Below are 230,686 nucleotides of genomic sequence, written 5' to 3' on the forward strand. Positions count from 1 at the left end.
CGACATGCCGGTTGCCCAAGTGATAGGCGGCGCGGGTCAGTTCAAAGGCATTGCGACAGGTCACATGCAGCACCTGCTCCGCACGGGCACTGACCCGCACGACACGGCCATCCTCGGCCTGTAGAAAATCGCCGTCGTGCAGCGGCGGCTGGCCGCGTTCGAGGAACAAGCCGACATCTTCGCCATCGGCACTGAAACAGCGCAGACGGCTTTTGCTGCGGGCTTCGTAATTGAGGTGGAGTTCGGCTGCCCAGGCCGTTTGGGCAGCAATTGCGCGATGGATCACCAGCATGGGAGGGATTCCAGCCAAGAACGATGCACAGTACAGAGCAAGGGGCTTGCCAATTGCGCTCCGGGGCGCCGTATCGCGAAGGCCTGCCTGAAAATGAAACGTAGCGCCTGGCTGGCGCGTTTCAAGATGGTGCACAAGGCCCGACTGCGAGCCTTTGTGGTGCGCCGGGGTTACTCGGTGCTGCCCAATCCCTGCCAATGCTTGAGGCCGATAAAGATAAACCGCAGTTGCTGGGTGATCTTGGCCTGGGGCGAGAGGTGTTCGGGGAGCGTTTCGACAGCGGGGTCGATGATCTCCGGCAGCGTCGCGAATACGCTTTTGACCACCAGATCGGCCATCACGGTCAGGCTGTCATGGCTCAGGTGCTGGAGCTTGGGCATCAGCGTCAGGTCAGCCGCCAGGTCCGAACTGATGCCATCGCGCAAGGCCGCGATCGCCTGGCGCACCGGCTGGGAGCCGCCGTATTGCTCACGGGCGAGAAACAGAAATTGCGAGCGATTGGCTGACACCACGTCGAGGAAAATCCGGACCGAGGCATCGATAATGCCGCCCATTACAAATTCGTTATGGCGTACCAGGCGAATGGTCTCGCGAAAGGTCTGCCCGACTTCGCTGACCAGGGCCAGGCCAAGCTGGTCCATGTCATTGAAGTGGCGGTAGAAACCGGTCGGCACGATGCCCGCGGTCTTGGCTACTTCGCGCAGGCTCAGGCTACCAAAGCCACGGCCGCACTCCATCAGGTGCCGGGCGGCATCCATCAGGGCATGGCGGGTCTGTTGCTTTTGTTCGGCGCGGGGCAGCATCGGCGGGCGGGTTCTGGCAGTGGTACAGCGGGGCACTCTAGCAAATCAGCTTTGTCGACGTCGAACCCCAGGCGCCAGGGCCCTGAAATAGAGAGGCCCGGTACGATGACCGGGCCTGGCTCCAAGGACCGCACACGATCAACTGATCTGTTGACGTTGTTCGATCAGACGATCGCTGCCGTTTTCGGCAAAGCTCGCACTTTTGACACGGCTGGAACCGTCTTCGGCGAAGGTGGCCGACTTGGTGCGGTCGGAACCATCTTCGGCAAAGGTCGCCGACTTGGTACGGTCGGCACCATCTTCGGCAAAAGTCGCCGACTTGGTACGGTCGGCACCGTCTTCGGCAAAGGTCGCCGATTGGGTGCGGTCAGAGCCGTCTTCCGCCAGGGTTTTAATAGGCTGGCTGATGGTCGCCGCATCGGACTTGATTTGCGGGGCCGTCTGCTCGGAGGCGGGCAAGGCAAAGGCATTGGCCGCCAAAAGCGAGAGGGTCAAGCTGAGGAGTAATGGACGTTTCATGATTTGGCGCTCCTTGGGAGGGCAATTAAGTGGATACGGAGCCAATGCTACGCTTGCCAAATCGATATAAAAGTTCATATAGGCAATGGTAATAATCAACAGAATTGATGGTTCGCCGCCAGAGCCTCTGGAATGGGCGCTGCGGCCGGTACTCCTGCCCCGTTCAAGGGATTGTCGAAGGGCCTGTGCGCCGTCCAGGTGCAGGCTCCCGCCCAAAAAACCGTCGGATCGGTCAGGAAAAATCCATTTATTTGCCGCACCAGCGCCATTGTTATTAAACCTTGGCGAGGGTTCACCGGTCGTAATGGCATGTCTTGTCCCACACCAGCGGACGCCCAGTCGCAACGAAGGAGCCGTGCAATGACGCGCACTCGCAGAATATTCGCCTGGACCGGCCTCAGCCTGGTCCTTCTCCTGGCCCTGTTTGTCCTGATTATTGCGACCTTTGACTGGAATCGACTCAAGCCCACCCTGAATGAAAAAGTCTCCGCCGAGCTGCATCGTCCGTTTGCGGTCAATGGCAACCTGGCCGTGCTGTGGCGCCGCGAGCCCGACGAAGGCGGTTGGCGCGCCTGGGTGCCCTGGCCTCATCTGGTGGCCGAGGACCTGACGCTGGGCAATCCTGACTGGTCGAAACAACCGCAGATGGTCAGCCTCAAGCGCGTCGAGTTGCGCCTGGCCCCGCTGCCGCTGCTGGCGCAACGGGTGGTGATCCCGCGCATCGATCTGACGGGGCCCAAGGCCGTGCTTGAACGCCTGGCCGATGGCCGGGCGAACTGGACGTTCCAGTTCGATCCCAAGGACCCCAATGCCGAGCCGTCGAACTGGACGGTGGATATCGGTGCCATCGGCGTCGACAAGGGCCAGGTCACGCTCGACGACCAAAGCCTGAAAACCCGCCTGGAGCTGTTGATCGACCCGCTGGGCAAGCCGATCCCCTTTAGCGATATCGTGCCTGAAAGCCAGAAGAACCCCGCCCGCACGTCCACGACCAAGCCCCAGGACTATGCCTTTGCCTTCAAGGTCAAGGGCCAGTACCACGGCCAGCCGCTCTCCGGCACGGGCAAGATCGGTGGCCTACTGGCCTTGCAGGATGCGACCCAGCCCTTCCCCTTGCAAGCCGACGTCAAGATCGCCGCCAGCCGGATTGCCCTCGCGGGCACCCTGACCGACCCACGCAACCTGGGCGCGCTGGATCTGCGCCTGTCGCTTTCCGGTGCCAGTCTGGCTCATCTGTACCCGCTGACCGGGGTTACCCTGCCCGACTCACCGCCCTATGCCACCGACGGCCATTTGATTGCCAAGCTGCACGAGCCGGGCGGCGCGGTCTTCCGCTATGAAGGGTTCAACGGCAAGATCGGCAACAGCGATATCCATGGCGACCTGGCCTACGTTGCCAGCCAGCCACGGCCCAAACTGAGCGGTGCGCTGCTCTCCAATCAATTGCTGATGGTCGACCTGGCGCCGCTGATCGGTGCCGACTCCACGACCCAGCAAAAGGCCCGGGGCGCGGCCAGCCAACAGCCGGCAACCAAGGTGCTGCCGGTCGAAGAGTTCCGCACCGAGCGCTGGCGCGAGATGGACGCCGATGTCGAGTTCACCGGCAAACGCATCGTCCACAGCGCCGAGCTGCCCTTTACCGACCTCTACACTCACCTGCGGCTCAACGATGGCGAACTGAGCCTGGAGCCGCTGCGCTTTGGCGTGGCCGGCGGCAAGCTCGACATGCAGGTTCGCCTCAATGGCCGGGTCACGCCGATGCAGGGCCGCGCCCGCCTGAGTGCGCGCAACTTCAAGCTCAAGCAACTGTTCCCGACCTTCGAGCCGATGAAAACCAGCTTTGGCGAGCTCAACGGCGACGCGGATATCAACGGCACCGGCAACTCGGTCGCCGCGTTGCTGGGCAAGGCCAATGGCGATCTGAAGATGCTGGTCAATGACGGTGCGATCAGCCGCGGCCTGATGGAAATCGCCGGGCTCAACGTGGGCAACTACGTGGTCGGCAAGCTGTTTGGCGACAAGGAAGTGAAGATCAATTGCGCGGCGGCTGACTTTGGCATCAAGAACGGCCTGGCCACCTCGCGCCTGTTTGTCTTCGATACCGAGAACGCGATTATCTATGTCGATGGCACCGCCGACTTTGCCAGCGAGCAACTGGACCTGACCATCAATCCGGAATCCAAGGGGCTGCGACTGTTTTCCCTGCGCTCGCCGCTCTATGTCCGCGGGCCGTTTATCAAGCCCGACGCCGGGGTCAAGGCCGTGCCGCTGATCCTGCGGGGCGCGGGGATGGTAGCGCTGGGGGTGATTGCCGGGCCGGCTGCCGGGTTACTGGCCCTGGTAGCACCGGGAGGGGATGTGCCTAACCAGTGCGCGCCGTTGCTGGAGCAGATGAAGGCGGGCAAGGCGCCGAAGACGGTGAAGGGATAAGCCCGAACCCGCCCCTGCAGGCTCAGCGTGAACCTGCAGGGGCGCGCGGGTTCGCGAGGGGGATTACAGGCCCTGTAACAGGTCCGCCATATCGTCGGCGTGCTCTTCTTCCTGGGCGAGAATGTCCTCGAAGATCCGCCGCGTCGTCGGATCCTGCTCGCCGATGTACTGAATGATCTCGCGGTAGCTGTCGATGGCAATGCGCTCGGCAACCAGATCCTCGGTGACCATCTCTTTCAGGGTCTTGCCGGCGATGTACTGGGCATGGGAGTTCTTTGACAGCAAGTCGGGATTGAACTCCGGCTCACCGCCCAGTTGGACGATCCGCTCGGCCAGTTTGTCGGCGTGGGCCAGTTCCTGATTGGCATGTTCCAGAAACTCCTCGGCCGCGACATTGGCCTTGATACCGCTGGCCATGTAGTAATGGCGCTTGTAGCGCAGGGTGCAGACCAGCTCGGTGGCCAGCGACTCATTGAGCAGGCGCAGCACCTGCTCGCGATCAGCGCTGTAGCCTGCGGTCACGGCGCCACTTTCGACATTCTTGCGGGCACGTTCACGCAGGGTTTTCACATCGGATAACGGTTTGTCGCTCATTTCAATCTCCTGGCTCATCAGGTTTTCCTCCTCGCTCTGTCGACGAGATAGGCCCGTAAGCTGTGAGTGATCGAAACGCCGGAAAGTTTTATCGGATGTGCCAATCAATCGATGGCGACGCTGTGCGAACCCCGCGCTGTCATCCGCGCCAGGCAGACTGGCGCCCTGATCGAGGTCGAAATCTTTCCTGTACAAAGGGGTGCATATGTCCGAGGAACTCGCTACGCGTTACCCCCTGGTCCTGGTACCGGGGATGCTCGGTTTTGTCCGCTTGCTGGTCTATCCGTACTGGTACGGGATCATCCCGGCCCTGCGCCAGGGCGGCGCCCGGGTGTTTGCGGTACAGGTATCACCGCTCCATTCCAGCGAAGTGCGCGGCGAACAACTGCTGGCACGCATCGCACAAATCCGCCGCGAGACCGGCGCCGACAAGATCAATCTGCTCGGCCACAGCCAGGGTGCGCTGACCGCGCGCTACGCGGCCGCCAAGCGACCAGACTGGGTCGCCTCGGTGACCTCGGTGGCCGGTCCCAACCATGGCTCGGAGCTGGCCGACTACCTGGAGCGCCAATACCCGGCACACAGCCTGCGCGGGCGCTTGCTGCACCGGATGCTGTGTGCGATCGCACGGCTGATGGGCTGGCTGGAAACCGGCGATCGGGTCCGCGGCTTGCCCATGGACCTGCACGCCTCGCACCAGTCGCTGACCTGCGCCGGTGTCGCACAGTTCAATCGCCAGTACCCCCAGGGCCTGCCATCGACCTGGGGCGGGCAGGGTCCGGAGGAAGTCGCCGGGGTGCGCTATTACTCCTGGTCCGGCACCCTCCAGCCCGGGCGAACCGGCCAGGGCCGCAACCTGCTGGACGGGACCCACCGCAGTTGCCGGCTATTTGCCCGGACCTTCGTGCGCGAAGCCGGCCAGTGCGACGGGATGGTCGGACGCTACAGCTCGCACCTGGGCACCGTGATTGGCGATGACTACCCGCTTGACCACTTAAATATCGTCAACCAATCCATCGGCCTGGTCGGCAAGGGCGCCGAACCCATCCGCCTGTTTACCGAACACGCCGCGCGGCTCAAGGCCGCCGGCCTCTAGGCACCTGGACCGCTAGCGGGCGCGACCCAACGGGGTGGTCCAGCGCTCCGACAGAATCACCCCGGCCAGGGTCAACCCGCCGCCGACCAGGTGGTACAGCGCCAGTTGCTCACCCAGTACCAGGGCCGCGATCAGCGCCGTCAGCAACGGCAGCAGATTGAAGAACTGCGTGGTACGGCTCGGCCCCAACCTCGTCACGGCCTGCATCCAGGCCAGGGGCGCAATCATCGAGGCCAGCAGGCACGCATACAGCACCAATGGAATGTTCTGCAGGTTCGGCCCCGCCTTGGGCGACAGGACAAACAGCGGCAACAGCACCACCACTGCCACCAGCACCTGTAGATAGAGCAATTGCAGCGGCGGCAGGCGTAGCTGCCATTTTTTCAGCAGGGTGCTGTACAGCGCGTAGGCCAGGGTCGCGAACAGCATCATGCCATCGCCCAGATTGACCCCATGTTCCAGCAGCGTGCCCGGCTTGCCCGCGGACACCACCAGCGCCACCCCGGCAAACGACAGCAGCGCGCCGCCCAGGGCGCCGGCCGTCAGGCGCTGGCCCAGGCTGACAATCGCCATGGCCAGGGCCATCAGAGGCATCAGGCAAAGGATGATGCCCATGTTGGTCGCGGTGGTCATGGCCGCCGCGTAGTAGGCCAGGCTCTGATAGACCGCCATGCCGAGCACGCCGAGGATAACGATCTTCCCCAGATTCGGGCGGATCAGCGCCCAATTGCCGAGTACCGGCTTGAGCATGAAGGGGGTAAACAGCAACCCGGCCAGCAACCAGCGATAGAAACCGATTTCCGCCGGGAAGATCACCCCATCCGCCGCCTTGCTGACCACGGTGTTGCCAGCCCAGATCAAAATGGCCAGCAGGGGATAAGCGTATTGCATAAGTCACAACCAGAACTTGAATGAGGGGCGATTATCCGCCTGTCTGTCCTAATGCCTATACTTGTATCCGGTCAAACTGCCGCAGAATCCAGACAGCATGCACAAGACACTGATTCCCCTGCCCGAATTCACCGGCCTGCCCACGCCGGTGTATTTTCGCCATGCCGAATTCGTCCCCGACAGCCATACGGTGGCGCACCAGCACCCCTGGGGATCGTTCGACTATGTGGCCAGCGGTGTGATGCGCTATCAGATCGGCGTCCAGCGCTTTATGTCACCACCGCAATACGCCGTGTGGATTCCCCCGAACACTGAACACAGTTCCTACAACGCCCAGGCCATCGTCTATCGCTCGGTGTACCTGGCGCCGGAACACTGCCGTGGCCTGCCCGAGCAAGCGAGCACCCTGGCGATCAGCGCCATCCTCAAGGCAATCCTCGGGGACTTCGCCCAGCGCGCGGTGAACATGCCCGAAACCGCCGAGGACCAGCGCCTGGCCCAAGTGTTTATCGACCAGTTGCACCTGGCGCCAAAGCAGCGCAGCTACCTGCCCTATGCCAGCCATCCCGGGCTGGTCGGCGTGCTGGAAGCCATGCAGGCCGACCCTGGCGACAACCGCCCGCTGGCGGCCTGGGCAGACCGGGTGCATGTCAGCGAGCGGACCCTGGCCCGCCTGTTTGTCCGCGAGCTGGGCATGAGCTTTGGCGAGTGGCGCCAGCGCCTGCGTTTCCTGGCCTCCATCGAAGCGCTGGAAGCGCGGCGCAGCGTCCAGGACATCGCCTATGACCTGGGCTACAGCAGCTCTTCGGCGTTTATCGCGATGTTCCAGCGCCAGGCCGGCTGCACCCCGGAGCACTACCGCCGCCAGGCACGACCTGCGGCCTGAGCACACAGGAGGAAGCTGTAACAGGGCTTGTCTACACTCCAGCGCAGGTCGTGCCCCCCTGGTACGCCAACAAGGAGAAAACTCCATGAAGATGCTGCGTATTGCGCTGTTGATGACAGGTTTGTTGATCACTTCCCAGGGCTTTGCTGCCACAGCCCAGCAGGAAAAAATGAAGACCTGCAATGCCGACGCCACCACCCAAGCGCTCAAGGGCGATGAACGCAAAGCCTTTATGAGCAACTGCCTGAAAGCCAAGCCGGCGACCCAGCAGGACAAGATGAAAACCTGCAACGCCGCCGCCACCACCAAAACGCTCAAGGGCGATGAGCGCAAAGCCTTCATGAGCGACTGCCTGAAGAAAAAATGATCGATGCGCCAGGGCGCTGCCAAGGCGCGCGCCCTCTTGCACCCCCCAGGCGCCTGGGATAGCGCGCCTGCCATGACCTGAGCCCTAGTGCTGCCTCTACAAGGCTGGCAGACTGCTCGTCCTTTACGCCGTTCGTTTTGAGGCTGTATGCCAACGTTTTCTCAACGTCACGTCTTGCTGGTGGCCAGCTGGGTCATCATTTTTGGTGGGTTGCTACTGGTCCTGCCCTTGCGCCTGTTGCCGAGCCTGCTTGCCGGTTTGCTGGTGTTCGAACTGGTCAATATGCTCACCCCGCAGTTGCAGCGCCTGATCGAAGGGCGGCGCGCGCGCTGGCTGGCGGTGGCCCTGCTCGGCACGCTGGTGGTGACGGTACTGAGCCTGATCTTCGCCGGCGCCATCAGTTTCCTGCTGCACGAAGCCGAAAACCCCGGGGCTAGCCTCGATAAGTTCATGGGCGTGGTGGACAAGGCGCGCGGGCAACTGCCGCCGTTTATCGATGCCTACCTGCCCGCCAGCGCGGCCGAATTTCGCGTGGCCATCGGCGACTGGCTCAGCAAGCACCTGAGCGACCTGCAACTGGTCGGCAAGGATGCGGCGCATATGTTTGTCACGCTGCTGATCGGCATGGTGCTCGGGGCGATCATCGCCCTGCAACGGATCCCCGACCTGACCCAGCGCAAGCCCCTGGCCGCGGCCCTGTTCGACCGCCTGCACCTGCTGGTCCAGGCGTTTCGCAATATCGTGTTCGCCCAGATCAAGATTTCCCTGCTCAACACCTTCTTCACCGGGATCTTCCTGGCCGTGGTGTTGCCGATGTTCGGGGTCAAGCTCCCGCTGACCAAGACGCTGATCGTGCTGACCTTCCTGCTCGGCCTGTTGCCCGTGATCGGCAATCTGATCTCCAACACCCTGATCACCATTGTCGGCCTGTCATTGTCGATCTGGGTGGCCGTGGCGGCCCTGGGCTACCTGATCGTTATCCACAAGCTGGAATACTTCCTCAACGCGCGCATTGTCGGTGGGCAGATCAGTGCCAAGTCCTGGGAGTTGCTGCTGGCGATGCTGGTGTTCGAGGCCGCGTTCGGCCTGCCGGGGGTGGTGGCAGGACCGATCTACTACGCGTATCTCAAGAGCGAGTTGAAGCAGGCGGGGATGGTCTAGGACGCCAAACGGCGACTCGCGCACGGGCGTCTTGCGAGCCTGGCGCGGGTGCCATTCCATCCGGACCTGGGTCAGGACTTGGCGTGACGCTCGATGGCGAAACCGCTCCAGGTCTGGCTGACCGGCATCAGTTCCAGGCGATTGATATTGATATGCGCCGGGGCATTGAGCACCCAGAAAATGGTCTCGGCGATATCCTGCGGCTGGATCGGCTCGGCACCGGCATAGGTCGCGTCATAGCGCTCCTGATCACCGGCAAAGCGCACCAGCGAGAACTCGCTTTCACACAGCCCCGGCTCCAGGTTGGTTACCCGCACTCCCGTGCCCTGCAGGTCACAGCGCAGATTCAACGAGAACTGTTTGACGAACGCTTTGCTGGCGCCATAGACGTGGCTGCCCGGGTACGGATAGCTGCCGGCGATGGAACCGACGTTGACGATCCCCGCACCGCGCCCGTGGGCGATCAGCCGTGGCAGCAGCAAGCGAGTGCTGTACATCAAGCCCTTGATATTGGTGTCGACCATGGTGTCCCAGTCATCCAGGTCGCACTTGGGCGCTGGGTCCACACCCAGGGCGAGCCCGGCGTTGTTGATGAGGCCACGCAGTTGGGCAAACGCCGGGGGCAGAGTGGCGATGGCAGCTTCCATGGCCTTGCGATCCCGCACATCGAGTACCAGGCCGTGCACTTCCGTCTGCTGGGAGAGCTCGGCGCACAGCGCGTTCAAGCGCTCCTCACGGCGACCGGTCAAGACCAGCGACCAGCCAGCCTGTGCGAAACGGCGGGCGCAGGCCTCGCCAAAACCGGAAGTCGCGCCCGTGATAAACAGCGTGGAAGTCATGGTGTTCTCCTTGCGGGGCTGCGCAAACAGCCTGAGTCAGATAAGTCGCCGAGCAGCATGCCCGGCCTGAAATAAGCCAGCAACCGCCACCGTCGAATCCCATCGCAGCGCACGAACCTGTACAAAAAACAATCAAACCTCGCCAGGCCACGTATAACGTGGCCTGTAGCCAGCTATACGCACCTTATCCACAGCCAGGCCCACAGTCTCTGGGGGCAAGTGGAAAACCCTCCAGGCCTTTACCCACAAGGCTTTGCGCGCCGTTCATAAAGTTTTTTGCTTGACCTCAAGCGTCCGGCATGTAGAGGCACCAAAACGGTGCAACCGGGTAGCACCGCGGCGGATCCCGGCAAGCCAGTAACCACGCTGGCTGGGGCGGTCTTTCCAGAGTTTAGTCACAGACTTATCCACAGGCTTGTCCACGCCTTTTCCGCAGCCTGCCTGCGACAATAAAAGGGTTGACAAAGCCCCCTGAAATTCTGCCTAAAGTCATTGCTCAAAAACTGACCACATCGCTACAGACCTTGTAAATCAAGGCCTGTAGCCAGTTGCTCCCACGTTACCCACAGCCCGCTCCACAGCAAACGGGGACAACTCAAAAGCCTGTTAAAACAACTGTTTGCAGCGTCTTTATGCGGCGTTTTCAGAGCTGTGGAATTTTGTTGTCCACAATTCCCCTCAAGCCTTGTGGAGATAAAAAAGGGCCCATAAAAAACGCCCTGGCGCGCTAGCCGCCAGGGCGTTTTCGGTGGGTGGGTCAGGCATCAGGCTTCTGGCATCAATGCCCGCCCAGATAAGCGTTGCGCACCTCCTCGTTGACCAGCAGTTCCTTGCCGGTACCACTGAGGCGGATCTCCCCGTTGACCATTACATAGGCACGGTCGGACAGCCTGAGCGCATGGTTGGCATTCTGCTCGACCAGGAAGATAGTCATCCCCGAAGCCGCCAGTTCGCGCAGGGTGGCGAAGATCTGTTTGACCACGATAGGCGCCAACCCCAGGCTCGGCTCGTCGAGCAGCAGCAACTTGGGTCGACTCATCAGCGCCCGGGCAATGGCCAGCATCTGCTGCTCGCCGCCGGACATGGTCATCGCCCGCTGATTGCGCCGCTCCTTGAGCCGCGGGAACAGCTCGAACATGCGCTGCATGTCTTCGTCGACCCACTTGTCACCAATGGGGATGGTGCCCATTTGCAGGTTTTCCTCGACGGTCATGTCGGGGAATACCCGCCGCCCTTCCGGCGACTGGGCAATGCCATTGGACGCGATGTAGTGCGATGACTTGTGGGTAATGTCCACGCCCCGGTAGAGAATCTGCCCGGACTCGGCCCGAGGCTGGCCAAAGATCGACATCAGCAGCGTCGACTTGCCGGCACCGTTGGAGCCGATCAGGCTGACCGTCTCGCCTTCGTCGATGTGCAGCGAGACCTTCTTGAGTGCCTGGATCGGCCCGTAGTACACGTCCAGGTCCTTGAGTTCGAGGATCGGTGTGTTCATACCAGCTCCTCTTCGTCGGCGCCCAGGTAGGCGGCAATCACTTTCGGATCATTACGGATCTCCTGGGGCCCGCCCTCGGCAATCACGTTGCCGTGGTCAAGCACCACGATATGGTCGGAAATACTCATCACCATGCCCATGTCATGTTCGATCAGCACCACCGTCAGGTCATGCTCGTCGCGCAGCAGCCGGATCATTGCGCTCAGCGCTTCGGTTTCCTGGGGATTAAGGCCGGCCGCCGGTTCGTCGAGGCAGATAATCTGCGGCCGGGTGCACATGGCCCGGGCGATTTCCAGGCGCCGCTGCTGGCCGTAGGACAACTCCCCGGCCAGGCGGTTGGCACAGTCCACCAGATCGACCACCTCCAGCCAGTAGAAGGCGGTGTCCAGCGCCGCACTCTCGGCCTTGCGGTAGCCCTTGGTGTTGAGGATACCGGCGAGCATATTGCGGTTGACCCACATGTGTTGAGCCACCAGCAGGTTCTCCAGCACCGACATTTCCTTGAACAGCCGAATGTTCTGGAAGGTCCGTGCCAGCCCGGCCCGATTGACCAGGTGGGTACCGCCGAACATCTTGTAGTAGAGCCGGCTGGCGAAGGTTTTCGGCGAAACAAAATCACTCGCCCGAAACGGTTCGCCCAGCAGCTTGATCACATCGGTCCGCTGCCCGCGGGCATTGAGTTCGATCTTGCCGCCGGTGGCTTTGTAGAAACCGGTCAGGCAGTTGAAGACCGTGGTCTTGCCGGCGCCATTGGGACCGATCAGGGCGAAGATCGAGTTGCGTTTGACTTGCAGGCTGACGTCACTGAGGGCCTTGATCCCGCCGAAGTGCATCATCAGTTTTTCCACCGAGAGAACAATTTCATCGCTCATGGCGCTTTCCTCTCATAGGCCAGTGCGCCCTTGCGCGGCGTCACGCCCACGCGACTAATGCGGATCAGCCCGCGCGGTCGCCAGATCATCATCAGCACCATCAGCACGCCAAACAGCAGCACCCGGTACTCGGAGAAACTGCGCAGCAACTCCGGCGCCACGGTGAGTACAAAGGCCGCGATCACCACGCCCACCGTCGAGCCCATGCCACCGAGCACGACGATGGCGAGAATCAACGCCGACTCGAAAAAGGTGAACGAGGAGGGATTGACGAAGCCCTGGTAGCTGGCGAAAAACACCCCCGCCAGACCGGCGGTGGAAGCGCCCAGGGTAAAGGCCGAAAGCTTGACCAGCACATGGTTCAGGCCCATCGCACGGCAGGCGATCTCGTCCTCGCGCAGGGCTTCCCAGGCACGCCCGACCGGCATCCGGGTCAGTCGGTGCTTGATGTACAGCACCAATAGCACCACTAGGAACAGCACGATATAGATAAACAGGAACTTGATATTGGCGTTGTACTCCAGGCCGAAGAACTCATGGAACGGCACTCCGCCGTCCTTGGCCCGCCGGCCGAACTCCAGACCGAAGAAGGTGGGCGACGGCACCGGCATGCCGTTCGGGCCGCCGGTAAAGGACAGCCAGTTATTGAGCACCAGCCGAATAATCTCGCCGAAGCCCAGGGTCACGATGGCCAGGTAGTCCCCATGCATACGCAGCACCGGAAAGCCCAATATGCAGCCGGCCAGCGCCGCCGCAATAGCCGCCAGCGGCAGCACCGTCCAAAAGCCGAGCCCCAGGTATTGATAGCCCAACGCCAGGCCATAGGCACCGATGGCATAGAACGCCACGTACCCCAGGTCCAGCAAGCCGGCCAGGCCCACCACGATATTGAGCCCCAGGCCCAACAGCACATAAATCAGCCCGAGGATGACCACGGTCAGCAGGTACTTGTTGGCAAAGAACGGAAAGACAATGGCGATCACGATCAGCACAGGAATGATCCAGCGCAGCCGCGATTTGTAGTCCGGGGCCAGCACATGCACGCCGGAGCTGGTGCTCTCGAAGCCCTGGAGAATCTTCAGGCCCTTGGGGGTTTGCAGGAACAGGCTCAGGCAGAACCGCCCCAGCATGACAATCGCCACCAGCCAGCCGACACGGGCCGGTTGCAGGTTGAAGCTGTAGCCATCGAGGACCACGCCGACGATGGGCCCGAACACGATCAGCGAAATCAGCCCGGCCAGGATCGCGTCGACAGCACTTTTCTTGATATCCAGCGGTTTATTGGCAGCAGACATACTTATACCTTCGCCACGTGTGGGCGACCCAGCAGGCCTTGGGGACGGAAAATCAGAATCAGCACCAGCAGCGAGAAACTGAACACGTCTTTGTAGTCGGAGTTGACCAACCCGGAGAACAGCGACTCGGAGATCCCGAGAATGATCCCGCCCAGCATCGCGCCCGGCAGCGACCCGATGCCGCCCAGCACGGCCGCGGTAAAGGCCTTGATACCGATGATAAAGCCGGCATAGAAGTCAAACGTGCCGTAGTTCATGGTGATCAGCACGCCGGCCAGGGCCGCCATGACCGCACCAATGATGAATACGTAGGAAATCACCCGGTCGGTATTGATCCCCAGGATCGACGCCATCTTGCGATCCTGCTGGGTGGCGCGGCACATGCGGCCCAACTTGGTGTACTTGATGATGTAGGTCAGCAGCCCCATGCCGACGAACGCGGCGAGCAGGATAAACAGCTTGGTGTAAGTGATCTGCACGAAGCCGGTACCGATATCGAACTTCATTGCCCCTTCGAGCAGCGTGGGCACACCTTGCTGGCGAGCGCCCTGGCTGATCTGGACGTAGTTCTGCAGGATCAGCGAGATCCCGATGGCACTGATCAGCGGTGCCAGGCGTGTGGAGTTGCGCAAGGGCTTGTAGGCCACGCGCTCGATCACCCAGCCGTACACACCCGTCACGAAGACCGTGAAGAGCAGCGTGCCGAGGATCAACAACGGGAAGGATTCGATACCGAAATAGGCCAGCAGGGCCAGACTGATTGCCGCGAGGTAAGCGGAAATCATGTAAACCTCGCCGTGGGCGAAGTTAATCATGCCGATGATGCCATAGACCATTGTGTAGCCGATGGCGATCAGGCCATAGACCGACCCGAGAGTCAGGCCATTGACCAGTTGCTGCAGGAAAATACCATCCATAACGCGATCTCACGCAGTTGAGAGACAACACCGGCCCCGCTGACGGCGGATCACGCCACAGCACGGGGTTGTGCGGCTCTACGGAAAAAGACGGGTACTGCACCTAAGCCAGCCCCGCCTGCGAACAGGCGGGGCTGAAGCTCACATCACTTCTGTTTTTCCAACTGGTGATACTTGCCGTCTTTGTCCCACTGGTAGACCACGTAGTCGGAGACTTTCAGGTCGCCCTTCTTGTCCCACTCTTTCTTGCCCATCACGGTCTGTACCGGATTGGCCTTGAGCCACGCCGCGGCATCGGCGCCCTTGTTCGATTTGGCGCCGGTAAAGGCTGCCGCCAGGGCCTGGATCGATGCGTAGGAGTACAGCGTGTAACCCTCGGGCTCCGTGCCCTTGGCGCGGAAAGCGTCTACCACGGCCTTGCTGTCCGGCAACATGCGCGGGTCGGCACCAAAGGTCATCAGCACGCCGTCGACATACTTGGCGCCGCCGGCCGTGGTCACCAGTTCATCGGTGACAATACCGTCATCGGACATGAACTTGACGTCGGTCAGGCCCTGCTCGCGCAGTTGGCGCACCAGCGGACCGGCTTCCGGATGCAGGCCGCCGAAATACACGACGTCGGCACCGACCGAGCGGATCTTGGTGACCACGGCGCTGAAGTCCTTCTCGCCACGGGTCAGCCCCTCATAGAGCACTGGCGCCACGCCACGCTTGGTCAACTGCGCCTTGGTCGCATCCGCCAGGCCCTGGCCGTAGGTGTCCTTGTCGTGCAACACCGCGACTTTCTTGCCCTTGAGCACATCGACGATGTAATCGCCGGCGACGATCCCTTGCTGGTCGTCACGTCCGCACATCCGGAACATGGCACTCAGGCCGCGCTCGGTGACTTGCGGGTTGGTCGAGCCGGGGGTGATCGCAATGATCCCCGCTTCGTCGTACACCTCGGAGGCCGGGATGGTCGACGAGGAGCAGAAATGCCCGACCACCGCCGCTACCTTGTCCTGGTCAGCCAGGCGGTTGGCCACGGCCACGGCCTGTTTCGGCTCGCAGGCGTCATCCCCGGCGACCAGCACGATCTTCTCGCCATTGACGCCACCCTTGGCATTGATCTCATCGGCCGCCGCCTGGGCACCTTTCATGTACTGCTCGCCAAATGCCGCGTTGGCACCGGTCATCGGGCCCGCCACACCGATCTTGAGGTCCGCTTGAACAAACGAAGAAGCGCCCAGCGCAGTAGCCACTGCGAGAGCCAGAAAACCTTTCCTGTAAAACGTCTGCGACATGAGGTGGTGCTCCTGAGGTTTCTTGGGTTGGCACTGCTACTTCACTGATTGCTCTGAGCAAGCGCCGTGCCATCGGTTTTTTGTTCTGAAAAAAGTCGTGGTCTTATTGTTATTCGACTGTTTCTGGCCCTTTTTTCACTGGGCGTGCAACCGTCAAAACCTTCGAAGGTGAAACCCATCTTTTTTTTGGGGCGCAACCAGCGAATGCCATCATTGCAACCACGACGCTTTGAGCCGTGCAACCCGCCTGTAACAGCGTGCGTCACCGAAGTGCACACCGGCGGTGCGTCACTGCTACAACACGCACCACTACAGGCTAGTCGCTGTAGGCAAAAGCGCCGCTTGCGTTAGGTTTTTTCCGAAATCAGATAACAATCCGCAGGCATTGCCCTGCGTGGTAAAGCGAGAATCCGGCCTCGTAAAAACAGCTGCGCAGGCCAGGAGCGACCAGCGGCTGCATGGGGCTGAAGGGAATCGGCAAGGCCTGGGCATTACCGTGGCACAGATAATCGGCGAAAGCCTTGCCGACCACACTGCCAGTCGTGACGCCGCGTCCGTTGTAGCCGGTCACTGCCACCAGACCGGGCGCCGGCTCGAACAGACGCATCAGGTGGTCGGGGGTAAAAGCAATAATGCCGGTCCAGGTACACTCCCACTCGACCTCTTTGAGGTAGGGGAAATAGTGCTGTTGCACCCGGTCGGCCCAGGCCTTGAGGAACCAGGCCGGTTTCTGATTGCCATTGCCCAGGCTCCCCAGCAGCAGACGCCCCTGGGCATCGCGGCGGATACTGCTCAACACCTGACGGGTATCCCAGGAGCCCTGCCCACCCGGCAGGATACGTTGCGCCGCCTCTGTGCCCAGCGGCACGGAAGCGACCTGATAGTAATAACCGGGGAAGAAATTGCGCCGCAGCTCGGTCCATTCGCCTTCGGTATAGGCATTGGAAGCGATCACCACCTGTTCGGCGCTGACCGCGCCCTGCGCCGTCTGCACCGACCAGCGCACGCCCTGGCGTTCCAGCCGGGTGACGGGCGAGCCATCGAAAATCTGCCCGCCCAGCCCGATCACCGCCCTGGCCAGCCCGCTGGTGTAGGCCATCGGGTTCAAGGTGCCAGCACGCCGATCGAGCAATGCCGCTGCGATGCGCGAAGTGCCAGTCGCCGCCTCGCACGCCTTGCCGGTCAACAGTTCGACCGGCGCTCCACGGCGCTTCCACTGGGCCTCGCGACTGCGCAGATCGGCTTCGCCACGGGCGTTGTGGGCCATATGCAACGTGCCTTCGCGACGCAGTTGGCAATCGATGCCGTACTTGTCCACCAGGCTGAAGACCAGGGCCGGCGCAGCGCCGAGCATCCGATTGAGCTGGCTGCCGACCGCCTCGCCGAAGCCGGCCTCGATATCGTCGGGTGCGATCCACATCCCGGCATTGACCAATCCGACATTGCGCCCCGAACCGCCATGGCCAGTGCGATGGGCCTCCAGCACGCAGACCCGCTTGCCTTGTTCAAGCAGATGAATGGCTGCCGACAAACCGGTAATCCCGGCACCGATCACACAGACATCGACCCTGACCTCGCCCTTGAGCCCCGGATGTTCGGGCCGTTGTGGCGTTAGGTTTTCCCACAGGCATTCTTCGCGTAACGGCATTTGAGACGTCCTTTGGAAGCGGCGAACGGCCTGCATCAGCTACTCAAAGCTAATGCCCTGGGCCAGGGGCAGTTCAAGGGAGTAGTTGACGGTATTGGTCTGGCGCCGCATATAGGCGCGCCAGGCATCGGAGCCCGATTCACGGCCACCGCCCGTCTCCTTCTCACCGCCAAAGGCTCCGCCGATCTCCGCCCCGCTCGGACCGATATTGACGTTGGCAATGCCACAGTCACTGCCGACAGCCGACATGAATTGCTCGGCCTCGCGGACATCGGTGGTGAAGATGCACGACGACAAGCCCTGGGGCACCGCGTTGTTCAGGCGCAAGGCGTCGGCAAAATCGCGGTAGCCCACCACATAGAGGATCGGCGCAAAGGTTTCGCTGCACACCACATCGCTCTGCTCGGGCATTTCGACAATGGCCGGTGACACGTAGTAGGCATTGGGAAACTGCTCCTGCAACTGGCGCTTGCCGCCAAAGACCCGGCCGCCCTCGCTAAGCGCCTGCTCCAGGGCATCTTGCATATTCTCAAAACCCTGCCGGTCGATCAGCGGACCGATCAGGTTGCCTTCCAGCGGATGGCCGATCCGGACTTTCGAGTAGGCCGCCTTGAGGCGCGTGACGATCTCGTCCTTGACCGACTCATGGGCGATCAGCCGGCGCAATGTGGTGCAGCGCTGGCCTGCCGTACCCACGGCGCTGAACAGAATCGCGCGCACGGCCATATCCAGGTCGGCACTCGGGCCGAGAATCATCGCGTTATTGCCACCCAGTTCAAGGATGCTGCGGGTAAAGCGTGCCGCAACCACGGGGGCCACTTCACGGCCCATGCGGGTACTGCCGGTTGCGCTGATCAGCGCCACGCGCGGGTCTTCGACCAGCGCTGCACCGGCTTCGCGGCCGCCAATCACCACCTGGCTAAGGTACGGCGGGGCATCGCTGAAGTTTTTCAGTACGCGCTCGAACAGGGCCTGGCAGGCCAGGGCGGTCAGCGGGGTCTTTTCCGAGGGTTTCCAGATCACCGGGTTGCCGCAGACCAGCGCCAGCGCGGTGTTCCAGGACCAGACCGCGACAGGGAAGTTAAAGGCACTGATCACGCCCACCACGCCCAGCGGGTGCCACGTCTCACGCATATGGTGCCCCGGGCGTTCGGAGGCGATGGTCAAACCGTACAACTGGCGCGACAGGCCCACGGCAAAGTCGCAGATATCGATCATTTCCTGCACTTCACCCAGGCCTTCCTGAGTGATCTTGCCGGCTTCCCAGGACACCAGCTCGCCGAGATCGGCCTTGTATTCGCGCAGAATATCGCCCAGTTGGCGCACCAGCTCACCGCGCCGGGGCGCCGGCACCTTGCGCCACAGTTCAAAGGCATGTTCAGCGCGAGTGACCTGCTGCTCGACCTCGGCACGGCCGGCCCAGGTGACCGAGGCGATCCGGCTGCCATCGATGGGCGAATGCACCGCCTGCTGGCCTTGTTGATACAGCGTCGGGGCGACCCCGAGACGCTCGAGCAATGCAGCAACCATGGACCACTCCTTCAAACACCTGGACAAGGATTTTCCAGCCCCGGCAAGGGGCTGCTCAGGAGCTTAGTTTTAGCTCGCCAAACGCAGGTCAACAAACGACCTTTAAGCGAGATATCATTCCTTTAATTCATGCTAGAAAACCGCAACGCCAGCACCACAACAAAAGGGCTAACCCATGCTGAGCAAACGCCATCTTCCCTCGATCACCGCCCTGCAGTGCTTTGAAGCCGTCACTCGGCACCTGAGTTTCACCCGTGCGGCAGAAGAGCTGAACCTGACGCAAAGCGCCGTGAGCAAGCAGGTTGCCCAGCTGGAAGAGCTGCTCCAGCACCTGTTGTTTCGCCGGGTACGCCGGCGCCTGCAACTGACGCCCGCAGGCGATCTGTACCTGGTGGAAGTCCGAAAAATCCTGACCCAGATGGAGATGTCGACCCATTACCTGCGCTCCTACGGAGGCGAAACCGAAGTGCTGCGGGTTTCCACGCCCCCGACCTTCGGCGCCCGCTGGCTGGTGCCGCGGCTCAAGGGCTGGCGCCTGCGCCATCCGCAGATTCATCTGGACCTGTGCAGCGAACAGGAGCCCGATGACCTGCTGCAAGGGCGCAGCGACCTGGCGTTCTACTTTGGCCAGGGCTCGCGACCGGGCACCGAGAGCCTCAAGCTGTTTGGCGAGGAACTGGTGCCGGTCTGCGCCCCCGGCAATCTGCCCGCCCAGCCGTTCAGCGACCCGACCCAACTGAGCGAACTGGTCCTGCTACAGAACGCCTCGCGGCCCCAGGCCTGGCACGACTGGTTCGAGGACCAGGGCTATCACACCGAGCACAGCTACCATGGCCCGCGCTTCGAAACCTTCTATATGTGCATCCGCGCGGCCCAGGTCGGCTGCGGCGTGGCACTGTTGCCCAGGTTTCTGGTGGCGGAGGAACTGGCCGACGGCAAGCTGGTGATTCCCTGGGACCATCCCATGCCCAGTCAAGACGCCTACTACCTGGCCTACCCGGAGCATTCGGCAGAAGTGCCGAAAGTCCGCGACTTTGTGCGCTGGATGCTCGAACAACTGGAAGGTCCGGTGCTGCAGAATCGCTGACCCCCGTCATCCATCTGCCGCGCAGGAAAAAACGCTGGCGCTGGACCGCGTGGATATGCGCCACTAGCGTCATTGACTAGAAAACCGCTGAAACGGCGCAGCCACGCGCCGCGAGCGGTCTGGAGAACCCCGTTATGGGCGAGAGCGTATTCGGCGATCGCATCGTGCAAAACCTGCTCGACACCGACTTCTACAAGCTGACCATGATGCAGGCGGTGCTGCACAACTACCCCAACGTCGAAGTCGAGTGGGAGTTCCGCTGCCGCAACAGCGAAGACCTGCGCCCCTACCTCGCCGAGATCCGCTACCAGATCGAACGCCTGGCCGAGCTGGACCTGAGTGCCGACCAGTTGGGGTTTCTGGAACGCATCAGCTTTCTCAAGCCGGATTTCCTACGGTTTCTCGGCTTGTTCCGTTTCAACCTGCGCTATGTGCACACGGGCATCGAGAACGGCGAGCTGTTTATCCGCCTACGCGGGCCCTGGCTGCATGTGATCCTGTTCGAAGTACCGTTGCTGTCGATTGTCAGCGAGGTCCGCAACCGTTATCGCTACCGCGAAGTGCGCCTGGAACAGGCCCGCGAGCAGCTGTATCGCAAGTTCGACTGGCTAACGGCCAATGCCGATGCTGAAGAGCTGTCGCAGTTGCAGGTCGCAGACTTCGGCACCCGCCGACGCTTTTCCTATGGCGTACAGCAAGAGGTGGTCAATGTACTCAAGCATGACTTCCCCGGACGCTTTGTCGGCACCAGCAATGTGCACCTGTCCCGCGAACTGCAGATGAAGCCCCTGGGCACCATGGCCCACGAATGGATCATGGCCCACCAGCAACTCGGCCCGCGCCTGATCGACAGCCAGATTGCCGCGCTCGATTGCTGGGTCCGCGAATACCGTGGGCTACTGGGGATCGCCTTGACGGACTGCATCACCACCGATGCCTTCCTCAAGGATTTCGACCTGTACTTCGCCAAGCTCTTCGATGGCCTGCGCCACGACTCCGGGGACCCGGTGCTCTGGGCCGAAAAGGCGATCGTGCGCTACCACGAACTGGGCATCGACCCCATGAGCAAGACCCTGGTGTTTTCCGACAGCCTCAACCTGCCCAGGGCGCTGGAGATCTTCCGCGCGCTGCGGGGACGGATCAATGTCAGCTTCGGCATCGGTACCAACCTGACCTGCGACATTCCAGGTGTGGAACCGATGAGCATCGTGCTTAAAATGACGGCCTGCAACGGCCAGCCCGTGGCGAAGATTTCCGATGAACCGGGTAAGGCCCAGTGCAAGGACCCAAACTTTGTCGCCTACCTGCGCCATGTTTTCCAAGTTCCCGAACCATCCAGCAAGGAGTGAATCATGCTAGCCGTCCAGCGTCAGATTGCCGAACAGCTCAAGGTCCAGCCGCCTTTCGCCGACCAGGCCGCGCTCGAGGCTGAGATCGCCCGACGCATCGCCTTTATCCAGCAGTGCCTGCGCAATTCCGGGCTCAAGACCCTGGTGCTGGGCATCAGCGGCGGCGTCGACTCGCTGACCGCCGGCTTGCTGGCCCAGCGCGCCGTCGAACAACTGCGCAGCGAAACCGGTGATCCACAGTACTGCTTCATTGCCGTGCGCCTGCCCTACCAGACCCAGTACGACGAACATGAGGCCCAGGCCGCCGTGGACTTTATCGCCCCCGACGAGCGCCATACGGTGAACATCGGTCCGGCCGTCCAGGCCCTGGCCGCTCAGGTGGCGGCCTTTGAAGGCCAGCACGCGGTTTCGGTGGATTTCGTGCTGGGCAATACCAAGGCACGCATGCGCATGGTCGCCCAGTACACCATTGCCGGCGCGCGCCAGGGCCTGGTGATCGGTACCGACCACGCGGCGGAAGCGGTGATGGGCTTTTTCACCAAGTTCGGCGACGGCGCCTGCGACCTGGCCCCCCTGAGCGGCCTGGTGAAGAACCAGGTGCGCAGTATCGCCCGGTATTTCGGGGCACCGGAATCACTGGTGGAAAAAGTTCCGACGGCCGACCTTGAGGACCTCTCGCCCGGCAAGCCGGACGAAGCCTCCCATGGCGTGACCTATGCCGAGATCGATGCCTTCCTGCACGGCGAGCCGGTGCGTGAAGAGGCCTTCGAGATCATCTGCAAGACCTTCGAGAAGACCCAGCACAAGCGCGAAATGCCCTTCGCGCCTTAACACGCGCTGCACACAGGCTACGCGCCGCGCGTAGCCAATGCCGCCTGCATTCGGGCACAAAGCGGCCCTGAACAGGCATGCAGCGCGGGTTCAGAACGTTCGAAGGAACAGGGATGGCCAATACTGCGCACTCAAGCGCTACCTGACGGCAACCGCGACAGGGCATGAGGGCAATCGGCAAGGGGTAAAACAGATCCGGCGCCGCAAGGGCGCCGGAGCAAAGGCCGCGTTACTTGAGAACGACAGCGCCTTTCATCATCGAGCTGTGGCCCGGGAACGAGCAGAAGAACTGGTAGCTTTCGCCAGCGGTCAGTTTCGACACGTCGAAAGTCACCGAATCTTTCTCGCCAGCACCGATGATCTTGGTGTGGGCGATGATGCGGGTGTCGCCATCCTTCAGGTAGTTCTTGTCGATGCCGGCAGCCATACCGTCGGTGGTGATACCCACCATGTCAGCGGCCTTGCTCAGCACCCAGTTGTGGCCCATCACGTTCTTCGGCAGGTTGCCCGAGTGAGTCAGGTTGACGGTGAAGGTCTTGCAGCTCTTGTCGATGGTGATTTCCTTCGTGTTGAAGGACATCTGGTCGGTGGAATCAACATCGACCTTGCATTCGGCAGCCAGCAATTGACCGCTGGCCAGGGTCAACAGGGATACCGCTACGACTTTCGCAAACATGGTGGATCTCCAAGGCAGGGTAGAAAATAAGGGCAGTCTGGAGGAGAGACTGCCTGAATTGAGAATGAGTTCCTATGACCTCAATCAACGAACTGTATACAACTTTCGGCCTATTGGCCCGATGGATTTTGTTAAACAGTCAGACGAATCCCCATGCCCTAACATTACTCTGCCATCCACTTTGGGAGACCTGTCATGCACCTCAATAGCCTGTTTCGCAGCCTGCTCGCGGCCTACGCCTGTGGCGCCACTGGTTCGTACGAAAACCCCACGCAGGAAGATTGATCCTTGGAGGTGCCGTTTTGAGCCTTTACTCTGTGTTCCCTGTCGATCACGGAGTTGCCCATGTCTTTAGTATCAATTTGTGTATTCTGCGGCTCGAGCACCGGTGAACATCCAGCCTATCGTGATGCGGCCACGGCCTTGGGTCGTCATCTGGCCGAACGCAAGATACGCCTGGTGTATGGCGGCGGCGCCGTGGGACTGATGGGCATCGTTGCCGATGCGGCCCTGGCGGCGGGCGGGGAAGTGATCGGGATCATCCCCGAAAGCCTGAAAAACGCCGAAGTCGGCCACAGCGGCCTGACCCGCCTGGAAGTGGTCGACGGCATGCATGCACGCAAGGCGCGCATGGCCGAACTCAGCGATGCCTTTATTGCCCTGCCCGGGGGCCTGGGCACGTTGGAAGAGCTGTTCGAAGTCTGGACCTGGGGCCAGCTTGGCTACCACGGCAAGCCACTGGGGCTGCTGGAAGTGAACGGTTTCTACAACAAGCTCGGCGGCTTTCTCGACCATATCGTCGGCGAAGGGTTTGTCCGCAAGGAACACCGTGCCATGCTGCAAATCCACGAATCGCCGCGCGATCTGGTGGATGCGCTGGACGCCTGGCAGCCCCTGGCCCCGCCAAAATGGGCCGAGGAAAAACCGCGCTAACCGCTGCGCCTCGATAACAGGCAGAATACGCGCCGCTCAACCTCCCCTTCGACCCCAGAGGATCGCCCATGGCCAAACCCAATTACTCCTTCGCCAAACGTCAACGCGACCTGGCCAAGGAACAGAAGAAAGAGGAAAAGCTGCAACGCAAGAAGGCTGCAGCCGAGACCGAAGGCGAACACGCCGAGCCAGACACCGAATCGACCGACAACACCGCTGACGACACCCAAGCCCCCGAGGCATGAGTCGACAGACCGTTGCAGACGCGCGCCCGGCTTGTCCGCCGCGCGCCTACAGCTCCGGTCCCACCGGCAGGACCGTCACGCGGACTTCCGGATCATGATGACCACCGCCGAGAATCACCCCACGCAGCGGTGAAACATCGGAAAAATCCCGCCCCCAGGCCAATGTGATGTGCTCCAGCGCCGGCTGCACATTATTGGTCGGATCAAAATCCACCCAGCCCAGTACCGGGCAATACACCGCCACCCAGGCATGGGACGCATCGGCGCCGATCAGCCGTGGCTGGCCGGGCGGTGGCCGGGTCAATAAGTAGCCGCTGACGTAGCGCGCCGCAAGGCCACGCGAGCGCAGGCAGGCGAGCATCAGATGGGCAAAGTCCTGGCACACCCCGCGCCGGCGCTCCAGCACCTCGACCAGTGGCGTGGCGACCTGGGTCGCTTCGGCATCGAAGGTAAACTCGCCGAAGATCTTCTCCATCAGGGCCTGGGCCCCCAGCAACAGCGGACGACCGGCCGGGAAACAGCTTTCGGAGAACGCCACAAAGCATGTTTTCAAATGCACATAGGGCGACTCGAAACGGTAGCGGCAAGCATCCAGTGTATCGCTGGCAATGGGCTGGCTGTTGTAGATCAGGGCATCGCGCGTCCGTTCCCAGGCCTGGGACAGGCCAAAATCCAGGCATGGCCGCGCCAGCACCTGCACCGCCAACCGCGCATAGACCAACAACGCGTCGTGGGGTCGCTCGAAGGCCAGGCGCGTCAGCGGATTGCCAAAGACATCCTGTTCGTCGCGCCGGCAGGTCGGCTCCGGGCTGATCTGCAGCGACTGCTCACTGCACACCTGCCAGGCACACGGACGCGGCCACAGGTGTGCCAACTGCTGGGCCAGGGAGACCGGGCTGTCGTAGTGATAGTGGGTCTCGTGAAGAATCTGGTAACGAACACTCATCAGACGGACACCGTTTGCTGGCTGACATCATCGACATGGGCAAAATGGCGCAGGGCCAGGCGATCGGAAGCCTGGGCGCCGGCCTCGGCAATGTCTGCGAGCAGCTCGGCCAGGCCATCGAGCGCCGCATAAATGCTGGCCTCACCGAACAACGGGTTTTCCAGGCAGCCCAGGTCGAAGCGCGCCAGGCGCTCGATCAGCAGGCCCAGGGCCTGCTCGTGCGGGCCGCCGAAATCATCGTTCAGGCGACGCAGGGTCCGCGCCACCAGCTTGAGCTGGAACAGCACGGCATGGGGGTTCTGCTCGTCGAGCAAGAGCAGATCGAGCACCGGGATCAACTGAGGCACCGCCAGATAGCGCGAGCGGTAGGTGATGCTGCTGTTCCCCAGCTCCAGCAGCCAGGCCAGGCCCGCCTGGTCAAACACTGCGGCACCGCGCAGAAACGCCGCCAGGCTGCTGCTCAGAAATTGCAGGCGTTCCAGACGCCGGCCGATCATCAGAAAGCGCCAGCCTTCGTCGCGGGTCATATCGTCGAGGGCAAAACCCGACAACGCGGCCAACGAGGTCACCAGGCGGTTGAGAAAATCCAGCAACTCGCCGAAATCCGCATCAGCGCTATCCAGGCCCTGGGCCTCGCGCTGCAGCTCGACCAGTGCTTGCCAGTTCTCCCGCGAAAGCTTGCCGCGCACCTGCGATGCCGCTCCTTGCAGGCGCTGCAGATTGGCGCGCAAGCTGTAGGACCAATCCTCGCCCAGCAGCGCTTCCAGCAGGCGCTCCGGCAACGTGCCTTCTTCGGGCAGTAACATCAGGCTTTCGGCCAGTTCAACAGCCGCCTGCAAGGCCAGCGGATCGTCCCCATCGATATAGCGCGCCAGCACAATGCGCAGCAGCCGCGCGCTGTCATCGCAGCGTTCGCAATAGCGCCCGAACCAGAACAGGTTCTCCACCACCCGCGAGGGCAGGTAGGGATCGCGTCGGATCAGGTCATGCACCCCCAGCGTGCGCTGGGCGCGCCACTGCTCGCCACTGGGTGCGTGGTCGCCCAGCACCCAGGTGTCCTTGCTGGCCCCCCCGCGCTGCATCGACACCACCTCGGCATCCGCCTCGGCGGCCACCCGGGTCAACCCGCCGGGCAGGACCCGATAACCGTCGGCACTGGCCACCGCATACACCCGCATGCCAATGGCCCGGGGCTGCAACTGCGCCTCTTCGGCCTGCCAGACCGGCGCCTGGGACAACTGCGCCAACTCCTGGGCCACATAGGCGTAAGGCCTCGCCTGCATGCGTTCGGCCAGCGCCAGGCGTTGGGCCGCGTTCAAGTCGCGACCCAGCACCGGGGCAAAGCTCTGGGAGGGAAATGCCGGCTTGATCACCAGTTGCGGCAGTTTTTCCAGGGCCTGGGCCATCACCGGCGCTTCGCCGCACCACCAGGTGGCAATCGACGGCAGGATCAGTTCCTCACCAAACAGGAATTGATTGATCTTCGGCAGAAACCCCAACAGCCCAGGCGACTCCAGCACCCCGCTGCCCAGGGCATTGGCTACCAGCACACGCCCCTGGCGCACCGCATCGAGCAGCCCGGGCACGCCCAGGGCCGAATCGGTACGCAGCTCCAGCGGGTCACAGAAATCATCGTCGAGCCGACGCATGATCGCGTGGACCCGACGCAAGCCACTCAGGGTTTTCAGATAGACCGTGCCATCACGCACCGTCAGATCCCCGCCCTCGACCAGTGGATAGCCCAGTTGGCGCGCCAGGTACAGGTGCTCGAAATAGCTTTCGTTGAAGCGGCCCGGCGTCAGCAGCACCACCAGCGGCGCTTCGTCGCCGCCTGGCGCCTGGCGGGCCAGGGTTTCCTGCAGGGTGCGGAAGAACCCGGCCAGATGCTGGACCTGCAAGTCGCGGTACAGCTCAGGAAAGGCCCGCGAGACGATGGTACGGTTCTCCAGCGCGTAACCGGCGCCCGAGGGCGCCTGCGTACGATCAGCGGTAACCCACCAACGACCATCGGCCGTGCGCGCCAGGTCCACGGCGAACAGGTGCAGGAAGGTGTCCTCCGGAGGGCGAATACCCTGGCACGGCCACAGGAAGTTGTTGTGGCCGTACACCAGTTCGGCAGGGAGCAAGCCTTCACGAATCAGCGTCTGGGGCCCGTAAAGGTCGGCGAGCAGGGCATTGAGCAGCCGTGCACGCTGGGCAATCCCAGCGGCCAGGTGCTGCCACTCGTGCGCGGCGATCACATGGGGCAACAGGTCCAGCTCCCAGGGCCGGTCCGCCCCCTTGGGATCGGCGTAGACGTTGTAGGTCACGCCGTTTTCCTGGATCTGGCGGGTCAACAGCGCCTGGCGCTGGGCCAATTGAGCCGGGGTGCTGCGCTGCAAATGGTCGAACAGCCGCTGCCAATGCGCGCGGACCGCACCGCTGTCGTCCAGCAGTTCGTGATAAGTGCCCGCGCTCAGCGGGTAGTGGTCAAGCAGGTCGGGCATGGAAAGCTCGGCAGACAGCGTGGTCATTCAGATTAGCGCAGCACCATGACACCCGGATATCACCATCAATCCGGGCGCCGGGCTGCGCTAGTGGAGCCTCAGGTCCAGGGTCAATGGCAACTCGTCATTGCGCTCCAACGTCGGCACGATCAACGGCCCCGGGCTGTGCCCCAGGCGGAAGAAACGCGCCATGCGCCGGCTTTCAGCCTCGTTGGCGTTGACCGGCAGGCTGTCGTAATTGCGTCCACCCGGATGCGCGACATGGTACTGACAGCCCCCGAGCGAGCGTTGACCCCAGGTATCCACCAGGTCGAATACCAAGGGCGCATGCACGCCGATGGTCGGCTGCAGGCAACTGGCCGGCTGCCAGGCGCGATAACGCACGCCGGCGACAAATTCGCCCACCCGCCCGGTCGGTTGCAGCGGCACCGCCACGCCATTGCAGGTCAGCACATAGCGCTGCGGCGCCATGCCACTGACGCGCACCTGCAAACGTTCCAGGGAAGAGTCGACATAGCGTACCGCCGCACCGCCGCCGCCCTCCTCGCCGAGTACATGCCAGGGCTCCAGCGCCTGGCGCAGCTCCAGCTCGATACCGGCCACCGCATAGTCACCGACCTTGGGGAACCGGAACTCCAGGTGCGCGGCAAACCACTCGGCCCGCAGCGCATAACCCGCTGCATTGAGTTCGACGATGACGTCGGCGAAATCCTGCTCGATAAAGTGCGCCAGCATAAAGCGGTCATGCAGTTCCGTCCCCCAGCGCACCAGGCGGGTCGGCGTATACGGCTCGCGCCAGAAACGCGCCACCAGCGCGCGCAGCAGCAACTGCTGGGCCAGGCTCATGCGCGCATGGGGCGGCATTTCAAAGGCCCGCAGCTCCAGCAGGCCCAGGCGCCCGGTGGCACCGTCCGGCGAATAGAGCTTATCGATGCAGAACTCGGCGCGATGGGTATTGCCCGTCACATCGATCAACAGGTTGCGCAGCAACCGGTCGACCAGCCACGGCGGGCAGGCTTCACCCGCTTCCGGCATCTGGGCAAAGGCAATCTCCAGCTCATAGAGCGAGTCGTTGCGCGCTTCGTCGACACGAGGGGCCTGGGAGGTCGGGCCGATAAACAGACCGGAGAACAGGTAGGACAACGACGGATGGTTATGCCAGTAGCTGATCAGGCTGCGCAGCAGATCAGGCCGGCGCAGAAACGGCGAATCCGCTGGCGTCGCGCCACCCAAGACAAAATGGTTGCCGCCGCCGGTGCCGGTATGGCGCCCGTCGATCATGAACTTTTCGCTGGTCAGGCGCGTCAGCCGAGCCTGCTCGTACAGAAACTCGGTGCGCTCGACCAGTTCGTCCCAACTGGCCGATGGCTGCACATTGACCTCGATCACGCCCGGGTCCGGGGTCACCCGAAAATTGCTCAGGCGGGGGTCTGCCGGCGGCTCGTAGCCTTCGAGCAACACCGGGCAGTGCAGCGCCTCGGCGGTGGCCTCAATGGCGCTGACCAGTTCCAGATAGTCCTCGACCCGCTCCAGCGGCGGCATAAACAGATAGAGCCGGCCCTCCCGCGCCTCGGCACAAAAGGCTGTGCGCGTCAGCCAGTCGGCCGACTCATCGAGCCTGGGCTCGCGCTCATCCTCAACGGCCGCCTGGTGTTCGGCCAGTTGTTCGGGCGAAGGCAGCGGCCCCATGTCCTGGTTGGGATCAGTGGGGTGGATAAACGGATACTCCGCCGCCTTGACCCAGGGTTGCGAGGCCAGAGGCAGCCGATAGCCCAGCGGCGAATCCCCCGGCACCAGGCGACAAACCTGCTCGCGCAGATACCAGCGCCCGCTTTGCCAGCGATCACCGGCAGCGGTGCGAGCCAGGGGCAACACCTGGCCAATCACCTGGCCCAGCCCCTGGGCGAAAACCTTGCGCAGGCGCGCGCGTTCCAACTCATCGTCCAGCCGCGAATCCTGCGCCGTGACATTGCTCGCCAGAGCGCCTTCGCGCCAGAGGTAATAGAGACTGTCTTCATAGGCCGGGAAGACAAAACGCGCCGGCACCTGCAAACGCTCGGCAACGCCAGCCAAAAACCGCCCGGCCAGCTCGGCGTCGGCGCCATAGTCTTGCTGTTCGTCGGCAATCAACGCCGGGTTGTGCCACAACGGCAAGCCATCGCACCGCCAGTAAGCGTTCAGCGACCAGCGCGGCAGCTGCTCGCCGGGGTACCACTTGCCCTGGCCGAAATGCACCAGGCCCTTGGGCGCATAGCGCTTGCGCAGGCGCTGGTACAGCTCGGCAGCAAGCCGACGCTTGGTCGGCCCCAGGGCGGCCGTGTTCCATTCGGCCGCGTCAGGTTCGTCAATAGCGATAAAGGTCGGCTCGCCGCCCATGGTCAGGCGCACATCGCCTTCGAGCAGTTCGGCATCAATCTGCCGCCCCAGGGCCTGGATCGCCGTCCATTGCTCGTCGCTATAGGGCCGGGTAACCCGCGGCGCCTCCCAGATGCGCTCCACCGACATTTCATGGCTGAACACCGCATCGCAGGGCTCGACCAGGCCGCTGATGGGTGCCGCAGAGGACGGATCAGGACTACAGGCCAACGGGATATGGCCTTCACCAGCAAACAGCCCGGAGGTGGCGTCCAGGCCGATCCAGCCGGCCCCCGGCAGGTAGACCTCACACCAGGCATGCAGATCGGTGAAATCGACCTCGGTACCGCTGGGACCATCCAGCGCCTTGATATCGGCACTCAACTGGATCAGATAGCCAGACACAAAGCGCGCGGCCAGGCCCAGGTTGCGCAGCAGTTGTACCAGCAGCCAGGCCGAATCGCGGCAGGAGCCGGAGGCATTACCCAAGGTCTGTTCGGGCGTCTGCACACCCGGCTCCATGCGGATCAGGTAAGCGATGTCTTCGCTCAAACGCTGGTTGAGCGCCACCAGGAAATCGACGCTGGGCAGCGGCGTGCGATCGATGCCCTCCAGATAAGCCTGGAGCCTGGGCGTCAGCGGCAGCGTTTCCAGATAGGGCGCCAGCTCACGCTGCTCATCGGCGGCATAGGCGAAAGGGATGTGTTCAGCGTAAGGCTCCAGGAAGAAGTCGAACGGATTGAACACCGCCATCTCGGCCACAAGGTCGACTTCAATACGCAACTCGTCGGTCTTCTGCGCAAAAACCAGCCGGGCCAGATAGTTGCCCTGGGGATCCTGCTGCCAATTGATAAAGTGCTGCTCGGGCAGCACCTTCAAGGCATAGGAAAGAATCCGCGTGCGGCTATGGGGCGCCGGGCGCAAACGCACAATCTGCGGACCCAGTTCGACCGCACGGTCGTAGCGGTAATGCGTGACATGGTGCAACGCGACATGGATCGACACGGCGTGCCTCCTGCGAGCCTGGAGAGTGATGGACGCGCGCAAGACTTATGCCATCCGGGCAAGCCAGGCGCCTGCGGCGTTGATGCAGTCCGCTCAGCTAAGCACAGCACCATAATCGCGCCACCCTCACGCCGCTGTGCAGCGCTGCGCACAAAAACGGCGCACACCTGTCGCCTGCGCCAAACCCCAGAATGCACAACGCCAGCACGAGGCTGGCGTTGTGTTCTAGCAAGGCGCGCTTAGCGCGGTACTACAGGCTTGCGCGTCGGCTTCGGGCCTTTGCCCTTCGCCGCGTCCTGACGGTCTTTGGCCGCCTGCTTGTTGCGGGCGAAGGCCGCCGCCTTGGCCTGCTCGCGCTTGTCCCACGGGTTGCCACCATCACTGGCGCGCGGTGGCAGGCCGGTGTGCTGGGTCAGGATCTTGGTTTCCTTGGCGACTTTGTGGCTGCCGGCCGGCGTCGAGTTTTTGCGACGCGCACTCTGGTAGCTGTCGGTCGCCGGCTGGTGCAGCGGGATCAGCTGGTTCTTGCCCGGCCCGATCAGATCGCCACGGCCCATGCGCAGCAAGGCTTCACGCAGCATCGGCCAACCCTTGGGGTCGTGATAGCGCAGGAACGCCTTGTGCAGTCGGCGCTGCTCGTCGCTCTTGACGATAGTCACCGCATCACTCTTGTAGGTGACTTTGCGCAGCGGGTTCTTGCCCGAGTGGTACATCGCCGTGGCGGTGGCCATGGGCGACGGGTAGAACGCCTGCACCTGATCGGCACGGAAGCCGTTGCCCTTGAGCCACAACGCGAGGTTCATCATGTCCTCGTCGGTGGTGCCAGGGTGGGCCGCGATAAAGTACGGAATCAGGTACTGCTCTTTGCCGGCTTCCTTGGAGTACTTCTCGAACATCCGCTTGAACTTGTCATAGCTACCGATGCCCGGCTTCATCATCTGGTTGAGCGGACCTTCCTCGGTGTGCTCCGGGGCGATCTTCAGGTAGCCGCCCACGTGGTGAGTCACCAGTTCCTTGACGTATTCCGGCGACTCGACCGCGAGGTCATAGCGCAGGCCGGAAGCGATCAGGATTTTCTTCACACCCGGCAAGGCGCGAGCGCTGCGATAGAGCTGGATCAGCGACGAGTGGTCGGTATTGAGGTTCGGGCAAATACCGGGGAACACGCACGAAGGCTTGCGGCACGCGGATTCGATTTCCGGGCTCTTGCAGGCAATGCGGTACATGTTCGCGGTCGGCCCGCCGAGGTCGGAAATCACCCCGGTAAAGCCCGGCACCTTGTCGCGGATTTCTTCGATCTCGCGAATGATCGAATCATGGGAGCGGTTCTGGATGATCCGGCCTTCGTGCTCGGTAATCGAACAGAAGGTGCAGCCACCGAAGCAGCCACGCATGATGTTGACCGAGAAACGGATCATGTCGTAGGCCGGGATCTTCTCCTTGCCATACGCCGGGTGCGGAATGCGCGCATAGGGCATGCCGAACACGTAGTCCATTTCTTCGGTAGTCATTGGAATGGGCGGCGGGTTGAACCAGACATCGACCTCGCCATGCTTTTGCACCAGCGCACGGGCGTTGCCCGGGTTGGTTTCCAGGTGCAGTACGCGGTTGGCGTGGGCATAGAGCACGGCGTCACCGCGCACTTTTTCCATCGACGGCAGGCGGATAACCGTCTTGTCGCGGGTCATACGCGGGCTGGCCAGGATCTGGACGACCTTGGCTTCCTGGGGATCGTCGACCGGGCCCTTGTCCTGCTCGATGGCGCAGGCCTCGGTGTCCTGGGTATTGACGTAAGGGTTGATGATCTTGTCGATCTTGCCCGGACGATCGATACGCGTGGAGTCGACTTCGTACCAGTCCTTGGGGGTATCACGGCGGATAAACGCGGTACCGCGCACATCGGTGATGTCTTCGACCTTGTGCCCGAACGACAGGCGCTGGGCCACTTCGACAATGGCCCGCTCGGCGTTGCCGTACAGCAGGATATCGGCGCAGGCGTCGATCAGGATCGAGTTGCGTACGCGGTCCTGCCAGTAGTCGTAGTGGGCGATCCGGCGCAGCGACGCCTCGATGCCACCCAGGACAATCGGCACATTTTTGTAGGCTTCCTTGCAGCGCTGGCTGTAGACCAGGCTGGCGCGGTCCGGACGCTTTCCGGCCAGGCCGCCCGGCGTGTAGGCGTCATCGGAGCGGACTTTCTTGTCGGCGGTGTAGCGGTTGATCATCGAGTCCATATTGCCGGCCGCGACGCCGAAGAACAGGTTGGGCTCGCCCAGCTTCATGAAATCGTCTTTGGACTGCCAGTTCGGCTGGGCAATGATCCCGACGCGAAAGCCCTGGGACTCCAGCAGCCGGCCAATGATCGCCATACCAAATGACGGGTGGTCGACGTAGGCATCGCCGGTGACGATGATCACGTCGCATGAATCCCAGCCGAGCTGATCCATCTCCTCCCTGCTCATGGGCAGGAATGGCGCTGGCCCGAAACATTCGGCCCAGTACTTGGGATAGTCAAATAACGGCTTGGCTGCTTGCATGTCGATGACCGGTGTTAGGTGTGCAGGAAAATCGCGGGCGCGGAATATAGCACAAAATTTGACCAATTCCGACGGCTACAGTCGGAAATGGCTGGGAGGCGTGATCCAGGGCCTGGGCGCGGAACGACTCGCGCCTGCCGACTTACTCGTCGTCGAAGTTGTAGCTGCCCGGCGCCAGGTTTTCGAAACGGGTGTATTTACCGATAAACGCCAGGCGCGCGGTGCCGATCGGGCCGTTCCGCTGCTTGCCGATGATGATTTCGGCGATCCCCTTGTGCTCGGTTTCCGGGTGATAGACCTCATCCCGGTAAACGAACATGATCACGTCGGCATCCTGCTCGATCGCTCCGGATTCGCGCAGGTCGGAGTTGATCGGGCGCTTGTTCGGCCGCTGCTCCAGGGAGCGGTTGAGCTGCGACAGCGCCACCACCGGGCAGTTGAACTCTTTGGCCAGGGCCTTCAGGGACCGGGAGATCTCGGAAATCTCGTTGGTCCGGTTGTCGCCCCCCGAACCCGGGATCTGCATCAATTGCAGGTAGTCGATCATGATCAGACCGACATCGCCGTGCTCACGCACCAGGCGCCGGGTGCGCGCACGCATTTCCGACGGGCTGATACCCGCGGTGTCGTCGATAAACAGCTTGCGATCATTGAGCAGGTTGACCGCCGAGGTCAGGCGCGGCCAATCGTCGTCTTCCAGGCGACCGGCACGGACCTTGGTCTGATCGATACGGCCCAGGGACGAGAGCATCCGCATGATCAGCGATTCACCTGGCATCTCGAGGGAGTACACCAGCACCGCCTTGTCGCTGCGCAGTACCGCGTTCTCCACCAAGTTCATGGCGAAGGTGGTCTTACCCATGGACGGACGGCCAGCGACAATGATCAGGTCGGCCGGCTGCAGGCCGCTGGTCATGCCGTCGAGGTCGGTGTAGCCGGTGGACAGGCCGGTGATGGCGTTGTCGGTGTTGAACAGCGTATCGATACGGTCGATGGCCTTGGTCAACAGGTCGTTGACGTTGACCGGGCCACCGGTTTTCGGCCGGGCCTCGGCGATCTGGAAGATCTGCCGTTCGGCTTCATCGAGGATCTCTTCGGCGGTGCGCCCTTCAGGGTTGAAGGCGCTGTCAGCGATCTCGGTGGCAATGCCGATCAGTTGGCGCAGGGTAGCCCGCGCACGCACGATCTGCGCATAAGCCTTGATGTTGGCCACCGACGGCGTGTTTTTCGCCAACTCACCCAGGTAGCCGAGCCCCCCCACTTGCGAGGTCTGGCCTTCCTTGTCCAGTTGCTCGGACAGGGTGACCACGTCGATGGGCATGTTCTGATCGGCCAGCTTGGCGATCGCCCGGAAGATCAGGCGGTGGTCATGCCGATAGAAGTCGCCGTCCGAAACCTGGTCGAGCACGCGTTCCCAGGCGTTGTTGTCCAGCATCAGACCACCGAGCACGGCCTGTTCGGCCTCGATGGAATGGGGCGGCACCTTCAGGGCAGCGGTTTGCAGGTCGTATTGCTCTGGAGCGGAGATATCGTTCATGGCCACACGGAATTAGGGGGTTGCACAAAGACAAAGGGCACGACCTGAATGAACAGAGTCGTGCCCGATGTTAACCGGCCGACACGCAAGGTGCCAGCCGATTGGGTACTGCTTAAGCAGCCACCACAACAACGCGAACGGTTGCTTCAACTTCGGCGTGCAGGTGCACGGCCACGTCGAATTCACCCACGTTGCGGATGGTGCCGTTCGGCAGACGAACTTCGCTTTTTGCCACTTCAACGCCGGAGGCGGTCAGTGCATCAGCGATGTCGTGGGTGCCGATCGAACCGAACAGCTTGCCTTCGTCACCGGCGGTGGCAGTGATAGTCACTTCCAGCTCAGCCAGTTGGGCGGCGCGCGATTCAGCCGAAGCTTTCTTGTCAGCTGCCGCTTTTTCCAGCTCAGCACGACGCTCTTCGAACGCAGCCACGTTGGCAGCGGTCGCAGCGGTAGCTTTGCCGAAAGGCAGCAGGTAGTTACGGCCGTAACCAGCCTTAACGTTTACCTTATCGCCCAGGTTGCCCAGGTTGGCGATTTTTTCCAGAAGGATCAGTTGCATGTGGAAATCCTCTTAACTTTTAACCTTCACCGTTCGCAGGGCCGTTATCGGCGTCTTTCGGCGCCAGGCGTCCGCGAAAATCAATCAGGCTGTCGACAATGGCCAACACCACGAGTAACGGATAGATCAGCTGCATGGACAGCAACAGCATTACGTACAACCCCACCAGCCAGAACTTGGCCAGTCGCCCTTGCGCCACCAGCCCGTGAATCAGGGCCAGCCCGGCGAAGATCAGCGGTACGCTGCACAACGGCGTCAACATCGCCATCTGCGGACCGAGGTTCGGTCCCAGAAGCATGCACGCCAGCAGCAACATCGCTGGCCCCAGCGGGATTCTGATCCCGCGAAACTCGCGGGCAAAACCACCGGGGTTGTACAACAACGCCTGCCAGTACCGCCCGATAATCAGGCTCAGCAAGCTGACGATTTGCAACAATGCCGCAATCAAACCGGTCAGGACCGGAGCAACCAATGACTCCAGACGCACTCGCTCTTCTACCGACAATTGCTGGTAGAGATCACCCAGAGCCTGCGGCAGGTATTTAACCAACGCCTGCGCCAGCATCTCGATGTGAGGGCGGAAAACCGCATCCAGAACCACTGCATACACCAACCCCAGGGCGATGCTGACCAGCAGCACACGACTCCAGGACTCGCTTGCGCGCAAAACCAACGCAAGGCTCGCAGACCCCAGCAGCACCATGAGTGCGCGTGGATCATCGGAGTACAGCCACCAGACCAACGCCGGTAGCAGCCCCAGAGCGAGAACGCCAACGGCGTCCTTCAGCCCGCGCCGCAGCAGCACAAAGCAACCTGCGGCGGCACCCAACCAGTACAAGAACGGCAATGCCGCACATCCGGCCACTATCAAAGAGGCCTGCATCCGGCCGCGCATGATGAACTCAGCTAAGGCACGCATGCATTCAATCCCTTACTACTTGTCGACTACCCGGTCTCAGCGGCCGTGGCTGTCGGTGTAGGCCAGCAGGGCCAGGAAGCGGGCGCGCTTGATAGCGGTGGCCAGCTGACGCTGATAACGAGCTTTGGTACCGGTGATACGGCTTGGAACGATTTTGCCGGTTTCGGATACGTAGGCTTTCAGAGTGTTGAGATCTTTGTAATCGATCTCTTTCACGTCTTCAGCGGTGAAGCGGCAGAATTTACGACGACGGAAGAAACGTGCCATGTAATTGGCTCCTTAAAAGGTCCGTGGATTACTCGTCAGCGTTGTCGCTGGCGTCGCTGTTATCGCTGTCATCGCCATCGGCGCTGTCAGAATGCTCAGGACGGTCACGACGCTCACGGCGCTCACTGCGGTTTTCTTCAGCCTTGAGCATCTCGGATTGGCCGGTAACGGCTTCTTCGCGACGGATGACCAGGTTACGGATCACTGCATCGTTGTAACGGAAGTTGTCTTCCAGCTCGGCCAGGGCCTTGCCAGTGCACTCAACGTTCAGCATCACGTAGTGAGCCTTGTGAACATTGTTGATTGCGTAGGCCAGTTGACGACGGCCCCAATCTTCCAGACGGTGGATTTTGCCGCCGTCTTCTTCGATCAGCTTGGTGTAACGCTCAACCATGCCGCCGACTTGCTCGCTTTGATCCGGGTGGACCAAAAAGATAATTTCGTAATGACGCATGAATGCTCCTTACGGGTTGTAGCCTGCCGCTCAAAAGTGGTCAGACAAGGAGTGAATGAAACGGGTATGTCTTGCTAGCGATAGGCGCATAGACGCCTGCCGTCACGACAAGGGGCGCAAGTGTAGGGAAGGTGGGGATAAGCTGCAAGCTGCAAGTGACAAGCTGCAAGATTCACAGCCCGTCACTCCCCCGCCTTTAGCGGGCAACCAACGCCTACTTGCGTGCAGCGCTCGCCTTGACACTGCGCTGGCGCATGGCTTCGAACAGGCAAACGCCCGTCGCAACCGAAACGTTGAGACTGCTGACGCTACCGGCCATCGGCAAGCGCACCAGATAGTCGCAGTGCTCACGGGTCAGGCGACGCATGCCCTTGCCTTCGGCGCCCATGATCAGGATGGTCGGCCCGGTCAGGTCCTGCTGGTACAGCTCCTGCTCGGCCTCGCCAGCCGTGCCGACGACCCAGAGCCCACGCTGCTGGAGCTTTTCCAGGGTCCGCGCCAGGTTGGTCACGGCCACCAATGGAATCACCTCCGCGGCGCCGCAAGCGACTTTACGCACGGTAGGTGTCAACGTAGCCGACTTGTCCTTGGGCACCAGGACCGCCAGCGCACCCGCCGCATCGGCTGTACGCAGGCAGGCGCCGAGGTTGTGTGGGTCAGTTACCCCGTCCAGCACCAGGATCAGCGGCGCACCTTCGGTACGATCGAGCAACTCGTCGAGCATCGCCTCGCCCCAGACCTGGCTCGGGCTGACGTCAGCCACTACGCCCTGGTGCACGCCTTCAACCCAGGCATCCATCTCGCGGCGCTCGGCCTGGCCGACCGACACACGATTCTGGTTTGCCAGCTCAACCAGGACCTGGACCCGAGGATCGTTACGCCCTTCGGCCAGCCAGATCTGCTTGACGCGTTTTGGGTGATGGCGCAAAAGCGCTTCCACGGCATGCACGCCGTAGATTTTTTCCAGCTGACTCATGACTTGGCCTTAGGTTTACGTGCTGCACCGCCCGCCTTGGGCGGCCCTTTACGATGCTTGCTCGGCTTCTCGGCCTTGGCCGGCGCGGCTTTGCCGGAGCGACCATCCGCCTTCGGCTTGCCACCGGCTTTCGCCTCGGCCAGCAGCGCCTGCTTCATTTCGCGGCTTTTGCGCACTTCAGCATTTTTCGCCGCGGCATCGCTTGGGCGATAGGCATCGTTGCTGGATTTCTTTTCAACGGCAGGACGACGCCCAGCCTTCGCCGGCTCGGCGGCCTTTTCCGTCGCAGCAGGTGCATCGGCACCACGCTTCTTGCGACCGATCGGCGCGCTGATGGTCTTCTCCGACATTTCGAAGTCGATCTTGCGCTCATCGAGATCCACGCGCATGACCCGCACCTCCACCGTGTCGCCCAGGCGGAAACTGCGCCCGGTACGCTCACCCGCCAGGCGGTGATGCACAGGATCGAAGTGGTAGTAGTCACCCGGCAGGGCCGTCACATGGACCAGGCCCTCAACATAGATATCGGTCAGCTCGACGAACAGGCCAAAACCCGTCACCGCGGTGATCACACCCGGGAACGACTCACCCACGCGATCCTTCATGTATTCGCACTTGAGCCAGTTCACCACGTCGCGCGTGGCTTCGTCGGCACGGCGCTCACTCAGGGAGCACTGCTCGCCCAATTGCTCGAGCGTCGCCTCGTCGTACGGATAAATCCGCGCCTTGGGAATGCTCATCGCACCCGCGCGCTTGACGTGCGGGGTGTTCTGCTTGGAATGGATAACGCTGCGAATCGCGCGATGCGTCAACAGGTCCGGGTAGCGGCGAATCGGCGAGGTGAAGTGCGTGTACGCTTCATAGTTCAGGCCGAAGTGCCCCTGGTTATCCGCGCTGTACACCGCCTGGCTCAGGGAACGCAGCATAACGGTCTGGATCAGATGGAAATCCGGACGATCCTTGATGCTTGCCAGCAGAGCCTGGTAGTCCTTCGGCGACGGGCCGTCCTTGCCTTTGTGCAAGGACAGACCGAGCTCACCGAGGAAGGCGCGCAGCTTCTCCAGGCGCTCCGGCGGCGGGCCATCGTGAACCCGGTACAGTGCCGGAATCTCGTGCTTTTGCAGGAACTCGGCAGTCGCCACGTTGGCGGCCAGCATGCATTCCTCGATCATTTTGTGCGCATCGTTGCGGGTCGTTGGGCGAATCTCCGCAATCTTGCGCCCGGAACCGAAGATAATCCGCGTTTCCTGGGTTTCGAAGTCAATGGCCCCCCGAGTGTGCCGCGCGCCCAGCAGGACCTTGTACAGCGAGTACAACTGCTTGAGGTGCGGAACGACGTCGGCGTATTCGCCACGCAACTGCTTGGCTTCGCTGGTCTTCGGGTGCTCCAGCATGGTGCTGACCTTGTTGTAGGTCAGGCGCGCCTTGGAGTGGATGACCGCTTCGTAGAACTGATAGTCGGTCATCTCGCCAGTCTTGGAGATGGTCATCTCGCACACCATGGCCAGACGATCGACTTTCGGGTTCAGCGAGCACAGGCCGTTGGACAGTTGCTCGGGCAGCATCGGGATCACGCGCTCGGGGAAATACACCGAGTTGCCACGGACCTGGGACTCAGCATCGAGCGCCGAACCGATCTTCACATAGCTGGAAACGTCGGCGATGGCCACGTACAACTTCCAGCCACCGGAGAACAGGCGCAGTTTGCCGGGCTTGGCTTCGCAATAGACCGCATCGTCGAAGTCACGGGCATCTTCGCCGTCGATTGTGACGAAAGGCAGGTCACGCAGGTCGATGCGCTTCTCTTTGTCCTTCTCTTCCACTTCCGGCTTGAGCTTGGCGGCTTCCTTGAGCACGGCTTCGGGCCAGACATGGGGAATGTCGTAGGTACGCAGCGCGACATCGATTTCCATGCCTGGCGCCATGTAGTTGCCGACCACTTCAATCACATCGCCTTGCGGCTGGAAGCGCGGCGTTGGCCAGTGGGTAATCTTCACTTCGACGAACTGGCCGACCTTCGCATTGGCGTTACGCCCGGGCGTGACCAGCACTTCCTGCTGGATCTTCGGATTGTCGGCAACCACAAAGCCGATACCGCCTTCTTCGAAGTAGCGGCCAACAATGGTTTCGTGCGCACGGGAAACGACTTCGACGATCACGCCTTCACGACGCCCGCGACGGTCCAGACCGGAAACCCGGGCCAGCGCACGGTCGCCATCGAAGACCAGGCGCATTTGCGCCGGGCTCATAAACAGATCGTCACTGCCGTCATCGGGGATCAGAAACCCGAAGCCGTCGCGATGTCCGCTGATACGACCGAGGATCAGGTCCAACTTGTCCACCGGCGCATAAGTGCCACGGCGGGTGTAAATCAGTTGAGCATCGCGCTCCATGGCGCGAAGGCGGCGGCGCAGGGCCTCCAGTTGGTCTTCCGTAGTCAGACCGAACTCTTCCACCAGCTGCTCGCGACTCGCCGGCGAACCACGATCGGACAGATGCGCCAGGATCAGCTCGCGGCTAGGAATGGGGTTTTCGTATTTTTCCGCTTCACGAGCGGCCTCGGGATCGAGGGATTGCCAATCGGCCATTAGAGAGTTTTCACCTTGTCTATATGCGGGTTAGTTTGGCATACGCGTATTGAAACGGGAAATTTCGGGGTGATTGGGCCCCTCAAACCCCTTCCAGCCTGCACAAAAAACCACCGCGCCAACCATTGGAAAGATTTTCCGGATATTTTCGACAACTGGGCTTTACAGGTCAAAAGGTCATCCGTATAGTGCGCGCCATCGACGACGTAGCCGTTATCGATGCTGCCCAGATGGTGAAATTGGTAGACACGCCAGCTTCAGGTGCTGGTGACCGCAAGGTCGTGGAAGTTCGAGTCTTCTTCTGGGCACCAATTTCGAGCAAGGATGATACAAGGTCCAGGCTCAACAAGAACCCGCGAAAGCGGGTTTTTGCATTCTAAGTATTTGATTTATTAAAACCAAAACAGGGGTTTACAGATCAAATCGCGCTCCGTATAGTGCGCTCCATCGACAGCGTAGCCGCTTTCGAGATGCCCAGATGGTGAAATTGGTAGACACGCCAGCTTCAGGTGCTGGTGACCGCAAGGTCGTGGAAGTTCGAGTCTTCTTCTGGGCACCAATTCAAAGTTTCAAGGTTATGTTTCAGACACAACCTTGAAACCTCACAGAAACCCGCGAAAGCGGGTTTTTGCGTTTCCGGGCATTGAAAAAACCGGAGCCCTCTCCTCCCAAGCCAGCACTTGCCAGCTATCAACAATTCCTTCCATGTGCAAGACCCACATGCGAAAGCATATCGTTTATAATTGTTACAAGTTTTGTTGCCGCTACGTGAGGAACCCTGCGAATGATGCTCCGCGATACCCGTCTCAAGACATCCCTTCTGCACGCCCTGTCCTTCACTCTGCTCGGCTTGACCTTCATCCCACTCGCTCAGGCCGAGGATCGCGTAGCGCTGACCCTCTACAACGGCCAGCACAAGGAGGTAGGCGATGCCATCGCCAAGGCGTTCGAAGCCAAGACCGGCATCCACGTCAATGTTCGCAAGGGCAGCAGCAATCAGTTGGCCAGCCAGGTCATCGAGGAAGGCGACCGCTCGCCTGCCGACGTGATCTACACCGAGGAGTCACCGCCCCTGAACAACCTTGGCGAGCTGGGTCTGCTGGCCAAGACCGACGCTGCGATCCTGCAAGTGCTGCCCAAGGATTACGTCGCCAGCAATGAAACCTGGATCGGCATCACGGCGCGCGTTCGGGTGGTGGCCTTCAATCCAAAGCTGATCGACGAAAAAGACCTGCCCCAATCGGTGCTCGAATTCGCCGAACCGCAATGGCAAGGCAAGGTCGGTTTTGTTCCGACCAGCGGTGCATTCCAGGAACAAGCCGTAGCCATCATCAAGGTTCACGGCCGCGAGGCCGCTGAAGAATGGCTGACCGGCCTGCGCGCCTTCGGCAAAACCTACAGCAACAATATGGTCGCCCTGAAAGCCGTGGAAAACGGCGAGATTGCCACCGTCCTAGTCAACAACTACTACTGGTTCGCCCTGCAACGGGAAAAAGGCCAGCTCGACTCCAAGCTGCACTACTTCACCGGGGGCGATGTCGGCGGGCTGATCACCGTCTCCAGCGCCGCCGTGCTCAAGTCCAGCAAGCACCCCAAGGAAGCCCAACAGTTGCTCGCCTACATGGTCAGCGAAGAAGGCCAGCGGGTCATTACCCAGACCACCGCCGAGTACCCCCTGCGCAAGGGCCTGGAATCGGACCGCGGCCTCAAGCCCTTTAGCGAACTGCAAGCACCGAAAGTAACGCCTGCCGACCTCGGCAATGCCGAAGAAGCCCTGGAGCTGGAACGTGAAGTTGGCCTGAACTGATGAGTGCCGTGCGTCTGCAGCACGCCGGCTTCTCGCCTCGTCGCAAGCGACCGTCGGCCTGGCTCCTGCTGCCGGTCCTGCTGCTGGTCGCGCTCAGCCTGCTGCCCCTGCTGTATGTCGGCCTGAAAGCCTGGCAGGCCGGCTGGGCAGAGGCCGTCCACCTGCTGTGGCGCCCGTATGTGTTCGGCCTATTGCGTAACACTCTGCTGCTGATGGTGGGTGTGACCCTCGCTTGCATGCTGATCGGCCTGTCCCTGGCCTGGCTGCTGGAGCGCAGCGACCTGCCGGGACGCCGCCTGTGGGGCGTCGTGCTGTGCCTGCCCTTTGCAGTGCCGGCGTTTGTCAGCAGCTTTACCTGGGTCTCCCTGAGCGCCAGCTTCGAAGGATTGGGCGGGGCGATCCTGGTCATGACGCTGTCCAAGTACCCACTGATTTTCCTGCCCGTGGCCGCCACCCTGCGCAACCTCGATCCGGCCCTGGAAGAGTCGGCCCGCACCCTGGGCGAAACACGCCTGGGGGTGTTCTTCAAAATCACCCTGCCACTGCTCTGGCCCTCGCTGCTGGGCGGCGCACTGCTGATTGCCCTGCATATGCTGGTGGAGTTTGGCGCGCTGTCGATTATCGGCCTGCAGACCTTCACCACCGCGATCTACCAGCAATTCGAGCTGGAGTTCAGCAATGCCAATGCCGCCATGCTTTCCGCCGTGCTGCTGGCCCTGTGCCTGATACTGCTGACCCTGGAGTTGCGCGTGCGCGGCAAGGCGCGGCATATCCGCATTGGCCAGGGTGCAGCCAGGCACGCCGAACAGGTCCACCTGGGCAAGCTCGCCCCTCTCGGGCAGCTGTATTGCCTGAGCCTGGCCATTGTCGGCAGCGGCATTCCGCTAGGCATGCTGGCCTATTGGCTAATGGTCGGTTCATCCGCCGCCTTCCCGATCGCGGCCATTAGTGAAGCGCTGCTTTCCTCCCTCGCCCTGTCCCTGGGTGGCGCCGCGCTCTGCCTGCTGCTGGCGATACCGGTCGGTTTGCTGGTGGTGCGCTACAAAGGGCATCTGGCAATCTGGGCGGAGCGTCTGCCCTATCTACTGCACGCCCTGCCCGGGCTGGTGATTGCACTGACGCTGGTGTATTTCGCCCTGCATTACGTGCCCGTGCTGTATCAGACCAGCGCCTTGCTGCTACTGGCCTATGCGCTGCTGTTCCTGCCTCTGGCCCAGGCCCCGATCCGCACCGCACTGAACAAGGCCGCACCGCAACTCGAAGAGGCCGCGCGCACCCTGGGCGCCTCGTCATTCAGCGCATTCTGCCGGGTGACCCTGCCGATTATCTTCCCCGCACTGGGCGCGGCCTTTGCCCTGGTCTTTCTCGATGCGATGAAGGAGCTGACAGCGACACTGCTGCTGAGCCCGACCGGGCTCAACACCCTGGCAACCGAAGTCTGGGCCCACACAGCCAATGTGGAGTTCGCCGCAGCAGCGCCCTATGCGGCGCTGCTGATCCTGGTGTCCGGCCTGCCGGTGTACCTGCTGACCACGCGGATGTACCTAAGCCGCTGATCAACCGCCCCGGGATACTCACAGAGCATCCCGGGAGCACCTGCGCTAGGCCCGGAACTGCCCCAGACTGGCCTTGAGCTGCGCCGCCAGACTGTCGAGCACCTTGCCACTCGCCGTGGTTTCAACCACGGCCTGAGCCGCACGCTCGGCCTGGGCATGAATGATCTCGACCCGCCCGCGCACCGCGTCCGCCCCTTCGGCTTGATGGGCGGCCGCCTGGGTCGCCAGGCCAATCGCCGCATGCACCTGCTCCACCGAGGCCTGCACCGTCTGCTGCAAACGCACGCTACCGCGCAGTACCGACAAACCTTCGCAGGCCTGACGCCCTGCCAGTCCGATCGCGGCAACCGCCTCCCGCGCGCCCTGCTGCAACGCGCCGATATGCGCCTGGATATCCCCGGTCGAGCTCTGGGTCTTGCTCGCCAACGCCCGCACCTCATCGGCAACCACGGCGAAGCCACGCCCCATTTCACCTGCCCGGGCCGCTTCGATTGCGGCGTTCAACGCCAACAGGTTGGTCTGCTCGGCAATGCCATGGATCACCTCCAGCACCACCTCGATCTGCTCGCTCTGCTGCGCCAGCCGCTCGATGACCTGCGCGCCCGTCTCGACCTGCCCGGCCAGCGCTTCGATCAAGCTGCCAACCTGAGCGGAGGTGCGGGTGTTTTCTTCGGTTGCCTGGCGAATGTCCACTACCTGACGCAGGGCATCCTGCATGGCCTGGCTTTCCGACTGCGCGGCATCGGCCATTTGCGACAACGCCTGCAGGCTTTGCGCAACTTCGTCACGCTGGGATTGCGCGGCCGCATCCGCACCAGCGTTGCGCAAGCTCATCGCACCGATCTCGAGCCCGGTACGCTGGGCGACATCACCGGCCTCACGCACGATCGGCTGAAGCTTGTCGACAAATCGGTTGACCGCCGCCGCCATATCACCGATCTCATCGCGGCTGGTGAGCTGCACGCGCTTGGTCAGGTCACCATCGCCCGCTGCCAGGTCGTTCAGCGCCGCGATCAGCAGATGCAGCTTGCTGACGACACGCCGCCCCAGCACCACCGCCAGCAGGAGCAGAACCCCAAAACCGACCACCGCCAAGCCGACCCCAATCCGCCAGCGCAGGGTCGCAGCAGCATCTTGAACCGTGCTCGCGGTATTGGCCTTCATTTCCCCGGCAGTCGTCTGTGCCGACTGCAGGCGCGTGCGCATGGCGGTCGAACTATCGGCCGCAGCGCCTTTCAGGCTGTCACCCACCAACTGGTCGCTGCTGTCGATCAGCGCGGAGAAACGCTGGTCCAGCGCCTTCAGGTCGGCGTCGACCGAAGCCGTGGAGACCCCCATCAACACCTTGCCGATTTCCACGCCATTGGGATTGATGGACGCCTCCAGATAGTAAACCGAGGGATCGTCCTTCGCGGCGCTCAATACTTTATCCAGCGCTCGCTCGCCCTGCCCCTTTTCCAAGAGCGCACGGTTGATCGGATTGTCGCGATTGAGATAGCGGGTCAGGTGCTGCCCCGTGGCATCGTCGTACACCACAAAGAGCACGTTCGGATTACGCTGGGCACGTCGGGCAAATTCCGACAGCGTGGGCACATCCCCATCCCACATGGCACGGGGCGCCACCGAGGCAAGCAATTGCGCCATATCGTTGGCCGAGTCCTTGAGGTTCTTCTCCAGCGCCACCCGCAGTTGCGCCTGCTCCTCTTCCAGGCGGGACGATAAGCCGGCTGTCAAACGCTGACGGGTGCTGGCGGAAAGGCTGTCGAGACTCGATGTCACCTCCTGCGCCGCCCGCTCCAGCTCTGCGGACAGCTTCTGGCTATCGACTCCCATGCGCTCGCCCAAATCTGTCTCCAGGGCGGTCACCGTGCTCCGCGTCAGGGCAACCGCCACCAACACTTGCACCAAAAGAGCGATACCCAGGGTAACGAACACCGGGCGCAATAGACGACTTTGTAACAGTGAGAGAACGGCCGACACAGAAAATCCCTCTACTTTGACGCCATTAAATTGATGGCACTCCAGAAGGGATAATCACAGCAAGGGCCGTGCCGTACAACCGGCAGAAACGACAAAGGGCCTCGAATGAGGCCCTTTATCAGTTACATCAACCGCTTATCAGGCGAACGGATGGCGCAGCACGATGGTTTCGTTGCGGTCCGGACCGGTCGAGATGATATCGATCGGCGCACCGACCAACTCCTCGACACGCTTGATGTACGCGCGAGCAGCCGCTGGCAGCTCTTCCAGGGTCTTGGCGCCCAGGGTCGATTCGCTCCAGCCCGGCATTTGCTCGTACACCGGCTCCAGGCCGATGTAGCTGTCGGCGTCGGTCGGCGCGTCGATCACAGCACCGTCCTGATTCTTGTAGCCCACGCAGATATTGATGGTCTCAAGGCCATCCAGCACGTCCAGCTTGGTCAGGCAAAGGCCCGAGATGCTGTTGACGTCGATAGCACGACGCAGGATGACGGCATCGAACCAGCCGCAACGACGGGCACGGCCAGTGGTGGCACCGAACTCGTGGCCGCGCTTGGCCAAGAAAGCACCCACATCATCGAACAGCTCGGTAGGGAATGGACCCGAACCGACGCGAGTGGTGTAGGCCTTGGTGATACCAAGGATGTAGTCCAGGTACATCGGACCGAAGCCCGAACCCGTGGCAATACCGCCAGCAGTGGTGTTGGAGCTGGTGACGAACGGATAGGTACCGTGGTCGATATCCAGCAGCGAACCCTGGGCACCTTCGAACATGATGTCCTTGTCGGCGCGGCGCAGCGCGTGCAGCTCAGCGGTGACGTCGAGCATCATCGGACGCAGCAGCTCGGCGTATTCCATGCACTCGTCGAGTGTTTTCTGGAAGTCGATGGCCGGTTCTTTGTAGTAATTGACCAGGACAAAGTTGTGGTAGTCCAACAGCTCACCCAGCTTCGCGGCAAAACGCTCGCGGTGGAACAGGTCGCCGATACGCAGGCCACGACGGGCTACCTTGTCTTCGTAAGCCGGGCCAATGCCACGACCGGTAGTACCGATCTTCTGCTCGCCACGGGCTTTTTCGCGCGCCTGGTCCAGGGCAACGTGATAGGACAGGATCAGCGGGCAGGATGGGCTGATACGCAGGCGCTCGCGCACCGGTACGCCTTTCTCTTCCAGCTTGATGATCTCGCGCAGCAGGGCGTCAGGCGCCACGACCACACCGTTGCCGATCAGGCACTGCACGCCTTCGCGCAGTACGCCCGAAGGGATCAGGTGCAAGACGGTTTTCTCGCCATCGATCACCAGCGTGTGGCCAGCATTGTGGCCACCTTGGTAGCGCACTACGGCGGCAGCATGTTCGGTCAGCAGATCAACGATCTTGCCTTTGCCCTCATCACCCCATTGGGTGCCCAGGACTACGACATTCTTACCCATAACACTTGTCCTCATTCGCGCAAACTTGGTGCCGGCAGCCGCCGGCAGGAAAACTCAAGAAGCCAGCGGCAACACTTGCCACAGCCCGTTCTGCTGAATCAATTGCCGGTCGCAGTCCGCTTCACGGGCGGCGGCCAAAGGTTGTCCGGGCAAGGCCTGGACGACACGCTGACCCTCACTGCGCAACTGGCAGACCTGCTGCCAGAGAGCCGCGTCAGTGCTGTCAGGCATCCAGATACCGCCAGACGGTAGCTCGACTTCAGCACGCCCCAGGGTCACCAGGGTTTTCAAATCGGTGGAAAAACCGGTCGCCGGCCGGGCACGACCAAAATCGGCGCCAATGTCGTCATAACGACCACCCTGGGCAATGGACTGCCCTACGCCCGGGACAAACACGGCGAACACGACACCCGTGTGGTAGTGGTAACCGCGCAACTCGCCCAGATCGAAATACAACGGCAAATCCGGGAACCGCACCGACAGCCGCTCGGCAATGGCCAGCAAGTCGTCCAGTGCCGCCAGTACCGGTGCCGGAGCACCCGCCAGGCGATCACGCGCCGCTGCCAGCACTTCCCGACCGCCACACAGGTCGACCAGTGCACGCAACATGGCCGCCAGATTGGCCGGCAGACCTTCGGTCAAGGCAATCACTTCATCGATGGCCTTGCGCTGCAGCGCGTCGAACAGCTGCTGCTCGACCTCGCCGGACAAGCCGGCAGCACGGGCCAGGCCCCGATAAATGCCGACATGCCCAAGGTCCATGTGCACATCCGGCACATCGGCCAGTTGCAGCATGGCCAGCATCAGACTGATGACTTCGACATCGCTGCTCGGGCTGGCATCGCCATACAACTCGGCGCCCAACTGGATCGGGCTGCGCGAGGACGACAAGGCACGCGGCTGGGCATGCAGCACACTGCCGGCGTAGCACAGACGGCTAGGGCCTTCGCGACGCAGGGTGTGCGCATCGATACGCGCCACCTGCGGCGTGATATCGGCACGAAAGCCCATTTGCCGACCCGACTGCGGGTCGATCACCTTGAAGGTACGCAGATCGAGATCCTGACCGGCACCGGTCAGCAGCGATTCCAGGTACTCGATATGCGGGGTGACGACAAACTCATAGCCCCAGCTCTGGAACAGATCCAACACCTGACGACGCGCCACTTCAATACGCGCCGCTTCCGGTGGCAGTACTTCTTCGATGCCATCTGGCAAGAGCCAGCGGTCTACCGTTGCCATTACGCCATTCCCCTATGATCCGGGCGGCCAGCCCACAGGCGAGCCTTGAGTGAAGCAGAAAATGGTTACATCACGCGCAAGAGCGACGTGGCGAACAGCCTGAAGGCTTCGCCAACCACTTTCCTCGAGAAACCTGTCGAGTCAATCAACTCGACGTCATGCAATCAAACATGCAGACGCAAAAAAGCCGGGAATTTCCCGGCTGCCGCATCATACACCCGTTTTCTTAAAGGATCACCCCGCCAGGCATTTTAGCTGCCCGACGGAGTGCTGCCTTCAATGCGCAATCAAGGCTTGGACTTTTCCAGGTAACGGAAGAAGTCACTGCTTGGGTCCAGCACCAGTACGTCGCTCTTGTTCGCGAAACTCTCGCGATAAGCCCGCAGACTACGGTAGAACCCGTAAAACTCCTGGTCCTGGCCATAAGCCTTGGAGTAGATCGCGGCGGCTTGGGCATCACCGTCACCACGCGCTTCCTCGGACTGGCGATAAGCCTCGGCCAGTAGAACGCGGCGCTGACGATCGGCGTCGGCACGAATGCCTTCCGCCAGTTCGTTACCCTTGGCGCGGTGCTCGCGAGCCTCACGCTCACGCTCGGTGCTCATCCGCTCGAAGACGCTGCGGTTCACTTCCTTCGGCAGGTCGATAGCCTTGACCCGAACATCGACGACTTCGATGCCCAGCTCTTTTTCGGCCATGCGATTCAACGAAGCAGTGATATCAGCCATCAAGGCATCACGCTCACCGGAAACCACTTCGTGCAGGGTGCGCTTACCGAACTGGTCACGCAGACCCGACTCCAGACGACGGGACAGACGCTCATCAGCAATCTGCTTCAGACCCGAAGTCGCCGTGTAGAAGCGCTCCGCATCCTTGACCCGCCACTTGGCGTAGGCATCGACCATTACGGCTTTCTTTTCCAGCGTCAGGAACCGCTGTGTCGGTGCATCCAGCGTCATCAGGCGCGCGTCGAACTTACGCACCTGGTTAACGTAGGGCACTTTCACATGCAGGCCTGGCTGGACATCAGCCTGGACCACACGACCAAACTGCAGCAATACCGCGCGTTCGGTCTGGGAAACGATGTAGAAGCAGTTCCACGCAGCCACGGCCACGACAACGGCAACAATAAGGGCGATCAGCGATTTATTGCTCATCAGCGAGTCTCCCTAGTGCGCGTTGGCTGGATATCCGGGGCGACACGCGAGCTGACATCATTGTTGTTACCAGCAGCTGCCGCACCAGTCACCGGAGCACTGCTGCCGGAGCTGTTCTGGATCATTTTATCCAACGGCAGGTAGAGCAGATTGCTCTGGCCGTTTTTGTTACCAGTCACCAGGACCTTACTGGTGTTGCTGAACACTTCCTGCATCGTGTCCAGGTACAGACGCTGACGAGTCACCTCGGGGGCCTTGCGATACTCGGCCACCAGCTTGCTGAAGCGGTCTGCTTCACCCTTGGCACGGGAAACCACTTCATCGCGATAGCCATTGGCATCCTCGATGATCCGCTGGGCCTGACCACGGGCTTCAGGAATAACGCCATTGGCGTAGCTTTCTGCCTGGTTGCGGGCACGCTGCTCGTCTTCACGGGCACGAATCACGTCATCGAACGCTTCCTGGACTTCACGCGGCGCCGCGGCGCTCTGCACGTTGACCTGGGTAACGGTGATACCGGTGCGGTAAGTGTCGAGGAAACGCTGCAGGCGCTCCTTGATCTCGCTGGCCATCAGCTCACGCCCTTCGGTCAGCACCTGATCCATGGCGGTGGAGCCCACCACATGGCGCAAGGCACTGTCGGTTGCGTGTTGCAGACTGATTTCCGGCTGGTCGACGTTGAGCACGAAGTCCTGCAGGTTGGAGATCTTGTACTGCACGGTCAGTGGCACTTCGACGATATTCTCGTCTTCGGTCAGCATCTGGCCCTGCTTGGTATAGGCACGCTCACGCGTGACATTTTCCTGGTACTTGCGATCGATTGGCGGGAAATAGATATTCAGGCCCGGCCCTACCGTTTCGTAGTACTTGCCGAAGCGCAGCACGACGGCCTGCTCCTGCTCGTCCACCACGTAGACCGCGCTGTACAGCCAGACAGCCGCCAGCACGACGAGAGCAATGCCGAGCAGGCCAAAAGCACCGCCCTTGCCTGTCCCACCGCCATCGTCATTTCGTTTTTTCCCACCACCGAACAACCCATTCAGGCTTTCCTGTAGCTTACGGAAGGCCTCGTCGATATCCGGCGGCCCCTTGCGGTCGCCATTGTTTCGGCGCTTACCACCCCAAGGATCCTGATTATTCGAGTTGCCACCCGGCTCATTCCAAGCCATAGCGCTCTCCATCTGATAAAGCAAAGACGCACCCCACGGCGCGCCGACCAATGCTACAGAATGCCTGCCACAGCGGCACAACCGCTTTCTCAGGCCTTTATTGCAAAATGTGTTGTTCGATAAATTCCGTCGGCTGCATCCCTTCGCGGGTGACCAGGCGATTCAGCTCGGCCCTGGGCAAGCGAACAGCCAGCAGGCTGAGCCCTTCATCGTCATGCTCTTCTTTCTGTACTGCGCCCAACTCGAAGAACTGAGCACGCAGTCGAGCAAAACGCTGGGGCAAGCGCAAGGTGCCGACGAACAAATCATTACCAAGCAATTCAGCAATCGCTTGCTTCAACAACTCCAGGCCTTGCCCATCTCGCGCCGAAAGCCAGACCCGCTGCGGCTTGCCATCGGCATCGCGCTGGATCTGCGGCTCGACCCCTTCGAGCAAATCGAGTTTGTTATAGACCTCGAGTATCGGCAAGTCCTGTGCACCAATCTCGCCCAGCACCACCATGACCTGTTCGATCTGGGCCATGCGCTCCGGCTCGTGGGCATCGATCACATGCAGCAGCAGGTCGGAATTGCTCGATTCTTCGAGCGTAGCCCGAAAAGCCTCAACCAGCTTGTGCGGCAAATGCCGAATAAACCCTACGGTATCGGCCAGGACTATCGGCCCCAGGTCGTCCAGATCAAGTCGGCGCAAGGTCGGGTCGAGCGTGGCGAACAACTGGTCGGCCGCGTAGACATCGGACTCGGTCACCGCATTGAACAGCGTCGACTTGCCGGCGTTGGTATAACCCACCAACGAAACCGTCGGGATATCGGCCCGCTTGCGCCCCCGCCGTGACTGCTCGCGCTGGCTACGCACTTTCTCCAGGCGCGCCTTGATCTGCCGCAGGCGAACCCGAAGCAGGCGACGGTCGGTTTCCAGTTGGGTTTCACCCGGACCACGCAAGCCAATCCCGCCCTTCTGCCGCTCAAGGTGGGTCCAGCCGCGTACCAAGCGGGTACTCATGTGCTCAAGCTGGGCCAGTTCGACCTGGAGCTTGCCCTCATGGGTACGCGCGCGTTGCGCGAAGATATCGAGAATCAGCCCGGTACGGTCCAGCACGCGACACTCGAAAACACGTTCGAGGTTACGTTCCTGACTGGGCGTGAGGATGTGATTGAAGATAACGATGTCGACCTGTTCGGCCTTGACCAGGTCGCGTAGCTCTTCGACCTTGCCAGTGCCAATCAGATACTTGGCGGTTGGCCGATGACGCGGCACGTTAAAAAACGCAGCGGTCTCGGCGCCAGCCGATACTGCCAATTCCTGAAACTCCTGCGGATCTTCGCGCGCCTCAGGGTCCTGACCATCCAAGTGAACGAGGATAGCCCGCTCACCACCACCGTGGCGCTCAAAGAACAAAGCAGACTCCTATCAGGCGTTACCTGGCTCAGCGTCGCCCTGTTCGGACTCGGTTGCGCTAGGCAGGCGAATTGGACGAACCGGTACCACGGTAGAGATAGCGTGCTTGTAAACCATCTGGCTTACGGTGTTTTTCAGGAGAATAACGAACTGGTCGAAAGACTCGATAGTACCTTGCAGCTTGATCCCATTGACCAAGTAGATGGAAACCCCGACCTTCTCTTTACGCAATGTATTCAAGTAAGGGTCTTGTAGCGAATGCCCTTTTGACATGTGCCGCACTCCTTTAAGGATCAATATTAAAAAATTAGAAAACAAATGGCTTTTGCCGTCACACCCCCAAGGATAGACGGCAATTGCAAAGACTCAGCTCAATATGGAGACCGCACCCAAGTATTTCAAGGCGCGTGGCAGATTGTCGCAATCAAGGCTGTCCAACCAGTGCAGGTCGGCCCAACTGCGCAACCAGGTGAACTGGCGTTTCGCCAATTGGCGCGTGGCAATAATGCCCCGCTCCTGCATCTCGGCTGACGTCAGCTTGCCATCCAGGTGATCCCAGACTTGTCGATAACCCACAGCACGTATAGACGGCAACCCGGCATGCAGGTCACTTCTAGAGCGCAATGCTACGACCTCGTCAACGAATCCCTGTTCCAACATTTGCGTAAATCTTTGCGCAATACGGTCGTGCAGTACCTGACGGTTCGCCGGAGCGATGGCCAAGTTTGCGACAGTATAGGGCAATTGCGCGCGTCCAGAAGCGGCTGCGTCAGTACTTTGCGCAGATTGTCGCTCGCGGTGGGCCGTCATGCTCAGGCCGCTGACGCGGTAGACCTCCAGCGCCCGTATCAGCCGCTGGGGATCGTTGGGATGAATACGCGCCGCCGACTCCGGATCGACCGCCGCCAGTTGCTCATGCAAGGCCGGCCAGCCAAGGCGCTGCGCCTCTTCTTCAAGGGCCTGGCGCACCTCTGGATCCGCGGCCGGCATCTCTGCCAGCCCCTCCTGCAGGGCCTTGTAGTACAGCATCGTGCCGCCCACCAGCAGAGGGATATTGCCCCGCGCGGTAATCTCGGCCATGGCCGCCAAGGCGTCGGTGCGAAACTGCGCGGCCGAATAGCTTTCTGCCGGGTCGATAATATCGATCAGTCGATGCGGGAACTCGGCCAACACCTGTTTCGACGGCTTGGCAGTACCGATATCCATGCCGCGATAGACCAGCGCCGAGTCGACACTGATCAACTCGCAGGGCAGCACCTTGGTCAGTTCGATGGCAAGGTCGGTCTTGCCGGCGGCAGTCGGCCCCATCAGGAAGATCGCCGGAGGTAAGGCTACAGGGTTCGACATCAGCGACCGCGCAAGAATAGTTTGTCCAGATCGTCCAGGCCCAGTTGGGTCCAGGTCGGTCGGCCATGGTTACATTGGCCGCTGCGCTCGGTGTTTTCCATATCGCGCAACAGGCCGTTCATTTCCGGCAAGGCCAGGCGCCGGTTGGCGCGGATCGCGCCGTGGCAGGCCATGGTCCCCAGGAGCTCATTGAGATGGGCCTGGATCCGGTCACTGGTGCCGTACTCCATCAAGTCCGCCAGCACATCCTGGACCAACCGGTTGGCCTCCGCCTGCTTGAGCAAGGCCGGAATCTGCCGGATCGCCAGGGTCTCCGGACCCAGGCGCTGCAACTCGAACCCCAGCCGCTGAAACCAGCCCACGTGCTCTTCGGCACAATCGGCCTCGCGCTGACTGACCGCCAACGACTCCGGCACCAGCAGCGGCTGGCCGCTCAAGCCTTCGCTGGCCATGGCGATCTTGAGCCGCTCGTACATGATCCGTTCATGGGCGGCATGCATATCCACCAGCACCAGCCCCTGGGCGTTTTCGGCGAGGATATAGATGCCCTTGAGCTGCGCCAGCGCGTAGCCCAGGGGCGGAATATCGCCCTGGCTGTCCGGCAGGCCAGGCGCATCCGCCTGCGGCAAGGGTGCAAAAAATTCGCTGTAGGCACTGCGCGCTTCTGCCGCCGGTAACACCTGGCTCGGCTGGGGGCGATATTGATACTGAAAGCCCGCCCCGCCCCCCGAACCCGCAGCCGTCAGGTCCGGCTGGGCCTGCGGCTGTTCGAGCAACTGTGCGGCCAGGCGCATTTCGCCCTGGGGACCGAACTCTCCCGCCTCCAGCCCGGTCGGCCGAACCATGCCGGCGACCGCCGCCGGCGCAGCCAGTTGGTCCTCCGGACGCACATCCCCCAGCGCCCGATGCAGGGTGCCGTACAGGAAGTCATGGACCATGCGCCCATCACGGAAACGCACTTCGTGCTTGGTCGGGTGAACGTTGACGTCGACCACCGCAGGGTCGACCTCGAAAAACAGCACGAAGGTCGGGTGTCGACCATTGAACAGCACGTCACGGTAGGCCTGGCGCACGGCGTGAGCCACTAGCTTGTCGCGCACAGCGCGGCCGTTGACGTAGAAATACTGCAAGTCCGCCTGGCTGCGCGAGAACGTCGGCAACCCGACCCAACCCCATAGATGCAAGCCATTGCGCTCGACCTCAATCGGCAGCGCCTGCTCCAAAAAGCCCGCCCCGCAGACCGCCGCGACCCGTCGCGCACGCGCCGTGTCGTCGTGGGCCTCATGCAGGTTGAGGATGCTCTTGCCGTTATGGCGCAGATGGAACGCCACATCAAAGCGCGCCAAGGCAAGGCGCTTGATGACTTCCTGCAGGTGATCGAATTCGGTCTTCTCGGCCTTGAGGAACTTGCGCCGTGCCGGGGTATTGAAGAACAGGTCCCGCACTTCCACCGAGGTGCCTACCGGATGGGCCGCTGGCTGGACCCGCGGGGCCATGTCCCGGCCTTCGGTCTCGACCTGCCAGGCCTGTTCGGCACCGCGGGTGCGCGACGTCAGGGTCAGGCGCGCGACGGAGCTGATCGACGCCAGGGCCTCGCCACGAAACCCCAGGCTCATCACCCGTTCGAGGTCTTCCAGGTCGCGAATCTTGCTCGTCGCATGGCGAGCCAGCGCCAACGGCAGATCATCGGCGGAGATCCCGCTGCCATCGTCGCGCACCCGCAGCAGCTTGATCCCGGCCTGTTCGACATCGACATCGATACGCCGGGCGCCAGAGTCCAGGCTGTTTTCCAGCAGCTCCTTGATGACCGAAGCCGGCCGCTCGACCACTTCACCGGCGGCGATCTGGTTCGCCAGCCGCGGGCTGAGCAGCTCGATACGCGCGGCGCTGTTCAACGCTTCAGTCATTGCTGGGCCGCCAGTTCGGTGGCCGGGATATTCAGGGTCTGGCCGATCTTCAGTTCATCCGTCTTCAGCTTGTTGGCACTGCGCAGGGCGCCCGCCGACACTTGATAACGCACGGCAAGCATCGCCAGTGTTTCGCCCGGACGCACAGTATGGTCACGGGCCCCCTGGGCAATCTTGCCCGAATCACGTAGCCAGGCGATGTAGGTGCCCGGCGGCGGATTCTGCTGGAAGAACTGGTGTACACCGCTGCTGATCGAACGGGCCAACGCCTGCTGATGGCTGGTCGAGGCGAGCTTGGACGCTTCGTTGGCATTGGAGATAAACCCGGTTTCCACCAGGATCGACGGAATATCCGGCGACTTCAGCACCATAAATCCGGCCTGCTCGACGCGCTGCTTGTGCAGCGGGGTCACTCGGCCAATGTTGGTCAGGACCTTTTGCCCGACATTCAGGCTGGAAGTCAGCGATGCGGTCATCGACAGGTCCAGCAGCACGCCGGCCAGCATCCGGTCCTTGTCGTCGAGGCTGACATTACCCGCACCGCCGATCAGGTCGGAACGGTTTTCACTGTCTGCCAGCCAGCGCGCGGTCTCGGAAGTCGCGCCCCGGTCGGAGAGGGCGAATACCGAGGCACCGAAGGCAGCTTTCGAAGGGGCGGCATCGGCGTGGATCGAGACAAAGAGATCGGCGCCCTTCTTGCGGGCAATCTCGGTGCGGCCACGCAACGGGATAAAGTAGTCGCCGGTGCGCGTCAGTTCGGCCCGGAACCCTTTGGTCCCATTGAGTTGACGCTGCAGCTCCTTGGCAATCGCCAGCACCACGTCTTTTTCGTGCTGCCCTCGGGAACCCGAGGCTCCCGGGTCTTCCCCGCCGTGACCGGCATCGATGACCACGATGATATTGCGCTTGCCCGCAGGGGCCGGCGGCAACTTGATTGCCGGCTCGGTCGGCGTGACCGGCACCGCAGGTGTCGTCGCGACGGTCGCCGGGGCAGGCGCCGGCGCCGCATCCGCCGGGTTGTCGAACAGGTCGACGACGAGCCGGTTGCCGTACTGCGCATTGGGCGCCAGGGTAAAGCTTTTCGGCGTAACGGCTTTCTTCAGGTCGATGACCACCCGCAGGTCGGTCGGCGTGCGCTGGGCAGCACGTACGGCGGTGATCGGCGTGTTGGCGGTCGGCACATTGAGCGGGGCGGCCAGTGTGGCGCCAGTGATATCGATCACTAGCCGGTCCGGGGCCGTGAGGGTAAAGACACTGTGCTGCACGGTGCCCGAGAGGTCGAAGACCAGTCGCGTGTTATCCGGCGCCCGCCAGAGGCGGACACTGCGAACCTGCGTAGCGGCAATCGCGTCGACGGCCAATGCCGCAAGCAACAACCCGACGACGGCAACCCACGCGCGCATGCGCATAACCCCTATCATTTATTTGAATTCCAAAGCCAGTGCGCTACACCAGGATTCGCCACGCGGGCCCTGAGGCAACAGGTTCAGCGAACGTCCGCCGTTATGCGGACTAATGGTAATGGTCAGGTCGGGCTTTGGCAAAAAGCCTGCACCACGCTGGGGCCACTCGATCAGGCACAGCGCATCGCCTTCGAAGTAGTCGCGAATGCCCAGGTACTCCAACTCCTCCGGATCGACCAGTCGATACAGGTCGAAATGGAAGGCGCGGATATCAGCGATCTCGTACGGTTCAACCAGGGTGAACGTCGGGCTCTTGACAGCACCGACATGCCCGAGGCCACGAATAATGCCGCGTGACAGGGTCGTTTTGCCCGCGCCCAGGTCACCCTCGAGGAAAATAACCCCTTTACCCTGGGTAATCTCGGCAATACGCGCACCTACCACCAACATCCCGGCTTCGTCAGCCACTTGCAGCGTTACTTCTGACACGGTGAATGCTCCTCCAATAACTGACGAATGGTGGCGATCAGGTCGCTGGCCGCCAGGCCCCGCCCCTTCTCGCCCTGACGCTCTCCGGCACGGGCATGCAACCAGACCGCCAGACAAGCCGCCTCGTAGGCGGGCAGTCCCTGGGCACGCAACGCGCCGACCAGGCCGGCCAGCACATCGCCCAGCCCGGCAGTGGCCATGGCCGGATGCCCATGATTACAAATCGCCAACTGGCCATCCTGCCCCGCAATCAGACTGCCTGCGCCCTTCAGAACACAAACCGTTGCATATTTTTCAGCCAGCCTGCGCGCAGCGGCCGGGCGATCCGCCTGGACCGCCGTCGTGGAAATACCCAGTAACCGGGCGGCTTCGCCCGGGTGCGGCGTCATTACGCTGTCAGCCGGCAGTGAGACACGCCCTGCCGCCAACAGGTTGAGCGCATCGGCATCCCAGACCTGCGGCCGTGGCGCGTTGGCCGCCGCACTCAACAGGCTTCGACCCCAGGCGCCCTGGCCAATTCCGGGACCGACCACCAGCACGGACGCCTGTTCCAGCAGGGTCATCAACTGATTGGCGGAATCGAGCCCCACCGTCATGACTTCCGGCAACCGCGCCAGCGCGGGCGGCACGTGAGCGACGCGAGTCGCCAAAGACACCAGGCCACTGCCCGCGCGCAAGGCGCTCTCGGCACAGAGCAGCGCCGCACCGCCGAAGCCGTGCTCACCGCCGATCACTAATACATGCCCGAACAGCCCTTTGTGCGCACTCGGTTGGCGCACCGCGAGACGCGGCACAGTGGCCGACGTTAGCGGCAAAATCTCGGGAATGGGGCGTTTGGTCTGCGGCATGCGTCTTTAGGCTCCGATGTCTGGCAGAATTATACGCATCTCAGCCCCGGTTTCTCTCGCCTCATGCCCGCCATTACAAACGACCTCCCCGCCCTGGCCCAATCCATCAAGGATTGGGGCCGCGAGCTGGGCTTCCAGCAAGTAGGCATCGCCGGCCTCGACCTCGCCGAACATGAGCAACATCTGCAGCGCTGGCTTGATGCGGGCTACCACGGCGAGATGGATTACATGGGCGCCCATGGCAGCAAACGCTCCCACCCGGAAGAGTTGGTGCCCGGTACGCTACGCGTGGTGTCGCTGCGCATGGACTACCTGCCCGGCGATACGCAAATGGCCCAACTGCTTGGCCAACCCGAAAAAGCCTATGTCTCGCGCTACGCCCTGGGCCGCGACTACCACAAGCTTATCCGCAAACGCGTGCAGCAACTGGCCGAGCGCATCCAGCAAGTCATCGGCCCGTTCGGCTTTCGCGCCTTTGTCGACAGTGCCCCGGTGCTGGAGAAGGCCATTGCCGAGAAGGCCGGCCTGGGCTGGATCGGCAAAAACACGCTGATACTCAATCGCAAGGCCGGCAGCTATTTCTTCCTCGCCGAACTGTTCGTCGACCTGCCGCTGCCCGAAGACCCGCCCCACGCCAGCGAGCACTGCGGGCGCTGCAGTGCCTGCCTGGATATCTGCCCGACCGCCGCCTTCGTCGGCCCCTATGTGCTTGACGCGCGGCGCTGTATTTCCTACCTGACCATCGAACTCAAGGGCCCGATCCCCGAAGACCTGCGCCCCCTGATCGGCAATCGGGTCTTTGGCTGCGATGACTGCCAGATCGTCTGCCCGTGGAATCGTTTTGCCCGCGCCTCGGCGGAGGGCGACTTCAAGCCCCGGCACAACCTGGACAACGCAGGGCTGGCCGAGTTGTTTCGCTGGGACGAAACACACTTTCTCAGCAGCACCGAAGGCTCACCTCTGCGCCGCGCCGGCTACGAGCGCTGGCTACGCAACCTGGCGGTTGGACTGGGCAATGCGCCATCGACCATTGCGGTGCTCGAGGCCCTGCAGGCGCGCCGCGACGACCCCTCGCCACTCGTACGCGAGCATGTCGAGTGGGCACTGGAGCAACACCGGACCCGTCAATGCTCGTCGTTATAGACGAACTTGGGCATTTCCCAGTGAAAGCGTATCGCCAGTAACCGCAGCAGCAGGCCGCCAAACAGGGTGATCAGCGTGGCCTGGTCGGCCGGCAGTTCGAAATGAGTGCACAGCAGGAAGCACCAGGCCGCAGCAAAAGAGACGCTGGCGTACAGCTCGCGCCGGAAGATCAATGGAATGTCGTTACAGAAGATATCCCGCAAAATCCCGCCAAAGACCCCGGTGATCACCCCACTGACCGAGGCGACCAGCATGCCGTGGCCCATCTCCAGAGCGGTCATACAGCCAATCAGGGTAAAGGCCACCAGCCCCAGGGCATCGAGCACCAGGAACAGTGAGCGCAGATGGCGCATCAAGGGCGCGATAAACACCGTGACCAGCGCGGCCACCGTCGTCAGCACCAGGTACTCAGGGTGTTTGACCCAGGTCAGCGGATAATGCCCGAGCAGCACGTCGCGCACCGAACCGCCGCCCAATGCCGTAACGCAGGCAATCAGCACCACACCAAACCAGTCCATGCCGCGCCGGCCCGCCGACAAGGCGCCCGTCATAGCTTCGGCGGTAATGGCAACCAGATAAAGCATCAGCAACATGGCGGCGTTCCTAGCAAGAAGGCGCGCAGTCTACTCAGTTGCGGCTGGCACCAAAAGAGGGCGGCCAGCCAAGCGTACGAGCCGGCTCGGATCCACTGCCCGAGCGTTGCCCTCAAGCCTTGATGAAGTGCTTGCGATAATGCTGTAGCTCGGCGATCGATTCGCGGATATCGTCCAGCGCCAGGTGAGTGCTGCCCTTCTTGAAGCTGTCGCGCACATCAGGCGCCCAGCGTGCAGCCAGCTCTTTGAGGGTCGAGACATCCAGGTTGCGGTAGTGGAAGTAGCCTTCAAGCGCCGGCATGTGGCGATAGAGGAAACGGCGGTCCTGGCAGATGCTGTTGCCGCAGATCGGCGACTTGCCCTTGGGCACCCATTGCTCTAGAAACGCGAGAGTCTGGGCTTCGGCTTCAGCGGCGCTAATCCGGCTGTCACGCACCCGCTGGGTCAGGCCCGAGCCACCGTGCTGACGGGTGTTCCACTCATCCATGCCGGCCAGGATCGCATCGCTCTGGTGCACGGCGATCACCGGGCCTTCGGCGAGGGTATTGAGGTTGCTGTCGGTGACGATGGTCGCCATTTCGATAATGACATCGGTATCCGGGTTCAGACCGGTCATTTCCAGGTCGATCCAGATCAGGTTCTGTGGGTTTTGCATGATGAGCTCCTCGGCGTAGTCGCGCAGTTTAGCCTAGGCCGGTGGCAGGGCGTGCTAAACTCGCGACCGTTTTATCTACCCCACGCCGCATTATCGACACGGAACACCAATGGCCAAACGCCAGCTCAACCGCCGCCAAAACTGGCGCATCGAAAAGATCCAGGGCGAGCGCGCCGCACGCGCCGCCAAACGCGAATCCCACGCCGTGGAAGCACTTGAGGGCGGCGATCTGGGCCCCGAGCAGACCGGCCTGGTCATCGCCCACTTCGGTGTACAGGTCGAGGTCGAGGCCCAGGAGGGCGAGTTGCGCGGACAGGTGTTCCGCTGCCATTTGCGCGCCAACCTGCCCGCACTGGTCACCGGCGACCGCGTCGTCTGGCGCGCCGGCAACCAGGGCATTGGCGTTATCGTGGCGCAACTGCCGCGCAATACCGAGCTGTGCCGCCCGGACAGCCGCGGTCAGCTCAAGCCGGTGGCCGCCAACGTCGACATGATCGTGATCGTCTTCGCGCCCTTGCCCGAGCCTCACGCCAACCTGATCGACCGCTACTTGGTCGCCGCCGAGCACGCGGGCATTCGCCCTTTGCTGCTGCTGAACAAGGCCGACCTGATCGACGAGCAGAACGCCCCGGCGCTCAACGCTCTGCTGGCGGTCTATCGGCAGTTGGGCTATCCGCTGCTGGAGGTCTCGGCCCATCACGGCGATGGCATGGAGCAACTGCAAAGCCAGCTGGACGGGCGCATCAGCGTTTTCGTCGGCCAGTCCGGGGTCGGCAAGTCCTCGCTGGTCAACAGCCTGCTGCCTGAAGTTGAAACCCGCGTGGGGCCGCTGTCCGAGCTATCCGGCCAGGGCACGCACACCACGACCACCGCGCGACTGTTCCACTTCCCCGGCGGCGGCGAACTGATCGACTCACCCGGCATCCGCGAGTTCGGCCTTGGGCATGTCAGCCGCGCCGATGTCGAAGCCGGTTTTATCGAGTTCAATGACCTGATCGGCACTTGCCGCTTTCGTGACTGCAAACACGACCGCGAACCCGGCTGCGCCCTGCTCAAGGCCCTGGAAGACGGCCGCGTGCAGCAGCAACGTATGAACAGCTACCGCTCGATCATCGCCAGCCTGCCCGAAACCAGCTACTGAAACGCCCTCTGCCAGAAACAATAAGGCCGCGATCATCGCGGCCTTATTGTTTCTGGCGGGGGGGTCAGGAGCCGGCTTTGGGCTTGCCCGGCTCGTCCATCTTCAGTACGCCATCCTCGAAGATATTCAACTTCTGGCGCAGCTCATGAGCCGGCATCGGCTCCTTGTCCGCTGGCAGCGCATGGGGATCGACCGGCTCACCCGAAGCGCCGTCCGCAGGCTTGGGCTCTTCACTTGCCCCCTGCTCGCCCTCAATGGCACGCTGAGCCTTTTTCGTCAGTACCACAATGTCGATCCGCCGGTTGACCGGGTTGAACGGACTTTCCCGATCGAACAGCGCCGAGGAGGCATAACCCACCACCCGCGCCACTTGCGGATCAGGGTAACCACCGGCAACCAGGGCACGGCGCGCGGCGTTGGCGCGGTTGGCCGACAGTTCCCAGTTGCCGAAGTCGCCGGTACCGGCATACGGCGTCGCATCGGTGTGACCGCTGATACTGATCTTGTTCGGCACGGCCTTGATGGTGTCCGCCATGGCCAGCAGGATGTCTTCGAAATACGGCTTGAGACGGGCACTGCCCGAGTCGAACATCGGACGATTATCCGCATCCATGATCTGGATACGCAGGCCGTCCTGGGTAATTTCAAAGAGAATCTGGTCCTTGAACTTCTGCAACTGCGGATTTTCTTCAACCTTGTTCTGCAACTCTTGCAGCAACAGTTCCAGGCGCTCCTTCTCGACCTGTTCGGCCATGCCTTCGACCTGATCGGTATCGATCGTCACCTTGTCCGGCTGCGGCTGGGACTTGACCTCAGGGTTGAGGGTGTTGTCCGGCGCCAGCTCTGGCGAACCGCCCAGGTCAATAATGTACGGCGTGCCGCTTTCGGAGAAACCGATCGGGTCCTTGAAGTAGCCGGCAATGGCGATCTTCTGCTCCGGGGTCGCCGTGGACAGCAGCCACAGCACCAGAAAGAACGCCATCATCGCCGTCGCAAAGTCGGCGAAGGCGATTTTCCAGGCGCCGCCGTGGTGCCCGGCGGCAAAGCGCTTGACGCGCTTGATGATAATCGGCTGATTGTTTTCCATGAATCAGCGACCGCGAACCGCTTGTTCAAGCTCGGCGAAGCTAGGACGGTGGCCCGGATACAGCACCTTGCGTCCAAACTCCACGGCCAGCGACGGCGGCATGCCGGAAGCCGAGGCCACCAACGACGCCTTGATGGCCTCGTAGACATTCAGTTCTTCCTTGGCATCGTGGGCCAGGGAAGTCGCCAACGGACCGAAGAAGCCGTAGGCCGCGAGAATACCGAAGAACGTCCCCACCAGGGCCGCACCGACGTGCATACCGATGGCCGCCTGGTCGCCTTCACCCAGGGACGCCATGGTCACCACGATCCCGAGTACCGCCGCAACGATACCGAAACCTGGCATGCCGTCGGCAATACCGGTCACCGCATGGGACGGATGATCGAGATCTTCCTTCATGCTCATCAGTTCCATGTCGAACAGGCCTTCAAGCTCATGGGGAGCCATGTTGCCCGAGGACATGATGCGCAGGTAATCGCAGATATACGCCGTCATGCGCGCATCCTTGAGCACCGCAGGGTACTTGGCGAAAATCGGGCTGGCCGCAGCATCCTCGATGTCCGCCTCGATGGCCATCATGCCTTCGCGACGACTCTTGTTGAGAATCTCGTAGGTCAAGCCGAGCACTTCAAGATAGAAGGTGTGGGTGAAGCGGGTGCCGAACATGCCCAGTGATTTTTTGATCACGTGCATGGTCATGTGGCCGGGGTTGGCCTGCAGGAAAGCACCAAAAGCCGCGCCGCCGATGATCAACACCTCGAAGGGCTGAATCAACGCGGCAATTTTGCCGTGGGAAAGCACGTATCCGCCGAGCACGCTCGCAAACACGACGATGATGCCGATAATCTTAGCCATAGGTAGAGAGCACTTACTGAGTCGGGTTCAAGGTCATATTCGGAAGTTAGTAAAACTCTTCTTCTACTTATCGGCGAAACTGCGCCAGACTATAGCCAGTTAAGGCGAAAAGCCAGTTTGGCCCATCCCGGGCGTGCAATTATGAATGGTGATCGCGCCCCGACCATGGCTAATGAAACAAGCGTCCCAACTCCAAAACCGCACACGATCGAAGGCTGGATTCGCCTTCTCGATCATGTTCGCCTGCCCGTCCCTCAGGACAGCCACGACAAGGTCTGTCGCGCCATTGCCGATAGCCGCAGTTCGCTGCGCAGTATCGCCGAGTTGATGCAGGACAGCCCGGCACTGGCCCTGAGCCTGATTCGCGAAGCCAACCATCACAGCAACAGTATCGGCGAACCCGCCGAAAATCTTGAGGTCGCCATCACCCGGCTGGGCCTCAAGCGCACAGAAGAGCTGCTCGCGCGTCTGCCGGCCATGCCCCTGGAAGCAATCCCCCAGCCCCTGCGCCAGCTGCAATTGATCAGCCAGCACGCCAGCCAGCAGGCCAACGGCTTGTTTGCCAGCCGCCTGGCGCGGCTCTGGCAGGACATACACTGGGGCAGCCTGCTGTTTCTTTCGCCACTCTGGCCCCTGGCGGTGACCCACCCGGACCTACTCGAAGAGTGGGAGCTGCGGGTTATCCACAAGCAGGAACCCGCGCCGCGCGTAGAACGCGAACTGTTCGGCGTCAGCCTGCTCGAAATGTGCGCGGCACTCAGCGAAGTCTGGCGCTTGCCGGAGTGGGTTACCCAGGGCTACCGCCTGCTGATCGACGAAAAACGCGTACTGGTGCGGGTGCTGCATATCGCCCGCGACCACGACGATCCGCTGCGCCAGCAACAGCACCTGGACAACGACCAAGCCTTGCGCCGCTGGCTGAACCAGCCGTCCAATTGCGTGCTCCTGGCCAACGGCCTGGCCCTGGCCGCCCACGCCTCCTGGGACAGCCCGCACACCCGGCGCTGGGAATACCTGACCAGCCTTTATTTGCAGCAGCCTCTCGCCGAGTTGCAGCAGCACATCCACCAATATGCGGTCCAGAGCGCCCGCGACCACGGCATGCCCGACCTTTGGCACCCGGCCGAAGCGTTGCTCTGGCCCTGGGACAGCCCACGTATCCATCCCGGCCTGTTTCCCGCCCCACCACCGTCCGCGCAAGCGCTGGCGGTCTGGCGTCGTTACTGCGCCGAACTGCTCGGCGAACCGAGCCGGTTCACCAACACCATGCACCTGACCACCTGCGCCCGGGATGCCCTGGTCGCCTGCGGCATGCGCCGGGTCATGGTACTGATGGCCGATCGCGAACACAGCTATCTGCGGGCCCAGCAGACCGCCGGGCTGGAAAAGGAAGCGGCTAATCTGCGCCTGGCGACGCGCCAGAGCAGCGTGCTGCAGCGCCTGCTCAAGCAACCGGCGCAGATTCGCCTGGATCCCGACAATAACGCCCAGTTCTCCGCACACCTGCCCGCCAACCTGCGGCGCCTGTTCAATGGCGACCACCTGCTGCTGCGCTCGATCAGCTGCAATGATCGGGTCATCATGCTGATCATGGCGGACCAGGGCGGCCGACCGCTCTCACCCGTTACCGTGCAAGCCTTCGGCAAGACCGCGCAGTGCATTGAAAAGGCCTTGCTCAGCTTTACCACTCGCGGCCACTGACGCTTGCGTTACACTCTGTCCCTTTGTGCCCTGGAGACCTCACATGCCTGACTTCTCTGGCTTGCCGCTGGTTATCGAGCCCGACGATCTGCTCGCCCGCCTCGACGCCCCCGAACTGATCCTGGTGGACCTGACCAGCACCGCTCGCTACGCCAACGGCCATCTGCCCGGCGCGCACTTTGTCGAGCCCAAGCGCACCCAACTCGGCCAACCTCCCGCCCCGGGCCTGCTGCCGACCCAGGCGGCGCTCGAAGCGCTGTTCGGCGAACTGGGGCACAACCCCAATGCCGTCTACGTGGTCTATGACGATGAAGGCGGTGGCTGGGCCGGGCGTTTTATCTGGCTGCTCGATGTCATCGGCCATCAGCATTACCACTACCTCGATGGCGGGCTGCATGCCTGGCTGGCCGCTGGCTTGCCCATCACCACCCAGACACCGGCCAGTGCCAACGCGCCCGTGACACTCACGCTCCATGAGCAGCCGACCGCGACCCGCGAGTACCTGCAAAGCCGCCTGGGCGCCACCGACCTGGCCATCTGGGACGCACGCAGCGCCCTCGAATACAGCGGCGAAAAAGTGCTCGCGGCCAAGGCCGGGCATATTCCCGGGGCGGTCAACCTGGAGTGGACCGCCGGCATGGACCCGGCGCGCAACCTGCGCATTCGCCAGGACCTGGCCGCCGTGCTCGCCGGGCTGGGCATCACGCCCGATAAAGAGCTGATCACCCACTGCCAGACACACCACCGTTCCGGCTTCACTTACCTGGCCGCGAAAGCGCTTGGGTATCCGCGCGTAAAAGCCTACGCCGGCTCCTGGGGCGAATGGGGCAACCACCCCGACACCCCCGTAGAGATTTGAGATCAACCAAGGATCCTTGATGAAAAAGCGTCTGTTTATCCTCAGCCAGTACCTGCTGCCCCACCACCTGCTGTCACGTCTGGCCGGCTGCATTGCCGAATGCCGCGTGCGCTGGTTCAAGAACGCCTTTACCGCCTGGTTCGCCAAGCGCTATCAGGTCGATATGTCCCAGGCCCTGGTCGAAGACCTGAGCGCCTACGAGCACTTCAACGCCTTCTTCACCCGTGCCCTGAAAGACGGTGCACGACCACTGGACCAGACCCCCGGCGCGATCCTGAGCCCGGCCGACGGCGCCGTCAGCCAGTTGGGCCCGATCGAACACGGCCGGATCTTCCAGGCCAAGGGTCACAGCTTCAGCGTGCTGGAACTGCTGGGCGGCGATCCGGCCATGGCCGCGGAGTTTATGGGCGGGGATTTCGCCACCATTTATCTGTCGCCCAAGGACTACCATCGCGTCCATATGCCGCTGGCCGGCACCCTGCGCGAGATGGTGTATGTGCCCGGGCGGATTTTCTCGGTCAACCAGACCACCGCCGAGAACGTACCGGAGTTGTTCGCACGTAACGAGCGCGTTGTCTGCCTGTTTGACACCGAACGCGGCCCGATGGCCGTGGTTCTGGTCGGTGCAATGATCGTGGCCTCGATTGAAACCGTCTGGGCCGGGCTGGTCACGCCTCCCAAGCGCGCGCTGAAGAGCGTACGCTACGACGAAGCCGCCCGTGCGCCGATCCACCTGGAGAAAGGCGCCGAAATGGGCCGATTCAAGCTCGGCTCCACCGCCATTGTCCTGTTCGGCGCCGATCAGGTCGCCTGGGCCCAAGGCCTGGAAGCCGGCTCGCCAGTGGTGATGGGCCAGGGTCTGGGCCAGCCAAAAGCCTAGGCATTGACTTCGATCAGGCCGGACAACTGACGTTGCCGGCCTTTGCTGTTAGAGTCGCCCACCGGCTATGTGCCATCATTCATTCAATCGCCCATGGCCTGGCGATTGAGTTATGCCGAAGGAGCAAGCCCGTTACATGAGCAATCCGAGTCTGTTGCGCGCGCCAACGCCAACGCAGTTGAGCCTGAGCTTCTGCGATGCAACTCCGCGCGACCTGAAGCGCTGGATCGCCAGCCTGCCCAAGGCCAACCTCGGTGAAACTGCGCGCCAGCTCTACCAGGGCCTGGTGGAACTCAACCAACTCATTACCCCGAGTGAAAACCGCCTGCAACTCCTGGAGCTGCTGCGGCCCGAGGTGTATTACGTCTGCAAGCACCTGGAACGGCACTTCCTCAGCCAGGCGATCGTCCTGGACGAACGCCCGCGCAAGGTCGCCAACCTCTGCCAGGCCCTGCAGAACCACCTGGCCATCGGCTACAAGCAACTGGTCATTCGCAACGCCCCACGTTTTAGCAAAGAGCACGCTACGCTCCTGACCATCGCCCTGCAGCGTGCCCTGCACAGCCTCAATGGCCCGCTGATCCGCGCCAGCCAGCTCTATTGCCCCGTGCCTGAAGGGCTATGGCTGGAGCTGCACCAGCTCTACCAGATCGCCTGCCAATTCCAATTGCAAAACAGCCAGGTCGTCGACGAACTGGCCAGCCAGACCCACAGCCTGAGCATCGAGCAGACCTATATCGTCGCCCTGCTGCTGGGCTGCTCGCGCTGCAACCAGATGCGCCAGCACAATATTGCCCGGCTCGCCGAAGTGCTCGAACCCTGGAGCGCACAGGTCAAGCTGCAGAGCGCGACACTGGCGTCTAGCCTCTTCGCCATCGCGCCCAATGTCGATGCACCGCCGCGCTATACCTCGCTGTACAGCGCCGAGCAACTGCCGGATCTCGTGGGCATCAACCCCGGGGCGCTGGTCGATGCCATCAAGGAACATCTCGCACTGCCTCCCGAAGAACAGGCCCATTCGCGCCTGCAAGTACCTTCGGGGCTGAGCATCGATGTGCTTCAGCACCTCGCAGCCGCCTGGGGCGAGGCCGCCGAGCGGACCTTTCAGCGCACGCCCGGACAAGGCAGCCTGACCCTGTGTATCGGCATGAGCGCCCTGCACTTCTATATGAGCGGGCAGAAGTCCTTCAGCGACATTCTTAAATGCCCGACCCTGGACAAGCCTGCGCACTTCACCGCGCAAATGGCCAGCAGTGCCGAGCGCGATGCCTGGAACCATGCGTTCGACGCCCAGCGCCATGGCAGCGCCGACAACATGCTGCCGTACGAAGAAATCCAGTATCACCCGGTCGATGAAGGCAACGAACGGCTGTCAGACAGCAATCAGGACTTCCCGACCTATTCCCTGCAGATCATCAACCACAGTCCTGGCGGTTACTGCCTGGCCTGGCCCAAGGAGGTTCCCGGGCAACTGCAGGCTGGCGAACTGGTCGGCATCCAGGACCCGACATCCAAGGGCTGGAGCGTCGCCGTGGTTCGCTGGATACGCCAGGTCCGCAGTGGCGGCACCCAGATGGGTACCGAGCTGGTCGCCCCCCATGCCCAACCGTGCGGCCTGCGCCAGGTGCGCTCCGGCACGGACCAGGGACCGTACCTGCGCGCCCTGCTGCTGCCGCAAATCAGCGCGATTGATATCCCGGCCACGCTACTCACCCCGCGCCTGCCTTTTCAGGAAGGCAACAAGGTCATCATCAATACCAATGGGGACGAGACTCGGGCCGCCCTGATCAAACGCCTGACCAGCACCGGCAGCTTCAATCAGTTCGAGTACCGTACCCTGGAAACGCCCAAGCAGCAGCCCGAGCCAACTGCCGGCGGGCCCGAGGAAGACTTCGATTCGTTGTGGAAAGTGCTCTGAACCACTAGCAATGCCCTTCGCACCCGCCTAGGTGCGAAGGGCACGCCCATCAGATCTGCCCGTCGCGGTCGCGAAAGCCAAGCAGGTAGAGAATGCCGTCCAGCCCCAGCGTCGAAATCGCCTGCTTGGCCGACTGCTTGACCAGGGGCTTGGCACGAAAGGCCACACCCAGCCCGGCAATCCCCAGCATGGGCAGGTCATTGGCGCCATCGCCTACGGCAATCGTCTGCTCCAGCCGCAAACCTTCCTTGTTCGCCAGTTCACGCAGCAGATCCGCCTTGCGCTGGGCATCGACAATCGGCTCGATGGCCACGCCGGTCACCTTGCCATCGACCACTTCCAGTTCGTTGGCGAACACATAGTCGATACCCAGCTTGGCCTGCAATTGCTTGGCGAAGTAGGTAAAACCGCCGGAAAGAATGGCGGTCTTGTAACCCAGGCGCTTGAGTTCGGCGAACAGGGTTTCAGCGCCCTCGGTCAGGCGCAGCGAGGCACCGATCGAATCCAGCACATTCACATCCAGCCCTTTGAGCAGCGCCAGGCGCTCCTTGAAGCTCGCCCGGAAATCCAGTTCGCCGGCCATGGCCCGCTCGGTGATTTCCGCAACTCGATCACCGACCCCGGCAGCCTTGGCCAATTCGTCGATCACTTCGGCTTCGATCAGGGTCGAATCCATATCGAACACCGCCAGGCGTCGGTTGCGGCGAAACAGCGAATCTTCCTGGAAGGCGATATCGACATTGAGCTCCTGGGCCACGCTCAGAAACTCGGCCCGCAGCGCCTGCGGGTCGGCCGGCTCGCCACGTACGGAAAACTCGATGCAGCCCTTGCCCTGATCCGCTGGCGTATCCAGGGGCATGCGCCCGGAGAGACGGTCGATATGGTCGATGTTCAACGCATATTTGGCGGTGATCGAGCTGACCCGCTGCAATTGCTCGGCCGTGACCTTACGGGTCAGCAGGGTGACGATGTGGCGCGTCTTGCCCTGGCCATTGACCCAACTCTGGTAGTCCTCTTCCGAGACCGGAGTAAAACGTACCTGCTGGTCCAGCTTGTAGGCCGTAAAGAGGATGTCCTTGAGCACCGAAGAAGCCTGCTCGGTGCTCGGGATCTCGACCAGGATGCCGAACGACAGCGTGTCGTGGATCACCGCCTGGCCGATGTCGAGAATGTTCACACCACCCTGGGCCAGAACGCCGGTTATGGCCGCAGTCAGACCGGGACGGTCTTCACCAGTGATGTTAATCAGGACGATTTCGCGCAAGGCGCACCCCCGTTCGTGGAAAAAAACCGCATTCTACCCACATTCAGTGACTATCGGGCACAGCCAACGCTTTGCCGGCCTAGGGCTGCTCGCTATACTGCGCGTCAACTTAACGGACAAAAGAGCCGCGCTCAGTGAACCGGCCCACGCCAGTCAAAACCGACAACTTCTTCCTGCTGATCTTCCGGGCTTTGCGCCATCGCCGCGTACCGCTTGCCTTGCGCATTGCCAGCCATAACGTGATCCTCGTCGCCCTGGCGCTGGTGATCTACGCGTGCGTCATGGGGCTGCAGTTCAAGCAGGCCATGCACGAGCAGGCCGATGCCCTGGGTCAGAGCCTGACCACCCAGACCGCGACCTCGGCCACTGAACTGCTGGTGTCCAATGACATCCTCAGCCTCAATGTACTGCTCAACAACCTGACCAAAAACCCGCTGGTGGCCCACGCCGCCATCTACAGCGTCGACAACCGCATCCTGGCCGAAGCCGGGCAGCGCCCGAAGAACGGCCTGCTGGGTGAAGTCGAAGGCCTGTACCAAACCAAAATCACCTTCCAGGATGTCACCGCCGGGCACCTGCGCATCAGCCTGGACATGGCTCAGTTCCAGCAGCCGATGACCATCAGCCTGCAAAGCATGGGCATCCTCAGCGCCATTTTGCTGGCATTGGCCCTGGCTCTCAGCTTGCGCCTGGGGCGGCATATTTCCACGCCGCTGCTGCAACTGCGGGTCTGGCTGCGCGATATGGACGAGCACACCCCGGCCGTCCAGCGCCAGGATGAAATCGGCGATCTGGCGCGCCAGCTCCAGGCCCGCCTGGTCCCCGAGCAGCCTGAAGCCGAATCCGCGCACGATTACGACGAGCCCGACTACGTCGAAGAAGAACCCGCCCAGCCGACCTTCCAGATGCGCAACCTGCGCGACCCGGACTTCGACGAGGCGCCGGCGATGCCGCCTGCCAAGGCCGCGCCACGTCATCTGGTGAGCGCCGAGGAAGACGAGCCGGACGACGAAGACCCCTTCGCCGACCTGCGCGACGCCAGCGCCAATGCGCCAGCCACACGAACGCAACCGCACGTGCAGGAACCGTCGCAGCCACAGCACAGCGCCGTCCTCGCAGTACAACTGGGTGCCCAGGAACAGCTGCGTCGTCTGCCGCGCACGCGCCTGCTGGAACTGTTGCAACGCTATCGCGACTGCCTCGACCAGGCGGCCTCCCTGTATCAGAGCGAACTGCACACGCTGAATGACGGCAGCACGCTGATGCTCTTCCATAGCGAAGACAGCGGCGACGATTACCTGACCAATGCCATCTGCTGCGGCGAGCTGCTTCGCGCCCTCGGCCATGCGCTGCAGATCGAAGTCGCCGACAGCGGCATCACCCTGCAATTGCAACTGGGCCTGACCCTCGGCGAAGACCTGTTCGGCCTGAGCCAGATCGACCTGCTGCTGACCGAAACCGCCCAGGATGCCCTGGCGCTCTCCCAGCACAGCCGCAATCTGCTGTTGGTGGAGCGTCGGATCAGCGACGATGCCTTGATCCGCCAGCGTGCCCGCATCCGCCCAATTGCCAGCCCGGAAGGCGCCTGCTGCGTCGAGCGCCTGATGGAACCTTACCCATCGATGTTGGAGCGCCAGTTGGCCCGCATGCACGATACCCGGGCCAAAAACTGAGGCGCGGCGGCCAGGCTTGGTTCGACAGACAATAAAAAGCCCGCTCAATAGCGGGCTTTTTATTGTCTGTCACCGCTGATCAGAAGCGAAACACTTCCATATCGGTACGGATCGGCGCAGCCATCGGGATCTTGGGTTTCTGCGGCGCAGCCTGGCGGGCAGGCGCCGGGGCGTTTTTGCGTGGAGCATCCTCGACCAGCGGCGGCTGGTTGGCCAGGGGCTTGAGGGCCACGCTCAACTGCTCGGCCAGGCGCTGCAATAGCTCGCCCTGGGCCTGAACCTGATCCGCCGAGCTACCGGAGTGCTGCTGTTCCAGGTGTACGATGCGGTTATCACGGACCTTGCCACGCCGGTCCAGCAAGCGCCACTGAGCATCGAGAATCGCCGGCTGCGATACCCCGGAATCCAGGCGGGTAATGGTCAACAGGACCTGTACGTCCTCGGCAAAACCTGCCGGGGCCGGTGACAGCACCACTCGCTGGCTGTCCAGGCGCCAGGCCAGCTGGCGCACCAGCAGTTGGTTGATATCGGAAGACAGGCTACCGGCCCAACGGCCGTCGGTCGCGGCAGTCAGGCTGCCATCATCCTGGCGTTGCAGCAGTGTTTCGCGTTGCAGGTAGTCCGCCAGGGAAATCGGCCCGAGCACCACCGCCATGCCGGCGCTTTGGGTCGGCTGGCCAGGTTTGCCGCTGTCCAGTTGGTACAGGGACACCGGCTGGTGAACGCTACACCCTGCCAACCCGAGTACACCGGTCAGCAGAGCAATAAAAGGAAGGCGCAGAGCAATCATCATCCCATCCAGGTGGCGGCCATCAGGCAAGCCACAGTGTGATACGCAAAAAAATCAGTCGAGCACCCAGCCACGCCGGTCTCGAAAGCGCCTATATCATCCGTGAATCTGCGCCATGACTCCAGCGCCGCAGCGTCGATCTACGCTTGAAAGCGCAGATCGAGCGCTCTGCAACGGCTAATCGAGATTCTCTACCAACAGCGCATCGACCCGCTGGAAACCTCGCGGCAGCTTGTTGCCACGCCGCCCTCGCTCGCCCTTGTAGTGCTCCAGATCGTCGGCCTTGAGCGACAAGGTACGCTTGCCCGCCTGCAACACCAGGGTCGCATTGTTCGGGATCACCGCAATATCGGTCACATACTCCTCGCGACTGGCGACCCGCTCGCCGGGAATACCGATGATCTTGTTGCCCTTGCCCTTGCCCAACTGCGGCAGGTCGCTGATTTTGAAGATCAGCAGGCGCCCTTCGGTGGTCACTGCTGCCAGCCAGTTCTCCTCACGATTGCTGACTGGTCTGGGCAACATCACCTTCGAACCATTGGGCAGGCTCAATAGCGCCTTGCCGGCCTTGTTCTTGGCCTGCAAGTCCTCGCCCTTGACCACGAAACCATAGCCGGCATCGGAAGCGATGACATACAACGCATCGTCCTCGGGCAGCAATACGCACTCGAAGGTCGCGCCCGGGGGCGGCGTGAGGCGGCCGGTCAACGGCTCGCCCTGGCCACGGGCCGATGGCAACGTATGCGCCGCCACCGAATAACTGCGCCCGGTGGAATCGATAAACACCGCAAATTGATTGGAGCGCCCGGCCGCAGCGGTCTTGAAGCCATCGCCGGCCTTGTAGGACAAACCAGTGGCATCAATTTCATGGCCCTTGGCCGAACGAACCCAGCCTTTCTCCGACAAGACGACCGTGATCTTCTCGTTGGGCAGCAGCTCGGTTTCCGTCAGGGCCTTGGCTTCCGCACGCTCGACAATCGGCGAACGGCGGTTATCGCCATAGGTTTCGGCATCGCTGATGAGTTCGCTGCGCACCAGTTTCTTGAGCTTGGCCTCACTGCCGAGCAGCGCCTGGAGCTTGGCTTGTTCCTTGAGCAAGGCATCCTGCTCGTCGCGCAGCTTCATCTCTTCGAGCCGCGCCAACTGGCGAAGGCGCGTATCGAGGATGTAGTCGGCCTGGATTTCGCTCAGTTCGAAACGAGCGATCAGTTCCGCCTTCGGATGCTCGGCGGTGCGGATGATATGAATCACTTCATCCAGGTTGAGGTAGGCGATCAGCAAGCCGTCCAACAGGTGCAGGCGACGCTCGACCTTGTCCAGGCGGAACTGCAGGCGCCGACGCACGGTACGCACGCGGAATTCCAGCCACTCGACCAGCAGCGCACGCAGGTTCTTCAACTGCGGCTTGCCGTCCAGCCCGATGATATTGATGTTGACCCGGTAGCTGGACTCCAGATCAGTGCTGGCAAACAGATGCTGCATCAGCACTTCGTGGTCGATCCGGTTGCTGGTCGGAATAATCACGATCCGGCAGGGGTTCTCATGGTCGGACTCGTCACGCAGATCCGCCACCTGCGGCAACTTCGACGGCTTGGCCTGCATCAGCGCCGCGATCTGCTCCAGCACCTTAGCCCCGGAGACCTGGTGCGGCAGGGCCGTGACGATAATATCGCCATCCTCGATATGGTAAACGGCGCGCATGCGCACCGAACCACGACCGGTTTCGTAGATTTTCAGCAGGTCGGCGCGCGGCGTGATGATTTCCGCCTCAGTCGGGTAGTCCGGGCCCTGAATATGCTCGCACAGCTCGGCCACCGTGGCCTTGGGCTCATCGAGCAGGCGCACGCAGGCACTGGCGACTTCACGCAGGTTATGCGGTGGCACGTCCGTGGCCATGCCCACCGCAATGCCGGTGGTGCCATTGAGCAGGATGTTGGGCAGGCGCGCCGGCAACACCAGCGGTTCGTCCAAGGTGCCATCGAAGTTCGGGCCCCAGTCTGCCGTGCCTTGCCCCAGCTCGCTGAGCAACACTTCGGAGTAACGCGACAGGCGCGCCTCGGTGTAACGCATGGCGGCGAAAGATTTGGGGTCATCCGGCGCACCCCAGTTGCCCTGGCCGTCCACCAGGGTGTAGCGGTAGCTGAACGGCTGAGCCATCAACACCATGGCTTCATAGCAGGCCGAATCGCCGTGGGGGTGGAACTTACCGAGCACGTCACCGACCGTACGGGCGGATTTCTTGTGCTTGGAGTCAGCGTCCAGCCCCAGCTCGCTCATGGCGTAGACGATACGCCGCTGTACCGGTTTCAGGCCGTCGCCGATATGCGGCAAAGCACGGTCCATGATCACGTACATGGAGTAGTTGAGGTAGGCCTGTTCGGTGAAGTCAGCCAGTGACCGGCGTTCTACGCCATCCAGGCTGAGATCAAGGGAGTCGCTCATGCGGGCCTCATCAGTTCGTAGTCTGGCGCAGCAGCATAGTGCCGCCGCGCTGAGTGAATTCAAGTTTTTTCAAGGCGCTCATGCCCAGCAGCACCTGCTCGCCGTCCAGTCCCGGCGCCACCAGCGCCCGGACGTCACGCAGTTCGATGGCGCCCAGCCTTACGCTGTCGAGCCGGGTTCGATACCCCTCGCTGCGACCATTGGCGGTACTGACCGTCACCGGTACGCCCCGCGCCAGGCCAAGGCGCTCGGCCACTGCGCTGGGAATGGCCACATCGGTCGCCCCGGTATCGAGCATAAACTGCACGGCCTGGCCATTGATTTGCCCCGTGGCGACAAAATGTCCCAGGGCATTACCCTGCAGCTGCACTTCTATAAAGCCATCGCCCTGCTGGGAACTGACGACCGCATTGGGGTTTTCCTGGCGCTGTTCCCAGGCGCCGAAAAACCGCGTCGCCAGAAACAATCCGGCGCCCCAGGCCAGCACCAGCAGCACACGGCCGGCACGTTTTCCCGGCGGTTGCGTGCTCATGGCTTGGCTCCCCAGCCACCGGCCGGCGCGGCAAAACGCCAGACGATTGGCCGACGCTCGCCATCATTGCGCGCACCGTCGTTGTTATCCACACCGACCCACGCCCCCTGGGCGTCGATGACCAATGCTTCGGCCAGCCCAAACGCCTGTGGATAACGCCGTGCATCGGTCAGCGCCTCGGCAGCAAACGACCAGCAGTGCTCGACGGCGGCAGTCGCCGCATCGCGCCGGCAAATGCGATAGGCATTGCGTTCCAGGGTAAACAGCTTGCCGTTGAACAGCGCCAGGTCGGAAAAGTCCCGAGAGACTTCCCGCGCCTGCGGAAACTGCGCCGGCTGCATTTCAGTGCCCGCTTCGCTGAGCAGGACACAGGCACCGTTGCAGTTCCACAAGGTCTGCTGGCGCTGGATCAGCATCAGGCCACGACGCTCACGCTCCGCGGCCAGCCAGATCCGATCACCCTGGGGGCTGACCGCCAGGCCTTCGAACAGCGCGTTGAAATGCAGCAACATGCCGCTGCCCCGCGCCTGGCGTACCAGGTTCGGGGAGATCTTCAACCAGTTCGCCGGGCCCTCTTTCGGCACGAACAGCACAGCGGCGTGGGCTTCGCTGACCAGATAACGATTACCGGCGGTATCGCAACTGATGCCTTCGAAATCCAGCTCACCGCCGCGCAGAAAACTGCTGGCCCAGGTCCGCGAGCGCAGGCCCCAGGGCAAACCGCTATCAGGCACCGGCGGCACCTGGAGAGCGACCCCTTCGGCCTGCCAGACAGCCGCCGCCTGATCCAGCCGATACAGCAGGTCGTCGTCGCGATCGGAAACCGCCCACAACGCGCCGCCACATTGCGCCAGGCCCGACAGATTGCCGCCACGCATGCCCTCGACAGGGTGCTCGGCCAGCAACTTCAGCTCCGTCCACGGCTCGGCCGCGGCGGGTAGCGCGGCCATCAGCAAACATGCCCCCCAGGCACGCTGCATCAGGCCAGCACCTGCGCCAGGTCGCCCTTGGATTCCAGCCAGGATTTGCGATCGCCGGCGCGTTTCTTCGCCAGCAGCATGTCCATCATTTCCGATGCCACGGCATAGTCGTCCAGGGTCAGTTGCACCAGGCGCCGGGTATTGGGGTCCATGGTCGTTTCGCGCAACTGCGGCGGATTCATCTCGCCCAGCCCCTTGAATCGGGTGACCTGCGGCTTGCCACGCTTTTTCTCGGCGACCAGCCGGTCAAGAATGCCATCACGCTCGGCTTCATCCAGGGCATAGAAGATTTCCTTGCCCAGGTCGATGCGATACAGCGGCGGCATGGCGACATACACGTGGCCGGCGTCCACCAGTGGACGGAAATGCTGGACGAACAAGGCGCACAGCAGGGTCGCGATATGCAGGCCATCGGAGTCGGCGTCGGCGAGGATGCAGATCTTGCCGTAGCGCAGTTGGCTGATATCTTCGGCGCCCGGGTCGACCCCAATGGCCACGGCGATGTTGTGCACCTCCTGGCTGGCCAGGACTTCGCTGCCATCGACTTCCCAAGTATTGAGGATCTTGCCGCGCAGCGGCAGGATCGCCTGGAACTCCTTGTCCCGTGCCTGCTTGGCCGAACCACCGGCGGAATCACCCTCGACTAGGAACAGTTCGGCGCGCATCGGGTCCTGGCCCGCGCAATCCGCCAGCTTGCCGGGCAACGCCGGCCCCTGGGTGATGCGCTTGCGCTCGACCTTCTTGCTCGCCTTGAGGCGCCGCCCGGCGTTACTGATCGCCAACTCGGCCAGTTGCATGCCCAGTTCGGGGTTGGCATTGAGCCAGAGGCTGAAAGCATCCTTGACCACGCCGGAGACAAAGGCCGAGGCCTCGCGCGAGGACAATCGCTCCTTGGTCTGGCCGGAGAACTGCGGCTCCTGCATCTTCATCGACAGGACAAAAGCAATCCGCTCCCAGACGTCTTCCGGCGCCAGCTTGACCCCACGCGGCAGCAGGCTACGGAACTCGCAGAACTCGCGCATGGCGTCGAGCAGGCCCTGACGCAGGCCGTTGACGTGCGTACCGCCCTGCGCCGTCGGGATCAGGTTGACGTAGCTTTCCTGGACACTGTCGCCGCCCTCGGGCAGCCACAGCAGGGCCCAGTCCACGGCTTCCTTGTTACCTGCCAGGCTACCGCAGAACGGCTCGTCCGGCAGACGCTCGAAGCCGCTGACCGCATCGACCAGGTAGGAGCGCAGGCCGTCCTCGTAGTGCCACTCGACCTTCTCGCCGGTGGCCTTGTCCTCGAAACTGACCAGCAGCCCCGGGCACAGTACGGCCTTGGCCTTGAGGACGTGCTTGAGGCGGCTGATGGAGAACTTGGGGGAATCGAAGTACTTCGGATCCGGCGCGAAATACACGCTGGTACCGGTATTGCGCTTGCCAACGCTGCCGACCACTTCCAGTTCGGTGGCCTTGTAGCCGTCGGCGAAGGTCATCTGGTACTCATTGCCATCACGCTTGACCTTGACCCGGACCTGGGTCGACAGCGCGTTGACCACCGAGATGCCCACGCCGTGCAGGCCGCCGGAGAACTGGTAGTTCTTGTTGGAGAACTTACCGCCCGCGTGGAGCTTGGTCAGGATCAGTTCGACCCCCGAAACGCCTTCTTCCGGGTGGATATCCACTGGCATACCACGACCATCGTCGCTGACTTCCAGGGAATGGTCGGCATGCAGGATGACCTGCACCGATTTGGCATGGCCGGCCAGGGCTTCGTCGACGCTGTTGTCGATGACTTCCTGGGCCAGGTGGTTCGGCCGACTGGTGTCGGTGTACATGCCGGGGCGTTTGCGCACCGGGTCGAGGCCCGAGAGGACTTCGATGGCGTCTGCGTTATAAGAGCTAGCGCTGGGAGTGGCCATGGGGTCTCGTCGTTAGTCGTCAGTGAAAAGGGTTGCCGCGATCAAAGCGCGGAAAAATCGATGGCCTGGTACAGGTCCGCACCCACGCCGGCAAAACTCAGCAGGGCCGGCAAGTGCTCGGCGAACCCCTGAAAGCCATGATCGCCGCCAGCCTCGATACGCAGGGCACAGGCCCGGTAGTACTGGGCAGCGACACGGTAGTCCAGGGTTTCATCGGCGGTCTGCAGCCAGACCTGAAACCGCTGCGGATCCTGCGGGGGCGGCACTTCCAGCTCGGCCAGGGCCGTGACATGGTCGTGGGTCAGCGCCCATTGTTCGCCGCTGTACAGGTTTTGCTGCGGGCCAAGATAGCCGTCGAACAGGCGATGCGGGCCGACCGCCGGGTTGATCAACAAGGCTTTCAGGCCATGGCGCTCGGCCAGGTGAGTCGCATAGTAGCCGCCGAGCGAGCTGCCGACCAGCAGTGGACGCCCCAGCTCGGCGATCGCGGCTTCCAGTTGGGCCATGGCCTCACGCGGGTGGTGATGCAGGGCCGGTACCCGCAGTTGCCCGGCCAGGCCCAAGGCGTCCATCAGCGCGATCAGTTGGGTGGCTTTCTTCGACAGGGGTGAGCTGTTGAAGCCATGGATATACAGGATCGAGCCGGGCATGCGTTCGCTCTCCATAAGCACCGCCCCCCAGGGGCGCAGGCAAAGAGGCGCAGTTTAGCCTGAGTCGCGCACGCTGGCGCAGTCATGGGTGTTTCCTGCCATTAAAGCGCGCGATCAGTAGCCGGTGCTGCCGTAATCGACTTCAAAGTGGAAGTCGGCAACCCGGGAAACCCCGGTTTCCAGACGTCCATCGTCAAACAGGCGCAGCCAGCGATAGCCGGGGGCCTGCTCGCCCACCTTGAAATCGTCGCTACCGGGCTCGAATTGCACGCAGGTGGAGGGTGATGCCAGCAACCGCACACCGTTACGCGACTGGTCGAAGGCCTGGTGCACGTGGCCCCAGAGTATGGCCCGGGCCTGGGGGAAGCGCTCGATCACGGCAAACAGCGCGTCGGGATTGCGCAAACCGATGGGTTCCATCCAGGTGCAGCCGATAGGCACCGGATGATGGTGAAAGCAGATCAAGTGATGACGCTCAGGGGCTTCGCTCAAGGCCTGCACCAGCAATTGCAATTGCTCGTCGGCCAGATAGCCGGGCACCGAGCCGGGTACGGCAGAGTCCAGCAGGGTAATGCGCCAGGCACCGAGGTCGACCACCGGCTCAAGCAAATCACTGTGCTGGGCCGCTGCGGCCATCTCGCGGGCTTCGTCATGGTTGCCGGGGAGCCAGCGGGCCGGCGCCGCGATCTGCTCGCTGATCTGACGAAACTGCTGGTAGGACGCTTGCGTGCCGTCTTGGGACAGGTCGCCCGTGGCGATCAACAGGTCGACCGACGTCTGTTCGGCCAGGACCCTTTCGACCACCCGCTGCAGGCTGTCACGGGTATTCATGCCCAACAGGGTGCCGTGCGCCTCGGCGAACAGATGGCTATCGGACAACTGCACCAGCAGCACCGAATCGGCGGTAGGTATGGATGCACTCGACAAGACAGTCTCCCAGGGGCGGATCACGGGGCAGGCCGGGCAATTATGGTCGGGGAATCGCAAAAGCGTAACCCCGCCAAAGCAGACACTGTGTTCACACAATCGCGATCAGCGGACGGCTTCGAACTCATGCCCGCAGGCCAGGCAATGGCTCAGCCATTCGCCCAGGAACACATTGAGCTGGGCCTTCTCGTCAGGCTGGTGCATGGCGGCATTCGGATACGGGTAGATACTGCGAAAACGCCGGGCATGCTCGGCGCAGATCACTTCGGCCATCCGTGCATCATGGTAGACCTGCACCTGCAACTGCGGCACCGGCAGCCAAGGCAGGCTGTGCTCCTGGCGGACCAGCAAGGTGGTGGTGTACGGACAATCCACCAGCACCTCAATGGCCAGCACCCCGAGCATCTGGTCGCCCTGGGTCACGGCGATACGCCGGGCGCTACGCTGCTCACGCATCTGCGGCAACAACCGCATCAGGCGCGCGTAGTTGGCCTCGCAGGCGGCCTGCAGGCCAGCCAGGTCAACCCGATAGCGATCGCGCAGCAGGTTTACGCCCATAGCCCCCTCACTTCAGCGCGGTTCAGTGCCAGCCACTGGATGGCAATAATCGTTGCCGCATTGGCAATACGTCCGTCACGCACGGCCTGCAAGGCATCCTCGAAGGCCCAGACTGACACGCGAATATCCTCGCCTTCCGCTTCCAGCCCGTGCAGGCCACCCACACCCGTCGTCTGGCAGCGCCCCAGGAACAGATGAACAAATTCGTCACTGCCTCCCGGCGATGGAAAATACCGGGTAATCGGCCACAGGGCAGCGAGTTTCAGGCCAGCTTCCTCCTGTGCCTCGCGATGAGCAACTGCTTGCGGCTCTTCGTCCCTGTCGATCAGACCGGCGACCATCTCGATCAGCCAGGGCGTGGCGGCCTTGCCCAGGGCGCCAACGCGAAACTGCTCCAGCAACACCACTTCATCATGCACCGCGTCATAGGGCAGGACACAGACTGCATCGTGGCGCACAAACAGCTCGCGGCTGATTTCCCGGCCCATGCCGCCCGCGAACAGCTCGTGGCGCAAATGCACTCGATCCAGGCGGTAGAAGCCCTGGAAGCAGTTTTCACGCCGAACGATGTCGACAACGGTCGGAAGGGCGTGGGGGCGGTCGGTCATATCAATCCTCGTACGGGCAGCACTGCAAGTTCGCGCCATCCTAACGTGCCGTTGGCCTATGATGCAGCCCATTTACCGCTGCCGGGATAGACGGCGGGGCCTGAAAACCACTCTAATCAGCTTAGTGGCGAACCGACTGCGCTGCCGACAGTCGAAGCTCGACCCCCTGGCTTTTCTTTCGGTCAATGAAGGACGCACATGTCGCTTTTCAAACTCACCGCCGTGGCCTGCCTGGCCTTGACGCTCGGCGCTTGCCAGAGCCTGTTCCAACCCAACCTGCGGGTCCCGCTGCAAACCACCCGCGATGCCTCCGAGCAGATCAAGCCGGGGTGCAGCGCCCCCGACTGCCCACTGGTCAATCTCGATGTGGTGCACTTCCCCGACGCGCCAAAGCTGGATGCAATCGTCGAAAAACGCCTGCTGCAAATGACCCGCTTCACCCCCGAAGATCCCCTGCCCGCCTCGCTGGCGGCCTATCGCGAGCACTTTCTGCAAACCGCCGAGCGCCGTAACAGCAGCTACCTGCAAGCCAAGGTACGCGAGCAGCATGACGGCCTGGTGATCGTCGAACTATCCAGTTACCTGGACACCGGCGGTGCCCACGGCATGCCCGGACGCGGCTTTATCAACTACTCACGTAAAGACGACAAAGTCCTGGAGCTGCAGGACATGCTTGTGCCCGGCCAGGAAGAAGCGTTCTGGAAGGCCGCCCAGGTCGCGCACAATAGCTGGCTGATCAGCACCAAGCTCGACCAGGAACCGGACTACGTGAAGAACTGGCCCTTCCAGAAAACGCCCCACGTCGCCCTGACCTACGGCGGGGTGATCCTCAAGTACGACGTGTACACCATTGCGCCTTACGCCCTGGGTCACGTCGAACTGAAAATCCCTTATCCACGCCTGAACGGCATCATCAGGCCCGAACTGTTTCCCGGCCGTAGCTGAAGGCCCGACCCAGCAGCAGTTGCAACAGGCCTGCCAGCGCCAACGCTGGCAGGGTGGCCCCCACTTCAGGGTAGAAGTTGGCCAGCAGATGGTAGGTACTGACGCCTCCCAACCAGGCCAACAGCGCCGGCCAGCGCAAGGCACCGGGCTCGGCCGGAGCCCTGCGCCGACGCAGGATAAAGTGGTCCACCAGCACCACACCGAACAGCGGCGCGAACACCGAGCCGATCAGCAGCAAGAAATTCTGATACTGGGCCAACGGCGCAAAGCAGGCGATCAGCGTGCAGATCACCCCAATGGCCAAGGCCAGGTGCTCGACCTTCAAGCCTGACAGCAGGCTGGTGGAAACTGCCGCCGAATGAATATCGGCAAAAGCATTCTCCGATTCGTCGAGCAGGATCAACAGCAGCGGAATCCCCAGGCCCGCCCCCGCCAACGCCAACAACAGAGCGTTGACATCACCGCTCGGCGCAAACGCCAGCGTATAGGCCACCCCCAGGCTCATCAGCCAGAAATTGCCGATAAAGAAGCCCAGGGCCGTGCCGCCGAACACCGCGCGGGCGCGCTTGCCGAACCGCGAATAGTCGGCAATCAGCGGCAACCAGGACAACGGCATGGCAATAGCGATATCAAAGCCCACCGCCAGCGGCATCGAACCATCGCCGGCCTGGGCCCAGAGCGCCGCCAGATCGGCGCGGGCAAACAGGTTCCAGGTCAGCCAGAGACAGGCCCCCAGTAGCAACCAGATGCCCCATTTGCGCAGGATCCGCCGTACAAACGTCAGCGGGCCGCTCACCGCCAGCAAGGTTGCCAGCGCACCGAAGGCCAGCGTCCAGAGCAAGGGGTTGGCAAATGGCCCGCCCTCGCCAAACGCACGCGCACCCAGCAGGCTGGCCGCATCGCGCATCACAATAATCTCGAATGAACCCCAGCCAATCAGTTGCAGCAGATTGAGCACCGCCGGCAGGCTCGCGCCATGTCGACCGAGGCTGAGTTTCAAGGCCGCCATGGCCGACAGGCCGGTATCACTACCGATCACCCCCACTGCGGCCAGCAGCAATACACCCACCGCCGTGCCAAGGAAGATCGCCAGCAATGAACCGACCAGCCCCAGGCCTGGCGCGAGCAAGGCGCCGGTCTGCAGGACCATCAGGCCGATGCCGAGGGAAAACCACAGGGAAAACAGATCACGCGCACCAAAAACCCGCTTGTCGGCGGGTACAGCGAGATCGGGGGAGTAGGTGCTGTTCAAGGATGAAGTCTCGGAAGGAAATGGACTGGCGAGCGAGCATTGGCGCGGGCAAGCCCCCTTAAAAAGAGGACTCGCCCGCACGCCGTCGATCAGATCTTTTTGTACAGCTGGCTGCCTTCCTGGCGGAACCGCTCGGACTGCTCGCGCATCCCTTCGGCCACTTCGACATCAACGGCGGCGATGCGCTGGTTGGCGGCGTACTCGCGGACTTCCTGGGTGATCTTCATCGAGCAGAATTTCGGCCCGCACATGGAGCAGAAATGCGCGACCTTGGCCGAATCCTTGGGCAGTGTCTCATCGTGGTAGGAACGGGCAGTGTCCGGGTCCAGGCCCAGGTTGAACTGGTCTTCCCAACGGAATTCGAAGCGTGCCTTGCTCAAGGCGTTGTCGCGGATCTGCGCGCCCGGATGCCCCTTGGCCAGGTCGGCCGCGTGGGCGGCGATCTTGTAGGTGATGATGCCGGTCTTCACATCATCCTTGTTCGGCAAACCCAGGTGTTCCTTGGGTGTGACGTAGCAGAGCATGGCGCAACCGAACCAGCCGATCATGGCCGCACCGATCCCGGAGGTGATGTGGTCATAGCCCGGGGCGATATCGGTGGTCAGCGGGCCCAGGGTGTAGAACGGCGCCTCGTCGCAGCACTCCAGCTGCTTGTCCATGTTCTCCTTGATCAACTGCATTGGCACATGGCCGGGGCCTTCGATCATGCATTGCACGTCATGCTTCCAGGCGATCTTGGTCAGCTCGCCCAGGGTTTCCAGCTCACCGAACTGCGCTTCGTCGTTGGCATCGGCAATCGAGCCGGGACGCAGGCCATCACCCAGCGAGAAGCTGACGTCATAGGCCTTCATGATTTCGCAGATGTCTTCGAAGTGGGTGTAGAGGAAGTTTTCCTGGTGATGCGCCAGGCACCACTTGGCCATGATCGAGCCGCCCCGGCTGACGATCCCGGTGACCCGCTTGGCGGTCATCGGCACATAGCGCAGCAGGACTCCGGCGTGGATGGTGAAGTAATCCACGCCCTGTTCGGCCTGCTCAATCAGGGTGTCGCGGAACAGCTCCCAGGTCAGGTCCTCGGCCACGCCGCCGACTTTTTCCAGGGCCTGGTAGATCGGTACGGTACCGATAGGCACCGGCGAGTTACGGATGATCCACTCGCGGGTTTCATGGATATGCTTGCCGGTGGACAGGTCCATCACCGTGTCCGAGCCCCAGCGAATGCCCCAGGTCAACTTGGCCACTTCTTCTTCGATGGACGAACCCAGGGCGCTGTTGCCGATATTGCCGTTGATCTTCACCAGGAAGTTGCGGCCGATAATCATCGGCTCCAGCTCGACGTGGTTGATGTTGGCCGGAATGATCGCGCGGCCGCGGGCGATTTCTTCGCGCACGAACTCGGCGGTGATTTCCTTGGGGATGCTGGCGCCAAAGCTGTGGCCCGGATGCTGCTGCTTGAGCAGGCCGGCGGCCCGGGCTTCCTGCAGCTTGAGGTTCTCGCGGATGGCCACGTACTCCATCTCGGCGGTGATGATGCCCTGGCGGGCATAGTGCATCTGGCTGACGTTGGCCCCGGCCTTGGCCCGGCGAGGGTTGTTGACGTGGGCGAAACGCAGCTTGGTCAGTTCTGCGTCAGCCAGGCGTTGCTGGCCGAAATTGGAGCTCAGGCCGGCCAGGCGCTCGGTGTCGCCGCGGTCGTTGATCCAGGCGGAGCGCACATCGCCCAGGCCCTTGCGCACATCGATGGTGACGGCAGGGTCGGTGTATGGACCGGAGGTGTCATAGACCAGCACCGGCGCGTTGATTTCGCCACCAAAGTCGGTCGGCGTGACGTCCAGGCTGATTTCGCGCATGGGCACGCGGATATCCGGGCGCGAACCCTGGACATAGATTTTTTGCGAGCGGGTAAAGGGCTGAACCGATCGTTCGTCGACCTTGGCCGATTCACTCAGGTGCGGGGCATTTTTTAATGTTGTACTCATCACGGGCTCTCCAAGCAGCATCCAGGCAGTGGATTGTCGGAGGGAGAACCTGAAAGGCACGGACGCACCAAGGCTGGTGCTGTGCTCTGTACTCGCGAAGGCTGTTCGATTGTCGAACAACATCCCGGACGGAGCACAAGAGGACTCGCCGGGTGACGAGAAATCTTGTTCCCTACGCAGGCGCTAACCTGATCAGGTTCAACGGGATCCGGAATTATCCGATCTCAGCCTCAAATCAAGGCACCCCGACAAGAACTGCGCCAGTCTAGTGAAGACGCGTGGAGAATGCCATCACCCTCGACTTTGTCTGGATAAATGGCCGATCTGCAGATTGTGACGACCCGGCGTGACAACTACACTCGCTACGACTTGACGCTAGCGATACCGATTAGTAGCCTCGGGCCTTTAATTATCATCGTAATATTTACTCTAGGGACTGCCTAATGCTGCGCAAACTCTCACTGGCCCTCGCCGTGTCTTGTGCGACCAATGGATTGGCCTGGGCAGCAGAAGCGCCCTTATCGACCAAGACCGACCTGGTCAGCGTTTATCAGGAGGCCGTCGACAACAATGCTGACATCGCCGCCGCCCGCGCCGACTACGCGGCCCGCAAGGAAGTGGTCCCCCAGGCCCGCGCCGGGCTGCTGCCCAACCTGTCGGCGGGTGCCGACCTGAACAACACCCGCACGTCCATCGACCAGCCGTCGTTGACCACCAACCGCAGCGGCACGGTGTACCAGGCGACCCTCGCCCAGCCGATTTTCCGCGCAGATCGCTGGTTCCAACTGCAGGCCGCCGAAGCCGTCAACGAGCAGGCGGCGCTGGAGCTTTCGGCCACCGAACAGAACCTGATCCTGCAAAGCGCCGAAAGCTATTTTGCGGTGCTGCGCGCCCAGGACACCCTGGCCTCGACCAAGGCCGAGGAAGCCGCCTTCAAGCGCCAGCTGGACCAGTCCAACGAACGCTTCGACGTGGGCCTGTCGGACAAGACCGACGTCCTGCAATCCCAGGCCAGCTACGACACCGCCCGGGCCAACCGGATCGTTGCCCAGCGCCGGGTCGACGATGCCTTCGAAGCCCTGATCACGCTGACCAACCGCCAGTACAACGCGATCCAGGGCATCGTTCATACCCTGCCGGTCCTGGCGCCGACGCCGAATGACGCCAAGGCCTGGGTCGATACCGCCGCCCAGCAGAACCTCAACCTGCTGGCCAGCAACTACGCGGTCAGTGCCGCCGAGGAAACCCTCAAGCAGCGCAAATCCGGCCACGCCCCGACCCTGGATGCCATAGCGCAATACAAGAAGGGGGACAACGATGCATTCGGCCTGACCAACCCCAGCACCCTGCCCCAGCCCTACGCCGGCGACGTGGAGCAGCGCACGATTGGCCTGCAGTTGAATATCCCATTGTTCAGCGGCGGCCTGACCAGCTCCCAGGTCCGTGAGTCGTACTCGCGCCTGAGCCAGACCGAACAGCGTCGCGAGGCACTGCGCCGCCAGGTGGTGGAAAACACCCGCAACCTGCATCGCGCGGTCAACACCGATGTCGAGCAGGTGCAGGCGCGCAAGCAATCGATCATTTCCAACCAGAGCGCACTGGAAGCGACGGAAATCGGCTATCAGGTCGGTACGCGCAATATCGTCGACGTGCTCGATGCCCAGCGCCAGCTGTACACCTCGGTGCGTGACTACAACAACACGCGCTACGACTACATCCTCGACAACCTGCGCCTCAAGCAGGCGGCCGGAACCCTGAACCCGGGTGACTTGAACGATCTGGCGCGCTACCTGAAGGCCGACTACAACCCGGACAAGGACTTCCTGCCACCGGACCTGGCCAAGGCCGCGCAGAACCAGCTCAAGACCCGGCCGTAGTCTCTGCTCCCGGCTCGCGTCGACCGCTACCGGTATGGCGCGGGCTTAGCTCAATAAGCGAGCCAGGCCATCGAGCAGGCGCTGCAAGGCGCCCTGGTTGGCCTGCATCACCTTCAGGCCGGCTTCGGCCATCTTCTGCGCATCACGCGGCAGTTCGAACAGGCGCTGTACCGCCAGGGCCAGGCCTTCGGCATCCTCCACCTCCTGCAACGCTCCCGCCTCGCGCATCAACGCAGCGATTTCAAGGAAGTTGAACAGGTGCGGCCCACTCAAGACCGGCTTGGCCAGGGCCGCCGGCTCCAGCAGATTGTGCCCACCATTGGGCACCAGGCTGCCGCCGACAAAAGCGCTGTCGGCCAGGGCATAGAGAAACAGCAACTCACCCATGGTGTCACCCAGTAGCACCGAAGCCTCGGCAGTCACAGCCGCGCCACTGGAGCGGCGCACCGTGGCAAACCCCTGCTGGGTACAGAGTTCGAAGACTGCGTTGAACCGCTCGGGATGGCGCGGCACCAGGATCAGCAAGGCACTCGGATAACAGGCCAGCAACTGACGATGGGCGGCCAGCACCACCGCGTCCTCGCCTTCATGGGTACTGGCGGCGATCCAGACCGGTCGCTCGCCGGCATGCCACTGCTCACGCAGTTCAGCCGCCCGCTGTAGCAATTGGGGATCGATGGTCAGGTCGAACTTGATCGAGCCCGTCACCTGGACCGTCTCCGGGCGCGCGCCCAACTGGCGGAACCGCTCGGCTTCGGCTTCGGTCTGCACCGCGAACAAGCTCATTTCCTGAAGCATCGGCCGGGTCAGGCGGGCAAAGCGCGCATAACCACGAGCCGAACGCTGCGACAACCGCGCATTGGCCAGGGCCACCGGAATCGCGCGCCGGGCACATTGGTGGATATGGTTGGGCCACAGTTCGGTTTCCATGATCACCGCCAGCTTGGGCTGTACATGGTCGAGAAAGCGCGCCGCCGCCCAGGGCAGGTCATAAGGCAGGTAGCAATGCTGGACCCGCGGTTCGTCGGCGAACAACGCCCTGATCCGCTCCGAGCCGGTCGGGGTCATGCAGGTCACGGTGATCGGCCATTGTGGATAACGCACCAGCAGGGCGCGAATCATCGGCGCTGCGGCAATGCTTTCGCCGACCGACACCGCGTGCACCCAGATCCCGCCGGGTTGCAACACCGGCAGGCCGAACGCAAAGCGCTCGCCGATCCGCTGGCCATAGGCCGGGGCCTTGCGCGCACGCAGCCACAAACGCAATGCCACCAACGGCAGCCCGAGATGAAACAGCAAGGTGTAGAGGGTTCTATTCATGGCGCCGGAGTTTACTGTGTTTTCAACCAATCGCCTGCAAATGCTCGGCAAAACGCTCTGCCAACCAGCTTGCCGCCGGCCCCAGTGGTTCGTCGCGGCGCCAGACCAGCTCAACCACCAACGCTGGCGGCGTCCATTCGCTGACCAGTTCGACCATCTGGCCCTGATAGGCCGGGTACTGCACCACATGCCGGGGCAACCAGGCCCAGCCCAGCCCGCGCATCAACAACTCGGCCATCACGTAAAAGCTGTCGGCACGCCAGACCTGCGGGCTGATGGGCTCCCCGCCGGGGTAACCGCTCAACTGCGGGGAGATCAGCAACTGGCGGTGCCGTGCGAGGTGCTGGTGGGTGATTCGCGTCTCGCGCGCCAGCGGATGGCCAATCGCACAAACTGTAACCATTTCGACACTGCCCAGGGCGCGGCGCTCCAGGGCTGCCGGCATCTGCTCATGGCGAAACAGCAGCCCCAGGTCGGCCCTGCGCTCCACCAGCTTGCGAGCCACATCGCCCTGGGCACCACTGGCCAGTTGCACTTCAACACTGGGGAAGCGCTCGGCCAGTGCCTCCAGGCTATCAAGCACCGGCTGGTAGGGCATGGCCTCATCCTGGGCCAGGCGCAGCCGCGCTTCCTGCCCGCGCATCAGCGCCAGCGCCCGGCCACTCAGGCGCTCGCACTGGCGCAATACTTCGCGGGCTTCATCGAGCAAGGCCTGGCCGGCTTCGGTCAAGCGCGGCTGACGGCCACTGCTACGCTCGAACAAGGTGACGCCCAGGTCGTCCTCCAGCAACGCGATCGCACTGCTGACCGCCGACTGAGCCTTACGCTGCGCACGAGCGACCGCCGAAAACGAACGCTGCTCGGCAACACTGACAAAGAGCCGCAGTTGTTCCAGGTTCCACTGCACATTCATGGCGCAACCCATCTTGATTCCAGATAGGTAATGACTTTACCCCATCTGTCGAAGCCCTAGAATGCCGCCCATCCCCAACAGGCCAACCATGAGACTGACCCCATGAATGCTTACTACTACCTGGCCATCGCGATCTGCGCCGAAGTCATCGCCACCGTTTCCATGAAAGCCATGAAAGGCCTGAGCACACCCATTCCCCTGCTATTGATCGTCTTGGGCTACGGCACGGCGTTCTGGATGCTGACCCTGGTCGTGCGCACGGTCCCGGTCGGCGTGGCCTATGCGGTCTGGGCGGGCATGGGCATCGTGATGGTCAGCATTGCCGCGCTGTTTATCTACGGTCAAAAACTCGACATCCCGGCCATGCTCGGCATGGGGCTGATCGTGCTCGGCGTGGTCGTGATCCAACTGTTCTCCAAGACCGCAGGCCACTGATCGGCACCTGCTCGCGGCACGCAGAGGGCCGCTTGTAGCTGCGGCCTTCGACCGCCGGCCGTATACTTGCGCCTTGTCTTGTCTTTCGAGGTCGCCCCATGCCATCCGCTCTTTCCACCGATGTTCTGATTATCGGCGCCGGTGTGGCCGGGCTCTGGCTCAATGCGCGCCTGCGCGATCAGGGGTTTTCGACGGTGCTGGTAGAAAGCACCAGCCTCGGTGGCGGGCAAAGCGTGAAATCCCAGGGCATCATCCACGGCGGCGCCAAGTATGCGTTGCATGGCGCCCTGACCGGCGCTTCGGAAGCCATTGCCGATATGCCCCGCCGCTGGCGTGAAGCCCTGGCCGGCAACGGCGAGCTGGATCTGCGTGGCGTACGCCTGCTGTCCGAGGCCCACTACTTGTGGTCGCCCGGCACCCTGGCCGGCAATCTCACCAGCTTCTTCGCCAGCAAGGCCGTGCGCGGCCGGGTCGACCAGGTCAAGGGCGACCAATTACCACCCGCCCTGCAGGATCCTCGCTTCAAGGGCAAAGTCTATCGCCTGGCCGAACTGGTGGTCGATGTGCCCAGCCTGATTGCCCGCCTGGCTGAACTGGCCGGCGACAGCCTGCTGGCAGGGCAGCAGATCGAACCCCTGCAGGAGAACGAAGAGCTGGTCGGCCTCAGGGTCGATGGCCGCGAGATCCGTGCCCAGCGCATCGTTTTCAGCGCCGGCGCCGGCAATGCCCAACTGCTCGAAACCCTCGGCTTGAGCCAGCCGGCCATGCAGACCCGCCCCCTGCATATGGTGCTGGTCAAGGGACCGAGCCTGAAGCCGCTCTATGCCCACTGCCTCGGCGGCGGGCCCAAGCCACGGATTACCATCACCACCCACCCGGCCGCCGATGGCCAGTGGGTCTGGTACCTGGGCGGCGATATCGCCGAAGCCGAAGGCGTTGCCCGCGAGCCCGCAGCGCAGATCGCGGCGGCCCAACAGGAACTGGGCAAGCTATTGCCCTGGGTCGACCTGAGCCAGGCACAGTGGGCCACCTTGCGGGTCGAGCGGGCCGAACCGGCGCAGTCGGGCCTGGTTCGCCCGGACAATGCCTTCCTCGCCGACCAGGGCCGCCTGCTGGTGGGTTGGCCGACCAAGCTGGCCTTGGCGCCAGACTTTGCCGACCGCGTGCTCACCGCCTTCAAGCACGACGGCATTGTCCCGAGCACCACCCAGCCCCTGCCCGCACTACCCAGGCCGCCCCTCGCGCAAACTGCCTGGGAGCAATTGCTGCCATGAGCGTACCGACCCTGCACGCACTCCATCGCCCTCTGGGCAACACCGGCCTGACGGTTTCGCCACTGGGCCTGGGCACGGTCAAACTGGGCCGCGACCAGGGCGTGAAGTACCCCAGCGGCTTCCAGATCCCCGATGACGACGACACCCGCCGGCTGCTCAAGCTCAGCCGCGACCTGGGCATCAACCTGATCGACACCGCCCCGGCCTATGGCCGCAGCGAAGAGCGTCTTGGCCCGTTGCTGCGTGGCCAGCGCCAGGATTGGGTGATTGTCAGCAAGGTCGGCGAAGAGTTCGACAACGGTCTCTCGCGCCATGACTTCAGCGCCCGCCACACACGCCTGTCGGTGGAGCGTAGCCTGCAGCGCCTGGAAACCGACTTTATCGACCTCGTGCTGGTGCATTCCGACGGCAACGACCTGGCGATCCTCGAAGACAGCGAGGTCTATCCGACCCTGGCTGCCCTCAAGCGCGAAGGCAAGATCCGCGCCTTCGGCTTTTCCGGCAAGACTGTCGAGGGCGGCCTCAAGGCGCTGGAACAGGGAGACTGCGCCATGGTGACCTACAATCTGAACGAACAGGGCGAGCGGGCGGTCATTGACTATGCCGCCGAACACGGCAAGGCCATCCTGGTGAAAAAGGCCCTGGCCAGCGGCCATGTGTGCCTGGCACCCGGCGTCGATCCGGTACGCGCCAGTTTCGAGCTACTCTTTGGCCAGCCTGGTGTCGCCAGTGCCATTGTCGGCACCATCAATCCGCTGCACCTCGCCCACAATGTGGCGACCGTTGCCCAGGTCATCCGCCAGCAGTGATCCCCGACCCCGACGCAAGAAGGAGCCGACATGCCGCGCACGCTGATCAGAAAGAACCCCAGTGACTTCAAGACCCTGCCACTGTTTGTCGAAGCCACGCCCGAGGGGCTGAACTATCAGGGCATCGGCATGCCACTGAATTTTTCCCAGACCCTGCAAAAACGCAAGCCCGTGACCACGGCCGACAGCGAGCGCTTCGCCGTCGAACTGGCCAATCTTGGGGTGTCCGTACGCCTGACCCTGAACTGGCAAGGTCGCGATTACTGGGTCCTGGTTCGCCAGCGCCGACAGGACCGTGGTGATGTGGTACTCAAGCTGATCTCCGGCTATGTACCGGCCCATGAAATCAACCTGCCGCTGCACACCGCCATCCAGGAAGTGGCCGAGGAGTGCCTGCTGGAGACGCCAGAAGGCTGGCTCAGCGGACGCTTCAACGACACCTGGCTACCGGCGCCCTATGCGGCCGCCCTGCATTACCGCGAAGCCCTGCCCTTTCGCCTGAGCCCGTTGTCCGGGGCCGCGCTGCCCGTGCGCTGCGGCAGCCAGCAACTACTCGAACGCCCTCGCGCCTATGTGCACCTGCCCACGGCCTCACTGCAACTGATCTACGACCTGCGCCTGCAAGTCCCCAAGGAAGCCAAGTCACTGAGCCTGTTCCATGTCGATGAACGCCTGGAAGGCCAGCAACTGGTCGCCCGGCTCAATCGCAGCCGTCCCGACCTGTACTTGATGCCGCTCAAGGAGGGGCAGCCGTGTGCCGAACTCTACACCTTGAAAAAGGATCGCCTGCATCCGGCCAGTACCCGTGGCCTGCACCTGGCGGAGAGCTTTGCACGCCAGGATGGCTGGCTGGTACATGAAGAGCGGATTCGCTGGAAGGACTGGCTACGCCAGCAGGGCCTGGAGCAGCCCAAGCCGGACTCGAAACTCAAGCGCCTGACCGGCAAGGCGCGCCAATTGCTGCGCAGGATGGTGCCGGGCCAGTAAACAAAAACGCGCCGCTGTCCGCCCCCTGGGGATCGGACACCGACGCGCCTGGCGCACTCAGTTTTTGCGGATTTTTTCGACGATGGCCGTGGTCGAGCTGTTTTCCACCAGCCCCAGCACCTTCACGGTGCCGCCATAAGCCTTGACGATATCGGCGCCAACCACCTGGTCGATGCCATAGTCGCCGCCCTTGACCAACACATCCGGCTTGACCTGGGCCAGCAGGTTTTCCGGAGTGCCTTCGGCAAAGCTGATCACCCAGTCCACCGCCCCGAGGCCAGCCAGGACCGCCATGCGCCGGTCGACACTGTTGATCGGTCGGCCAGGGCCTTTCAGGCGACTGACCGAGGCATCGTCATTGACCGCCACGATCAGCCGATCGCCCTGGGCGCGCGCCTGCTCCAGATAGGTCACATGGCCGGCATGGAGGATATCGAAGCAGCCATTGGTAAAGACGATCTTCTCGTTGTGCGCCCGGGCATCGTCCACGGCCAGCAGCAACTGTTCGAGCCCCAGTACGCCGCGCTCGGAACCTTCCTCGCGCTGGATCGCCCGACGCAGTTCCGGCGCGCTGATCGCCGCCGTACCGAGCTTGCCGACCACAATGCCAGCAGCCAGGTTGGCCAGCGCCACCGCGTGGGGCAGGTCTTCACCGGCAGCAATGGCTGCGGCAAGGGTCGAAATCACCGTATCGCCCGCACCGGTTACATCGAAGACCTCGCGAGCGCGAGCCGGCAAATGCAGGGCCGGGTGTTCCGGGCGCAGCAGGGTCATACCATGCTCGCCACGGGTCACCAGCAAGGCGCCCAGTTCCAGGTCGTGCATCAGCTTGGCGCCCTTGGCCACCAGATCGGCCTCGTCGGCGCAACCGCCGACAATGGCTTCGAACTCGCTGAGATTCGGGGTAATCAGGCTCGCGCCACGGTAGATGGAAAAATCCTTGCCCTTGGGATCGGCCAGGACCGGGATACCCCGATCGCGAGCCGCCTGGATCAACATCTGGTGGTTTTTCAGTGCGCCCTTTCCATAGTCGGACAGGACCAGCACCTTGATCCCCTCGAGCAGGCCATCGACCTCAGCGCCCAGGGCCAGTGAATCCGTGGCGAAGGGTTCTTCGAAGTCGATACGCAGCAGTTGCTGGTGACGGCTCATGACTCGCAGCTTGACGATGGTCGGCTGATGGGCGATACGCTGGAACAGCGCCCGGACACCGGCACCTTGCAGGCTGTTGGCCAGGCTATCGGCGGCCTCGTCGTCGCCCGTCACCCCGACCAGCGAGGCCGGTGCGCCCAGGGCGGCGATATTCAGGGCAACGTTGGCGGCACCGCCCGGGCGATCCTCGATTTGCTCGACCTTGACCACCGGCACCGGTGCCTCGGGAGAAATCCGTGAGGTACCACCATGCCAGTAACGGTCGAGCATGACATCGCCGACCACCAAGACAGGGGCTTGATCGAATCGCGGCATGGACAACTTCATGGTGCAACCCACATACAAAATGAACAGGGGCGCGATATTAGCACAGGGTCGAGAGCTGACTGCCTCAATCCGAAAGCTCGCGAACCCAGAAAATCTCGTGACGCCGGACCGCCTTGCGGAAAAATTCGTTGTCACCCGCCGCGGTCCAGCGCCGTCCCGCCAGTACGGCCTGGATCCAGCGCCGGGCGCGCCGCTTGAAGGGTGGGCGCCCTTGCAGATCATGCTCCATGGCCAGGGCCATGGCCTTGTCGAGTTGCGTCGAAGCGTCCAGCAGCGGGCTCCAGAGCCTGTCCGGCGGGAGCGCCTCGATGGCCGGCGGCAGGGCAATGCCCGCGCCGGCCGGGCCCATGGGCCAGCGGTCGTTGTCATGCAGGTGGTTGGCATACAGCAACGCCGTGCGCGGCTTCCATCGGCTGAGCGCAATGGCCTCGAACAGCGCCCGGGTGCTGGCGACATGATCCGAATGAGGGTCCAGCTCCGGATGGGGCGTGACCACTACGTCGGGCTCGAAGTGCTCAAGCAGCGCCACCAGATCGGCCAGCAAATTATTCCAGTGCGGTAGTCCGTCCACATCCGCAGGCAACGGTAACGAATTATTGCGACGCACACTGCGGATATCACTTTCACCCGACTCGCGCGAGCCAAAGGCCGTCGAGGGCGCCTCGGCCATGGACGGCAACTGCAGGCAGTAGTAACCCAACTGCACGCAACGCGCAGGCGCCACGCCGCCCCACAACGGAATGGCCAGGCTGTCCCAACTGCGCAGGCGCCCCTTGAGGGTGGCCGCCTGTTGCGGGTCCAGACCCAGCGCCTGGAACGCCTCGGCCTCGATCTCGCCCTGGGTCAAGGTCACGATACTGGTCTCGCGGCTGCGACTGTACAGACCGAACGCCGCCAGTTCCGCATCGTCCGCATGGGGCGCTAGCACCATCAGCCGCTGCTGGGCGTAGTCCGGATTGCTCATGACATGCAGGGTCGCGGTCGTGGCCAGCCGACAATATTGCCCGGACACCCCGAGCGTGCCGTCGGCCAGCGCGGCCTGCTGCCCGGACAGGTTGAGATAGCGCCGCCCGGCTACACCGCGCTCGAAATCCTGGCGGTCTGCACCCATCAACACCCGTGGATCCAGCCAGCGGCCCAGCCAGGTGGCACGCAGCTCGACTTCAAGGATCAGCGTCTCGCCCGTGGCCAGCGCCTCGCTCAGTTGCACGCGACCTGCCGTCAGCGCGACCGACTGGCGGGCCGTGCCCTGTGGGAAAGCGTAGCGGTAGTCATTGCCCGGATCGTAGAACAGGTGATCGGCAAACCAGGCCTCGTGGGCGACCCAGCCCAGCACCAGCAGCAGGGGCACCAGCCACCAGGCCAGCAACACACCCACCAGCGCCAACAGCACCAGCGCCACCAGCAGGAACAGGCGCTTACTGCGTCGGTGGGCCTTGAGGAGTTGCTGCTTACGTGCACTCATGGGCTCAGACCTGATAGACCGGTACCGTATGGCACCAGCGATCCTTGTATTCGCGATCGGCCCGCCCGAACGAGTAGCGCAGCGGCTTGCCCAACGCCCGCGCCTGCTCCCAGGCCTGCTGGGTATTGACGAAGCTGAGCACGCTGCCCGGGCTGAAATCACGGCTTTGCGGGTCGACCCCGCCATTGATGTACTCCAGCGAGATCCACTGGGGCGCCTCGACCCAGTACAGGATCTGGATCGCCACCGGCGCCGACTCGAGCATCACCACCGAGCCGGTCATGAATTCGCGCAGCAGCCCGAAGACTTCCATCAGACCGGCCTTGCCCGGCACCTCGAACCCCCAGCGCCGCTGGAACAGATCGCTGTAGGCCGCCACCTGTTCGGCAACCGACAGCGCCTGCATCGGCTGCAGCGTGCCACCCGCCTCTTCCAGCAGGCGCAGTTCACGGCGTTGGTTATAACGAAACTTCTTCGAGTAATCCTCGGGCGCCCGGGCCAGCGCGAGCCCCTGGGGCTGTTCGCGCAGGGTACTGATCTGGGTTTTATTGAGCTCGGACACATAGGCCATGCGCTGGCGCACCGGCACCTGGACCTCGGGGGCGATAGGCAGAATGATTTCCGCATTGCCCATATCCAGCAGCCCGCGTTTACCCTCACGCTTCAGCGCGTCCTTGGACAGCGCCAGAAAGCGCCCCCAGCACGGCACGGCCGCCACGATCCGGCCCTCGACCTGCCAGCCGAGGTAGCGCACAGGAATACCGACAAACCCCGACAGGCGCTCGACCACCTGGGGATGCGTGGCGAAGCTGCCACCGAATTCGTGCCAGGCGCGCTCGTACGCCTGTGCATCGATCTCGTTCCAGCCGCGCTCGCGCCAGGTGCGCCAGTGACTCAGCATGACGCCGAACCACCGGCATCATCTTCGAGTTCCTTGGCGTGCAGACGGGTGTAATAGCCATTCTGCGCCAGGAGTTCGAGATGGCTGCCACGCTCGACAATCCGCCCTTCGTCCATCACCAGAATCATATCGGCCTTCTCGATGGTGGTCAGTCGATGGGCAATCACGATGGTTGTCCGGTCCTTGACCACATGGTCCAACGCAGCCTGGATATGCCGCTCCGACTCGGTATCGAGTGCCGAAGTCGCCTCATCGAGAATCAGCAACGGCGCATCCTTGAGCAGGGCCCGGGCAATCGCCAGGCGCTGGCGCTGGCCCCCGGACAGCAGCACACCGTTCTCACCGACCATGGTGTCGTAGCCCTGAGGCATCTTGACGATGAATTCATCGGCATAGGCTTCGCGCGCAGCCCGACGAACTTCCTCGGCAGGCGAACCGGCCAGGTCGCCGTAGGCAATATTGTTGGCGACGGTGTCGTTGAACAGCGTGACCTGCTGCGTGACCAAGGCGATATGCTGACGCAGATTGCGCAGGGTGAAATCCTGGATCTCGACATCGTCGAGCAGGATCTGGCCCTGTTCATGCTGGTAAAAACGTGGGATCAGGCTGGCTAGCGTCGACTTGCCACTGCCAGAGCGGCCCACCAACGCCACCATCTGGCCCGGCTCGACGACAAAGCTGATGTCATTGAGGACTTGCTTGTCGCTTTCCGGGTATTGGTAGCTGAGGTTACGTACTTCCAGGCGACCTTCGACGCGATCGCGCTCCACGCGGCCGTTATCGACTTCCGGCTCCTCATCGAGCTGTTCGAAAATACTCTCCGCGCCGGCGACGCCTTTCTGAATGGTCGAACTGACTTCCGACAGCTGGCGGATTGGCTTGGGGAGCAACCCCGCCATGGTGATATAGGCCACCAGATCACCCGCCGAGGCGTCTCCACGCAGGAACAGCACCAGGAACATCACCACCGCCATGGCGGTGTAGGTCACCAGTTGCAAGGTCGGCGTGTAGACCGCACCGGTCTTGGTCATAGTCAGCTGTTTATCGGTATTGCTCTGGCTGGCCTGCTCGAAGCGCTGCTTCTCGTAAGCCTCGCCACCGAAGCTGCGCACCACCCGGTAACCATGAATGGTTTCGGAGGCAACATGGGTCACATCGCCCATGGACACCTGGATCTTCTTGCTCTGCTTGCGAAATTTTCGACTGGTGCTGCTGACCATCAACCCGATGATCGGCAGGATCGCGAGCATCACCAGGGTCAATTTCCAGTTCATCCACAACAGGGTGCAGAACAGGAAGACCACGGTCATGCCCTCGCGGATCACCACTTTAATGGCATCGGTCGCGGCGCCCGTGACCATGGTCACGTTAAAGGTGATGCGTGAGATCAGGTGCCCGGAGTTGGTCTTGTCAAAGTACCGGTTCGGCAACTCCAGCAGTTTGTTGAACAGCACCACCCGCAGGTCATGGACCAGGCCCAGTGATACCCGCGCCAGGAAGTAGTTGCCCAGGAAGGAGCCGACCCCCTGCCACGCGGCGATGGCGACGATCATCAGTGGCACCGCCTGCAGCAATTGCAGGTGGCCCAGATAGGCGTTGCCCGGGAACAGGCTCGCCTCGGGATTGGCCAGGCCGTCCACGAAGTACTTGAGGATGTAGGCCAGCATCGGTTGGGTCGAGGCAAAAATCAGAAACCCGAGAATGCTCAATAGAAACAGGCCGATGTACGGCTTTACATAAGTCAGCAGACGAAAGTAGATCGCCAGCGTGGATTGGGCGCGAGGCTCAGGACTGCTCATGGGAATCCGCATATATCGAGGAGTCGCGAATGATATCACAGCCCCCTTTTGCGCCAACCGGGCTGACCAGGGGCCAGCGCCGGCCAAGTCGGTTAATATGGACGGCTTCTGTTTGGGGGTAAGCATGCAAGCGATTGATCACAGCACCTATATGGCACTGCGCGAAGGCGCCAGCGTGCTGGAAGCCGACGGCTCCGGCGACAAGGTGCTGCGTTTGCACGATGGGCGCATGCTCAAGCTGTTTCGCCGCAAGCGGTTGCTCAGCTCTGCGCTGTTCTACCCCTACGCCCAACGTTTCGCCGATAACTGCCAGGCCCTGCGCCAGCGTGCGATCCCCTGCCCCGAGATCATCGCGGTCTATCGCATTCCCAGTATCCAGCGCGATGGGGTGTACTACGCGCCACTGCCCGGGGAAACCGTGCGCCAGCTCCAGGCCACGGGAGAGTCGGCGCAATCACTGCGCGTCCAGTTGGGCCGGTTTATCGCCCAACTGCACGAGCAAGGCGTGTACTTTCGCTCCCTGCACTTCGGCAATATCGTCCTGACGCCGCAAGGCGAGCTGGGGCTGATCGATATAGCCGACCTGCGCTGCCAGCGCCGCGCACTCAGCAGCGGCAAACGACTGCGCAACTTCCACCACTTGCTGCGCTACAAGACCGACCACCAATGGCTGCTGGGCGAGGATCGTGGCGCGACCTTTCTGGAAGGCTATCGCCAGGGGCTCAAGCCCGCCGCCCGCAATGGGCAGTTGGTTGAGCGCCTGGGGCAACTGTTCAATCAGTGATCAGTCGCCGATGATCAGCACAGTGGCTTTCTTGCGATTGGCGAACTCGGCCAGCACGCGTTTGTTGTTGCGTGCCAGCCACTCCTGAAGCCAGGGCTCGTCACTGCGAGCGTCGATCACGAAGTAGCGATAGGCGCCAGCACGCTCAGGCGTCATTTCCCGTTCACGCGCTCGAAACGAAGAAGCATAGCCTCGACCCGCGTAGTAGCTGACACGCCCATCCTCGTAGAAAACTGCGGCCTTAGGGTCGATGTTGGCTTCGACCCACTGTGCCGCCTCAATGTATTGAGTTTTGCGCGCGCCCGTGGAGACAACATTGGACAGCATCACCAGCACGCCGATCACCACCAGGGCCTTGCCCAGGCGTGGAAAGCGGGCAGCGAAAACGCTGAGCGCCACCGCCACAAGTGGCACGGTCAGCAGATCAAGGAAGCTGATATAACGCGAAATAACGAACTGGTTTCGAATAAAGAACAGCATCAGCACCACAACATACAGCAGTGCCGCCCAGGCGAAAGGACGGTACTCATCCCAGTAGGTCCGCAGGCTCTGCCAACCGGAGCGATGGAGAAATGGCACCGAGAACGGCCCCAACAGCTTTACAAACGAGATCAAAACCGTCGCCAACATACCGAAGAACACAATTTGCCCGGCCTGCCCCTTCGAATAATCGTTGATCAGGGTGCCGGCAAACTGCTCGGATAACTGCTGAAGCGAAGCAAAGACGCGCTGAGGATTGATCATCGCCACAAAGAAGTCGATACGACTGGACGACAGCTCGCCATGAACGGCCAGTGCAACAATCAACAGCCCCCCGCCCACGACTGGTAGCAGGGAAAACTCTAAAAACCGTCGACGACGCTCCTGGGAAAAGAGGTTCGGCAATTGCCACAACCCCAGCGCTGGCAGGAGCATTAACGCTTCGAAGCGAAAAAAAGCCGCGCCCAAAATGGCCAGATGGATAAAGCCCGCACGCACCCAACCGCCACGTGACTGCCAGCGTAGGGCCAGCCAAAGCGTCAGCACGCAGAAAAACCAGAAGCCAAACTCACGCAGAATATCATTACGATAAGCATTGACCGCCGGCATGGCCAACACCACCAGACAGGCCCAGACCGCCGCCTGCGGGGTACGCTGGCGTACGCAGTCAACCATCAACGCGCAACTACCCGCCAGAAAAAGCGTGCACCACAAATAAGCGCACAGTTCGATCGGCAGGTGGAGAACCCGATGGGTACCCGCCAACAAAAAGGCGAACCAGGGCCAGTCGAAGGCCTTTGCCGCTTGAGGCCCCTGATCGGCGATCTGTTGCGCGATGGTCAGGTAGAACGCAGCATCACGCGCCACCGTCACCACGCCCGCAATCGCGATCAGCGACAGCAGCAGGCTACCCAGGAAAGCCAATCGTACCGGATACGTATTGACCACTCTCGAAACGACTGCCGCCCATCCCATCTTGAAATCCATCCCCATACCAAAATCCTAAGCTTTTACCAGCACACGCAACGCTTTGCGTAAATAGGTCCAACGCACTGCCTGCAACGGGCTCAAGCCCAGGGCAGTCAGGTAGAAATGCCGCGCCTGGCGAACATCCCCGCCCAGCAGCGCCGCACGAAACAGCGATAGATAACGCTGGGCGGTGTATCGCTTGATCAGCGGCTGACACTCGGCTGGCAGGCTGGCAAAGACCTCGCGCACCATCCCCAGCGCCACTTCTTCTTCGTTATGGCGGTTGTGCCGCAAGCTGTCGGCGTGTTTATGAATCCGCGCCAATGGCTCCGGCGTCACCGCGACTTTGGCATTGACCAACAGATAGGTGAACACCGCGATATCTTCGCCCGTGCGCAAATGCTCTGGATACGGCCGCTGCAACAGCAGCTCCCGACTGAACAAAGTGCAGCAATGGGAAATCGAAATACGCTTTTGCAGCAGATAACGACGCGCCAGCTCATATGCGCTAGCGGCCGGGACCGGCGTGGGCAGGCGCAAACGCTCGCGACCATCGGGGTCGACTGAAATCTGCGCACCCAGCACCAACCCGGCGTCCGGATTGTCCCGCAGCACGCCACGCAAGACCTGCAATGCATTGGGCAACAACTCGTCGTCCGCATCGAGCAGCAACACATAGCGCCCGCACGCACGGCGAATACCCTGGTTGCGGGCCGCTGCGGCGCCGGCATTGGCCTGGTCGATCAATTGCAGTTGCGGATGACGCTCGCGCAATCCCGACAACACCGCCAGGGTGTCATCGGTGGAGCCGTCATTGACCACAATCAACTCGATGTCGTCTGCCCACTGGCAGAACACCGACGCCAATGCCCTGGGCAGCAGGTGCGCGTAGTTGTAGGCCGGTACTACAACACTGATCAGGACCTCAGCGGTCGGCATAATCGCTGGCGCCATCTTTGACGACCAAGATGTCTTCCATGATCAGGTACTGCAGGTCCGAACCGAAGAACATGTTCAGGGCATCGGTCGGGGAACAGATCATCGGTTCGCCACGGCGGTTCAACGACGTATTGAGCGACACACCGTTGCCGGTCAGCACTTCCAGGGCCTTCATCATGTCGTAGTAGCGCGGGTTGTATTCACGCTTGAGCACCTGGGCGCGCGAGGTGCCATCTTCATGAACCACTTCCGGCACACGGGTTTTCCACTCCTCGGACACTTCGAAGGTGAAGGTCATAAAGGGCGCAGGATGATCGACCTTGATCATCTGCGGACCGACCGTGTCGAGCATGGACGGGCAGAAAGGCCTCCAGCGCTCGCGGAACTTGATCTGCTCGTTGATCCGGTCAGCCACGCCGGCGCTGCTTGGGCAGCCGATGATCGAGCGCCCACCCAGGGCGCGCGGGCCGAACTCCATGCGGCCCTGGAACCAGGCCACCGGATTGCCGTCGACCATGATCTGGGCAATGCGCTCGGGCATGCGGTCGATCTGGCGCCATTTCGGCGCGCTCGGGTGGCGGGCGCAGGCGGCGATCACATCTTCGTTGCTGTAGGACGGGCCGAGATAGACGTGTTCCATCTTCTCCACCGGCACACCGCGTGCGTGGGACACATAGGCCGCAGCACCGACCGCGGTGCCGGCGTCGCCGGAAGCCGGCTGGACGAACAGCTCCTTGACCTCGGGACGGGCAATGATCTTCTGGTTCAGCTTGACGTTCAGCGCGCAGCCGCCGGCGAAGGCGATCTTGCCGGTTTCCTTGAGGATATCGCCCAAGTAGTGGTCGATCATCTGCAGGGCCAGCTTTTCGAACAGCGCCTGCATGCTCGCCGCGTAATGGATGTACGGCTCGTCGGCGATATCGCCTTCGCGCTTGGGCCCCAGCCACTCGATCAGCTTGGGCGAGAAGTAGAAACCCTTGCCCTTTTCCTTGTAGCGACGCAGGCCGATGACGTTGGCGTATTCGGTGTTGATCACCAGTTCGCCATTTTCGAACGAAGCCAGGCGCGAGAAATCGTACTTGCTGGCATCGCCATAAGGCGCCATGCCCATGACCTTGAATTCGCCATCGAGCATTTCGAAACCGAGGAACTCGGTAATCGCGCCGTACAGGCCGCCGAGGGAGTCCGGATCGAAGAATTCCTTGATCTTGTGGATCTTGCCGTTCTCGCCGTAGCCGAAGAACGTGGTGGCGTACTCACCCTTGCCGTCGATCCCCAGGATCGCGGTTTTCTCCTTGAAGCCGGAGCAGTGGTAAGCGCTGGAGGCGTGGGCCAGGTGGTGCTCGACCGGTTCGATCTTGATTTTCTTCGGATCGAAGCCCAGTTGCTCCAGGCACCAGACAATCTTGTTGCGATAGCGCTTGTAGCGGCGGTTACCCATCAACAGCGCGTCGAGGGCGCGGTCCGGCGCATACCAGTAGCGCTTGGCGTAGTGCCAGCGGGCCTTGCCAAACAAGCTGATCGGGGCGAAGGGAATCGCGACGACATCGACGTCGGATGGCTTGATACCCGCCTGCTCCAGGCAGAACTTCGCCGATTCGTAGGGCATGCGGTTCTTTGCGTGCTTATCACGCACGAAGCGCTCTTCTTCAGCGGCCGCGACCAGCTTGCCGTCGATATACAGGGCTGCGGAAGGATCATGGCTAAGGGCGCCGGACAGGCCAAGAATCGTCAATGCCACAGGGGTCTAGCCTCTTTAAGTCTGCATGCAGGCGACGGGCGCCTGGGAAAATGAGTCCGCGCCAGGGGCGGGGGAAACTGCTAAAGGGCGGGATTATAGCGTAAAGATGGCCAGGGTTGCCGCCGACTTCGAGGCCGCGTTCAGGGGCCCGACAGCCGCTGATAAACACCCGACAGACACTAAAGAACAGTATGGTGCCACTACTTGTAACGCTAGGGTGCTATGGAAATTTCGCCCAGACGGGAGCGCAACCGCTAAACTCGCGCCCTTTTTTTAAGTAGGCCACCGCTCGGCCGCTAGAACTGGAACCCCGATATCCCCATGAAAACAGTTGCCCACGCCCCTCTGGCCTTGCTCTCGCTCCTGGCCCTCAGTGGCCAGAGCCTCGCCGAAAGCACCGCCCTGGTACTCGATCCCAGCGTGGTCACCGGCTCGCGCAACGAAAGCCGTAGCTTTGACCTGCCTTACTCGGTCGATAGCATCGACGCGCAACAGATCCAGGATGGCCAGCTCGGCATCAATGCCTCGGAAGTCCTGTCCCGGGTCCCCGGGCTGGTGGTGCAGAACCGCCAAAACTATGCCCAGGACCTGCAAATTTCCTCGCGCGGCTTTGGCGCCCGCTCGGCCTTCGGCGTGCGTGGCCTGAAGCTGATCGCCGACGGTATTCCCGCCAGCACCCCTGACGGCCAGGGGCAGGCGGCGACCTTCAACCTCGACACGGCCGAGCGCATCGAAGTGCTGCGGGGCCCGGCGGCGACCCTGTATGGCAGCAATGCCGGCGGGGTGATCCAGATGTTTTCCCGCGACGGCGAAGGCCCGCCGCGCATCGGCGCCGAAACCCTGATGGGCAGCGATGGCTTGAGTAAACACCATCTCAGCGCCGAAGGTGCGGTGGATAATGTCGGTTTTGTACTCGATGCCTCGCGCATGGACACCGATGGCTATCGTGACCATAGCGCCGCGCGCCGCGACCAGACCTTCGCCAAGCTCAACTTCCAGCCCGATGACGACAGCAAACTGGCCTTGATCTACAGCAGCCTGGAACAGAACGGCACCCAGGACCCGCTGGGGCAGGCCTGGAAGGACTATAAAGCCGATCCGCGCTCGGTCAGTGCCGGCGCACTGAACTACAACACCCGTAAAAGCATCGACCACCAGCAACTGGGCATGAACTACGAGCGCTACTTTGGCGATGCGACCCTACAAGTCACCGGGTACACCGGGCAGCGTAGCGTGATTCAGTATCTGTCGATTCCAAAAGAGATCATCCGTAACAACGTACCCGGTCCCAATCCGGCCAATGAACGTGGCGGCGGTGTGGTCCAGTTCGATCGCAAGTTCTACGGTGGCGGCGTGCGCTGGCTGCAACCGATCCATGGCGTACCGGGCGAACTGACCCTGATCGGTGGCGTCGACTTCGACCAAAGCCGCGATGACCGCCATGGCTATCAGAACTTCAGTGGCAACCTGCTGGGGGTCAAAGGTGAACTGCGCCGCGATGAAGTCGACACCGCCCGCAGCCTCGATCCGTATATCCAGGCCAACTGGGCCATTGACCGCTGGACGGTGCAGGCCGGCCTGCGTCACAGCAGCATGGAGCTGGAAGTCGACGACCACTTCCTCAGCAATGGCGACGCCAGCGGCAGCAAGACCTACCAGAAAAACACGCCATCACTGAGCGTGATGTACGCCTTTACCCCGGACCTGCACGGCTACGTCAGTGCCGGCAAAGGCTTTGAAACCCCGACCCAGGCCGAACTGGCCTATGCCCCGGGTGGCACCGAAGGATTCAACTTCGGCCTCAAGCCCTCGACCAGCAAACAATATGAGATCGGCCTCAAGGCACGACTGGGCGAGAGCACCCGGATCAATGCCGCAGTTTTCCAGATCACCACCGAGGACGAGCTGGTGGTAGCCGAATCCAATGGCGGGCGCACCAGTTACCAAAACGCCGGACGCACCCTGCGCCGCGGCTTCGAACTGGGCATCGAAAGTCAACTGAGTGAGCAATGGAGCGCCAATCTGGCTTATACCCGCCTACAGGCGACCTATGACAGCGACTTCACCAGCGGTAAGGACACTTCGCTAAAACAGATCGACAAGGGCAATTACCTACCCGGCGTCCCCCAGACCAGCGTATTTGGCGAGCTGGTCTGGCGACCACGGGACTGGGTGAGTACCGCCCTGGAGGGCATGTATCGCAGCAAGGTCTATGTGGAGGATACCAACCAGGAGCGTGCCGCTCCGGCTTATACCGTGGTCAACTGGCGCGCCCGCTTCGAGCAGAACATCGAGCACTGGACCTTCCACCAGACCCTGCGCCTGGACAACCTGCTGGACCGCCAGTATGTCGGCTCGGTCATTGTCGGCGATGGCAACGACCGCTTCTACGAAGCGGCGCCGGGCCGCTCGTGGTATGCCGGCGCCGGCGTGCAGTACCGCTTCTAAGTTTCCTGGTGGGCGGTGCTCGGCAGACGCTGGTCGAGCACCTGGTACAGCGCACTGCTCTCGGGCCAGTTGCGCATAAAGCGCGCACGATCCTTGGTATAGGCCGAAGCGAAGCCACTGGCCGTGGCGTGCTGGCACATCGAGTCGAGATCGATCAACGCCCAGCGCCCCTCATGCCAGAACAGATTGTAACCCTTGAGGTCGCCATGGCTGATGCGCTCGCGAATCAGTTCGGCGAACAATTGCTCAAGCGCCGCCAGCTCGGCCTCGGGCACCGCGCCCGACTCGACATAGGGCGCGAAATGCTCGATCAGATCGGGGCCCGACAAATGCTCGGTCACCAGGTACGCGGTACTGCGCAGCCAGCAGAAACGCCGCTCCAGCAGGGCCAACGGTTTCGGGGTGGCAATCGCGAGAAAGCCCAGGCGATTGCCTTCGCGCCAGGCGTGCCAGGCGCGGCTTGGGCGCCAGAAGCGTTTGAGCCAGTGGACAAATCCCTTGATGTTGTAGCGTTTGAGCAACAAGGTTCGACCATCGACCTCGACCCGCCCGACACTCGCCGCGCCGCCGGTCTTGTACAAATGCCCCTGAGCCAGCAGCGCATCGGCATTGGCCAACACCGGCAGCATGGCGGCCTCTTCCTCGCGGCGGATCGCCCGCAGGCCAAAGGGACCACGTTGCACGCTGAACAGCGTGCACTCACGGCCGACCTTGGCCATAAAGTCGCGCAATCGCCAGCCACGAATTCTCTCCACCTGCTTGAGCAGTGCTTCCAGCGGCAACGCATGCTCGCCATTGCTCAGCAGATAGTGCACCAGCAACTCTTCGATATAGGGCTCAAAGGACTTGGGCAACTGGGCGAAAAAAACCCCCAGGTTTTCCAGGACCTTTTGCCGGGACAGCGGCTTGCCAGCCGCCTCGACACAGATACCGGCGCCATCGATCAGATACAAATGCCCCTGGTGACGCAGCAGGTTGTCCAGATGCAAATCATCCTGCCACAGCCCCTTGGCATGCATCTGCGCAATCGCTTCAAGCGCTTCGGCCAGCACCTGTTGCTGTGGATCAGACAGTGGCGGCGAAGCCTCGACCTGACTCCAGGCGTCGCCCAGGCTCTGCGCGCCCTCCAGCAGCTCGAACAGGAGCCAGCCGCCCTCGCCATCCTGCAAGCCATCAGCCAACAGCAACGGCGTGGTCAGGCCCTGCTCGGCCAGCAGCCGAACGCCCTTGAGCTCACGCTGAAAATGCCGCGCCGCCTTGCTGCCAACCAATAGCTTGGCCAACACCGGCCGCCCGCGCCAGACACCGGCGCCGACATAACGCTGTCCTGGCAGCACCCGCAACAGGCTGAGCAACTGCAGCTGGGCCGGGCCGGCAGCATCGGCCAGCTCCAGGCTCAGGGGCAGTTCAGGCGTACGGCCGGCGGTCTTGAGCTGTGACAGGCGCATCAGCGGCCCTCCTTGTGGCTACGCCGTGCCGCCAGGCGCTGATACCACTGGTCGGTCAAGGCGCTATGGCCGGGCTGCTCCAGGTAGCTGGCCAGCAACGCGCGAACATCCGCCTCGCTCCAGGCATCGGCCCGCCGCAGCAAGGGCTCCAGGTCCTTGACCCGGTCACGTTGACCGAACAGCAGTGGCCGGGTCTTTTCCAGGTCGATCAGTTGCGCCCGATAGGCGTCACCGTCGGCCTGCAGGAAAATATGCTTGGGGTAGAAACAGCCATGCATCTGGCGGACGCCGTGCAGGTGGCGCGCCAGCTCACCACAGGCCCGCAGAATTGCCTGCTGCTGCAGACCGGACAACTGCGGCCATTGCGCCAACAGCGAATCCAGGTCGCTCCAACCATCGAGGGCCCGCGTCAGCAGGATCGCCTGGTGCTCGCCCGCGACCTTGCGCTCACCGAAAAACGCCGCCTGCAAGGCCGGCACACCCAATTGGCGGTAGCGGCTGATATTACGAAACTCGCGGGCAAAACTTGGCTCGCCAAAGGGCCGATGCAAGGTGCGCGTCAGGTAGTTGCTCTGGCGCTTGAGGTAATAGCCCTGGCCCTCAAGCTGTAGGCGAAACACACTGCTCCAGCCGCCACGGCTGGTATTGGGTTCGTCCACCGCTTCCAGCTCGCAGCGCCACAGCGCGTCGAACGTCCCCAGGCCATGGCGCTCCAGCAGCTCGCGGTCGGAACCGGCAATAAAATCAGTCATTCGCGTCCCTCGAAAAACCGCACGACATGGCGCACGCGGCGCTTGTCGTCGGCATTGAGCCGAGCCCGCTGGCAGTACTGCAAATAGAAGCGCAGGCGTTGGGTGGCCGACAGATGATACTTGGCCACCTTGTCCAGGCAGGCCAGATCCTTGGTGATCCGGTACTTGAGCCAGAAACCGCGCCAGAAATCACCGTTGGGGCAGTCAATCAGAAACAGTCGGGCCTGATCGTCGATCAACAGATTGCGCCATTTCAGGTCGTTATGGGTGAAGCGCTGGTCATGCATGATCCGCGTATAGCGGGCCAACTGCCGGCTGACGCCATCGACCCACGCCCGGTCGGCCAGCAGCGGGTCATTGCGCTCGGCCAGGGCCGAGAGGTCTTCGGTGTTGGGCAGCTCGCGGGTGATCAAGGCGCCGCGCGCATAGCTCATGCCCTTGCGTTCCAGGCCCCAGGCCACCACTTCGGCAGTGGGAATCCCCCACTTGGCAAAACGCTTGAGGTTCTGCCACTCGGAGCGTACCCGCGGCTTGCCCAGGTAGCGACGCAGGCCCTTGCCGGCGCCGGTATAGCGCTTGACGTAATAGTGGACGCCGTCACGCTTGACGCGAATGACCTCGGACAACGGGTCCTGGGTCAACCGCTCGCCCTCCAGGGCAAAGACTTTCTCCAGGCTGCCGAAGTCCTCGGCGAGTTGCATGTAACCAGGCTCCAGATTCCAACCCGACATCAGAGCGCATCTCCGTACCGCTGTTTTCGATCGTAAAGTTTGTTCGCCTTGCCCTCGAGCCAGGCCAGCAGCCGGGCCTCCTCGCGCAAGATCTGGCGCAATGGCTGCTGAAAATAGCCGCGCAGAAAGCGCAGCTTGTCGCGCCGGGTCAGGCCGATATCCAGGGCTGAGAAATACAGGGCCGCCAGGTCCTTGTCGCGCCAGCGCCGGGTAATGGCTGGGCGAGTCTGGGCGCGGTGCAGGTCGATCACCGACAACTTGAAATCGTCGGCCGTCACCGGTCTGTCGGTGTGCAGCAGGAAATGGCAGATGTAGCAGTCGCGATGGTTGACCCCCGCGCGGTGCATCATTCCGGTCATGCGGGCTACTTCGGCGATCAGCGCACGCTTGAGCCGTGGCTCGGGCGGCTGCTTGCACCAGTCAAGGCTGAAATCCTCGAGGCTGACGGTGGGTGCCAGTTCCTCGGTGACGATAAACGAATGCTGGTCCGCTGGATTGCGCCCGCGCTCGCCATAGGCCACCGCCGTCATGGTCGGCACGCCGACTTCCTGCAGGCGCTGAATCGCTTGCCACTCCTGGCCCGCACCGAGGACCGGTAGCTTGGCGGTCAGCAGGTTCTTGAAAATTTCGCCCCAGCCGATACCACGATGGATCTTGACGAAATAACCCCGCCCTTCCACTTCGGTACGCAAGGTGCGCCGCGCTTCCAGCTCACGGTAGACCTCGCCCTGCAACTGCTCGACTTCGGCGAACGCATCGCGTCCGGCCCAAAGGCGCTTGAAGGGTTCGGCAAGAATCAACTTCATCGTTGTGGCTCCGCCAGAATCACATCCGCCGCGCGCTGCGGCATGCTGTAGAGGTCCGCGGTGTCGGCAAAGGCCAGACCGTTGCGGCTCCAGGTCGCCCGCGCGTCATCATCGGCCAGCATCTCGCTCAGGTAGCGATTGAGCTGGGCCTGTTCGAACGGCTCATCGAGCACCCGCCCGCAATCGGCCTCGGCAATGTAGTGCGCGTACCCGCACACCGCGCTGACCAGCACCGGCAAACCGGCCACCAGGGCTTCAAGCAGTACGGTGCCGGTGTTTTCGTTGTACGCCGGGTGGATCAACAGGTCGGCACCCAGCAGGAACCGCGGAATATCGCTGCGCCCCTTGAGGAACTGGACCTGATCGCCCAGGCCCAGTGCAGCGCTCTGGAGTTGAAATACTTTGGGGTCGTCCTGGCCAATCACAAGCAGGCGCGTGCGTTTTTTCAGCTCGCTCGGCAAGGCCGCCAGCGCCTTGAGGCTGCGATCGACGCCCTTGGTCTTGAAGCCCGAACCGATCTGGACCAGCAGCAGTTCGTCGTCCGCCAGGTTGAATTCGGCGCGCAGGCCGGCGCGGATCTCGGCGGCATTGACCGGGGCCCGGCGGTCCGGGGCAATGCCCGGCGGTAACAGGTGAAAGCGCTCGACGGGGGTGTCGTAGTGCTTGATAAACAGCGGCTGCTGGACTTCGGAGATCATCAGGATCTCGGTCCGCGAGTCCTTGGCAAAGACCGCCCTCTCATACTCGGCAAAGTGCCGGTAGCGGCCCCAGCGGCGGTACAGCGAGTGGCGCAGGTTCTGCGCCTTGTCCTCGAAGCAGCCATCGGCGGCGTAGTAGACATCCAGGCCGGGCATCTTGTTGAAGCCGATCAGCCGGTCCACCGGACGCTTGGCCAGGTCGGCGGCCATCCAGGCACTGAGCTTCTCGTTGCGCCGGTGATTGAACAACGCCTTGACTGGCGCCACCAGCACTTCGAAACCCTCGGGAATATCGCCCTCCCAGATCAACGTATAGACACGGATCTGGTGACCGCGCCGCTGGCACTCCAGGGCAATGCGCATGAAATCGCGCTGCAACCCGCCAAAGGGGAAATACTTGTAAAGGACAAATGCCAATTGCATCAGCGCAGCTCCTCAGCCAGTAACAACGTGCTCAGTCGGCTTGCGACACGCTCGGGATTCAAGCGAGTGAAGCACAACGGCCACTCGCGCTTTAAATCGAACCGCCGTTGATCCTCGGCAGTCGGTTGATAAGTACATTTTTTCTGCAGGCAGGGCGCACAGGAAAAGTCGCTCGCCAGGTGAATCTGCGCGCGACCATAGGCGCCGGTCAGCCCTGGATTGGTGGGGCCAAACAGCGACAGGGTCGGTACATCCAGCGCCGCTGCCAAGTGCCCAAGGCCGGTATCCACCGCCACACAGGCACTGGCATCGGCCAGCACTCGCGCCACCCCGGCCAGGTTCAGTTTGGGCAGGACCACGGCATTTTTCAGCCCTTGGGCGATGCGCTCGGCCCGGGCTTTTTCCGCCGCGTTGCCCCAGGGCAGCTTCACTTCGACGCCCAGGTGCCACATACGTTCAGTCAGCTCGCGCCAGTAGGCTTCGGGCCAATGCTTGGTGTCCCAGGTGGTGCCGTGAAGGAACAGCACAAAGGGATTCTTGCGCGGCAGTTCGACCAGTTTGTCGACGCTCAAGCCGTAGTCGCCCAGCCCCTTGGGCAGGTCGTAGCCCAGTGCTACGGCAAACAGTTGGCGCACCCGCTCCACGGCATGCTGGCCACGGGCGACTGCCAGGCGGCGGGAATAAAAACGACTGGCCAGGGGCTCGCGCGCCGACTGGGAGTCCAGGCCGGCCACCGGGGCCTTCACGTAGCGGGTCAGCCAGGCACTTTTGACCAGGCCCTGGGCATCGATCACCAGGTCGTACTTGACCTCGCGCACGCGCTGCTTGAAGCGCCGCCATTCGCCGCTCTTGATGGTCTGCCAGATATTTTTGCGCCAGCGCCGAATAGCCACCGGGATCACCCGATCCACGGCGGGATGCCAGCTCGGGATCTCGGCGAAGCCTTCTTCGACGACCCAGTCGAAACGAATCCCGGGAATCGCCCGGGCGGCGTCAGTCAGCGCCGGCAGGGCATGGATCACATCGCCCAGCGAGGAAGTCTTGATCAACAGTACCCGCAACTTAGCGAACCTCGACCGCGCAACCCTGCAAGCGTTGCAGGGCCTCGCTCACCGGCTGCGGCAGGAGCTGGCGCAAGCAGTTGTAGTGGCCGAAGCGGCAGGTGCGCTCGAAGCAGGGGCTGCACTCCAGGCCCAGGCGCACGATTTCGACTTGATCGGCCAGCGGCGGGGTAAAGCCCGGCGAGGTCGAACCATAGACCGCCACCAACGGCCGATTCAGCGCCGCCGCCACATGCATCAGCCCGGAGTCGTTGGACACCACGGCATCGGCGCAAGACAGCAGGTCGATAGCCTCGGCCAGGGACGTCTCGCCGCTCAGGTTGACCGACTCCTCGCGCAGGCCTGGAATCAGGCGCTGGCGAATATCTTCACCGACGCCATGGTCATTTTTCGAACCGAATAGCCAGACCTGCCAACCCTGGCGAATCTTCAGTTCCGCGACCTTGGCATAGTGCTCGGATGGCCAGCGCTTGGACTCGCCAAATTCGGCGCCCGGGCAGAGCGCCAGGACCGGGCGGTCCAGCGCCAGGCCGAACTTGGCCAGCGCGGCCTCGCGGCTGGCCGGCTCGATTCGCAGGCTGGGCCGCGGGTACGGCTGGGGCAACTCGGCATCGCGCTCGTAGGCCAGGGCCATAAAGCGTTCGATCATTAGCGGGTAGCGTTGCTTGTCGAGCTTGCGCACATCATTGAGCAGGCCAAAGCGCAGCTCGCCGCGCCAGCCGGTGCGCTTGGGAATACCGGCAAAAAACGGCACCAGCGCCGATTTCAGCGAATTGGGCAGCAAGATCGCCTGGTCGTACTGGCCAGCCAGGGATTTGCCGATACGTCGTCGAGTCGCCAGTTCAAGGGCGCCATGGCCGAGCGGAAAGCTCAGGGCCTGTCGCACTTCGGGCATGCGCTCAAGGATCGGCCGGCTCCACTCGGGCGCCAGCACGTCGATCTCGCAGTCCGGGTGACGCTGCTTGAGGCACTGGAACAGTGTCTGCGCCATCACCATGTCACCGACCCAACTGGGCCCAACGATCAGAATATTCATTTTCCATCCACAAACGATCAGGGAGGCTTGCGCCTCCCTGCTACAACATGATTGAGCGCTTACTTGACCAGTGTACGCCACTCGGCGTGGGCCGCCGTCTTGCCGGTTACCAGGTCAAAATAGGCTTTCTGCAACTTCTCGGTCACCGGACCACGGCTGCCGATACCGATGGAACGGCCATCGACTTCGCGAATCGGCGTCACTTCGGCGGCGGTGCCGGTAAAGAACGCTTCGTCGGCGATATACACCTCGTCACGGGTGATGCGCTTCTCGACCACCTTGATCCCCATCTCGTCGGCCAGGGTCAGGATGGTGCTACGGGTGATGCCGTTCAGGCACGCCGTCACGTCCGGGGTGTAGACCACCCCGTCCTTGACCAGGAATACGTTCTCGCCCGAGCCTTCGGCGACAAAGCCTTCAGGGTCCAGCAACAACGCTTCGTCGGCGCCGCCGGAAATGGCTTCCTGCAGGGCCAGCATCGAGTTGATGTAGTGACCGTTGGCCTTGGCCCGGGTCATGGAAATATTCACATGGTGCCGGGTAAAGGAACTGGTCCGCACCTTGATCCCGGTACGCAGGGCTTCCTCGCCCATATAGGCACCCCAGCTCCACGGCGCGATGATCACGTGGACCTTCAGGCCGGTGGCACGCAGGCCCATGGCTTCCGATCCATAGAACACCATCGGGCGGATATAGGCGCTGTCGAGGTTGTTCTCACGCACGGCGACGCGGGTCGCTTCGTTGATTTCGTCCTTGGTGAACGGAATCTTCATGTTCATGATGTGGGCCGAGTCGAACAGGCGATCGGTATGTGCCTGCAGGCGGAAAATCGCCGGACCCTGTGGGGTCTCGTAGGCACGCACGCCTTCGAACACGCCCATGCCGTAGTGCAGGGTATGGGTCAGGACGTGGGTGGTGGCATCACGCCACGGCACCAGCTTGCCGTCATACCAGATAACGCCATCACGATCAGCCATCGACATCATTACGCTCCTCAAGAATCCAGCGCCCGCGGGATCACCGCCGGGCAGGTTGGACGAACCGTCTAGTGGCTCGCCGGATACGTCTCAATCACTCGCTTCACCAGGCATCTAGCTCAAGCCCAGCGCATTCCAGATCCGCACGACCGCGCGCCTTTCGGCGACAAACTGATCGCCGCCGATCACCCCCGGGTCCTTCTGCAGAGCCTGACGGTGAGCGGCGGAACGGTAGGCCTTATAGGCCTCGCGCAACAGGCTGGCATCGGTTGCGGGGATCAGCCCGGCCTCCTCTAACCCTTCCAGAATTCGGATATTGTCGGTGTAACGCAGCAGCGCCGGGTGCTCTGCACCCCAGGCCAAGGCCGCGTATTGCACCATAAATTCAATATCGACGATACCACCGGCATCCTGCTTGAGATCGAACGGCGCCGCGGCCTCGAAGGCATTTGCCGCGGTTCCGGCGGCCGTACTCTTGGTGCCCAGGTTGTCGCGCATCTTGGCGCGCATCTCACTGACTTCCTGGCGCAGGGTCGGCAAGTCCCGAGGCCGCCCCAGTACCGTCGCCCGCACCTGTTCGAACGCCGCGCCCACGTCCTTGCACCCCACCAGCACCCGCGCGCGTACCAGGGCTTGATGCTCCCAGGTCCAGGCTTCGTTCAACTGATAACGCTCGAAGGCGCCGAGCGAGCTGACCAGCAACCCCGAGGCGCCGGAGGGGCGCAGGCGCATATCGACTTCATAGAGCTGGCCGGAGTTGGTCTGGGTGGTCAGCAGATGGATGATCCGCTGGCCCAGCCGGGTGAAGAACTGCGCACTGTCGATCGGCTTGGCGCCGTCGGTCTCGGCATTCGGGTCGCCATCGTGGATAAACACTAGGTCGAGGTCCGAGCCATGGCCCAGTTCGATCCCGCCCACCTTGCCATAACCGACAATGATAAAGCCCGGATCGCACAGGCTGCCGTCGGAGCGCTGCGGCGTACCGTGGCGGGCCACGGTCTGGCGCCAGGCCAGGGCCAGGACCTGTTCGAGAATGGCCTCAGCCAGCCAGGTCAGGTAATCACTGACCTTCATCAGCGGCAGGCTGCCGGCGATTTCCGAAGCCGCCACACGCAGACGGTGAGCCAGTTTGAAATGACGCAAGGCCTCCATCTGTTGCTCAAGGTCGTCCTCGGGGATGCGTGTCAGCCGTTCGCGCAATTCGGCCGCCAGCTCCGGGGCCAGCGGCGGCTTGAAGAGGCGCCCTTCGTTGAGCAGCTCATCGAGCAGCATCGGAAAGCGGGTAATCTGCTCGGCGATCCATGGGCTGGCCGCGCACAGGGTCAACAACTGGCGCAACGCGCCAGGGTTCTCCGTGAGCAACACCAGGTAGGCTGAACGCCGGGCCACCGCCTCGACCAATGGCAGCACACGCTCAAGGACCAGGTCCGGATTGGCATGCTCCACGGCCTGGGCCAGCAACCGGGGAATGAAGGCATCCAGCCGCTCGCGCCCCAGGCGCTGCATGGCGCGCAATTGCGGGCTGCTGCGCAGGCCCGCCAGTTGCTTCAATGCCTTGGCGGCGTCATTGAAGCCAGCTTCCTGCAATTGCCGGCAAGCCGCTTCCTCATCCTGGGCTTCTTCCCATAGCGGCAGCCACTCGCCGCCGACAATCACCTCGCCCGACTCGCTTTCGTCTTCATCCGGGTCGGCGATCACCTGGCGGAAATGCCAGTCGACCCGACCGCGCCAGTACATCAATTGCTCATGAAAGGCCGACCAGTCGGTGTAGCCGAGCATAAAGGCGATCCGCGCCTGATCCACCGCGCCTTCCGGCAACATCTGGGTCTGGCGATCGGCAATGGCCTGGATGGCATGCTCGGTGTAGCGCAAAAATTCATAACCCTCGCGCAGCTCGGTGATCACCGCCGGCGGCAGGTAGCCCTGGCCTTCGAGCGTGCTCAAGACCTTGAGCAGCGGGCGCTGCTGCAGGCTCAGGTCGCGGCCACCGTGAATCAACTGGAACGCCTGGGCGATAAACTCGACCTCACGAATGCCTCCGGCCCCCAGCTTGATATTGTCGGCCATGCCCTTGCGCCGGACTTCCTGCTGGATCAACTGCTTCATGGTGCGCAGCGCTTCGATGGCGGAGAAATCCAGGTAACGTCGATAGACGAACGGGCGCAGCAGATCCAGTAACTGGGCACCGGCGACCTGATCACCGGCCACGACCCGGGCCTTGATCATCGCGTAGCGCTCCCAGTCACGCCCCTGGTCCTGGTAATACTGCTCCAGGGCATTGAAGCTCAGTACCAGGGCGCCGGACGAACCGTAGGGACGCAGGCGCATATCGACGCGAAACACAAAGCCGTCGACGGTAATCGGGTCCAGCGCCTTGATCAGGCGTTGGCCCAGTCGGATAAAGAACTCCTGGTTATCCAGCGCACGCTTGACGCCAACGGTCTCGCCGCCTTCGGGGTAGGCGAAGATCAGATCGATATCCGATGACAGGTTCAGCTCCACCGCGCCCAGCTTGCCCATCCCCAGTACGACCATCTGCTGCGGCTCGCCGCTGCGCCAGCCCATGGGCGTGCCGAACTGCTGGCAATGACGCTGGTACAGCCATTGATAGGCCTGGTCGATACTGGCATCGGCCATATCCGACAGATCGCGGCAGGTCTGCTGCAGGTCAGCCTGGCGTGTCAGGTCGCGCCAGATGATCCGCACTTGTTGGCGGCTGCGCTGGCGCCGCAGGAGCCGACCCAGTTCGTCGTCGCTTTCAGCCTGTTGCACCGCACTGGCAATCTGCCCGCACATTTCTCCCGGAGCGAAGGCACGGTCCAGATCACCGAACTGGACCAGCTCCAGGAACATCAAAGGGTCACGCAGCACCTGTTCAATAAAGAAGTCACTGGCGGCGCTGACCCGGGCAAAGTCGGCCCAGCGCTCGGCCGACCACTGGCCCAGGCCGTGGTCGCCATCGAGCGCCGCAACGGCCTCACGCAACGATTGGCCGGCGCGCTCGGCTGCAGGCAGGAGAATGGCGGGCAGCGGGACAAGCGAGGGCAGGCTCATGGTCTATCCTTGATCGGCGAGGAAGCGCAGGGCAGGAGCAAAGACCTGCACCGGACAAAGGGATGGCGTGTCGAACAAAGGTTAGAAATAGCTGAAAATATTAATTTATTAGCATCAAGCATCAACTTTTCATCCATCCATATCGCTCAACAACCAAGAGTAACGATTTTTCTCACAACACAGCAGGAGGCCATAAGCCCATCTTCTGTAGTTTTACTACTCGTCTATACATTCAATAGGCTGAAATGGCGGACGATTTGTAGTAAAACTACACGCCGCCGGAACAATCTCCGGCAATCCAAGAATTTATATCGTCTGCCCACAAGGCCAGTCGCAAACTCAGGCAACCGATTCTGGAAGCCTTTCCGCCCTGGAGCAAGCCATGCAAGACCTCGATCCCGTCGAAACCCAGGAATGGCTGGACGCCCTGGAATCGGTTCTCGACAAAGAAGGCGAAGACCGCGCTCATTACCTGATGACCCGTATGGGCGAACTCGCGACCCGCAGCGGCTCGCAACTGCCCTACGCCATTACCACGCCTTACCGCAACACGATCCCCGTTACCCACGAAGCACGCATGCCTGGCGACCTGTTTATGGAACGCCGCATTCGCTCGCTGGTACGCTGGAACGCGATGGCCATGGTAATGCGTACGAACCTGAAAGATTCTGACCTGGGCGGTCACATCTCCAGCTTCGCTTCCAGTGCGACCCTGTACGACATCGGCTTCAACTATTTCTTCCAGGCCCCGACCGACGAGCACGGCGGCGACCTGATCTACTTCCAGGGCCACACCTCGCCAGGCGTCTATGCCCGCGCGTTCATGGAAGGCCGCATCAGCGAAGAGCAGATGAACAACTTCCGCCAGGAAGTCGACGGCCAGGGCCTCTCGTCCTATCCGCACCCGTGGCTGATGCCCGATTTCTGGCAGTTCCCAACCGTATCCATGGGTCTGGGCCCAATCCAGGCGATCTACCAGGCGCGCTTCATGAAGTACCTGGAAGCCCGTGGCTTCATTCCTGAAGGCAAGCAGAAAGTCTGGTGCTTCCTGGGCGACGGCGAGTGCGACGAGCCGGAATCCCTGGGCGCCATCTCCCTGGCTGGCCGCGAGAAGCTGGACAACCTGATCTTCGTCATCAACTGCAACCTGCAGCGCCTCGACGGCCCGGTTCGCGGCAACGGCAAGATCATCCAGGAACTCGAAGGCGTGTTCCGTGGTGCTCAGTGGAACGTGACCAAAGTCATCTGGGGCCGTTTCTGGGACCCACTGCTGGCCAAGGACGTCGACGGCATCCTGCAACGTCGCATGGACGAAGTCATCGACGGCGAGTACCAGAACTACAAAGCCAAAGACGGCGCGTTCGTACGTGAACACTTCTTCAACTCGCCTGAACTCAAGGCGATGGTTGCCGACCTGTCCGACGACGAGATCTGGAAACTCAACCGTGGCGGCCACGACCCGTACAAGGTCTATGCGGCGTACCACGAAGCGGTCAACCACAAGGAACAACCCACCGTCATCCTGGCCAAGACCATCAAGGGTTATGGCACCGGTGCCGGCGAAGCGAAGAACACCGCGCACAACACCAAGAAAGTCGATGTCGACAGCCTGAAGTTGTTCCGCGACCGCTTCGATATCCCGGTCAAGGACGAAGAACTGGAGAACCTGCCGTTCTTCAAACCAGAGCCAAATAGCGCCGAAGCCCGCTACCTGAGCGAGCGTCGTACCGCACTGGGCGGTTTCGTACCGCAGCGCCGGGCACAGAGCTTCAGCGTTCCGACCCCGTCGCTCGACACCCTCAAGGCGATCCTGGACGGCTCGGGCGACCGCGAGATTTCCACCACCATGGCCTTCGTGCGGATCCTCGCGCAGCTGGTCAAGGACAAGGACATCGGCCCACGCATCGTGCCGATCATCCCGGACGAAGCCCGTACCTTCGGTATGGAAGGCATGTTCCGTCAGTTGGGCATCTACTCCTCCGTTGGCCAGCTCTACGAGCCGGTCGATAAAGACCAGGTGATGTTCTACAAGGAAGACAAGAAGGGCCAGATCCTCGAAGAGGGCATCAACGAAGCGGGCGCCATGAGCTCCTTCATTGCGGCCGGTACTTCGTACTCCAGCCACAACCAGCCGATGCTGCCGTTCTACATCTTCTACTCGATGTTCGGCTTCCAACGCATTGGCGACCTGGCCTGGGCGGCCGGCGACAGCCGTACCCGCGGCTTCCTGATCGGCGGGACCGCCGGGCGGACCACGCTCAACGGCGAAGGCCTGCAACACGAAGACGGTCACAGCCACATCCTGGCGGCCACCATCCCGAACTGCCGCACCTTTGATCCTACCTACGGCTACGAGCTGGCGGTGATCATCCAGGACGGCATGAAGAAAATGACCGAAGAGCAGCAGGACGTTTTCTACTACATCACCGTGATGAACGAGTCCTACCAGCAGCCAGCCATGCCGGCCGGTGTCGAGGACGGCATCATCAAGGGCATGTACCTGCTCGAGGAAGACACCAAGGAAGCGGCGCACCACGTCCAGCTGATGGGCTCCGGCACCATCCTGCGTGAAGTCCGTGAAGCGGCGAAGATCCTGCGTGAAGAGTTCAATGTTGGCGCCGACGTGTGGAGCGTTACCAGCTTCAACGAACTGCGTCGCGATGGCCTCGCCGTAGAGCGCAGCAACCGTCTGCACCCGGGCCAGAAGCCTGCGCGCAGCTATGTCGAAGAGTGCCTGGCGGGCCGTAAGGGTCCGGTAATCGCCTCTACCGACTACATGAAACTGTTTGCCGAACAAATTCGTCAGTGGGTACCGTCCAAGGAGTTCAAAGTCCTGGGCACCGACGGTTTCGGCCGTAGTGACAGCCGCAAGAAGCTGCGTCACTTCTTCGAAGTCGACCGTCACTTCGTGGTGTTGGCAGCCCTGGAAGCTTTGGCTGACCGAGGTGAAATCGAACCCAAGGTGGTAGCGGACGCTATCGTCAAGTTCGGGATCAACCCGGAAAAACGCAACCCACTGGACTGCTGAGGAGATTTGCTGTGAGCGAACTTATTCGCGTACCTGACATCGGCAGCGGTGAAGGTGAAGTAATTGAACTGTTTGTGAAGGTCGGCGACCGCGTTGAAGCCGACCAGAGCATCCTGACCCTGGAATCGGACAAGGCGAGCATGGAAATCCCTGCTCCCAAGGCCGGCGTGGTCAAAAGCCTGAAAGTGAAGCTGGGCGATCGCCTGAAAGAAGGCGACGAACTGCTGGAGCTGGAAATCGAAGGCGCCGCTGCTGCGGCTCCCGAGGCGGCGCCTGCCGCTGCCGCACCTGCCCAGGCTGAAAAGCCTGCCGTCGCCGAGGCCCCTGCGGCCGCGGCGGCTGCGCCAGCTGCGGCCACCGTCCAGGACATTCACGTCCCGGACATCGGCTCGTCGGGCAAGGCCAAGATCATCGAGCTGCTGGTCAAGGTCGGCGACACCGTTGAAGCCGACCAGTCGCTGATCACCCTGGAATCGGACAAGGCCAGCATGGAAATCCCTTCGCCGGCTGCCGGCGTCGTGGAGAGCATTGCGGTCAAGCTCGAAGACGAAGTCGGCACTGGCGATTTCATCCTCAAGCTCAAGGTCCAGGGCGCAGCACCTGCTGCCGCCCCGGCACCAGCGCCAGCCGCCCCGGCTCCGGCCGCCAAGGCTGAAGCCGCACCTGCGCCAGCCGCTAAAGCCGAGGCAGCACCCGCTCCGGCCCCGGTGGCAGCACCCGCGCCGAGCGGTGCCAAGGTCCACGCCGGCCCTGCCGTACGCCAGTTGGCCCGCGAATTCGGCGTCGAGCTGAACGCCGTGAGCCCGAGCGGCCCACACGGCCGCGTGCTCAAGGAAGACGTACAGGTTTACGTCAAATCCATGATGCAGAAGGCCAAGGAAGCACCGGCTGCAGGCGCCACCGGCGGTGCCGGTATCCCGCCGATCCCGGTCGTGGATTTCAGCCGTTTCGGCGAAACCGAAGAAGTGCCGATGACCCGCCTGATGCAGATCGGCGCGTCGAGCCTGCACCGCAGCTGGCTGAACATCCCGCACGTTACGCAGTTCGACCAGGCCGACATCACCGACCTGGAAGCTTTCCGCGTTGCGCAAAAAGCTGTTGCCGAGAAAGCGGGCGTCAAGCTGACCGTACTGCCACTGCTGCTCAAGTCCTGCGCGCACCTGCTCAAGGAACTGCCGGACTTCAACAGCTCCCTGGCACCCAGCGGCAAAGCGATTATCCGCAAGAAATACGTGCATATCGGTTTTGCGGTCGACACCCCTGACGGCCTGCTGGTACCGGTCATCAAGAACGTCGACCAGAAGAGCCTGCTGCAACTGGCTGCCGAAGCCGCCGCACTGGCAGCCAAGGCCCGCGACAAGAAGCTCACCGCCGACGACATGCAAGGCGCCTGCTTCACCATTTCCAGCCTCGGGCATATTGGCGGCACTGGCTTCACGCCAATCGTCAACGCGCCGGAAGTGGCGATCCTGGGTGTCTCCAAGGCCACCATCCAGCCTGTGTGGGACGGCAAAGCCTTCCAGCCCAAGCTGATGCTGCCCCTGTCGCTGTCCTACGATCACCGTGTGATCAATGGCGCCGCCGCTGCACGCTTCACCAAACGTCTGAGCGAGCTGCTGGCGGACATTCGCACCATCCTGCTTTAAGCCTCAAGGGCCCTTCCTCAACGGGAAGGGCCCTGGCTTGCACTGTTTTCCGAGCGCCACGCTCGTACCTCAACCCCGCCATTTGGCGGGGCTTTTTTTGCCCAAAAAAAATAGGTGTCTGGCCGCTCCTCCGGCCATAACATCAAAAGGCCATCAAACGCGAGAGCCAGGTCAAATAAACAGCAAAAAAAACCAGCTTTTCCGACGGATGAAACCCCCTTTCCTGGCGACGAAAAAAGCAGCACAACAGGAAAAATCGAGACTTTTCCAAACACTCATAAAAAATCAATAAATGGCCTGTATAGGCTGATATAGAGCCATTAAGTAAAAAATAAAAATGCTACAGAGGATAAAAAAGCACGCCCCGCCGCCCACCTTGAAGGCACCTAGCCACTGTTGTACTTGTCAGCCTGGGCCGCATCATGCAACCTTGCTCGACGCGCCCTTAAACAGGCTGTTCAGCGCGTGCGATCAGTACTCTTGAAGCGAGCCATCCATGAAAAGCCAACCCGATGCCGCCAACCGAATGGCGGCCGAGGTAGTGACGCAGTTACCGGTGCCTTCACGGCTCGGCATGCTGCGTTTCGAACGGCTGAATGAAGCCAGCTGGGCACTGCTGTTTCTCGATCCCGGTTGCGAGCGCCAATTCGGCCTGCCCGCCGTGGACCTCTGCGCCCTGGTCGACTCGCCCTATGCCAGCCTGATGGAGCCGCAGGCGCGCTATCAACTGCATGACCTGATCCAGCTACAGCTAAGTGCCAGCAACCATTACCTGGTGCGCTACACGCTGCACACTGCGCGAGGAGCGGTCTGCGTCCTGGAAATGGGCGAAGCCTACAAGCAACACAATCGCCACCTGCTGCGCGGCTACCTGCTGGTGGTCGATGGCCTGTTCAGCAACAATCCCTCGCCCCTGGGCGACCTGGAGTCCCAGAACAGCCGCCTGCAGATCGCCCTTGAGCTCAACCAACGCGCCCAGCAGGAACAGCTGCAGCACCTGGAGCGCGTCCGCGCCCAGCAAGACCTGATCCTGCGCCTGGCCCGCCAGCGCTACAGCCTGAACAACTCGCTGCAGGAAGCCGCCGAACTGATTACCCGCTGCGCGGTGGATATCTACGATATCGACTGCGCCAGTATCTGGAACCTGGACCAGCAGATGCTGGTGCCCATCTCGGCCTTTTACCGCGCCGAACAAGAGCACCACCAGCCCGAAGCCATCGACGCCAGTGTGTTTCCCGACTACCTCGAAGCCTTGCATTCAAGCCGCGCCATCGATGCACAGAACGTGCAGCGCGACCCGCGCACCCGGGAGATGGCCGAAAGCCTGCTATCGCGCGATATCAACGCCATGCTCGACGCCAGTATCCGCATCGACGGCCAGGTAGTCGGCGTGCTGTGCCTGGAGCAATACAGCAAGACTCGGGTCTGGCAGTCCGATGAAGTGGCCTTCGCCGGCGAGCTGGCCGACCAGTTCGCCCAGGTGATCAACAACCACAACCGGCGCACCGCCACCAGTGCCCTGCACCTGTTCCAGCGGGCGGTGGAGCAAAGCGCCAATGCCTTTTTGCTGGTCAACTGCGACGGCGTGGTGGAGTACGTCAACCCAAGCTTCACCGCCATCACCCAGTACACCACCGAAGAAGTCCACGGCCACAAGCTCGCCGAGTTGCCAGCCCTGGAAAACCTCAATGAGCTGCTCTTCGAAGGGCCCTCGAATCTGGCCAAGAACAACAGCTGGCAGGGTGAATTCAAGAGCCGGCGCAAGAACCTGGAGCCGTACTGGGGCCAGCTGTCGATCTCCAAGGTCTATGGCGACAACCGCGAGCTGACCCACTACATCGGCATCTACGAAGACATCACCCAGAGCAAGCTCGCCCAGCAGCGCATCGAACGCCTGGCCTACACCGACAACCTGACCAATCTGGGCAACCGCCCGTCGTTTATCCGCAACCTCGACGAACGCTTTGCCCGCGACAGCGACACGCCGATCAGCCTGTTGCTGGTGGATATCGACAATTTCAAACGCATCAACGACAGCCTCGGCCACCAGACCGGTGACAAGCTGCTGATCAGCCTGGCCCGGCGCCTGCGCAACAGCCTGAGCCCCGGCGGCAGCCTCGCGCGCTTTGCCAGTAACGAATTCGCGGTATTGCTCGACGAGACCGACCTTGAAACCGGCCAGCAGGTCGCCAGCCAGTTGCTCGCGACCCTGGACAAGCCGATGTTCGTCGACAACCAGTTGATCAGCGTGACCGGCTCCGTGGGCCTGGCCTGCGCGCCCTTGCACGGACGCGACCCCCAGACCCTGATGCGCAACGCCGGCCTGGCGCTGCACAAGGCCAAGGCCAACGGCAAACATCAGGTCCAAGTGTTCACCGAAACCTTGAACGCCGAAGCCAGTTACAAGCTGTTCGTCGAGAACAACCTGCGCCGCGCCCTGACCCAGAACGAACTGGAAGTGTTCTACCAGCCCAAGCTGTGCCTGCGCAGTGGCCGGCTGCTCGGTATGGAAGCGCTGCTGCGCTGGAACCATCCGGAAAAGGGCATGATCCGCCCCGACCAATTTATCAGCGTGGCCGAGGAAACCGGCCTGATCATCCCCATCGGCAAATGGGTCGCGCGCCAAGCCTGTCGCATGAGCAAGACGTTGAGCGCCCAGGGCCTGGGCGATCTGCAGGTGGCAATCAACCTGTCGCCCAAGCAGTTCTCCGACCCGGACCTGGTGGCCTCCATCGCCAGCATTCTCAAGGAAGAAGAGCTGCCGCCGTGCCTGCTCGAACTGGAACTGACCGAAGGCCTGCTACTCGAAGCCACCGGTGACACCCACCAGCAGCTCGACCAGTTGAAAAAGCTCGGCGTGACCCTGGCCATGGATGACTTCGGCACCGGCTATTCGTCCCTGAGCTACCTGAAGAAATTCCCGATCGACATCATCAAGATCGACCGCAGCTTTATCCATGAAATCCCGGACAACCAGGACGACATGGAAATCACCTCGGCGGTGATCGCCATGGCCCACAATCTCAAGCTCAAGGTCGTGGCCGAAGGCATCGAGACCGCCGAGCAGCTCGCCTTCCTGCGGCGCCAGCGCTGCGACGTCGGCCAGGGCTACCTGTTCGACCGCCCAATCCCCGGCAGCGAGCTGATCGAGCAACTGCGTCGTTATCCGCGCGGGCCAATCGCCTGACAGACGCGCCACTCTCGGGCACACTGCGGGTCTACCGCTATTGCAACCTGACTGAGAGGACTAGAGAAATGGTCTTGCGCTCGGAAATCCTGGTGAATAAAAACGTGCTACCTACCAAAGAACAGGCCCTGCCCGGCCGCGAAACCCCTATCGCCGTTCCCGCCGAACACTTCGTCAATGGCCACCCGCTGCTGGGCCCCTTCCCGGGCAACGTGCAGTTTGCGATCTTCGGCCTTGGCTGCTTCTGGGGTGCCGAGCGGCGCTTCTGGCAGCGCGAAGGCGTCTACAGCACATCTGTCGGCTACGCGGGCGGCTACACCCCGAACCCGACCTACGAAGAAGTCTGCTCGGGCCTGACCGGCCATAGCGAAGTGGTGTTGGTGGTCTACGAACCGGAGATCGTCAGCTACGACCAGTTGCTGGCCATGTTCTGGGAACTGCACAACCCGACGCAAGGCATGCGCCAGGGCAACGATATCGGTACCCAGTACCGCTCGGTGATATACGCCACGACCCCGGAGCAACTGGACGCAGCCAAGGCCAGCGAGAAGGTGTTCCAGGCAGAGCTGACCAAGGCCGGCCTGGGCGCCATCACCACGGAAATCGACGAAGCGCCGACCTACTACTACGCCGAGGCGTATCACCAGCAGTACCTGGCGAAAAATCCTGAAGGCTACTGCGGGATTGGCGGGACCGGCGTGGTCTGCCCCATCTAAAGCAGCCGCGGCAAGCTAACGCCCCATCACCGTCGGCTTGCCGCTTACGCCTATTGTTCCGCGATCAGCCAGTCCATCCGCCAGTCGCCCTGGGTCTGCCCCAGTTTCTGGGCCAGCCACGGCAGCAGCTCGCGCAACTCCTCCTCCAGGCCCCATGGCGGGTTGGCAATGGCCAGGCCCGAGCCATTCAGGCTTTGCGGTGTGTCCAGCGGATGCACCAGCAGCTCCACACGTAGCAACTTCGGCGCCCCCGTACCGGCCAGGTCCTGGTAGAAGCGCTTGAGCGCGCGCTGGTCCTTGACCGGGTACCAGATCGCCGCCACCGTCTGGCGCATGCGACCAATCGCGTCCTTCAACGCGTGGGCGCAGCGCTGCATTTCATCGAGCTGCTCGAACGGCGGGTCGATCAGCATCAGGGCGCGCTTTTCGGCCACCGGGAGCAGCGCACGCGGCACATGCCAGCCTTCACCCAGGTGGACTGCAACACGCCGATCACCCTTCATGTTGTCCTTGAGCAAACGGCCGTCTTCAGGGTGTTTTTCGTTGAGCAGCACGCGTTCGCGCTCGCGGGTCAGGCGCCGCGCCAACTCGGGCGAGCCGGGGTAGTAGCGCAACTGGCCGTCAGGGTTCATGTCATGCAACACGCGCATGTAGTCGGCGGTCAGCGCCGGCAGCGTAGCGTCGTTCCAGAGCCGGGCGATCCCTTCGAGGTACTCGCCGGTCCGGTTGGCCTGATCGCCCTGCAGGTCATACAGGCCGATGCCCGCATGCGTGTCGAGATAGGCGAAAGGCTGTTCCTTGCGCGACATCAGGGCAATCAGGCGGGTCAGTGTGAGGTGTTTGAACACATCGGCATGGTTGCCGGCGTGGAAGGCGTGACGGTAGTTCATGGCAACTCCTGCGAAGGCCTCGCAGTTTACCTTGTGCGACGCGCGACGTCAGGTTGCCGTGCCGGATGGCATGGGGGCCAATCCCCTGCCACCCGGCACAGACAGCGCTTAGACGAACTCGGCCGAGACCTCGGACCACAGGCTGACGCGACGCCCCGAAGACTCGAAGACCTCGATCTCGCGCTTGATCCCGCCGCTCTCCTTCCAGCCCGGCAGATCGAGCACGATCAGCTCATCCATCATCGCCATGTACAAGGCATCCACCGGCGCCCACAGCTTGCCGATAGCCGCGTTGTCCTTGCCTTCGAAGCACAGGTTGATCGGGTGGGACATGCTCACCTGGCTGAACACCGCGTGCCCGGCTTCCAGGATCCGCGCCGCGACCTGGTTGCACGCCAGGAAGCGTTGCTGGACCACATTCGCGTCGGCGTGGCTGTAGGGGCAGGCCAGGAAAATTTTGCGCATCATTACCTCTTCATCGTTCAACGGGGGAAAACCGCTCAGACACGAGCGGGTTGCAGGGCGAAATCCGCAGCTTCGGCTTCTGCCTGCTGCTCATAACGCTGGGCAGCCGGCACCGAGATCTTGATCGCGATCAGCACGGCCAGCAGGCCGCCAAACAGCTTGCCGAACAGGATGGGCAGGATCAGTGTCGGCTGGAAGTTGGCGGTAAAGGCCAGGTGATCGCCGATCAATGCCTGGGCACAGACCCCCAGGGCCACGCACAGCACCTTGTCGCGGGCATTCATGTGCTTGAACAGGTGGAAGGTGGCAATGATGTTGGCAAACACCATGACGAAGCCGGCCGCACCGGTCGGCGACAGGTTGAGATAACGTCCCAACAACGCCATCGGCTTCTTGCAGTAGCGCTGGAACAGGTAGCAGATCGGGAACGTACCGGCGAGCATGATCCCGATGTAGCCAGCGATCTCGATGGCCCGGAACAACTCCTTCTCATCGGCGAACATTGGGTCGAAGCCCCAGCCGCCAAAGGTGATGCTGAAGAACTTGGTGAAGTGTTCGACGATGCACAACGCCAGCACGATCTTGATAAAGGCATCCATGATCTTGCCGAACACCAGGAACCCGCTGACCATCGCCATGGGCCGATAACGCAAGCCTGCCGCCAGTAGGAAGCAGAACACAAACAGCGGCGCGAGCAACTTGAGCATGTCGCCAAAGCTCAGGGCCAGGTAGTACAGGGCCTCGGAATTGGTCGAGACAATGTCACGCACCGGCAGGTTGGCAGCGGTGATGATCAACAGCGACGCCAGCACGGCGAAGGGAATGCTGATCAACCCGGCCATGGCGCCCAGTGCCAGGTACTTGTGGTCCTTGCGTTCGAGCATGGTCAGGCCGACCGGGATCAGGTAGACGATGGTCGCCCCCGAGGTGTAGCCCACCAGCATGGCGGTGATCCACAGGTCGCGGTTGGCGGTCAGCGCATTGGCCAACTGATAGCCGCCCATGTCCACGGCAATGATCGACAGCGCGGCAATCGACACGTCCGAGCCCAAGGCATCAAAGAACGGCCCCAGGGCGTGGGAAATACCCTGGGACAGATAGGGGATCGCCACCATGATGCCGGCCTGGGCCAGGAACACCGGCCCGATGGAATGGATACCGTTGACGAACTCTTTGCCCAGGCCGCTATCGGGCTTGATCACCGAGGACAGCGCGCCTACGACCGCGCCGAGCATAATCAGGTATATGACGTAGTTTCCGAATTCAGCCATGCGCGTTCATCCCATGCACTAATGGAAGTGGCTCCCCAAGGAAGCGGTTTTATAGTTTTTCTAGGCAGATACCTGTTCAACCTGACGGGCGGAACCGGCTCGGCGGACAAAAATGTCACAAACCGACGCGAACTCTAACGCATTTAGCGTGCCATATTGTGAAACACCTGTGGCATTGATCAACCATAGCAACATAATCAGTCAATAAAACCTACGCAAAAGTCACAAACGTACAAATATCGGGCATTGACGTTGCGCGCTGTAATTGTGAAACGGTCAACTAAGTGCTTAAATCCGGGCGAAGCGGCGATGCGCCCAAGGGGTTCTGCCCGATAAGTGCGCGCTCGGTAACATTTTTTGCCCAAATATGTGGCGAAGTACCACTTATGGAAGCCCAGCATGCGTCCCAACGAAAGAAGACAGCAGATCCTCGAACTCCTGCGCCAGCGCGAACGCATCTCGGTGGAAGAGTTGGCACGCGCCATGAGCACCTCCCAGGAGACCATTCGCCGCGACCTGACCGAACTGGCCGATAACGGGCTGGTCAGCAAGTTTCACGGCGGTGCCGCCCTACCGCCCAGCAGCGAGCACGAGAACGCCTTCCAGACCCGGATGAACGAGTCCGCCCAGGAAAAGCGCAGTATCGCCCGCTATGCCGCCGGGCTGTTCGCCCCTGGCGACAGTATCTTCATAGACACCGGCACCACGACCCTGTTCTTCGCCCGCGAACTGGCCCGGCTGCCACGCCTGACCGTGATCACCAACTCGCTGTCCATCGCCACCTGTATTGGCGAGTCGGGCAACCGGGTCTTCATGATCGGCGGCGAATTTCGCCCGGACTCCGAGCAGAACGTCGGCACCCTGGCACTGGAGCAGATCACCCGCTTCAACGCCGAGCACGCGGTGATCACCATCGGCGCCCTGAATGCCGACGGAGCCATGGATTTCTCCATCGAGGAAGCCGAAATCGCCCGCGCCATGATCGCCCAAACGCGCCACCTGACAGTGATCGCCGATGCGTCCAAGCTCGACCGCCGCGGCCTGTTCAAGGTTTTCCCACTGGAGCGCATCGACCGTTTGGTCATCGATCGGCAGCCAGGTGCGGAGCTACTCGCCGCACTGGAAAAAGCCGGGGTCGAGTTGCACATCGTGCCGGCCCGCAGTTGAGCAAAGCGGCCGTTCGGCGCTGTCGCGCTGGCGCCGCCGGCCTTGATACAGTCACTATAAAGTCAACAATTGACCGATTAATGACTAAATAATCATTCATTCAACAAATTTGGCATATATTGTGCTCTGCTAACTCGACCGATCATTCGGTGTTACCGCAGGAAACAGGCACTTATATGACCGAAAAGTATCCGAATAATGTGATTTTCGACGTCGCCATTGTCGGCAGTGGCGTGGTCGGCTGTGCCATGGCCCGACGCTTCGCCCTGGAAGGTGCCAAGGTCGTCCTGCTGGAAAAGAGTAGCGATATCCTCTCCGGCGCCAGCAAGGGCAACAGCGCGATCCTGCACACCGGCTTCGACGCACCCACCGGCAGCGTGGAGCTGGCGTGCATGCAGGCCGGCTATCGCGAGTACCTGGAGATCCACCCGCGCTTGAACCTGCCGCTGCTCAAGACCGGCGCCATGGTCGTGGCCTGGAATGCCGAGGACGCGGCCAAGCTGCCCGCCATCCTTGCCCAGGCCCAGGCCAATGGCGTGAGCAATGTCCGCCTGCTGGACAGCGCCGAGATCCGCCGCCTGGAGCCCCACCTGGCGCAGAACGCACTGGCCGCCGTGCAAGTGCCGGACGAACACTTGATCGACCCCTGGTCCGCGCCCCTGGCCTACCTGCAACAGGCCATGGCCCACGGCGCGCAGGTGCGGCGCCAGGCTGAGGTCCAGGCCGGCAAGTTCGACGGCGAACGTTGGACCCTGCTGACCCCCCAGGGCACCGTCAATGCCCGTTACGTCATTAACTGTGCGGGGCTGTTCGGTGATCGCCTGGAAGAACAACTGCTGGGCCACAGCGATTTTCGGATCATGCCGCGCAAGGGCCAGTTCGTCGTGTTCGACAAGGCCGCCGCGCGCCTGCTTGGCAATATCGTGCTGCCGGTTCCAAACGAGCGCACCAAGGGCATCGTGCTGACACGCACGGTGTACGGCAACCTGCTGGTTGGCCCGACCGCCGAGGAACAGGACGACCGCGACCATGCGGGCCTCGATAGTGCGACCCTACAGAGCCTGATCGACGCCGCCGTGGAACGCATCCCACAACTCGCCGGGATGCCCGTGACCGCCACCTATGCGGGGCTGCGTCCGGCCAGCGAGAAAAAGGAATACCGCATCCAGGCCGATGCCAAGCGCCACTGGATCACGGTCGGCGGCATCCGCTCCACCGGCCTGACCGCCGCCCTGGGAATCGCCCGGCACGTCTTCAGCCTGTATCAGGGCCAGCATGTCCCGGTGGCCGAGCCCATCTGGCCACAAGTGCCGAACCTGGCCGAACACCTACCCCGGGACTACCTCCAGCCCGGCTATGGCGAAATTGTCTGCCATTGCGAAATGGTGACCCGCCGCGAAATCCAGGCGGCCCTGGCCAGCCGCCTGCCGCCCGGCGACTTCGGCGGCCTGAAGCGCCGTACCCGTGCCTGCATGGGACGCTGCCAAGGCTTCTATTGTGGCGCCCAGGTCGCCGAGCTCAGTGCCGACGCCCTTGCCACCCCTCTCGCTACAGGTCGTTGCCATGAAAGCCAGTGAATCCCTGAACGTCGACGTCGCCATTATCGGCAGCGGCCCCGCCGGGCTGGCGGCCGCCATTGAACTGCGCCGGCGTGGCCAGCAACGGGTCGTGGTGATCGAACGCGAAGCCGAGGCCGGCGGTATCCCGCGCCATTGCGGCCATCCGCCTTTTGGCGTGCGTGAGTACGCGCGTCTGTATAGCGGGCCCGCCTATGCCCGGCGTAACGTCGCCGAAGCCCGCAAGGCCGGGGTCGAGTTACTGCTGCACCACAGCGTGATCCAACTGCAGGCCAGTGGCCTGCTGGAACTGGTCAGCCCCACTGGACCGCTGACGATCCAGGCCCGCCGCGTGTTGATCGCCACCGGCGCCCGGGAAACCCCGCGCTCGGCCCGCCTGGTCTCCGGCGACCGCCCGCTGGGCGTGATCAATACCGGCGCCCTGCAAAACTACCTGTATCTGCAAGGGCTCAAGCCCTTCGAACGACCGCTGATTATCGGCACCGAACTGGTCAGCCTGTCCGCCGTGCTCAGTTGCCGGCGCGCCGGTATCCGCCCGATCGCCATGCTCGAAGCCAACCCGCGGGCCACGGCGCGCTGGCCGCTGTCGCTGTTCCCGCGCCTGTGCGGTGTACCGATGCATTTCGGGGCGCAGTTGCTGGCGATCCATGGTACCGGCCGCGTTGAGTCGGCCGATGTGCGCATGGCCGATGGCAGCATCGAGACCCTGGCCTGCGACGGCATCCTGCTGACCGGCCAGTTCACCCCGGAGTCGAGCCTGGTCCGCCTGAGCCACCTGGAGCTGGACAACGGCAGCGGCGGCCCGTCCGTGGACCAGTTCGGGCGCTGCTCGGACCCGACCTACTTCGCCGCCGGCAATCTGCTGCGCCCAATCGAAACGGCTGGCTGGTCGTATCGCGAAGGCCGCCGTATCGCCGGCCTGATCGACCGCGACCTGCGCGGCGAGCTGCCCACGGCCGGCGCGCAGGTGGCCATCCACTGCGCGGCGCCGATCAAGCTCTGTGTCCCGCAGCGCCTGGGGCACAGCCGCACACCCGGGCTGAGCCACCTGCAATTGCGCGTCGCCGCGCCCGCCTCCGGCACCCTGCGGGTACTGGCCGACGGTCGGGAAATCTGGCGTCGCCAGATCGATGTCCTGCCCGAGCGCCGCGTGCTGATCCCCCTCGATGCCCTGCACCTGCCTGACGATACCGAACGCCTGGACGTTTGCATCGACTCCTGAATCCAACACGAGAACAAGACCATGCGTATAGCCGCACTCGACCAGGGCACTACCAGCACCCGCGTACTCGTTGTCAGCAGCGATGGCCGCGCCGATATCCAGTTGGCCCTGCGTCACCAGCAACACCACCCGCGTGCGGGCTGGGTCGAACACGATCCGCTGGAGCTGCTGGCCAATGTCGAGCGCTGCCTGGAAGCCACCGGGCGCGTGGATGCCATCGGCCTGGCCAACCAGGGCGAAAGCTGCCTGGCCTGGGACGCCATTACCGGCGAGCCCCTGTCGCCGGTGATCGTCTGGCAGGACAACCGCACCACCCCACGCATTGAAGAGCTCCGCGCCCAGGGCGCCGAAGCCCTGACCCTGGAACGCAGCGGGCTGCCACTGGACGCCTACTTCTCGGCGAGCAAGCTGGCCTGGATCCTGGAGAATCTGCCGCCGGCCCAGGCCGCGCTCCAGGCCGGGCGTCTGCGCCTGGGCACCACCGATGCGTACTTTCTCGACCGCCTGGCCGGGGTCTACGCCACTGACGTGACCACCGCCTCGCGGACCTCATTGATGAACCTGGCGACCGGCCAGTGGGACCCCCAGCTCTGCGAGCTGTTCGGGGTGCCGCTGCACGCCCTGCCCGAAATCCGCTCCACTGTCGGCGACTTTGGTCGCATCGGCCAGGTGCCGGTCACCGCCTCGATGGTCGACCAGCAGGCCTCGCTCTACGGCCATGGCTGCCGCGAACCGGGCGACGCAAAAATCACCTTCGGCACCGGTGCCTTTGCCCTGACCGTCACCGGCGAGCAGATCATCCGCTCGCCGGAAAACGGTCTGCTGGCGACCATTGCCTGGCAGGTTGACGGCAAACCGGTGTATGCCATGGACGGTGGCGTCTATGACGCCAGCGCAGCCGTGGAGTGGGCCGCACGCCTGGGCCTGTTCAGCGACTTCTCGGAGCTGGCGAGCTTTGACAGCCCCGCCGCGATCTCGCGCGAACTGGCCTTTGTCCCCGCGCTGTCGGGGCTCGCCTGCCCGCACTGGGACCGCAGCGCCGCCGCACTGTGGGTCGGCATGAACGCCAGCACCACACGCCAGGATATGTGCCAGGCCGTGCTCGAAGGCGTGGCCCTGCGCAGCGCCGAGGTCATCGGCGCGATGGACGGCTACCTGAACGTCACCGATCGCCTGTCGATCGATGGCGGCCTGGCCCGCAGCCCATACTTTGCGCAATTCCTCGCCGATATCCTGCAACGGACCATCGTCACCCAGCGCTTTGACGAACTCACCGCCTTCGGTTGCGCCGCCCTCGCCGCCCGCGGCCTGAACGTCGAACTGCCTGCCCTGGGCAATACCAGTACCGACTACCGCCCACGGATCGATGCCGCCACCGCTGCCCACTGGCGCCAGACCTTCAGCGGTGCGGTCGAGCGTTCCCAAGGCTGGCGCCAGAACGCCTGAACCTGATCTGCGCGCCCACCTCCCGGGCGCGCCACTCTCCCCGTCCCACGGAAGGAAACCCCATGAATGTCTTGCCCGTCCGGCTCAGTCACCGACTCAGCCTGGGCTGCCTGCTATTGCTCGTGCTCACCGCCCTGGCCGTCTACGCGGTCATGACCTGGCGCGGCCAACCCCGTGTCGAAGCCAGCAGCCGGATGCTCTCGCAACAAACCGGCCAGGCGATTATCAATCGCCTGTCGATGCAGCTCGCCGAAATCGAAGGCGTGACGACCAGCCTGTCGCACCTGGCCAGCGGCCTGCCGAAAGACGAACACAGCTACCTGCAAGGCCTGCCGAAGATCATCGACCATGAAAACGACCCGTCCATCGCCGGCGGCGGCGTCTGGCCGGAACCGGGCGCCTTTGACCCGGCCCAGGCGCGGCGCAGTTTCTTCTGGGCGCGCGACGAGCGCGGGCAGATGGTCTATCACGACGAGTTCAACCAGCCGGACTTCAGCGACTACCACACCGAAGCCTGGTACAGCGAGGCCCGCGCCAAACCCACCGGCCGCTGCATGTGGACCGAAGGTTACCTGGACAGCGTAACCGGCGAGCCCATGGTCACCTGCACCGTGCCCTACCATCTGGACGGCCGCTTCGCCGGCGTCTCGACCCTCGACCTGCGCCTGGACGGCTTGAGCCAGGTCCTGGAAGAACAGGGCAACGTCACCGGTGGCTATGCCTTCGCCCTCGATCAACGGGGCAATGTGCTGTACTTCCCCGGGATCAAGCCCAAGCCCGGGGCCGCCATGCCGACCCTGGCGGACCTGAGCCGCGACCAGGCCTGGCTCGCCCCCGTGCAGAGCGCCGTGGCCGGGCTCGGCGCGCAATCGACCGCCAGCCTCAAACTGAACCATGACGGACGCCTCGACGAAGCCAGCCAAGTCCATCTGTTCGTGATGCCCGGTTCCGGCTGGGTCATCGGCCTGGTCACCCCACAAAACCGTATCACCGAACTGGCCCGCACCCTGACCGGCGACATCCTGCTCTGGCTGTTGCCGGCCCTGGCCGCGCTGCTGTTCTTCGCCTGGCTGGCCGGCCATCGCCTGATCGCCCAGTTGGAAGAAACCACCCGGCAGATCGATGCCCTCAGCGCCGGCGGCGCACGCATCAACGAACTGAGCATCGAGCGCCACGATGAAATCGGCACCCTGCGTGGAGCGGTCAATCGCTATGCCGCCCATCTGCGCGCCCTGCTGCAGCAAATCGCCGCAGAGTCCGGCCAGCTCAATGGCCAGACCCGCGAGCTGGCAGCGCTCAGCGCAACCCTGGCCGAACGCGCCGAGCAGCAGCGTCAGGAGAACATCCAGCTGGCAGCGGCCATTACCGAAATGTCGTCGAGCGCCCAGGAAGTGGCCTTCAACACCAATCAGTGCGCTGACACCGCGCGCAACTCCCTCGGCGTGGTCCAGGACGGCCAGAACAAGGCCGAGCAATCGAGCCGGATGATGCAGACCCTGTCCCTGGAAATCACCGACGCTTGCGAGGTGGTCGCCGAGTTGGCCAACGACAGCCAGCGCATCGGCACGGTCCTGGATGTGATCAAGAGCATTTCCGCGCAGACCAACCTGCTTGCCCTCAACGCCGCGATCGAGGCCGCCAGGGCCGGTGAAGCGGGCCGCGGTTTTGCCGTGGTAGCCGATGAAGTCCGCGCACTGGCCGGCAAGACCCAGCATTCGGCGGATGAGATCAGCGCCATGATCGACTCCTTGCGCGACGCCTCGCATAAAGCCGTTGGCGCCATGCATGAGGGGCGCGATAACGCCAGCAACGCGCTGACCGGCAGCCAGGTCACGACCAGCGCACTGACCGTGACGGTGGAGAACTTTCGCAGCATTTCCGAGCGCACCGAGCAGATCGCCGTGGCCGCCCAGGAACAGAGCCATGTCACGCAGGAAATCAGCCAGTTGACCGAACGCATCCAGAGCCTGAGCGAGGCCAATGCCCAGGACGCCAGCGAGCTGAAGCACGTCGGTAGCCTGATCGCCCAGTTGTCGGCGCGCCTGGAACAATTGAGTCGCGGCTGATACTCGGCCTCGGGACGGGTGACACCATGGCGTCGTGCCCGTCCCGAGGAAGTATTGCCGATTGCCTCGGTCTATCGGACACTGGCGCCCCGGTTAGCGGTCCGCCTGCCGGCGTTTGGCGACTCAGACTCACGAGACCATGAACGACCGCGCCGCCCGGCTGTGCTCATTCAATGGAATTTATCTGAGTCGAGGCTTTATGAAAGACGCAACGATTGCGCTGCACCATGGTTTCAAATCGGACCCGACCACCAAGGCCGTGGCCGTGCCCATCTACCAGAACGTCGCGTTCGAATTCGACAATGCCCAGCATGGCGCCGATCTGTTCAACCTGGATGTACCGGGCAATATCTACACCCGGATCATGAACCCCACCAACGATGTCCTGGAACAACGCATGGCGGCCCTGGAAGGCGGTATCGCCGGCCTGGCCGTGGCCGCCGGCAGCGCAGCGATCCACTATGCAATCCAGACCCTGACCCAGGCCGGTGACAATATCGTCTCCACGCCCCAGCTCTATGGCGGCACCTACACGCTGTTTGCCCACCTGCTGCCCAGCTTTGGCGTCGACGTGCGCTTTGCCCGCGACGACTCGGCCGAGGCCATTGCCGAATTGATCGACGACAAGACCAAGCTGGTCTACTGCGAAAGCATCGGCAACCCGGCCGGCAATATCGTCGACCTCGCGGCCCTGGCCCAAGTCGCCCATGCGCGCGGCGTACCACTGATGGTCGACAACACCGTGGCGACGCCGATCCTGTGCAAGCCAATCGAATTCGGCGCCGATATCGTCGTGCACTCGGTGACCAAATACGTCGGTGGCCACGGTAATTCCCTGGGCGGGATGATCGTCGACAGCGGCACGTTCCCCTGGGCCGACTACCCGGAAAAATTCGCCAGCCTCAACACGCCCGAGCCGGCCTACCACGGCGTGGTCTACACCGAAAAATTCGGCCCGGCGGCCTTTATCGCCCGCGCCCGCACCGTGCCGCTGCGCAATACCGGCGCGGCACTGGCGCCGATGAATGCCTTCCTGCTGCTGCAAGGCCTGGAAACCCTGGCACTGCGCATGGAGCGCCATACCGAGAACGCCCTCAAGGTCGCGCAGTTCCTCCAGGGCCACGAGCAGGTCGCCTGGGTCAGCTATGCTGGACTGCCCGAGCACCCGCACCATGAACTGGCGCTCAAATACATGCAGGGCAAGCCGTCGGCGATCCTTTCGTTCGGCCTCAAGGGCGGCTACGAAGCGGGCGTGCGCTTCTACGATGCGCTGCAGATCTTCAAGCGCCTGGTCAATATCGGCGACGCCAAGTCCCTGGCCTGCCATCCAGCCTCCACCACCCACCGGCAAATGACGGTCGAAGAGCAGGCCAAGGCAGGGGTCAAGCCGGAGATGATTCGTCTGTCGGTGGGCATTGAAGCCATTGAAGACATCCTCGACGACTTGCGCCAGGCGCTGAACGCTTGATCTTACGCAGGCGCTTGTAGGCGCCGCTCGCCCCTACAGGTTCAGCGGCCAGGCATTTGTCCAGGCCAAAAAAAACGGCCCGCATCGTTGGATGCGGGCCGTTTTTTTCGATCAGCGTTTCAGCTCAGGGCACTCAGTGCTCCAGGCGGAACTGCTTTTCGGCGGCGTCAAAGCGCTGCAGCATGGCGGCCGACGGTTTACCCATCAGGCTGACCACGTAGATCGCCAGGCTGGCGAAGATGAAGCCTGGGATGATTTCATACAGGCCCAGCAGCTCGAAGTGCTTCCAGACGATCACGGTCACCGCACCGACCAGCACACCGGCCAGGGCGCCGTTGCGCGTCATGTTCTTCCAGATCACCGAAATCAGCACCACCGGCCCGAACGCCGCGCCGAAACCGGCCCAGGCGTAGCTGACCAGACCCAGTACACGGTTATCCGGGTTGGCCGCCAGAGCGATGGCAACCAGTGCGACCACCAGCACCATGGCGCGGCCGACCCAGACCAGTTCAAGCTGGGAAGCACTCTTGCGCAGGAAGGCTTTGTAGAAATCTTCGGTCAGGGCGCTGGAACACACCAGCAGCTGGCAGCTCAGGGTACTCATCACTGCCGCCAGAATCGCCGACAGCAGTACACCGGCAACCCATGGGTTGAACAGCAGCTTGGCCAGTTCGATAAACACGCGCTCGGGGTTATCGGTCACGGGACCGGCCACTTCCGGATGCGCCGCGAAGTAGGCGATACCGAAGAAGCCCACCGCCACGGTGCCGCCCAGGCAGAGGATCATCCAGGTCATGGAGATGCGACGCGCCTTGGCAATCGACTTGACCGAATCCGCCGCCATGAAGCGGGCGAGGATATGCGGCTGGCCGAAGTAGCCCAGGCCCCAGCCCATCAGCGAGATGATGCCGATAAAGGAGGTGTTTTTCAGCATATCGAAGTTGCTTGGGTCTTGCGCTTCGATGGCCAGGAAGGTTGTGTCGACGCCTCCGGTGGCCAGCAACACGATGATCGGCGTCAGGATCAACGCGAAGATCATCAGGGTCGCCTGCACGGTGTCCGTCCAGCTCACTGCCAGGAAACCACCGATAAAGGTGTAGGCAATGGTCGCTGCAGCACCGGCCCAAAGCGCGGTTTCGTAGGACATGCCGAAGGTGCTTTCAAACAACCGTGCGCCGGCAACGATGCCCGAAGCGCAGTAGATGGTGAAGAACACCAGAATCACCACCGCCGAAATAATGCGCAGCACACCGCTTTTATCTTCGAAACGGCTGGCGAAGTAATCCGGCAGGGTCAGCGCATCGCCGTTGTGCTCGGTCTGCACGCGCAGACGGCCGGCGACGAACAGCCAGTTCAGGTAGGCACCGACGATCAGGCCGATGGCAATCCAGCTTTCCGACAGGCCAGACATGTAGATGGCGCCCGGCAGGCCCATCAACAACCAGCCACTCATGTCCGAGGCACCGGCTGACAGCGCGGTGACCACACTGCCCAGGCTACGACCGCCCAGAATGTAGTCGGACAAGTTATTGGTAGAGCGATAGGCCATGAGACCGATCAGCACCATTGCCGCGATATAGATCACAAACGTGATCAGGGTTGGGTTGCTTACACTCATTCGTTATTGCCCTGGCATTTGTTGTTATCAGCAACGGCCGACAGCCCCTGCCCCTTTGAAAAGGGATAGACGGTTGTGCCGGACGCGCATTTAGGGCCGACGTTTCCCCAGGAAAACCATCGACCGTAGCAGCAGACCCGCAAACGGGTTGCACCGTGGGCGCGAATCCTATTCAACAATACAAATCAGGTGCAACCAGTTTCTGGCAGATTGAGTTGCACCCAGTCGGATTTATGTACGCATACGTCCTTTTTGCTTCTTTTCGGAGCAAAAACCCTTCAGTAACCAAATAAAACGCACTTATTCCACGAAGATTGGATCCACTTGCTCGCACTTCCTGACGAACAGCCGGATTTTCCGCGAAAAAATGGGTTGCACCCGGTTGCACCTGTTACAACGCGAAGCTAATCTTGCCGCCAGCTGATGCCACGCGGTAGTGGCAACCATGAGGATAAAAATATGGCTACGACCACCCTTGGCGTCAAACTCGACGACCCTACTCGCGAACGCTTGAAGGCCGCCGCTACTTCGATTGACCGCACTCCGCACTGGCTGATCAAGCAAGCCATCTTCAACTATCTGGAAAAACTCGAAAGCGGTGCAACCCTGAGCGAGCTCAGCGGTGCCACCCGCGCCGAGGCCGACGATGCCGGCGAAGTCCAGAGCGACCACGCTCATCAATGCTTCCTCGAGTTCGCCGAGAGCATCCTGCCGCAATCGGTCCTGCGCGCCTCCATCACCGCCGCCTACCGTCGCCCGGAGCAGGAAGTCGTGCCCATGCTGCTGGAGCAGGCGCGCCTGCCGGCCGCCATGGCCGAAGCGACCCACAAGCTGGCCTCGACCATTGCCGAGAAACTGCGCAACCAGAAGAGTGCCGGCGGCCGTGCCGGTATCGTCCAGGGTCTGCTGCAGGAATTCTCCCTGTCGTCCCAGGAAGGCGTGGCGCTGATGTGCCTGGCCGAAGCGCTGCTGCGTATCCCGGACAAAGGCACCCGCGACGCCCTGATCCGCGACAAGATCAGCACCGGTAACTGGCATCCACACCTGGGCAACAGCCCGTCGCTGTTCGTCAACGCTGCGACCTGGGGTCTGCTGCTGACCGGCAAGCTGGTGTCGACCCACAACGAAGCGGGCCTGACCTCCTCCCTGAGCCGCATCATCGGCAAGAGCGGTGAGCCGATGATCCGCAAGGGCGTCGACATGGCCATGCGCCTGATGGGCGAGCAGTTCGTGACCGGCGAAACCATCGCCGAAGCCCTGGCCAACGCCAGCCGCTTTGAAAGCAAAGGCTTCCGCTACTCCTACGACATGCTCGGCGAAGCCGCACTGACCGAACATGACGCGCAGAAATACCTTGCGTCCTACGAGCAGGCCATCCACTCCATCGGCAAGGCTTCCCACGGCCGCGGCATCTACGAAGGCCCGGGCATCTCGATCAAGCTGTCGGCCCTGCACCCGCGCTATAGCCGCGCCCAGTACGAGCGCGTGATGGACGAGCTGTACCCGCGCCTGCTGTCGCTGACCCTGCTGGCCAAGCAATACGATATCGGCCTGAACATCGACGCCGAAGAAGCCGACCGCCTCGAACTGTCCCTGGACCTGCTCGAACGCCTGTGCTTCGAACCACAGTTGACCGGCTGGAACGGCATCGGCTTCGTGATCCAGGCTTACCAGAAACGCTGCCCGTACGTGATCGACTACGTCATCGATCTGGCCCGCCGCAGCCGTCACCGCCTGATGATCCGCCTGGTAAAAGGCGCGTACTGGGACAGCGAAATCAAGCGCGCCCAGGTCGACGGCCTGGAAGGCTATCCGGTCTACACCCGCAAGGTGTACACCGATGTGTCCTACATTGCCTGCGCCCGCAAGCTGCTGTCGGTACCGGAAGTCATCTACCCGCAGTTCGCCACGCACAACGCCCACACCCTGTCGGCCATCTACCATATCGCCGGTCAGAACTACTACCCGGGCCAGTACGAGTTCCAATGCCTGCACGGCATGGGCGAACCGCTGTACGAGCAAGTGGTGGGCAAAGTCGCTGATGGCAAGCTGAACCGCCCGTGCCGCGTCTATGCGCCGGTCGGCACCCACGAAACACTGCTGGCCTACCTGGTCCGTCGCCTGCTGGAAAACGGCGCGAACACCTCGTTCGTCAACCGCATCGCCGACCACACAATCTCGATCCAGGAACTGGTCGCCGACCCGGTCAGCAGCATCGAGCAGATGGCGACCCAGGAAGGCGGTTTCGGCCTGCCGCACCCGCGCATCCCGTTGCCGCGTGACCTGTACGGCAGCGAGCGCGCCAACTCGGCCGGTATCGACATGGCCAACGAACATCGCCTGGCCTCGCTGTCCTGCGCCTTGCTGGCCACGGCCCACAACGACTGGAAAGCCGTACCGACGCTGGGCTGCGAAGCCAGCAACGGCATGGCTGCACCGGTGTTGAATCCGTCCGATCACCGCGACGTGGTCGGCCATGTGCAGGAAGCCAACCTGGACGACGTGAGCAATGCGCTTCAGTGCGCCGTCAATGCCGCGCCGATCTGGCAAGCCACGCCACCGGCAGAGCGCGCCGCGATCCTGGAGCGTGCTGCCGACCTGATGGAAGGCGAGATCCAGCCGCTGATGGGCCTGTTGGTCCGCGAAGCGGGCAAGACCTACCTCAACGCCATCGCCGAAGTGCGTGAAGCCGTCGACTTCCTGCGCTACTACGCGGTGCAGGCACGCAACGACTTCACCAACGACGCCCACCGCCCACTGGGCCCGGTGGTCTGCATCAGCCCGTGGAACTTCCCGCTGGCGATCTTCAGTGGCCAGGTCGCGGCTGCACTGGCGGCCGGTAACCCGGTATTGGCCAAGCCCGCCGAACAGACACCGCTGATTGCTGCCCAGGCCGTACGCCTGCTGCTCGAAGCCGGCATCCCGCAGGGCGTGCTGCAAATGCTCCCGGGCCGTGGCGAAACCGTCGGTGCTGGCCTGGTCGGCGACGATCGCGTCAAGGGCGTGATGTTCACCGGCTCCACCGAGGTGGCGCGTCTGCTGCAACGCAATGTCGCCGGCCGCCTGGATGCCCAGGGCCGTCCGATCCCGCTGATCGCCGAAACCGGTGGCCAGAACGCAATGATCGTCGACTCCTCGGCACTGACCGAACAAGTCGTGATCGACGTCGTGTCTTCGGCCTTCGACAGTGCCGGCCAGCGTTGCTCGGCCCTGCGTGTACTGTGCCTGCAGGAAGACTCTGCCGACCGCGTGATCGAAATGCTCAAGGGCGCCATGGCTGAATGCCGCCTGGGTAACCCGGAGCGCCTGTCCGTGGATATCGGCCCGGTCATCGACGCCGAAGCCAAGGCAGGTATCGAGAAGCACATCCAGGGTATGCGCGAGAAAGGCCGTACGGTCTATCAAGTGGCCATTGCCGACAGCGACGAATGCCAACGCGGCACGTTCATCATGCCGACCCTGATCGAGCTGGAAAGCTTCGACGAACTGCAACGTGAAATCTTCGGCCCAGTCCTGCACGTCGTGCGCTACAGCCGCAAGAACATCGACCAGTTGATCGAGCAGATCAATGCTTCCGGCTACGGCCTGACACTGGGCGTGCACACCCGTATCGACGAGACCATCGCCAAAGTGGTGGACAACGTTCATGCCGGTAACGTCTACGTTAACCGCAACATCGTCGGTGCTGTGGTCGGCGTGCAGCCATTCGGCGGCGAAGGCCTGTCGGGCACCGGCCCGAAAGCCGGCGGCCCGCTGTACCTGTACCGCCTGCTGTCGACCCGCCCAAGCGACGCCATCGAGCAATCCTTTGCCCGCAGCGATGCGCAGAGCGCACCGGATACCCGTCTGCGTGACGCCATGAGCAAGCCGCTGAGCGCCCTGCAAGCCTGGGCCGAAAGCAGCAAGCTGGGGGATCTGAGCGCCCTGTGCACACAGTTCGCGGCCCAATCGCAAAGCGGCATCACCCGCCAACTGGCCGGCCCGACTGGCGAGCGCAACAGCTATGCGATCCTGCCACGCGAACACGTGCTGTGCCTGGCGCAAGTCGAGTCCGACCTGCTGACCCAACTGGCTGCCGTACTGGCTGTCGGCAGCTCCGCGGTCTGGCCGGACAACGCCCAGAGCAAAGCCCTGTACGCTCGCCTGCCGAAAGATGTGCAAGCGCGCATCCAGCTGGTTGCCGACTGGACCAAGGACGAAGCGGTTTTCGACGCTGTACTGCATCACGGCGACAGCGACCAGCTGCAAACCGTGTGCAAGCAGGTCGCCCAGCGTGCTGGCGCGATCATCGGGGTTCACGGCCTGTCCCAGGGCGAGACTTCGATTGCCCTGGAACGCTTGGTGATCGAGCGCGCCTTGAGCGTCAACACGGCCGCAGCGGGCGGTAACGCCAGCCTGATGACCATCGGCTAAGTCACCCTGCAACACCCAGAGGGCGCCCTGACCGGCGCCCTTTTTTATGCCCGATACATTCCCTGCAGCCGTTGCCGCCAGGCGACGTCCAAGGGCGTAGCGCTCGCCAATCAAACGCCAAGGTATGTCCGACACCCCGCTGACAAAGGCTCACGCCAGCTGCAGCACCGGACGCAACCTGTCGCCAGCGGCGACGGGATCGGCCCCGCGCGTCTGTTTGGCCGCTTTATCACGCGGATCAATCTTGCTATCCAGGGTTTATCCACGCTCCTAGACTCGGCCCACTCCCCTCTTCAGGTAGGCCGTCATGTCCGAGATGCTGCTCAGTTCCCGCAATCTGGCTTTCGAGCTGTATGAGGTACTCGATGCCGAAGGCCTGACCCAACGCGAGCGCTTCGCCGAGCACAGCCGGGAAACCTTCGACGCCGCCATCGGCACCGCACGCTCGCTCGCCGAAAAATACTTCGCGCCCCATAACCGCAAGGGCGACGAAAACGAACCGCGCTATGAAAACGGCGAAGCCATTTTGATCCCGGAAGTCAAACCGGCGGTGGAGGCCTTTCTCGACGCTGGCTTTCTCAACGCCGCACGTCGTTTCGAGGCCGGCGGCATGCAATTGCCGACGCTGCTGTCCCAGGCCTGCTTTGCGCATTTCCAGGCCGCCAACGCGGCCTCGGCGTCCTACCCCTTCCTGACCATGGGCGCGGCCAACCTGATCGAGAGCTTTGGCAGCGAGGAACAGCGACAGCGCTTTCTCCAGCCGATGATCGACGGCCGCTTCTTCGGCACCATGGCGCTGACCGAGCCCCATGCCGGCTCGTCGCTGGCTGATATCCGCACCCGCGCCGAGCCGGCGGCGGACGGCACCTATCGCCTCAAGGGCAACAAGATCTTTATCTCCGGCGGCGACCATTCGCTGTCGGAAAACATCGTGCATATGGTCCTGGCCAAGCTGCCCGACGCACCGACCGGGGTGAAAGGCATTTCGCTGTTTATCGTGCCCAAGTTCCTGGTCAACGACGATGGCAGCCTGGGGCCGCGCAACGATGTGCTGCTGGCCGGTCTATTCCACAAGATGGGCTGGCGCGGCACCACCTCGACGGCACTGAACTTCGGTGATAACGGCGCCTGCGTCGGCTACCTGGTCGGCAAGCCGCACCAGGGCCTGAGCTATATGTTCCAGATGATGAACGAGGCTCGGATCGGTGTCGGCATGGGGGCGGTCATGCTCGGCTACGCCGGTTACCTGTACTCCCTCGACTATGCCCGCGAACGCCCGCAAGGCCGCCTGCCAGACAACAAGGACCCAGGCACCGCACCGGCCGCGATCATCCAGCACGCCGACATAAAACGCATGCTGCTGACCCAGAAGGCCTACGTCGAAGGCGCCTTCGACCTTGGCCTGTATGCCGCCCGCCTGTTCGATGACACCACGACCCTGGGCACCGAGGCCGAGCGCAAGCAGGCCCATGAACTGCTCGATCTGCTCACCCCTATCGTCAAGTCCTGGCCTTCGGAGTTCTGCCTGAAGGCCAACGAACTGGCGATCCAGATTCTCGGCGGCCATGGCTACACCCGCGAGTACCCAGTGGAGCAGTACTACCGCGACAATCGCCTGAACCCGATTCACGAAGGCACCCACGGCATCCAGTCCCTCGACCTGCTCGGGCGCAAGCTCGCCCAGAATGGCGGTGCCGGGCTCAAGCAACTGATCCGCCTGATCGCCAACACCGCCGAAGCGGCTCGCGCCCATCCCGGCCTGGATGCCTTGCGCCAGCCCCTGGAGCAGTTAGTGGCGCGCCTGCAAAGCACGACCCTCGGCCTGCTCACCGACCTGGCACAGGGCCAGGTCAGCAGCACCCTGGCCAACTCCGCGCTGTACCTCAAAGTCTTCGGCCATAGCGTGATCGGCTGGCGTTGGCTGGAGCAGGCGGTCCGCGCCGAAACAGGACTGGCACAGGGCAATCCGGCGGACGAGGCCTTCTATCGGGGCAAACTGCAGGCCGCACGCTACTTCCTGACCTGGGAAGTACCCGCCTGTCATCATGACCTGGCCTTGCTCGACGCCCGGGATGACACCTGCCTAACCATGCGCGACGAATACTTCTAACGGCCCTTGCCAACCTCAAGCGGCAAGAAAGATCCCAAACAAGGCTGTCTGCCTTTAGTTGACAGCGGATGCTTGCCGCTGCTGCCCAAAGCTTTTTGACATCGGAGTAATTCAGCAGGTTAGAATCGCTGGCACGCAGACTGCATGTTCGGTTTGCGCCCCGCCTTTATGTTTTTCTGGAGTACTGCCTTTGAATGCGACGACCATCAACAGCCTGTTCTTGATCGGCGCGTTGCTGGTAGGTGCAAGTATTCTTGTCAGTTCTCTTTCCTCACGCCTGGGCATCCCGATTCTGGTGATCATCCTGGCCGTGGGCATGACCGCTGGCGTCGATGGCGGCGGCATCATCTTCGATAACTACCCGACCGCCTACCTGGTGGGCAACCTGGCCCTGGCCGTGATCCTGCTCGACGGCGGCCTGCGCACCCGGGTTTCCAGCTTTCGCGTGGCCCTCTGGCCCGCCTTGTCGCTCGCCACCGTCGGGGTGCTGATCACCACCGGCCTGACTGGCATGATGGCCGCCTGGCTGTTTGACCTGAATCTGATCCAGGGCCTGCTGATCGGAGCCATTGTCGGCTCCACCGACGCCGCGGCGGTGTTCTCGCTGCTCGGCGGCAAGGGCCTTAACGAACGGGTCAGCGCCAGCCTGGAGATCGAATCCGGCAGCAACGATCCCATGGCCGTGTTCCTGACCGTCACCCTGATCGACATGCTCGCCAGCGGCCAGACCGGCCTGCACCTGAGCCTGCTGTGGCACCTGATCCGCGAGTTCGGCATCGGCGGGATCGTCGGCCTAGCCGGCGGCTGGCTGATGCTGCAAATGGTCAACCGGATCAACCTGGCCAACGGCCTTTACCCGATTCTGGTGATCGCCGGCGGCCTGGTCGTGTTCGCCCTGACCAACGCCCTGCACGGCAGCGGCTTCCTGGCGGTCTACCTGTGCGGCCTGGTGATCGGCAATCGCCCGGTGCGCAGCCGCCACGGCATCCTGCATATGCTCGACGGCATGGCCTGGCTGGCGCAGATCGGCATGTTCCTGGTCCTCGGCCTGCTGGTCACACCCCACGACTTGCTACCCATCGCACTGCCGGCCCTGGGCCTGGCCCTGTGGATGATTCTGTTCGCGCGTCCTCTGTCAGTGGTGGTCGGCCTGTTGCCGTTCAAGGCCTTCCATGGGCGCGAGAAGGCGTTTATCTCCTGGGTCGGGCTACGCGGCGCGGTACCGATCATCCTTGCGGTGTTCCCGCTGATGGCGGGACTGCCCCACGCCCAGCTGTATTTCAACCTGGCGTTCTTTATCGTGCTGGTCTCGCTGCTGGTCCAGGGCACCAGCCTGCCGTGGGTCGCCAAACTGCTCAAGGTCACCGTCCCGCCGGAACCCGCGCCGATCTCCCGGGCCGCCCTGGAGGTGCATGTCACCAGTGAGTGGGAACTGTTCGTCTACCGCCTCGGGGCGGAAAAATGGTGCATCGGCGCGGCCCTACGCGAACTGAAGATGCCCGAGGGCACGCGTATCGCGGCGTTGTTCCGCGGCCAGCAACTGCTCCATCCATCGGGTAGCACCACCCTGGAAGTCGATGACCTGCTGTGCGTGATCGGCCATGAACACAACCTGCCCGCCCTGGGCAAACTGTTCAGCCATGCGCCGCAACGCGGCCTGGACCTGCGCTTCTTCGGTGACTTTGTCCTCGAAGGCGACGCTCAGTTGGGCGCGGTGTCGGCGCTATACGGTTTGCAGCTCGACGGCCTGGACCCCGATATGCCGCTCAGCCGCTTTATCGCGCAAAAGGTCGGTGGCGCGCCGATCGTCGGCGACCAGGTGGAGTGGAACAACACGCTGTGGACTGTCGCCGTGATGGACGGGAACAAGATCGCCAAAGTCGGCGTCAGATTCCCCGAAGGAAGTCGCCCAGGCCCCGGCCTCTTCCTCTAAACTGCCCTTCTCTTACCTGGTTCGACCCACCTCTATGTCCATCCTGCGCACGTTCCTTGTCACGGCCCTGCTGGGCCTGAGTCTTTCCATCGGTGCCTTGCAGGCCGCCGAACCGCCCTCCAGTAGCGCGGTCCAGCAGAGCCTGGACAAGATCGGCGACCGCAAGCTGCCCGACGCCGACCAGAAACTCCTGCAAGCGGTACTGGAGCAGACCCTGGCCTTCCTTGCCAGCCGAGACGACTACGACAATCGCCTGGGCGCGCTCAAACAGCAACTCAGCGACGCGCCGCGCCAGACGGGCGAAAACCAGCGTGAACTGGCCCGCCTCAAGGCCAGCCGCGTCATACCGGTCGCCCAGCGCTACGCCAGCCAGACCGTGCCGCAGTTGGAGCAACTGCTCGCCGAACGCAGCACCCTGCAAGGCGAGCTGCAAAAAGCCCTGGCCGATGCCAACAGCCTGACCATCACCGCCCAGACCCGCCCCGAGCGGGCCCAGGCGGAGATCAGCGCCAGCCAGACCCGCATCCAGCAAATCAACGGCATCCTCAAGCTGGGCAAGGACAACGGTAAGCTCCTGACCACTGACCAGCGCAACCAACTCAACGCCGAGCTGGCCTCGCTCAACTCGCTGATCGTGTTGCGCCGCCAGGAACTGGCCGGCAACACCCAATTGCAGGACCTAGGCAATAGCCAGCACGACCTGTTGATGGAAAAAACGGCACGCCTGGAGCAGGAAATCCAGGACCTGCAGACGCTGATCAACCAGAAGCGCCTGGCCCAGTCCCAGGAAACCGTGACCCAGCAATCGCTCGAAGCGCAAAAGGCTGGCGGCAGCAGCCTGCTCGCCACCGAGAGCGCGACCAACCTGCGACTCTCCGACTACCTGCTGCGCAGCACCGACCGCCTCAACGAGCTGACCCAGCAAAACCTCAAGATCAAGCAGCAACTCGACAGCGTAACCCAGAGCGACCAGGCCCTGGACGAACAGATCAGCGTGCTCAAGGGCAGCCTGTTGCTGTCCAAGATCCTCTACAAGCAGAAGCAGTCCCTGCCGCGCCTACAACTGGACAAGGACCTGGCCGACCAGATCGCCGATATCCGCCTGTACCAGTTCGAGGTCAACCAGCAACGCGAACTGCTGAGCAGCCCCGCCAGCTATGTCGAAACCCTGCTGGCCAATCAACCGGCGGAGCAGGTCACGCCTCAGTTGCGCAAGACCCTGCTGGACCTGGCAATCACCCGCAGCGATTTGCTGGAGCGGCTGAACCGCGAACTGAGCGCCCTGCTCAACGAATCGATCACCCTGCAACTGAACCAGAAGCAACTGCAGGGCATCACTCAGAGCCTGCGCGCAACGCTGGAAGAACAGATGTTCTGGATCCCCAGCAACAAGCCACTGGATCTGGAATGGCTGGAAGCCGTGCCGCTGCGCCTGAAGAAGCAGGTCACCACCCTGCCCTGGGCCTCCAGCCTGAGTGAGCTGACCGACGGCCTGTCCCAGCGGCCGCTGCTGTTTCTGCCACTGCTGCTGATGATCGGCGCCCTGCTGTGGAAGCGCCGCTACCTCTACAGCAAGCTGAATCAGGTGCACCAGGATATCGGCCACTTCAAGCGCGACAGTCAGTGGCATACCCCGTTGGCGATCCTGATCAATATCCTGCTGGCGATGCCCGTGGCGCTGGCCCTTGCACTCTGCGGCTATGCACTGCAGATCGACGCCCGCGGGCAGAATGCCAATCTCGGTTCGGCCCTGCTGCAGATGTCCCAGACCTGGCTGGTGTTCTACACCGCCTACCGCATCCTGGCGCCCGGTGGCGTGGCGGAACTGCATTTCCGCTGGGAGAAGCCCCAGGTCGAATTTCTCCGGGGCTGGGTCCGCAGCCTGGGGCTGGTGGTCATGGCACTGGTGGCCGTGGTCACCATTGCCGAGCATCAGCCGGCGGCACTGGCCGACGATATCCTCGGCATCGCCGTGGTGCTGGCCTGCTACGCGCTGATGGCCTGGCTGCTGAGCCGCCTGCTGCTGGGCAGCCCGACCCACCAGAACACCTCACTGTTTCGTCGCGCCGTCGGCCTGGCGTTTACCGTCCTGCCAATCGCCCTGTTCGTGGCCGTGTGCTTTGGCTACTACTACACCGCGCTGAAGCTCAGCGATCGGCTGATCAACACCCTGTACCTGCTGATGTTCTGGCTGGTGATCGAGGCAACCTTCGTTCGCGGCCTAGCCGTGGCGGCGCGCCGACTGGCCTATCAGCGCGCCCTGGCCAAGCGCCAGGCAGCCAAGGAAGCCGGTGAAGGCGAAGTGCCAGTGGAAGAGCCGACCCTGGACATCGAGAAGGTCAACGAGCAATCCCTGCGGCTGATCCGCCTGGCCCTGCTGGGCGGTTTTATCGCGGCACTGTACTGGGTCTGGGCGGACCTGATCACGGTATTCTCGTACCTGGACAACATCACCCTCTACGAATACACCAGCGGCACCGGTGCGGCGAGGAGCATGGTGCCGATCAGCATCGGCGATGTGATCGGCGCGCTGATCATCGTCGGTATCACCTTCGCCCTGGCGCGCAACCTGCCGGGCCTGCTGGAGGTGCTCGTGCTGTCGCGACTCGACCTGGCCCAAGGCAGCGCCTATGCCACCACCACCCTGCTGTCCTATGCGATTGCCGGGATCGGCTTTGTCACCACCCTGTCGACCCTGGGCGTGAGCTGGGACAAATTGCAATGGCTGGTGGCAGCGCTCTCGGTCGGCCTGGGTTTCGGCATGCAGGAGATTTTCGCCAACTTTATCTCCGGGATCATGATCCTGTTCGAGCGCCCGGTACGGATCGGCGACACCATCACCATCGGCAACCTGTCCGGCACCGTGAGCAAGATCCGCATTCGCGCCACGACCATTACCGACTTCGACCGCAAGGACATCATTGTCCCGAACAAGACCTTTATCACCGGACAACTGATCAACTGGTCGCTGACCGACACCATTACCCGGGTGACCCTCAAGCTGGGCGTCGACTACGGCTCCGACCTGGACCTGGTCAAAGAGCTGCTGCTCAAGGCCGCCCGCGACAACCCACGGGTGCTGAAAGACCCCGAGCCCCACGTGTACTTCCTCAACTTCGGTGAAAGCACCTTGGACCACGAGTTGCGCATGCATGTGCGCGACCTGGGCGACCGCAACCCGGTGATCGACGAGGTCAACCGCTTTATCAATCGCGAGTTCAAGAAGCAGCACATCAACATCTCGTTCCGTCAGATGGAGGTCTATCTGAAGAACCTCCATGGCCAGGAATACAAGATGGTGCCCATCGAGCCGGAGGCGAAGACCATCGTGCCCCTGGCCGATGGCAAGCCGGCGGCCGACCAACCGCCGAGCAAGCTCGACTAGCGCGGCTAATCCCAGCAGAATGCTCGGACATTCTGCTGGAGACGGCCGTTGAAAGCCCTCGACGAACTGACCTTCGATAATCGCTTTGCCCGCCTGGGCGATGTGTTTTCCACCCACGTGCTGCCCGAGCCCATCGACGAGCCACGGCTGGTGGTCGCCAGTGACGCGGCCATGGCCCTCCTTGACCTCGACCCGGCAGTGGCGCAAACACCGGTGTTCGCCGAGTTGTTCAGCGGCCACAAGCTCTGGGCCGAGGCCGAGCCCCGGGCGATGGTGTATTCGGGACATCAATTCGGCTCCTACAACCCACGCCTGGGCGATGGCCGCGGGCTGCTGCTGGGCGAGGTCTACAACGAAGCCGGCGAGCACTGGGACCTGCACCTCAAGGGCGCCGGGCAGACACCCTACTCACGCATGGGCGATGGGCGTGCGGTACTGCGCTCCTCGATCCGCGAGTTCCTCGCCTCCGAAGCCCTGCATGCCCTGGGCATACCCAGCAGCCGAGCGCTGTGCGTCATCGGCTCAAGCACTCCGGTCTGGCGTGAAAAGCAGGAGCGCGCCGCCATGGTCCTGCGCCTGGCGCCGAGCCATATCCGCTTCGGTCATTTCGAGTATTTCTACTACACCCAACAACCAGAACAACAGAAACAGCTGGGCGAGCACGTGCTGGCCCTGCACTTCCCCGAGTGCCTGGAGCAACCAGAACCCTACCTGGCGATGTTCCGCGAGGTCGTCGAGCGCAATGCCGCACTGATCGCCAAGTGGCAGGCCTACGGTTTCTGCCATGGCGTGATGAACACCGACAACATGTCGATCCTGGGTATCACCTTCGACTTCGGGCCGTTCGCCTTCCTGGACGATTTCGACGCCCACTTTATCTGCAACCACTCCGACGACCAGGGCCGCTATTCCTTCAGCAACCAGGTGCCCATTGGCCAGTGGAACCTGAGCGCACTGGCTCAGGCCTTGACGCCGTTTATCAGCGTCGACGCCTTGCGAGAGGCCCTCGGCCTGTTCCTGCCGCTGTATCAGGCCCATTACTTGGACCTGATGCGTCGCCGCCTGGGCCTGACCACCGCCGAAGAGGCCGACCAGCAATTGGTGGAAAACCTGCTGCAACTGATGCAGACCAGCGCGATCGACTACACACTGTTTTTCCGCCGACTAGGAGACGAGTCGCCCGAACAGGCCACGGCCCGCTTGCGCGACGAGTTTATCGACCTCAAGGGTTTCGACACCTGGGCCGAGCTTTACCAAGCCCGTGTCGCCCGGGATCCACACGAAGAACAGTCACAGCGCCAGGCGCGGATGCACGGGGTCAACCCGCTTTACATCCTGCGCAACTATCTGGCCCAGCGTGCCATCGAGGCCGCCGAGCAAGGTGATTACGAGGAAGTGCGGCGACTGCACAAAGTGTTGAGCCGCCCGTTCGAGGCTCAGGCGGGCATGGACAGTTATGCCGAGCGCCCTCCGGAGTGGGGCAAACACCTGGAAATCAGTTGCTCGTCCTAGGCCCGAAGGTCAGATAAACACCTCGGGCGACACCTTGAAGCGTTCGGCGAGCCAGCGGATCTGGCGCAGGTTGAGCTGGCGCTTGCCGCCCAACACCTCCGAAACCACCGATTGCGCCCCAACACCCGGCAAGTCGCTCTGGCTCAAGCGATGCTCAAGCATCAGGTAACGCAACACCTCCACACCGCTGGCCTTGGGGATAGGCCGGTGCTCCAGGTCATACGCCTCGACCCAGTCCCCGACAATCTCCAGTAGGCCGCTCAGCGGGTGCTCCTCGTCGTCGCCAACCCGCTCCAGCAACCTGTCCAGGGCTTCGACCAGACGGTCATAGTCCGCTTCGGTCCTGGGCTTGCGCAGCAGCGGCGCGACAAACGGCCAATGTTGCGAAACCTGTTCAAGCAGTTCATTCATGTTGACGCTTCCTTCCATTTTCCCCTGTCGTATGCGCGGTGATCCAACACCTCCCGGATAAAAAGCCGTTGCGTGGTGAAACGCACCAGGGCAATCAATCGCAACTTGTTGCCGCCGATATCGAAGACATGCCATGGCCCCACTTTATCCACCGACGCAAAGGTCGCCTTTAGCGCGGCGTGATCGGCGAACCTGCTCGACTTGACCACGCGATACCAGGTATCCAGCGCCTTAGCCGAATGCGGCCATTTCTCCTTCGCTTCCCCTATTCGTTTTGCCGTGATGATCCGCATGCAATGTCCCTATCGCATATTGCTATGAAGGTTAGCGGGTGGAATCCCGTATCGCAAATTGCGATACGAATTAATGGACCGATGGTTCACCCTGAGTTAAGGCTAGGGCAGAAGCGTGCCTGCGACGGGCAAAGGTATAAGGGAATATAACCTGGCGTTTGGGGCGGACCCGCGCAGGAGCCCTTGATTATCCGGGCCTTCAACACCAAATAGACTGCATCCATGACTGATTCAAGCGGAGCCTGACAATGGCCGACCCCCTGCTGATTCCCTGCCCTCACTGTAACGGCCTCAACCGCCTTCCCGCCGAGCGCCTGGCCGACCATCCCAAATGCGGTCGCTGCAAGCGCGAAGTCCTGCTGAGCCAACCCTTTGAGCTCAATCAGGCCAGCTACGCGAGCCAGATCAAGGGCGATCTGCCGTTACTGGTGGACGTGTGGGCCGAGTGGTGTGGGCCGTGCAAATCCTTTGCGCCGGTTTTCGCCCAGGCCGCCACGCAGTTGGCGGGCAAGTGCCGCCTGGCCAAGCTCGATAGCGAAGCCAACCAGCAACTGTCGGGGCAATTGGGGATTCGTTCGATTCCCAGCCTGATCGTGTTCAAGAACGGCCGGGAAGTGGCGCGCCAAAGTGGTGCATTGCCTCTGACGCAACTGCTGGCCTGGCTGCGCAGCCAGGGCATCGCCTGACGCCAGGCCTCTGAAGGAGCGCTCGCTGGCGAGCGCCCTGCGGACCGACGTTAAGCGTTGTCTTCCAGCAAGTTGTGCAGCTCGACGAACTGCAGCGTCAGCTTGTGCCGTGGATCGAAATGAATCAGCGGCCGGCTCGCTTCATGGGACTCGCGCATCTTGATCGAACTGCCCAGGTACACCGGCAACACCGGCAAGCCTTCGGCAATCAACTCATCGAGCATCTGCTGCGGCAGGCTGGCGCGTGCCTGGAACTGGTTGACCACGATGCCTTCAACTTCCAGGCCTTCATTATGGTCTTCCTTGAGTTCCTCGATCTCCGCCATCAACCCATACAACGCCTGACGCGAAAAACTATCGCAATCAAAGGGAATCAGCACACGATCGGCGGCGATCAGCGCTGAAACCGCGTAAAAATTCAGGGCCGGCGGGGTATCCAGGTAAATGCGGTCGTAGTCTTCAGCCAACTCGTCGAGCAACTTACGCAACTTGTTGATCTTGTGCTTCGCCTCAAGCTTGGGCTGCAGGTCTGCCAGCTCGGCCGTGGCGGTAATCACATGCAGATTGTCGTAGGGGGTTTCGTAGATATCGACTTTGTTCTTCTTGGCGAAAGGCCCGGAAGACAGCGTCTGCTTGAAGAAATCGGCGATGCCCATGGGGATATCCTCGCCGGTCAGGCCGGTGAGGTACTGGGTGGAGTTGGCCTGGGCATCAAGATCCACCAACAGGGTGCGATAGCCCTCGCTGGCGCTGACTGCCGCCAGATTGCAGGCGATGCTCGACTTGCCTACGCCACCTTTCTGATTGAACACCACGCGCCGCATGAAAAAACCTCCGTGTATCAATGAATGACCGAGTGTAGAGGGCGAAGGCTTGGGTTTGCTACCTCATTGGCCCAAGCGCAACCAATAAGTGGAAACCTGCCCGAGACGTCGGCTAAAAAGCAGGAAATAGTCGACAAACAAAAATACACATTCACCAGGAAAATACTCATTTCCGTATACAAGAACCCATTTGTAAACTTAATCGCTTAAAAAAGACTCATCTGTTTGCTAGGAACTCGTCACACCACGATAATGCGCGCCACTCGGTCATTGGGCCGCGCCAGGGTTGGCATTTGTTCCTCGTCCAACCGCAGTAGGAAAGACAGCCCCCAGGGCCGGGATAAACCTCAGTGATCAATTTCAACATCGCCCAATGGCGCGCCTGGGGACCGGGACTAGAAAGTGCGGACGACTGGCGGGCCTGGTGCCAACAACCCCGGTCGATACAGCCGACCGATGCCGCTCCCGATGTGTCGTTCCTACCTGCCATCCAGCGCCGCCGCCTAAGCCGCCTGGCACGCATGGCCTTCAGTGTGGGCTGGCCGCTGGCAGAGGGCTATCAAGCATTGCCCTTGGTGTTCGTCTCTCGGCATGGCGAAACCCCACGGACCTTTGAGATCCTCAGCGACCTGGCCGCCGAACAGCCGCTGTCGCCGACCCAGTTCAGTCTTTCGGTGCATAACGCGATCATTGGCCTGTGGTCGATCATTCACGGCGAAACCAGTGAGATGACCGCTATCGCGGCGAATGGTGACGGCCTTGAACACGGCATGCTCGAGGCCGCGGCCCTGTTGGCCGAAGGCGCCCCGGCCGTGCTGCTGGTCGTTGCCGAAGAGCAACCGCCAGCGGCCTACCGCGCCTGGATCCATGACGTGCCCTTCCCTTACGCCGTCGGCCTGTTGATAACCGCGGGCGACCAATGGCAACTGACACTGAGCCCGACCCGTGAAGGGCTCGCCCCCGCAACGCAACCTCATGCCCTGAGCTTGCTGCAAACCCTGCTTGGTCAGAAGACCAACTGCCAACATGCCTGGAAGCATCGCGTATGGAACTGGCAACGCAAGCCCTGACCAAAGGCCGCGACGCCTACTACTGGCGCCTGCTGGCTACTGCCCTGAGCTTTGCCCTGTTTGGGCTCGGTGGCCTCTGCCTGCGCCTGATCATTTTCCCACTGCTGAGCTGCTTGCCCGGCGATGCCCAAAGCCAGCGCCGCCGGACGCGACAGACGGTCAGCCGGCTGTTCTGGCTGTTTATCCGCTTCATGGCCCGTACCGGTGTCCTGACGTATGAGGTCCAGGGCGCGGAAAACCTCGGGCGCCCAGGGCAGATGATCATCGCCAATCACCCTTCGCTGATTGACGTGGTATTCCTGATAGGGCTGGTCCGCAATGCCAACTGCGTCGTCAAGCAGAGCCTCTGGCACAACCCCTTTACCCGCGGACCGGTGCGCTCCACCGAATACATCAGTAACGACGGCAGCCTGGAGATGCTCGATGCCGCCGCCAACGCCCTGCAAACCGGGCAGACCCTGATTATCTTTCCCGAAGGCACCCGCACTCAGCCCGGCCAGCCACCCGCCTTTCATCGCGGCGCGGCCGCCATTGCATTACGCGGTGCAAAAATCATCACCCCGGTGGTCATACAGGTCAGCCCGACCACGCTAACCAAGGCCGAGCCGTGGTATCGCATCCCCCAGCAGCGGGTGCATTTCAGTATTCGCGTCGGGGCCGATATAGCCCCCCAAACATTCACCGCAATGGGGCCACCGCCACAGGCCTCGCGCAAACTCAACGACTACCTGCATCAATACTTCATTAAGGAGCTCGCCCTAGATGAGCGATCACACCCTGCACCTTGAAATCAAACAACTGATCATCGATGCCCTCGGACTCGAAGACATCAGCGCCCAGGACATCGAAGACGACCAACCCCTTTTCGGTGACGGCCTCGGCCTGGATTCGGTGGACGCCCTCGAGCTCGGCCTGGCGATCCAAAAGCGCTACGGCATAAAAATAGATGCCGACGCCAAGGATACCCGTGATCATTTTTCCAGCGTGACCAGCCTTGCGGCTTTCGTCACGGCAAAACAGCCAGCTTGAGGCCGCAACATGCAAACCCGTGAAGATATTTTCAATACCCTGCGCGATGCTCTGGTTGAGCTCTTCGAACTGGAGCCCGAGCGCGTCAGCCTTGATAGCAATCTGTATCAGGACCTGGAAATCGACAGCATCGATGCCGTCGACCTGATCGACCATATCAAGCGCCAGACCGGCAAGAAGATCGCCGCCGAGGAGTTCAAGTCCGTGCGCACGGTCAGCGATGTGGTCGAAGCGGTTTACCGCCTGGTCAATACCGACGCATGACTCGTCTGATTGGTCTTGGCCTACTGCTCGCGGGCCTGATGTACCCCTTTGCGGTGTACTTCGGCATCGAACATTTTGCCCCCTGGCAATTCGGGCTATTGCTCGGTGGCCTGTGGCTCGCCCGCGCCCTGTACGGCGAACGACGCCCCGCCAGCCTGTGGATGGCCAGCGCCGCCATTTCTTTCTGCCTGCTGCTCGCGCTGGTCGACAGCCCCTGGCTGTTGCGCTGGTACCCGGTCCTTATCAGCGTACTGATGCTCGGGCTGTTCGGGCTGAGCCTGCACTACGGTCCGCCGATGGCCGAACGCCTGGCTCGCTTGCGCGAACCAGAGCTGCCCGCTGTAGCCATTCGCTATACCCGCCGGGTAACCCAGGTCTGGAGCCTGTTTTTTCTGCTCAATGGCCTAATCGCCGCCGCCCTGACCCTCTGGGCGCCGCTGAGTTGGTGGACGTTGTACAACGGCCTGATTGCCTATGGCCTGATGGGACTGTTGTTTGCCATTGAATGGCTAATACGACAACGCGTAAGAGGCCGCGTATGAAATGGATAAAGCTTGAGCACCTATTGCTCGAGACTGTTGCGGGACGCGCCGTCACTCGCCATCCCGAACTGGATCACGACACGCTGCGCGATAGGGCGTTGTGCCTGGCCGGCGGGCTACAGGCGCGCGGGATCACGCGCGTGGCCGTGTACCTGGACGATTCCGCCGAGCTGGCCATTACCCTGCTTGGCACCTGGCGCGCGGGCGCCAGTGTTTTGCTACCAGCCGATCTTCAGGCGCAAACTCGCCAGCGCTGGGCTGGCGATGTCGACGTATGGCTGACCGACAGCGCCGCTCTCGAAGCACTCTATGGCGCACCGTTGAGCCCGGCCGCGCTCGACCTCGATCACTGCGGCCTAAGCCTGTGTACATCGGGATCCAGCGGTGAACCCAAGCGCATCGACAAGACGCTGCGCCAACTGGCCAACGAGGTCCAGGCCCTTGAACAGCTCTGGGGGCCCGATCTGGGCCCGGCCTGCATCATTGCCAGCGTCGCGGCCCAGCATATCTATGGCCTGTTGTTCCGAGTGTTGTGGCCCCTCTGCGCCGGCCGCCCCTTCGTACGCCGGCAAATGGCATTCCCCGAAGACATGCAGCGCGCCAGCCGCGACTACCCCGACTTCGTCTGGATCGCCAGCCCCGCACTGCTCAAGCGTATGGGCGACAATCTTGACTGGCCTGCACTCAGCCAGGTACGGCGGGTATTTTCCTCCGGCGGCGCCCTGCCTCCCGAGGCCAGCCTTGCCTTGCAACAACGCCTGAAGCAATGGCCCACGGAAATCCTCGGCAGTTCGGAAACCGGCGGCATTGCTTGGCGCCAGGGCACGGTCCTGTGGCAGCCGTTTGCCGATATCACGCTGAGCCAGGACAGCACGAACGCCCTGCGCGTGGCCTCGCCCTACCTGCCGGCCGGGCATATCGAACAGACCGCCGACGCGGTCCGCTTCGAGGCCAATGGCCAATTCGAGCTACTTGGCCGGTTGGACCGCATCGTCAAGCTGGAAGAAAAGCGCATTTCCCTGCCCATGCTCGAACAGGCGCTAACGCTCCACCCCTGGGTCGAGGAAGCACGCCTGGGCGTTATCCAGGGCTCCCGCGCGTCACTCGGCGCTCTGCTTGTACCCAGCCAAAGCGGCTTGCTGGCCCTGCGCAATCAAGGTCGGAAAGTGCTGACCCAGACACTGCGCCAGCACCTGAGCGAACACTGTGAAGCCCTCGCCCTGCCTCGGCGCTGGCGTCTACTGCGGCAAATGCCACTCAACAGCCAAGGCAAGCTACCGCAGGCCGAAGTCGAGGCGTTGTTACTCGCCCCAAGGCCCAAGACCCCGGAAGTCGTGCAACAACGCGAGACCGACGGCGAGTGGCAACTCAGCCTGGCGATCCCCCCGGACCTGGCCTATTTCAGCGGGCACTTCCCCGGGACTCCGGTTCTACCAGGCGTCGTCCAGGTTGATTGGGCCCTGCTCCTGGGCCGCTCACTGTTTGCGCTGCCCGCCAACTTTGCCGGGATGGAAGTGTTGAAGTTCCAGCAACTGGTTCGCCCTGGCGACCGTATCGAGCTGAGCCTGCGCTTCGAGCAGGCACGCAATAAGCTCTACTTCGCCTATCGCAGCGCCAGCGGTCCGTGCTCCAGCGGACGTATCGTTCTGGAGCACACCCATGCATAAGCCCTGTGCCGTGATTCCGGTCTACAACCATGAAACCGCCGTGCCTGCGGTAGTCCAGGCCCTGCTCGATGCGGGGTTACCCTGTGTACTGGTGGACGATGCCAGCAGCCCGAATTGCCGTGCCGTACTGGCGCAACTGGCCAGCGCTGAACGCGTTTTTCTCGTCACGCTGACGGTTAACCAGGGTAAGGGCGGCGCGGTCATGGCCGGGCTGCGCGAGGCATCACGCCTGGGTTTCAGCCACGCCCTACAGGTGGACGCCGACGGCCAGCATGACCTGGACGATGTCCAGACCTTTGTCCAAGCCTCCCGCGCGCAGCCCCAGGCCCTGATCTGTGGCTACCCGCAATACGATGCCAGCGTGCCCAAGGGACGTCTCTATGCCCGCTACTTGACCCATATCTGGGTCTGGATCAACAGCCTGTCGCTACAGATTCCCGACTCCATGTGCGGTTTTCGGGTCTATCCGCTGCCGCCGGTGCTGGCGCTGATCAATTCGGCGAAGCTGGGCAAGCGCATGGATTTCGACCCGGAGATTCTGGTCCGCCTGGCGTGGCGTAACCAGCCGATGCAGTGGCTGCCAACACGCGTCCACTACCCACAGGACGGGCTCTCGCACTTTCGTTTGTTCCACGACAATGCCCTGATTTCCAGTATGCACACGCGGCTGTTCTTCGGCATGTTGCTGCGCATGCCCAGCATCCTCTGGCAACGGTGGCGCCCATGAGCCTTGATCCAAAACCGGCACATTGGGCTGACCACCAGGAACGAGGCAGCTTTTGGCTGATGAAGCTCACGGCCTTCGGCGTCAAACTGCTGGGCCGTAGGGTACTGAGCCCGATCCTGCACGGCATCGTCCTCTACTTCTTCCTGTTTGGTCGCCAGGCCCGCCATGCCGCCTGGGAGTATCAACAGCGTCTCGCCGACTGGAGCGGCCAACCAGCCCTGCGCCCTACCCATCGGCGGGTCTTTGGCCAGTTCAGGGCATTTGCCGACGCCCTACTCGACAAGCTCGATGTCTGGAACGGCAAGCTCAACATTGATCAGATCGAAATCATCGACCCGGCGCTACTGCGCCACCAGCTTCGCAGCGAACGCGGACAGATGCTGGTGGGCGCACACTTGGGAAACCTGGAAGTGTGCCGTGCGCTGGCCGAACTCGGCGAACAGGTGACGATGAATGTACTGGTACACACCAAGCACGCAGAACGCTTCAACCGTCTGCTGGGCGAAGCCGGAGCGACCAATCTGCGCCTGATCCAGGTCAGCGAACTGGACCCCGCGATCATGCTCCAGCTCAGCCAGCGCCTGGATCGTGGTGAATGGCTGGCCATCGCCGGCGACCGCGTCCCCCTGCATGGCGCACGCAAAGTCCGGGTCGACTTTCTCGGCCACCCAGCCGCCTTTCCCCAAGGGCCCTGGCTTCTGGCTGGGCTACTGAAGTGCCCGGTCAACCTGCTGCTGTGCCTCAAGCAAAACGGTCGCTACCAGGTGCTACTAGAACCCTTCGCAGACGCCATCGAATGGAAGCGCAGCGAGCGTGAACACGTGATCGCCCAATGGGCCGGGCGCTATGCCCAGCGCCTGGGCGAATATTGCCTGCAAGCCCCCCAACAATGGTTCAATTTCTACCCTTTCTGGAAGACCGATGACGACGCATCCGCTTGAGCCGGTAACCTTCGGCGAACTCCCGCTGCGCATCGAGGACGTGCTGGCCCTGGCCAATCGTCAGGTGCCCACGCAACTGCAAAATGATTCTGCATTTCGTCAGCGCATCGCCAAGGGCGCGCAGTTCCTCGACTCATTGCTCGATCGAGAAGGCGTGATCTATGGTGTCACGACCGGCTATGGCGACTCCTGCGTGGTCGCCGTGCCGCTCCAGCATGTCGAGGCCCTTCCTCGCCACCTGTACACGTTTCACGGCTGCGGCCTGGGCAAGTTGCTCGACGCCCAGGCCACGCGCGCAGTACTGGCGGCACGCTTGCAGTCGCTGTGTCACGGCGTCTCCGGCGTGCGGGTCGAATTGCTTGAACGTCTGCAGGGGTTTCTAGAACAGGACATCCTGCCGCTGATCCCCGAAGAAGGCTCGGTCGGCGCCAGCGGTGATCTGACGCCACTGTCCTATGTCGCCGCAACGCTGTCGGGGGAGCGCGATGTGCTGTTTCGTGGCGAGCGCCGAACCAGTGCCGATGTCCATCGCGAACTCGGTTGGGACCCGCTGGTACTGCGCCCCAAGGAAGCCCTGGCGCTGATGAACGGCACCGCGGTGATGACCGGCTTGGCCTGCCTGGCTTTCGCCCGGGCCGACTACCTGCTCAAATTGGCGACGCGCATCACGGCCCTGAACGTGGTCGCATTGCAAGGCAACCCGGAGCATTTTGACGAACGTCTGTTCGCTGCCAAGCCCCATCCGGGGCAGATGCAAGTCGCGGCCTGGTTGCGCCAGGACCTGGCCATCGATGCCCCCTCCGCCCCATTGCATCGCCTGCAGGACCGCTACTCGCTGCGCTGCGCCCCCCATGTACTCGGTGTATTGGCCGACAGCCTGGGCTGGCTGCGCGGCTTTATCGAGACCGAACTCAACAGCGCCAACGACAACCCCATCATCGATGCCGAGGCCGAGCGCGTGCTGCATGGCGGGCATTTCTATGGCGGGCATATCGCCTTTGCCATGGACAGCCTCAAGACGCTGGTCGCCAATGTCGCCGACCTCCTCGACCGGCAGTTGGCGCTGCTGGTGGACACCCGCTACAACCATGGCCTGCCGAGCAACCTGTCGGGGGCCAGCGCCGAGCGGGCGATGCTCAACCACGGCTTCAAGGCCGTGCAGATTGGCACCAGTGCCTGGACGGCCGAAGCGCTGAAAAATACGATGCCGGCCAGCGTGTTCTCGCGCTCCACCGAATGCCACAACCAGGACAAGGTGAGCATGGGCACCATCGCTGCTCGCGATGCGATTCGCGTGCTGGAACTGACCGAGCAAGTCGCCGCCGCCACCCTGCTGGCCGCCCATCAGGGCGTCTGGCTGCGTCGCCAGGCGCCAGATGCGCCCCCTTTGCCGGCAGCACTGGCGGCCATGCACGAAGCCCTCGCCAGGGATTTCGCTCCGGTGATCGAAGACCGCGCCCTGGAAGGCGAACTACGCCTGTGCCTGCAACGTATCAGCGAGCAACACTGGAGGCTGCATGCGTAGTCGTGGAGTGCTGCATGTCGACACCCAGATCCTCGTGCCGTTTTTCGACGTCGACAGCATGCACGTGGTCTGGCACGGCCATTACGTCAAATACCTGGAAGTCGCGCGATGTGCGCTGCTCGACCATCTCGGCCACAACTACACGCACATGCTGGAGTCCGGCTACGCCTGGCCGGTCATCGACCTGCAACTGCGTTATGTACGCGGTGCGGTATTTGGCCAGACCATCGTTGTGCGGGCCAACCTGGTGGAGTGGGAAAGTCGCCTGAAGATCAATTACCTGATCAGCGACCTGGCCAGCGGCGAGCGCCTGACCCGGGCCAGTTCGGTCCAGGTCGCCGTGGATATTGCCAGCCGCGAAATGTTGCTGGCTTCGCCCAAAGTGTTTGTCGATGCGGTCGAAAAGGTGCTGGCATGAAGCGCAGCGAACCGATCTGGCTACTGCTCCTGCTATGGCTGTTCAGCACTGCGGCCCAAGCCAGCACCTTCGACTTGCAGCAACTGAGCGAGCAACTGGCCAGGCCACAGGTGATCCACGGCCAATTTGTCCAGGAAAAGCACCTGCGGGCCCTGCCACAACCACTGACCAGCAAGGGCCGCTTTGTCCTGTCCAAGGACCATGGCTTGCTCTGGCTCCTCCAAACACCCTTGCAGCAGGACTACCGCATCAACGCCGCCGGTATCGCCCGCCGTGATGGCGAGCGCTGGCAGTTGCTCCCGGGCAAAAGCGCCGGAGCCGAGCAAAACCGCCTGTTTCTCGCCGTGCTGCAAGGCGACAGCAGTGGCCTGCAGCGCGACTTCGAGCTGCACCTGCAAGGCACGGCCACAGACTGGCGACTGCAGCTTACGCCGCGCTCGCTTCTGCTCAAGCAGGTGTTTACCCGAATCAATATCGAAGGCGCAGAACTGGTCCAGCGTATAGAGCTGCAGGAAACCCAGGGCGACAGCACCGTACTGCGCATGCTCGACAGCACCAGTGCGCCCTCCCTGAGCGACGCGGAGCAACACGACTTTGCTGATTGAACGCTGGTTGCCCCGCCTGTTTCTGCTCCTGCTCCTGGCCGTGCTCGCACTGGCCGGCTGGCAGTGGCGCGCTGGCGCACCGCTCTCGGCGAACCTGATGGACCTGGTGCCTGGCGACTCGCCGGACACCCTGGAGCTGCAGGCCGAGCAGCGCATGCAGGAGCCGCTGAACCGAGAAATCCTGCTGCTGGTCGGTCATGCTGATCGCGAGCTGGCCATCGCCAAGGCCAGCCAATTGAGCGAGCGCTGGCAGTCCAGCGGCCTGTTCGAAAAGGTCCAGTGGAGCCTGCAGGCCGATCTGCCGGCGCTGCGCAAGCAACTGCTCGATGGCCGCCTGGCGATGCTCGCAGCCCATGACCGCAAGCAGCTGATTGAGCAGCCCCAGCTCTTTATCCAGCAGCGGGTCCAGGCACTGTTCGACCCGTTCACGGGGTTCAGCCTGGTCCCCAGCCAGAATGACTGGCTAGGCCTTACCGGGCGGATTCAAAACAGCCAGCCACAACATGGCGCAGTGCAATTGGATATAGGCAGCGGCGCATTGATCGCCCAGGCCGACGGCAAGAACTGGGTGCTGCTACGTGCCCGCACCCGCGGCAATGCCTTTGATATGCAGCTACCGCTGCAAGTCGCGGCGCTGCTTGACAGCAGCCGCACAGAGGCCGCCCAGGCCGGCGTCCAGATCCTGGCTGCCAGCGGGCTGCTCTACGCGGCCAACGGCCAGCAACAAGCCACCCGGGAAATCACCTGGGTCGGCGGCGGCGCGACAGTCGGCATACTGCTGTTACTGCTGCTGGCATTCCACCGCTGGCGGGTCTTGCTCGCCTTTATTCCTGTACTGGTGGGCATGCTGTTCGGCGCAGTGGCGTGCGTAGCACTGTTCGGCCATATGCACGTCATGACCCTGGTACTGGGCTCGAGCCTGATCGGTGTGGCGGTGGACTACCCACTGCATTACCTGTCGAAAAGCTGGAGCCTGCGCCCCTGGAGAAGCTGGCCAGCCGTGCGCCTGACCCTGCCCGGGTTGACCCTGAGCCTGGCCACCAGTTGCATCGGGTATCTGGCCCTGGCCTGGACCCGTTTCCCCGCCCTGACCCAGATCGCGGTGTTCTCCGCCGCAGGCCTGATCGGTGCCTACCTGAGCGCCGTATGCCTGTTGCCGGCACTGCTCAACGGGGTGCAGTTGCAACCGGCACAATGGCCGTTGCGCATAGCCGAATGGCTGCTCAAGCTGCGCAGCGCTCTTGTGCACCGAATCGCTAGCCCCTGGCTGTTGCTCCTGCTTGGGCTGTTCTGCGCCTCCGGGCTCTGGCAGTTGAGTTCCAGGAACGATATCCGCCAGTGGGTCGGTGCACCGCCTCATCTGTTGGCCGAGGCCCAGGCCATCGCACGCATCACCGGGTACCAGCCGACCAGCCAGTTTTTCCTGGTTCGCGCCACCGACGAACAGCAGTTGCTGGAGCGCCTGACGAGCCTGGGCCAACGCCTCGATCCGCTCGTCGCCGACGGCAAGCTGCAGGGCTACCTGTCACTGCACCAACTGCTCAACCGCGCCGCTGACCAGCAGGCCCTGCGCGATGCCCTGCCGGGCTTGTCCCACGCCTGGCAGCCACTGCTCGATCTGGGCGTGCCCATCGACGCCCTGCACGCCGAGCTGAAACAACTGCTGGCCTTGCCGACACAAGATATCGACACCGCCCTCGCCGGGCCGCTGGCAGAACCCTGGCGTGCGCTCTGGCTCGGTCCCACCCAGGAGGGCGTTGCCGCCCTGGTCAGCCTGCAGGGCCTGGGCCACAGCGAGCTGTTGCGCAGCCAGGCGCTGAATCTGCCTGGCGTCAGGCTGGTGGATCGCCTGGGGGATCTGAATCGGGTCTTCGCCGCGACCCAAGTGAGCGCCGCCGAATTGAAACTGGCCTCCTGCCTGTTGATCGTTCTGCTGCTGATCCTGCCCTTCGGGCTGGGGGGGGCCCTGCGTATTGTCGCCCTTCCACTACTCGCGGCGCTGTGCAGCCTGGCCAGCCTGGGCTGGCTCGGCCAGCCACTGACCCTGTTCAGCCTGTTTGGCCTGTTGCTGGTCACCGCCATCAGCGTTGACTACGCGATCCTGATGCGCGAGCAGATCGGCGGAGCCGCCGTCAGCCTACTCGGCACCCTGCTGGCCGCCGCGACAACCTGGCTGTCATTCGGCTTACTCGCCATTTCCAGCACGCCTGCGGTCAGTAACTTCGGCCTGTCGGTGAGCCTCGGTCTGGCCTTCAGCTTTTTGCTCGCCCCCTGGGCTGCCCAACCCAATCAGGCCTCGGCGGCTGAAGAGGTAACACGATGCTGATCGCACTGTTCTGGTTAATGGCCCTCGCCGGCTTCGCCGTCGTGACACGTATCGGCCGGCATTGGGGCCTGATCCCGATCGTCAGCCAATTGTTGCTGGCGACCTTTGGCCTGCCGCTGCTGATGTACTTCTGGATAGAGCCACATTGGCAACTGAGCGGCGCGCAACTGGTCAGCCCGGACTGGCTGCGCACGCTCTACGGCCTGGGTTTCGCCCTGCTGCTGGGGCATATCCTCAGTGACGTGGTCGAGCTGAAGCTGGACCGCCAGAGCCTGAAGATCGCACTCCCGAGCTTCGCCGTCCCCTTTACCTGCGGGCTGGCCTGCGCCTTCTGGCTACTGCCGCAACAGCACTGGCTGAGTTCCCTGGCAGTTGGCCTGGTGTTCGCCATCACGGCCATACCGGTGCTTTATCTGTACTTGCACCATATCGGCTATCCGCCAGCGGCAGTCCGGCGCCTGGTGCAAGCGGCAATTGTGATCGACCTGATCTGCTGGAGCCTGTTCGGCCTCGCCCAAGGCAGCCTGCAACTGAGCAGCCTGTTGCTGCCGATCCTTCTAGCCTGCACGCCTCTTGTACTGCACCTGCTGCGCCAGCGACGCCCATTGACCTACAGCCTGGCCTTCTTCGGGCTACTGGTCTTCGCCGAACACTACCGACTCAACGCTCTGATCTTCGGCATCGGCTACCTGCTGTGCATGGCTTGGCTCAAGGTACCGATGGTGATGCCGCTCAGCCCGCGCTGGATGAACGCGCTACAAACCCACCTCGCCATCCCGCTGATCCTGACGTTCGGTATCGTGCAGATCAACGTCCACACGGCCATGGGCAGTCTGAGCTGGCTGCAGTTGGGCGCGCTGGTACTGCTGCCCATCGCCAGCAAGCTGCTGGGCAACTGGCTTGGCCTGAGTTGGGCCACCCCTTCGTTTGCCGGCGCCAGCCAATGGCGCGAAAGCCTGCTGCTCAATATTCGCGGCTTGAGCGAGATCGTCTTCCTCAACCTGCTGCTGCAACAACAGCTGATCAGCCCCGCGCTGTACTTCGCGCTGATGCTGATGGGCCTGCTCGCCACGCTGCTCCCAGCCCTGGCGGGCATCAATCGAATCCCTCTGCTCAACGCTTTATCGCCCACACAGGCAAGGAGCCCCAGTGCCAACCATTGAAATAGAACGCCGCCAGGTCGTGATCATCGGCGCCGGTCCATCCGGCGCTATTGCCGCCGCCCTGCTCAAACGCAACGGCCATGATGCATTGATCGTCGAACGCCAGCGTTTCCCGCGGTTCTCCATTGGTGAGAGCCTGCTTTCCCATTGCCTGGACTTTGTCGAGGAAGCAGGCATGCTCGAGGCCGTCAATGCCGCCGGCTTCCAACTGAAAAACGGCGCGGCGTTCGCCTGGGGCGAGCAGTACAGCGCCTTTGACTTTGGCGAGACCTTCAGCCGAGGCAAGCCCACCACGTTCCAGGTCCAGCGCGCAGACTTCGACAAGTTGCTGGCGGATCAGGCCGCCCTGCAAGGCGTGGAAATCCGTTATGGCGAAGAGATCGTCAGCGCCGACTTCGAGCGCCCGGCCCCCCAACTGCTAGTACAGCGCGAAGATGGCAGCCAGTACCTTCTGGAAGCCGACTTCGTGCTCGATGCCAGCGGCTATGGCCGGGTCCTGCCGCGCCTGCTCGAGCTGGAAGCGCCTTCCAGCTTCCCGGTCCGCCAAGCGGTGTTCACTCACATCGAAGACCGTATCGATTCACCGCGTTTCGAACGCGAGAAGATCCTGATTACCACCCACTCGCAGCATCGTGACATCTGGTTCTGGACCATTCCGTTCAGCAACGGCCGCTGCTCAGTCGGCGTGGTGGCCGCCGCAGAGCACTACGCTGGCCGCACGTCCGATCTCGATGCCTGCCTGCGCGACTTTATCGCCGAAACCCCGAGCCTGCAGCGGGTCCTGGCGAATGCCGTATGGGATACCCCGGCGCGGGCCATCGGTGGCTACTCGGCCAACGTCAAGACACTCCACGGCCCAGGCTTCGCGTTATTGGGCAATGCCGCGGAATTTCTCGATCCCGTGTTCTCCTCCGGCGTCACCATCGCCATGCGCTCGGCGAGCATGGCCGCAGCCGTGCTGCATCGCCAGTTACAAGGTGAAAGCGTCGACTGGCAAACCCAGTTTGCCGATCCACTCAAGCGCGGTGTCGACACCTTTCGTTGCTATGTCGAAGGCTGGTACGCCGGGACCTTCCAGGATGTGATATTCCATCCGACAAGCGCCCCTGAAATCCGCTCGATGATCAGTTCAATCCTGGCCGGCTACGCGTGGGACGAACGCAACCCCTTTGTCAGCGAACCCAAGCGGCGGCTCCGGATGCTGTCGGAAATCTGTGCGAGCGAACCGGCATGAACCAGCCCTATCTGAGCGACACCTATGTCGAGGAAACACGCTTCGGTTTCTGGTTCCTGCGCAGCCACACCTGGCAGCACCATGTGCTTCGCGTGGCGATCAATGACCTGCGCAGCCTGTTCGACGGCCCCTTGCCCCAGGCCCCGGTGCTGCTTGATGCCGGGTGCGGCCAGGGCAAATCGTTCCAGTACCTGCAACAGGTCTTCGCCCCACAGCGCTTGATCGGTCTCGACGCCGACCCGCACAGCCTGCACTTGAGCGCGGAGGAAGCCCGGCGGCGCAACCTCGACATCGAATTGATTGGCAGCGATTGCGCGACGCTTGAGGTCGCCTCCGAGAGCGTCGACGTGCTGTTCTGCCATCAAACTTTTCACCATCTGGTGCAACAGGACCTGGCCCTGAGTGAGTTCTACCGGGTACTCAAGCCCGGCGGGTACCTGCTGTTCGCGGAATCCACCGAAGCCTATATCGACACCTGGGTGATCCGCTGGCTGTTCCGCCACCCCATGCATGTCCAGAAAAGCGCCGCGCAATACCTGGAAATGATCCGCGACCAGGGCTTCGAATTCGGGCCTCAGAATGTCTCCTACCCGTACCTGTGGTGGAGCCGTTCGAAGGACTTTGGCCTGCTCGAGCGCTTTGGCCTGAAGAACCCACCCCCGGTGGGCCAGCGCCAGGAGACCCTGGTCAATGTGGTCGCCCGCAAACCGCTGGCGGGCCACGTCGAATGATGCGCATCCTGCTGTTGGCCGCGGTCCTGCTGCTGAGCGCTTGCGCCAGCCAGGCGCCGCTACCCGCACACACACCCGAGCTTGCCCTGCCGCTGCAGTTGCATATCCAGCGCAAGCAAGCCGGCCAGTGGCAGGACTGGTTGCTCGTGCTGCAACGCGAAGACGCCGGCCTGCGTTGGTCGCTGCTCGACCCACTGGGTATCCCCCTGGCCCGCCAGCGCCTGGTCGACGGTCAATGGCAGGCCGACGGTCTGTTGCCTCCCAACCCCGAGGCTCGAGAGCTGTTCGCCGCCTTGCTGTTCGCCTTGGCGCCGGCCTCCGGCCTACAGGACAACTACCCCGCGGCCCAGGAACGCAGCCACCAAAGAACTCTCGGCCAGCGCTGGCGCGTCGACTACCGCCAGCCGCTGGACTTCGACCTGGAGCTGGGCACCGACCTGCACTACCGCATCCGCCTTTTGAATACCGGGGAACACCCATGACCGCCTATCTGAATGCCCTCGGCCTTGTCTGCGCCCTGGGCCGCGACCAGAAGGAAGTGGCACGCCGACTGTTCGCCGGCGACAGCTCGGGCATGCGCACAGAGTCCGGCTGGCTGCCCGAGCGTAGCGTGCCGGTGGCTGCGGTGCCCGGCCCGCTGGCGCAGGTCCCGGTGCACCTGGCGGCACAGCGCAGCCGCAACAATCAATTGCTGCTCCAGGCGGCGCAACAGATCAATGAGCAGATCCAACACGCCATCAGCCGCTATGGCTGCGAGCGGATCGCGATCGTGCTGGGCACCAGTACCTCGGGCATCGATGAAGCCAGCCGTGGGATCGCCAGTTACCTGCGCGACCAACAGTTCCCCGACGATTATGACTACCTGCAGCAGGAACTCAGCGCTCCCGCCACCTTTCTTGCCGACTGGCTGCAGGTCAGTGGCCCGGCCTATGTGATTTCCACGGCATGCACGTCCAGCGCCCGAGCACTGATGAGTGCCCGCCGGCTACTCAACCTGGGGCTGTGCGATGCGGTGTTGTGCGGCGGTGTCGACAGTCTGTGCAAGCTGACGCTCAACGGTTTCAGTGCCCTGGAAGCCATCAGTGGCCAGCGCTGCAACCCTTTTTCGATCAACCGTGACGGCATCAATATCGGTGAAGCCGCGGCGCTCTTCCTGATGACCCGCGAAGCGAGTGATGAGCAGAGCATTGCCCTGCTTGGCGCCGGGGCCAGCAGCGATGCCCACCATATTTCCGCGCCAGAACCCAGTGGTCGCGGTGCCGCTCAGGCCATGAGCAAAGCGCTGGCCAATGCCGGCCTCCAACCCGAGCAGATCGACTACTTGAACCTGCACGGCACGGCCACCCTGCATAACGACGCCATGGAAAGCCAGGCCGTGGCCAGGCTGTTCCCCAGCCAACTGCCCTGCTCCTCGACCAAGCCCATGACTGGCCACACCCTTGGGGCGGCAGGCGCCCTGGAGGCGGCTTTCTGCTGGCTGACCCTGGCCGCGCAGAACGAGGAACACGCCCTGCCACCGCACCTCTGGGATGGCCAGGTCGACCCGACCATCGCACCACTCAACTGGGTCAAGACGGGGGATAAGCTGCCCCCTTCGACCGCACCACGACGCCTGATGAGCAACTCGTTTGCCTTTGGCGGCAATAATGTCAGCCTGATTATCGGAGAGCTCCCATGAGCCCCTGGCCGCTTGCCGAACTGCTACCCCACGCTGGCGACATGATCCTGATCGACGAGGTCCTGAGCTTCGACAGCGAGCAGATCCACACGCGCGTGCGGGTACGCCCCGGCGGTCTCTTCAACCGAGCGAACGGTGACTTACCTGCCTGGGTGGGCATCGAACTGATGGCCCAGAGTATTGCGGCCTACGCCGGGTGCCGTGCACGTCAGCAAGAATTGCCGGTAGAGCTGGGCTTTTTGCTCGGCACACGAAAATTCGAGTGCAATGTGGAACACTTTCCCAGCGGCATTGATCTGCATATCCACGCCCAACGTTCCCTGGAGGACGACAACGGCATGGGTGTATTCGAATGCCACCTGACGGGCCCTGGCGTCCATGCCACGGCACGCCTGAACGTGTTCCGTCCGCCTCAGGCCGCCGAATATCTCAATGAATCACAGGAGTCCAGCCATGACTGAATCCGTATTAGTGACCGGTTCCAGCCGTGGCATCGGCCGGGCGATTGCACTGCGCCTTGCCCGCGCGGGCCACGACCTCGTGCTGCACTGCCGTACCGGCAGGGCCGAAGCCGAAGCCGTACAACGCGAGATCGAGGCCCTCGGCCAGAAAGCCCGGATCCTGCAATTCGATGTATCCGACCGTGCTGCCTGCCGCCAGGTACTGGAAGCCGACGTCGAAGACCACGGCGCCTATTACGGTGTGGTGCTCAACGCCGGCCTGACCCGTGACGGTGCCTTTCCGGCCCTTTCCGAAGAGGACTGGGATCACGTCATGCGCACCAATCTCGACGGTTTCTACAATGTCCTGCAGCCGCTGACCATGCCCATGATCCGGCGGCGCGCGCCAGGACGCATCGTCTGCATCACCTCCGTTTCCGGGCTGATCGGCAATCGCGGCCAAGTCAACTACAGCGCCTCCAAGGCCGGCCTGATTGGGGCTGCCAAGGCCTTGGCCATCGAGTTGGCCAAGCGCCGCATTACCGTCAACTGCGTGGCCCCAGGGTTAATTGACACCGCCATGCTTGATGAGAATGTGCCCGTGCAAGACCTGTTGAAAATGATCCCCGCGCAACGCATGGGGACCCCGGAAGAAGTCGCCGGCGCGGTGAACTTCCTGATGTCCGCCGAGGCGGCGTATATCACCCGCCAGGTGCTGGCAGTTAATGGGGGGCTGTGCTGATGAAGCGCGTGGTAGTTACCGGCATGGCCGGCATTACGTCCCTGGGTAACGACTGGGCGACGATCGAGGCCCACTTCCACGCCAATCGCAGCGGTATCCGCCGCATGGACGAGTGGGATCGCTTCACCGAACTCAATACCCGCCTGGCTGGCCCGATCGATGACTTCAGCGTCCCCGCGCACTGGACCCGCAAGCAGTTGCGCAGCATGGGCCGGGTCTCACGCTTTGCCGTTGGCGCCGCCGAGCGGGCCCTGGCCGATGCCGGGCTGCTGGGCAATGCAATAATCCGCGACGGACGCATGGGCGTGGCCTGTGGCTCGTCCACCGGCAGCACCGAAGACATTAAGGCGTTCGGCAACATGCTGCTGAACTCGGTGGCAGAAGGGCTCAATGCCAACTCCTATGTGCGCATGATGCCGCACACCACGGCAGCCAATATCAGCATTTTCTTCGGCCTGACCGGACGCCTGATTCCCACGTCCAGCGCGTGCACCAGCGGCAGCCAAGGTATTGGCTACGCCTATGAAGCCATCAAGTTTGGCCGCCTGCCGTTGATGCTTGCCGGTGGTGCCGAAGAACTGTGCCCCACCGAAGCCATGGTCTTCGATGCGTTGTATGCCACCAGCCTGAAGAACGATGCCCCGCAAACCAGTCCACGGCCTTATGACAGCGGTCGCGATGGCCTGGTGATCGGTGAAGGCGCTGGCATGCTGGTGCTTGAAGAGTTGGAACATGCCCTCGCCCGAGGCGCCCATATCCATGCGGAACTGGTCGGCTTTGGCAGCAATGCCGACGGCCAGCACACCACCCGCCCCGAGCAGCTCACTATGCGGCGCGCCATGGAGCTGGCGCTCGAAGACGCCGGCTTGAGCCCTTCGGCCATTGGCTACGTCAATGGGCATGGCACGGCCACCGAGCAGGGTGACATCGCCGAGACACAAGCCACCAGCGATCTGTTCGGCAAACGGATGCCCATCAGTTCGCAAAAAAGCTTTCTCGGACACACCCTCGGCGCTTGTGGCGCCCTGGAGTCCTGGTTCAGCATCCAGATGCTCAACCAGGACCGCTACATCCACACGTTGAATCTCGATGAGGTCGATCCGCGTTGCGGCGAACTGGATTACCTGCGTGGAGAAGCTCGGCAGATGAGCCACGAATACGTGATGAATAACAACTTTGCCTTTGGCGGCGTCAACACTTCACTGGTGTTCCGCCGCTGGTCCTGATTTCACCACCTCTGGAGAAAATGGAATGTCTTCCCTCATCCGCTTCACCCTGATTGCCCTAGCGTTGCTAAGCACCGCAGCCTGTTCCAGCAAACCCGTTCTGAACCCGCACCGCAGCGTGCCTCTGGAGATCCACGCGAGCCAGGAACAGATGAAACAGGCAATCCTGACCACGCTGATCAAGCGGAAATGGACCGTGCAACGGGTCGGCCCGACAAAAATCCAGGCCGAGATCACCGTACGCGAGCAGTTCCACGCCGAGATCGACATTGACTACAGCCCGGTCAGTTACAAGATCAATTACCGCGACAGCCGCGGTCTGAACTACAGCGATGGAAAGATCCACAAGAACTACATCCGCTGGGTCCGCTTGTTGGACAAAGGCATCCTGCAAGAGCTGCGTAATACCCAAGCCCAGGCGAGCGCAAGAAACATCAGCAACACCCCCCCCACTGTCACCCCGTAACCCCTTCTCCTGCACATATCAAGGAACAGACCATGCATGTAAGAAAACTGGCCGCGATCACCACCCTCTTGCTCTGCACCTTGCCAGGCGTCAGCCAGGCACGTGACACCACGTTGTATCTGCCATTTGAGAAGGTCGTGGCAGACATGACCCGTGCAAACAAACTGGATGGCAGCGTGAAGTTCTACCTCAGTGGCAATTTGCCCCGTGGCAAGGTCAGTGTGCTCAGCCCCGGCGCCGTGACCAACAAGAAGACCAACGCCTTCAACAAAAGCGATGTCGAAGCCTGTGAGTGGGCCCTGCAATCGGCTCTGCTCACCCTGCAGGATGCGGCAAAAAAAGTCGGCGCCAACGCTGTGACCGATATTGTCAGCTTCTACAAGAGCAACGTACGTAAAGACGCCAGCACCTATGAGTGCCATGCCGGCGCGTTTATCGGTGGCGTTGCCCTGAAAGGCGACCTGTCGAAAGTCCAGTAACGGCAAAGCGAGCCAGGTAGACCCGCGGTCATGGCGGGCTCACCTGGCGCGTCAACAGCTCGACAAACGCCCGGGCCATGGGCGAAGGCTGTGCCTTGCGCTGAACCAGCCACACCGCCGAGACCGCCAGCGGGTCGAGCAAACTGCAGTACACCACCCCTTCAATACGGATCCGCTTGTAGGACGCCGGCAGTACCGATACCCCCAACCCTGCCGCCACCAGACCAATAATGGTCATGGCCTCTCCGGCTTCCTGGGCGAAATGCGGACTGAACCCTGCATCGCGCGCCAGTGACAGCAATTGCGCATACAAACCGCTGCCGTAGCTGCGCGGAAAGAAAACAAAAGGCTCTAGAGCCAACTCGGACAGGTGCAGGCCGGTTTCGATACGGCTGGCCAATGGGTGCTTGCTGCTCAGCACCGCCACCAGCGGCTCGCGCATCAGCTCCAGATACTCAAGCGAGTCGGGCAGGGGCAGCGGGCGCATCAGGCCGATCTCGATGCTCTCGTCGACCAAGGCATCGGCGACCATCTTGCTGCTCATCTCGCGCAAATGCAGATGCACCGCCGGAAAAGCCTGACGAAAAGCAAAGATCGCCTGGGGAATATTCGAGTTGAACGGCGCCGAGGAGGTAAAGCCGATCTTCATTTCCCCCAACTCGCCCAACTGCGCGCGCCGGGCCACATCGGCGGCCTTGTCGACCTGGGCCAGCACCAACCGCGCCTCGTCGAGAAACAACCGCCCAGCTTCGCTCAGCGCGACCCGACGATTGGTACGCTCGAACAGGCGGGCCCCGACTTCCTGTTCCAGTGCCTGGATTTGCTGGCTCAAAGGCGGCTGGGAAATGCCCAGTAGCTCTGCCGCGCGGCCAAAGTGCAGCTCTTCGGCCACGGCAATGAAGTAGCGCAGGTGGCGTAATTCCATGGGAGCCTCATTAAGTCGCAAAACATATCAAACGGGTCGAACAATATATTGGAAAGAATACAAAGCCAGCTATATGCTTTTTTCAATGCCTGACCGACTGCGCCCTCCGAGGTCCCCGTGAAAACTGCTGTCGCTCCACTCGCCCATGAAATTCCCCCCAGCACCCTCGACGCTCCAGCGCCCCCCCTCAACGATCTGTGGATTGAAAAAGGCACGCCGCTCTTTCTACGTACGGTGATGGCGCTGTTTTCCAGCGGCTTCGCGACCTTCGCCCTGCTCTACTGCGTGCAGCCGATGATGCCACTGATGTCCCGCGAGTTTTCCGTGAATGCGGCCCAGAGCAGCCTGATTCTCTCGGTGGCCACGGCCATGCTCGCGATTGGCATGCTGGTCACCGGGCCGATTTCCGATCGTCTCGGGCGCAAGCCGGTCATGGTCACGGCACTGTTTGCTGCCGCCTTGTGCACCCTGGCCAGTGCCGTCATGCCGACCTGGGAAGGCGTGCTGGTCATGCGCGCACTGGTGGGCCTGTCCCTGAGCGGGCTCGCGGCGGTCGCCATGACCTATCTGAGCGAAGAAATCCATCCGCAGCATATCGGCCTGGCCATGGGCCTGTTTATCGCGGGTAACGCCCTGGGCGGCATGGCCGGACGCTTGATTACCGGCGTACTGATCGACTTTGTCAGCTGGCATATGGCGATCCTGGTGATCGGTGGCCTGGCCCTGATCGCCGCAGTGATGTTCTGGAAGATTCTCCCCGAGTCGCGCAATTTCCGCCCACAGCCCCTGAACTCGCGCAGCCTGCTCGAAGGGTTCACCCTGCACTTTCGTGATGCCGGGCTGCCCTGGCTGTTTCTCGAAGGGTTCCTACTGATGGGCGCGTTTGTCACCCTGTTCAACTACATCGGCTATCGCCTGCTGGCCGAGCCTTATCATCTGAGCCAAGCGCTGGTCGGCCTGTTGTCGGTGGTGTACCTGTCGGGGATCTACAGCTCCGCGCAGATCGGCAACCTGGCCGACAAGCTCGGTCGACGCAAAGTGCTCTGGGCGATGATCGTGACCATGCTGGCGGGCATTGCCCTGACCCTGGTGACACCATTGCCGGTCGTGGTGCTTGGCATCCTGTTGTTCACCTTCGGTTTCTTTGGCGCCCACTCGGTGGCCAGCAGCTGGATCGGCCGCCGTGCCACCAAGGCCAAGGGCCAGGCCTCATCGCTGTATCTGTTCAGCTACTACGCCGGCTCCAGCGTGGCCGGTACGTTGGGCGGGGTGTTCTGGCATTACGCGGGCTGGAATGGCATCGGCGGCTTTATCGCTGGGTTATTGATCATAGCGCTGCTGGTGGCCTTGAAGCTGGCACGTCTGCCACTACTGCCGGGCAACCGACCCACCTGAGCGGGTTCGTCTCTTCGCCTGCACGGGTGCGGCAGTTGACCCGTTCCGACGCTTGAGACACGCGCCCAGAATGCCATGGCTGTACCTATCCGACGCCGCATAAAAAACGCCGCTGGCCCTTAACAGGCCAGCGGCGTTTTTTTTTGAACCCATCACCCCCCGACACAGGCCGGGATGGCGCAGGACTTACTGATGGTACTGCGCCGAGAACTCATGCACGGCATTGATAAAGGCGCCGGCATGCTCCGGGTTGACCTCGGGGGTGATCCCGTGGCCCAGGTTGAACACATGCCCCGAGCCATTGCCGTAGCTGGCCAGGATGCGCGCGACTTCAGCGCGAATCGCCTGCGGGTTGGCGTAAAGCACGGTCGGGTCCATATTGCCTTGCAGCGCCACCTTCTCACCGACACGACGGCGGGCTTCGCCCAGGTCGCAGGTCCAGTCCAGGCCCAGGGCATCGGCCCCGGCGTCGGCGATGCTTTCCAGCCACAGGCCCCCGCCCTTGGTGAATAGAATGACCGGCACCTTGCGACCTTCATGCTCGCGGATCAGGCCGCTGACGATCTTGCGCATATAGGCCAGGGAAAACTCCTGATACGCCGCCGCCGACAGGTTGCCACCCCAGCTATCGAAGATCTGTACCGCCTGAGCGCCGGCCAGGATCTGGCCATTGAGGTAGCTCGTGACCGACTGAGCCAGTTTGTCCAGCAACAGGTGCAAGGCTTGCGGGTTGTCGTAGAGCATGGTTTTGGTCTTGCGATAATCTTTCGACGAACCGCCTTCGACCATATAAGTGGCCAGGGTCCACGGGCTGCCCGAGAAACCGATCAACGGTACACGACCGTTCAGCTCGCGACGAATGGTGCTGACAGCATCCATCACATAGCCAAGGTCCTTTTGCGGATCGGGGATCGGCAGGGCCTCGATGTCGGCCAGGGTGCTGACGACCTTCTTGAAGCGCGGGCCTTCGCCGGTTTCAAAGTACAAGCCTTGGCCCATGGCATCCGGGATGGTCAGGATATCGGAGAAGAGGATCGCGGCATCCAGGCCTGGATAGCGGTCCAGCGGCTGCAGCGTGACTTCGCAGGCGAACTCCGGGTTCATGCACAGGCTCATGAAATCGCCGGCCTTGGCGCGGCTGGCGCGGTACTCCGGCAGGTAGCGACCGGCCTGGCGCATCATCCATACAGGCGTGACGTCCACGGGTTGCTTGAGCAGGGCACGAAGGAAACGGTCGTTCTTCAGGGCAGTCATGTCGGCATCCGGAAAAAAAGTGGGGCCATTTTCTCAGAGCCTGACGCAAAAGGCACGGCATGTGCCGTGCCTTTTGGTTTTCGAGGCATTTTGTCGCAGTACAAGGCGGCGAACGACAAGCGATGGGCTCAACGCACAGCCTGTCGCTTGCCGCCGATCACGGCGCTTAGACGCCCAGGTAGTCGAGGATCCCTTCCGCGGCATTGCGCCCTTCGAAGATCGCCGTCACCACCAGGTCGGAGCCGCGCACCATGTCGCCACCGGCAAAAATCTTCGGATGGCTGGTCTGGTGCTTGAACGGGCCCTGTTCCGGCGCCACGACGCGCCCCTGACTATCGGTCTGGATCCCCGATGTCTCGAACCATTGGGCCGGGCTTGGACGGAAGCCGAAGGCGATCACCACGGCATCGGCCGGGATGATTTCTTCGGAGCCCGGAATCGGCTCGGGGCTGCGACGGCCACGGGCATCCGGCTCGCCAAGACGGGTCTCGACCACCTTGACGCCTTCGACCTTGTCTTCACCGACAATGGCGATGGGCTGACGGTTGTAGAGGAATTTCACCCCTTCTTCCTTGGCGTTTTTCACTTCCTTGCGCGAGCCCGGCATGTTGGCCTCGTCACGACGATAGGCACAGGTCACCGACTTGGCGCCCTGGCGAATCGAGGTGCGGTTGCAGTCCATCGCGGTGTCGCCCCCGCCCAGTACCACGACCTTCTTGCCCTTCATGTCGACGAAGTCTTCCGGGGACTTTTCAAAGCCCAGGTTGCGGTTGACGTTGGCGATCAGGAAATCCAGGGCGTCATAGACGCCCGGCAGGTCCTCGCCGGCGAAGCCGCCCTTCATGTAGGTATAGGTCCCCATGCCCATGAAGACCGCATCGTATTCCTCCAGCAACTGCTCGATGCTGATGTCCTTGCCGATCTCGGTATTGAGGCGAAACTCGATACCCATGCCGGTGAAGACTTCGCGGCGATTGCTCAACACGGTCTTTTCCAGCTTGAACTCAGGGATGCCGAAGGTCAGCAGGCCACCGATTTCCGGGTTCTTGTCGAACACCACCGGGGTCACCCCGCCGCGCACCAGCACGTCGGCACAGCCTAGGCCGGCAGGGCCGGCACCAATCACGGCAACGCGCTTGCCGGTCGGCTTGACCTTGGACATGTCCGGGCGCCAGCCCATGGCAAAGGCGGTATCGGTGATGTACTTCTCCACCGAGCCGATAGTCACTGCGCCAAAACCATCGTTCAGGGTACAGGCCCCCTCGCACAGACGGTCCTGGGGGCAGACCCGGCCACAGACTTCCGGCAGGGTATTGGTCTGGTGCGACAGCTCGGCGGCCGCGAGGATATTGCCCTCGGCCACCAGCTTCAGCCAGTTGGGGATAAAGTTGTGCACCGGGCACTTCCACTCGCAGTACGGGTTACCGCACCCCAGGCAGCGATGTGCCTGCTCGGTGGATTGCTGGGGCTTGAAAGGCTCGTAGATCTCCACGAACTCCTTCTTGCGTTGGCGCAACAGTTTCTTCTTCGGATCCTTGCGCCCGACCTCGATGAATTGGAAGTCGTTACTCAGACGTTCGGCCATGTTCTGGAACCTCTACACGACAGCTTCAAGCGCAGGCTTGAAGCTGCAAGAAAATCACGTTTAGTCGGCACACCGCAGGCCGGTGCCGGGGGATTCCCGGAGCCGGCCGCTGCATCACTGGGGGTTGGCTCGGGTACTGGAGAGCAACGACTTCAAACTCGCAGCCTTTGGCTTGACCAGCCAGAAGCGACGCAGGTAGTCATCGAGGTTCTCCGCGAGGTTACGGCCCCATTCGCTGTCGGTTTCGGCGACGTACTCGTCCAGCACGCGCTGCAGGTGGCTGCGGTAGGACTCCATTGCTTCGCCGCTGATCCGCTGGATCTCGACCAACTCGTGGTTGACCTTGTCGACGAAGGTGTTGTCCTGGTCCAGCACATAGGCAAACCCACCGGTCATACCCGACCCGAAGTTGTAGCCGGTCTTGCCCAGCACACAGACGAAACCACCGGTCATGTATTCGCAGCAGTGATCGCCCGTGCCTTCAACCACGGTATGCGCGCCGGAGTTGCGAACCGCAAAGCGCTCGCCCGCCGTCCCGGCCGCAAACAACTTGCCGCCCGTGGCGCCATACAGGCACGTGTTGCCGACAATGGCGCTGTCCTGGGTCTTGTACGCGCTGCCCTTGGGCGGAACGATCACCAGCTTGCCGCCGGTCATGCCCTTGCCCACGTAGTCGTTGGCATCGCCTTCGAGGTACATGTTCAGGCCCCCGGCGTTCCACACGCCAAAGCTCTGCCCGGCCGTGCCCTTGAAGCGGAATGTGATCGGTGCCTTGGCCATGCCCTGGTTGCCGTGGAGCTTGGCCACTTCGCCGGAAATCCGCGCGCCGATGGAACGGTCGCAGTTGCAGATGTCCAGTTCGAACTCGGCACCACTCAGATCGCGGATCGCCGGCAGGGCCATGGCGACCATTTTCTCGGCCAGCAGGCCCTGGTCGAAGGGCGGGTTGCGCTCGACCTGGCAGAACTGTGGTTTGTCCGCCGGGATATGGTCGCTGCCCAGCAACGGCGTCAGGTCCAGGTGGTGCTGCTTGGTGGTTTCCCCCTTGAGGATGTCCAGCAGGTCGGTGCGCCCGATCAGCTCTTCCAGGGTGCGTACGCCGAGCTTGGCCAGCCACTCGCGGGTTTCTTCGGCAACGTAGGTGAAGAAGTTCACCACCATGTCGACCGTACCGATGTAGTGGTCCTTGCGCAGCTTCTCGTTCTGGGTCGCAACGCCGGTGGCGCAGTTGTTCAGGTGGCAGATGCGCAGGTATTTGCAGCCCAGGGCGATCATCGGCGCGGTGCCGAAGCCAAAGCTCTCGGCGCCGAGAATGGCGGCCTTGATCACATCGAGGCCGGTTTTCAGGCCACCGTCGGTCTGTACCCGCACCTTGCCGCGCAAATCGTTGCCGCGCAGGGTCTGGTGGGTTTCAGCCAGGCCCAGCTCCCAGGGCGCACCGGCGTACTTGATCGAGGTCAGCGGCGAAGCGCCGGTGCCGCCGTCATAGCCGGAAATGGTGATCAGGTCGGCATAGGCCTTGGCCACACCGGCGGCAATCGTACCGACGCCAGCTTCCGCCACCAGTTTCACCGACACCAGCGCGGCCGGGTTGACCTGCTTGAGGTCGAAAATCAGCTGCGACAAGTCTTCGATGGAGTAGATGTCGTGGTGCGGCGGCGGCGAAATCAGGGTCACACCCGGCACCGCGTAGCGCAGCTTGGCGATCAGACCGTTGACCTTGCCACCCGGCAGTTGGCCGCCCTCACCGGGCTTGGCGCCCTGGGCCACCTTGATCTGCAGCACTTCGGCATTGACCAGGTATTCCGGCGTCACACCGAAGCGGCCGGTCGCCACCTGCTTGATCTTCGAACTCTTGATCGTGCCGTAGCGCGCCGGGTCTTCACCACCTTCGCCGGAGTTGGAACGCGCACCGAGGCGGTTCATGGCTTCGGCCAGGGCTTCGTGCGCCTCGGGCGACAAGGCGCCGAGGGAGATCCCGGCGGAGTCGAAGCGCTTGAGGATCGACTCCAGCGGCTCGATTTCGCTGATATCCAGGGCCTGCTCGGCGACTTTCACCTGGAACAGGTCGCGAATCATCGACACCGGGCGGTTATCCACCAGTGCCGTGTATTCCTTGAACTTGGCATAGTCGCCCTGCTGCACAGCGGCTTGCAGGGTGTTGACCACGTCCGGGTTGTAGGCGTGGTATTCGCCGCCATAGACAAACTTCAGCAGGCCGCCCTGCTGGATTGGCTTGCGCGGGCTCCAGGCTTCGACCGCCAGCAGCTTCTGCTCGGCTTCGAGGTCGACAAAACGCGCGCCCTTGATCCGGCTCGGCACACCGCGAAAGCTCAGGTTGACCACTTCCTCGGACAGGCCGATGGCTTCGAACAACTGGGCGCCACGGTAGGACGCGATGGTCGAGATGCCCATCTTCGAGAGGATCTTGAGCAGGCCCTTGGTGATGCCTTTACGGTAGTTCTTGAAGACCTCGTAGAGGTCGCCCAGCACTTCGCCGGTGCGGATCAGGTCACCCAGCACTTCGTAGGCCAGGAACGGGTAGACCGCCGACGCACCGAAGCCGATCAGCACGGCGAAATGATGCGGGTCACGCGCAGTGGCGGTTTCCACCAGGATGTTGCTGTCGCAGCGCAGGCCCTGCTCGGTCAAGCGGTGATGCACCGCACCGGTGGCCAGGGATGCGTGTACCGGCAGCTTGCCGGGGGCGATATGGCGGTCGCTCAGCACGATCTGCGTGCGCCCGGCGCGCACGGCTTCCTCGGCCTGGTCGGCGATATTGCGTACCGCGGCTTCGAGGCCGAGGCTCTCGTCGTAGTTGAGGTCGATAATCTGACGCTCGAAACCGGGACGGTCGAGGTTCATCAGCGAACGCCACTTGGCAGGCGAGATTACCGGCGAGCTGAGGATCACCCGCGAAGCATGCTCGGGCGATTCCTGGAAGATGTTGCGCTCGGCACCGAGGCAGATCTCCAGCGACATGACGATGGCTTCACGCAGCGGGTCGATCGGCGGGTTGGTCACCTGGGCGAACTGCTGGCGGAAGTAGTCATACGGCGTGCGCACGCGCTGGGACAGCACGGCCATCGGCGTGTCATCGCCCATGGAGCCGACCGCTTCATACCCCTGTTCGCCCAGCGGGCGCAGCACCTGGTCGCGCTCTTCGAACGTGACCTGGTACATCTTCATGTACTGCTTGAGCTGGTCGATGTCGTAGAACGCCGAACCGTGGTCGTTGTCTTCCATGGTCGCCTGGATGCGCAGGGCATTCTTGCGCAGCCATTGCTTGTACGGATGACGGGACTTGAGGCGGTTGTCGATGGCATCGGTGTCGAGGATCTGGCCGGTTTCGGTGTCCACGGCAAAGATCTGGCCAGGACCGACACGGCCCTTGGCAATCACATCTTCAGGCTGGTAGTTCCACACGCCGATTTCCGAGGCGAGGGTGATATAGCCATTTTTGGTCGTGACCCAGCGCGCCGGGCGCAGACCGTTGCGGTCGAGCAGGCAGACCGCGTGACGACCTTCGGTCATCACCACGCCCGCCGGGCCGTCCCACGGCTCCATGTGCATGGAGTTGTATTCGTAGAAGGAGCGCAGGTCGGCGTCCATGGTCTCGACGTTCTGCCACGCTGGCGGAATCAGCATGCGCACGCCGCGGAACAGGTCGATACCACCGGTAACCATCAGCTCGAGCATGTTGTCCATGCTCGAAGAGTCGGAACCTACGCGGTTGACCAGCGGGCCGAGCTCGTCGAGGTCGGGGATCAGGTCATTGGCGAACTTGGTCCGCCGCGCCTGGGCCCAGTTGCGGTTACCGGTGATGGTGTTGATTTCGCCGTTATGGGCCAGGAAACGGAACGGTTGCGCCAGCGGCCATTTCGGCAGGGTATTGGTGGAGAAACGCTGGTGGAACACGCAGATGGCGGTCTTGAGGCTCGGATCGTTGAGGTCCGGGTAAAAGGCCGTCAGGTCCCGCGGCATCATCAAGCCTTTGTAGATGATGGTCTTGTGCGAAAAGCTGCAGATGTAGTGATCCGTATCGGCAGCGTTAGCCACCGACGAACGCCGACGGGCGCTGAACAATTTGATCGCGAACGCCTGGTCGCTCAGGCCTTCACCGCCGATAAACACCTGCTCGATCTGCGGCAGGCGCTCCAGGGCCAGACGGCCGAGGACGCTGGTGTCGATCGGCACTTTGCGCCAGCCCACCAGTTGCAGGCCGGCGGCCAGGATTTCGCGGTTCATGTTCTCGCGGGCAGCCTCGGCTTTCACCGGGTCCTGATTGAAGAACACCATGCCCACGGCGTACTGCTTGGGCAGGTCGCTACCGAATTGTTGTTTGGCCACGGCGCGCAGGAACTGGTCCGGCTTCTGGATCAGAAGCCCGCAACCGTCACCGGTCTTGCCGTCGGCATTGATCCCACCGCGATGGGTCATGCAGGTCAGGGCCTCGATGGCCGTTTGCAACAAGTGATGACTGGGCTCGCCTTGCATGTGAGCAATCAGGCCGAAACCACAGTTATCCTTAAATTCATCGGGTTGGTACAGACCTGCTTTCATAGACACTTTCTCACCAGGCTGCCTCTTCAGGGAGGCAAATTTCTTTTCAATTCAACCACCTGCCATCCACGCCGAACGTACGCCGGCTTTGCGGGAGCAAAAGGGTGGTCATTGTACACACCGACACAGACGCTCACAAATTTGACGACGAAATATCGCAAATCTATGTCGCATTTATGAAAGGTTTAAATCGATATTCCGTGCTAGTCAAAATATTTTTGATTTCAACCTGCACAGCTCTACTCCGCCGCGAAGCGGACACCAAAAGGCACGCGGTCTGAATCAGCCGCATGCCCGAGTGTTTTTTTGAGTTTGCCGGGAAGGCGACCTGGGTAAGGTCGCCGAGTCTTCAGCGAGTTGCTGCCAGTTCTTGTTGAACGCTGGCGACAGTGCGAGGCCAAGGTTTACCAGCCTGGACCTTCGCTGGCAAGGTTTTGATTGCCGCAAGGGCGGCCGCGCGATTGGCGAAGTTACCGTAGGTAATCACATACAGCGGCTTGCCTTGCAGGGTTTTCTTGAAATAGCGGTACTCGCCGCCCTGCTCTTTGACGAAATTTTGCGCAGTGGCTTCCGAGCTGGTGCCGAGAATCTGCACCACGTAGTTGCCAGGTGCCTGGCCGGCATACCAGTTGCCGCCAGGCGCGGCCTTGGCGACGGTTACCGGCTTTTCAACCGGCTTTTCAACCGGTTTGGCGACAGGCTTGGCAGCGGGAGCAGGAACCACCGCTGGCTTGGCCGGGGGCGGCGCTACAGGCTTGGCGGTCGCAACCTGAGCCGGGGGCTGGGCAGTCGTGGCTGCCGGGCCCGCTGGCACTCCGGGAGGCGGCGCAATCGTGGTCACGGTAGGCGGTTGGGCCACACCGCTGTCGATGGCCGGCGCGCCGCCGTCATCACCTTCGGAAATCCCGCCAGCGGCTTCAGCCAGAGGACCGCGCATCACCGGTTGCGACTGGCCGACCAACGGTAGCGGCATGGGCTGGGAGGTACCGGCGAATTCGACACTCGGACCGCCTGTGCCGTTGGTTGGCGCCGATTGCCCCAGTGGCAGTTGTGCTTGTTCATTGGCAGGCGCGCCTGCAGGTGCCGCCGTCTTGTTACGCCCTGGCAGCATCCAGGCCGCAGCAACCGCAACAACGACTACCGCAGACAACGCCAACACATGTTTCTTCGGCATATTGAATCCCATACTTGGACGCTTGACCGCAGAGCGGCTGGCAATCATGGCTTCGATCATCGCATCGCGGGCGGTCTGGTTGATGTTGCCAGGCCAGCCCTCAGCGCTTTCGTGAATCTCAGAGATCTGTTCTGCCGAGAAAAGTTCGATCCCCTGCCCGGCACCTTCGAGGCGCTGAGCCAGGTACTCACGGGTCTCCTCCTCGGTGTAGGGCTGCAGCTCGATCACATGGAAACGTTCCTGCTCCGCGCTGTCAGGCAACTGATCCAGGGCCGCGATCAGCGACGGCTCGCCAAACAGGAAGACATGGGGACGCCCTTCCGGCGCGCCTTCTGCCAACGCCAGCAGCGCTCCGAGCGCCGACTCATCGAGCTGCTCGGCATCGTCGATCAGCAGATAGACTTCCTGCCCGGTCAGCGCCAACTGCACCACTTGGGCCAGGATGGCCGGAATCTCGGCCTGGGCGACATTCAGGGCCTGGGCGACCTGTCGCAGCACCCCGGAGGCATCACCGGCACCCCGGGCGGAGACGACTACGCTCTGCACGGACTGCTTGTTGGTGCTGGCCACCAGCGCCTGGCGCAACAGCGTCTTGCCGCTGCCCAATGGACCGCTGACCACCAGCAGCAACTGGCTATAGCGCGCCAGATGGTGAAGCTGCCCCAGCACCGGCTTGCGCTGGGCAGGGAAGAACTTGAAGCCGGGAACCCGTGGTGCAAATGGGTCGTGACTCAACTGGTAATGGCCGAGGAAAGCCTCGTCGGCATGCAAACTGGTCATCGGAATCTTATCAACCTTTAAGCTGAGCCAAAGTGCGGTAATCCGCATCCAGCGTGGCCTGTAGAATCTCTTGCGGGTAATCGTCGGTGACGATCGCTTGCCCAATGTGACGCAACAGCACCAGACGCAGGCGACCGTCGATCACTTTTTTATCAATTGCCATATGTTCCAGGAAGTCCGCCGGGGTCATTTCCTCAGGCGGAATCACCGGCAGGCCGGCGCGCTGGAACAGGCGAATGCCGCGATCCCGCTCCTGCTCGGTGATCCAGCCCAGCCGCGCGGACATCTCCAGCGCCATGACCGTGCCCGCTGCAACCGCCTCGCCATGCAACCAGACACCGTAGCCCATATGGGTCTCGATGGCATGGCCGAAGGTGTGGCCAAGATTGAGCGTGGCGCGGATACCGGACTCGCGCTCATCGGCGCCGACCACCGCGGCCTTGGCCGCACAGGAACGCTCGATGGCCACGGTGAGGGCGCTCTGGTCGAGCGCGCGCAAGGCATCGACATTCGCCTCAAGCCAGCCCAGGAACGGCTCGTCGCAGATCAGCCCGTACTTGATCACTTCTGCCAGGCCGGCGGACAACTCACGCGCGGGCAGGCTGTTGAGGGTCGCGGTGTCGATCAGCACCAGGTTAGGCTGATAGAACGCCCCGACCATGTTCTTGCCCAGCGGATGGTTGATCCCGGTCTTGCCGCCCACCGAGGAGTCGACCTGGGACAACAGTGTGGTCGGCACCTGGATAAAATCCACGCCGCGCTGGTAGCAGGCCGCGGCAAAACCGGCCATATCGCCGATCACACCGCCCCCCAGGGCGACCACCGTGGTACGCCGATCATGGCGCGCAGTGAGCAAGCCATCGAAAATCAGTTGCAGGGTTTCCCAGGTCTTGAACGCTTCACCATCGGGCAGCACCACCGACATCACCGAATACGCCCCAAGACTGCGGGTCAGACGTTCGAGGTAGAGCGGCGCGACGGTGGTGTTGGAAACGATGGCAACCTGCCGGCCGGCAATATGCGGCGCCAGCAATTCAGGTCGATCCAACAACCCTTCGCCAATATGAATCGGATAACTGCGCTCGCCAAGATCGACCGTAAGTGTCTGCATGTGTCCCCACATTGGAAGATGGACGCAGGCGTCCTGCCTGAAAAGTTGTTGATTGCCGGCGACGCCCGGCCTTGAGCCTTGATCGTTGGACGAACCGGGCAGCCGCCGAGGATAGCGCATTTCGCCCCGCGCTTTAACGGGGCGGCAGTTGCTGCAGGCGCTCGAGAATATCCAGTACGACCATTCGCGGCGGCCGCTCATCGGTTTCCACCACCAGATCGGCGATTTCCCGGTAAAGCGGATCACGAAGGGTCAAGAGATCGCGCAACGTCTTCGCGGGATCGGCAGTACGCAGCAGCGGCCGATTGCGATCGCGGGCAGTGCGTCCGACCTGCTGTTCGACGGAGGCATGCAGATAAACCACACGGCCCCCGGCACGCAGGGCCTTGCGATTTTCCTCACGCATCACCGCACCACCACCCGTCGCCAGAACCACGCCATCGGCGGCGCACAGCTCGGCGATCATCGCCTGCTCGCGCTCACGAAAACCGGGCTCGCCTTCCTTGTCGAAAATCCAAGGGATGTTGGCGCCGGTTCTTAGCTCGATTTCCTTGTCGGAGTCCTTGAACGGAAGACGCAGCTCTTTGGCCAGCAAGCGACCTATGGTGCTCTTCCCAGCCCCCATAGGTCCTACAAGAATCAAATTTCGCACAGAATCAACGACTCACAGCAATCGCCTGGGTATTCATGATACGTGGGGTGAGGAACACCAGTAGCTCGGATTTGGCCTCGGTCACGACATCACGCCGGAAAAGTCGGCCAAGATAAGGGACATCGCCAAGAAATGGCACCTTTTCTACCGTTTTGTTCTGCGTATTGGAGAACACACCACCAATCACGATGGTTTCACCGTCGTTGACCAGCACCTTGGCATTCACTTCGTTCTTCTTGATCGGCGGCTGGCCAAGCACCGCGTTCAGGTAGTCCGGCTCATCCTTGGTCACCTTGACCTCCATGATGATCCGATTGTCCGGGGTGATCTGCGGCGTTACTTCCAGGGACAGCACCGCATCCTTGAACGTCACCGTGGTCGCACCACTGGAGCTCGACTCCTGGTAAGGCACCTGGGTACCTTTGAGGATCTTCGCGGTTTCCTTGTCCGAAGTGACCACCTTGGGCTGGGAGACGATTTCACCGTTACCGGTTTTCTCCATCGCGCTCAGCTCAAGGTCGAGCAGGACGTTGCTGGTGACAAAGCCCAGGCCGATCCCGGAAGTGGCATTTTCGGCGCCCAGATCGACAAATGGCACGTTGGGGCCGACATCCGAGCCGGTATTGCCGGCTTCGTCGCCCTTGTCATCCAGCCCGTAAGCGGTCCAGTTGCTCTTGCCCTTGCGGTTGGTCGTACCGCCCCAGCGCACACCCAGGCGCTTGTCGTAGCCGACGGTCGCCTCGACAATCCGCGCTTCGATCATGACCTGGCGCACCGGGATATCCAGTTGGGCCACAATCCGGCGCAACTCGTCGAGACGCTCTTGGGTCTGGTAGGCAATGATGTTGTTGGTACGCTCATCGACCGTGATCGAACCGCGCTCCTCGGCCTTGACTTCAACGCTGGTCACCGACTGGAACAGCTTGGCGATATCGGCAGCCTTGGCATAGTTGACCTGCAACAGTTCACGCCGCAGCGGCGCCAGTTCGGCAATCTGCTTCTGCGACTCCAGTTCCTGGCGCTCGCGGGCGGCGATCTCCTCGGCCGGCGCAACCAGCAACACATTGCCGATCTTGCGCTTGTCCAACCCCTTGGTCTTGAGAACCAGGTCCAGCGCCTGATCCCACGGCACATTCTGCAAGCGCAGGGTAATACCGCCCTGTACCGTGTCGCTGGCAACCAGGTTGAGGTTGGTGAAATCGGCGATCAGTTGCAGGACCGAACGGACATCGATGTCCTGGAAGTTCAGCGAGAGTTTTTCCCCGCTGTACACAAAACGTTCGGCATTGCGGCGCTGCAAATCATCGACGGTCAGGGCACGGACACTGACGGTCAGCTTGTTATCCGTCTGGTAGGTCGAGTAGTCAAACGCGCCGCCAGGCTCGATGGTAATGCTGGCCTTGTCCGCCGAAGCACTGGAATTGACGAACTGCACCGGGGTGGCGAAGTCCTTCACATCCAGGCGAACACGCAGTTGCTCCGGCAACTGGGTTTTAGGGAAGTCCAGGGTGATCTTGCCCCCACGCTCCTGGATATCCGGGCTGATGCTTGGATCGGACAGCTCGATCACAACATTGCCTTCGCCCTGCTCGCCACGCTGGAAGTCGACGTTGCGGATGGCCTTGCCCGATGGCACGTAGGCTCTGGTCGGTTGCGGCTGCGCCCTGGCGGGAGCAGGTACGGCGCGCGCCGGAGTTGGGGCTGCGGCCTGCACTGGCACGGCGCCCTGCCCCACCATCACGAACAGGTTGTTGCCCTCGACACGGGTGCTGTAAGGCGCCAGCGTGGTCAGGTTGATGATCAGCCGCGTACGGTCCTTGGCTTCGACCACCGTCACGCTGCGGGCATTGCCCACGCCCAGGTCACGGTTCTTGCTGCTCAGGCGGCTGCTCACCCCAGGCAGATCAAGGGCAATGCGCGCCGGCTGGTCGGTGGTATAGCCGCGCGGCAGCGTTGCCGGCGCATCGAACGTCAGCTTCAACTCGACCCGGTCACCCGGTAGCGCCGCAACGTCCAGGGACTGCAGGTTGGCCGCCAGCACCATCGGCGAAACCAGCGCTATCCATAGCGAAATGCCGAGGGATGAAATGATCCTGTTCATATCGAGTTCCACTATGAGTGTTCTTTCAGGGGGATGGTTCGCGGGCGCTCAAGCCATGCACCTTCGCCATCGGGGACGATTTCGACCACATCGACCTGGGTATCGGTAATTCTCACGATGCGACCTTCGTCACGGCCCAGGTAGTCACCTTCTTTCACGCGGTAGACCCCATTGGCGCCGCGCAACAACGCATAGGTGCCCGTCGCATTGGCCAGTGTCCCGACCATTTCAAACTGTTCGATGTTGAAACCTTCAAGAAACTGCTTGATCCGCGCCAGGTCCGGCTTGACCTCGCGCGAACCCTTCTGACGATTCACCAGGTCGATTTTCAACGGCGGCTGGAAAGGACTGCGCAGCGACGAGGCGTTGTAAGTGAAGGCTTCATAGGATTGGAATGTCGGCGTCGGCTCGATGGTCCCGGTCGGTCGGGCCCGGACCTCGCTCATGTAGGCATCGAGATCGCTGACATCGCTGCCACCCCCACACCCAGACAAGCCGCCCAACAGCAGCACTGCGCACAACCATTTACCGAGGCTCATTTCGTCAGCCCCTTATCGTTGTAGCGATAGGTCTTGGCCAGGATATTCATGCGCAACTTGGAATGAGTATCGGCGCTGGCCGGCTTTACCTCGAAATCATGCAGAGTGACGATCCTGGGCAGCCCGGCGACACCACTGACGAACGACGCCAGGCTGTGGTAGCTGCCGGTCACGGTGATCTGAATCGGCAGCTCGATGTAGAACTGCTGCACGACCTCGGGCAACAGCTTGATTTCCTCGAACTCCAACCCGTTATCCAGGCCTGTGCGGGTAATGTCTTCGAGCAGCCCCGGCACTTCGGTATCGCTGGGCAATTGACGCAGCAAGACACCAAAGGAATTCTCCATATCGGTCATCTGCTGGGTGTAGGCCTCAAGGTTGGCAGCCTGGTGGGCCTTGACGGCAAACTGCTCCTTGAGCGACACCTCCTCACTGCGCTGCCTGTCGAGCTGCTCTCCCAGTTCACTGACATGAAAGTTGTAGCCCAGGAGCAGGATCACCAGCACCAGCAAGGCGCCCGCCACGGCCTTCACTGCCGTCGGCCAGGAGCCGATATTGTTCATGTCCAGGTCGTTCAGATCGACCTTGCGCAGGCTTTCCAGCCATTCATTCACATTCATTGGCTAGCCCCCGCCGTCGCGGGCCGGGTCTGGTGGACCGTCAGTTGGAAGGTATTGGTCTGATCGAGCGCGCTCGCAGTATTGGCCTTTACCTCAGTCAGCGTCGGCAATTCCAGCCAGTCGGAAGCATCGAGGTTACGCAACAGCTCGGACACCCGATTGTTGGATTCAGCAACGCCACTGATCGCGATGGTCTTGTCGGTCATTTTTACGTCGGTGAAATACACTCCATCCGGCAGGGTGCGCGCCAACTGGTCGAAGATCCGCCCACTGACAGGCCGGTTACCCTGCAGGTCCTGGATGATTTTCATCCGTTCCAGCAATTGCTGGCGGCGCGCCTTGAGATCACCAATGTCCTTGATCCGCCCGTCGAGCTGGGCAATTTCCTTATGGATATAGGCATTGCGGGCCATCTGCCGATCAATGGCGGCACTGATGTATTGGTCGGCAATCAGGATCACGCCAATTGCTATCACCACCGCGGCTACCAAGCCGGTCAGGAACCGCTTGCGCCGCTCTTCGCGCAGTTGTTCGCGCCAGGGCAGAAGGTTGATGCGCGCCATATTAGTCGAAACTCCTTAACGCCAAACCGCAGGCGATCATCAACGCCGGGGCATCGCTGGCCAGCGCCCCGGCATTGACCTTGCTGCTCAGGGCCATATCGGCGAAGGGGTTGGCCACCAGGGTCGGCGTTCCCAGACGTTGCTGGATCAGGTTGTCCAGCCCGGCGATCGAGGCGGTACCGCCAGCAAGCATGATGTAGTCGACCTCGTGGTACTGGCCCGAGGCAAAGAAGAACTGCAAGGAGCGCGACACCTGCTGGACCACCGCATCCTTGAAGGGCTGCAGGACCTCACTGTGATAGTCATCGGGTAGCCCGCCCTGCTTCTTGGCCAGCCCCGCCTCGCCCATCGACAGGCCGTAGCGCCGCTGGATTTCCTCGGTCAGCTGTCGGCCGCCGAACAGCTGCTCACGGGTGTAAATGATACGGCCGTTGTGCAGCACGCTGAGGGTGGTCATCGTCGCGCCGATATCGACCACGGCCACGATCAGTTTTTCCTGGTTATTCGATAGTTGCGCGGCAATCAGGCCAAACGAGCGCTCCAGCGCGTAGGCCTCCACATCAACCACCCGGGCACTCAGCCCGGCCAGGGCAAGCGCCGCTTCGCGGACTTCGACGTTTTCCTTTCGGCACGCGGCCAGCAGCACATCGACACGCTCGGGATTACGCGTGGAGTAGCCCTGGACTTCAAAATCGATCGCAACTTCTTCGAGCGGATAGGGAATGTACTGATCGGCCTCCAACTTCATCTGGCTTTCCAGCTCGTCGTCGGAAAGACCGGCATCCATCTCGATGGTCTTGGTGATCACCGCGGAGCCGGCCACAGCCACGGCCGCGTTGCGGATATTGGTTCTGGCCTTGACCAGAACCCGGGTCAGGGCTTCGCCGACGCCTTCGAGTTCGACGATATTTTTTTCAACCACGGCGTTCGCCGGCAAGGGTTCCACGGCATAGGACTCAACCCGGTAACGATTGCCCGACTGGCTCAATTCAAGGAGCTTGACCGAAGTAGAACTGATATCGATTCCCAGAAGCGTATTCGACTTCTTGCTGAAGAGTCCTAGCACTACTGATTCCCTATTACTATCCGCAACTTACGGACCCTTTATTGTTCAAGGCATTTAATAGCAGTCTTGACAGAAGCGCAAATGACGCTTCAAGCCGAAAAATGCTTATAATGCCCGGCGATTTTTCCTATATCGTCGATTCAGCCCATGCTGCGAATATCCCCTGACGCTTAACTCTTTCTTTTATCTGGAAATCCAAAAGCCTTGATACGTTTGCTGAAGTTTTTCGGGTGGTCTTTTGTCGCTGTCGTCTGCGGCCTCATGCTCGTCCTGAGCGGTGCGTTTCTCTATCTTAGTCCGGGCTTGCCGTCCGTGGAGTCGCTTCGAAGCATTCAATTGCAGATTCCGCTGCGGGTCTACAGCAGCGACGGGAAACTGATTGCCGAATTCGGTGAAATGCGTCGATCGCCCATTCGTTTCGCCGACATTCCGCCGACCTTCATTCAAGCACTGTTGTCCGCCGAAGACGATAATTTTGCCAATCACTACGGTGTCGACCCCACCAGCCTGATGCGCGCCGCCACTCAACTGGTCAAGAGCGGGCATATCCAGTCCGGCGGTAGCACCATCACGATGCAGGTGGCAAAGAACTTCTTCCTCTCCAGCGAGCGCAGCTTCTCGCGCAAAACCAACGAGATCCTCCTGGCCCTGCAGATCGAACGTGAGCTGACCAAGGACGAGATCCTCGAGCTGTACGTCAACAAGATCTACCTCGGCAACCGGGCCTACGGGATCGAGGCCGCGGCCCAGGTGTACTACGGCAAGTCGATTCGCGACCTGAGCCTGGCGCAGATGGCCATGATCGCTGGCCTGCCCAAGGCGCCGTCACGCTTCAACCCGCTGGCCAATGCGGCCCGCGGTAAGGAACGCCGCGACTGGATCCTCGGGCGTATGTACAAGCTGGGCAAGATTGACGAAGCCAGTTACCAGGCCGCCCTGGCCGAACCGATCAATGCCAGCTATCACGTACCGACACCCGAAGTCAGCGCCCCCTATATCGCCGAGATGGCTCGCGCCGAAATGGTCGGCCGCTATGGTAGCGACGCCTATACCGAGGGCTTTCGGGTCACGACCACAGTCCCCAGCGACCTGCAGGAAATCGCCAACCACTCCGTCCAGGAAGGCCTGATCGCCTACGACCAGCGTCATGGCTACCGCGGCCCGGAATCGCGCCTGCCAGGCAAGACCAACGAAGCCTGGACTCAGGAGCTGGCCAAGCAGCGCAGCATCAGCGGCCTTGATCCGGCCATCGTGACCCAGGTCGACAAAAGCGGCTTGAAAGTGCTGACCCGCAACGGTGAAGAGAACGTCGCCTGGGACAGCATGAAATGGGCCCGCCCGTACCTCAACACCAACAGCATGGGCGCCAATCCGAAGCAGCCGAGCGATGTCGCCCAGGTCGGCGACCTGATCCGCGTACAGCGCCAGGCCGACGGCTCGCTGAAGTTCAGCCAGGTCCCGAACGCCCAGGGCGCCCTGGTTTCCCTCGACCCGCAAACCGGCGCCATCCGTGCGCTGGTCGGCGGTTTCGCGTTCGAGCAGAGTAACTACAACCGTGCAATGCAAGCCAAGCGCCAGCCTGGCTCCAGCTTCAAGCCCTTCATTTATAGCGCCGCGCTGGACAATGGCTACACCCCGGCCAGCCTGGTAAATGACGCGCCGATCGTGTTCGTCGACGAGTACCTGGACAAAGTCTGGCGCCCGAAAAACGACACCAACACCTTCCTCGGCCCGATCCGTATGCGCGAAGCGCTGTACAAGTCGCGCAACCTGGTCTCGATCCGCCTGCTGCAAAGCCTGGGCATCGATCGCACCATCGACTACATCAGCAAGTTCGGCTTCAACAAGCAGGACCTGCCGCGCAACCTGTCCCTGGCCCTGGGCACCGCCACCCTGACACCGATGGAAATCGCCACCGGCTGGAGCACGTTTGCCAACGGCGGCTACAAGATCACTCCGTACCTGATCGACAAGATCGAAAGCCGCAACGGCGATGCCCTATTCGTTGCCAACCCGCCGCGCGTACCTGGCGCCGATCTCGCCAGCGACGGTATTGCCGCGCCGAGCAGCGAGGGTTTCAACGTCGCCCCCCCCAATGCCGGCGAACCGCCTGCGCAAACGGCGCCCCAGCCGCCGGCCGTCGCGGAACAGATCATCGATGGGCGCACCACGTACATCCTCACCAGCATGCTGCAGGACGTCATCAAGCTGGGCACCGGCCGCCGGGCCCTGGCCCTTGGCCGCACCGACCTGGCGGGCAAGACCGGTACCACCAACGAGTCCAAGGACGCCTGGTTCTCCGGCTACAACGCGGATTACGTCACCACGGTCTGGACGGGCTTCGACCAACCGGAAAGCCTGGGTCGCCGCGAGTACGGCGGCACCGTGGCACTGCCCATCTGGATGACCTACATGGGCGCAGCCCTCAAGGGCAAGCCACCTCATACCCAGCCCGAACCGGAAGGCATCCTGAGCCTGCGGGTCGACCCGGTCAGTGGCCGCGCCGCAGCGCCTGGCACCCCCAACGCCTACTTCGAGCTGTTCAAAAGCGAAGATACACCGCCGTCGGTCAACGAACTGGGCAACGGTGCCAGCGCCCCGGGCAGCCCGCTGCCAGCGGACGAAGCGGCGCCCATCGATCTGTTTTAAAGGCAGCCGCAAACTGCGAGCGACAACAAGCAGGCAAAACACAGTGCCTGTTTGTAGCTCGTAGCTAGCGCCCATAAAAAACCCCGGCACCAGGCCGGGGTTTTTTATGGGCGACTGCTTTTAACCGTTGAACACATCATCCACGCTCTTGAGCGGGTAGTTCTTCGGATACGGCAGGGTCGCTACGCCGGTCTCGATCGCGGCCTTGGCCACTGCATCGGAGATCACGGTGATCAGGCGGGCGTCCATTGGCTTGGGAATGATGTACTCACGACCAAATTCCAGCTTGATGCCGCCGTAGGCGTCGCACACTTCCTGTGGCACCGGCAGTTTGGCCAGTTCACGCAGCGCGTTGGCAGCCGCCACTTTCATTTCTTCGTTGATGCGCTTGGCACGTACGTCCAGAGCACCACGGAAGATGAACGGGAAGCCCAGTACGTTGTTGACCTGGTTCGGGTAGTCAGAACGACCGGTGGCCATGATCACGTCGCTACGGGTGGCGTGAGCTAGCTCCGGGGAGATTTCCGGATCAGGGTTCGAGCAAGCGAACACGATCGGGTTGGCTGCCATCAGGTTCAGGTTTTCTGCGCTCAGCAGGTTCGGACCGGACAGGCCAACGAATACGTCAGCACCTTGCAGCGCGTCCGACAGGGAGCGTTTCTCGGTGGCGTGAGCGAAGACCGCCTTGTACTGGTTCAGGTCGTCACGGCCGGAGTGGATCACACCGGTACGGTCAACCATGAAGATGTTTTCGATCTTCGCGCCCATGCTGACCAGCAGCTTCATGCACGAGATCGCGGCAGCACCGGCGCCCAGGCAGACGATTTTGGCTTCTGGCAGGGTCTTGCCGGCGATTTCCAGGGCATTGATCATACCGGCCGCAGTCACGATGGCAGTACCGTGCTGGTCATCGTGGAAAACCGGGATATCGCACTGTTCGATCAGCGCGCGTTCGATCTCAAAGCACTCGGGTGCCTTGATATCTTCCAGGTTGATGCCGCCGAAGGTGATGGAGATGCGCTTGACGGTGTCGATGAAGGCTTGCGGGCTTTCGGAGTCGACTTCGATATCGAAAACATCGATACCGGCGAAACGCTTGAACAGCACGCCCTTGCCTTCCATGACCGGCTTGGAAGCCAGCGGGCCGAGGTTACCCAGGCCGAGAATTGCGGTGCCATCGGAAATAACTGCTACCAGGTTGCCCTTGCCGGTGTACTTGTAGGCCAGCTCAGGATCACGGGCGATTTCACGCACTGGTTCGGCTACACCGGGGCTGTAGGCCAGCGACAGGTCGCGGGCGGTAGCGGTGGCTTTGGTGAGCTCGACACTCAGTTTCCCTGGACGAGGCTGGGAGTGATAATCGAGAGCGGCAGTTTTCAAATCAGACATGTGGGCATTCCGCTTTTTACTGTTGGACGACGGATCGCCGAGGATACTCGCCTCGCATAGTCCCCACAAGACTGCCCGGTCACCGGTGTCAAGGGCCCTACCCTACGACTTTCGCCCAAGAGCCGCGGAACACAAGGCTTACAGTGTTCACAATCTTAACGAAAAATGTCTACAATTTTTAATCAGACAGCTGTTTGAACATGCCCGGATCCGTCAGGTTCAGTAACCAACGTGCCTGACCCGCCTGCAAACCGCCACGACGCGAGCGATCGAGCACCCAGCCACGCACCTCGATCTGTTGCCCAGGCAGCTTCGACAAGGCTGCGCTGTCGAAACGGCTGAGCAAATTGGGTGCAATACGCAGGACCAAGCCGCCCTCGACGTCGACCCACAGCCCACCGCCATTACGCTGTACCTGGGCGACTCGACCGCTGACCAGGGCAAACCCTGACTGACGCAATTGGCTGGCGGACACCACCGGCGATTGGCGCCACACCCCCAATCGAGCCTGTCGCGCCCGGTCTTCTGCCGCCTGCAGACAGTCGACCAGACTGACATTCGGCGCAATCGCCACCTGATAACCCAGGCCCTCAGCGAGCAGTTGCTCTTCAAGGTTGCGATCATTGGCCCCATAGAGATGGGCCAGGGTCCGTCCATAGCGATCCCGGGGCTCTTGACCTAGCGCCACGCGCACCCGTCCGTCACTTTGCGCGACCAGGGCCTGCAGCCGTTGGCGCGCCGCCTCGGCATAGGGCTCACTCGTCCGGCCCTTGCGGCCGATCTCCGGAGCGTTGATGCCGATCAGCCGCACGCTGCGCCCGTCGTCCAGACGCACGGTGTCGCCATCCACCACCTGCCGCACCTGGGCGCTAGCCAGCCCCTGGGGCAATGGACATTGGGCCTGAGCGCCACCCAGCCAAATCGCGGACACAAAAAAGGCGCCCGCGAGGGACGCCTTTTTCATCAGCCTGGACAAGCCTTGCAGACCGTCCAGTACCATCAGCCTTAGGCCTTTTTGGTAGCGCCGAAAGCACCGAAACGATCGGCGAACTTCTGAACGCGGCCGCCGGTATCCAGAGTTTTTTGCTTACCGGTGTAGAACGGGTGGCACTCGTTGCACACGTCCAGGCTCAGTGGCTTGGTCAGGGTGGAGCGAGTTTCGATCACGTTACCGCAGCTGCAGGTAGCGGTGATGGCTTCGTATACTGGATGGATATCGGCTTTCATGGTGTCTTCCTCAGGCTAGCGTGCCGCCGCCCAACACTATTGTTGAACACCGCACGAAATTTGGCCGGGAATAATACCAGACCGCAATAAGGACGCAAGCTGTCCCGCAGACCGACCGTCTGCTAGGCTCGCCCCTCTTTCCTACACTCCACCCGAGACCCCACGCGTGCCCGACGCCATCCTGCGCCTCGCCCTGCCCTCGCCGCTGCGCCGCCTGTTCGACTACCGGGCGCCTGCCGGCGTACCGCGCAGTGCGCTCCAGCCGGGCATGCGGGTGCGGGTGCCTTTTGGCCGCCGGGAGATGATCGGCATTTTGGTGGAAGTTACCGATCACAGCGAAGTCCCGGCAGACAAGCTACGCCCCGCCCTGGCACTGCTCGACACCCATGCGCCACTGCCCGAATCGCTGTTCAAGCTATGCCTGTGGACCTCCCAGTACTATCAGCACAGCCTGGGCGACACCTTGAGCTGGGCCTTGCCGGTCCTGCTGCGCCAGGGCGAACCGGCCGAAGTCCGCCAGGAGCGCTTCTGGCAGATTGCCCCCGGCGCCCGCCTTGACGACCCGCGCATCGCCCGCGCACCGCGCCAGCGCGAAGCCTTGGCGACCCTGGCCCAGCACCCGCATGGTGTTGCCCATCAGCTCTTGAGCAAACTGATGCTGAGCAAGGACAGCCTCGACCTGCTGCTGGCCAAGGAACTGGTTCAGGTGCAGGTACGCCGGCACGCCCCGAGCGCACGCCATGAACACTGGCTGGCGCAGCCCGAGTTGCCGCTCAACCCGGAACAGCGTGCGGCATTCGAGGCCATCCGGGGCGATCTCGAGCATTTCCACGCCTTTCTCCTGGCCGGCGTAACGGGCAGCGGCAAGACCGAGGTCTATCTACAACTGATCCGCGAAACCCTGGAGGCCGGCAAGCAGGCACTGGTACTGATCCCTGAGATCAACCTCGGCCCTCAGACCCTGGCGCGCTTCGAGCAGCGTTTCAATGCGCGGATTGCCCTGCTGCACTCAGCGGTCAACGACCGTGAGCGACTCGACGCCTGGCTGGCCGCCCGCGACGGCGAGGCCGACATTATTATCGGCACCCGCTCGGCGCTGTTCACCCCGATGAAGAATCCGGGCCTGATCATCATCGACGAGGAGCACGACGGCTCCTATAAACAGCAAGAAGGCCTGCGCTATCACGCCCGCGACCTCGCGCTGGTACGTGCTCGCCAGGAAAACATCCCCATTGTCCTGGGCTCGGCCACGCCGTCCCTGGAAAGCCTGCACAACGCCTACACCGGCCGCTACGGTCTGCTGCGCCTGAACCAGCGCGCCGGCGGTGCCCAACAGCCACGTTTTCTGCGTCTGGATGTAAAAAGCCGGCCCCTGGACAGCGGCATCAGCGGCCCCATGCAACAAGCCATCGGCCAGACCCTGGCCGCCGGGCAGCAGGTCCTGGTGTTTCTCAACCGCCGCGGCTTTGCGCCGACCCTGCTGTGCCATGACTGCGGATGGATGTCGGAATGCAATCGTTGCGACGCGCGCATGACCGTGCACCAACGTTCCGGCGAGCTGCGCTGCCATCACTGCGGCCATGTCGAGCGCGTGCCCCGACACTGCCCGCAGTGCGCCAAGGTCGACCTGCGCCCGGTCGGCGCCGGCACCGAACGCGCCGAAGAGCGCCTGGGCATCCTGTTTCCTGACTACCCGGTCTTGCGGGTCGATCGCGACAGCACCTCGCGCAAGGACGCCATGAATCAGTTGTTCGCCACGATCCAGAAAGGCCAGCCGTGCATCCTGGTCGGCACCCAGATGCTCGCCAAGGGCCATCACTTCCCTCGCGTGACCCTGGTTTCGATCCTCGATGCCGATGGCGGGCTGTTTTCCGGAGATTTCCGCGCCAGCGAGCGGATGGCCCAGTTGATCGTCCAGGTCGCCGGGCGCGCCGGACGCGCCGAAGAGCCGGGCAAAGTGATCATCCAGACCCACCTGGCCGATCACCCGCTGCTGGTGCAATTGACCGAACAAGGCTACTTCGCCTTTGCCGAGCAAGCCCTGAGCGAACGCCGCGCCGCTGGCCTGCCACCCTTTGCCCACCTGGCCCTGCTCCGGGCCGAAGCGCACAAGCCGGGCCAGGCCGAAGCCTTTCTCGACGAGGCCTGCAGCGAAGCCGAGCGCCTGCTGGGCGAACATCACCTGGGCGGCATCGAATTGCTCGGCCCCGTCCCGGCGCCCATGGAGCGGCGTGCCGGCCGCTATCGCGCCCAGTTGCTGCTCCAGGCCAATGCCCGCGCGCCGCTGCATCGACTGCTCAGCCAGTGGCTGCTGGTGCTGGAACAGATGCCGAGTGGCCGACAGGTTCGCTGGTCGCTGGATGTCGACCCCGTCGACCTGTATTGACACCACGGGCGACTACAATGGGCCACAAGTCCGTAAGCGGTTGGCAAGCCCGCCCCGGCAACGGATAATGCCCAGTTTTTCCACCTGCGCATCGAAGCGCCGCCGCGCTTGCGGTCGAAAGAGAAGACCATGAAAGACACCATTCGCCAGTTGATCCAGCAAGCCCTCACCCAACTCGTCAGCGACGGTGTGTTGCCTGAAGGGCTGACGCCGGCGATCCAGGTGGAGAACGCCCGGGACAAAACCCACGGCGATTTCGCCAGCAATATCGCGATGATGCTGGCCAAGCCGGCTGGCATGAAGCCGCGCGACCTGGCCGAGAAAATCATCGCCGCCCTGCCGGCCGACGAACAGATCAGCAAGACCGAGATCGCCGGCCCCGGCTTCCTCAATTTTTTCCAGAACACCCAGGCCCTGGCCGCGCGTCTTGACGCCGCCCTGGCCGACCCGCAGATTGGCGTGCGCAAGAACGGCCCGGCCCAGCGCGTGGCCGTCGACCTGTCGGCCCCGAACCTGGCCAAGGAAATGCACGTGGGTCACCTGCGTTCAACCATCATTGGCGATGGCGTTTCGCGGGTGCTGGAGTTCCTCGGCGACACCGTGATCCGTCAGAACCACGTCGGCGACTGGGGTACCCAGTTCGGCATGCTGCTGGCCTACCTGCAAGAGAAGCCAACCGTCAGCGATGAGCTGTCCGACCTGGAAAACTTCTACCGCGCCGCCAAGAAGCGTTTCGACGAGTCCGAAGAGTTCGCCGACCGTGCCCGCGGCCTGGTGGTCAAGCTGCAGGCCGGTGACCCTGAATGCCTGGCCCTGTGGACCCGGTTCAAGGACATCTCGCTGTCCCACTGCCAGAAGATCTACGAGCAGTTGAACGTCAAGCTGACGCCCGCTGACGTCATGGGCGAAAGCGCCTACAACGACGACCTGGCCCAGGTGGTCAGCGACCTGAAGGCCAAGGGCCTGCTGGTCGAGAGCAATGGCGCCCAGTGTGTGTTCCTCGAAGAATTCAAGACTGCCGAAGGCACGCCGCTGCCGGTCATCGTGCAAAAGGCCGATGGCGGCTATCTGTACGCCACCAGCGACCTGGCCGCCGTGCGTTATCGCAGCAATGTGCTCAAGGCCGATCGCGCCCTGTACTTCGTCGACCAACGCCAGGCCCTCCACTTCCAGCAGGTATTTGAAGTGGCTCGCCGTGCCGGTTTCGTGACCAATGGCATGCAGATGGAACACATGGGCTTCGGCACCATGAACGGCGCCGATGGCCGCCCGTTCAAAACGCGTGATGGCGGCACCGTGAAACTGGTGGACCTGCTGAACGAAGCCGAAGAGCGCGCCTACAACCTGGTGAAGGAAAAAAACCCGCAACTGCCAGAAGACGAACTGCGGCGCATTGCCCGCGTCGTCGGCATTGGCGCGGTGAAGTACGCCGATCTGTCCAAGCACCGCACCAGCGACTACAGCTTCAACTTCGAGCAGATGCTGAACTTCGAAGGCAACACCGCGCCCTACTTGCTCTACGCCTACACCCGCGTGGCCGGGGTGTTCCGCAAACTGGGCAAGGACTTCAGTGAAGTCGAGGGCCAGATCGTACTCCAGGCGCCCCAGGAGCAGGAGCTGGCCGCCAAACTGGCGCAGTTCGGCGAAGTGCTGAACAGCGTTGGTGAGAAAGGCACGCCGCATACGTTGTGCGCTTACCTATATGACGTGGCCGGCCTGTTCTCCAGTTTCTACGAGAACTGCCCGATCCTGGGCGCCGAAGATCCGGCACAGCAACAAAGCCGCCTGCGCCTCGCTGCGCTGACCGGCCGCACGCTCAAGCAGGGCCTGGAACTGCTGGGCCTGGAAACCCTGGAGCGCATGTAAGTTGGCTGCCAAGAAAAAACCCGCACCCAAGCGCGGCGCCAGTCGCTACCAGGCCCCGGCCAAGCAACCGATCCCGGGCTGGCTGTGGCTGGTCATCGGCCTGACGGTCGGGGCCTTTATCGTGTTCTTGATGAAGCTTGAGCCCGGCAAGGGCGATGACGTCAAGCGGGTCAAGCAGGAGCAACAGAAGGCCAGCAAGATCGCCGAAGCAAACAAGACACCACCCAGCCCTACCCAGCCGGTCAAGCCCAAGTACGACTTCTACACCCTGCTGCCCGAATCAGAAGTCATCGTGCCGCCCGAGGCCGTGCCGGAGAAAACCCTGCCGACCCCGCAAACCGCGCCGGTTGCTCCGGTAACGCCGGCCGAAGCCGCGAAGATCGACACCGCGCGCGCGCAGGCGGCGCTCAGCGGCATCACCCCGCCACCGCCCCCTCCGGTGGTCAAGCCGGCGGCCGTAACCCAGTTTTTCCTACAGGCTGGCTCGTTCCGCAAGGAAGCTGACGCCGACAAGGTCCGGGCGCAGATCATCCTGCTGGGCCAGGCGGTTTCGGTTGAGTCCGGCACCGTACGCGACGAAACCTGGTACCGGGTTCTGGTAGGACCGTTCAGCAACCGTGAACAGCTCACCAGCGCGCAGAAACAGCTGGCGGGCAGCGGTTTCAGCAATCTATTGCTGCAACAACGCCAAAGCCGTTGATGCGAGGCCGATGCGCCCGGGAAACGGGCGCGTCGGGTATGGCGCTATCGCGCTGATCTTCGCAATTTTTCCCACAGATAATCTCTACACTTCCCGACACCACTCGTCCCACATTTCCTGGCAAGGTTGAAAAACCTTCCTGCACCCCCATATGAGTCTGCATCAGGCATTTTCGCCCCGCTGCGTGGAGACTTACCCTTGACCACCATCGTTTCAGTTCGCCGCCACGGCAAAGTCGTCATGGGTGGCGACGGCCAGGTTTCCCTGGGCAACACCGTTATGAAAGGCAACGCGAAAAAAGTCCGGCGCCTCTACCACGGCCAGGTGATCGCCGGTTTCGCCGGTGCTACCGCCGACGCCTTTACCCTGTTCGAGCGTTTTGAAGCCCAGCTGGAAAAACACCAGGGGCATCTGGTCCGCGCGGCCGTTGAGCTGGCCAAGGAATGGCGTACCGACCGTTCCCTGAGCCGCCTGGAAGCCATGCTGGCCGTGGCCAACAAGGACGCTTCGCTGATCATCACCGGCAACGGTGACGTGGTCGAACCCGAAGACGGCCTGATTGCCATGGGTTCCGGCGGCGCCTTCGCCCAGGCAGCCGCACGCGCCCTGCTGATGAAAACCGACCTGTCGGCTCGGGAAATCGCGGAAACCGCGCTGGGCATTGCCGGCGACATTTGTGTATTCACCAACCACAACGTCACTATCGAGGAGCAGGACCTCGCGGAGTAAGCCACGCGCACGCCCATGGCACGCGCTGCTACTGACCGCTTGAGGACCGCACATATTATGTCCATGACACCCCGTGAAATTGTCCACGAACTGAACCGCCACATCATCGGCCAGGACGACGCCAAGCGCGCCGTCGCCATTGCCCTGCGCAACCGCTGGCGGCGCATGCAGCTCCCCGAGGAGCTGCGTGTTGAAGTGACGCCAAAGAACATCCTGATGATCGGCCCGACCGGTGTCGGCAAAACCGAAATCGCCCGCCGCCTGGCCAAGCTGGCCAACGCGCCATTTATCAAGGTCGAAGCCACTAAGTTCACCGAGGTCGGCTATGTCGGCCGCGACGTCGAGTCGATCATTCGCGACCTGGCGGATGCCGCGATCAAGCTGTTGCGCGAGCAGGAGATGGTCAAGGTGCGCCACCGCGCCGAAGACGCCGCCGAAGAGCGCATCCTTGACGCCCTGCTGCCACCGGCCCGCGCCGGCTTCAACGACGACCCGGTGCCGAGCAGCGACTCCAACACCCGCCAACTGTTCCGCAAGCGCCTGCGTGAAGGCCAGTTGGACGACAAGGAAATCGAGATCGAAGTGGCCGAGGTCGTGGGCGTCGATATCTCCGCGCCGCCCGGCATGGAAGAGATGACCAACCAGCTGCAGAACCTCTTCGCCAACATGGGCAAGGGCAAGCGCAAGAGCCGCAAGCTCAAGGTCAAGGAAGCGCTCAAGCTGGTGCGCGACGAAGAAGCCGGACGCCTGGTCAATGAAGAAGAGTTGAAGGCCAAGGCCCTCGAAGCAGTCGAGCAGCACGGCATCGTGTTTATCGACGAGATCGACAAGGTGGCCAAGCGCGGCAATGTCGGAGGCGCCGATGTATCCCGCGAAGGTGTACAGCGCGACCTGCTGCCACTGATCGAAGGCTGCACCGTCAACACCAAGCTGGGCATGGTCAAGACCGACCACATTCTGTTTATCGCTTCCGGCGCGTTCCACCTGAGCAAGCCGAGCGACCTGGTGCCCGAGCTGCAAGGTCGGCTGCCGATCCGCGTCGAACTCAAGGCCCTGAGCCCGGAAGACTTCGAGCGTATCCTCAGCGAACCGCACGCTTCGCTGACCGAGCAGTATCGCGAGTTGCTCAAGACTGAAGGCCTGGCCATCGAGTTCCTGCCCGACGGTATCAAGCGCCTGGCGGAGATCGCCTGGCAGGTCAACGAGAAGACCGAGAACATCGGTGCCCGTCGCCTGCACACCCTGCTCGAGCGCCTGCTCGAAGAGGTGTCGTTCAGTGCCGGTGACCTGGCCAGCGCCCACAGCGCGGAGCCGATTCGCATCGACGCCGAATACGTCAACAGCCACCTGGGCGAATTGGCGCAGAACGAAGACCTGTCCCGTTATATCCTCTAGACCACATTCTCTACTTGGCGGGGCCGTTCGCGGCCCCGAACCGCTATGACCACAACCCGCATGCCCACCGCCATCGAGCTGCACAAAGCCTCGAAGACCCTGACCCTCAAGTACGGCCCGGACGAGGTCTACCATCTACCTGCGGAATTTCTACGGGTGCACTCGCCTTCAGCCGAGGTCCAAGGCCATGGCAACCCCATCCTGCAATTCGGCAAGCTGAACGTCGGCCTGGACCGGATCGAACCGGCTGGCCAGTACGCACTGAAACTGACCTTCGACGACGGTCATGACAGTGGATTGTTCACCTGGGACTACCTCTACCAACTGGCGCAACGCCAGGATGCGCTATGGGCCGATTACCTGGCTGAACTGCGCAATGCCGGAAAATCCCGCGACCCGAGCGAGTCCGTCGTCAGGCTGATGCTCTAGCCTGCGGCTCTCGCTGTTTAGAGCGCATTTTCTAATTCTATTTGCTTGAATGCCTTGCGCAGCGGCCACTGGAGGGCTCGCTTGCGGTTTCGTACAAAGTCGGGTAACCAATACAAATGGCAAGCTCCCTGCATTGATCGCGGGGTCTGGTTTGGTTGCGGGCGAAGTATGAGTAGGTAGGCTGTCTCAGGCACAGAATTACCGGCAATACTCGACGACGTTTCACCAGACCAGGGTACACAGGGTTGGTTATCACTGGTCACCCGAGCGAGTACCGGGCGCGCTGTGGATCACAGCGCTGGATCCGGTACTCGTCTCAGGACAATGGAGCGTCGTAGATGAGTAATAAGAATAACGATGACCTGCAGCGCCAAGCCTCGGAAAACACCCTGGGGTTGAATCCGGTCATTGGCTTGCGCCGTAAGGATCTGCTGACTTCTGCTCGAATGGTCCTGTCCCAGGCCATCAAACAACCCCTCCACAGTGTCAAGCATGTCGCCCATTTTGGCGTCGAACTCAAGAACGTGCTGCTGGGCAAATCGACCCTGCAGCCCGAGAGCGACGACCGGCGCTTTGCCGACCCGGCCTGGAGCCAGAACCCGCTCTATCGCCGCTACCTGCAAACCTACCTGGCCTGGCGCAAGGAACTCCACGACTGGATTGGCGACAGTAGCCTGTCGGAACAGGACATCAGCCGCGCCCATTTCGTCATCAACCTGATGACCGAGGCCATGGCCCCGACCAACAGCGCTGCCAACCCGGCAGCCGTCAAACGCTTCTTCGAGACCGGCGGCAAAAGCCTGCTCGATGGTCTTTCCCACCTGGCCAAGGACCTGGTCCACAACGGCGGCATGCCGAGCCAGGTCAATATGAACGCCTTTGAGGTCGGCAAGAACCTGGGCACCACCGAAGGCGCCGTGGTCTTTCGCAACGACGTACTGGAGCTGATCCAGTACGGCCCGATCACCGAGCAGGTACACGAGCGCCCGTTACTGGTGGTCCCGCCGCAGATCAACAAGTTCTATGTCTTTGACTTGAGCCCGGAAAAGAGCCTGGCGCGCTTCTGCCTGCGCAACCAGGTGCAGACCTTTATCGTCAGCTGGCGCAACCCGACCAAGGCCCAGCGCGAGTGGGGCCTGTCGACTTACATCGACGCCCTGAAGGAAGCCGTAGACGTCGTCACCGCGATCACCGGCAGCAAGGACATCAATATGCTCGGCGCCTGCTCCGGCGGCATTACCTGCACCGCCCTGCTCGGCCACTACGCGGCCCTGGGCGAGAAAAAGGTCAATGCCCTGACTTTGCTGGTCAGCGTGCTCGATACCACCCTCGACACCCAGGTCGCGCTGTTTGTCGACGAACAGACCCTCGAAGCCGCCAAGCGCCACAGCTACCAGGCCGGCGTGCTCGAAGGCAGCGACATGGCCAAGGTCTTTGCCTGGATGCGCCCCAATGACCTGATCTGGAACTACTGGGTCAACAACTACCTGCTCGGCAACGAACCACCGGTCTTCGACATTCTGTACTGGAATAACGACACCACCCGCCTGCCTGCCGCGTTCCACGGCGACCTGATCGAAATGTTCAAAAGCAACCCACTGGTCCGCGCCGACGCACTGGAAGTGTGCGGCACGCCGATCGACCTGAAAAAGGTCACCGCCGATATCTTCTCCCTGGCCGGCACCAACGATCACATCACGCCCTGGAAGTCCTGCTACAAGTCGGCCCAGCTGTTTGGTGGCAAGGTCGAATTCGTGCTGTCGAGCAGCGGGCATATCCAGAGCATCCTCAACCCGCCGGGCAACCCCAAGTCACGCTATATGACCAGCACCGAGATGCCGCTCAAGGCCGATGACTGGCAGGAAAACGCCTGTAAGCACACCGATTCCTGGTGGCTGCACTGGCAGGCCTGGCAGGCCGAGCGCTCGGGCAAGCTGAAGAAATCCCCGGCCGTGCTAGGCAGCAAGACCTATCCCGCCGCCGAGGCGGCACCGGGCACCTACGTCCACGAGCGTTGAACCGGGGCCCGCAGGACGCGGGCCTGTCACCGATCAGGAAATACGCTTCGCTCCCCTGCAGGAGCACGATGGCTTGGGCCCGGTCGCCGGGCGCTCGGCCCTGCAGCGGCAGTCAACCCCACAGGGCTCCGTGATGCCGCAACCGTATATCTTTCGCACCATCGATCTGGATGGCCAGACCATCCGCACCGCCGTGCGCCCGGGCAAGCCCCATCTAACGCCCCTGCTGATTTTCAATGGCATCGGCGCCAACCTGGAACTGGTCTTCCCCTTTATCCAGGCCCTGGACCCGGACCTGGAGGTCATTGCCTTCGATGTGCCGGGCGTCGGCGGTTCTTCCACGCCCAGCGTCCCCTATCGTTTCCCCGGGCTGGCCAAGCTGACCGCCCGCATGCTCGATTACCTCGACTACGGCCAGGTCAGTGTGATCGGCGTGTCCTGGGGCGGAGCGCTGGCCCAGCAGTTCGCCCATGACTACCCCGAGCGCTGCAAGAAACTGGTGTTGGCCGCGACCGCTGCCGGCGCGGTGATGGTGCCAGGCAAGCCCAAGGTGCTGCTGCTGATGGCCAGCCCACGGCGCTATATCCAGCCGTCCCACGTGATCCGTATCGCGCCGATGATCTACGGCGGCGCCTTTCGTCGCGACCCAAACCTCGCGGCCGAACACGCCAGCAAGGTCCGCTCGGCCGGCAAGATGGGCTACTACTGGCAGCTGTTCGCCGGGCTCGGCTGGACCAGCATTCACTGGCTGCACAAAATCCGCCAGCCGACGCTCGTGCTGGCCGGCGACGACGATCCACTGATCCCGTTGATCAATATGCGTCTGCTGGCCTGGCGGATTCCCAACGCCCAGCTACACATAATCGACGACGGACATTTATTTCTGATCACCCGGGCCGAAGCGGTTGCCCCGATCATCATGAAATTTCTCGAGGAAGAGCGGCAACGGGCGGTCATGCACCCCCAGCCCACGCAAATGCGCAGCTCCTGAATTACAACCGGCAATGGCAGGAAGCCATGCCGCGCTCCAGATACCCGCACGCCTCAGGGCTTGGCGCGGGCCGCAGATTGGCAGAGGGTTTGACGACGGAGTGTTGACTGATGCGAGACAAACCACTGCCGGGAGCCCTACCGAGCCCCGCGACCTTTATCAATGCCCAGAGCGCAATCACCGGCCTGCGTGGGCGCGACCTCTTCTCGACGTTGCGCAGCGTTGCCGCCCATGGCCTGCGCAACCCCTTGCACAGCGCCCGACACGCCCTGGCCCTGGGCGGCCAGTTGAGCCGGGTGCTGATCGGCGACACGCTGCACAAACCCAACCCCAATGACCCGCGCTTCGCCGATCCGGCCTGGCGCCTGAATCCGTTTTATCGACGCAGCCTGCAGGCCTACCTGAGTTGGCAGAAACAGATGAAGCACTGGATCGACGATAGCCAGATGAGCGACGACGATCGCGCCCGCGCGCACTTTGTCTTCACCCTGCTCAACGATGCCGTGGCGCCTTCCAACACCCTGCTCAACCCACTCGCGGTCAAGGAACTGTTCAATACGGGCGGCCAGAGCCTGATCCGTGGCATGAGCCATCTGCTCGATGACCTGCTGCACAACAACGGCCTGCCCAGCCAGGTGACCAAACAAGCCTTCGAAGTCGGCCAGACCGTGGCGACCACCCCAGGCGCGGTGGTGTTTCGCAACGAACTGCTGGAGCTGATGCAATACAAGCCGATGAGCGAAACCCAGTACGCCAAGCCGTTGCTGATCGTGCCGCCACAGATCAACAAGTACTACATCTTCGACTTGAGCCCGGCTAACAGCTTTGTCCAGTACGCCCTGAAAAACGGCCTGCAGGTGTTTATCGTCAGTTGGCGCAATCCCGATGCCCGCCACCGCGAGTGGGGGCTGTCGAGTTATGTCGAGGCGCTGGAGGAGGCCCTGAATGTCTGCCGCAGCATTACCGCCAGCCGCGAGGTCAACCTGATGGGCGCCTGCGCCGGCGGCCTGACCATCGCCGCCCTCCAGGGCCATTTGCAAGCCAAGCGCCAGCAGCGGCGAATCGCCAGCGCTACCTACCTGGTCAGCCTGCTCGATAGCCAGATGGACAGCCCGGCCATGCTGTTTGCCGATGAGCAGACCCTCGAAGCGGCCAAGCGCCGCTCCTACCAGCAAGGGGTGCTCGATGGCCGCGACATGGCCAAGGTCTTTGCCTGGATGCGCCCCAACGACCTGATCTGGAACTACTGGATCAACAACTATCTGCTCGGCAAGGAGCCGCCGGCGTTCGACATTCTCTACTGGAACAGCGACAGCACCCGACTCCCGGCGGCGCTGCATGGCGACCTGCTGGATTTTTTCAAATACAACCCGCTGACCCACCCCGGCGGCCTCGAGGTCTGCGGCACGCCCATCGACCTGCAAAAGGTCACGGTGGACAGCTTCAGCGTCGCCGGCTTCAACGACCACATCACGCCCTGGGACGCGGTCTATCGCTCGACCTTGCTGCTAGGCGGCGACAAGCGTTTTGTGCTGTCCAACAGCGGGCATATCCAGAGCATCCTCAACCCCCCAGGCAACCCGAAGGCCAACTATATCGAGAACCGCAAATTCAGCAGCGACCATCGCGCCTGGTACTACGATGCCCAGCATGTCGACGGCAGTTGGTGGCCCCAATGGCTGGCCTGGATCCAGGAACGCTCGGGGGCGCAGCGTGAAACCCTGATGACCTTGGGTAGCCAGAACTATCCCCCCATGGAGGCCGCACCCGGCACTTACGTGCGCGTGCGCTGAGGCGGCCTAGACCTGTGTTGTATCGACCTAAGAAGACTGGATGAAAACCCGCGACCGGATCCTCGAATGTGCCCTGCACCTGTTCAACCAGAAGGGCGAACCCAATGTCTCGACCATGGAGGTCGCCAATGAAATGGGGATCAGCCCGGGCAATCTCTACTACCACTTCCACGGCAAGGAGCCGCTGGTTCTCGGCCTGTTCGAACGCTTCCAGGGCGAACTGACACCCTTGCTCGATCCTCCGGCGGATGTGCAACTGGCCGCCGAGGACTACTGGCTGTTCCTGCACCTGATCGTCGAGCGCCTGGCCCATTACCGCTTCCTGTTCCAGGATCTGTCGAACTTGGCGGGGCGGTTACCCAAGCTGGCCCGGGGCATCCGCCAGTTGCTCAACGCCCTCAAGCGCACCCTGGCCTCACTGCTGGCGCGACTCAAGGCCCAGGGCCAAGTGGTTAGCGATACCCAGGCCCTGGGCCAATTGGTGGAACAGATCACCATGACGCTGCTGTTTTCCATGGACTACCAGCGCATTCTTGGCCGCCAGGGCGAGGTGCGGGTGGTGGTCTACCAGATCATGATGCTGACCGCCCCCCACCTGCTGCTCCAGGCGCGCCAGGCCACCGAACGCCTGGCCCTGCGCTATCTGGAAGATCACGGCTGAGCCAGCTGCCAGGCATAAAAAAACGCCCGACCTGCACAGGCCGGGCGTTTCTTTGAGGGCTGCGACTCAGGATTGAGTCGAAGGCGTCGATGCAGCTGGAACGGCGGGCGCAGCCGCCGCCGGTGTTGGCGCGGAGGCTGAATTGCCACTCGATACCGGTGCCGCAGCAGGCTTCGCCGCCGCTGCCGCCGGCTTGGCCGCCACGGGCTTCTTCGCCACCGGCTTCTTCGCCGCGGCCGGTTTTGCCGCAGGTTTGGCCGCTGTCGGCTTGGCAACGGCTTTCACTGCAGGTTTAGCCGCGACCGGCTTGGCTACCGCTTTGGCCGCAGGTTTGGCGGCAGCGGTTTTGGCCACGGGCTTGGCTGCAGGTTTGGCCGGGGCTTTTGCTGCAGGCTTCGCCGCAGGTTTGGCGGCGGTTTTCGCAGCCGGTTTGGCTGCGGCCTTGGCCAGTGGCTTGGCAGCAGCTTTGGCCGCTGGCTTGGCCGCCGCGGTTTTGGACACGGGCGTCACCGACGCGCCGGTCAGTTTCTCGATCTGCTTGGTCAGGGTGTCGACCTTGCTGTGCAGTGCCTTGACTTCATTGCGGCTCGGCACGCCCAGGCGCGAAATGGCGCTGTTCAAGCGCTTGTCGAATGCCTCTTCCAGCTCGCCCCATTTGCCCAGGGCACGGTCCTTGACTTCGCCGACACGCGAGGTCGCCGACTTAGCGCTCGCCTTGGCGGCATCAACCTGCTTGCCTACGGTACTCTTGGTCAGCTTCTCGGCCTTCTCGCCATCTTTAACCAGGGTGTCGAAGAGCTTGCTGCCGTCGGTATCGATCTTCGAGTACACGCCTAAACCCGCAAGCCAGATTTTACGGGAGTAGTCTTCGACTTTCCCGATCCACGAGCTGCTTTCTTTCTGAGTATTCTTTTTGCCAGCCATCCCGTTCTCCTTAGTGTTTACGCGCGACACGTTCGAGCAATGCCGTTAGCTCATCGAGCTTAGCAGAGAGAGTCTCCACGTCATGTTTAGACGCAAACCCGATGCGGTTCAAGGCACTGGCGACGCGCGCATCGAAGGCCTTCTCGACCTTGTCCAGTTGCACCTCGACTTTGCCCTTGACGCCGCTGACGCTGCTCTTGACGGTGTCGATCTGGCCGTTGGCGGCTTCGAGCTGCGCATCCAGCCGTTTTTTACCTTTGCTTTCAACGCCTTGACCGGTCTTGACGAGATCCTTGAAGTACTCGCTGCCTTCCTGGCCGACCTTGGCATAGGCACCCAGGCCCGCCAGCCAGATCTTGCGGGCGTAGACTTTTGCTTCAGTCAGAGCGCTGGACTGAACGTCGGCTTTTTTCTTCAGACTTACTTTGACCATGGTGCACCTCACGCGAAAACGATTAGAGGAACCGCCCGCACAATTGGGGCTTGAGCACAAAGTAATCAGAAAAATTAGAATGGACACCCTAACCCTTCGGGGATCCAGCCCGCCGTTGCGTCAGGTCAACGCCTTGTCCAGAGCCTTCTCGATTTCTGCCTTGATGGTGCCACTCATGGCCGACATCAAGAGGCCCAGCTCGACATTGACCCGGATCGACTGCTCGCCGATTTCCACCGCCCCGTTGACGCCCGAGCGCTTGAGCTTGACCGTATCGCCCGACCAGCGCGGTTCGAGGCCGTATTGGTCGGCCAGCTTGTTCACCAGCGTTTGGGCTTTCTCACGCGCACCAGCCAGGCCAAGGCTATGGGCACGCTCGACACTAATCCGGGCCATTGAATGACTCCTGTTCTGTGGGGTGAGGCGGGTAACCGCCGACGCTGCGCTGCGTCAATCGGTCCCGGCAGGCCACTATACTTAACATTGCGCCTTGCCAAGACAAAGCCGGCTACCGGCATTAGAATGGCGCGCATTCTCTTCTGGTGACAGCGATATGACTGATCAGCGCAAAGGCAGCGATGCCGAACCCACCACTCATTTCGGCTTCAAGAACGTGCCGGAAAGCCAAAAGGCGGAAAAAGTCGCTGAGGTTTTCCACTCGGTAGCCGCCAAGTACGACCTGATGAACGATGTCCTCTCCGGCGGCATGCACCGGCTGTGGAAGCGTTTCACCATCGAACTGTCCGGCGTGCGTACCGGTAACCGGGTACTGGATATCGCTGGCGGCACCGGAGACCTGACCCGTCGCTTCTCCCAACTGGTCGGCCCGACCGGCCAGGTCGTACTCGCCGATATCAATGCCTCCATGCTCAAGGTCGGGCGTGATCGCCTGCTCGACCTGGGCGTGGCCGGCAATGTCGAGTTCGTCCAGGCCGACGCGGAGAAACTGCCGTTCCCGGACAACCATTTCGACTGCGTGACCATCGCCTTCGGCCTGCGCAACGTGACCCACAAGGAAGACGCCCTGCGTTCGATGCTGCGCGTCCTCAAGCCGGGCGGCCGCCTGCTGGTGCTGGAGTTCTCCAAGCCGACCAATGCGCTGATGTCCAAGGTCTACGACGCCTATTCGTTCGCCTTCATGCCGCTGATGGGCAAGCTGATCACCAATGACTCGGAAAGCTATCGCTACCTCGCCGAGTCGATCCGCATGCACCCCAATCAGGAAACCCTGAAGTCGATGATGGTCGAGGCCGGTTTCGACCGCGTGACCTATCACAACATGACCTCCGGCATCGTCGCACTGCATCGCGGCATCAAGCCCTGATGTTGCTCAGCGGCCTGCTGGCCAGCGTCGAGCTGGGCATCAACCGGGTGCTGCGTCTGGACAGCACCGCTTTGGCGCGCCTGGCGCACCTGAGCGGCAAGGTGATCGAGGTCGATTGCAACAGCCCGGCCGTGCAGTTGTTTATCCTGCCCAGCGACGAAGGCCTGATGCTTGCCGCCCACTGGGAAAGCCCGGCCGACTGCACCCTGCGCGCACCGGCGAGCAGCCTGCTGCGCCTGGCCCTGAGCAAGGACAAGACCGCCGTACTGCATGGCCCCGAGGTCGAGCTGGACGGCAACAGCGCGGTGCTGCTCGACCTTGCCGCAGTGCTCCAGGACCTGGAGCTGGACTGGGAATACGAGCTGTCGCATTGGCTCGGCCCGGTGGCCACGCAATTGCTTGGCGGCCACCTGCGCAGCCGCGGGCGCTGGTATCGCCAGGGGCTCGAAAGCCTGAGCCAGAACCTGGGCGAATACCTCAGCGAAGAATCCCGGGCCCTGGTCGGCGAACGCGAAGCGCAAGCACGCTTTGCCGAACTCGACCGACTCAAACTCGATCTGGAACGGCTCGAGGCGCGTTTCGAACGCCTTGCCCGCTCCCATAACGCCAGCGATAACGCATGAAGCTGCTTGCCGTCCGCCGTCTGTTGCGCATCCAGCGCGTCGTGATCCGTTATCGCCTCGATGACCTGCTGTTCGCCCTGCCCCTGCCCTGGTTTCTCCTGGCGCTACGCTATGCGTTGCCCTGGCGCTGGTTCCCCCGCAAGACCCTGGACCTGAGCCGTGGCGCGCGCCTGCGTCTGGCCCTGCAGGACCTGGGGCCGATCTTTATCAAGTTCGGCCAGTTGCTTTCGACCCGCCGCGACCTGTTGCCCGAAGATATCGCCGACGAGTTGATGCTGCTGCAGGACCGCGTACCGCCGTTCGATTCGCAGCTGGCGGTCGAGCTGATCGAAGAGCAATTGGGTGCCCGGATCAGTGAGGTATTCAGCCGTTTCGATATTGAGCCGCTGGCCTCCGCCTCCGTCGCCCAGGTCCATGCCGCGCAACTCAAGAGCGGCGAAGAGGTAGTGGTCAAGGTCGTGCGCCCGGGGCTCAAGCCGGTGATCGCCCAGGACCTCGCCTGGCTGTTCATCCTCGCCCGCGCCGCCGAACGGTTGTCGGCCGATGCCCGCCTGCTGCACCCGGTGGACGTGGTCCAGGACTACGAAAAAACCATCTACGACGAACTCGACCTGCTGCGCGAAGCCGCCAATGCCAGCCAGCTCAAGCGCAATTTCGAAGGCTCGCCTCTGCTCTACGTCCCGCAGATCCACTGGGACTGGTGCCGTCCGAAAGTCCTGGTGATGGAGCGCATCTACGGGATCCAGGTCACCGACCTCGCGACCCTGGCCGACCAGCGCACCGATATGAAGATGCTGGCCGAGCGCGGCGTGGAGATTTTCTTCACCCAGGTCTTTCGCGACAGTTTCTTCCATGCCGACATGCACCCCGGCAATATTTTCGTCAGTACCGTACAGCCGTGGAGCCCGCAGTACATAGCCATCGACTGCGGCATCGTCGGCAGCCTGACGCCCGAGGACCAGGACTACCTGGCCCGCAACCTGTTCGCCTTCTTCAAGCGTGACTATCGCCGTGTGGCCCAACTGCATATCGACTCGGGCTGGGTGCCGGCGCAGACCAAGCTCAACGAATTCGAAGCGGCGATCCGCACGGTCTGCGAACCGATCTTCGAGAAGCCGCTCAAGGATATTTCCTTCGGTCAGGTGCTGATGCGCCTGTTCCAGACCGCCCGGCGCTTCAATATGGAAGTCCAGCCGCAACTGGTGCTGTTGCAAAAGACCCTGCTCAATATCGAAGGCCTCGGCCGCCAGCTGTACCCGGACCTGGATCTGTGGAACACCGCCCAGCCCTTCCTGGAGCGCTGGATGCGCGAACGCGTCAGCCCCAAGACTCTGCTGCAGAACCTGCAAGGCCAGGTCGAGCAACTGCCGCACCTGGCCAACATGACCCGCGACCTGCTGGAACGGCTGTCCCAGCCCCATGCCGCCGATCCACCGCCGCCCTGGCACCGCCGCAAGGACGACTGGTTCCTGCGGTTGCTCGGTGCGGTCCATCTGGGGGCCGGCGCCGTCCTGCTTGCCGGGGGGCCGCTGACGACCATCGGTCATTGGCCCGCGGGTATCCTGCTGGCGGTAGGCCTGTATCTGGTCGTGCGCCGATAGCCAGTCGCGCCAGCGACTGGCAAACTGTTTATCCGCCGAGGTGCGACCATAGGGTCGACCCGGTTGTCGGAGTCGAAAATGAAAGACTGGCTGGACGAGATCAAATGGGACAGCGACGGCCTGGTGCCGGCAATCGCCCAGGACCACAAGACCGGGCGCGTGCTGATGATGGCCTGGATGAACCGCGAGGCGCTTGGCCTCACTGCCACCGAGAATCGAGCCATCTACTGGTCGCGCTCGCGCGGCAAACTGTGGCGCAAGGGCGAAGAGTCCGGACACGTGCAGAAATTGCATGAAATGCGCCTGGACTGTGACGGCGACGTTATCATCCTGATGGTCGAGCAGATCGGCGATATTGCCTGCCACACCGGCCGCCAGAGCTGCTTCTATCGCGTCTACGAAAACGGTGACTGGAAGACCGTCGACCCGGTGCTCAAGGATCCGCACGCGATCTACTCGGCAGGACACTGAACATGAATGACACACTCAATCGGCTGGCCCAGGTGCTCGAAGAGCGCAAGGGCGCGGCGGCCGATAGCTCCTATGTGGCGAGCCTGTACCACAAGGGCCTGAACAAGATTCTGGAGAAGGTCGGCGAAGAGTCGGTCGAAACCATCATCGCCGCCAAGGATGCGGTCGCCAGCGGCGATTGCAGCGACGTGATCTACGAAACCGCCGATTTGTGGTTCCACACTATGGTCATGCTCGCTCAACTGGGGCAGCATCCGCAGGCCGTGCTGGACGAGCTGGACCGCCGCTTTGGTTTGTCCGGGCATACCGAAAAGGCTTCGCGGCCAGGCGCCTAACCCTTTCCCAATAAGAGGAGCAGCAAGATGGGCATTTTTGACTGGAAACACTGGATCGTCATTCTGGTGGTCGTGGTACTGGTGTTCGGCACCAAGAAACTGAAAAACCTGGGCACCGATGTCGGTGAATCGATCAAGGGCTTTCGCAAGGCCATGAACGACGACGAGAAGCCTGCCGACCCGAGCGCTTCGACCCCGCCGCCAGCCGCTTCCGTCACGCCGGTCCAGCCGCAGGCCAGCGCACAGCCGCAGACCATCGACGTGCAGGCCCAGAAAGTCGAAGAGCCAATCCGCAAAGACTCGTGAGCACTGCCCCATGTTCGGTATCAGCTTCAGTGAACTGCTTCTTGTCGGCCTCGTCGCCCTGCTGGTGCTCGGCCCCGAGCGCCTGCCCGGTGCAGCGCGTACCGCGGGCCTGTGGGTCGGTCGGCTGAAACGCAGTTTCAACGCGATCAAGCAGGAAGTGGAGCGCGAAATCGGCGCTGACGAGATCCGTCGGCAGTTGCACAACGAGCACATCCTGTCGCTGGAGCAGGAGGCCCGCAAGATCCTCGCGCCGACCCAGCAGACACCGTCGACTTTCGAACCTGGCACCACGGCCCCCGAGCCACTGGCTGGCGCCGTGCCGTCCGATGCCGCCGCCAGCCCGGCCGCGCCAACGCCGGCGACTGCGCCCGCCACAACGCCGGAATCCCAGCCGAGCACTCCGGCTCCCCACGACCCTACACTGCCGCCGCGAGCCCCATGAGCGATATTCCGGAAAACGACCAGCACATGCCACTGGTCTCGCACCTGACCGAGCTGCGCACCCGCCTGCTGCGCTGCGTTGCAGCGATCTTCGTGATCTTCGCCGGGTTGTTCGCCTTTACCCAGCAGATCTACACCATCGTCTCCACGCCGCTGCGCGAGTACTTGCCGGTGGGCGCGACCATGATCGCCACCGACGTCGCCTCGCCGTTTCTCACGCCGCTGAAACTGACCATGATGGTGTCGCTGTTCCTGGCGATCCCGGTGATCCTGCACCAGATCTGGGGCTTTATCGCCCCCGGCCTCTACAAGCACGAGAAGCGCATCGCGGTGCCGCTGCTGGTCTCCAGCATCCTGCTGTTCTACACCGGCATGGCCTTTGCCTATTTCCTGGTGTTCCCGTTGATCTTCAAGTTCTTCGCCGCGGCCACCCCAGCCGGCGTCGAAATGATGACTGACATCACCAGCTACCTCGACTTCGTGATGACGCTGTTCTTTGCCTTCGGCGTGGCATTCGAGATCCCGGTGGCGGTGGTGCTGCTGGTCTGGATTGGCGTAGTCAACGTGCAGTACCTCAAGAAGATCCGCCCGTACGTGATCATCGGCTGCTTCGTGGTCGGCATGATCCTGACTCCGCCGGACATCTTCTCCCAGACCCTGCTGGCCATCCCGATGTGGCTGCTGTTCGAGATCGGTATCCTGTTCGGTAGCCTGATCAGCAAACGCGGCGACCACCCGGATGATCAACCGGTCGACAGCGACGCCCAGCCGCCAGCCCCCCTCGCGTGAACCTGCTACTGCTCGAAGAGGCCGACTTCATCGCGGCCGATCGCGTGATCCTGCGCGACCGGCGCCTGGTGCATATGCAGGAAGTCCACCGCGCCGAAGCCGGGGACAGCCTGCGCGTCGGACGCATCAATGGCCTGCTGGGCAGCGCCGAGCTCCTGCGCCTGGACAGCCATGAAGCCGAGCTGCGTGTCAGCTTCGATCGCCCGCCCGTGGCCAAGCTCCCCCTGACCCTGGTCCTGGCCCTACCACGCCCGAAAATGCTGCGCCGTATCTTCCAGACCGTCGCCACGCTGGGTGTGCCCCGGCTGGTGCTGGTCAACAGCTACCGGGTGGAAAAAAGCTTCTGGCAAACGCCCTTCCTGGAACCGGCGGCCATTCGCGAGCAGTTGATCCTCGGCCTTGAGCAGGCCCGCGACAGCGTGCTGCCCGAAGTCGTGATCGAAAAGCGCTTCAAGCCCTTTGTCGAGGATCGGCTGCCGGCCATGGTCGAAGGCACCCTCGGCCTGGTCGGTCACCCCGGCGACTATCCAGGCTGCCCCCGCGGCCTGGATCAGCCCGTAACCCTGGCCATCGGCCCGGAAGGCGGCTGGATCCCCTACGAGGTCGACCTGCTCGCCAAGGCCGGGCTGCAACCGGTGCAACTGGGCGAACGCATCCTTCGGGTCGAAACCGCGGTCACCGCACTCATTGCAAGACTATTCTAATTGATACCTTAAGTTTCAAGACTCCAAGCCGATGGTCTGGTGCAAGTGGCGAAATTGCCCGCACGTCCGCGCCTGTCCGTTTTAGGAGTCCCCCCTCTCATGTACCGCTGGTTAGCCAAAAGCCTAGGCAACGTTAGCGTCAATCTGAAACTCGGTATCGGCTTCAGCCTGGTGCTGTTACTGACCCTTCTGATCACGCTGACCGGTTGGCTGGGCCTGAACGCGGTCACTTCCCGGGGTGACAAGCTGGGCACCATCTCCAGCCTCAACGAGCTGACCAAGGACCTGCGGATTTCGCGCCTTGATTACGAAATGCACACCAGCGAACAAAGCATTGGCGCGGTCGGCGACCTGCTCGACAAACTCGACAATAGCCTGCAGGCCGCCCGCAAGCAGCTGACACACCCCGACAGCCTGGCCAAACTCGACCAACAAGTGGCGGCCATTGCCGAATATCGCCGGGCATTTGCCAACCTGCAGCGCGCCATGAAGAGCCGCGAAGCAGCCAGAAGCAATCTGATCGCCAGTGCCGAAAATGCCGTGGCACGGGTGGCAGAGGTCGAAGCGGCCCTGCTGCAAAGCGACAATCTTAGCCAGTACAACAGCGTGATCGAATTGAGCAAGTTGGTACAACTGGCCCGCTTTCAGGTGCGCGGGTACACCTTCAGCGGTAAGTCGGAGGCCGAGCAGCCCGCGCTGCAAGCCATCGACAACGCCCTGAACAATCTCGAGACACTGCCGAACCGTATCCCCACGCAGCATCTGGCCAACCTGCGCCAGGCCAGCGACTCGCTCAAGGAATACCGTAGCGCAGTCGGGGCCTTCAGCGGTGCCTTGAACGACACGGCGGCCACGCTCAAGCATATGGCCGAGCAAGGTGGCCTGTTGCTTGATCTGAGCAAGCAACTGACGGCCGAGCAGACCGCACTGCGTGATAGCGAATCGGCGCAGGCCAAAAGCTCGCTGGGCTTTGCCGCCCTGCTGGCCACGCTCTTCGGCGTGGTCGCTGCCTGGTCCATTACCCAGCAGATCGTCAACCCGCTGCGCCAGACCCTGGCCGTGGTCGAACGGGTCGCCTCGGGCGATCTGAGCCACGACCTGAACATCGAGCGACGCGACGAACTGGGCCAGTTGCAACAGGCCATGCAGCGCATGACCGTCAGCCTGCGTCAGTTGATCGGCGGGATCAGCGATGGGGTCACCCAGATCGCCAGCGCCGCCGAGGAACTCTCCGCCGTCACCGAGCAGACCAGCGCCGGCGTCAACAGTCAGAAGGTCGAGACCGACCAGGTCGCCACGGCCATGAACGAAATGACGGCCACCGTGCAGGAAGTCGCGCGTAACGCCGAAGAGGCCTCCGAGGCGGCGGTCGCGGCCGATCAGCAAGCCCATGAAGGCGACCGCGTCGTGGGCCAGGCCATTGCCCAGATCGAACGCCTGGCAGCGGAAGTCGGCCACTCCACCGAAGCCATGAGCCATCTCAAGCAGGAAAGCGACAAGATCGGCAGCGTGCTCGATGTCATCAAGTCGGTGGCCCAGCAGACCAACCTGCTGGCGCTCAACGCGGCCATCGAAGCGGCACGCGCCGGTGAGGCCGGCCGAGGCTTTGCCGTGGTGGCCGACGAGGTCCGCAGCCTGGCCCAGCGCACCCAGAAGTCCACGGAAGAAATCGAGGAGCTGATTGTCGGCCTGCAGAGCGGTACTCAGCAGGTGTCCACGATCATGGACAACAGCCGTACCCTGACCCAAAGCAGCGTCGAGCTGACCCGCAGCGCCGGCACCTCACTGGCGAGCATCACCCAGACCGTCTCGGCGATCCAGGCGATGAACCAGCAGATTGCCGCAGCCGCCGAGCAACAGAGCGCCGTCGCGGAAGAGATCAACCGCAGCGTGCTGAATGTGCGTGATGTGTCCGAACAGACCGCCGCCGCCAGCGAAGAGACCGCCGCGTCCAGCATCGAGCTGGCACGGCTGGGTACTCACCTGCAAACCCTGGTCACTCGCTTCAAGCTTTAAGGGGACCACAAAGCTGCAGGCGGCCAGCCAAAAGCTCGCCGCGTGCAGCCTGAGAACTACCGCTTTAGAGCACTTGCCTGAGGAAGGCCTGGGCTCGTGGATCCTTGGGAGCGGCGAAGAATGCTTCGGGCGGCGAGTCTTCCAGTAGCTTGCCGTGATCGAAAAACAGCACCCGATCCGCCACTTCCCGGGCAAAGCCCATTTCGTGGGTCACGCAGACCATGGTCATGCCTTCCAGCGCCAGGGTCTTCATGACATCCAGCACTTCACCGACCATTTCCGGGTCAAGCGCCGAAGTCGGCTCGTCGAACAACATGACCTTCGGATCCATGGCCAGTGCACGGGCAATCGCCACGCGTTGTTGCTGACCACCGGACAGGCGTGACGGAAACTCATTAGCCTTCTGGCCGATCCCGACCTTTTCCAGCAGCGCCAGGGCCTTGGCCTCGCGCTCGCGCTTGTTGCGCTTGCGCACCACTTTCTGCGCCAGGCACAGGTTTTCCAGCACGGTCATATGCGGGAACAGGTTGAAGTGCTGGAACACCATGCCCACTTCACGCCGATAGGCGTTGATATCGGTCTTGGGGTGCGCCAGGTCCAGGCCGTCGATGCTCACCGAACCGGCATCGAACTCTTCCAGGCCATTGAGGCAGCGCAGGAAGGTCGACTTGCCCGAGCCGGACGGGCCGATCACCACCAACACTTCACCCTTGGCCACCTGGGTGCTGACGTTATCCACCGCGCGAACCACTTGCCCACGGGTATCGAAGATTTTTACCAGGTCGCGGACTTCAATCACTTTGCGCAAGCCTCCGCTCTAGCCGGCTGGCGATTTTCGACAGCGGCAGGTTGATCATCAAATACAGGGCCGCCACGCAAAACAGGATCTCGAACGGCGAGAACGAGGTGGTAATCACCTCACGCCCACTCTTGAGCAACTCGGTAATGGCAATGACCGACACCAGGGAGGTGTCCTTGACCAGGCTGATAAATTGCCCGGCCAGCGGTGGCAGCACGCGCTTGAACGCCTGCGGCAGCACCACATGGCGCATCGACTGGCCAGCGCTCAGGCCCAGGGAACGCGCAGCCTCGCCCTGGCCACGGGCAATCGACTGCACCCCAGCCCGAACGATCTCGGCGACATAGGCGCCGGTGAACAACGACAGCGCGGCGATCCCGGCAAACTCCCGGGACAGGTTGAGCACCGTGCCGATAAAGAAATAGAAAATAAAGATCTGCACCAGCAGCGGCGTACCGCGCACCAGTTCGACATAGATCGTCGAGAGGTCGCGCAGGGTCGGGTTGCTGGAGAGCCGGCACAAACCGGTAAACAGCCCGATCACCAGGCCAAGCACACCGGAGACCAGCGAGAGCCACAGCGTGGTCCACAGGCCCCATAGCAGCGGCCCAGCCGCCCAATGACGGGTGACGCCAACCACATCCCCTTCAGCCACATCGTCGCCCTGGGCGACCAGCAGGCTGCTCTCGTCGACATTGAGGTGCTGCTCGTCACCGGCATCGTTGCGCAGGATCACTTCGGCCTGGCCGCCCTTGCGCACGATCTCGCTGACGATGGAAATATCGGCGGCGCGCTGGGGCTCTTCCGCCTGATAGGCGAAATACTGCGGCACCCGGTTCCAACGCCATTCGTAGGACATCAGTGACGTGGCGTAATACAACGCGCCCGCCAGGCCGACCAGCACCAGCACGGTCAGCACGTGCCAGGGCCATTGGGCTTTTCTTTGCTTGATCAATTTGCAGCTTCCGTAGGGGCCATTAACACGCAATCGCGAGCCGGCTCGCTCCTACCGCAGGCAGGAGCGAGGCTCGACAACACAGGCCGCAATGGGCGGTTATTCCATATCCTTGAGCCAGGCGGTGTCTTTGAACCACTTGTCATGGATACGATCGTAGGTGCCGTCTTCGTGGATCTGGTGCAGGAAGTTATTGATCCAGTTGAGGCTGTCGTAGTCGCCTTTCTTCAGGCCGAAGGCCAGCGGCTCGTAGGTGAAAGGCTTGTCGAGGAAGACCAGCTTGCCGTTGCCGACCTTGTTCAAGGCCACAACGTTGTAAGGCGCGTCATAGATGAAGGCATCGGCCTTACCGTTGACCACGTCGAGCACGGCTTCCTGCTCATTGTCGTAACCGTGGTACTTGGCCTTGGCGATCAGCTTCTTGGCGACCATTTCACCGGTCGTGCCCAGCTTGGAGGTGATGCGATAGTCAGCGCTGTTCAGGTCCTTATAGGAAGTGACCTTGCCTTCGAGCTCCTTGCGAATCAGCAGGGTCTGGCCAACCACGATAAAGGGGTCGCTGAAGTTCAGGCGCAGATTGCGTTCCTGGGTCAGGGTCATGCCGCTGCCGATCATGTCGAACTTGCCGGTCAGGAAGGCCGGGATAATGCCGTCGTAGGCGGTAGAGACCAGCTCCAGCTTGACGCCCATGGCCTTGGCCATGGCTTTGAGCAGGTCGACTTCAAAGCCGATGATCTCGCCGCGCTTGTTGGTCATTTCAAATGGCATGTAAGTCGGGTCCATGCCGACCTTGAAGGTGCCGCGCTTGACCGCGTCGTCGATGGCGCCCGCCTGTGCCGCAGTCACTGCAACCAGTGCCGAAACCCCGAGCAGCAGTCGCGAAAGATACTTCTTCATCCCCAATCCCCTGAACTGATTTTATTTTCATCCGGGCGCCAGTCGGCGCACCTGTTCGGGGAGCGATGCTAACGCACTCGGGAGGTAGTACAAGGGTTTTACGACAGAATAATTACCGCCAGGCCAAGCAAAACGGCCTTGAGTCTGCACCCAAGGCCGTTTCGTTTAGGCCGGTTGGCCTATCGCCGTATGCGGCTGCAGCGGCAGCAACGGTGCATGGGGATCGGCCGTCACCGACTGACGCCAGGCGTGCAGCCAGCCTTCATGGCCTTCACCCCAGACCTGTGCATGCAGGCGAGCCAGGGCCACTGGATCGCTGAGCAGTTGCAGGCGCGCCGTGTTGTCGAGCCCTTCGGGGCCGACCTTCAGGGCATGACGCACACGCTCGGTACGCAGCCACTCGATGGGCTCGGCCTGGCCATGACGGGCCGTGGCCAGGGCACACGCCAGGGCGTTCTGCTGCGGATCGACCACGGCGCGGATAAAACCGTCGTTGAGCGCATGCCAGCGATTTTCGTGGGTGTAGCGATCCGTCGACACCAGCTCCTGGGGCGGGGCGTATTCCTCGGGGATCAGGAACAGGCTTTCGTCGCGCGAGCGCAGGCCCAGGTTGGTCCGGCTGGAAATCACCGACACCGGGATCGACAGCATCAGCGAACCGACAATCGGCACCAACCACCACAGGAAGCTCGGGTTGAGCCAGATCACCAAGGCCGCCCAGGCCGCACCCAGCAGGGTTTGCGGCCCGTGACGGCGAATCGCCTCGCTCCATGGCGTGGAGTCGTCGTCACGCTGGGGCGAATTCCAGGTCGCCGCCCAGCCGAGGAACGCGGCCAGCACGAAGCGCGTGTGGAAAATCATCCGTACCGGCGCCAGCAGCATGGAGAACAACATCTCCAGCAGCATCGACAGGGTCACCTTGAACTTGCCACCAAATTCTTTCGCACCCTTGGCCCAGATCAGAATGATGCTCAGCAGCTTGGGCAGGAACAGCAGCACGATGGTGGTCGAGAACAGGGCAATCGCCTTGTCCGGATGCCATTGCGGCCACAGCGGATACAGCTGGCGCGGCTCCAGGAAGTACTGCGGCTCCATCAGCGTATTGACCGCCAGCAGGGCCGTCGACAACACCAGGAAGAAGAACCATAACGGCGCCGACAGGTACGACATCACGCCGGTCAGGAAGACCGCTCGATGCACCGGGTGCATGCCCTTGACCAGGAACAGGCGGAAGTTCATCAAGTTGCCGTGGCACCAGCGACGGTCACGCTTGAGCTCATCGAGCAGGTTGGGCGGCAGTTCTTCGTAGCTACCCGGCAGGTCGTAGGCAATCCATACGCCCCAACCCGCGCGGCGCATCAGCGCGGCTTCAACGAAGTCGTGGGACAGAATCGCCCCGGCGAACGCGCCCTTGCCCGGCAATGGCGCCAGGGCACAGTGCTCGATAAACGGCTTCATGCGGATGATCGCGTTGTGCCCCCAGTAGTGGGACTCACCCAACTGCCAGAAGTGCAGGCCAGCGGTGAACAGCGGACCGTAGACCCGCGTGGCGAACTGCTGCATGCGCGCATAGAGGGTGTCCATGCCCGACGCCTTCGGTGCGGTCTGGATAATGCCCGCATCCGGCGTGGCTTCCATCAAGCGCACCAGGCTGGTCAGGCACTCGCCGCTCATGACGCTGTCGGCGTCGAGCACCACCATGTACTTGTAGTCACCGCCCCAGCGACGGCAGAAGTCGTCGAGGTTGCCGCTCTTGCGCTTGACCCGACGCCGACGGCGACGATAGAAAATCTTGCCGAAGCCCTTGGCCTCACGGCAGACATCCAGCCAGGCCTGTTGCTCGGCCACGCAGATATCGCTGTCGTTACTGTCGCTGAGCACGAAGAAGTCGAAGCGATCCAGGTCGCCCGTGGCCTGCACCGACTCGAACGTCGCGCGCAAACCGGCGAACACCCGTGCAACGTCTTCGTTGCAGATCGGCATGACCAATGCGGTCCGCGCGTCCTTGGCAATCGGCTCGTTCCCGGCGCTCGCCCCGGAAATCCGGTACTTGTCGCGACCGGTCAACAACTCCAGAAAGCCCATCAGCGCGGTCCAGAAACCGGCGGAGACCCAGCAGAACAGGATCCCGAACAGAATCAGGATGCTGGTTTGCAGGGCATAAGGCAGCACCTGCTGGGCGGTGACGGCCAGCGGCTGGTGCAGCACTTCTTCCAGGTCGACGAACGCCCAGCCCTGGTACGGCATGATGCCTTTCATGTACCAGCCCGCGACGATGGTCTGGCCGAGCATCAACACCAGCAGGATGTAGCGGCGCATCGAACCGACCCAGCGCCAGCGCGCATTGGGCAGCTCACGCGTGTCGGGCTTGGGCGCCGGCGGGTTGCTGCGCCCGGTCAGGCGCCGCCAGCCGCGCACCAGGATATTGGTGCGCCATGGCTCCGGCACGACTTTGGTCCGACGGATCGGTGGCGTAGCCTTGAGGCAGACCCGGCCACTGGCGTCGACCGTCAACATCTCGGCCTCTTCCAGCTCGCCTGCGCTATCGAGCGTCAGGCGCCGCCCTACCGACGCCTGCACGGCGTCGTCGGGTGCTTGGCCAGGCTGGGCAGCCAGACGTTCATGCAACTCGGCAAACGAGGTGCAGCTCGCCAACTCGGCGCGCTGCTGATCGCTGAGCGGCAAGTGCGCCAGGTACTCACCGAGGGTTTCGGGCACGGCTTGAGTGTTACTCATCGGCTGGCAACTGGTAGCTCCAGGTCTCGGTCAGCACTTGTTCAGTCTTGACCGGCTCCGGTGTGGACGGGGCCGCTTCGGTAGCAGGCTGCTTGGCCTCCTTGCCCTTGGCAGCATCCTTGACCGCTTTTTCATGTTGCTTGGCCGCGACCTTGTCCGCCTTGGCCACCTGCGAGGACGCCTTGACGGGCTCCGGTACAGGAATGTCCTTGACCAGGGCCGCACGCATTTCAGTGGACTTGCCCGGATCCTTGATCTTCATCCGCAGGGTCAGGCGCCAGCCTTGGGTCTCGGGGTTGTAGCGCACGCTGTTTTCCACCAGCTCGGCGTTGTCGCCGACGCTGACGACGCTGCGCACTGGCGCATCTTCCGGCAGGGCCTTGAGGGACGGCCCTTCGAAGTCGACCAGATAGGCGACGCTGCCATCGACCTGGCGGATCAGGTTCGACTGCTTCACATCACCAGTAGAGCGCAGGGTCTGCTTGACCCAGGCGCTGTCCGCCGGATGCAGCGCAGCTTCGTCGGTGGTCCAGTGCAGGCGATAGGCGAAGTCCATGGGCTGGCCCGGCTCCGGCATTTTTTCCGGGCTCCAGAACGCAACGATATTGTCGTTGGTTTCATCGGCCGTCGGGATTTCCACCAGGTCGACAGAACCTTTGCCCCAGTCGCCCTTTGGCTCGATCCAGGTGCTTGGGCGCTTGTCGTAGCGGTCGTCGAGGTCTTCGTAGTGGCTGAAGTCACGCCCGCGTTGCAGCAGGCCGAAACCCCGCGGGTTTTCCACGGTGAAGTTGCTGACCGCCAGGTGTTTCGGGTTGTTCAGCGGACGCCAGATCCACTCGCCATTGCCGGCATGGATCGCCAGGCCGCTGGAGTCGTGCAGCTCGCGACGGTAGTTGAGGATCTTGGACGGCTGGTTGGCGCCGAACAGGAACATGCTGGTCAGCGGGGCGATGCCGAGCTTGCCGACGGACTCACGCAGGAAGACCTGCGCCTTGACGTCGACAATGGTATCGGTGCCCGGACGCAGGGTCAGGCGGTAGGCGCCGGTCGCTCGTGGCGAGTCCAGCAGGGCAAAGATCACCAGGTGCTTGTCGGCCGGCTTGGGCCGCTCGATCCAGAACTCGCTGAACCGCGGGAACTCTTCACCGGACGGCAGCGCGGTATCGATCGCCAGGCCACGGGCGGACAGACCGTAGACATGACCCTTGCCGACGACGCGAAAGTAGCTCGCGCCCAGCATGGTCATGATTTCGTCCTGCTTGTCCGCCTTGTTGATCGGGTACAAGACACGGAAACCGGCATAACCGAGCTTCTCGGTGGCCTTGGGGTCGAACTTGACATCACCGAAGTCGAAACGCGACGGATCGTATTTGATCTCTTCGACGCTATTGGCCGTGATTTCGTTGATTTTCACCGGCGTATCAAAGTGCATACCCTGGTGATAGAACGACAGCTTGAAGGGGGTCTTCAGGTCAGCCCATTCCGCTTTTTCATTGCGAAAACGGATCTCCTGATAGTCCGCGAACTTCATCTCGCGGAACTCGTTCGGCAGATTACTGCGCGGGGCCTCGTACTTCTGCCCGGCCAGGGTCTTGGCCTGGGCCGCCACATCATCCAGGTTGAATGCCCAGAGCTGTCCCGCGCTGAGCAGGCAAAGCAGAGCAGAGCCTGTCAGCAATGCTTTACGCAAGCGTGTAGCAGGCATTTTTTGTGCATTACAGGGACTAACAATCACGAGCAACCCTCGCCGAAAACAGATCAAAAAACCAACGGCCAGCTATCTATATGCCAGGTTGGCGAGCATTGTTCCGACTCCGAAAGGGCTTAATGATTCCCTGGACGGCTTCGGACAAGTCTCTACCTAAAGTCAAAATGGACCAACGAACGCCGATCCCCGTAGCGCGCGATTATCTAGTAGGCCGCGTGACAACGCATCAGGGGGAACAAAGTATTTATCGCGAAAAAACAGCGTTTTCAGCCAAAAACGCTGTTTTTCGACATTTTAGGTCTGCAACAGAAAGGTTACCGGGCCGTCGTTGACCAAATGCACCTGCATATCCGCGCCAAAACGCCCCGCCGCCACCGGTTGATGCTGGCGTTGTGCGGCCTGCAAAAGATAGTCGAAAAGTGCCTGGCCCAACGCCGGAGGCGCCGCGGTGGAGAAGCTAGGGCGCAGGCCGCTGCGCGTATCGGCCGCCAAGGTGAACTGGGAAACCAGCAGCAAACCGCCGCCAACATCCGCCAGGGACAGGTTCATCTTGCCCTCGGCATCGCTGAACACCCGGTAGTTGAGCAGTTTGTGCAGCAACTTGTCGGCATTGGCCTCGGTGTCGCCGGGTTCGACGGCAACCAGTACCAGCAGGCCGTTATCGATGGCCCCAACCACTTCCCCCGCCACTTCGACCCGCGCGCCGCGCACGCGCTGGAGCAGGCCCTTCATGCTTCTTCGAGGGGCAGGTCGAGCAGACGCCGGGCCATCTGGTCGGCAGCGCGCACCAGGGCATCGGTAATCCCCGGCTCCGACGCAGCATGGCCGGCGTCGCGGATCACCTGCAACTCGCTGTTGGGCCAGGCCTGGTGCAGTTCCCAGGCATTGTCCAGCGGGCAGATCACGTCGTAGCGGCCATGGACAATCACCCCCGGCAGATGGGCGATCTTATGCATGTCGCGAATCAGTTGGTTAGGTTCGAGGAAGGCGTTATGGGTGAAGTAATGGCATTCGATCCGGGCAATCGACAGTGCGCGCTGCGGTTCAGAGAACCGATCAACCACCATCGAGTTCGGCCGCAGCGTCGCGGTGCGACCTTCCCAGGTCGACCAGGCCTTGGCCGCGTGCATCTGGGCAATCTGGTCGGTGCCGATCAGGCGTTTGTGGAAGGCGCTGAGCAGGTCGTCGCGCTCGTCCAGCGGGATCGGTGCCACATAGTCCTGCCAGTAATCCGGGAACAGGCGGCTGGCGCCGGCCTGGTAAAACCACTCGATTTCCTGCGGGCGGCACAGGAAGATCCCACGGACAATCAACCCGTGCACACGCTCCGGGTGGGTCTGCGCATAGGCCAGTGCCAGGGTCGAGCCCCAGGACCCACCGAACAGTACCCACTTTTCGATGCCCAGATGCTCGCGGATACGCTCAAGGTCGGCGACCAGGTCCCAGGTCGTATTGTTTTCCAGGCTCGCGTGGGGTGTCGACCGCCCGCAGCCGCGCTGATCGAACGTGACAATGCGGTACAGGTTGGGATCGAAAAAACAGCGGCTCTGGGCATCGCAACCCGCGCCCGGGCCACCGTGGATAAAGACCACCGGCAGGCCTTCGGGGGAGCCGCTTTCATCGACATAGAGCACATGCGTCTGGTCCACGGCCAGATCGTGCCGGGCGTAGGGTTTGATCTGCGGGTACAAAGTCTGCATTGCGCGCTCCGGAGGGGGTCGGGTCATCCCTGGGGGGACGTGGTTCGTTCTGCCGTTGGGCATCATAAACCCGAATCGCGTAATGAGCATGTCCTTGAATAAATTGTGTGTTTAGCCCGCGTAATGCCCGCGCGCCCAGTCCAGCAGTCCTTCCAGCAATTGCCTGAGCACCGCCTGGGTCGGCGCCGCCAGGTCCGGCCGATAGCGGAACGGCTCGACCTCTTCCATATAGGTACTTTGCGCCAGCTCCAGCTGCACGGCGTGGATCTGCGCGGCCGGGGCGCCATAGTGCCGGGTGATATGCCCGCCCTTGAAGCGGCCGTTCAACACATGGCTGTAGGCAGGGTGCTGCGCGCAGATTGCCTCCAGCCGGCGGGCCAACTGCGGGTCACAACTGGCGCCATTGAACGTACCCAGGTTGAAGTCAGGCAGCTTGCCGTCGAACAGGTGGGGAATCAGCGAGCGGATCGAGTGGGCATCGAACAGCAAGGCATAGCCAAACTCGGCTTTGAGCCGCGCCAGCTCCTGGCGCAGGGTTTCGTGATAAGGCGTCCAGATATGCGCCAGGTAGCCGGCACGCGCTTCAGCCGACGGCACCCTGCCTTCGCGAAACAGCGGCACACCGTCGAACAGCGTGGCGGGATACAGCCCGGTGGTGGCGCCAACATATAAAGGCTGGTCATCGGCCGGGCGATTGAGGTCGATGACAAAGCGCGAGTACTCGCCAGCCAGGGTGCTGGCGCCCAGTTCGGCGGCAAATTCATAGAGCAACGGGATATGCCAGTCGGTGTCCGGCAGGCTTGCAGCCTGTTCTATCAAACCAGCCTCGACAGCCGGGGTCAGGCGTACGCCCGCGTGGGGCATGCTGATCAGCAAGGGCACGCGGCCCTGCTTGAAACTCAATACCGGGTCCATGGGGACTCTCCTAGATCAGTACTTCGCGGCCATGGCGCACGATGCGTTTCTCCAGATCACCGCCCAGCCAGTAGGCCAGGTCCGCCGGGCGCTCGATCCTCCAGGCGACAAAGTCGGCGACCTTACCCACCTCCAGCGAACCATGGGTTGCGCCCAAGCCCAGGGCCGTGGCGGCATGCTGAGTGACACCCGCCAGCGCCTCCTGCGGCGTCAGGCGAAACAGCGTGCAGGCCATATTCAGCATCAGACGCAACGACAGCACCGGTGAAGTGCCGGGGTTGAGGTCACTGGCAATCGCGATTTTCACCCCATGCCGACGCAGGGCGTCCATCGGCGGCAAGCGGGTTTCGCGCAGAAAATAGAACGCCCCCGGCAACAGGACCGCGACCGTGCCGGCCTGCGCCATGGCCACGGCATCCGCCTCGGTCATGAACTCCAGGTGATCCGCCGACAGTGCCTGGTAGCGCGCCGCCAGGCTGGAGCCATGCAGGGACGA

The 230,686-nt window shown here is 62.3% G+C and carries 192 protein-coding genes, 2 tRNA genes, 2 pseudogenes and 1 riboswitch (2 of these 197 only partly in view); of the genes and pseudogenes, 91 read left to right on the forward strand and 105 right to left on the reverse strand.

Features of this window, described 5'->3' with window-relative positions; translation table 11 throughout:
* From ureE to NPS46_RS11850, 3 genes are all read right to left on the reverse strand, one after another.
* A protein-coding gene (gene ureE / locus NPS46_RS11840) for an urease accessory protein UreE (RefSeq protein ID WP_274107313.1) crosses the window boundary here: on the reverse strand, positions 1-292 show its 5' portion. Its footprint begins 209 nt before the window's first position; 292 of the gene's 501 nt are visible here — the first part of the coding sequence; it begins with the start codon at positions 290-292; its stop codon lies beyond the left edge, outside the window.
* A gap of 170 nt (positions 293-462) precedes the next feature.
* Positions 463-1,095 carry a TetR family transcriptional regulator gene (locus NPS46_RS11845; protein ID WP_274107315.1) on the reverse strand — a complete coding sequence of 211 codons (633 nt, stop codon included), beginning with the start codon at positions 1,093-1,095 and terminating at the stop codon, positions 463-465.
* Positions 1,096-1,233: 138 nt separating this feature from the next.
* Positions 1,234-1,614, reverse strand: a complete 381-nt coding sequence (locus NPS46_RS11850; RefSeq protein WP_274107317.1) for a hypothetical protein — start codon at positions 1,612-1,614, stop codon at positions 1,234-1,236.
* 360 nt (positions 1,615-1,974) lie between these two features.
* Between NPS46_RS11850 and NPS46_RS11855 the strand changes: the two genes are divergently transcribed.
* Positions 1,975-4,044: an AsmA family protein gene (locus NPS46_RS11855; protein ID WP_274107319.1), complete on the forward strand. Its 2,070-nt coding sequence runs from the start codon at positions 1,975-1,977 to the stop codon at positions 4,042-4,044.
* 63 nt (positions 4,045-4,107) lie between these two features.
* Here NPS46_RS11855 and NPS46_RS11860 read toward each other — a convergent pair whose 3' ends face one another.
* Positions 4,108-4,638 carry a ferritin-like domain-containing protein gene (locus NPS46_RS11860; protein WP_274108058.1) on the reverse strand — a complete coding sequence of 177 codons (531 nt, stop codon included), beginning with the start codon at positions 4,636-4,638 and terminating at the stop codon, positions 4,108-4,110.
* Positions 4,639-4,843: 205 nt separating this feature from the next.
* Here NPS46_RS11860 and NPS46_RS11865 point away from each other — a divergent pair, with 205 nt between their 5' ends.
* The gene (locus NPS46_RS11865; RefSeq protein ID WP_274107321.1) at positions 4,844-5,734 is read left to right on the forward strand and encodes an esterase/lipase family protein; all 891 of its coding nucleotides are present in this window, start codon (positions 4,844-4,846) and stop codon (positions 5,732-5,734) included.
* 12 nt (positions 5,735-5,746) lie between these two features.
* Here NPS46_RS11865 and NPS46_RS11870 read toward each other — a convergent pair whose 3' ends face one another.
* Positions 5,747-6,625, reverse strand: coding sequence for a DMT family transporter (locus tag NPS46_RS11870; RefSeq protein ID WP_274107323.1), 879 nt, complete (start codon positions 6,623-6,625; stop codon positions 5,747-5,749).
* Positions 6,626-6,722: 97 nt separating this feature from the next.
* On the opposite strand from NPS46_RS11870, the gene NPS46_RS11875 reads away from it, so the two are divergent.
* The 3 genes from NPS46_RS11875 to NPS46_RS11885 all read left to right on the forward strand — a co-directional run bounded on the left by NPS46_RS11875 (position 6,723) and on the right by NPS46_RS11885 (position 9,039).
* Entirely contained in the window at positions 6,723-7,511 is a 789-nt protein-coding gene (locus NPS46_RS11875; RefSeq protein WP_274107325.1) for an AraC family transcriptional regulator, read from the forward strand.
* 85 nt (positions 7,512-7,596) lie between these two features.
* The gene (locus tag NPS46_RS11880; RefSeq protein ID WP_274107326.1) at positions 7,597-7,878 is read left to right on the forward strand and encodes a PsiF family protein; all 282 of its coding nucleotides are present in this window, start codon (positions 7,597-7,599) and stop codon (positions 7,876-7,878) included.
* 147 nt (positions 7,879-8,025) lie between these two features.
* The gene (locus NPS46_RS11885; protein ID WP_274107327.1) at positions 8,026-9,039 is read left to right on the forward strand and encodes an AI-2E family transporter; all 1,014 of its coding nucleotides are present in this window, start codon (positions 8,026-8,028) and stop codon (positions 9,037-9,039) included.
* A 71-nt stretch (positions 9,040-9,110) separates the two neighbouring features.
* Here the strand turns inward: NPS46_RS11885 and NPS46_RS11890 are convergent, their stop codons facing one another.
* The 8 genes from NPS46_RS11890 to NPS46_RS11925 form a co-directional block, all read right to left on the reverse strand.
* Entirely contained in the window at positions 9,111-9,878 is a 768-nt protein-coding gene (locus NPS46_RS11890) for an SDR family oxidoreductase (RefSeq protein ID WP_274107328.1), read from the reverse strand.
* A 778-nt stretch (positions 9,879-10,656) separates the two neighbouring features.
* Positions 10,657-11,373, reverse strand: a complete 717-nt coding sequence (locus NPS46_RS11895; RefSeq protein ID WP_274107329.1) for an ABC transporter ATP-binding protein — start codon at positions 11,371-11,373, stop codon at positions 10,657-10,659.
* Positions 11,370-12,245, reverse strand: coding sequence for an ABC transporter ATP-binding protein (locus NPS46_RS11900; protein WP_274107330.1), 876 nt, complete (start codon positions 12,243-12,245; stop codon positions 11,370-11,372). The genes NPS46_RS11895 and NPS46_RS11900 overlap by 4 nt, the downstream gene beginning before the upstream one ends.
* Positions 12,242-13,540 (reverse strand): high-affinity branched-chain amino acid ABC transporter permease LivM, encoded by a 1,299-nt coding sequence (gene livM, locus NPS46_RS11905; protein ID WP_274107331.1) that lies wholly within the window; start codon positions 13,538-13,540, stop codon positions 12,242-12,244. The genes NPS46_RS11900 and livM overlap by 4 nt, the downstream gene beginning before the upstream one ends.
* 2 nt (positions 13,541-13,542) lie before the next feature.
* A complete protein-coding gene (locus tag NPS46_RS11910) occupies positions 13,543-14,457 on the reverse strand; it encodes an ABC transporter permease subunit (protein ID WP_274107332.1) in 915 nt (304 codons plus the stop codon).
* 146 nt (positions 14,458-14,603) lie between these two features.
* The gene (locus NPS46_RS11915) at positions 14,604-15,740 is read right to left on the reverse strand and encodes an ABC transporter substrate-binding protein (protein ID WP_274107334.1); all 1,137 of its coding nucleotides are present in this window, start codon (positions 15,738-15,740) and stop codon (positions 14,604-14,606) included.
* Positions 15,741-16,104: 364 nt separating this feature from the next.
* Entirely contained in the window at positions 16,105-17,388 is a 1,284-nt protein-coding gene (locus NPS46_RS11920; RefSeq protein ID WP_274107336.1) for an L-pipecolate oxidase, read from the reverse strand.
* Positions 17,389-17,427: 39 nt separating this feature from the next.
* Positions 17,428-18,918, reverse strand: a complete 1,491-nt coding sequence (locus tag NPS46_RS11925; RefSeq protein WP_274107338.1) for an L-piperidine-6-carboxylate dehydrogenase — start codon at positions 18,916-18,918, stop codon at positions 17,428-17,430.
* 175 nt (positions 18,919-19,093) lie between these two features.
* On the opposite strand from NPS46_RS11925, the gene NPS46_RS11930 reads away from it, so the two are divergent.
* From NPS46_RS11930 to nadE, 3 genes are all read left to right on the forward strand, one after another.
* Positions 19,094-20,005, forward strand: coding sequence for a LysR family transcriptional regulator (locus NPS46_RS11930; RefSeq protein WP_274107340.1), 912 nt, complete (start codon positions 19,094-19,096; stop codon positions 20,003-20,005).
* A 134-nt stretch (positions 20,006-20,139) separates the two neighbouring features.
* Positions 20,140-21,354, forward strand: coding sequence for a nicotinate phosphoribosyltransferase (gene pncB, locus NPS46_RS11935; RefSeq protein WP_274107342.1), 1,215 nt, complete (start codon positions 20,140-20,142; stop codon positions 21,352-21,354).
* Between the two features lie 3 nt (positions 21,355-21,357).
* A complete protein-coding gene (nadE, locus tag NPS46_RS11940) occupies positions 21,358-22,185 on the forward strand; it encodes an ammonia-dependent NAD(+) synthetase (RefSeq protein ID WP_274107344.1) in 828 nt (275 codons plus the stop codon).
* Positions 22,186-22,414: 229 nt separating this feature from the next.
* Here the strand turns inward: nadE and azu are convergent, their stop codons facing one another.
* Complete coding sequence (azu, locus tag NPS46_RS11945; RefSeq protein ID WP_274107346.1) at positions 22,415-22,861, reverse strand: azurin; 447 nt, start codon at positions 22,859-22,861, stop codon at positions 22,415-22,417.
* A 345-nt stretch (positions 22,862-23,206) separates the two neighbouring features.
* Between azu and NPS46_RS11950 the strand changes: the two genes are divergently transcribed.
* Complete coding sequence (locus NPS46_RS11950) at positions 23,207-23,794, forward strand: TIGR00730 family Rossman fold protein (RefSeq protein WP_274107348.1); 588 nt, start codon at positions 23,207-23,209, stop codon at positions 23,792-23,794.
* A gap of 68 nt (positions 23,795-23,862) precedes the next feature.
* Positions 23,863-24,039: a hypothetical protein gene (locus NPS46_RS11955; protein ID WP_274107350.1), complete on the forward strand. Its 177-nt coding sequence runs from the start codon at positions 23,863-23,865 to the stop codon at positions 24,037-24,039.
* 46 nt (positions 24,040-24,085) lie between these two features.
* On the opposite strand, the gene NPS46_RS11960 is transcribed toward NPS46_RS11955, so the two are convergent.
* From NPS46_RS11960 to rnr, 11 genes are all read right to left on the reverse strand, one after another.
* Complete coding sequence (locus NPS46_RS11960) at positions 24,086-24,985, reverse strand: transglutaminase family protein (protein ID WP_274107352.1); 900 nt, start codon at positions 24,983-24,985, stop codon at positions 24,086-24,088.
* Complete coding sequence (locus tag NPS46_RS11965) at positions 24,985-27,471, reverse strand: circularly permuted type 2 ATP-grasp protein (protein WP_274108060.1); 2,487 nt, start codon at positions 27,469-27,471, stop codon at positions 24,985-24,987. The genes NPS46_RS11960 and NPS46_RS11965 overlap by 1 nt, the downstream gene beginning before the upstream one ends.
* 87 nt (positions 27,472-27,558) lie before the next feature.
* Positions 27,559-30,831, reverse strand: a complete 3,273-nt coding sequence (locus tag NPS46_RS11970; RefSeq protein WP_274107354.1) for a DUF2126 domain-containing protein — start codon at positions 30,829-30,831, stop codon at positions 27,559-27,561.
* Between the two features lie 239 nt (positions 30,832-31,070).
* A complete protein-coding gene (locus NPS46_RS11975; RefSeq protein ID WP_274107356.1) occupies positions 31,071-33,368 on the reverse strand; it encodes a YgiQ family radical SAM protein in 2,298 nt (765 codons plus the stop codon).
* A 142-nt stretch (positions 33,369-33,510) separates the two neighbouring features.
* Positions 33,511-34,905 (reverse strand): replicative DNA helicase, encoded by a 1,395-nt coding sequence (dnaB, locus tag NPS46_RS11980; protein ID WP_274107358.1) that lies wholly within the window; start codon positions 34,903-34,905, stop codon positions 33,511-33,513.
* A gap of 112 nt (positions 34,906-35,017) precedes the next feature.
* Positions 35,018-35,464, reverse strand: coding sequence for a 50S ribosomal protein L9 (gene rplI, locus NPS46_RS11985; RefSeq protein WP_274107360.1), 447 nt, complete (start codon positions 35,462-35,464; stop codon positions 35,018-35,020).
* A 19-nt stretch (positions 35,465-35,483) separates the two neighbouring features.
* Positions 35,484-36,383, reverse strand: coding sequence for a hypothetical protein (locus NPS46_RS11990; RefSeq protein ID WP_274107362.1), 900 nt, complete (start codon positions 36,381-36,383; stop codon positions 35,484-35,486).
* A 36-nt stretch (positions 36,384-36,419) separates the two neighbouring features.
* Complete coding sequence (gene rpsR, locus NPS46_RS11995) at positions 36,420-36,650, reverse strand: 30S ribosomal protein S18 (RefSeq protein ID WP_002551829.1); 231 nt, start codon at positions 36,648-36,650, stop codon at positions 36,420-36,422.
* Positions 36,651-36,678: 28 nt separating this feature from the next.
* On the reverse strand, positions 36,679-37,104 hold the full coding sequence (gene rpsF, locus NPS46_RS12000; RefSeq protein ID WP_020299424.1) for a 30S ribosomal protein S6: 426 nt from the start codon (positions 37,102-37,104) through the stop codon (positions 36,679-36,681).
* A 214-nt stretch (positions 37,105-37,318) separates the two neighbouring features.
* Positions 37,319-38,080 carry a 23S rRNA (guanosine(2251)-2'-O)-methyltransferase RlmB gene (gene rlmB, locus NPS46_RS12005; protein ID WP_274107367.1) on the reverse strand — a complete coding sequence of 254 codons (762 nt, stop codon included), beginning with the start codon at positions 38,078-38,080 and terminating at the stop codon, positions 37,319-37,321.
* The gene (gene rnr / locus NPS46_RS12010) at positions 38,077-40,668 is read right to left on the reverse strand and encodes a ribonuclease R (RefSeq protein WP_274107369.1); all 2,592 of its coding nucleotides are present in this window, start codon (positions 40,666-40,668) and stop codon (positions 38,077-38,079) included. The genes rlmB and rnr overlap by 4 nt, the downstream gene beginning before the upstream one ends.
* Positions 40,669-40,892: 224 nt before the next feature.
* Here rnr and NPS46_RS12015 point away from each other — a divergent pair.
* From NPS46_RS12015 to NPS46_RS12030, 4 genes are all read left to right on the forward strand, one after another.
* Positions 40,893-40,979, forward strand: a tRNA-Leu gene (locus tag NPS46_RS12015).
* Positions 40,980-41,140: 161 nt separating this feature from the next.
* A tRNA-Leu gene (locus NPS46_RS12020) sits at positions 41,141-41,227 on the forward strand.
* A gap of 225 nt (positions 41,228-41,452) precedes the next feature.
* On the forward strand, positions 41,453-42,475 hold the full coding sequence (locus NPS46_RS12025; RefSeq protein ID WP_274107371.1) for an extracellular solute-binding protein: 1,023 nt from the start codon (positions 41,453-41,455) through the stop codon (positions 42,473-42,475).
* Positions 42,475-44,031 carry an ABC transporter permease gene (locus NPS46_RS12030; RefSeq protein WP_274107373.1) on the forward strand — a complete coding sequence of 519 codons (1,557 nt, stop codon included), beginning with the start codon at positions 42,475-42,477 and terminating at the stop codon, positions 44,029-44,031. Before NPS46_RS12025 ends, NPS46_RS12030 begins: the two co-directional genes overlap by 1 nt.
* Before the next feature lie 45 nt (positions 44,032-44,076).
* Here NPS46_RS12030 and NPS46_RS12035 read toward each other — a convergent pair whose 3' ends face one another.
* The 12 genes from NPS46_RS12035 to NPS46_RS12090 form a co-directional block, all read right to left on the reverse strand.
* The gene (locus NPS46_RS12035; RefSeq protein ID WP_274107375.1) at positions 44,077-46,011 is read right to left on the reverse strand and encodes a methyl-accepting chemotaxis protein; all 1,935 of its coding nucleotides are present in this window, start codon (positions 46,009-46,011) and stop codon (positions 44,077-44,079) included.
* A 138-nt stretch (positions 46,012-46,149) separates the two neighbouring features.
* Complete coding sequence (locus tag NPS46_RS12040; RefSeq protein ID WP_274107377.1) at positions 46,150-47,442, reverse strand: adenylosuccinate synthase; 1,293 nt, start codon at positions 47,440-47,442, stop codon at positions 46,150-46,152.
* Positions 47,443-47,496: 54 nt separating this feature from the next.
* Positions 47,497-48,684, reverse strand: coding sequence for an ATP phosphoribosyltransferase regulatory subunit (locus tag NPS46_RS12045; RefSeq protein WP_274107378.1), 1,188 nt, complete (start codon positions 48,682-48,684; stop codon positions 47,497-47,499).
* Between the two features lie 287 nt (positions 48,685-48,971).
* Positions 48,972-49,841, reverse strand: a complete 870-nt coding sequence (hflC, locus tag NPS46_RS12050; RefSeq protein WP_274107380.1) for a protease modulator HflC — start codon at positions 49,839-49,841, stop codon at positions 48,972-48,974.
* Positions 49,841-51,010: an FtsH protease activity modulator HflK gene (hflK, locus tag NPS46_RS12055; protein WP_274107382.1), complete on the reverse strand. Its 1,170-nt coding sequence runs from the start codon at positions 51,008-51,010 to the stop codon at positions 49,841-49,843. The genes hflC and hflK overlap by 1 nt, the downstream gene beginning before the upstream one ends.
* Positions 51,011-51,107: 97 nt before the next feature.
* A complete protein-coding gene (hflX, locus tag NPS46_RS12060; RefSeq protein ID WP_274107384.1) occupies positions 51,108-52,409 on the reverse strand; it encodes a ribosome rescue GTPase HflX in 1,302 nt (433 codons plus the stop codon).
* A 12-nt stretch (positions 52,410-52,421) separates the two neighbouring features.
* The gene (gene hfq / locus NPS46_RS12065) at positions 52,422-52,682 is read right to left on the reverse strand and encodes an RNA chaperone Hfq (RefSeq protein ID WP_010221594.1); all 261 of its coding nucleotides are present in this window, start codon (positions 52,680-52,682) and stop codon (positions 52,422-52,424) included.
* 93 nt (positions 52,683-52,775) lie between these two features.
* Positions 52,776-53,756 carry a tRNA (adenosine(37)-N6)-dimethylallyltransferase MiaA gene (gene miaA, locus NPS46_RS12070; protein ID WP_274107386.1) on the reverse strand — a complete coding sequence of 327 codons (981 nt, stop codon included), beginning with the start codon at positions 53,754-53,756 and terminating at the stop codon, positions 52,776-52,778.
* Entirely contained in the window at positions 53,756-55,651 is a 1,896-nt protein-coding gene (mutL, locus tag NPS46_RS12075) for a DNA mismatch repair endonuclease MutL (RefSeq protein ID WP_274108062.1), read from the reverse strand. The genes miaA and mutL overlap by 1 nt, the downstream gene beginning before the upstream one ends.
* 8 nt (positions 55,652-55,659) lie before the next feature.
* Positions 55,660-57,072, reverse strand: coding sequence for an N-acetylmuramoyl-L-alanine amidase (locus NPS46_RS12080; RefSeq protein ID WP_274107388.1), 1,413 nt, complete (start codon positions 57,070-57,072; stop codon positions 55,660-55,662).
* Between the two features lie 12 nt (positions 57,073-57,084).
* On the reverse strand, positions 57,085-57,555 hold the full coding sequence (gene tsaE, locus NPS46_RS12085) for a tRNA (adenosine(37)-N6)-threonylcarbamoyltransferase complex ATPase subunit type 1 TsaE (RefSeq protein ID WP_274107390.1): 471 nt from the start codon (positions 57,553-57,555) through the stop codon (positions 57,085-57,087).
* Entirely contained in the window at positions 57,543-58,403 is an 861-nt protein-coding gene (locus NPS46_RS12090) for an NAD(P)H-hydrate dehydratase (RefSeq protein ID WP_274107392.1), read from the reverse strand. Before NPS46_RS12090 ends, tsaE begins: the two co-directional genes overlap by 13 nt.
* Before the next feature lie 63 nt (positions 58,404-58,466).
* Between NPS46_RS12090 and queG the strand changes: the two genes are divergently transcribed.
* Positions 58,467-59,546, forward strand: a complete 1,080-nt coding sequence (gene queG / locus NPS46_RS12095) for a tRNA epoxyqueuosine(34) reductase QueG (RefSeq protein ID WP_274107394.1) — start codon at positions 58,467-58,469, stop codon at positions 59,544-59,546.
* On the opposite strand, the gene NPS46_RS12100 is transcribed toward queG, so the two are convergent.
* Both NPS46_RS12100 and orn read right to left on the reverse strand, forming a co-directional pair.
* On the reverse strand, positions 59,528-60,139 hold the full coding sequence (locus NPS46_RS12100) for a trimeric intracellular cation channel family protein (RefSeq protein ID WP_274107396.1): 612 nt from the start codon (positions 60,137-60,139) through the stop codon (positions 59,528-59,530). The two genes, queG and NPS46_RS12100, sit on opposite strands and share 19 nt — an antisense overlap.
* Positions 60,140-60,251: 112 nt before the next feature.
* Positions 60,252-60,794 carry an oligoribonuclease gene (orn, locus tag NPS46_RS12105; RefSeq protein WP_274107398.1) on the reverse strand — a complete coding sequence of 181 codons (543 nt, stop codon included), beginning with the start codon at positions 60,792-60,794 and terminating at the stop codon, positions 60,252-60,254.
* Between the two features lie 109 nt (positions 60,795-60,903).
* Here orn and rsgA point away from each other — a divergent pair, with 109 nt between their 5' ends.
* Positions 60,904-61,935, forward strand: a complete 1,032-nt coding sequence (rsgA, locus tag NPS46_RS12110; RefSeq protein WP_274107399.1) for a small ribosomal subunit biogenesis GTPase RsgA — start codon at positions 60,904-60,906, stop codon at positions 61,933-61,935.
* Between the two features lie 64 nt (positions 61,936-61,999).
* Here rsgA and motB read toward each other — a convergent pair whose 3' ends face one another.
* Together motB and motA are read right to left on the reverse strand one after the other, a co-directional pair.
* A complete protein-coding gene (gene motB / locus NPS46_RS12115) occupies positions 62,000-63,022 on the reverse strand; it encodes a flagellar motor protein MotB (RefSeq protein ID WP_274107400.1) in 1,023 nt (340 codons plus the stop codon).
* A 3-nt stretch (positions 63,023-63,025) separates the two neighbouring features.
* A complete protein-coding gene (gene motA, locus NPS46_RS12120; RefSeq protein ID WP_274107401.1) occupies positions 63,026-63,877 on the reverse strand; it encodes a flagellar motor stator protein MotA in 852 nt (283 codons plus the stop codon).
* 165 nt (positions 63,878-64,042) lie between these two features.
* On the opposite strand from motA, the gene NPS46_RS12125 reads away from it, so the two are divergent.
* The 4 genes from NPS46_RS12125 to NPS46_RS12140 all read left to right on the forward strand — a co-directional run bounded on the left by NPS46_RS12125 (position 64,043) and on the right by NPS46_RS12140 (position 69,235).
* Positions 64,043-65,578, forward strand: coding sequence for an HDOD domain-containing protein (locus NPS46_RS12125; protein WP_274107403.1), 1,536 nt, complete (start codon positions 64,043-64,045; stop codon positions 65,576-65,578).
* A 43-nt stretch (positions 65,579-65,621) separates the two neighbouring features.
* Positions 65,622-66,437 (forward strand): rhodanese-like domain-containing protein, encoded by an 816-nt coding sequence (locus NPS46_RS12130; RefSeq protein WP_274107405.1) that lies wholly within the window; start codon positions 65,622-65,624, stop codon positions 66,435-66,437.
* 19 nt (positions 66,438-66,456) lie between these two features.
* Positions 66,457-67,317, forward strand: a complete 861-nt coding sequence (gene asd / locus NPS46_RS12135) for an archaetidylserine decarboxylase (protein WP_274107407.1) — start codon at positions 66,457-66,459, stop codon at positions 67,315-67,317.
* 136 nt (positions 67,318-67,453) lie between these two features.
* Positions 67,454-69,235, forward strand: a complete 1,782-nt coding sequence (locus tag NPS46_RS12140) for a molecular chaperone (RefSeq protein WP_274107409.1) — start codon at positions 67,454-67,456, stop codon at positions 69,233-69,235.
* Between the two features lie 49 nt (positions 69,236-69,284).
* On the opposite strand, the gene serB is transcribed toward NPS46_RS12140, so the two are convergent.
* Positions 69,285-70,499, reverse strand: a complete 1,215-nt coding sequence (serB, locus tag NPS46_RS12145) for a phosphoserine phosphatase SerB (protein ID WP_274107411.1) — start codon at positions 70,497-70,499, stop codon at positions 69,285-69,287.
* Between the two features lie 134 nt (positions 70,500-70,633).
* Between serB and NPS46_RS12150 the strand changes: the two genes are divergently transcribed.
* Positions 70,634-72,172, forward strand: a complete 1,539-nt coding sequence (locus NPS46_RS12150; protein ID WP_274107413.1) for an AhpA/YtjB family protein — start codon at positions 70,634-70,636, stop codon at positions 72,170-72,172.
* 79 nt (positions 72,173-72,251) lie between these two features.
* On the opposite strand, the gene NPS46_RS12155 is transcribed toward NPS46_RS12150, so the two are convergent.
* The 9 genes from NPS46_RS12155 to NPS46_RS12195 form a co-directional block, all read right to left on the reverse strand.
* Positions 72,252-72,962, reverse strand: a complete 711-nt coding sequence (locus tag NPS46_RS12155) for a PqiC family protein (protein ID WP_274107415.1) — start codon at positions 72,960-72,962, stop codon at positions 72,252-72,254.
* 177 nt (positions 72,963-73,139) lie between these two features.
* Positions 73,140-75,404: a DNA topoisomerase IV subunit A gene (gene parC / locus NPS46_RS12160; RefSeq protein ID WP_274107417.1), complete on the reverse strand. Its 2,265-nt coding sequence runs from the start codon at positions 75,402-75,404 to the stop codon at positions 73,140-73,142.
* A gap of 10 nt (positions 75,405-75,414) precedes the next feature.
* The gene (locus NPS46_RS12165; protein WP_274107419.1) at positions 75,415-75,936 is read right to left on the reverse strand and encodes a retropepsin-like aspartic protease family protein; all 522 of its coding nucleotides are present in this window, start codon (positions 75,934-75,936) and stop codon (positions 75,415-75,417) included.
* Positions 75,933-76,916, reverse strand: a complete 984-nt coding sequence (locus NPS46_RS12170; RefSeq protein WP_274107421.1) for an esterase-like activity of phytase family protein — start codon at positions 76,914-76,916, stop codon at positions 75,933-75,935. The genes NPS46_RS12165 and NPS46_RS12170 overlap by 4 nt, the downstream gene beginning before the upstream one ends.
* Positions 76,916-78,820, reverse strand: coding sequence for a DNA topoisomerase IV subunit B (gene parE / locus NPS46_RS12175; protein ID WP_274107423.1), 1,905 nt, complete (start codon positions 78,818-78,820; stop codon positions 76,916-76,918). The genes NPS46_RS12170 and parE overlap by 1 nt, the downstream gene beginning before the upstream one ends.
* 41 nt (positions 78,821-78,861) lie before the next feature.
* Complete coding sequence (locus NPS46_RS12180; RefSeq protein WP_274108063.1) at positions 78,862-79,470, reverse strand: YqiA/YcfP family alpha/beta fold hydrolase; 609 nt, start codon at positions 79,468-79,470, stop codon at positions 78,862-78,864.
* Between the two features lie 114 nt (positions 79,471-79,584).
* The gene (gene cpdA, locus NPS46_RS12185) at positions 79,585-80,397 is read right to left on the reverse strand and encodes a 3',5'-cyclic-AMP phosphodiesterase (RefSeq protein ID WP_425312730.1); all 813 of its coding nucleotides are present in this window, start codon (positions 80,395-80,397) and stop codon (positions 79,585-79,587) included.
* Between the two features lie 105 nt (positions 80,398-80,502).
* Complete coding sequence (locus NPS46_RS12190) at positions 80,503-80,955, reverse strand: DUF1249 domain-containing protein (RefSeq protein ID WP_274107427.1); 453 nt, start codon at positions 80,953-80,955, stop codon at positions 80,503-80,505.
* On the reverse strand, positions 80,946-81,563 hold the full coding sequence (locus NPS46_RS12195) for an NUDIX domain-containing protein (RefSeq protein WP_274107429.1): 618 nt from the start codon (positions 81,561-81,563) through the stop codon (positions 80,946-80,948). Before NPS46_RS12195 ends, NPS46_RS12190 begins: the two co-directional genes overlap by 10 nt.
* Before the next feature lie 198 nt (positions 81,564-81,761).
* On the opposite strand from NPS46_RS12195, the gene NPS46_RS12200 reads away from it, so the two are divergent.
* Positions 81,762-82,508, forward strand: a complete 747-nt coding sequence (locus NPS46_RS12200) for an RsiV family protein (RefSeq protein ID WP_274107431.1) — start codon at positions 81,762-81,764, stop codon at positions 82,506-82,508.
* On the opposite strand, the gene cytX is transcribed toward NPS46_RS12200, so the two are convergent.
* A complete protein-coding gene (gene cytX, locus NPS46_RS12205) occupies positions 82,477-83,760 on the reverse strand; it encodes a putative hydroxymethylpyrimidine transporter CytX (protein WP_274107432.1) in 1,284 nt (427 codons plus the stop codon). The genes NPS46_RS12200 and cytX overlap by 32 nt on opposite strands.
* An 89-nt stretch (positions 83,761-83,849) precedes the next feature.
* A complete protein-coding gene (gene thiC / locus NPS46_RS12210) occupies positions 83,850-85,739 on the reverse strand; it encodes a phosphomethylpyrimidine synthase ThiC (RefSeq protein ID WP_274107434.1) in 1,890 nt (629 codons plus the stop codon).
* Between the two features lie 152 nt (positions 85,740-85,891).
* A riboswitch (TPP riboswitch) is annotated at positions 85,892-85,997 on the reverse strand.
* Between the two features lie 185 nt (positions 85,998-86,182).
* Between thiC and NPS46_RS12215 the strand changes: the two genes are divergently transcribed.
* Entirely contained in the window at positions 86,183-87,616 is a 1,434-nt protein-coding gene (locus NPS46_RS12215) for a TolC family outer membrane protein (protein WP_274107436.1), read from the forward strand.
* A gap of 45 nt (positions 87,617-87,661) precedes the next feature.
* Here the strand turns inward: NPS46_RS12215 and waaA are convergent, their stop codons facing one another.
* Positions 87,662-88,936 (reverse strand): lipid IV(A) 3-deoxy-D-manno-octulosonic acid transferase, encoded by a 1,275-nt coding sequence (gene waaA, locus NPS46_RS12220; protein WP_274107438.1) that lies wholly within the window; start codon positions 88,934-88,936, stop codon positions 87,662-87,664.
* 22 nt (positions 88,937-88,958) lie between these two features.
* Complete coding sequence (locus NPS46_RS12225) at positions 88,959-89,843, reverse strand: LysR family transcriptional regulator (protein ID WP_274108065.1); 885 nt, start codon at positions 89,841-89,843, stop codon at positions 88,959-88,961.
* A 108-nt stretch (positions 89,844-89,951) separates the two neighbouring features.
* Between NPS46_RS12225 and NPS46_RS12230 the strand changes: the two genes are divergently transcribed.
* The 4 genes from NPS46_RS12230 (at position 89,952) to NPS46_RS12245 (ending at position 93,354) form a co-directional block, all read left to right on the forward strand.
* A complete protein-coding gene (locus tag NPS46_RS12230) occupies positions 89,952-90,284 on the forward strand; it encodes a DMT family transporter (RefSeq protein ID WP_274107440.1) in 333 nt (110 codons plus the stop codon).
* 98 nt (positions 90,285-90,382) lie between these two features.
* Positions 90,383-91,558, forward strand: a complete 1,176-nt coding sequence (locus NPS46_RS12235) for an NAD(P)/FAD-dependent oxidoreductase (protein WP_274107442.1) — start codon at positions 90,383-90,385, stop codon at positions 91,556-91,558.
* Positions 91,555-92,367, forward strand: a complete 813-nt coding sequence (locus NPS46_RS12240) for an aldo/keto reductase (protein WP_274107444.1) — start codon at positions 91,555-91,557, stop codon at positions 92,365-92,367. The genes NPS46_RS12235 and NPS46_RS12240 overlap by 4 nt, the downstream gene beginning before the upstream one ends.
* A gap of 30 nt (positions 92,368-92,397) precedes the next feature.
* Complete coding sequence (locus tag NPS46_RS12245) at positions 92,398-93,354, forward strand: metal ABC transporter ATPase (protein WP_274107446.1); 957 nt, start codon at positions 92,398-92,400, stop codon at positions 93,352-93,354.
* A gap of 57 nt (positions 93,355-93,411) precedes the next feature.
* On the opposite strand, the gene hldE is transcribed toward NPS46_RS12245, so the two are convergent.
* The 4 genes from hldE to msbA form a co-directional block, all read right to left on the reverse strand.
* Complete coding sequence (hldE, locus tag NPS46_RS12250; protein ID WP_274107448.1) at positions 93,412-94,833, reverse strand: bifunctional D-glycero-beta-D-manno-heptose-7-phosphate kinase/D-glycero-beta-D-manno-heptose 1-phosphate adenylyltransferase HldE; 1,422 nt, start codon at positions 94,831-94,833, stop codon at positions 93,412-93,414.
* 64 nt (positions 94,834-94,897) lie between these two features.
* Positions 94,898-96,298, reverse strand: coding sequence for a PIG-L deacetylase family protein (locus NPS46_RS12255; protein ID WP_274107450.1), 1,401 nt, complete (start codon positions 96,296-96,298; stop codon positions 94,898-94,900).
* A gap of 4 nt (positions 96,299-96,302) precedes the next feature.
* Positions 96,303-97,199, reverse strand: coding sequence for a GNAT family N-acetyltransferase (locus NPS46_RS12260; RefSeq protein ID WP_274107452.1), 897 nt, complete (start codon positions 97,197-97,199; stop codon positions 96,303-96,305).
* Entirely contained in the window at positions 97,193-98,998 is a 1,806-nt protein-coding gene (gene msbA / locus NPS46_RS12265; RefSeq protein WP_274107454.1) for a lipid A export permease/ATP-binding protein MsbA, read from the reverse strand. The genes NPS46_RS12260 and msbA overlap by 7 nt, the downstream gene beginning before the upstream one ends.
* A 124-nt stretch (positions 98,999-99,122) precedes the next feature.
* Between msbA and NPS46_RS12270 the strand changes: the two genes are divergently transcribed.
* A complete protein-coding gene (locus NPS46_RS12270; RefSeq protein ID WP_274107456.1) occupies positions 99,123-99,782 on the forward strand; it encodes a lipopolysaccharide kinase InaA family protein in 660 nt (219 codons plus the stop codon).
* Here NPS46_RS12270 and NPS46_RS12275 read toward each other — a convergent pair whose 3' ends face one another.
* Genes NPS46_RS12275 through NPS46_RS12285 form a run of 3 tightly spaced genes read right to left on the reverse strand, consistent with a single transcriptional unit; the run spans position 99,783 to position 103,911 of the window.
* Entirely contained in the window at positions 99,783-101,255 is a 1,473-nt protein-coding gene (locus NPS46_RS12275; protein WP_274107458.1) for a hypothetical protein, read from the reverse strand.
* Between the two features lie 9 nt (positions 101,256-101,264).
* The gene (locus tag NPS46_RS12280; RefSeq protein WP_274107460.1) at positions 101,265-102,170 is read right to left on the reverse strand and encodes a glycosyltransferase family 2 protein; all 906 of its coding nucleotides are present in this window, start codon (positions 102,168-102,170) and stop codon (positions 101,265-101,267) included.
* Complete coding sequence (locus NPS46_RS12285; RefSeq protein WP_274107462.1) at positions 102,157-103,911, reverse strand: carbamoyltransferase family protein; 1,755 nt, start codon at positions 103,909-103,911, stop codon at positions 102,157-102,159. Before NPS46_RS12285 ends, NPS46_RS12280 begins: the two co-directional genes overlap by 14 nt.
* A gap of 321 nt (positions 103,912-104,232) precedes the next feature.
* Between NPS46_RS12285 and NPS46_RS12290 the strand changes: the two genes are divergently transcribed.
* On the forward strand, positions 104,233-106,359 hold the full coding sequence (locus NPS46_RS12290) for a TonB-dependent receptor family protein (RefSeq protein ID WP_274107464.1): 2,127 nt from the start codon (positions 104,233-104,235) through the stop codon (positions 106,357-106,359).
* On the opposite strand, the gene NPS46_RS12295 is transcribed toward NPS46_RS12290, so the two are convergent.
* The 9 genes from NPS46_RS12295 to glnE form a co-directional block, all read right to left on the reverse strand.
* Positions 106,356-107,807 carry a lipopolysaccharide kinase InaA family protein gene (locus tag NPS46_RS12295; RefSeq protein WP_274107466.1) on the reverse strand — a complete coding sequence of 484 codons (1,452 nt, stop codon included), beginning with the start codon at positions 107,805-107,807 and terminating at the stop codon, positions 106,356-106,358. The genes NPS46_RS12290 and NPS46_RS12295 overlap by 4 nt on opposite strands.
* A complete protein-coding gene (locus NPS46_RS12300; protein WP_274107468.1) occupies positions 107,807-108,559 on the reverse strand; it encodes a lipopolysaccharide kinase InaA family protein in 753 nt (250 codons plus the stop codon). Before NPS46_RS12300 ends, NPS46_RS12295 begins: the two co-directional genes overlap by 1 nt.
* Positions 108,556-109,290: a lipopolysaccharide kinase InaA family protein gene (locus NPS46_RS12305; RefSeq protein ID WP_274107470.1), complete on the reverse strand. Its 735-nt coding sequence runs from the start codon at positions 109,288-109,290 to the stop codon at positions 108,556-108,558. The genes NPS46_RS12300 and NPS46_RS12305 overlap by 4 nt, the downstream gene beginning before the upstream one ends.
* Entirely contained in the window at positions 109,290-110,096 is an 807-nt protein-coding gene (gene rfaP, locus NPS46_RS12310; RefSeq protein ID WP_274107472.1) for a lipopolysaccharide core heptose(I) kinase RfaP, read from the reverse strand. Before rfaP ends, NPS46_RS12305 begins: the two co-directional genes overlap by 1 nt.
* Positions 110,093-111,217, reverse strand: coding sequence for a glycosyltransferase family 4 protein (locus tag NPS46_RS12315; RefSeq protein ID WP_274107474.1), 1,125 nt, complete (start codon positions 111,215-111,217; stop codon positions 110,093-110,095). The genes rfaP and NPS46_RS12315 overlap by 4 nt, the downstream gene beginning before the upstream one ends.
* On the reverse strand, positions 111,217-112,278 hold the full coding sequence (gene waaC / locus NPS46_RS12320; protein WP_274107476.1) for a lipopolysaccharide heptosyltransferase I: 1,062 nt from the start codon (positions 112,276-112,278) through the stop codon (positions 111,217-111,219). The genes NPS46_RS12315 and waaC overlap by 1 nt, the downstream gene beginning before the upstream one ends.
* Position 112,279: 1 nt before the next feature.
* Complete coding sequence (waaF, locus tag NPS46_RS12325) at positions 112,280-113,314, reverse strand: lipopolysaccharide heptosyltransferase II (RefSeq protein WP_274107478.1); 1,035 nt, start codon at positions 113,312-113,314, stop codon at positions 112,280-112,282.
* A gap of 59 nt (positions 113,315-113,373) precedes the next feature.
* Complete coding sequence (locus tag NPS46_RS12330; protein ID WP_274107480.1) at positions 113,374-114,297, reverse strand: branched-chain amino acid transaminase; 924 nt, start codon at positions 114,295-114,297, stop codon at positions 113,374-113,376.
* A gap of 108 nt (positions 114,298-114,405) precedes the next feature.
* Positions 114,406-117,345: a bifunctional [glutamate--ammonia ligase]-adenylyl-L-tyrosine phosphorylase/[glutamate--ammonia-ligase] adenylyltransferase gene (glnE, locus tag NPS46_RS12335; RefSeq protein ID WP_274107482.1), complete on the reverse strand. Its 2,940-nt coding sequence runs from the start codon at positions 117,343-117,345 to the stop codon at positions 114,406-114,408.
* A gap of 382 nt (positions 117,346-117,727) precedes the next feature.
* Between glnE and aceE the strand changes: the two genes are divergently transcribed.
* The 4 genes from aceE to msrA all read left to right on the forward strand — a co-directional run bounded on the left by aceE (position 117,728) and on the right by msrA (position 125,922).
* Entirely contained in the window at positions 117,728-120,373 is a 2,646-nt protein-coding gene (gene aceE, locus NPS46_RS12340; RefSeq protein WP_274107484.1) for a pyruvate dehydrogenase (acetyl-transferring), homodimeric type, read from the forward strand.
* A gap of 11 nt (positions 120,374-120,384) precedes the next feature.
* Positions 120,385-122,019 (forward strand): dihydrolipoyllysine-residue acetyltransferase, encoded by a 1,635-nt coding sequence (gene aceF / locus NPS46_RS12345; protein WP_274107485.1) that lies wholly within the window; start codon positions 120,385-120,387, stop codon positions 122,017-122,019.
* A 496-nt stretch (positions 122,020-122,515) separates the two neighbouring features.
* Positions 122,516-125,206: a sensor domain-containing phosphodiesterase gene (locus tag NPS46_RS12350; RefSeq protein WP_274107486.1), complete on the forward strand. Its 2,691-nt coding sequence runs from the start codon at positions 122,516-122,518 to the stop codon at positions 125,204-125,206.
* Positions 125,207-125,274: 68 nt separating this feature from the next.
* The gene (gene msrA, locus NPS46_RS12355; RefSeq protein WP_274107487.1) at positions 125,275-125,922 is read left to right on the forward strand and encodes a peptide-methionine (S)-S-oxide reductase MsrA; all 648 of its coding nucleotides are present in this window, start codon (positions 125,275-125,277) and stop codon (positions 125,920-125,922) included.
* 50 nt (positions 125,923-125,972) lie between these two features.
* Here the strand turns inward: msrA and NPS46_RS12360 are convergent, their stop codons facing one another.
* The 3 genes from NPS46_RS12360 to eutH form a co-directional block, all read right to left on the reverse strand.
* A complete protein-coding gene (locus tag NPS46_RS12360; RefSeq protein ID WP_274107488.1) occupies positions 125,973-126,812 on the reverse strand; it encodes a 23S rRNA (adenine(2030)-N(6))-methyltransferase RlmJ in 840 nt (279 codons plus the stop codon).
* A gap of 108 nt (positions 126,813-126,920) precedes the next feature.
* A complete protein-coding gene (locus tag NPS46_RS12365) occupies positions 126,921-127,277 on the reverse strand; it encodes a DUF1937 family protein (RefSeq protein WP_274107490.1) in 357 nt (118 codons plus the stop codon).
* 35 nt (positions 127,278-127,312) lie between these two features.
* Positions 127,313-128,548, reverse strand: coding sequence for an ethanolamine utilization protein EutH (gene eutH, locus NPS46_RS12370; RefSeq protein ID WP_274107492.1), 1,236 nt, complete (start codon positions 128,546-128,548; stop codon positions 127,313-127,315).
* A gap of 399 nt (positions 128,549-128,947) precedes the next feature.
* Between eutH and NPS46_RS12375 the strand changes: the two genes are divergently transcribed.
* The 7 genes and pseudogenes from NPS46_RS12375 (at position 128,948) to NPS46_RS12400 (ending at position 137,494) form a co-directional block, all read left to right on the forward strand.
* On the forward strand, positions 128,948-129,715 hold the full coding sequence (locus NPS46_RS12375) for a DeoR/GlpR family DNA-binding transcription regulator (RefSeq protein ID WP_274107494.1): 768 nt from the start codon (positions 128,948-128,950) through the stop codon (positions 129,713-129,715).
* A gap of 176 nt (positions 129,716-129,891) precedes the next feature.
* Positions 129,892-131,292, forward strand: coding sequence for an NAD(P)/FAD-dependent oxidoreductase (locus NPS46_RS12380; RefSeq protein WP_274107496.1), 1,401 nt, complete (start codon positions 129,892-129,894; stop codon positions 131,290-131,292).
* Complete coding sequence (locus NPS46_RS12385) at positions 131,279-132,514, forward strand: NAD(P)/FAD-dependent oxidoreductase (RefSeq protein WP_274107498.1); 1,236 nt, start codon at positions 131,279-131,281, stop codon at positions 132,512-132,514. The genes NPS46_RS12380 and NPS46_RS12385 overlap by 14 nt, the downstream gene beginning before the upstream one ends.
* 21 nt (positions 132,515-132,535) lie before the next feature.
* Positions 132,536-133,960 (forward strand): FGGY-family carbohydrate kinase, encoded by a 1,425-nt coding sequence (locus tag NPS46_RS12390; protein WP_274107500.1) that lies wholly within the window; start codon positions 132,536-132,538, stop codon positions 133,958-133,960.
* 239 nt (positions 133,961-134,199) lie between these two features.
* A pseudogene (locus NPS46_RS25350) lies at positions 134,200-134,718 on the forward strand (cache domain-containing protein); the annotation flags it as partial.
* Between the two features lie 30 nt (positions 134,719-134,748).
* Positions 134,749-136,026, forward strand: a complete 1,278-nt coding sequence (locus NPS46_RS25355) for a methyl-accepting chemotaxis protein (protein WP_425312736.1) — start codon at positions 134,749-134,751, stop codon at positions 136,024-136,026.
* Positions 136,027-136,225: 199 nt separating this feature from the next.
* Positions 136,226-137,494 (forward strand): O-acetylhomoserine aminocarboxypropyltransferase/cysteine synthase family protein, encoded by a 1,269-nt coding sequence (locus tag NPS46_RS12400; protein WP_274107504.1) that lies wholly within the window; start codon positions 136,226-136,228, stop codon positions 137,492-137,494.
* 133 nt (positions 137,495-137,627) lie between these two features.
* Here the strand turns inward: NPS46_RS12400 and putP are convergent, their stop codons facing one another.
* On the reverse strand, positions 137,628-139,112 hold the full coding sequence (putP, locus tag NPS46_RS12405) for a sodium/proline symporter PutP (protein ID WP_274107506.1): 1,485 nt from the start codon (positions 139,110-139,112) through the stop codon (positions 137,628-137,630).
* A gap of 459 nt (positions 139,113-139,571) precedes the next feature.
* Here putP and putA point away from each other — a divergent pair, with 459 nt between their 5' ends.
* The 5 genes from putA to selO all read left to right on the forward strand — a co-directional run bounded on the left by putA (position 139,572) and on the right by selO (position 152,465).
* Positions 139,572-143,525 (forward strand): trifunctional transcriptional regulator/proline dehydrogenase/L-glutamate gamma-semialdehyde dehydrogenase, encoded by a 3,954-nt coding sequence (putA, locus tag NPS46_RS12410; RefSeq protein ID WP_274107508.1) that lies wholly within the window; start codon positions 139,572-139,574, stop codon positions 143,523-143,525.
* 307 nt (positions 143,526-143,832) lie between these two features.
* A complete protein-coding gene (locus tag NPS46_RS12415) occupies positions 143,833-145,635 on the forward strand; it encodes an acyl-CoA dehydrogenase (RefSeq protein ID WP_274107510.1) in 1,803 nt (600 codons plus the stop codon).
* 190 nt (positions 145,636-145,825) lie between these two features.
* Positions 145,826-147,568 carry a potassium/proton antiporter gene (locus NPS46_RS12420; RefSeq protein WP_274107512.1) on the forward strand — a complete coding sequence of 581 codons (1,743 nt, stop codon included), beginning with the start codon at positions 145,826-145,828 and terminating at the stop codon, positions 147,566-147,568.
* Between the two features lie 34 nt (positions 147,569-147,602).
* Positions 147,603-150,953, forward strand: a complete 3,351-nt coding sequence (gene mscK / locus NPS46_RS12425; RefSeq protein WP_274107514.1) for a mechanosensitive channel MscK — start codon at positions 147,603-147,605, stop codon at positions 150,951-150,953.
* A gap of 48 nt (positions 150,954-151,001) precedes the next feature.
* Positions 151,002-152,465 (forward strand): protein adenylyltransferase SelO, encoded by a 1,464-nt coding sequence (gene selO / locus NPS46_RS12430; RefSeq protein ID WP_274107516.1) that lies wholly within the window; start codon positions 151,002-151,004, stop codon positions 152,463-152,465.
* Between the two features lie 9 nt (positions 152,466-152,474).
* Here the strand turns inward: selO and NPS46_RS12435 are convergent, their stop codons facing one another.
* Positions 152,475-152,876 (reverse strand): helix-turn-helix domain-containing protein, encoded by a 402-nt coding sequence (locus NPS46_RS12435; protein WP_274107518.1) that lies wholly within the window; start codon positions 152,874-152,876, stop codon positions 152,475-152,477.
* Entirely contained in the window at positions 152,873-153,169 is a 297-nt protein-coding gene (locus NPS46_RS12440; RefSeq protein WP_274107520.1) for a type II toxin-antitoxin system HigB family toxin, read from the reverse strand. Before NPS46_RS12440 ends, NPS46_RS12435 begins: the two co-directional genes overlap by 4 nt.
* 248 nt (positions 153,170-153,417) lie before the next feature.
* Here NPS46_RS12440 and trxC point away from each other — a divergent pair, with 248 nt between their 5' ends.
* Positions 153,418-153,855, forward strand: a complete 438-nt coding sequence (gene trxC / locus NPS46_RS12445; protein ID WP_274107522.1) for a thioredoxin TrxC — start codon at positions 153,418-153,420, stop codon at positions 153,853-153,855.
* Between the two features lie 50 nt (positions 153,856-153,905).
* Here the strand turns inward: trxC and NPS46_RS12450 are convergent, their stop codons facing one another.
* Positions 153,906-154,679 (reverse strand): ParA family protein, encoded by a 774-nt coding sequence (locus tag NPS46_RS12450; RefSeq protein WP_274107524.1) that lies wholly within the window; start codon positions 154,677-154,679, stop codon positions 153,906-153,908.
* A 350-nt stretch (positions 154,680-155,029) separates the two neighbouring features.
* Between NPS46_RS12450 and NPS46_RS12455 the strand changes: the two genes are divergently transcribed.
* From NPS46_RS12455 to NPS46_RS12560, 22 genes are read left to right on the forward strand one after another with little or no spacing between them, the layout of a single operon-like run.
* Entirely contained in the window at positions 155,030-155,749 is a 720-nt protein-coding gene (locus tag NPS46_RS12455) for a beta-ketoacyl synthase chain length factor (RefSeq protein ID WP_274107526.1), read from the forward strand.
* Entirely contained in the window at positions 155,725-156,537 is an 813-nt protein-coding gene (locus NPS46_RS12460; protein ID WP_274107528.1) for a lysophospholipid acyltransferase family protein, read from the forward strand. The genes NPS46_RS12455 and NPS46_RS12460 overlap by 25 nt, the downstream gene beginning before the upstream one ends.
* Positions 156,512-156,778, forward strand: coding sequence for a phosphopantetheine-binding protein (locus NPS46_RS12465; protein ID WP_274107530.1), 267 nt, complete (start codon positions 156,512-156,514; stop codon positions 156,776-156,778). Before NPS46_RS12460 ends, NPS46_RS12465 begins: the two co-directional genes overlap by 26 nt.
* A gap of 9 nt (positions 156,779-156,787) precedes the next feature.
* Positions 156,788-157,042, forward strand: a complete 255-nt coding sequence (locus NPS46_RS12470; RefSeq protein ID WP_274107531.1) for an acyl carrier protein — start codon at positions 156,788-156,790, stop codon at positions 157,040-157,042.
* Positions 157,039-157,584: a hypothetical protein gene (locus tag NPS46_RS12475; protein ID WP_274107533.1), complete on the forward strand. Its 546-nt coding sequence runs from the start codon at positions 157,039-157,041 to the stop codon at positions 157,582-157,584. Before NPS46_RS12470 ends, NPS46_RS12475 begins: the two co-directional genes overlap by 4 nt.
* Entirely contained in the window at positions 157,581-159,251 is a 1,671-nt protein-coding gene (locus NPS46_RS12480; protein WP_274107535.1) for an acyl-CoA synthetase family protein, read from the forward strand. The genes NPS46_RS12475 and NPS46_RS12480 overlap by 4 nt, the downstream gene beginning before the upstream one ends.
* Positions 159,244-159,978, forward strand: a complete 735-nt coding sequence (locus NPS46_RS12485; protein WP_274107537.1) for a glycosyltransferase family 2 protein — start codon at positions 159,244-159,246, stop codon at positions 159,976-159,978. Before NPS46_RS12480 ends, NPS46_RS12485 begins: the two co-directional genes overlap by 8 nt.
* On the forward strand, positions 159,975-160,919 hold the full coding sequence (locus NPS46_RS12490; RefSeq protein ID WP_274107538.1) for a glycosyl transferase: 945 nt from the start codon (positions 159,975-159,977) through the stop codon (positions 160,917-160,919). The genes NPS46_RS12485 and NPS46_RS12490 overlap by 4 nt, the downstream gene beginning before the upstream one ends.
* Positions 160,900-162,444: an HAL/PAL/TAL family ammonia-lyase gene (locus NPS46_RS12495; protein ID WP_274107540.1), complete on the forward strand. Its 1,545-nt coding sequence runs from the start codon at positions 160,900-160,902 to the stop codon at positions 162,442-162,444. Before NPS46_RS12490 ends, NPS46_RS12495 begins: the two co-directional genes overlap by 20 nt.
* Positions 162,437-162,862: an acyl-CoA thioesterase gene (locus tag NPS46_RS12500; RefSeq protein ID WP_274107542.1), complete on the forward strand. Its 426-nt coding sequence runs from the start codon at positions 162,437-162,439 to the stop codon at positions 162,860-162,862. Before NPS46_RS12495 ends, NPS46_RS12500 begins: the two co-directional genes overlap by 8 nt.
* Complete coding sequence (locus tag NPS46_RS12505; RefSeq protein WP_274107544.1) at positions 162,859-163,467, forward strand: outer membrane lipoprotein carrier protein LolA; 609 nt, start codon at positions 162,859-162,861, stop codon at positions 163,465-163,467. The genes NPS46_RS12500 and NPS46_RS12505 overlap by 4 nt, the downstream gene beginning before the upstream one ends.
* The gene (locus tag NPS46_RS12510; protein ID WP_274107546.1) at positions 163,457-165,793 is read left to right on the forward strand and encodes an MMPL family transporter; all 2,337 of its coding nucleotides are present in this window, start codon (positions 163,457-163,459) and stop codon (positions 165,791-165,793) included. The genes NPS46_RS12505 and NPS46_RS12510 overlap by 11 nt, the downstream gene beginning before the upstream one ends.
* Complete coding sequence (locus NPS46_RS12515; RefSeq protein ID WP_274107548.1) at positions 165,787-166,956, forward strand: sodium:proton antiporter; 1,170 nt, start codon at positions 165,787-165,789, stop codon at positions 166,954-166,956. Before NPS46_RS12510 ends, NPS46_RS12515 begins: the two co-directional genes overlap by 7 nt.
* Entirely contained in the window at positions 166,943-168,190 is a 1,248-nt protein-coding gene (locus NPS46_RS12520; protein ID WP_274107549.1) for an NAD(P)/FAD-dependent oxidoreductase, read from the forward strand. Before NPS46_RS12515 ends, NPS46_RS12520 begins: the two co-directional genes overlap by 14 nt.
* Entirely contained in the window at positions 168,187-168,921 is a 735-nt protein-coding gene (locus tag NPS46_RS12525) for a class I SAM-dependent methyltransferase (RefSeq protein WP_274107551.1), read from the forward strand. The genes NPS46_RS12520 and NPS46_RS12525 overlap by 4 nt, the downstream gene beginning before the upstream one ends.
* Positions 168,918-169,403: a DUF3261 domain-containing protein gene (locus NPS46_RS12530; RefSeq protein WP_274107553.1), complete on the forward strand. Its 486-nt coding sequence runs from the start codon at positions 168,918-168,920 to the stop codon at positions 169,401-169,403. The genes NPS46_RS12525 and NPS46_RS12530 overlap by 4 nt, the downstream gene beginning before the upstream one ends.
* Positions 169,400-170,599 (forward strand): beta-ketoacyl-[acyl-carrier-protein] synthase family protein, encoded by a 1,200-nt coding sequence (locus NPS46_RS12535; RefSeq protein WP_274107555.1) that lies wholly within the window; start codon positions 169,400-169,402, stop codon positions 170,597-170,599. Before NPS46_RS12530 ends, NPS46_RS12535 begins: the two co-directional genes overlap by 4 nt.
* A complete protein-coding gene (locus NPS46_RS12540) occupies positions 170,596-171,060 on the forward strand; it encodes a hotdog family protein (protein ID WP_274107557.1) in 465 nt (154 codons plus the stop codon). Before NPS46_RS12535 ends, NPS46_RS12540 begins: the two co-directional genes overlap by 4 nt.
* On the forward strand, positions 171,053-171,781 hold the full coding sequence (fabG, locus tag NPS46_RS12545) for a 3-oxoacyl-ACP reductase FabG (RefSeq protein WP_274107559.1): 729 nt from the start codon (positions 171,053-171,055) through the stop codon (positions 171,779-171,781). The genes NPS46_RS12540 and fabG overlap by 8 nt, the downstream gene beginning before the upstream one ends.
* On the forward strand, positions 171,781-173,007 hold the full coding sequence (locus NPS46_RS12550) for a beta-ketoacyl-ACP synthase (protein ID WP_274107560.1): 1,227 nt from the start codon (positions 171,781-171,783) through the stop codon (positions 173,005-173,007). The genes fabG and NPS46_RS12550 overlap by 1 nt, the downstream gene beginning before the upstream one ends.
* Positions 173,008-173,032: 25 nt before the next feature.
* Positions 173,033-173,473: a hypothetical protein gene (locus tag NPS46_RS12555; RefSeq protein ID WP_274107561.1), complete on the forward strand. Its 441-nt coding sequence runs from the start codon at positions 173,033-173,035 to the stop codon at positions 173,471-173,473.
* 32 nt (positions 173,474-173,505) lie between these two features.
* Positions 173,506-173,952 (forward strand): excinuclease, encoded by a 447-nt coding sequence (locus tag NPS46_RS12560; protein WP_274107562.1) that lies wholly within the window; start codon positions 173,506-173,508, stop codon positions 173,950-173,952.
* A gap of 28 nt (positions 173,953-173,980) precedes the next feature.
* Here the strand turns inward: NPS46_RS12560 and NPS46_RS12565 are convergent, their stop codons facing one another.
* Entirely contained in the window at positions 173,981-174,877 is an 897-nt protein-coding gene (locus tag NPS46_RS12565) for a LysR family transcriptional regulator (RefSeq protein ID WP_274107564.1), read from the reverse strand.
* Between the two features lie 150 nt (positions 174,878-175,027).
* On the opposite strand from NPS46_RS12565, the gene NPS46_RS12570 reads away from it, so the two are divergent.
* Positions 175,028-176,272 carry an MFS transporter gene (locus NPS46_RS12570; protein WP_425312737.1) on the forward strand — a complete coding sequence of 415 codons (1,245 nt, stop codon included), beginning with the start codon at positions 175,028-175,030 and terminating at the stop codon, positions 176,270-176,272.
* 186 nt (positions 176,273-176,458) lie between these two features.
* Here NPS46_RS12570 and hemE read toward each other — a convergent pair whose 3' ends face one another.
* From hemE to NPS46_RS12625, 11 genes are all read right to left on the reverse strand, one after another.
* Positions 176,459-177,526, reverse strand: coding sequence for a uroporphyrinogen decarboxylase (gene hemE, locus NPS46_RS12575; RefSeq protein ID WP_274107568.1), 1,068 nt, complete (start codon positions 177,524-177,526; stop codon positions 176,459-176,461).
* A 166-nt stretch (positions 177,527-177,692) separates the two neighbouring features.
* A complete protein-coding gene (locus NPS46_RS12580; protein ID WP_274107570.1) occupies positions 177,693-179,111 on the reverse strand; it encodes an FAD-dependent oxidoreductase in 1,419 nt (472 codons plus the stop codon).
* A 114-nt stretch (positions 179,112-179,225) separates the two neighbouring features.
* A complete protein-coding gene (gltB, locus tag NPS46_RS12585) occupies positions 179,226-183,674 on the reverse strand; it encodes a glutamate synthase large subunit (RefSeq protein ID WP_274107572.1) in 4,449 nt (1,482 codons plus the stop codon).
* A gap of 349 nt (positions 183,675-184,023) precedes the next feature.
* On the reverse strand, positions 184,024-185,628 hold the full coding sequence (locus NPS46_RS12590; protein ID WP_274107574.1) for an AAA family ATPase: 1,605 nt from the start codon (positions 185,626-185,628) through the stop codon (positions 184,024-184,026).
* Between the two features lie 10 nt (positions 185,629-185,638).
* Entirely contained in the window at positions 185,639-186,739 is a 1,101-nt protein-coding gene (aroB, locus tag NPS46_RS12595; protein WP_274107576.1) for a 3-dehydroquinate synthase, read from the reverse strand.
* A gap of 133 nt (positions 186,740-186,872) precedes the next feature.
* Complete coding sequence (gene aroK, locus NPS46_RS12600) at positions 186,873-187,391, reverse strand: shikimate kinase AroK (RefSeq protein WP_274107578.1); 519 nt, start codon at positions 187,389-187,391, stop codon at positions 186,873-186,875.
* Between the two features lie 4 nt (positions 187,392-187,395).
* Positions 187,396-189,492 (reverse strand): type IV pilus secretin PilQ, encoded by a 2,097-nt coding sequence (gene pilQ, locus NPS46_RS12605; RefSeq protein ID WP_274107580.1) that lies wholly within the window; start codon positions 189,490-189,492, stop codon positions 187,396-187,398.
* An 11-nt stretch (positions 189,493-189,503) separates the two neighbouring features.
* Positions 189,504-190,031 (reverse strand): pilus assembly protein PilP, encoded by a 528-nt coding sequence (locus tag NPS46_RS12610; RefSeq protein WP_274107582.1) that lies wholly within the window; start codon positions 190,029-190,031, stop codon positions 189,504-189,506.
* Positions 190,028-190,651 (reverse strand): type 4a pilus biogenesis protein PilO, encoded by a 624-nt coding sequence (pilO, locus tag NPS46_RS12615; RefSeq protein ID WP_274107584.1) that lies wholly within the window; start codon positions 190,649-190,651, stop codon positions 190,028-190,030. The genes NPS46_RS12610 and pilO overlap by 4 nt, the downstream gene beginning before the upstream one ends.
* Positions 190,648-191,214 carry a PilN domain-containing protein gene (locus tag NPS46_RS12620; RefSeq protein WP_274107586.1) on the reverse strand — a complete coding sequence of 189 codons (567 nt, stop codon included), beginning with the start codon at positions 191,212-191,214 and terminating at the stop codon, positions 190,648-190,650. Before NPS46_RS12620 ends, pilO begins: the two co-directional genes overlap by 4 nt.
* A 1-nt stretch (position 191,215) precedes the next feature.
* The gene (locus tag NPS46_RS12625; RefSeq protein WP_274107588.1) at positions 191,216-192,280 is read right to left on the reverse strand and encodes a pilus assembly protein PilM; all 1,065 of its coding nucleotides are present in this window, start codon (positions 192,278-192,280) and stop codon (positions 191,216-191,218) included.
* Positions 192,281-192,487: 207 nt separating this feature from the next.
* Here NPS46_RS12625 and NPS46_RS12630 point away from each other — a divergent pair, with 207 nt between their 5' ends.
* Complete coding sequence (locus NPS46_RS12630) at positions 192,488-194,929, forward strand: penicillin-binding protein 1A (protein WP_274108067.1); 2,442 nt, start codon at positions 192,488-192,490, stop codon at positions 194,927-194,929.
* A gap of 120 nt (positions 194,930-195,049) precedes the next feature.
* Here NPS46_RS12630 and NPS46_RS12635 read toward each other — a convergent pair whose 3' ends face one another.
* The 3 genes from NPS46_RS12635 to rpmE all read right to left on the reverse strand — a co-directional run bounded on the left by NPS46_RS12635 (position 195,050) and on the right by rpmE (position 197,545).
* Positions 195,050-196,318 carry a malic enzyme-like NAD(P)-binding protein gene (locus NPS46_RS12635; RefSeq protein WP_274107590.1) on the reverse strand — a complete coding sequence of 423 codons (1,269 nt, stop codon included), beginning with the start codon at positions 196,316-196,318 and terminating at the stop codon, positions 195,050-195,052.
* A 178-nt stretch (positions 196,319-196,496) separates the two neighbouring features.
* Positions 196,497-197,282 (reverse strand): thermonuclease family protein, encoded by a 786-nt coding sequence (locus NPS46_RS12640; protein ID WP_274107592.1) that lies wholly within the window; start codon positions 197,280-197,282, stop codon positions 196,497-196,499.
* A gap of 41 nt (positions 197,283-197,323) precedes the next feature.
* The gene (gene rpmE / locus NPS46_RS12645) at positions 197,324-197,545 is read right to left on the reverse strand and encodes a 50S ribosomal protein L31 (RefSeq protein WP_274107594.1); all 222 of its coding nucleotides are present in this window, start codon (positions 197,543-197,545) and stop codon (positions 197,324-197,326) included.
* A 166-nt stretch (positions 197,546-197,711) separates the two neighbouring features.
* Here rpmE and NPS46_RS12650 point away from each other — a divergent pair, with 166 nt between their 5' ends.
* The 10 genes from NPS46_RS12650 (at position 197,712) to NPS46_RS12695 (ending at position 210,513) form a co-directional block, all read left to right on the forward strand.
* Entirely contained in the window at positions 197,712-199,931 is a 2,220-nt protein-coding gene (locus NPS46_RS12650) for a primosomal protein N' (RefSeq protein ID WP_274107595.1), read from the forward strand.
* A gap of 129 nt (positions 199,932-200,060) precedes the next feature.
* Complete coding sequence (gene argS, locus NPS46_RS12655; protein ID WP_274107597.1) at positions 200,061-201,797, forward strand: arginine--tRNA ligase; 1,737 nt, start codon at positions 200,061-200,063, stop codon at positions 201,795-201,797.
* Between the two features lies 1 nt (position 201,798).
* Positions 201,799-202,497 (forward strand): SPOR domain-containing protein, encoded by a 699-nt coding sequence (locus tag NPS46_RS12660; RefSeq protein ID WP_274107599.1) that lies wholly within the window; start codon positions 201,799-201,801, stop codon positions 202,495-202,497.
* 198 nt (positions 202,498-202,695) lie between these two features.
* Positions 202,696-203,226, forward strand: a complete 531-nt coding sequence (hslV, locus tag NPS46_RS12665; RefSeq protein WP_274107601.1) for an ATP-dependent protease subunit HslV — start codon at positions 202,696-202,698, stop codon at positions 203,224-203,226.
* A gap of 57 nt (positions 203,227-203,283) precedes the next feature.
* Positions 203,284-204,621 carry an ATP-dependent protease ATPase subunit HslU gene (gene hslU / locus NPS46_RS12670; protein WP_274107603.1) on the forward strand — a complete coding sequence of 446 codons (1,338 nt, stop codon included), beginning with the start codon at positions 203,284-203,286 and terminating at the stop codon, positions 204,619-204,621.
* A gap of 45 nt (positions 204,622-204,666) precedes the next feature.
* Positions 204,667-205,050 (forward strand): DUF971 domain-containing protein, encoded by a 384-nt coding sequence (locus NPS46_RS12675; protein ID WP_274107605.1) that lies wholly within the window; start codon positions 204,667-204,669, stop codon positions 205,048-205,050.
* A 338-nt stretch (positions 205,051-205,388) separates the two neighbouring features.
* Positions 205,389-207,068 carry a class II poly(R)-hydroxyalkanoic acid synthase gene (gene phaC / locus NPS46_RS12680; protein WP_274107607.1) on the forward strand — a complete coding sequence of 560 codons (1,680 nt, stop codon included), beginning with the start codon at positions 205,389-205,391 and terminating at the stop codon, positions 207,066-207,068.
* Between the two features lie 133 nt (positions 207,069-207,201).
* On the forward strand, positions 207,202-208,059 hold the full coding sequence (phaZ, locus tag NPS46_RS12685) for a poly(3-hydroxyalkanoate) depolymerase (protein ID WP_274107609.1): 858 nt from the start codon (positions 207,202-207,204) through the stop codon (positions 208,057-208,059).
* Between the two features lie 110 nt (positions 208,060-208,169).
* Positions 208,170-209,852: a class II poly(R)-hydroxyalkanoic acid synthase gene (gene phaC / locus NPS46_RS12690; RefSeq protein WP_274107611.1), complete on the forward strand. Its 1,683-nt coding sequence runs from the start codon at positions 208,170-208,172 to the stop codon at positions 209,850-209,852.
* A 40-nt stretch (positions 209,853-209,892) separates the two neighbouring features.
* Positions 209,893-210,513, forward strand: a complete 621-nt coding sequence (locus NPS46_RS12695) for a TetR/AcrR family transcriptional regulator (protein ID WP_274107613.1) — start codon at positions 209,893-209,895, stop codon at positions 210,511-210,513.
* Positions 210,514-210,579: 66 nt separating this feature from the next.
* Here NPS46_RS12695 and NPS46_RS12700 read toward each other — a convergent pair whose 3' ends face one another.
* The 3 genes from NPS46_RS12700 to NPS46_RS12710 all read right to left on the reverse strand — a co-directional run bounded on the left by NPS46_RS12700 (position 210,580) and on the right by NPS46_RS12710 (position 212,266).
* On the reverse strand, positions 210,580-211,437 hold the full coding sequence (locus NPS46_RS12700) for a phasin family protein (RefSeq protein ID WP_274107615.1): 858 nt from the start codon (positions 211,435-211,437) through the stop codon (positions 210,580-210,582).
* 10 nt (positions 211,438-211,447) lie between these two features.
* Positions 211,448-211,870 carry a phasin family protein gene (locus NPS46_RS12705; protein ID WP_274107617.1) on the reverse strand — a complete coding sequence of 141 codons (423 nt, stop codon included), beginning with the start codon at positions 211,868-211,870 and terminating at the stop codon, positions 211,448-211,450.
* Positions 211,871-211,990: 120 nt separating this feature from the next.
* A complete protein-coding gene (locus NPS46_RS12710; RefSeq protein ID WP_274107619.1) occupies positions 211,991-212,266 on the reverse strand; it encodes a polyhydroxyalkanoic acid system family protein in 276 nt (91 codons plus the stop codon).
* Between the two features lie 157 nt (positions 212,267-212,423).
* Between NPS46_RS12710 and ubiE the strand changes: the two genes are divergently transcribed.
* The 11 genes and pseudogenes from ubiE (at position 212,424) to NPS46_RS25365 (ending at position 220,480) form a co-directional block, all read left to right on the forward strand.
* Entirely contained in the window at positions 212,424-213,194 is a 771-nt protein-coding gene (gene ubiE, locus NPS46_RS12715) for a bifunctional demethylmenaquinone methyltransferase/2-methoxy-6-polyprenyl-1,4-benzoquinol methylase UbiE (RefSeq protein WP_274107620.1), read from the forward strand.
* On the forward strand, positions 213,194-213,817 hold the full coding sequence (locus NPS46_RS12720) for a ubiquinone biosynthesis accessory factor UbiJ (protein WP_274107622.1): 624 nt from the start codon (positions 213,194-213,196) through the stop codon (positions 213,815-213,817). The genes ubiE and NPS46_RS12720 overlap by 1 nt, the downstream gene beginning before the upstream one ends.
* The gene (gene ubiB / locus NPS46_RS12725; RefSeq protein WP_274107624.1) at positions 213,814-215,418 is read left to right on the forward strand and encodes a ubiquinone biosynthesis regulatory protein kinase UbiB; all 1,605 of its coding nucleotides are present in this window, start codon (positions 213,814-213,816) and stop codon (positions 215,416-215,418) included. Before NPS46_RS12720 ends, ubiB begins: the two co-directional genes overlap by 4 nt.
* Positions 215,419-215,496: 78 nt before the next feature.
* The gene (gene hisI, locus NPS46_RS12730) at positions 215,497-215,889 is read left to right on the forward strand and encodes a phosphoribosyl-AMP cyclohydrolase (RefSeq protein ID WP_274107626.1); all 393 of its coding nucleotides are present in this window, start codon (positions 215,497-215,499) and stop codon (positions 215,887-215,889) included.
* A 2-nt stretch (positions 215,890-215,891) separates the two neighbouring features.
* Positions 215,892-216,224, forward strand: a complete 333-nt coding sequence (locus NPS46_RS12735) for a phosphoribosyl-ATP diphosphatase (RefSeq protein ID WP_274107629.1) — start codon at positions 215,892-215,894, stop codon at positions 216,222-216,224.
* 27 nt (positions 216,225-216,251) lie between these two features.
* Positions 216,252-216,530: a twin-arginine translocase TatA/TatE family subunit gene (locus NPS46_RS12740; RefSeq protein ID WP_274107631.1), complete on the forward strand. Its 279-nt coding sequence runs from the start codon at positions 216,252-216,254 to the stop codon at positions 216,528-216,530.
* A gap of 10 nt (positions 216,531-216,540) precedes the next feature.
* Complete coding sequence (gene tatB, locus NPS46_RS12745) at positions 216,541-216,972, forward strand: Sec-independent protein translocase protein TatB (RefSeq protein ID WP_274107633.1); 432 nt, start codon at positions 216,541-216,543, stop codon at positions 216,970-216,972.
* Positions 216,969-217,760, forward strand: coding sequence for a twin-arginine translocase subunit TatC (tatC, locus tag NPS46_RS12750; protein ID WP_274107635.1), 792 nt, complete (start codon positions 216,969-216,971; stop codon positions 217,758-217,760). The genes tatB and tatC overlap by 4 nt, the downstream gene beginning before the upstream one ends.
* Positions 217,757-218,464, forward strand: a complete 708-nt coding sequence (locus NPS46_RS12755) for a 16S rRNA (uracil(1498)-N(3))-methyltransferase (protein ID WP_274107636.1) — start codon at positions 217,757-217,759, stop codon at positions 218,462-218,464. The genes tatC and NPS46_RS12755 overlap by 4 nt, the downstream gene beginning before the upstream one ends.
* Before the next feature lie 99 nt (positions 218,465-218,563).
* Positions 218,564-219,625: pseudogene (locus tag NPS46_RS25360) on the forward strand (methyl-accepting chemotaxis protein); the annotation flags it as partial.
* A 141-nt stretch (positions 219,626-219,766) separates the two neighbouring features.
* Positions 219,767-220,480 (forward strand): methyl-accepting chemotaxis protein, encoded by a 714-nt coding sequence (locus tag NPS46_RS25365; protein ID WP_425312738.1) that lies wholly within the window; start codon positions 219,767-219,769, stop codon positions 220,478-220,480.
* A 64-nt stretch (positions 220,481-220,544) separates the two neighbouring features.
* On the opposite strand, the gene NPS46_RS12765 is transcribed toward NPS46_RS25365, so the two are convergent.
* The 9 genes from NPS46_RS12765 to hutI form a co-directional block, all read right to left on the reverse strand.
* Positions 220,545-221,279, reverse strand: coding sequence for an amino acid ABC transporter ATP-binding protein (locus NPS46_RS12765; protein ID WP_274108069.1), 735 nt, complete (start codon positions 221,277-221,279; stop codon positions 220,545-220,547).
* Complete coding sequence (locus tag NPS46_RS12770) at positions 221,272-222,231, reverse strand: amino acid ABC transporter permease (RefSeq protein ID WP_425312739.1); 960 nt, start codon at positions 222,229-222,231, stop codon at positions 221,272-221,274. The genes NPS46_RS12765 and NPS46_RS12770 overlap by 8 nt, the downstream gene beginning before the upstream one ends.
* Positions 222,232-222,333: 102 nt before the next feature.
* Positions 222,334-223,131, reverse strand: coding sequence for a transporter substrate-binding domain-containing protein (locus NPS46_RS12775; RefSeq protein ID WP_274107641.1), 798 nt, complete (start codon positions 223,129-223,131; stop codon positions 222,334-222,336).
* A gap of 165 nt (positions 223,132-223,296) precedes the next feature.
* Entirely contained in the window at positions 223,297-225,867 is a 2,571-nt protein-coding gene (gene mdoH, locus NPS46_RS12780; protein WP_274107643.1) for a glucans biosynthesis glucosyltransferase MdoH, read from the reverse strand.
* A complete protein-coding gene (locus NPS46_RS12785) occupies positions 225,860-227,572 on the reverse strand; it encodes a glucan biosynthesis protein G (protein WP_425312731.1) in 1,713 nt (570 codons plus the stop codon). The genes mdoH and NPS46_RS12785 overlap by 8 nt, the downstream gene beginning before the upstream one ends.
* 297 nt (positions 227,573-227,869) lie before the next feature.
* Positions 227,870-228,307 carry a D-aminoacyl-tRNA deacylase gene (gene dtd, locus NPS46_RS12790; RefSeq protein ID WP_274107647.1) on the reverse strand — a complete coding sequence of 146 codons (438 nt, stop codon included), beginning with the start codon at positions 228,305-228,307 and terminating at the stop codon, positions 227,870-227,872.
* Complete coding sequence (pip, locus tag NPS46_RS12795) at positions 228,304-229,275, reverse strand: prolyl aminopeptidase (protein ID WP_274107649.1); 972 nt, start codon at positions 229,273-229,275, stop codon at positions 228,304-228,306. Before pip ends, dtd begins: the two co-directional genes overlap by 4 nt.
* A 111-nt stretch (positions 229,276-229,386) precedes the next feature.
* The gene (hutG, locus tag NPS46_RS12800; RefSeq protein WP_274107651.1) at positions 229,387-230,190 is read right to left on the reverse strand and encodes an N-formylglutamate deformylase; all 804 of its coding nucleotides are present in this window, start codon (positions 230,188-230,190) and stop codon (positions 229,387-229,389) included.
* A 10-nt stretch (positions 230,191-230,200) separates the two neighbouring features.
* On the reverse strand, positions 230,201-230,686 hold the final stretch of the coding sequence (gene hutI / locus NPS46_RS12805) for an imidazolonepropionase (RefSeq protein ID WP_274107653.1). It continues 720 nt past the right edge of the window; the window shows 486 of its 1,206 coding nt (coding positions 721-1,206); the start codon falls outside the window, past its right edge; the stop codon is at positions 230,201-230,203.

The sequence above is a fragment of the Pseudomonas putida genome, assembly GCF_028682395.1.
Taxonomy (GTDB): domain Bacteria; phylum Pseudomonadota; class Gammaproteobacteria; order Pseudomonadales; family Pseudomonadaceae; genus Aquipseudomonas; species Aquipseudomonas putida_AB.

Coding starts and splice junctions, on each gene's coding strand:
- NPS46_RS11845 (WP_274107315.1), bottom strand. CDS start 1,095: ATGCTGCCCCGCGCCGAACAAAAGCAACAGACCCGCCATGCCCTGATG.
- NPS46_RS11850 (WP_274107317.1), bottom strand. CDS start 1,614: ATGAAACGTCCATTACTCCTCAGCTTGACCCTCTCGCTTTTGGCGGCC.
- NPS46_RS11855 (WP_274107319.1), top strand. CDS start 1,975: ATGACGCGCACTCGCAGAATATTCGCCTGGACCGGCCTCAGCCTGGTC.
- NPS46_RS11860 (WP_274108058.1), bottom strand. CDS start 4,638: ATGAGCGACAAACCGTTATCCGATGTGAAAACCCTGCGTGAACGTGCC.
- NPS46_RS11865 (WP_274107321.1), top strand. CDS start 4,844: ATGTCCGAGGAACTCGCTACGCGTTACCCCCTGGTCCTGGTACCGGGG.
- NPS46_RS11870 (WP_274107323.1), bottom strand. CDS start 6,625: ATGCAATACGCTTATCCCCTGCTGGCCATTTTGATCTGGGCTGGCAAC.
- NPS46_RS11875 (WP_274107325.1), top strand. CDS start 6,723: ATGCACAAGACACTGATTCCCCTGCCCGAATTCACCGGCCTGCCCACG.
- NPS46_RS11880 (WP_274107326.1), top strand. CDS start 7,597: ATGAAGATGCTGCGTATTGCGCTGTTGATGACAGGTTTGTTGATCACT.
- NPS46_RS11885 (WP_274107327.1), top strand. CDS start 8,026: ATGCCAACGTTTTCTCAACGTCACGTCTTGCTGGTGGCCAGCTGGGTC.
- NPS46_RS11890 (WP_274107328.1), bottom strand. CDS start 9,878: ATGACTTCCACGCTGTTTATCACGGGCGCGACTTCCGGTTTTGGCGAG.
- NPS46_RS11895 (WP_274107329.1), bottom strand. CDS start 11,373: ATGAACACACCGATCCTCGAACTCAAGGACCTGGACGTGTACTACGGG.
- NPS46_RS11900 (WP_274107330.1), bottom strand. CDS start 12,245: ATGAGCGATGAAATTGTTCTCTCGGTGGAAAAACTGATGATGCACTTC.
- livM (WP_274107331.1), bottom strand. CDS start 13,540: ATGTCTGCTGCCAATAAACCGCTGGATATCAAGAAAAGTGCTGTCGAC.
- NPS46_RS11910 (WP_274107332.1), bottom strand. CDS start 14,457: ATGGATGGTATTTTCCTGCAGCAACTGGTCAATGGCCTGACTCTCGGG.
- NPS46_RS11915 (WP_274107334.1), bottom strand. CDS start 15,740: ATGTCGCAGACGTTTTACAGGAAAGGTTTTCTGGCTCTCGCAGTGGCT.
- NPS46_RS11920 (WP_274107336.1), bottom strand. CDS start 17,388: ATGCCGTTACGCGAAGAATGCCTGTGGGAAAACCTAACGCCACAACGG.
- NPS46_RS11925 (WP_274107338.1), bottom strand. CDS start 18,918: ATGGTTGCTGCATTGCTCGAGCGTCTCGGGGTCGCCCCGACGCTGTAT.
- NPS46_RS11930 (WP_274107340.1), top strand. CDS start 19,094: ATGCTGAGCAAACGCCATCTTCCCTCGATCACCGCCCTGCAGTGCTTT.
- pncB (WP_274107342.1), top strand. CDS start 20,140: ATGGGCGAGAGCGTATTCGGCGATCGCATCGTGCAAAACCTGCTCGAC.
- nadE (WP_274107344.1), top strand. CDS start 21,358: ATGCTAGCCGTCCAGCGTCAGATTGCCGAACAGCTCAAGGTCCAGCCG.
- azu (WP_274107346.1), bottom strand. CDS start 22,861: ATGTTTGCGAAAGTCGTAGCGGTATCCCTGTTGACCCTGGCCAGCGGT.
- NPS46_RS11950 (WP_274107348.1), top strand. CDS start 23,207: ATGTCTTTAGTATCAATTTGTGTATTCTGCGGCTCGAGCACCGGTGAA.
- NPS46_RS11955 (WP_274107350.1), top strand. CDS start 23,863: ATGGCCAAACCCAATTACTCCTTCGCCAAACGTCAACGCGACCTGGCC.
- NPS46_RS11960 (WP_274107352.1), bottom strand. CDS start 24,985: ATGAGTGTTCGTTACCAGATTCTTCACGAGACCCACTATCACTACGAC.
- NPS46_RS11965 (WP_274108060.1), bottom strand. CDS start 27,471: ATGCCCGACCTGCTTGACCACTACCCGCTGAGCGCGGGCACTTATCAC.
- NPS46_RS11975 (WP_274107356.1), bottom strand. CDS start 33,368: ATGCAAGCAGCCAAGCCGTTATTTGACTATCCCAAGTACTGGGCCGAA.
- dnaB (WP_274107358.1), bottom strand. CDS start 34,905: ATGAACGATATCTCCGCTCCAGAGCAATACGACCTGCAAACCGCTGCC.
- rplI (WP_274107360.1), bottom strand. CDS start 35,464: ATGCAACTGATCCTTCTGGAAAAAATCGCCAACCTGGGCAACCTGGGC.
- NPS46_RS11990 (WP_274107362.1), bottom strand. CDS start 36,383: ATGCGTGCCTTAGCTGAGTTCATCATGCGCGGCCGGATGCAGGCCTCT.
- rpsR (WP_002551829.1), bottom strand. CDS start 36,650: ATGGCACGTTTCTTCCGTCGTCGTAAATTCTGCCGCTTCACCGCTGAA.
- rpsF (WP_020299424.1), bottom strand. CDS start 37,104: ATGCGTCATTACGAAATTATCTTTTTGGTCCACCCGGATCAAAGCGAG.
- rlmB (WP_274107367.1), bottom strand. CDS start 38,080: ATGAGTCAGCTGGAAAAAATCTACGGCGTGCATGCCGTGGAAGCGCTT.
- rnr (WP_274107369.1), bottom strand. CDS start 40,668: ATGGCCGATTGGCAATCCCTCGATCCCGAGGCCGCTCGTGAAGCGGAA.
- NPS46_RS12025 (WP_274107371.1), top strand. CDS start 41,453: ATGATGCTCCGCGATACCCGTCTCAAGACATCCCTTCTGCACGCCCTG.
- NPS46_RS12030 (WP_274107373.1), top strand. CDS start 42,475: ATGAGTGCCGTGCGTCTGCAGCACGCCGGCTTCTCGCCTCGTCGCAAG.
- NPS46_RS12040 (WP_274107377.1), bottom strand. CDS start 47,442: ATGGGTAAGAATGTCGTAGTCCTGGGCACCCAATGGGGTGATGAGGGC.
- NPS46_RS12045 (WP_274107378.1), bottom strand. CDS start 48,684: ATGGCAACGGTAGACCGCTGGCTCTTGCCAGATGGCATCGAAGAAGTA.
- hflC (WP_274107380.1), bottom strand. CDS start 49,841: ATGAGCAATAAATCGCTGATCGCCCTTATTGTTGCCGTTGTCGTGGCC.
- hflK (WP_274107382.1), bottom strand. CDS start 51,010: ATGGCTTGGAATGAGCCGGGTGGCAACTCGAATAATCAGGATCCTTGG.
- hfq (WP_010221594.1), bottom strand. CDS start 52,682: ATGTCAAAAGGGCATTCGCTACAAGACCCTTACTTGAATACATTGCGT.
- miaA (WP_274107386.1), bottom strand. CDS start 53,756: ATGTCGAACCCTGTAGCCTTACCTCCGGCGATCTTCCTGATGGGGCCG.
- NPS46_RS12080 (WP_274107388.1), bottom strand. CDS start 57,072: ATGCGCATGCGCGCGTGGGTTGCCGTCGTCGGGTTGTTGCTTGCGGCA.
- NPS46_RS12090 (WP_274107392.1), bottom strand. CDS start 58,403: ATGCCGCAGACCAAACGCCCCATTCCCGAGATTTTGCCGCTAACGTCG.
- queG (WP_274107394.1), top strand. CDS start 58,467: ATGCCCGCCATTACAAACGACCTCCCCGCCCTGGCCCAATCCATCAAG.
- NPS46_RS12100 (WP_274107396.1), bottom strand. CDS start 60,139: ATGTTGCTGATGCTTTATCTGGTTGCCATTACCGCCGAAGCTATGACG.
- orn (WP_274107398.1), bottom strand. CDS start 60,794: ATGCAAAACCCACAGAACCTGATCTGGATCGACCTGGAAATGACCGGT.
- rsgA (WP_274107399.1), top strand. CDS start 60,904: ATGGCCAAACGCCAGCTCAACCGCCGCCAAAACTGGCGCATCGAAAAG.
- motB (WP_274107400.1), bottom strand. CDS start 63,022: ATGGAAAACAATCAGCCGATTATCATCAAGCGCGTCAAGCGCTTTGCC.
- motA (WP_274107401.1), bottom strand. CDS start 63,877: ATGGCTAAGATTATCGGCATCATCGTCGTGTTTGCGAGCGTGCTCGGC.
- NPS46_RS12125 (WP_274107403.1), top strand. CDS start 64,043: ATGGCTAATGAAACAAGCGTCCCAACTCCAAAACCGCACACGATCGAA.
- NPS46_RS12130 (WP_274107405.1), top strand. CDS start 65,622: ATGCCTGACTTCTCTGGCTTGCCGCTGGTTATCGAGCCCGACGATCTG.
- asd (WP_274107407.1), top strand. CDS start 66,457: ATGAAAAAGCGTCTGTTTATCCTCAGCCAGTACCTGCTGCCCCACCAC.
- NPS46_RS12140 (WP_274107409.1), top strand. CDS start 67,454: ATGAGCAATCCGAGTCTGTTGCGCGCGCCAACGCCAACGCAGTTGAGC.
- NPS46_RS12155 (WP_274107415.1), bottom strand. CDS start 72,962: ATGATTGCTCTGCGCCTTCCTTTTATTGCTCTGCTGACCGGTGTACTC.
- parC (WP_274107417.1), bottom strand. CDS start 75,404: ATGAGCGACTCCCTTGATCTCAGCCTGGATGGCGTAGAACGCCGGTCA.
- NPS46_RS12165 (WP_274107419.1), bottom strand. CDS start 75,936: ATGAGCACGCAACCGCCGGGAAAACGTGCCGGCCGTGTGCTGCTGGTG.
- NPS46_RS12170 (WP_274107421.1), bottom strand. CDS start 76,916: ATGCAGCGTGCCTGGGGGGCATGTTTGCTGATGGCCGCGCTACCCGCC.
- parE (WP_274107423.1), bottom strand. CDS start 78,820: ATGGCCACTCCCAGCGCTAGCTCTTATAACGCAGACGCCATCGAAGTC.
- NPS46_RS12180 (WP_274108063.1), bottom strand. CDS start 79,470: ATGCCCGGCTCGATCCTGTATATCCATGGCTTCAACAGCTCACCCCTG.
- NPS46_RS12190 (WP_274107427.1), bottom strand. CDS start 80,955: ATGGGCGTAAACCTGCTGCGCGATCGCTATCGGGTTGACCTGGCTGGC.
- NPS46_RS12195 (WP_274107429.1), bottom strand. CDS start 81,563: ATGACCGACCGCCCCCACGCCCTTCCGACCGTTGTCGACATCGTTCGG.
- NPS46_RS12200 (WP_274107431.1), top strand. CDS start 81,762: ATGTCGCTTTTCAAACTCACCGCCGTGGCCTGCCTGGCCTTGACGCTC.
- thiC (WP_274107434.1), bottom strand. CDS start 85,739: ATGAGTACAACATTAAAAAATGCCCCGCACCTGAGTGAATCGGCCAAG.
- NPS46_RS12215 (WP_274107436.1), top strand. CDS start 86,183: ATGCTGCGCAAACTCTCACTGGCCCTCGCCGTGTCTTGTGCGACCAAT.
- waaA (WP_274107438.1), bottom strand. CDS start 88,936: ATGAATAGAACCCTCTACACCTTGCTGTTTCATCTCGGGCTGCCGTTG.
- NPS46_RS12230 (WP_274107440.1), top strand. CDS start 89,952: ATGAATGCTTACTACTACCTGGCCATCGCGATCTGCGCCGAAGTCATC.
- NPS46_RS12235 (WP_274107442.1), top strand. CDS start 90,383: ATGCCATCCGCTCTTTCCACCGATGTTCTGATTATCGGCGCCGGTGTG.
- NPS46_RS12240 (WP_274107444.1), top strand. CDS start 91,555: ATGAGCGTACCGACCCTGCACGCACTCCATCGCCCTCTGGGCAACACC.
- NPS46_RS12245 (WP_274107446.1), top strand. CDS start 92,398: ATGCCGCGCACGCTGATCAGAAAGAACCCCAGTGACTTCAAGACCCTG.
- hldE (WP_274107448.1), bottom strand. CDS start 94,833: ATGAAGTTGTCCATGCCGCGATTCGATCAAGCCCCTGTCTTGGTGGTC.
- NPS46_RS12255 (WP_274107450.1), bottom strand. CDS start 96,298: ATGAGTGCACGTAAGCAGCAACTCCTCAAGGCCCACCGACGCAGTAAG.
- NPS46_RS12260 (WP_274107452.1), bottom strand. CDS start 97,199: ATGCTGAGTCACTGGCGCACCTGGCGCGAGCGCGGCTGGAACGAGATC.
- msbA (WP_274107454.1), bottom strand. CDS start 98,998: ATGAGCAGTCCTGAGCCTCGCGCCCAATCCACGCTGGCGATCTACTTT.
- NPS46_RS12270 (WP_274107456.1), top strand. CDS start 99,123: ATGCAAGCGATTGATCACAGCACCTATATGGCACTGCGCGAAGGCGCC.
- NPS46_RS12275 (WP_274107458.1), bottom strand. CDS start 101,255: ATGGGGATGGATTTCAAGATGGGATGGGCGGCAGTCGTTTCGAGAGTG.
- NPS46_RS12280 (WP_274107460.1), bottom strand. CDS start 102,170: ATGCCGACCGCTGAGGTCCTGATCAGTGTTGTAGTACCGGCCTACAAC.
- NPS46_RS12290 (WP_274107464.1), top strand. CDS start 104,233: ATGAAAACAGTTGCCCACGCCCCTCTGGCCTTGCTCTCGCTCCTGGCC.
- NPS46_RS12295 (WP_274107466.1), bottom strand. CDS start 107,807: ATGCGCCTGTCACAGCTCAAGACCGCCGGCCGTACGCCTGAACTGCCC.
- NPS46_RS12300 (WP_274107468.1), bottom strand. CDS start 108,559: ATGACTGATTTTATTGCCGGTTCCGACCGCGAGCTGCTGGAGCGCCAT.
- NPS46_RS12305 (WP_274107470.1), bottom strand. CDS start 109,290: ATGTCGGGTTGGAATCTGGAGCCTGGTTACATGCAACTCGCCGAGGAC.
- rfaP (WP_274107472.1), bottom strand. CDS start 110,096: ATGAAGTTGATTCTTGCCGAACCCTTCAAGCGCCTTTGGGCCGGACGC.
- NPS46_RS12315 (WP_274107474.1), bottom strand. CDS start 111,217: ATGCAATTGGCATTTGTCCTTTACAAGTATTTCCCCTTTGGCGGGTTG.
- waaF (WP_274107478.1), bottom strand. CDS start 113,314: ATGAATATTCTGATCGTTGGGCCCAGTTGGGTCGGTGACATGGTGATG.
- NPS46_RS12330 (WP_274107480.1), bottom strand. CDS start 114,297: ATGTCGATGGCTGATCGTGATGGCGTTATCTGGTATGACGGCAAGCTG.
- glnE (WP_274107482.1), bottom strand. CDS start 117,345: ATGAGCCTGCCCTCGCTTGTCCCGCTGCCCGCCATTCTCCTGCCTGCA.
- aceE (WP_274107484.1), top strand. CDS start 117,728: ATGCAAGACCTCGATCCCGTCGAAACCCAGGAATGGCTGGACGCCCTG.
- NPS46_RS12350 (WP_274107486.1), top strand. CDS start 122,516: ATGAAAAGCCAACCCGATGCCGCCAACCGAATGGCGGCCGAGGTAGTG.
- msrA (WP_274107487.1), top strand. CDS start 125,275: ATGGTCTTGCGCTCGGAAATCCTGGTGAATAAAAACGTGCTACCTACC.
- NPS46_RS12360 (WP_274107488.1), bottom strand. CDS start 126,812: ATGAACTACCGTCACGCCTTCCACGCCGGCAACCATGCCGATGTGTTC.
- NPS46_RS12365 (WP_274107490.1), bottom strand. CDS start 127,277: ATGCGCAAAATTTTCCTGGCCTGCCCCTACAGCCACGCCGACGCGAAT.
- eutH (WP_274107492.1), bottom strand. CDS start 128,548: ATGGCTGAATTCGGAAACTACGTCATATACCTGATTATGCTCGGCGCG.
- NPS46_RS12375 (WP_274107494.1), top strand. CDS start 128,948: ATGCGTCCCAACGAAAGAAGACAGCAGATCCTCGAACTCCTGCGCCAG.
- NPS46_RS12380 (WP_274107496.1), top strand. CDS start 129,892: ATGACCGAAAAGTATCCGAATAATGTGATTTTCGACGTCGCCATTGTC.
- NPS46_RS12385 (WP_274107498.1), top strand. CDS start 131,279: ATGAAAGCCAGTGAATCCCTGAACGTCGACGTCGCCATTATCGGCAGC.
- NPS46_RS12390 (WP_274107500.1), top strand. CDS start 132,536: ATGCGTATAGCCGCACTCGACCAGGGCACTACCAGCACCCGCGTACTC.
- NPS46_RS25355 (WP_425312736.1), top strand. CDS start 134,749: ATGCCGACCCTGGCGGACCTGAGCCGCGACCAGGCCTGGCTCGCCCCC.
- NPS46_RS12400 (WP_274107504.1), top strand. CDS start 136,226: ATGAAAGACGCAACGATTGCGCTGCACCATGGTTTCAAATCGGACCCG.
- putP (WP_274107506.1), bottom strand. CDS start 139,112: ATGAGTGTAAGCAACCCAACCCTGATCACGTTTGTGATCTATATCGCG.
- putA (WP_274107508.1), top strand. CDS start 139,572: ATGGCTACGACCACCCTTGGCGTCAAACTCGACGACCCTACTCGCGAA.
- NPS46_RS12415 (WP_274107510.1), top strand. CDS start 143,833: ATGTCCGAGATGCTGCTCAGTTCCCGCAATCTGGCTTTCGAGCTGTAT.
- mscK (WP_274107514.1), top strand. CDS start 147,603: ATGTCCATCCTGCGCACGTTCCTTGTCACGGCCCTGCTGGGCCTGAGT.
- NPS46_RS12435 (WP_274107518.1), bottom strand. CDS start 152,876: ATGAATGAACTGCTTGAACAGGTTTCGCAACATTGGCCGTTTGTCGCG.
- NPS46_RS12440 (WP_274107520.1), bottom strand. CDS start 153,169: ATGCGGATCATCACGGCAAAACGAATAGGGGAAGCGAAGGAGAAATGG.
- trxC (WP_274107522.1), top strand. CDS start 153,418: ATGGCCGACCCCCTGCTGATTCCCTGCCCTCACTGTAACGGCCTCAAC.
- NPS46_RS12450 (WP_274107524.1), bottom strand. CDS start 154,679: ATGCGGCGCGTGGTGTTCAATCAGAAAGGTGGCGTAGGCAAGTCGAGC.
- NPS46_RS12460 (WP_274107528.1), top strand. CDS start 155,725: ATGGAACTGGCAACGCAAGCCCTGACCAAAGGCCGCGACGCCTACTAC.
- NPS46_RS12465 (WP_274107530.1), top strand. CDS start 156,512: ATGAGCGATCACACCCTGCACCTTGAAATCAAACAACTGATCATCGAT.
- NPS46_RS12470 (WP_274107531.1), top strand. CDS start 156,788: ATGCAAACCCGTGAAGATATTTTCAATACCCTGCGCGATGCTCTGGTT.
- NPS46_RS12475 (WP_274107533.1), top strand. CDS start 157,039: ATGACTCGTCTGATTGGTCTTGGCCTACTGCTCGCGGGCCTGATGTAC.
- NPS46_RS12480 (WP_274107535.1), top strand. CDS start 157,581: ATGAAATGGATAAAGCTTGAGCACCTATTGCTCGAGACTGTTGCGGGA.
- NPS46_RS12485 (WP_274107537.1), top strand. CDS start 159,244: ATGCATAAGCCCTGTGCCGTGATTCCGGTCTACAACCATGAAACCGCC.
- NPS46_RS12490 (WP_274107538.1), top strand. CDS start 159,975: ATGAGCCTTGATCCAAAACCGGCACATTGGGCTGACCACCAGGAACGA.
- NPS46_RS12495 (WP_274107540.1), top strand. CDS start 160,900: ATGACGACGCATCCGCTTGAGCCGGTAACCTTCGGCGAACTCCCGCTG.
- NPS46_RS12500 (WP_274107542.1), top strand. CDS start 162,437: ATGCGTAGTCGTGGAGTGCTGCATGTCGACACCCAGATCCTCGTGCCG.
- NPS46_RS12505 (WP_274107544.1), top strand. CDS start 162,859: ATGAAGCGCAGCGAACCGATCTGGCTACTGCTCCTGCTATGGCTGTTC.
- NPS46_RS12515 (WP_274107548.1), top strand. CDS start 165,787: ATGCTGATCGCACTGTTCTGGTTAATGGCCCTCGCCGGCTTCGCCGTC.
- NPS46_RS12525 (WP_274107551.1), top strand. CDS start 168,187: ATGAACCAGCCCTATCTGAGCGACACCTATGTCGAGGAAACACGCTTC.
- NPS46_RS12530 (WP_274107553.1), top strand. CDS start 168,918: ATGATGCGCATCCTGCTGTTGGCCGCGGTCCTGCTGCTGAGCGCTTGC.
- NPS46_RS12535 (WP_274107555.1), top strand. CDS start 169,400: ATGACCGCCTATCTGAATGCCCTCGGCCTTGTCTGCGCCCTGGGCCGC.
- NPS46_RS12540 (WP_274107557.1), top strand. CDS start 170,596: ATGAGCCCCTGGCCGCTTGCCGAACTGCTACCCCACGCTGGCGACATG.
- fabG (WP_274107559.1), top strand. CDS start 171,053: ATGACTGAATCCGTATTAGTGACCGGTTCCAGCCGTGGCATCGGCCGG.
- NPS46_RS12550 (WP_274107560.1), top strand. CDS start 171,781: ATGAAGCGCGTGGTAGTTACCGGCATGGCCGGCATTACGTCCCTGGGT.
- NPS46_RS12555 (WP_274107561.1), top strand. CDS start 173,033: ATGTCTTCCCTCATCCGCTTCACCCTGATTGCCCTAGCGTTGCTAAGC.
- NPS46_RS12560 (WP_274107562.1), top strand. CDS start 173,506: ATGCATGTAAGAAAACTGGCCGCGATCACCACCCTCTTGCTCTGCACC.
- NPS46_RS12565 (WP_274107564.1), bottom strand. CDS start 174,877: ATGGAATTACGCCACCTGCGCTACTTCATTGCCGTGGCCGAAGAGCTG.
- hemE (WP_274107568.1), bottom strand. CDS start 177,526: ATGACTGCCCTGAAGAACGACCGTTTCCTTCGTGCCCTGCTCAAGCAA.
- NPS46_RS12580 (WP_274107570.1), bottom strand. CDS start 179,111: ATGGCCGAACGTCTGAGTAACGACTTCCAATTCATCGAGGTCGGGCGC.
- gltB (WP_274107572.1), bottom strand. CDS start 183,674: ATGAAAGCAGGTCTGTACCAACCCGATGAATTTAAGGATAACTGTGGT.
- NPS46_RS12590 (WP_274107574.1), bottom strand. CDS start 185,628: ATGACCAGTTTGCATGCCGACGAGGCTTTCCTCGGCCATTACCAGTTG.
- aroB (WP_274107576.1), bottom strand. CDS start 186,739: ATGCAGACACTTACGGTCGATCTTGGCGAGCGCAGTTATCCGATTCAT.
- pilQ (WP_274107580.1), bottom strand. CDS start 189,492: ATGAACAGGATCATTTCATCCCTCGGCATTTCGCTATGGATAGCGCTG.
- NPS46_RS12610 (WP_274107582.1), bottom strand. CDS start 190,031: ATGAGCCTCGGTAAATGGTTGTGCGCAGTGCTGCTGTTGGGCGGCTTG.
- pilO (WP_274107584.1), bottom strand. CDS start 190,651: ATGAATGTGAATGAATGGCTGGAAAGCCTGCGCAAGGTCGATCTGAAC.
- NPS46_RS12620 (WP_274107586.1), bottom strand. CDS start 191,214: ATGGCGCGCATCAACCTTCTGCCCTGGCGCGAACAACTGCGCGAAGAG.
- NPS46_RS12635 (WP_274107590.1), bottom strand. CDS start 196,318: ATGTCTGATTTGAAAACTGCCGCTCTCGATTATCACTCCCAGCCTCGT.
- NPS46_RS12640 (WP_274107592.1), bottom strand. CDS start 197,282: ATGAAAAAGGCGTCCCTCGCGGGCGCCTTTTTTGTGTCCGCGATTTGG.
- rpmE (WP_274107594.1), bottom strand. CDS start 197,545: ATGAAAGCCGATATCCATCCAGTATACGAAGCCATCACCGCTACCTGC.
- argS (WP_274107597.1), top strand. CDS start 200,061: ATGAAAGACACCATTCGCCAGTTGATCCAGCAAGCCCTCACCCAACTC.
- hslU (WP_274107603.1), top strand. CDS start 203,284: ATGTCCATGACACCCCGTGAAATTGTCCACGAACTGAACCGCCACATC.
- NPS46_RS12675 (WP_274107605.1), top strand. CDS start 204,667: ATGACCACAACCCGCATGCCCACCGCCATCGAGCTGCACAAAGCCTCG.
- phaC (WP_274107607.1), top strand. CDS start 205,389: ATGAGTAATAAGAATAACGATGACCTGCAGCGCCAAGCCTCGGAAAAC.
- phaZ (WP_274107609.1), top strand. CDS start 207,202: ATGCCGCAACCGTATATCTTTCGCACCATCGATCTGGATGGCCAGACC.
- phaC (WP_274107611.1), top strand. CDS start 208,170: ATGCGAGACAAACCACTGCCGGGAGCCCTACCGAGCCCCGCGACCTTT.
- NPS46_RS12695 (WP_274107613.1), top strand. CDS start 209,893: ATGAAAACCCGCGACCGGATCCTCGAATGTGCCCTGCACCTGTTCAAC.
- NPS46_RS12700 (WP_274107615.1), bottom strand. CDS start 211,437: ATGGCTGGCAAAAAGAATACTCAGAAAGAAAGCAGCTCGTGGATCGGG.
- NPS46_RS12705 (WP_274107617.1), bottom strand. CDS start 211,870: ATGGTCAAAGTAAGTCTGAAGAAAAAAGCCGACGTTCAGTCCAGCGCT.
- NPS46_RS12710 (WP_274107619.1), bottom strand. CDS start 212,266: ATGGCCCGGATTAGTGTCGAGCGTGCCCATAGCCTTGGCCTGGCTGGT.
- ubiE (WP_274107620.1), top strand. CDS start 212,424: ATGACTGATCAGCGCAAAGGCAGCGATGCCGAACCCACCACTCATTTC.
- NPS46_RS12720 (WP_274107622.1), top strand. CDS start 213,194: ATGTTGCTCAGCGGCCTGCTGGCCAGCGTCGAGCTGGGCATCAACCGG.
- ubiB (WP_274107624.1), top strand. CDS start 213,814: ATGAAGCTGCTTGCCGTCCGCCGTCTGTTGCGCATCCAGCGCGTCGTG.
- hisI (WP_274107626.1), top strand. CDS start 215,497: ATGAAAGACTGGCTGGACGAGATCAAATGGGACAGCGACGGCCTGGTG.
- NPS46_RS12735 (WP_274107629.1), top strand. CDS start 215,892: ATGAATGACACACTCAATCGGCTGGCCCAGGTGCTCGAAGAGCGCAAG.
- NPS46_RS12740 (WP_274107631.1), top strand. CDS start 216,252: ATGGGCATTTTTGACTGGAAACACTGGATCGTCATTCTGGTGGTCGTG.
- tatB (WP_274107633.1), top strand. CDS start 216,541: ATGTTCGGTATCAGCTTCAGTGAACTGCTTCTTGTCGGCCTCGTCGCC.
- tatC (WP_274107635.1), top strand. CDS start 216,969: ATGAGCGATATTCCGGAAAACGACCAGCACATGCCACTGGTCTCGCAC.
- NPS46_RS25365 (WP_425312738.1), top strand. CDS start 219,767: ATGAACGAAATGACGGCCACCGTGCAGGAAGTCGCGCGTAACGCCGAA.
- NPS46_RS12775 (WP_274107641.1), bottom strand. CDS start 223,131: ATGAAGAAGTATCTTTCGCGACTGCTGCTCGGGGTTTCGGCACTGGTT.
- mdoH (WP_274107643.1), bottom strand. CDS start 225,867: ATGAGTAACACTCAAGCCGTGCCCGAAACCCTCGGTGAGTACCTGGCG.
- NPS46_RS12785 (WP_425312731.1), bottom strand. CDS start 227,572: ATGCCTGCTACACGCTTGCGTAAAGCATTGCTGACAGGCTCTGCTCTG.
- dtd (WP_274107647.1), bottom strand. CDS start 228,307: ATGAAGGGCCTGCTCCAGCGCGTGCGCGGCGCGCGGGTCGAAGTGGCG.
- pip (WP_274107649.1), bottom strand. CDS start 229,275: ATGCAGACTTTGTACCCGCAGATCAAACCCTACGCCCGGCACGATCTG.
- hutG (WP_274107651.1), bottom strand. CDS start 230,190: ATGGACCCGGTATTGAGTTTCAAGCAGGGCCGCGTGCCCTTGCTGATC.